192 protein-coding genes, 10 tRNA genes, 1 rRNA gene, 1 other RNA gene, 4 pseudogenes, 1 CRISPR repeat array and 1 riboswitch (2 of these 210 only partly in view) are annotated in these 230686 nt (G+C 52.3%); of the genes and pseudogenes, 46 read left to right on the top strand and 162 right to left on the bottom strand.

Annotated elements, in window-relative coordinates:
- The 4 genes from ACL02P_RS19785 to ACL02P_RS19770 all read left to right on the top strand — a co-directional run.
- Positions 1–451, top strand: partial view of a carbohydrate ABC transporter permease gene (locus ACL02P_RS19785; protein WP_009223834.1) — the 3' portion only. The gene continues 422 nt to the left of window position 1, outside the view; 451 of the gene's 873 nt are visible here — the last part of the coding sequence; its start codon lies beyond the left edge, outside the window; the stop codon is at positions 449–451.
- Positions 452–551: 100 nt separating this feature from the next.
- Positions 552–2177: an extracellular solute-binding protein gene (locus ACL02P_RS19780; protein ID WP_412837923.1), complete on the top strand. Its 1626-nt coding sequence runs from the start codon at positions 552–554 to the stop codon at positions 2175–2177.
- Positions 2178–2251: 74 nt separating this feature from the next.
- Entirely contained in the window at positions 2252–3403 is a 1152-nt protein-coding gene (locus ACL02P_RS19775; RefSeq protein ID WP_412837922.1) for a Gfo/Idh/MocA family protein, read from the top strand.
- Positions 3404–3424: 21 nt separating this feature from the next.
- Positions 3425–4507: a Gfo/Idh/MocA family protein gene (locus tag ACL02P_RS19770; RefSeq protein ID WP_412837921.1), complete on the top strand. Its 1083-nt coding sequence runs from the start codon at positions 3425–3427 to the stop codon at positions 4505–4507.
- 65 nt (positions 4508–4572) lie between these two features.
- Here the strand turns inward: ACL02P_RS19770 and ACL02P_RS19765 are convergent, their stop codons facing one another.
- A complete protein-coding gene (locus ACL02P_RS19765) occupies positions 4573–5274 on the bottom strand; it encodes an SDR family NAD(P)-dependent oxidoreductase (protein ID WP_326249469.1) in 702 nt (233 codons plus the stop codon).
- 203 nt (positions 5275–5477) lie between these two features.
- Between ACL02P_RS19765 and ACL02P_RS19760 the strand changes: the two genes are divergently transcribed.
- Complete coding sequence (locus tag ACL02P_RS19760; RefSeq protein ID WP_009223829.1) at positions 5478–5858, top strand: hypothetical protein; 381 nt, start codon at positions 5478–5480, stop codon at positions 5856–5858.
- A 56-nt stretch (positions 5859–5914) separates the two neighbouring features.
- Here ACL02P_RS19760 and ACL02P_RS19755 read toward each other — a convergent pair whose 3' ends face one another.
- Positions 5915–6733 carry a protein-glutamine gamma-glutamyltransferase gene (locus ACL02P_RS19755; protein ID WP_009223828.1) on the bottom strand — a complete coding sequence of 273 codons (819 nt, stop codon included), beginning with the start codon at positions 6731–6733 and terminating at the stop codon, positions 5915–5917.
- A 142-nt stretch (positions 6734–6875) separates the two neighbouring features.
- Here ACL02P_RS19755 and ACL02P_RS19750 point away from each other — a divergent pair, with 142 nt between their 5' ends.
- The 3 genes from ACL02P_RS19750 to ACL02P_RS19740 all read left to right on the top strand — a co-directional run bounded on the left by ACL02P_RS19750 (position 6876) and on the right by ACL02P_RS19740 (position 10913).
- Positions 6876–7691, top strand: coding sequence for a BglG family transcription antiterminator (locus tag ACL02P_RS19750; protein ID WP_412837920.1), 816 nt, complete (start codon positions 6876–6878; stop codon positions 7689–7691).
- On the top strand, positions 7667–8827 hold the full coding sequence (locus ACL02P_RS19745) for a BglG family transcription antiterminator (RefSeq protein ID WP_412837919.1): 1161 nt from the start codon (positions 7667–7669) through the stop codon (positions 8825–8827). The genes ACL02P_RS19750 and ACL02P_RS19745 overlap by 25 nt, the downstream gene beginning before the upstream one ends.
- 118 nt (positions 8828–8945) lie before the next feature.
- Positions 8946–10913: a fructose-specific PTS transporter subunit EIIC gene (locus ACL02P_RS19740; RefSeq protein WP_009223826.1), complete on the top strand. Its 1968-nt coding sequence runs from the start codon at positions 8946–8948 to the stop codon at positions 10911–10913.
- A gap of 48 nt (positions 10914–10961) precedes the next feature.
- On the opposite strand, the gene ACL02P_RS19735 is transcribed toward ACL02P_RS19740, so the two are convergent.
- The 6 genes from ACL02P_RS19735 to ACL02P_RS19710 all read right to left on the bottom strand — a co-directional run bounded on the left by ACL02P_RS19735 (position 10962) and on the right by ACL02P_RS19710 (position 18502).
- Positions 10962–12779 (bottom strand): APC family permease, encoded by a 1818-nt coding sequence (locus ACL02P_RS19735; RefSeq protein WP_412837918.1) that lies wholly within the window; start codon positions 12777–12779, stop codon positions 10962–10964.
- Positions 12780–12936: 157 nt separating this feature from the next.
- Positions 12937–13117: riboswitch (cyclic di-AMP (ydaO/yuaA leader) on the bottom strand.
- 239 nt (positions 13118–13356) lie between these two features.
- A complete protein-coding gene (locus ACL02P_RS19730) occupies positions 13357–14472 on the bottom strand; it encodes a threonine aldolase family protein (protein WP_009223824.1) in 1116 nt (371 codons plus the stop codon).
- Between the two features lie 213 nt (positions 14473–14685).
- Positions 14686–15966 (bottom strand): methyl-accepting chemotaxis protein, encoded by a 1281-nt coding sequence (locus ACL02P_RS19725; RefSeq protein ID WP_036644510.1) that lies wholly within the window; start codon positions 15964–15966, stop codon positions 14686–14688.
- 331 nt (positions 15967–16297) lie between these two features.
- Positions 16298–16441, bottom strand: a complete 144-nt coding sequence (locus tag ACL02P_RS19720; RefSeq protein WP_157273325.1) for a hypothetical protein — start codon at positions 16439–16441, stop codon at positions 16298–16300.
- On the bottom strand, positions 16442–17560 hold the full coding sequence (locus tag ACL02P_RS19715) for a mechanosensitive ion channel family protein (RefSeq protein WP_009223822.1): 1119 nt from the start codon (positions 17558–17560) through the stop codon (positions 16442–16444).
- A gap of 57 nt (positions 17561–17617) precedes the next feature.
- On the bottom strand, positions 17618–18502 hold the full coding sequence (locus ACL02P_RS19710) for a LysR family transcriptional regulator (RefSeq protein ID WP_009223821.1): 885 nt from the start codon (positions 18500–18502) through the stop codon (positions 17618–17620).
- Positions 18503–18634: 132 nt separating this feature from the next.
- On the opposite strand from ACL02P_RS19710, the gene ACL02P_RS19705 reads away from it, so the two are divergent.
- The gene (locus tag ACL02P_RS19705) at positions 18635–19726 is read left to right on the top strand and encodes a YeiH family protein (protein ID WP_412837917.1); all 1092 of its coding nucleotides are present in this window, start codon (positions 18635–18637) and stop codon (positions 19724–19726) included.
- Here the strand turns inward: ACL02P_RS19705 and ACL02P_RS19700 are convergent.
- Positions 19716–21449 carry a methyl-accepting chemotaxis protein gene (locus ACL02P_RS19700; RefSeq protein ID WP_412837916.1) on the bottom strand — a complete coding sequence of 578 codons (1734 nt, stop codon included), beginning with the start codon at positions 21447–21449 and terminating at the stop codon, positions 19716–19718. The two genes, ACL02P_RS19705 and ACL02P_RS19700, sit on opposite strands and share 11 nt — an antisense overlap.
- A gap of 172 nt (positions 21450–21621) precedes the next feature.
- On the bottom strand, positions 21622–24255 hold the full coding sequence (locus ACL02P_RS19695; protein ID WP_339301102.1) for a calcium-translocating P-type ATPase, PMCA-type: 2634 nt from the start codon (positions 24253–24255) through the stop codon (positions 21622–21624).
- Between the two features lie 246 nt (positions 24256–24501).
- Here ACL02P_RS19695 and udk point away from each other — a divergent pair, with 246 nt between their 5' ends.
- Complete coding sequence (udk, locus tag ACL02P_RS19690) at positions 24502–25125, top strand: uridine kinase (RefSeq protein ID WP_009223817.1); 624 nt, start codon at positions 24502–24504, stop codon at positions 25123–25125.
- A gap of 297 nt (positions 25126–25422) precedes the next feature.
- Here udk and ltrA (ACL02P_RS19685) read toward each other — a convergent pair whose 3' ends face one another.
- The 5 genes from ltrA (ACL02P_RS19685) to ACL02P_RS19665 all read right to left on the bottom strand — a co-directional run bounded on the left by ltrA (ACL02P_RS19685) (position 25423) and on the right by ACL02P_RS19665 (position 31790).
- Positions 25423–26841 (bottom strand): group II intron reverse transcriptase/maturase, encoded by a 1419-nt coding sequence (gene ltrA, locus ACL02P_RS19685; protein ID WP_085170208.1) that lies wholly within the window; start codon positions 26839–26841, stop codon positions 25423–25425.
- Positions 26842–27296: 455 nt separating this feature from the next.
- Positions 27297–28637: an ABC transporter substrate-binding protein gene (locus ACL02P_RS19680; RefSeq protein WP_339301097.1), complete on the bottom strand. Its 1341-nt coding sequence runs from the start codon at positions 28635–28637 to the stop codon at positions 27297–27299.
- Positions 28638–28750: 113 nt separating this feature from the next.
- Entirely contained in the window at positions 28751–28933 is a 183-nt protein-coding gene (locus ACL02P_RS19675) for a helix-turn-helix domain-containing protein (RefSeq protein ID WP_412837915.1), read from the bottom strand.
- Positions 28885–30078 (bottom strand): response regulator, encoded by a 1194-nt coding sequence (locus tag ACL02P_RS19670; protein ID WP_412837914.1) that lies wholly within the window; start codon positions 30076–30078, stop codon positions 28885–28887. The genes ACL02P_RS19675 and ACL02P_RS19670 overlap by 49 nt, the downstream gene beginning before the upstream one ends.
- A complete protein-coding gene (locus ACL02P_RS19665) occupies positions 30078–31790 on the bottom strand; it encodes a cache domain-containing sensor histidine kinase (RefSeq protein WP_412837913.1) in 1713 nt (570 codons plus the stop codon). The genes ACL02P_RS19670 and ACL02P_RS19665 overlap by 1 nt, the downstream gene beginning before the upstream one ends.
- Before the next feature lie 449 nt (positions 31791–32239).
- Between ACL02P_RS19665 and ACL02P_RS19660 the strand changes: the two genes are divergently transcribed.
- The 3 genes from ACL02P_RS19660 to ACL02P_RS19650 all read left to right on the top strand — a co-directional run bounded on the left by ACL02P_RS19660 (position 32240) and on the right by ACL02P_RS19650 (position 36617).
- Positions 32240–33994: an ABC transporter ATP-binding protein gene (locus ACL02P_RS19660; RefSeq protein WP_260070097.1), complete on the top strand. Its 1755-nt coding sequence runs from the start codon at positions 32240–32242 to the stop codon at positions 33992–33994.
- Positions 33984–35819, top strand: coding sequence for an ABC transporter ATP-binding protein (locus tag ACL02P_RS19655; protein ID WP_260070098.1), 1836 nt, complete (start codon positions 33984–33986; stop codon positions 35817–35819). The genes ACL02P_RS19660 and ACL02P_RS19655 overlap by 11 nt, the downstream gene beginning before the upstream one ends.
- 129 nt (positions 35820–35948) lie before the next feature.
- A complete protein-coding gene (locus tag ACL02P_RS19650) occupies positions 35949–36617 on the top strand; it encodes an SGNH/GDSL hydrolase family protein (protein ID WP_412837912.1) in 669 nt (222 codons plus the stop codon).
- Between the two features lie 53 nt (positions 36618–36670).
- Here the strand turns inward: ACL02P_RS19650 and ACL02P_RS19645 are convergent, their stop codons facing one another.
- Positions 36671–36883 carry a DUF378 domain-containing protein gene (locus tag ACL02P_RS19645; protein ID WP_260070100.1) on the bottom strand — a complete coding sequence of 71 codons (213 nt, stop codon included), beginning with the start codon at positions 36881–36883 and terminating at the stop codon, positions 36671–36673.
- 198 nt (positions 36884–37081) lie between these two features.
- On the opposite strand from ACL02P_RS19645, the gene ACL02P_RS19640 reads away from it, so the two are divergent.
- On the top strand, positions 37082–37774 hold the full coding sequence (locus ACL02P_RS19640; RefSeq protein ID WP_412837911.1) for a hypothetical protein: 693 nt from the start codon (positions 37082–37084) through the stop codon (positions 37772–37774).
- A gap of 57 nt (positions 37775–37831) precedes the next feature.
- On the opposite strand, the gene ACL02P_RS19635 is transcribed toward ACL02P_RS19640, so the two are convergent.
- On the bottom strand, positions 37832–38020 hold the full coding sequence (locus ACL02P_RS19635) for a hypothetical protein (protein ID WP_036644358.1): 189 nt from the start codon (positions 38018–38020) through the stop codon (positions 37832–37834).
- 190 nt (positions 38021–38210) lie between these two features.
- On the opposite strand from ACL02P_RS19635, the gene ACL02P_RS19630 reads away from it, so the two are divergent.
- Together ACL02P_RS19630 and mscL are read left to right on the top strand one after the other, a co-directional pair.
- Positions 38211–39119: a DMT family transporter gene (locus tag ACL02P_RS19630; RefSeq protein WP_260070102.1), complete on the top strand. Its 909-nt coding sequence runs from the start codon at positions 38211–38213 to the stop codon at positions 39117–39119.
- A gap of 372 nt (positions 39120–39491) precedes the next feature.
- Positions 39492–39887 (top strand): large conductance mechanosensitive channel protein MscL, encoded by a 396-nt coding sequence (mscL, locus tag ACL02P_RS19625; protein WP_412837910.1) that lies wholly within the window; start codon positions 39492–39494, stop codon positions 39885–39887.
- A gap of 62 nt (positions 39888–39949) precedes the next feature.
- Here mscL and ACL02P_RS19620 read toward each other — a convergent pair whose 3' ends face one another.
- The 17 genes from ACL02P_RS19620 to ACL02P_RS19540 all read right to left on the bottom strand — a co-directional run bounded on the left by ACL02P_RS19620 (position 39950) and on the right by ACL02P_RS19540 (position 60216).
- The gene (locus ACL02P_RS19620; protein ID WP_009223802.1) at positions 39950–40984 is read right to left on the bottom strand and encodes an SPFH domain-containing protein; all 1035 of its coding nucleotides are present in this window, start codon (positions 40982–40984) and stop codon (positions 39950–39952) included.
- A 21-nt stretch (positions 40985–41005) separates the two neighbouring features.
- Positions 41006–41809, bottom strand: coding sequence for a TPM domain-containing protein (locus ACL02P_RS19615; RefSeq protein ID WP_412837909.1), 804 nt, complete (start codon positions 41807–41809; stop codon positions 41006–41008).
- Complete coding sequence (locus ACL02P_RS19610; RefSeq protein WP_036644504.1) at positions 41806–42837, bottom strand: hypothetical protein; 1032 nt, start codon at positions 42835–42837, stop codon at positions 41806–41808. Before ACL02P_RS19610 ends, ACL02P_RS19615 begins: the two co-directional genes overlap by 4 nt.
- 40 nt (positions 42838–42877) lie before the next feature.
- On the bottom strand, positions 42878–43567 hold the full coding sequence (locus ACL02P_RS19605) for a PspA/IM30 family protein (RefSeq protein ID WP_009223799.1): 690 nt from the start codon (positions 43565–43567) through the stop codon (positions 42878–42880).
- A gap of 183 nt (positions 43568–43750) precedes the next feature.
- Complete coding sequence (locus ACL02P_RS19600) at positions 43751–43900, bottom strand: hypothetical protein (RefSeq protein ID WP_009223798.1); 150 nt, start codon at positions 43898–43900, stop codon at positions 43751–43753.
- Positions 43901–43977: 77 nt separating this feature from the next.
- Positions 43978–44997 carry a PHP domain-containing protein gene (locus tag ACL02P_RS19595; RefSeq protein ID WP_412837908.1) on the bottom strand — a complete coding sequence of 340 codons (1020 nt, stop codon included), beginning with the start codon at positions 44995–44997 and terminating at the stop codon, positions 43978–43980.
- Positions 44998–45014: 17 nt separating this feature from the next.
- Positions 45015–45848 carry an alkaline phosphatase family protein gene (locus tag ACL02P_RS19590; protein ID WP_412837907.1) on the bottom strand — a complete coding sequence of 278 codons (834 nt, stop codon included), beginning with the start codon at positions 45846–45848 and terminating at the stop codon, positions 45015–45017.
- Between the two features lie 16 nt (positions 45849–45864).
- Entirely contained in the window at positions 45865–46653 is a 789-nt protein-coding gene (locus ACL02P_RS19585) for a DeoR/GlpR family DNA-binding transcription regulator (protein WP_028538573.1), read from the bottom strand.
- Positions 46654–46658: 5 nt separating this feature from the next.
- Complete coding sequence (locus ACL02P_RS19580; RefSeq protein ID WP_412837906.1) at positions 46659–47702, bottom strand: ABC transporter ATP-binding protein; 1044 nt, start codon at positions 47700–47702, stop codon at positions 46659–46661.
- On the bottom strand, positions 47699–48508 hold the full coding sequence (locus ACL02P_RS19575; protein ID WP_412837905.1) for an ABC transporter permease: 810 nt from the start codon (positions 48506–48508) through the stop codon (positions 47699–47701). The genes ACL02P_RS19580 and ACL02P_RS19575 overlap by 4 nt, the downstream gene beginning before the upstream one ends.
- On the bottom strand, positions 48508–49428 hold the full coding sequence (locus ACL02P_RS19570; RefSeq protein WP_009223792.1) for an ABC transporter permease: 921 nt from the start codon (positions 49426–49428) through the stop codon (positions 48508–48510). The genes ACL02P_RS19575 and ACL02P_RS19570 overlap by 1 nt, the downstream gene beginning before the upstream one ends.
- Before the next feature lie 95 nt (positions 49429–49523).
- Positions 49524–50660 (bottom strand): ABC transporter substrate-binding protein, encoded by a 1137-nt coding sequence (locus tag ACL02P_RS19565; protein WP_412837904.1) that lies wholly within the window; start codon positions 50658–50660, stop codon positions 49524–49526.
- 442 nt (positions 50661–51102) lie between these two features.
- Positions 51103–51348: a hypothetical protein gene (locus tag ACL02P_RS19560; protein ID WP_412837903.1), complete on the bottom strand. Its 246-nt coding sequence runs from the start codon at positions 51346–51348 to the stop codon at positions 51103–51105.
- 290 nt (positions 51349–51638) lie between these two features.
- The gene (locus tag ACL02P_RS19555) at positions 51639–53075 is read right to left on the bottom strand and encodes a TIGR02679 domain-containing protein (RefSeq protein WP_412837902.1); all 1437 of its coding nucleotides are present in this window, start codon (positions 53073–53075) and stop codon (positions 51639–51641) included.
- Between the two features lie 11 nt (positions 53076–53086).
- Positions 53087–57292: a TIGR02680 family protein gene (locus ACL02P_RS19550; protein ID WP_009223785.1), complete on the bottom strand. Its 4206-nt coding sequence runs from the start codon at positions 57290–57292 to the stop codon at positions 53087–53089.
- Positions 57293–57330: 38 nt separating this feature from the next.
- On the bottom strand, positions 57331–58539 hold the full coding sequence (locus tag ACL02P_RS19545) for a TIGR02678 family protein (protein WP_260070113.1): 1209 nt from the start codon (positions 58537–58539) through the stop codon (positions 57331–57333).
- On the bottom strand, positions 58540–60216 hold the full coding sequence (locus tag ACL02P_RS19540) for a TIGR02677 family protein (RefSeq protein WP_412837901.1): 1677 nt from the start codon (positions 60214–60216) through the stop codon (positions 58540–58542). It abuts the gene before it with no gap.
- 106 nt (positions 60217–60322) lie between these two features.
- On the opposite strand from ACL02P_RS19540, the pseudogene ACL02P_RS19535 reads away from it, so the two are divergent.
- Positions 60323–61491: pseudogene (locus ACL02P_RS19535) on the top strand (arsenic transporter); the annotation flags it as partial.
- Positions 61492–61568: 77 nt separating this feature from the next.
- Positions 61569–62719, top strand: a protein-coding gene (locus ACL02P_RS19530; RefSeq protein ID WP_412837900.1) for an IS3 family transposase whose coding sequence is annotated in 2 segments (ribosomal slippage) — positions 61569–61824 and positions 61824–62719 — 1152 coding nt in all. Because the reading frame shifts where the segments join, the coding sequence is not laid out codon by codon here.
- An 88-nt stretch (positions 62720–62807) separates the two neighbouring features.
- Positions 62808–67005: direct repeats of the CRISPR family, unit length 32 nt; unit sequence ATTTCAATCCACGCACTCACAAGGAGTGCGAC.
- Positions 67006–67175: 170 nt separating this feature from the next.
- Here the strand turns inward: ACL02P_RS19530 and cas2 are convergent.
- The 8 genes from cas2 to ACL02P_RS19490 all read right to left on the bottom strand — a co-directional run bounded on the left by cas2 (position 67176) and on the right by ACL02P_RS19490 (position 76837).
- Complete coding sequence (cas2, locus tag ACL02P_RS19525; RefSeq protein ID WP_009223774.1) at positions 67176–67466, bottom strand: CRISPR-associated endonuclease Cas2; 291 nt, start codon at positions 67464–67466, stop codon at positions 67176–67178.
- Between the two features lie 10 nt (positions 67467–67476).
- Positions 67477–68508, bottom strand: coding sequence for a type I-C CRISPR-associated endonuclease Cas1c (cas1c, locus tag ACL02P_RS19520; protein ID WP_412837899.1), 1032 nt, complete (start codon positions 68506–68508; stop codon positions 67477–67479).
- Entirely contained in the window at positions 68505–69164 is a 660-nt protein-coding gene (cas4, locus tag ACL02P_RS19515) for a CRISPR-associated protein Cas4 (RefSeq protein ID WP_412838267.1), read from the bottom strand. The genes cas1c and cas4 overlap by 4 nt, the downstream gene beginning before the upstream one ends.
- Complete coding sequence (gene cas7c / locus ACL02P_RS19510) at positions 69154–70005, bottom strand: type I-C CRISPR-associated protein Cas7/Csd2 (protein WP_009223771.1); 852 nt, start codon at positions 70003–70005, stop codon at positions 69154–69156. Before cas7c ends, cas4 begins: the two co-directional genes overlap by 11 nt.
- Positions 70002–71882 (bottom strand): type I-C CRISPR-associated protein Cas8c/Csd1, encoded by a 1881-nt coding sequence (gene cas8c / locus ACL02P_RS19505; protein ID WP_412837898.1) that lies wholly within the window; start codon positions 71880–71882, stop codon positions 70002–70004. Before cas8c ends, cas7c begins: the two co-directional genes overlap by 4 nt.
- Before the next feature lies 1 nt (position 71883).
- Positions 71884–72597 carry a type I-C CRISPR-associated protein Cas5c gene (gene cas5c / locus ACL02P_RS19500; protein ID WP_009223769.1) on the bottom strand — a complete coding sequence of 238 codons (714 nt, stop codon included), beginning with the start codon at positions 72595–72597 and terminating at the stop codon, positions 71884–71886.
- A 102-nt stretch (positions 72598–72699) separates the two neighbouring features.
- Entirely contained in the window at positions 72700–75117 is a 2418-nt protein-coding gene (gene cas3 / locus ACL02P_RS19495) for a CRISPR-associated helicase Cas3' (protein WP_412837897.1), read from the bottom strand.
- Between the two features lie 883 nt (positions 75118–76000).
- Positions 76001–76837, bottom strand: coding sequence for a YitT family protein (locus ACL02P_RS19490; RefSeq protein WP_009224885.1), 837 nt, complete (start codon positions 76835–76837; stop codon positions 76001–76003).
- Positions 76838–77211: 374 nt separating this feature from the next.
- On the opposite strand from ACL02P_RS19490, the gene ACL02P_RS19485 reads away from it, so the two are divergent.
- On the top strand, positions 77212–80274 hold the full coding sequence (locus tag ACL02P_RS19485; RefSeq protein WP_412837896.1) for an endo-1,4-beta-xylanase: 3063 nt from the start codon (positions 77212–77214) through the stop codon (positions 80272–80274).
- A 53-nt stretch (positions 80275–80327) separates the two neighbouring features.
- Here ACL02P_RS19485 and ACL02P_RS19480 read toward each other — a convergent pair whose 3' ends face one another.
- The 17 genes from ACL02P_RS19480 to ACL02P_RS19400 all read right to left on the bottom strand — a co-directional run bounded on the left by ACL02P_RS19480 (position 80328) and on the right by ACL02P_RS19400 (position 97157).
- Positions 80328–81848, bottom strand: coding sequence for an ABC transporter substrate-binding protein (locus tag ACL02P_RS19480; protein ID WP_412837895.1), 1521 nt, complete (start codon positions 81846–81848; stop codon positions 80328–80330).
- A 27-nt stretch (positions 81849–81875) separates the two neighbouring features.
- Positions 81876–82637: a response regulator transcription factor gene (locus ACL02P_RS19475; protein ID WP_009224888.1), complete on the bottom strand. Its 762-nt coding sequence runs from the start codon at positions 82635–82637 to the stop codon at positions 81876–81878.
- A 7-nt stretch (positions 82638–82644) separates the two neighbouring features.
- A complete protein-coding gene (locus ACL02P_RS19470) occupies positions 82645–84372 on the bottom strand; it encodes a sensor histidine kinase (RefSeq protein ID WP_009224889.1) in 1728 nt (575 codons plus the stop codon).
- A 135-nt stretch (positions 84373–84507) separates the two neighbouring features.
- Positions 84508–86019, bottom strand: a complete 1512-nt coding sequence (locus ACL02P_RS19465) for an ABC transporter substrate-binding protein (protein ID WP_009224890.1) — start codon at positions 86017–86019, stop codon at positions 84508–84510.
- A 64-nt stretch (positions 86020–86083) separates the two neighbouring features.
- Positions 86084–87013 (bottom strand): carbohydrate ABC transporter permease, encoded by a 930-nt coding sequence (locus tag ACL02P_RS19460; protein ID WP_412837894.1) that lies wholly within the window; start codon positions 87011–87013, stop codon positions 86084–86086.
- Positions 87014–87025: 12 nt separating this feature from the next.
- Positions 87026–87970, bottom strand: a complete 945-nt coding sequence (locus ACL02P_RS19455) for an ABC transporter permease (RefSeq protein ID WP_412837893.1) — start codon at positions 87968–87970, stop codon at positions 87026–87028.
- Positions 87971–88140: 170 nt separating this feature from the next.
- A complete protein-coding gene (gene ahpF, locus ACL02P_RS19450; RefSeq protein ID WP_412837892.1) occupies positions 88141–89670 on the bottom strand; it encodes an alkyl hydroperoxide reductase subunit F in 1530 nt (509 codons plus the stop codon).
- 11 nt (positions 89671–89681) lie between these two features.
- On the bottom strand, positions 89682–90245 hold the full coding sequence (gene ahpC / locus ACL02P_RS19445) for an alkyl hydroperoxide reductase subunit C (protein WP_009224894.1): 564 nt from the start codon (positions 90243–90245) through the stop codon (positions 89682–89684).
- Positions 90246–90485: 240 nt separating this feature from the next.
- Entirely contained in the window at positions 90486–90905 is a 420-nt protein-coding gene (locus ACL02P_RS19440) for an HNH endonuclease (protein WP_412837891.1), read from the bottom strand.
- A 124-nt stretch (positions 90906–91029) separates the two neighbouring features.
- Positions 91030–91248 carry a hypothetical protein gene (locus ACL02P_RS19435; RefSeq protein WP_085169400.1) on the bottom strand — a complete coding sequence of 73 codons (219 nt, stop codon included), beginning with the start codon at positions 91246–91248 and terminating at the stop codon, positions 91030–91032.
- A gap of 111 nt (positions 91249–91359) precedes the next feature.
- Positions 91360–91773, bottom strand: a complete 414-nt coding sequence (gene mnhG / locus ACL02P_RS19430; RefSeq protein ID WP_036625680.1) for a monovalent cation/H(+) antiporter subunit G — start codon at positions 91771–91773, stop codon at positions 91360–91362.
- Positions 91757–92038, bottom strand: coding sequence for a Na(+)/H(+) antiporter subunit F1 (locus ACL02P_RS19425; protein WP_016313892.1), 282 nt, complete (start codon positions 92036–92038; stop codon positions 91757–91759). The genes mnhG and ACL02P_RS19425 overlap by 17 nt, the downstream gene beginning before the upstream one ends.
- The gene (locus tag ACL02P_RS19420; RefSeq protein WP_085169404.1) at positions 92035–92514 is read right to left on the bottom strand and encodes a Na+/H+ antiporter subunit E; all 480 of its coding nucleotides are present in this window, start codon (positions 92512–92514) and stop codon (positions 92035–92037) included. The genes ACL02P_RS19425 and ACL02P_RS19420 overlap by 4 nt, the downstream gene beginning before the upstream one ends.
- A 13-nt stretch (positions 92515–92527) precedes the next feature.
- Entirely contained in the window at positions 92528–94003 is a 1476-nt protein-coding gene (locus ACL02P_RS19415; protein WP_412837890.1) for a Na+/H+ antiporter subunit D, read from the bottom strand.
- Positions 93996–94334, bottom strand: a complete 339-nt coding sequence (locus ACL02P_RS19410; protein WP_028538600.1) for a Na(+)/H(+) antiporter subunit C — start codon at positions 94332–94334, stop codon at positions 93996–93998. Before ACL02P_RS19410 ends, ACL02P_RS19415 begins: the two co-directional genes overlap by 8 nt.
- A gap of 2 nt (positions 94335–94336) precedes the next feature.
- Positions 94337–94759, bottom strand: coding sequence for a Na(+)/H(+) antiporter subunit B (locus ACL02P_RS19405; RefSeq protein WP_016313896.1), 423 nt, complete (start codon positions 94757–94759; stop codon positions 94337–94339).
- On the bottom strand, positions 94746–97157 hold the full coding sequence (locus ACL02P_RS19400) for a Na+/H+ antiporter subunit A (RefSeq protein ID WP_036699853.1): 2412 nt from the start codon (positions 97155–97157) through the stop codon (positions 94746–94748). The genes ACL02P_RS19405 and ACL02P_RS19400 overlap by 14 nt, the downstream gene beginning before the upstream one ends.
- Before the next feature lie 128 nt (positions 97158–97285).
- Here ACL02P_RS19400 and ACL02P_RS19395 point away from each other — a divergent pair, with 128 nt between their 5' ends.
- Entirely contained in the window at positions 97286–97972 is a 687-nt protein-coding gene (locus ACL02P_RS19395; RefSeq protein WP_016313898.1) for a universal stress protein, read from the top strand.
- 94 nt (positions 97973–98066) lie between these two features.
- On the opposite strand, the gene ACL02P_RS19390 is transcribed toward ACL02P_RS19395, so the two are convergent.
- The 7 genes and pseudogenes from ACL02P_RS19390 to ACL02P_RS19360 form a co-directional block, all read right to left on the bottom strand.
- Positions 98067–98630 (bottom strand): tyrosine-type recombinase/integrase, encoded by a 564-nt coding sequence (locus tag ACL02P_RS19390; protein ID WP_016313899.1) that lies wholly within the window; start codon positions 98628–98630, stop codon positions 98067–98069.
- A 247-nt stretch (positions 98631–98877) separates the two neighbouring features.
- Positions 98878–99672 (bottom strand): sensor domain-containing protein, encoded by a 795-nt coding sequence (locus ACL02P_RS19385; RefSeq protein ID WP_085169412.1) that lies wholly within the window; start codon positions 99670–99672, stop codon positions 98878–98880.
- 131 nt (positions 99673–99803) lie between these two features.
- Positions 99804–99986, bottom strand: a complete 183-nt coding sequence (locus tag ACL02P_RS19380) for a hypothetical protein (protein ID WP_085169414.1) — start codon at positions 99984–99986, stop codon at positions 99804–99806.
- A 41-nt stretch (positions 99987–100027) separates the two neighbouring features.
- On the bottom strand, positions 100028–101170 hold the full coding sequence (locus tag ACL02P_RS19375) for an enolase C-terminal domain-like protein (RefSeq protein ID WP_085169416.1): 1143 nt from the start codon (positions 101168–101170) through the stop codon (positions 100028–100030).
- Positions 101171–101256: 86 nt separating this feature from the next.
- Positions 101257–104949 (bottom strand): GH92 family glycosyl hydrolase, encoded by a 3693-nt coding sequence (locus ACL02P_RS19370; protein WP_412837889.1) that lies wholly within the window; start codon positions 104947–104949, stop codon positions 101257–101259.
- A 183-nt stretch (positions 104950–105132) separates the two neighbouring features.
- Entirely contained in the window at positions 105133–106551 is a 1419-nt protein-coding gene (gene ltrA, locus ACL02P_RS19365; protein ID WP_068693838.1) for a group II intron reverse transcriptase/maturase, read from the bottom strand.
- A gap of 492 nt (positions 106552–107043) precedes the next feature.
- Positions 107044–107550 (bottom strand): annotated as a pseudogene (locus ACL02P_RS19360) (slipin family protein); the annotation flags it as partial.
- Between the two features lie 28 nt (positions 107551–107578).
- Between ACL02P_RS19360 and ACL02P_RS19355 the strand changes: the two are divergent.
- Positions 107579–107866: pseudogene (locus ACL02P_RS19355) on the top strand (WYL domain-containing protein); the annotation flags it as partial.
- Entirely contained in the window at positions 107853–108671 is an 819-nt protein-coding gene (locus tag ACL02P_RS19350) for a WYL domain-containing protein (RefSeq protein WP_323078588.1), read from the top strand. The pseudogene ACL02P_RS19355 and the gene ACL02P_RS19350, both read left to right, overlap by 14 nt.
- Here ACL02P_RS19350 and ACL02P_RS19345 read toward each other — a convergent pair.
- The 10 genes from ACL02P_RS19345 to ACL02P_RS19300 form a co-directional block, all read right to left on the bottom strand.
- Positions 108668–109273, bottom strand: a complete 606-nt coding sequence (locus ACL02P_RS19345) for a response regulator (protein ID WP_412837888.1) — start codon at positions 109271–109273, stop codon at positions 108668–108670. The two genes, ACL02P_RS19350 and ACL02P_RS19345, sit on opposite strands and share 4 nt — an antisense overlap.
- Before the next feature lie 6 nt (positions 109274–109279).
- Complete coding sequence (locus ACL02P_RS19340; protein ID WP_009224922.1) at positions 109280–110389, bottom strand: sensor histidine kinase; 1110 nt, start codon at positions 110387–110389, stop codon at positions 109280–109282.
- 27 nt (positions 110390–110416) lie between these two features.
- Positions 110417–111571 carry a DUF418 domain-containing protein gene (locus ACL02P_RS19335; protein ID WP_412837887.1) on the bottom strand — a complete coding sequence of 385 codons (1155 nt, stop codon included), beginning with the start codon at positions 111569–111571 and terminating at the stop codon, positions 110417–110419.
- A gap of 197 nt (positions 111572–111768) precedes the next feature.
- Complete coding sequence (locus ACL02P_RS19330) at positions 111769–111894, bottom strand: hypothetical protein (RefSeq protein WP_232282279.1); 126 nt, start codon at positions 111892–111894, stop codon at positions 111769–111771.
- A 346-nt stretch (positions 111895–112240) separates the two neighbouring features.
- Entirely contained in the window at positions 112241–112993 is a 753-nt protein-coding gene (locus ACL02P_RS19325; protein ID WP_028538461.1) for an ABC transporter ATP-binding protein, read from the bottom strand.
- The gene (locus ACL02P_RS19320; protein ID WP_339301033.1) at positions 112990–114054 is read right to left on the bottom strand and encodes an iron chelate uptake ABC transporter family permease subunit; all 1065 of its coding nucleotides are present in this window, start codon (positions 114052–114054) and stop codon (positions 112990–112992) included. Before ACL02P_RS19320 ends, ACL02P_RS19325 begins: the two co-directional genes overlap by 4 nt.
- Positions 114054–115073, bottom strand: coding sequence for an ABC transporter permease (locus ACL02P_RS19315; protein ID WP_009224926.1), 1020 nt, complete (start codon positions 115071–115073; stop codon positions 114054–114056). Before ACL02P_RS19315 ends, ACL02P_RS19320 begins: the two co-directional genes overlap by 1 nt.
- A gap of 13 nt (positions 115074–115086) precedes the next feature.
- A complete protein-coding gene (locus ACL02P_RS19310) occupies positions 115087–116139 on the bottom strand; it encodes a siderophore ABC transporter substrate-binding protein (protein WP_260071194.1) in 1053 nt (350 codons plus the stop codon).
- A gap of 389 nt (positions 116140–116528) precedes the next feature.
- Complete coding sequence (locus ACL02P_RS19305; RefSeq protein ID WP_412837886.1) at positions 116529–117989, bottom strand: sensor histidine kinase; 1461 nt, start codon at positions 117987–117989, stop codon at positions 116529–116531.
- Positions 117979–118707 (bottom strand): response regulator transcription factor, encoded by a 729-nt coding sequence (locus ACL02P_RS19300; protein WP_412837885.1) that lies wholly within the window; start codon positions 118705–118707, stop codon positions 117979–117981. The genes ACL02P_RS19305 and ACL02P_RS19300 overlap by 11 nt, the downstream gene beginning before the upstream one ends.
- 151 nt (positions 118708–118858) lie before the next feature.
- On the opposite strand from ACL02P_RS19300, the gene ACL02P_RS19295 reads away from it, so the two are divergent.
- Together ACL02P_RS19295 and ACL02P_RS19290 are read left to right on the top strand one after the other, a co-directional pair.
- Positions 118859–121156 (top strand): chlorophyllase/cutinase-like alpha/beta fold protein, encoded by a 2298-nt coding sequence (locus tag ACL02P_RS19295; RefSeq protein WP_412837884.1) that lies wholly within the window; start codon positions 118859–118861, stop codon positions 121154–121156.
- The gene (locus ACL02P_RS19290) at positions 121153–121908 is read left to right on the top strand and encodes a type II CAAX prenyl endopeptidase Rce1 family protein (RefSeq protein ID WP_412837883.1); all 756 of its coding nucleotides are present in this window, start codon (positions 121153–121155) and stop codon (positions 121906–121908) included. The genes ACL02P_RS19295 and ACL02P_RS19290 overlap by 4 nt, the downstream gene beginning before the upstream one ends.
- Before the next feature lie 65 nt (positions 121909–121973).
- On the opposite strand, the gene ACL02P_RS19285 is transcribed toward ACL02P_RS19290, so the two are convergent.
- The 4 genes from ACL02P_RS19285 to ACL02P_RS19270 all read right to left on the bottom strand — a co-directional run bounded on the left by ACL02P_RS19285 (position 121974) and on the right by ACL02P_RS19270 (position 125322).
- A complete protein-coding gene (locus ACL02P_RS19285) occupies positions 121974–122636 on the bottom strand; it encodes an ABC transporter ATP-binding protein (RefSeq protein ID WP_412837882.1) in 663 nt (220 codons plus the stop codon).
- Positions 122626–123321, bottom strand: a complete 696-nt coding sequence (locus ACL02P_RS19280) for a hypothetical protein (RefSeq protein ID WP_412837881.1) — start codon at positions 123319–123321, stop codon at positions 122626–122628. Before ACL02P_RS19280 ends, ACL02P_RS19285 begins: the two co-directional genes overlap by 11 nt.
- Positions 123322–123948: 627 nt before the next feature.
- A complete protein-coding gene (locus ACL02P_RS19275; RefSeq protein WP_412837880.1) occupies positions 123949–124785 on the bottom strand; it encodes a hypothetical protein in 837 nt (278 codons plus the stop codon).
- Between the two features lie 330 nt (positions 124786–125115).
- Positions 125116–125322 carry a helix-turn-helix domain-containing protein gene (locus ACL02P_RS19270; protein ID WP_036645064.1) on the bottom strand — a complete coding sequence of 69 codons (207 nt, stop codon included), beginning with the start codon at positions 125320–125322 and terminating at the stop codon, positions 125116–125118.
- A 163-nt stretch (positions 125323–125485) separates the two neighbouring features.
- On the opposite strand from ACL02P_RS19270, the gene ACL02P_RS19265 reads away from it, so the two are divergent.
- Positions 125486–126391, top strand: coding sequence for an IS1595 family transposase (locus tag ACL02P_RS19265; protein ID WP_412836674.1), 906 nt, complete (start codon positions 125486–125488; stop codon positions 126389–126391).
- Positions 126392–126550: 159 nt separating this feature from the next.
- Here the strand turns inward: ACL02P_RS19265 and ACL02P_RS19260 are convergent, their stop codons facing one another.
- From ACL02P_RS19260 to ACL02P_RS19250, 3 genes are all read right to left on the bottom strand, one after another.
- Positions 126551–127999 (bottom strand): IS5 family transposase, encoded by a 1449-nt coding sequence (locus ACL02P_RS19260; RefSeq protein WP_009223158.1) that lies wholly within the window; start codon positions 127997–127999, stop codon positions 126551–126553.
- A gap of 458 nt (positions 128000–128457) precedes the next feature.
- Positions 128458–129105, bottom strand: coding sequence for a 2OG-Fe(II) oxygenase (locus ACL02P_RS19255; protein WP_323078568.1), 648 nt, complete (start codon positions 129103–129105; stop codon positions 128458–128460).
- 155 nt (positions 129106–129260) lie between these two features.
- On the bottom strand, positions 129261–130979 hold the full coding sequence (locus tag ACL02P_RS19250) for an aminoglycoside phosphotransferase family protein (protein WP_412837879.1): 1719 nt from the start codon (positions 130977–130979) through the stop codon (positions 129261–129263).
- 306 nt (positions 130980–131285) lie between these two features.
- On the opposite strand from ACL02P_RS19250, the gene ACL02P_RS19245 reads away from it, so the two are divergent.
- Positions 131286–132275 carry a hypothetical protein gene (locus ACL02P_RS19245; RefSeq protein ID WP_412837878.1) on the top strand — a complete coding sequence of 330 codons (990 nt, stop codon included), beginning with the start codon at positions 131286–131288 and terminating at the stop codon, positions 132273–132275.
- Between the two features lie 42 nt (positions 132276–132317).
- Here ACL02P_RS19245 and ACL02P_RS19240 read toward each other — a convergent pair whose 3' ends face one another.
- The 3 genes from ACL02P_RS19240 to ACL02P_RS19230 are packed head-to-tail and all read right to left on the bottom strand — an operon-like array spanning position 132318 to position 134216.
- Positions 132318–132971 carry an STAS domain-containing protein gene (locus ACL02P_RS19240; RefSeq protein WP_412837877.1) on the bottom strand — a complete coding sequence of 218 codons (654 nt, stop codon included), beginning with the start codon at positions 132969–132971 and terminating at the stop codon, positions 132318–132320.
- Positions 132932–133849 (bottom strand): ATP-binding protein, encoded by a 918-nt coding sequence (locus ACL02P_RS19235; protein ID WP_412837876.1) that lies wholly within the window; start codon positions 133847–133849, stop codon positions 132932–132934. Before ACL02P_RS19235 ends, ACL02P_RS19240 begins: the two co-directional genes overlap by 40 nt.
- Positions 133821–134216: an ATP-binding protein gene (locus ACL02P_RS19230; protein ID WP_412837875.1), complete on the bottom strand. Its 396-nt coding sequence runs from the start codon at positions 134214–134216 to the stop codon at positions 133821–133823. Before ACL02P_RS19230 ends, ACL02P_RS19235 begins: the two co-directional genes overlap by 29 nt.
- Before the next feature lie 338 nt (positions 134217–134554).
- On the opposite strand from ACL02P_RS19230, the gene ACL02P_RS19225 reads away from it, so the two are divergent.
- Together ACL02P_RS19225 and ACL02P_RS19220 are read left to right on the top strand one after the other, a co-directional pair.
- Positions 134555–135616 (top strand): fatty acid desaturase, encoded by a 1062-nt coding sequence (locus ACL02P_RS19225; protein WP_412837874.1) that lies wholly within the window; start codon positions 134555–134557, stop codon positions 135614–135616.
- Between the two features lie 357 nt (positions 135617–135973).
- Complete coding sequence (locus tag ACL02P_RS19220; RefSeq protein WP_412838266.1) at positions 135974–136231, top strand: alkaline phosphatase family protein; 258 nt, start codon at positions 135974–135976, stop codon at positions 136229–136231.
- Between the two features lie 313 nt (positions 136232–136544).
- Here the strand turns inward: ACL02P_RS19220 and ACL02P_RS19215 are convergent, their stop codons facing one another.
- The 16 genes from ACL02P_RS19215 to rnr all read right to left on the bottom strand — a co-directional run bounded on the left by ACL02P_RS19215 (position 136545) and on the right by rnr (position 155000).
- Complete coding sequence (locus tag ACL02P_RS19215; protein ID WP_412837873.1) at positions 136545–136685, bottom strand: helix-turn-helix domain-containing protein; 141 nt, start codon at positions 136683–136685, stop codon at positions 136545–136547.
- Positions 136686–136842: 157 nt separating this feature from the next.
- Positions 136843–137211, bottom strand: a transfer-messenger RNA (tmRNA) gene (gene ssrA / locus ACL02P_RS19210).
- A gap of 190 nt (positions 137212–137401) precedes the next feature.
- Positions 137402–137866: an SsrA-binding protein SmpB gene (smpB, locus tag ACL02P_RS19205; RefSeq protein ID WP_412837872.1), complete on the bottom strand. Its 465-nt coding sequence runs from the start codon at positions 137864–137866 to the stop codon at positions 137402–137404.
- Positions 137867–138165: 299 nt separating this feature from the next.
- Positions 138166–139668: a transposase family protein gene (locus ACL02P_RS19200; protein ID WP_412836758.1), complete on the bottom strand. Its 1503-nt coding sequence runs from the start codon at positions 139666–139668 to the stop codon at positions 138166–138168.
- Positions 139661–140575 (bottom strand): DUF4338 domain-containing protein, encoded by a 915-nt coding sequence (locus tag ACL02P_RS19195; protein ID WP_412836711.1) that lies wholly within the window; start codon positions 140573–140575, stop codon positions 139661–139663. Before ACL02P_RS19195 ends, ACL02P_RS19200 begins: the two co-directional genes overlap by 8 nt.
- Positions 140576–141020: 445 nt before the next feature.
- Positions 141021–142763 carry a phosphoenolpyruvate--protein phosphotransferase gene (gene ptsP, locus ACL02P_RS19190; RefSeq protein WP_412837871.1) on the bottom strand — a complete coding sequence of 581 codons (1743 nt, stop codon included), beginning with the start codon at positions 142761–142763 and terminating at the stop codon, positions 141021–141023.
- Positions 142760–143026, bottom strand: a complete 267-nt coding sequence (locus ACL02P_RS19185; RefSeq protein ID WP_009224955.1) for a phosphocarrier protein HPr — start codon at positions 143024–143026, stop codon at positions 142760–142762. The genes ptsP and ACL02P_RS19185 overlap by 4 nt, the downstream gene beginning before the upstream one ends.
- The gene (tkt, locus tag ACL02P_RS19180; RefSeq protein ID WP_412837870.1) at positions 143020–145062 is read right to left on the bottom strand and encodes a transketolase; all 2043 of its coding nucleotides are present in this window, start codon (positions 145060–145062) and stop codon (positions 143020–143022) included. Before tkt ends, ACL02P_RS19185 begins: the two co-directional genes overlap by 7 nt.
- 20 nt (positions 145063–145082) lie before the next feature.
- Positions 145083–145535, bottom strand: a complete 453-nt coding sequence (rpiB, locus tag ACL02P_RS19175; RefSeq protein ID WP_009224957.1) for a ribose 5-phosphate isomerase B — start codon at positions 145533–145535, stop codon at positions 145083–145085.
- Positions 145536–145734: 199 nt separating this feature from the next.
- Positions 145735–146418: a ribulose-phosphate 3-epimerase gene (rpe, locus tag ACL02P_RS19170; protein ID WP_260071209.1), complete on the bottom strand. Its 684-nt coding sequence runs from the start codon at positions 146416–146418 to the stop codon at positions 145735–145737.
- 203 nt (positions 146419–146621) lie between these two features.
- On the bottom strand, positions 146622–147653 hold the full coding sequence (locus tag ACL02P_RS19165; protein ID WP_009224959.1) for a zinc-binding dehydrogenase: 1032 nt from the start codon (positions 147651–147653) through the stop codon (positions 146622–146624).
- A 291-nt stretch (positions 147654–147944) separates the two neighbouring features.
- The gene (locus tag ACL02P_RS19160; RefSeq protein ID WP_009224960.1) at positions 147945–149207 is read right to left on the bottom strand and encodes a PTS galactitol transporter subunit IIC; all 1263 of its coding nucleotides are present in this window, start codon (positions 149205–149207) and stop codon (positions 147945–147947) included.
- 28 nt (positions 149208–149235) lie between these two features.
- Positions 149236–149520 (bottom strand): PTS sugar transporter subunit IIB, encoded by a 285-nt coding sequence (locus tag ACL02P_RS19155; protein ID WP_009224961.1) that lies wholly within the window; start codon positions 149518–149520, stop codon positions 149236–149238.
- Positions 149513–150007 (bottom strand): PTS sugar transporter subunit IIA, encoded by a 495-nt coding sequence (locus tag ACL02P_RS19150; RefSeq protein WP_009224962.1) that lies wholly within the window; start codon positions 150005–150007, stop codon positions 149513–149515. Before ACL02P_RS19150 ends, ACL02P_RS19155 begins: the two co-directional genes overlap by 8 nt.
- Entirely contained in the window at positions 149988–152081 is a 2094-nt protein-coding gene (locus ACL02P_RS19145) for a BglG family transcription antiterminator (protein WP_412837869.1), read from the bottom strand. The genes ACL02P_RS19150 and ACL02P_RS19145 overlap by 20 nt, the downstream gene beginning before the upstream one ends.
- Before the next feature lie 228 nt (positions 152082–152309).
- Positions 152310–155000, bottom strand: coding sequence for a ribonuclease R (rnr, locus tag ACL02P_RS19140; protein WP_412838265.1), 2691 nt, complete (start codon positions 154998–155000; stop codon positions 152310–152312).
- 272 nt (positions 155001–155272) lie between these two features.
- On the opposite strand from rnr, the gene ACL02P_RS19135 reads away from it, so the two are divergent.
- Positions 155273–156913, top strand: coding sequence for a methyl-accepting chemotaxis protein (locus ACL02P_RS19135; RefSeq protein ID WP_412837868.1), 1641 nt, complete (start codon positions 155273–155275; stop codon positions 156911–156913).
- A 54-nt stretch (positions 156914–156967) separates the two neighbouring features.
- On the opposite strand, the gene ACL02P_RS19130 is transcribed toward ACL02P_RS19135, so the two are convergent.
- Positions 156968–157540 (bottom strand): GNAT family N-acetyltransferase, encoded by a 573-nt coding sequence (locus tag ACL02P_RS19130; RefSeq protein ID WP_009224966.1) that lies wholly within the window; start codon positions 157538–157540, stop codon positions 156968–156970.
- 619 nt (positions 157541–158159) lie between these two features.
- Here ACL02P_RS19130 and ACL02P_RS19125 point away from each other — a divergent pair.
- Complete coding sequence (locus tag ACL02P_RS19125) at positions 158160–159065, top strand: transposase (RefSeq protein ID WP_412837867.1); 906 nt, start codon at positions 158160–158162, stop codon at positions 159063–159065.
- Between the two features lie 265 nt (positions 159066–159330).
- Here ACL02P_RS19125 and ACL02P_RS19120 read toward each other — a convergent pair whose 3' ends face one another.
- The 13 genes from ACL02P_RS19120 to ACL02P_RS19060 all read right to left on the bottom strand — a co-directional run bounded on the left by ACL02P_RS19120 (position 159331) and on the right by ACL02P_RS19060 (position 173827).
- Positions 159331–159489 (bottom strand): hypothetical protein, encoded by a 159-nt coding sequence (locus tag ACL02P_RS19120; protein WP_323078546.1) that lies wholly within the window; start codon positions 159487–159489, stop codon positions 159331–159333.
- 200 nt (positions 159490–159689) lie between these two features.
- Positions 159690–159923, bottom strand: coding sequence for a preprotein translocase subunit SecG (gene secG, locus ACL02P_RS19115; protein WP_009224969.1), 234 nt, complete (start codon positions 159921–159923; stop codon positions 159690–159692).
- 210 nt (positions 159924–160133) lie between these two features.
- Positions 160134–161426, bottom strand: a complete 1293-nt coding sequence (gene eno, locus ACL02P_RS19110; RefSeq protein WP_009224970.1) for a phosphopyruvate hydratase — start codon at positions 161424–161426, stop codon at positions 160134–160136.
- 53 nt (positions 161427–161479) lie between these two features.
- Entirely contained in the window at positions 161480–163027 is a 1548-nt protein-coding gene (gene gpmI / locus ACL02P_RS19105; protein ID WP_009224971.1) for a 2,3-bisphosphoglycerate-independent phosphoglycerate mutase, read from the bottom strand.
- Positions 163028–163780 carry a triose-phosphate isomerase gene (gene tpiA / locus ACL02P_RS19100; protein ID WP_260071835.1) on the bottom strand — a complete coding sequence of 251 codons (753 nt, stop codon included), beginning with the start codon at positions 163778–163780 and terminating at the stop codon, positions 163028–163030.
- Between the two features lie 92 nt (positions 163781–163872).
- On the bottom strand, positions 163873–165054 hold the full coding sequence (locus ACL02P_RS19095) for a phosphoglycerate kinase (protein WP_412837866.1): 1182 nt from the start codon (positions 165052–165054) through the stop codon (positions 163873–163875).
- Positions 165055–165272: 218 nt separating this feature from the next.
- Positions 165273–166283, bottom strand: a complete 1011-nt coding sequence (gap, locus tag ACL02P_RS19090) for a type I glyceraldehyde-3-phosphate dehydrogenase (RefSeq protein ID WP_009224974.1) — start codon at positions 166281–166283, stop codon at positions 165273–165275.
- A gap of 70 nt (positions 166284–166353) precedes the next feature.
- Positions 166354–167403, bottom strand: a complete 1050-nt coding sequence (locus tag ACL02P_RS19085) for a sugar-binding transcriptional regulator (RefSeq protein ID WP_260071833.1) — start codon at positions 167401–167403, stop codon at positions 166354–166356.
- A 335-nt stretch (positions 167404–167738) separates the two neighbouring features.
- Positions 167739–169085 (bottom strand): glycoside hydrolase family 30 protein, encoded by a 1347-nt coding sequence (locus ACL02P_RS19080; protein ID WP_412837865.1) that lies wholly within the window; start codon positions 169083–169085, stop codon positions 167739–167741.
- 34 nt (positions 169086–169119) lie between these two features.
- On the bottom strand, positions 169120–170763 hold the full coding sequence (locus ACL02P_RS19075; RefSeq protein WP_412837864.1) for a sugar ABC transporter substrate-binding protein: 1644 nt from the start codon (positions 170761–170763) through the stop codon (positions 169120–169122).
- A gap of 78 nt (positions 170764–170841) precedes the next feature.
- Positions 170842–171729 (bottom strand): carbohydrate ABC transporter permease, encoded by an 888-nt coding sequence (locus tag ACL02P_RS19070; protein WP_339300965.1) that lies wholly within the window; start codon positions 171727–171729, stop codon positions 170842–170844.
- A gap of 16 nt (positions 171730–171745) precedes the next feature.
- Positions 171746–172702, bottom strand: coding sequence for an ABC transporter permease (locus ACL02P_RS19065; protein WP_260071830.1), 957 nt, complete (start codon positions 172700–172702; stop codon positions 171746–171748).
- A gap of 120 nt (positions 172703–172822) precedes the next feature.
- Positions 172823–173827 carry a LacI family DNA-binding transcriptional regulator gene (locus tag ACL02P_RS19060; RefSeq protein ID WP_009224980.1) on the bottom strand — a complete coding sequence of 335 codons (1005 nt, stop codon included), beginning with the start codon at positions 173825–173827 and terminating at the stop codon, positions 172823–172825.
- Between the two features lie 148 nt (positions 173828–173975).
- On the opposite strand from ACL02P_RS19060, the gene ACL02P_RS19055 reads away from it, so the two are divergent.
- The 3 genes from ACL02P_RS19055 (at position 173976) to ade (ending at position 177033) form a co-directional block, all read left to right on the top strand.
- A tRNA-Arg gene (locus tag ACL02P_RS19055) sits at positions 173976–174050 on the top strand.
- Between the two features lie 216 nt (positions 174051–174266).
- The gene (clpP, locus tag ACL02P_RS19050) at positions 174267–174863 is read left to right on the top strand and encodes an ATP-dependent Clp endopeptidase proteolytic subunit ClpP (RefSeq protein ID WP_009224981.1); all 597 of its coding nucleotides are present in this window, start codon (positions 174267–174269) and stop codon (positions 174861–174863) included.
- Positions 174864–175242: 379 nt separating this feature from the next.
- A complete protein-coding gene (gene ade / locus ACL02P_RS19045) occupies positions 175243–177033 on the top strand; it encodes an adenine deaminase (RefSeq protein ID WP_412837863.1) in 1791 nt (596 codons plus the stop codon).
- A gap of 83 nt (positions 177034–177116) precedes the next feature.
- Here the strand turns inward: ade and ACL02P_RS19040 are convergent, their stop codons facing one another.
- From ACL02P_RS19040 to ACL02P_RS18975, 14 genes are all read right to left on the bottom strand, one after another.
- The gene (locus tag ACL02P_RS19040; RefSeq protein ID WP_412837862.1) at positions 177117–178127 is read right to left on the bottom strand and encodes a LacI family DNA-binding transcriptional regulator; all 1011 of its coding nucleotides are present in this window, start codon (positions 178125–178127) and stop codon (positions 177117–177119) included.
- 19 nt (positions 178128–178146) lie between these two features.
- On the bottom strand, positions 178147–179559 hold the full coding sequence (gene uxaC / locus ACL02P_RS19035) for a glucuronate isomerase (protein ID WP_412837861.1): 1413 nt from the start codon (positions 179557–179559) through the stop codon (positions 178147–178149).
- 180 nt (positions 179560–179739) lie between these two features.
- Positions 179740–180519 carry a DUF3298 and DUF4163 domain-containing protein gene (locus ACL02P_RS19030; protein ID WP_412837860.1) on the bottom strand — a complete coding sequence of 260 codons (780 nt, stop codon included), beginning with the start codon at positions 180517–180519 and terminating at the stop codon, positions 179740–179742.
- Between the two features lie 131 nt (positions 180520–180650).
- Positions 180651–181697 carry an ABC transporter substrate-binding protein gene (locus tag ACL02P_RS19025; protein WP_412837859.1) on the bottom strand — a complete coding sequence of 349 codons (1047 nt, stop codon included), beginning with the start codon at positions 181695–181697 and terminating at the stop codon, positions 180651–180653.
- A 46-nt stretch (positions 181698–181743) separates the two neighbouring features.
- Positions 181744–182550, bottom strand: coding sequence for an ABC transporter permease (locus ACL02P_RS19020; protein WP_412837858.1), 807 nt, complete (start codon positions 182548–182550; stop codon positions 181744–181746).
- Positions 182547–183398, bottom strand: coding sequence for an ABC transporter permease (locus ACL02P_RS19015; RefSeq protein ID WP_009224988.1), 852 nt, complete (start codon positions 183396–183398; stop codon positions 182547–182549). The genes ACL02P_RS19020 and ACL02P_RS19015 overlap by 4 nt, the downstream gene beginning before the upstream one ends.
- Positions 183395–184369 carry an ABC transporter ATP-binding protein gene (locus ACL02P_RS19010; RefSeq protein ID WP_009224989.1) on the bottom strand — a complete coding sequence of 325 codons (975 nt, stop codon included), beginning with the start codon at positions 184367–184369 and terminating at the stop codon, positions 183395–183397. Before ACL02P_RS19010 ends, ACL02P_RS19015 begins: the two co-directional genes overlap by 4 nt.
- Positions 184370–184577: 208 nt before the next feature.
- A complete protein-coding gene (locus ACL02P_RS19005; protein ID WP_260071871.1) occupies positions 184578–185333 on the bottom strand; it encodes an SIMPL domain-containing protein in 756 nt (251 codons plus the stop codon).
- Positions 185334–185487: 154 nt separating this feature from the next.
- Positions 185488–185757: an HPr family phosphocarrier protein gene (locus ACL02P_RS19000; protein WP_009224994.1), complete on the bottom strand. Its 270-nt coding sequence runs from the start codon at positions 185755–185757 to the stop codon at positions 185488–185490.
- 109 nt (positions 185758–185866) lie between these two features.
- Positions 185867–186796, bottom strand: coding sequence for a DNA-binding protein WhiA (gene whiA, locus ACL02P_RS18995; protein ID WP_036645079.1), 930 nt, complete (start codon positions 186794–186796; stop codon positions 185867–185869).
- A 5-nt stretch (positions 186797–186801) separates the two neighbouring features.
- Positions 186802–187746 carry a gluconeogenesis factor YvcK family protein gene (locus ACL02P_RS18990; RefSeq protein WP_009224996.1) on the bottom strand — a complete coding sequence of 315 codons (945 nt, stop codon included), beginning with the start codon at positions 187744–187746 and terminating at the stop codon, positions 186802–186804.
- A 124-nt stretch (positions 187747–187870) separates the two neighbouring features.
- Entirely contained in the window at positions 187871–188761 is an 891-nt protein-coding gene (gene rapZ / locus ACL02P_RS18985) for an RNase adapter RapZ (RefSeq protein WP_009224997.1), read from the bottom strand.
- Positions 188762–189072: 311 nt separating this feature from the next.
- Positions 189073–190023: an ROK family glucokinase gene (locus tag ACL02P_RS18980; protein ID WP_009224998.1), complete on the bottom strand. Its 951-nt coding sequence runs from the start codon at positions 190021–190023 to the stop codon at positions 189073–189075.
- Positions 190024–190376: 353 nt separating this feature from the next.
- On the bottom strand, positions 190377–191648 hold the full coding sequence (locus tag ACL02P_RS18975; RefSeq protein WP_260071474.1) for a DUF438 domain-containing protein: 1272 nt from the start codon (positions 191646–191648) through the stop codon (positions 190377–190379).
- Between the two features lie 198 nt (positions 191649–191846).
- Between ACL02P_RS18975 and ACL02P_RS18970 the strand changes: the two genes are divergently transcribed.
- The 5 genes from ACL02P_RS18970 (at position 191847) to ACL02P_RS18950 (ending at position 196415) form a co-directional block, all read left to right on the top strand.
- Complete coding sequence (locus ACL02P_RS18970; protein ID WP_323078521.1) at positions 191847–192527, top strand: response regulator transcription factor; 681 nt, start codon at positions 191847–191849, stop codon at positions 192525–192527.
- On the top strand, positions 192524–193921 hold the full coding sequence (locus tag ACL02P_RS18965) for a sensor histidine kinase (protein WP_260071476.1): 1398 nt from the start codon (positions 192524–192526) through the stop codon (positions 193919–193921). The genes ACL02P_RS18970 and ACL02P_RS18965 overlap by 4 nt, the downstream gene beginning before the upstream one ends.
- Before the next feature lie 124 nt (positions 193922–194045).
- The gene (locus tag ACL02P_RS18960; RefSeq protein ID WP_260071477.1) at positions 194046–194960 is read left to right on the top strand and encodes an ABC transporter ATP-binding protein; all 915 of its coding nucleotides are present in this window, start codon (positions 194046–194048) and stop codon (positions 194958–194960) included.
- Positions 194957–195673 (top strand): ABC transporter permease, encoded by a 717-nt coding sequence (locus tag ACL02P_RS18955; protein WP_009225003.1) that lies wholly within the window; start codon positions 194957–194959, stop codon positions 195671–195673. The genes ACL02P_RS18960 and ACL02P_RS18955 overlap by 4 nt, the downstream gene beginning before the upstream one ends.
- A gap of 1 nt (position 195674) precedes the next feature.
- Positions 195675–196415, top strand: a complete 741-nt coding sequence (locus ACL02P_RS18950; RefSeq protein ID WP_412837857.1) for an ABC transporter permease — start codon at positions 195675–195677, stop codon at positions 196413–196415.
- Positions 196416–196577: 162 nt separating this feature from the next.
- On the opposite strand, the gene ACL02P_RS18945 is transcribed toward ACL02P_RS18950, so the two are convergent.
- The 3 genes from ACL02P_RS18945 to ACL02P_RS18935 all read right to left on the bottom strand — a co-directional run bounded on the left by ACL02P_RS18945 (position 196578) and on the right by ACL02P_RS18935 (position 199887).
- Positions 196578–197432: a carbohydrate ABC transporter permease gene (locus ACL02P_RS18945; RefSeq protein WP_009225005.1), complete on the bottom strand. Its 855-nt coding sequence runs from the start codon at positions 197430–197432 to the stop codon at positions 196578–196580.
- A 3-nt stretch (positions 197433–197435) separates the two neighbouring features.
- A complete protein-coding gene (locus ACL02P_RS18940) occupies positions 197436–198407 on the bottom strand; it encodes a carbohydrate ABC transporter permease (RefSeq protein ID WP_009225006.1) in 972 nt (323 codons plus the stop codon).
- Between the two features lie 70 nt (positions 198408–198477).
- Positions 198478–199887 carry an ABC transporter substrate-binding protein gene (locus ACL02P_RS18935; protein WP_009225007.1) on the bottom strand — a complete coding sequence of 470 codons (1410 nt, stop codon included), beginning with the start codon at positions 199885–199887 and terminating at the stop codon, positions 198478–198480.
- Positions 199888–200166: 279 nt separating this feature from the next.
- On the opposite strand from ACL02P_RS18935, the gene ACL02P_RS18930 reads away from it, so the two are divergent.
- From ACL02P_RS18930 to ACL02P_RS18915, 4 genes are read left to right on the top strand one after another with little or no spacing between them, the layout of a single operon-like run.
- A complete protein-coding gene (locus ACL02P_RS18930) occupies positions 200167–201078 on the top strand; it encodes an ABC transporter ATP-binding protein (RefSeq protein WP_412837856.1) in 912 nt (303 codons plus the stop codon).
- Positions 201079–201080: 2 nt separating this feature from the next.
- Entirely contained in the window at positions 201081–201818 is a 738-nt protein-coding gene (locus ACL02P_RS18925; protein WP_323078516.1) for an ABC transporter permease, read from the top strand.
- Between the two features lie 6 nt (positions 201819–201824).
- Positions 201825–203039 carry a sensor histidine kinase gene (locus ACL02P_RS18920; RefSeq protein ID WP_009225010.1) on the top strand — a complete coding sequence of 405 codons (1215 nt, stop codon included), beginning with the start codon at positions 201825–201827 and terminating at the stop codon, positions 203037–203039.
- Positions 203036–203638, top strand: a complete 603-nt coding sequence (locus ACL02P_RS18915) for a response regulator transcription factor (RefSeq protein WP_009225011.1) — start codon at positions 203036–203038, stop codon at positions 203636–203638. The genes ACL02P_RS18920 and ACL02P_RS18915 overlap by 4 nt, the downstream gene beginning before the upstream one ends.
- Before the next feature lie 297 nt (positions 203639–203935).
- Here the strand turns inward: ACL02P_RS18915 and trxB are convergent, their stop codons facing one another.
- Together trxB and ACL02P_RS18905 are read right to left on the bottom strand one after the other, a co-directional pair.
- The gene (gene trxB, locus ACL02P_RS18910) at positions 203936–204895 is read right to left on the bottom strand and encodes a thioredoxin-disulfide reductase (protein ID WP_009225012.1); all 960 of its coding nucleotides are present in this window, start codon (positions 204893–204895) and stop codon (positions 203936–203938) included.
- A 108-nt stretch (positions 204896–205003) separates the two neighbouring features.
- Positions 205004–206740: a tetratricopeptide repeat protein gene (locus tag ACL02P_RS18905; protein WP_009225013.1), complete on the bottom strand. Its 1737-nt coding sequence runs from the start codon at positions 206738–206740 to the stop codon at positions 205004–205006.
- A gap of 357 nt (positions 206741–207097) precedes the next feature.
- Between ACL02P_RS18905 and ACL02P_RS18900 the strand changes: the two genes are divergently transcribed.
- Entirely contained in the window at positions 207098–207499 is a 402-nt protein-coding gene (locus tag ACL02P_RS18900) for an iron chaperone (RefSeq protein WP_260071482.1), read from the top strand.
- A gap of 62 nt (positions 207500–207561) precedes the next feature.
- On the opposite strand, the gene ACL02P_RS18895 is transcribed toward ACL02P_RS18900, so the two are convergent.
- The 11 genes from ACL02P_RS18895 to ACL02P_RS18845 form a co-directional block, all read right to left on the bottom strand.
- Positions 207562–208509: a ribose-phosphate diphosphokinase gene (locus ACL02P_RS18895; RefSeq protein WP_009225015.1), complete on the bottom strand. Its 948-nt coding sequence runs from the start codon at positions 208507–208509 to the stop codon at positions 207562–207564.
- Between the two features lie 114 nt (positions 208510–208623).
- The gene (gene hisJ, locus ACL02P_RS18890; protein ID WP_412837855.1) at positions 208624–209454 is read right to left on the bottom strand and encodes a histidinol-phosphatase HisJ; all 831 of its coding nucleotides are present in this window, start codon (positions 209452–209454) and stop codon (positions 208624–208626) included.
- A 17-nt stretch (positions 209455–209471) separates the two neighbouring features.
- Positions 209472–210167, bottom strand: a complete 696-nt coding sequence (hisIE, locus tag ACL02P_RS18885) for a bifunctional phosphoribosyl-AMP cyclohydrolase/phosphoribosyl-ATP diphosphatase HisIE (protein ID WP_009225017.1) — start codon at positions 210165–210167, stop codon at positions 209472–209474.
- Positions 210164–210922, bottom strand: a complete 759-nt coding sequence (gene hisF, locus ACL02P_RS18880; protein ID WP_412837854.1) for an imidazole glycerol phosphate synthase subunit HisF — start codon at positions 210920–210922, stop codon at positions 210164–210166. The genes hisIE and hisF overlap by 4 nt, the downstream gene beginning before the upstream one ends.
- Positions 210923–210970: 48 nt before the next feature.
- Positions 210971–211714: a 1-(5-phosphoribosyl)-5-[(5-phosphoribosylamino)methylideneamino]imidazole-4-carboxamide isomerase gene (gene hisA / locus ACL02P_RS18875; RefSeq protein ID WP_412837853.1), complete on the bottom strand. Its 744-nt coding sequence runs from the start codon at positions 211712–211714 to the stop codon at positions 210971–210973.
- Between the two features lie 490 nt (positions 211715–212204).
- The gene (hisH, locus tag ACL02P_RS18870; RefSeq protein WP_412837852.1) at positions 212205–212828 is read right to left on the bottom strand and encodes an imidazole glycerol phosphate synthase subunit HisH; all 624 of its coding nucleotides are present in this window, start codon (positions 212826–212828) and stop codon (positions 212205–212207) included.
- Positions 212829–212831: 3 nt separating this feature from the next.
- Positions 212832–213446 (bottom strand): imidazoleglycerol-phosphate dehydratase HisB, encoded by a 615-nt coding sequence (gene hisB, locus ACL02P_RS18865; protein ID WP_323078502.1) that lies wholly within the window; start codon positions 213444–213446, stop codon positions 212832–212834.
- Positions 213430–214743, bottom strand: a complete 1314-nt coding sequence (hisD, locus tag ACL02P_RS18860; RefSeq protein WP_323079165.1) for a histidinol dehydrogenase — start codon at positions 214741–214743, stop codon at positions 213430–213432. The genes hisB and hisD overlap by 17 nt, the downstream gene beginning before the upstream one ends.
- A 66-nt stretch (positions 214744–214809) precedes the next feature.
- A complete protein-coding gene (hisG, locus tag ACL02P_RS18855) occupies positions 214810–215430 on the bottom strand; it encodes an ATP phosphoribosyltransferase (protein WP_397376636.1) in 621 nt (206 codons plus the stop codon).
- 60 nt (positions 215431–215490) lie between these two features.
- Positions 215491–216690, bottom strand: coding sequence for an ATP phosphoribosyltransferase regulatory subunit (locus ACL02P_RS18850; protein WP_260071488.1), 1200 nt, complete (start codon positions 216688–216690; stop codon positions 215491–215493).
- A gap of 254 nt (positions 216691–216944) precedes the next feature.
- Positions 216945–218162 carry an acyltransferase gene (locus ACL02P_RS18845; protein WP_260071489.1) on the bottom strand — a complete coding sequence of 406 codons (1218 nt, stop codon included), beginning with the start codon at positions 218160–218162 and terminating at the stop codon, positions 216945–216947.
- Positions 218163–218357: 195 nt separating this feature from the next.
- On the opposite strand from ACL02P_RS18845, the pseudogene ACL02P_RS18840 reads away from it, so the two are divergent.
- The 3 genes and pseudogenes from ACL02P_RS18840 (at position 218358) to ACL02P_RS18830 (ending at position 220145) form a co-directional block, all read left to right on the top strand.
- Positions 218358–218904 (top strand): annotated as a pseudogene (locus ACL02P_RS18840) (sigma-70 family RNA polymerase sigma factor).
- The gene (locus ACL02P_RS18835) at positions 218897–219205 is read left to right on the top strand and encodes a hypothetical protein (protein WP_412837851.1); all 309 of its coding nucleotides are present in this window, start codon (positions 218897–218899) and stop codon (positions 219203–219205) included. Before ACL02P_RS18840 ends, ACL02P_RS18835 begins: the two are co-directional and overlap by 8 nt.
- Positions 219186–220145, top strand: a complete 960-nt coding sequence (locus ACL02P_RS18830; protein WP_412837850.1) for a hypothetical protein — start codon at positions 219186–219188, stop codon at positions 220143–220145. Before ACL02P_RS18835 ends, ACL02P_RS18830 begins: the two co-directional genes overlap by 20 nt.
- Positions 220146–220560: 415 nt before the next feature.
- On the opposite strand, the gene ACL02P_RS18825 is transcribed toward ACL02P_RS18830, so the two are convergent.
- The 16 genes from ACL02P_RS18825 to ACL02P_RS18750 all read right to left on the bottom strand — a co-directional run.
- Positions 220561–221049 carry an acyltransferase gene (locus ACL02P_RS18825; RefSeq protein WP_016314053.1) on the bottom strand — a complete coding sequence of 163 codons (489 nt, stop codon included), beginning with the start codon at positions 221047–221049 and terminating at the stop codon, positions 220561–220563.
- Positions 221046–221699 carry a pyrophosphatase PpaX gene (gene ppaX, locus ACL02P_RS18820; protein ID WP_412837849.1) on the bottom strand — a complete coding sequence of 218 codons (654 nt, stop codon included), beginning with the start codon at positions 221697–221699 and terminating at the stop codon, positions 221046–221048. The genes ACL02P_RS18825 and ppaX overlap by 4 nt, the downstream gene beginning before the upstream one ends.
- 7 nt (positions 221700–221706) lie before the next feature.
- Entirely contained in the window at positions 221707–222747 is a 1041-nt protein-coding gene (gene lgt, locus ACL02P_RS18815; protein WP_323078489.1) for a prolipoprotein diacylglyceryl transferase, read from the bottom strand.
- Between the two features lie 11 nt (positions 222748–222758).
- Positions 222759–223700, bottom strand: a complete 942-nt coding sequence (gene hprK / locus ACL02P_RS18810; RefSeq protein WP_009225031.1) for an HPr(Ser) kinase/phosphatase — start codon at positions 223698–223700, stop codon at positions 222759–222761.
- Positions 223701–223955: 255 nt separating this feature from the next.
- On the bottom strand, positions 223956–225077 hold the full coding sequence (locus ACL02P_RS18805) for an ABC transporter ATP-binding protein (protein WP_009225032.1): 1122 nt from the start codon (positions 225075–225077) through the stop codon (positions 223956–223958).
- Positions 225078–225213: 136 nt separating this feature from the next.
- A complete protein-coding gene (locus tag ACL02P_RS18800) occupies positions 225214–226314 on the bottom strand; it encodes a PucR family transcriptional regulator (protein WP_260071494.1) in 1101 nt (366 codons plus the stop codon).
- 134 nt (positions 226315–226448) lie between these two features.
- Positions 226449–226521, bottom strand: a tRNA-Lys gene (locus tag ACL02P_RS18795).
- Positions 226522–226529: 8 nt separating this feature from the next.
- Positions 226530–226615, bottom strand: a tRNA-Tyr gene (locus tag ACL02P_RS18790).
- 52 nt (positions 226616–226667) lie between these two features.
- Positions 226668–226740, bottom strand: a tRNA-Phe gene (locus tag ACL02P_RS18785).
- 83 nt (positions 226741–226823) lie between these two features.
- Positions 226824–226900 (bottom strand) — tRNA-Asp (locus tag ACL02P_RS18780).
- A 9-nt stretch (positions 226901–226909) separates the two neighbouring features.
- A tRNA-Thr gene (locus ACL02P_RS18775) sits at positions 226910–226985 on the bottom strand.
- Positions 226986–227019: 34 nt separating this feature from the next.
- Positions 227020–227095, bottom strand: a tRNA-Val gene (locus ACL02P_RS18770).
- Between the two features lie 9 nt (positions 227096–227104).
- Positions 227105–227181, bottom strand: a tRNA-Met gene (locus ACL02P_RS18765).
- A gap of 19 nt (positions 227182–227200) precedes the next feature.
- Positions 227201–227292: transfer RNA gene (locus tag ACL02P_RS18760), tRNA-Ser, on the bottom strand.
- 142 nt (positions 227293–227434) lie between these two features.
- Positions 227435–230494, bottom strand: a 23S ribosomal RNA gene (locus ACL02P_RS18755).
- A 165-nt stretch (positions 230495–230659) separates the two neighbouring features.
- A tRNA-Ala gene (locus ACL02P_RS18750) sits at positions 230660–230686 on the bottom strand (it continues 49 nt past the right edge of the window).

The following is a 230686-nucleotide window of genomic DNA, read 5'->3' as shown; positions in this document are numbered from 1 at the left end:
GCTCATTTTGCCCCTGATGATTAATGCGTTCCTGCTGATCATTATGAGAACTTCCTTCTCCGGCGTTCCTCATGAGCTGGAGGATTCAGCCTGGATGGATGGCTGCGGCCATTTCCGCTTTCTGCTCCAGGTCGTGCTGCCGCTTCAGTTGCCGATCCTTGCGACCATCGGGCTTTATTCGGCCGTGGACCGTTGGAACATGTTTCAGGACGCTTTGTTTTACATCAACGATAAAAATTTGTACCCGCTCCAGCTCAAACTTTATCAGATGGTCATCAACAGCCAGGTGAACGATGCCACGGCGCAGGAAGGCTTTAACGCCGCGACGCCGATTCCCCAAGGCATTCAGTCAGCCAGCATTATGTTTGCTACCGTGCCAATTTTGCTCGTATACCCTTGGCTGCAAAAGTATTTCATTTCCGGCATGCTGCAGGGGGCCATTAAAGGATAGGCCCTAGCCTGGCGGGAAGCAGCCCGATGTTGATAGCTGCTCTTCGGTCTCGATACCGAAGGTCACTATATTTAAACCAAATCAAAAGGGAGGCAACACCATGCGCAAACCATTTCGCTCCTCGATGTTCGCCTTAGTGGCGCTGGTCATGGCCGCAAGCTTCGCTTTGGCGGGCTGCGGCGGCGGAGGAAGCAACAGCTCATCCAGCGGAAACGGAAAGGACAGCGGCGGGAACACCACAGCTACGAACAATGCCAAGGAATCCGCACCGAAGGGGGAACGCATTACCTTAAAGGTGGAGCTGTTTGACCGGAACAATACGCCGGCTGGGGAACCGCCAATTACGGATAACTTCATGACCCAGTATATCCAGAAAAGCTTTGGCGACCCGAACAACATCGACGTTGAATTCGTGACGGTGCCGCGCGCCGAAGAGGTCGATAAGCTGAACGTCCTGATGGCCTCAGGCTCTGCTCCGGACATTGTGTTCACGTACAGCAAGCCTACCGTGCAAAACTATGTAAAAAGCGGAGGCTTAACCGACCTGGGACCGCTCATCGATCAATACGGCCCCAATTTGAAGAAGGTGCTGGAGCCTTCCCTGCCCTACGGCGTATTTGACGGGAAGCAATACGTCATCCCGGCACTGCGCGTGATTCAAGCTCAAAGCACGACGTTCATTCGCAAGGACTGGCTCGATCAACTGAACCTTCCGCTCCCGCAAACGACGGAGGAATTTGTGAATGCCATGCGCGCCTTTAAAGAGAAGGATCCCGGCAAGACGGGCGGCAAGGTCATCCCTTACAGCTACATCGACGTGTTCCACATGATGCCTCTCGTCAACTCCTTCTGGAAATGGGATGAAATCACGGATAGAGATCTGTACTCGGTTCCGAGATGGCTGCAACCGGGGAGCAAGGACGGTTACCGGCTGCTCAACCAGATGTACAGTGAAGGACTGATTGATCCGGACTTCGCACTTAGCGACGACTTCAGCCAAGCTTTTGCCCAACAGGTCGTGAACAGCATTGCCGGGGCCGGCACGCCAAACACCAATGAGCCGGTTTATAACGGGTACTATGCCAACTTGAAAGCGAACAATCCGGACGCGGTACTGGAGGCGATCGATCCGTTCTCGACTCCGGACGGGAAGCATCCGAAGCCAGTGTATGAACCGATTGGCGCGTACATCATGGTTCCGAAGACAAGTAAAAACGCAGAGGCGGCTGTGAAATATTTGAACTGGATGGCCGACCCAAGCAACATTCTCGTGCTGCAAAACGGGGAGGAAGGCGTCTCGTACGAAATGAGCGAAGACGGGTTGCCTTTGCTGTTGAATACGCCGGAAGCTCAAAACCTGCTGTACAACTATTACGATTACTGCATCATCCTGAACGGCAAATACATTTCTACCGAAGATCCTAACAAGAACATTGCCGCCAACGCCTTCGATCCTGACTTCAAAGATTTCACCGTCAAGAGTATCCAAGTCGGAACGAATGACGGATATACCCTGCCTCGTGTAGACATCGCGGTGGATGCTGAGATTAAATATGCCAAAATTCTAGAGGATTTCGAAAAAGAAATGCTCGCGAAGATCGTCACGGCCAAACCTGATCAATTCGACAAGGTCTATGACCAGAAGGTCGAGGAATACATGGCCATGGGCGGTAAAGCCGTCATGGAAGGAAAACAAGCGGCTTACGACGAGTTCTACAAGAAGTAATAGATACGGAATCGGGCCTTTCGGAGAGTTCTCGGAAAGGCCCGATTCCCATCCATGCTAGGGAGGGAACCCAAATGATTCATGTAGCCGTGATTGGGGCTGGTGCGATATCCCCGGCCCATATTCAAGCGTATTTACAGTTTCCGCAGCAGTGCCGGATCGTGGCGATCTGCGATATTTATCCAGAGAAGGCGCAGCAAAGGGCAAATGAATTTCAGTTGGATGTAGACATCTATGCCAACTATTCCGAATTGCTCCAGCGCAGCGACATCGACCTGATCTCCGTATGCACCCCGCCGTATACTCACGCTGAGACAGCGATCGCCTTTTTGAATGCGGGCAAGCATGTGATTGTGGAGAAGCCGATGGCTTCTTCACTGGAGGAATGTGATCGGATGAACGAAGCCGCAGAACAGAGCGGAAAGATATTATCCGTCGTCGCACAGAACCGATTCACAACCCCTATGATGAAGCTGAAAAAGGTGTTGGACACGAAGCTGATGGGGCCGATCGTACACGCGCAAGTCGACTCTTATTGGTGGAGAGGCCACTGTTACTATGATCTGTGGTGGAGAGGTACCTGGGAGAAGGAAGGCGGCGGCTGCACGCTGAATCATGCAGTGCATCATATCGATATTTTTCAATGGATGAACGGTATGCCGGCGGAGATCACTGCCGTGATGAGCAACACCTCCCATGATAACGCCGAGGTGGAGGACATCTCGATCGCCATCGCCCGCTACGATAATGGGGCCCTGGCTCAGCTCACCAGCTCCGTCGTGCATCACGGGCAGGAGCAGCAGTTGATTTTCCAGGGGAAGCACGCGCGGGTGTCTGCACCGTGGAAAGTAGCTGCTTCGCTATCGAAGCCCAATGGATTCCCTGAGCCGGATGTAGAACTGGAGGCGAAAATACAGCAGGCTTACGACGAGCAACCGAAGCTGACGCATGAAGGTCACCGCGGCCAAATTCAAGATGTGCTGAATGCGATTGAACATGGGACGCCCGTACTGGTCGACGGCATACAAGGCCGCAGGACGCTGGAGCTGATTACAGCGATATATCAATCCGCGAGTACCGGCCAAGCAGTGAAGCTGCCGCTGGGTCCGGATAGTCCCTTTTATACACGGCAAGGGATCTTGCAGAACGCAACTTATTTTTACGAGAAGAAGACCAGCATCGAGAATTTTAGCGAGAATACGATCACCTCAGGGGGCAACAGCTAATTCACGAAAGGGGCAGTCGCCATGACGAAGAAGCAAGATGGCATGAACTATGCGCCGAAAGGAAAGCCCAATCCGGTCGTTGGCGCAGGCGATTTCCGCTTTGCGGCGATCGGATTGGATCATGGGCATATCTACGGAATGTGCAACGGGTTGATCGAGTCCGGGGCGGAGCTCACGGCGGTGTATGACCCGGACCCGGAGAAGGTGAAGCGGTTCATTGATACGTTTCCTCAAGCGAAGGCGGCGGCGTCCGAGGAGGAGATTTGGGCAGATCCGGGGATCCGGCTGATCGCTGCGGCCTGCATTCCTTCAGAACGATGCGCCCTCGGGCTCCGGGCGATGGAGCATGGCAAGCATTACTTTGCGGATAAACCAGCGTTTACGACGTTGGAGCAGGTCGAACAAGCGCGACGAAAAACGGAAGAGACCGGGCTCAAATGGGGGATTTATTATGGGGAACGCCTCCATGTAGAGAGCGCAGTATTTGCCGGCCAACTGATCGAGGAAGGCGCCATTGGTCGGGTTGTCCAGGTCATTGGCACTGGGCCGCATCGGGCCAATCCGCAGGCAAGGCCGGAATGGTTCTTTGACCCCGATTGTTACGGTGGGATTTTATGTGATATTGGGTCGCACCAGATCGAGCAATTTCTGTATTACGCAGGCGCAAAGGATGCGAAGGTACTCCACAGCAAAGTAGGCAATTACAAGTTCAAGGAATATCCTCGGTTTGAGGATTTTGGCGATGCGACGCTGCTCGCTGATAACGGGGCGACCTTCTACTTCCGGGTGGATTGGCTGACTCCCGACGGCTTGGGGACATGGGGCGACGGCCGGACCCTCATCTTGGGGACGGACGGCTACATCGAAATTCGCAAATACATCGACATCGCCCGGGAAGCCTCCGGCAATCATCTCTATTTAGTGAATCATGAAGGCGAATTCCATTATGACTGCTCCGGGAAAGTGGGTTACCCTTATTTCGGCGCTTTTATTTTGGATATCCTCAACGGAACGGAAAACGCCATGACCCAAGAGCATGCCTTTAAAGCTGCGGCTTTGTGTATCGAGGCGCAGAAGCAAGCGATTCGGATTGAAACAGATTAGAAAAATGAAGGGGCTGACCCACTCGTCATTTGCGATGACGTGGGCAGCCCCTTGGTTCGTCCATATTACTGCGGCATCGCTTTCCCATCGATACCGATCATCACGGCGTCGGTATCCGCCTTCAGTTTGCCTTCCGCCAAGTCGAGGATCGCCTTCGCCGAATCCAGTGGATCGCCGGGCGCCTGACTGCCGCCCATCGGAGTGCGTATCCAGCCTGGATGCATCGCGTACACGCCGAACCCTTGCGGCACCAGCTCCTTGCGCAACTGAGCGGTAAAATAGTTCAACGCCGCCTTGGACAACGCATACGGATAGTCGCCGCCGTAAGCGCCGGCAAAGCATCCAGCCTCCGAGGATACGTTTAGAATAAACGGGCGGTCACTCTCTTTCAGCAGCGGCAGGAAATGCTTCACCATCTTCATCGGGCCGTACAGATTGGTGCGGAACGTATTCTCCACCGCAGCGAATTCCAATCGCTCGATCGACTGGTCCCGGGCCAGCAAGATCCCTGCGTTATTAATCAGCGCGTCCAACTTTCCCCATCTGACAGCCATGGCTTCCTTGGCTTTGGCAATCGAATCTTCCTCGTCCACATCCAACTCAAGCAGCGTTAACTTCCCTGGCACTCCCTCCTGCCGCGCCTTCAACGCATCTACGTTCGTTTCCAGCGAGCGCATGCCGGCAGCCACCTCATGGCCGCGCCGCAACGCTTCCCCAACGATCTCCAAGCCAAGTCCCTTTCCCGCTCCTGTTACGATCAGTTTCATCGTCCAACCTTGCCTCCTTTGGTTGCTATGAATCCGTTTACATTTCTAAGTGCTGATGAGTCCATGGTCCAATGCATCCCCATCTTAGCATATTCGCGCGCATTCCGGTACAAAGCAGATCACTAGCAAAATGAAGGACACGAACCTGCGGCACAAATGCCCATCTCCGCGAATATACTGCAGCAAGAACAAAGGAGGAATGGATGGAAATGCCTAATATGTATTCACCTTACGGCGGTACGCCAAGCCAAGTAAGCCCGACGAGCCAAGAACCGATGGGATACAATCACAAGAAACAAATGATGGAAATGTGTAAAAAATATCATCACCACCTCATGCAAATGGAAGGCAACGACGGCAGAATGTATGAAGGGATCATCGACGGAATGGACGACGACCACGTGTACCTGCTCGTTCCGGTGGGAGATATGGATGATCGCGCGTTCGGTTCCCCTTATGGCGGTTACCCTCCCTACGGTGGCTTTGGTTACGGTTACGGCTATCCGCGCCGCTTCCGCCGCTTTATCCGCCAGCCGTATCCGTTTTTCTTCTTCAGAAGATTTTTCTTCCCGTTTTTCTTCTAAACTTAAACGCAAAAAACAACAAGGCCTCCTGCAATTTGCGGGAGGCCTTGTTGTTCTTAGGCTTGGCTGGAATTGGTGTGATACGCTTCGTTGTGGGAGCCGCGACGGCGATAGACGGTGCTGCCGATCCGGGCATACACGCCCCGCAGGGATCGGATATGATCGTAATTGGGATAAATGATCAAATCAAGCAAGTACGCCGATCGCCGGCTGCCGGGTATTCTTCTCCGATTAAGTGCGTCGATGATTCCGGCGGAAGAATGGATGCCGATGCCATGGCCATAATAGCGGTCTTCGCCCAGCATAATGACGTTCTCCCCTTGCCATTCCGGGGTTTCGGGATTATGGTCCGGATTTTTGAAATAGAGAATATCTCCGGGATAGGGCCCCAGACGCAAACTTCCTTGACGAAAACCCAGATCACTGTCATACTGCCAATCGTAAAGAAGCAGGTTGGTAAAATACGTATTAAACGCCCGACTGCCGATCTGATCCAGTACAGCCTTATACATCACGATCATCATCGCCATCGAGCATTCGAAGCCATAAAGCGGACCGTTCCGGTAAATGTCGAGAATGGCATCCGCTGGCGCTACTCCGTTTCTTAGCCGAAACCCTCCCTCCTCCGTGCGGTTCCAATACAGCTCATTGCATCGGGATTTACGGTAGACGGCAAATTGGGCCCCGCTTCCATTCAGCGCCAAGGCCGAATCGACGATCGAGTTGCGGAGAGCCAGTTCGAACAGCAATTCATCTAAAGAACCGTAACGATAGGGCACCGGGCTTCGTTCTTGAGCCTGCACGATTTCCCTTTGAAGCGGAGGCAGCGTCATTTGAGCAAGTTGACTCTTATCTTGTGGCGGCAGTAGGATCAAACCTATTCCCCTCCTTGTCAATATTCAGGTGAATCTAGGTTAGTGTACGTGCGGATGTCTGGATTGGTGCCCGGCCGTATCGAATCTACCTGTTCCAGAAATGCTAATCCCATAATTTATATGAAGGGGGTGACGCGAAACGATGAACGACCGTCAGAAGGATATTTTACATATGCTGCTTACCGATGCCCGGCCCCACTTGGTGATCCGGGATATTGCCTTGCACTTTGGCTGTTCGGAGAAAACTATACGTAACGATCTGGATGAAATCGATCAGTATTTAACCCAATCGTCAAATGCCCGTCTGGTCCGCAAGCCCGGATACGGGGTCGCCTTGGACATTTCCGAGCCGGACAAAGCCCAAATCACCGCAGAACTGCTCCGATCCCGGTCCATCAAGCCAAAGGAACAGGAAACGGAGGAGGAACGGCTGATCGCCGTGGCCTACCGGCTCTTGATGGAGACGAAGCCGGTAACGATCCAAGAGCTGGCCGACAAGCACTACACCAGTAAGACCGTGATCAAAAAAGACTTGGACGCTTTGCGGGATTGGCTCGCGAAATGGGACCTGATCGTCGTTTCCAAGCAAAAGGTCGGCGTCTTGATCGAAGGGAAAGAACGGGATAAGCGCGCGGCGTTGTCCAAGCTGTCCCAACTCACCGGCGAAGCAGGCCAAGCCTTCATCAAGGATCGATTTGCTCCCCATGAGCTCGATATCGTCACTCGGGAGCTCAAGCAGCTCGAGCTTGATGCGCAGCTTGCTTTTACGGATGAAGCGTTCGACAATCTGCTGATTCATACGCTGCTGATGATTCGACGAACGAAACTGAAACAGCCGATTACCTTCTCCGAGCAAGAGAAGGTCTTTGTCCGCGGGAAGCCGGAGTTCCGCTGGACGGGAGCCTTCATCCGGAAGCTGGAGCGCTTCTCGCCGTGCGCTTCCCGGAGGATGAAGTAGCTTATCTGACCGCTCATATTCTGGGCGGGAAGATCCGATCCCGGGCGCGGATCGAAACGGCGGAGCCCGGAGCAGATCCATCCGCGGAAACGGCGGAGGCCCGCGGTTTAGCAGAGACGCTCGTCCGGAAGATGTCCGCTTTGACCTGGGTGGATTTTGGCCAAGACGAGGCTTTGATGGAAGGGCTGCGCATTCATTTATATTCAACGTTGAACCGGTTAAGCTACGGGCTCACCGTATCGAACCCGATGCTGCAGGATATCAAGAGAATGTATCCCTACATGTTTGATATGGTGATTTATGCGACGAGAGAGTTAAGTGAAGGGTACCCCTTCACCATTCCTGAAGAGGAGGTCGCTTATTTGACGCTGCATTTTCAGGCCGCTGTGGAACGGCTGAGCCAGCCGGCTGAGGTAAGGAAGCGAATCGTGACTGTCTGCCATATGGGGGTGGGCATGTCGCAGATCTTGCGCAGCAAGCTGGAGCGGAAGTTCCCCGAACTGCATGTATTGGATTCCGTTCGGAAAGCCGATCTCCCCGGGTATTTGGCTCACCATTCGGTTGACTTTATCATCTCCACAATTCCTTTGGAGAATGTGAACGTCCCCTATATCACGGTATCCCCGCTGCTGGAGACTGGCGAAACGCAGAAGATCGCCGACTTCATCGGCAAGCTGGACCAAGAATCCGGTCACGCCGAACACGCTGGCTCGATTCTGGGCATGTACACGCAGCCTTCGCTCATCTTCCCGCGCCTGACCATCGGCCATCGATTCGAGCTGATCGAGCTGTTAGGGAACGAGCTCGCCAAGCAGGGGTTCGTTGAGCCGGATTACGCGCATCAGGCTTTGCTGCGGGAACGGCTCTCGTCCACGACCATCGGCGGCGGCATCGCAATCCCCCATGGCGATCCGAAGCTGATTCGCACCTCGCGGATCGCTGTTGCCACCCTGGAAGAGCCGTTGGAATGGCAGGAAGAGAAGGTGTCCGTCGTATTTATGCTGGCGCTTGCCCCGCAGGAGCAAGAGATGACGAAAAAACTGTTCCAGCGCCTGTCCTTGCTAAGCGAACAGCCTTCAACCGTTGAGCGGCTCGTGCAGGCACGGACTCCCGAGGAGCTGCTCAATTGCTTATAGGGAAAAAAATCAGTTTTTCCGCAACTTCCGGTAATATAAAGTTCTTTTCCGCCGTTCCTTTTGCGATAAGATGAGTCATGTAAACGATTTCGATCTTTGATTACAGGAGGAAACATCCATGAAACTACTGGCGATTACCTCATGTCCCAACGGGATTGCCCATACGTACATGGCGGCGGAAAATCTGCAAAAAGCCGCCGACAAGCTAGGTATTGCCATGAAGGTCGAGACCCAAGGCTCGATCGGAGTGGAAAACGAATTCACGGAGGAAGATATCCGCCAAGCGGACGGCATCATCATCGCGGCCGACAAAACGGTAGACAAACGCCGGTTCGTCGGCAAGAAGCTGCTCGTTGTTGGTGTGCAGGAAGGCATACGGAACCCCGAGGCGCTGATCCAACAGATGATTCGCGGAGAAGTGCCGGTATACCAAGGACAGGATAACAATGAAGGTACGCCGGCCAAACAGACTGGCGCCAAGCAGCAAAACGCCTTTTATCGCCACCTGATGAGCGGTGTCTCGTATATGATTCCGTTTATCGTCGTGGGCGGTCTCTTGATCGCCATCGCTCTCTCGATCGGCGGCGTACCTACTCCGGGCGGCCTGCAAATTCCAGAAGACTCGTTCTGGAAAACCATCGAGAAGCTGGGATCTGCGTCCTTTACGTTTATGGTACCGGTGCTAGCCGGGTTCATCGCGTTCAGTATCGCCGACCGGCCGGGTCTCGCTCCCGGGATCATCGGCGGTTACATCGCCGCCAATGGCAGCTTCTACGGAAGTGAAGCCGGTGCCGGCTTCATCGGCGGGATCATCGCCGGTTTCCTGGCGGGTTACGTTGCACTTTGGATCAAGAAGTGGAAGGTGCCGAAAGCGATCAATCCAATCATGCCAATCATCATCATCCCGGTTCTCTCTTCGCTGATCGTAGGTCTCGCCTTCATTTACCTGCTTGGCGGCCCGATCGCCCAAGTGTTTGAATGGCTGACCAACTGGCTTGCCAGCATGCAAGGAGCCAGCTCGATTCTGCTGGCCTTGATTCTGGGCGCCATGATCTCCTTCGACATGGGTGGTCCGGTTAACAAGGTAGCGTTCATGTTCGGCTCCGCGATGATCGCGGAGGGGAACTATCAAATCATGGGTCCGATCGCCGTTGCGATCTGTATTCCGCCGATCGGTCTGGGCCTGGCAACGTTCTTGTTCAAACGCAAGTTCCATAATGCCGAACGGGAATCCGGCAAAGCCGCCTTTACGATGGGCTTGTTCGGGATCACCGAAGGTGCGATTCCGTTCGCATCGCAAGACCCACTGCGCGTTATTCCCAGCATCATGGTCGGCTCGATGACAGGTTCCGTCATCGCCATGCTGGGCGGCGTCGGCGACCGCGTAGCTCACGGCGGTCCAATCGTTGCCGTACTTGGCGCCGTTGACAATGTCCTCATGTTCTTCGTGGCCGTCATCGCGGGTTCCATCGTTACGGCCTTAATGATCAAATTGCTGAAGAAAGAACAGGTCGAGCCTCAGCTCGCCGAAGCGAGCGCTGCGGACGAGGCGGCTCCAGCCATGGAAACGCCACGTGCGGAGAACGTCCGCCCGGTAAGCGTGCCGGCTGCCGAAGCTCAAAGCACAGTTCGCAAGCTGACGGATATCATCAGTTTGGATCTGATTGAGCCTTCCCTGTCCGCGTCAACACGGGACGGGATCATCGACGAAATGATTGCAAAGCTGAACGCTGAAGGTGTGCTGACCTCCTCTGCTGAGTTCAAGCAGGCGATTCTGAAGCGCGAGCAAGAAAGCTCTACCGGGATCGGCATGAACGTCGCCGTACCGCACGGGAAGTCGGTGGCGGTGCTGAAGCCAAGAGTCGTATTCGGGATCAAGCCGGAAGGCGTGGATTGGAGCAGCGCGGACGGAACGCCCGCTAAGTTGATCTTTATGATCGCTGTCCCTGCCGAAAACAAAGGCAATGAGCATTTAAAAATTCTGCAAATGCTGTCCCGCAAGCTGATGGATGACGCATTCCGCGAACAGCTGCTGCAGGTGAAAACCAAACAGGAAGCTTATCAGCTGCTGGATCAAATTCAATAATTAAACTAAGGTCCCCCGAGCCGTTGCGACGGCTTCGGGGGAATTTGCTTATTTTTGCAAATGATAAGGTACAGTCGCAATGACGATATCTTTCTTGTTAAACAAATAAGCTCTAAGCAACAAGCTCGACTGATTATGCAAAATATTCTGCCACCAGTGCCGAGGAATAAACTGAGGAATCAGGACGGTAATGTGATCGGTCTCCGCCGTTTTCCATTCCACGGTATCAATGAACTTCATCAGCGGCCGGATAATGCTGCGGAAGCTGGAGCGCAGCGTAATGAGCCGAACCCCCGGATTCCATTCCTCCCACTTCTTCTCCATCCGTTCGATGTCCTCATCATCAAATCCGACATACACCGCAACAACGTTATCCGTCAGCGATTTGGCGTAGCTTAACGAGTTCATCACGACACGGGTAACGCCCGCCACCGGCACGACGATCGTGCTGCCCTTTATGCAAGGTTTGTCTTTATCGATGTCAATCCGAAGCTGGTCGGCGATATTGATATAATGTCGATGGATCTGGTAGAAAATAAACATCACGAGCGGCAAGAAGATGAATACGAACCAGACATGTGAAAACTTCGTGATGATGAAGATGAGCGTAATGCCCAGCGTCGTCAGCATGCCAATCGTGTTAATCGTAAGCCGGAACACCCAACCTTGCGGCTTGCGCTTGATCCAGCGCACCATCATCCCCAGCTGGGACAAGGTGAACGGAATAAATACCCCAACCGCATAGAGCGGAATCAGGCTTTCCGTGTCGCCGTGGAATCCAAGAACCAGCAGCGCCGAGGCTACGCCCAGGAAGATAATTCCGTTTGAAAAGCCAAGCCGGTCACCGCGCACCATAAACGCATGCGGCATGTATTTATCTTTGGCGAGCATAAACGCCAGCAGCGGGAAGGCCGAATAAGCCGTATTGGCTGCCAGAAACAGGATTAACGCTGTAATGCCCTGGATCAAGTAGTACAAGATCCCGCGCCCAAAGGTCGATTCAGCGATTTGAGATATTACGGTGGCCTTCGGATCCGGAGCAATTCCGTACCAATAGGCCAGCGCACTAATACCGATAAACATGGTGCAGAGAATGACACCCATCATCACCAGCGTGGTTGCGGCATTCCGCTCCGCCGGCGGCTTGAAGTTCGGAATGGCGTTGGACACCGCCTCAACCCCCGTTAAGGCCGAGCACCCCGAACTGAACGCCTTGAGCAGCAGGAACAAGCTGACGTTGGATACGGCCGTCCCGAACTCCGGTGCGCTGGCATGAATCCCGCCAGTCCAATACTTGTAGAGTCCCGACACAATCAGGACGAAGATGGAGGCCACAAATAGATATACCGGAACCGCCAGCATTGAAGCCGATTCCGTGACCCCACGCAGGTTCATGATGGTCAGTATAGTAATCATCAGGAGGGCGATCAGCACCCGCTGATCATGCAGCATAGGGAATGCGGATGTTATGGCATCTGTACCGGCTGACGAACTTACAGCTACCGTCAGTATATAATCAACAAGCAGCGAGCCGCCGGCCAGCAGTCCGGTTGACCGCCCCAGGTTATCCATCGCCACGATATAGGCCCCGCCCCCGGTCGGATAGGAGAAAATCGTCTGGCGGTACGACAGAATCAGAATCAACAGAAGCCCAAGTACCGCAAACGAGATCGGGATCGAATACCAGAGCGCGGAAAATCCCGCCGCCATCAGGACGATCAAAATCTGCTCCGTACCGTATGCCACGGAGGACAACGCGTCCGACGACAATACGGCCAATGCCTTAAGTTTGCTTAGCTTTTCTCCTTCAATTTCGGTACTTTTCATCGGTCTGCCGATCAGTACCCGCTTCAGTTTGCTTACCATGATGAAATCCTCTTTTCATTCTCAAAATAGCCTTCAATCCTGATCCGCTCGTAGTCCTTTAGGCTTCCCATTCCTGCAGCGAACAACACAAAAAGGCCGCAGGAAAGTTGGACCTTCCCGCAGCCGCTTTAAAAAGTTCAAGCAGATCACTGCGACAATTCCCTCTTTCGGACGCTTACGGAGTTAGCTGACGGATTCGGGCACGAAAGCAGCCCTACGCAGTTTGGCCAAGTTGGCCAAATCAAGCGATTCACCCCGGAAACCCGCCCTTTTGGACGCGTTTCATTGGTTCCCCCGTTTCTTTCTGAAATAAAGAAAGAACTCAGCGATCAGGTATTTTCGCCATATCAAATTGCTACGGATGAATCATACTCCCCGCCTCAAGAAGTGTAAAGATGAGGAAAAGGCGAATGGGTCGGAAAATGGGATCGACCTTGTTCGAGGAAGCGCATACATCATCCTCTTGCATTCATTTTTGAGGGCAGGCTTGAATTATCGAAGCATACATGCAAAAAACACCGTAAGGGACGACATCCAGTCGCTTCCTACGGTGTTCTGATCTCAAACCGATACAGGTTTAAAACGAGAGTCCTCTCAACTTCTTATCCAGCAGCTCGAACGCCAGCTGCAGCCGATCTTCCGGCACCTCGCTATAGCGATCTCCGATACTGATTTCAAAGGTACTTCCCCCATCTGCCTTCTCCTTGACGAAAGAGGTTAAGCCAACCCCGGTTTCCCGATATACCTCAATCAGCACGGGCTCCAATCGATCCTTGGGAACGTCCGAATGAACATGGAACATGTTCGACACCGGGATCGCCGGGACGGTCTTCATCCGATGACATTGATTAAACAGACTGGAGAGCTCCTGCGCTTGCCGATAATACATCCCCATCTTTCCTATGCGCTGCTCATAGTAGTAATCCGCACTCAGAAAATAAGGATACAAGCTGATGAGATCCCCGCCATGGCGTCTTTTCCACACCTTAGATTCCTTCGTCAGCTCCGGATCCCCTGCCAATATGGCTCCGGCGATTCCGCCGATGCCTTTGTAGAACGAGATATAGACGCTGTCGAACAGGGCGCAAACCTCTGCGGCGGTTTTTTCGTAGTAAGGCAACACTTCGAACAGTCGGGCTCCGTCCAGATGTAGCTTAATGCCCCGCTCCTGGCAGTAGGCGGAAATGGCTTCAAGCTCCGCGAACGGCGGCAGCTGACCGCCGATTTCGCGCTGCGGCAGCTCCAGCAGCAGGCACGAGACATCCTCCGGCAGTTGCCGAACGTCCTCCATCTCAATCAGCCGATCCTTATCCGCCAGGAGAATCGGCTCCAGCCCGTGCAGTTCCTTTAATCCGTCTTCCTCATGAATTTCCAAATGGCATAAAGGATGATAGGCCACACGTTTCGATCCTTTGCGGTCGCACCAAATCCGTAAAGCAATTTGCTGCGCCATCGTGCCGCTCGGAAAAAATACAGCCGACTCCTTGCCGAGCACCGCAGCCATTTTCCTTTCGAAGGCTTCCAGCGCTTGTCCTGTACCGTACATGTCGCTGTCTACCCCGCCGCTGATCTCGGCAAAAGCCTGCTTCAGCACCTCTACATTCCGTTTTCCGTGGCCCACCACTTGATAAACCGTCCGGTCAAAGGCCGCCTTCAGTGTCCGCCTATCCAGTACCCCATCATTTCCATACATGCTCCTCACCGCTCCTCTCCCACGCTGTCTGTCTAATTTCAGTATGATCATGCTTATTATAGCGCCATTTGAAGCAGGAATCGATGATTTGGATGGATTGGGCGGTATAGGTCTTGAAAGCCTCCTTACAGAATTATCCCTTTCGTTCAGAAGGAAGGAAGAAAAAGGACGTCTGTAAAAATCAGACGCCCTTTCTAATGCCGTATTGATGGATTATAGCTTAAACACGTTCGTCAATCCGTTCATATTCTCGGACAGTTCGACCAACTTACAGGAGGTCTTCTCGATATCACCGAAGATCCGTTCCTGCGTACCAAGCTGATCTTGGATATCGCCGGACACTTGCAAGCCAGACTCGATCGTGGTGTTCACATCCTCCAGCGTTGCAGTCATTTCCTCCAGCGCTGCGGCTTGGGTGGTAACCCCATCGGAAATATCGTTCAACATGGCGAAGGTGTTCTCCATATTGTCCATGATTTGCTCGATATTGATCTTCACGTTCTCCGATTGCGTTACGCCCTGCTGAACCTTCTCTTCCGTCTGGGCAACCGCAGATACCACACTGCCGGTACGAACGGTCATATCTTCAACCAAGCTGCTGATTTCCTGCAGGGAGCGGTTCGTATCCTCGGCTAATTTCCGGATTTGTCCGGCTACCACCGCGAACCCTCTGCCCTCTTCCCCGGCCCGGGCCGCTTCAATCGCGGCGTTAAGGGATAACAGGTGAGTCTGTTCGGAAATTTGTTGAATAATGCTGACAACCTCGGTAATTTTCTGACTCTGTTCCTCAAGCCCAAGTACCTCACTGTTGACGTGCTTCGTATTCACCGCCAGCTCACTAATCGCCTCAACGATCGATTCCACCGAACGCTTCCCGCCTTCTGCGGAATTCATCACCAATTGGGCCCGCTCGGCAATTTGGTTAGCAAGTTCTGCTGTCGTCTGCGAATGGTTCGTAATCTCCGAAATGGCAATGGCCGTTTGCTTCATGCTTTCCGCGTTTTGAGTAAATACGTTCAGCAAATCCTTGATACCCTTGTTGATTCCGTGCATCTGCCCATTCGCCTGCTCAATGATGCGGTTTAACTCTTCCGAAGACAGCGTCACTCGTTCGGAGGAGGATTGGATGGATGCGATCAAATGCTTCAAGTTATCTCTGGCCTTCTGAAGCGAGAAGATCATTTGCCCGGCTTCCCCTTGCTGAAACGTATGTATTTGCGTCGATAGATCGTTATCGGCCATAGAATTAGCGAGCTTCGCGCCTTCTTTAAGCGGACGAACTAGAAAAGCTTCGGAGATAAACGCAGATATCACTTGGAAAATGAGAAAAATGATCAATGCCTTTAATCCCAAAGAGGGGGTAATCAGTTGAAAAAAATCATTACTCTGGCTATAGGATAAGGTTGCAATTAGAGCGGTATTGGAGACGAACATGGCCAAGAAGACAAGCACCATGATCCGGGTCCGGATAGAAATATTGCGAATTCGATTCATCTTAGTATCACCTGGTTTATTCGTAGTATAAAGCACATTGTTTTTCCGCTCCAAGTATCTCCTCCTATCTTTAAGATAGGCATTTGATTCTAAATCTATCGTGTGATGTTCATTATATAGTCCAATATATAGTTCCATTTAACCATAGTCAAATGCACGTTAACAACTTTTGATTGGAACTATAGCGACAGGATTAATATCGCTCTTGTTAAACTGGTTAATAACCAATTCGACAAAGCTTACGACGTGTGGAATTTCTTGCCCCATACGGCTTCAAACTCATCCATCGCGGCTGCGGCAGCCTGTTCGTTGACCGCCTTGTAAATCGGCTTTAGCGCCGCTGCGACGGCTTCTTAAGCGCGTTCTGGATATCGCCAGCCGTCTTAATGTCGTTTTCTTTAATAAAGCTTTGAATTTGATCTTTGCTAAAAACGCCAACCATCCCGCGAGCAACCCGCCGCGGGATGGTTGGCATTCAGACCTCATATTGTCTCGAGCGGGTGGTGTCCACCTCACCGGACGTTTCCGGCGCCGATTCGAAAAATACACGTTGTGCCGGATAAGCCAGCTTAATCCCCTCTTCCTCCAGCACCTGCATAAAGGCCAGATTCATTTCCTGACGCACTGACAAGTACTCTCCCCAAACGGTTGATCGCGTGAAGTAATAGATGAAAATGCCTAAGCTGCTCTCGTTAAAATCCGTAAACTTCACGAAAATGGTGCCTGGGTCGATTTGCTCGTTGTCGCGTAGCAGTTGTTCGATTCGATGGATGGCTGCCATCATCCGCTCCCGATCAGAGTCCAGCGCCACAGGAAGTGTAAAAGTCACTCTTCGCTTACCCATTTTGCTCCAGTTCGTGATTGGCTGATCTGCCAGTTGAGCATTGGGAACGGTAATCACCGCATCAGCGAAGGTGCGGATCTTCGTGCTGCGAAAAGTAATATCCTCCACCGTGCCTTCAGCGGTGGGCGTCAGAATCCAATCTCCTTTGGAAAAAGGCTTTTCCAAAATAATCACAATGCCGCCAAAGATGTTCCCTAACGTATCTTTGGCAGCCAAAGCTACGGCTAAGCTGCCTAACCCCATGCCGGCCACCAGTCCATTGATGCTAAATCCCCATTCCGCCCCAATTAAGGCTACAGTTATGATAACCACAACGATCCGGAGGACCTTCGATAAGAACGGAATAAGCATGCTTGCATCGTCTAATCGGATTTTGCGGCTTAATCCCTCCAGCATCACCGAGGATTGGGCGGATAGGATGTACATCCCCCATCCGATCAAGGCGATGACGCCGCTGCGGAATAAGGGATCCAGGCCTACGGCGATTTCCACATTGCGCGGCAGCAAATATTTCAACCCTATTTCAAGGCCAATCAGAATGAATAACCACCGAAAAGGCCGCTCCAGCACTTGTCTCCATACTTCCCTCCCGCCGAACGCCGCAGTTCTTCTGCGGTTCAGCAGGGTAAAAGTCAATTTTACGAATCCTTTGTTAAACAGGGCGAATAGCGCAATAATTCCGATGGTGATCCCCGTATTCACCCATCCAAGCTGTGTGAAGAAGTCCAAGAAGCCTTCTCCATCGTTCATCGTTATATCATCTCCTTGAATTAAAGTGCCATTATAACATTTGATTACGAAGATTGTCTAAAAAGGGTGGTGCCCCCGCGCTAGTTCCATGAACACATCCATTGCTTTTGTGTAAAAGGGCGAAGCCTGTGAAATAAGCGAAAATTGGCGGAAATACGGCATCCCCTCCACCTCCAGGAGCCGCAACGTCCCGAGTGCGAGTTCCTTCCGCACCGCCGTTTGGGACAGCAGGCTAATCCCTAGCCCCGCCTCTACCGATTCCTTGATGATTTGCGTACTGCCAAATTCCATCAAACGCTCCGGATGAAAATGATGAAGGTCAAACAACTGATTCGCCGCTTCGCGCGTTCCCGAGCCGACTTCCCGGACGATCCAGGTCTCCTCACGCAAATCGGCAAGACGAAGGCCCTTCCGCTCCGTATAACGGTGTCCGGTCGGTACGACTACATACATTGCGTCATCAGCGATCGGCTCGATCCGAAAGCGCTCATCCCGAAACTCTCCTTCGATGATCCCCACATCCAGCCGGCCGCTTCCCACCAGTTCCTCGATCTCCTTGGAATTTCCGATCGTGATCGCCGGTTTGATCGCGGGGTACTCGACCATCATCTCTGCCAAGAGATGCGGCAGAACGTACTCTCCATACGTGTAGCTGGCACCAATGGTCAAATTCCCCCGCGCCGCATGTTTCATATCGTCAATGAGATACTGCATTCGCGTATACAATCCGGATATTTCCCGGGCATGGTGATATACGATTTGTCCTGCCGGGTTCAGACGCACGTATTTATTACTGCGATCAAGCAACTTCGTCCCCAGCACCTGCTCCAGAGAACGGATATATTGGCTGACTGCCGGCTGCGTCATATGAAGCGCTTCGGCAGCCCGGGTAAAACTTTGCTTCTCCACTACGGCAATGAATACCTCCAACGCCGGGTCCATCCGGCTCCCTCCTCCTCTTCCATTATCCTCATTACATAATCATATACTTATCATTATTATATTAATGATTTATTTTACTTATTATTAAAGCCGAATTATGCTGAAAAGGCAAATCAACGGAGGTGGATACAAATGGAGACTCCCTTAACTCAATCCGAAACGGTTTCGGCAATGCCGCAACCGGCAAAAAAAGCCGATCTCCTGCTCGGAGGCATCGGCTTTACCATCGTAATCGCATTGCTCGGCTTCGGACTCGCCCGTTTGCCGGGCTTCGACCGGGTCGGCCAGCTTGCTTGTTCCATCCTTTTGGCCGTTCTATATCGGCAATTCGTCGGATACCCGGAAACCTTACGACCAGGGATCCAGTTCACTTCGCAAAAGCTGCTGCGGCTGGCGATTGTTCTGTTCGGGCTGAAACTGAACTTAAATATCGTGCTGCAACAGGGCCTGCCGCTGCTCGCGCGGGACGCGGCAACGATCGTTTTCAGCATTCTCGCCACCCTGCTGATCGGCAAATGGTTGAAGGCCGATTTCGCACTTTCCCTGCTGCTGGGCATCGGCACCGGGGTGTGCGGGGCAGCAGCGATCGCAGCCGTCTCGCCGATCCTCAAAGCCAAAGAAGGCGATACCGCCATCGGCGCAGGAATGGTGGCTTTGATCGGTACGCTATTCTCTGTGGCGTATACATTCCTTCGACCGGTGCTTCCAATGTCCCCGCTTCAATACGGGGTTTGGAGCGGCGTCAGCCTGCACGAAATCGCCCATGTGGCGCTCGCCGCCGAACCAGCCGGTCCGGATGCCCTGGCGGTCGCTTTATTAGCCAAATTGGGTCGCGTGTTCCTGCTGATTCCGCTCAGCTTCCTGCTGATGTACGTCATGAAGCGAGCCGGGCGGAAGGCAGAAGGGAACCAGGCGACTCCAGGGGCGGTGGCCGGATACCCAGACGGTCCTCGGGCCACTGTCCCGTTCCCTTGGTTTCTGCTTGGCTTTCTCGCCGCCAGCATGCTCGGAACCTATGCGTTCGGAACATGGATTCCGGTACCTTCTACAGTACTCGACGGCATGTCCACCTTGACCAGTTTTCTGATGACGATGGCCATGGTGGGCTTGGGGCTCAACGTCAACCTGCGGGAGCTGCGCTCCAAAGCACTGCGTCCGCTGTTTGCAATGTTGATCGTATCGGCGCTGTTGTCGATCGGGGCCTGGCTATCGTTTACACTTTAAACTTGCCGATCATCGCCTGCAATTCCTCAGACAACTGACTGAGCCCCTCCATCGAAGCCATCATTTCTTCAACGCCGGCGTATTGCTCCTCGGTGTGCGCGTAGACCTCGCGGGAGCCGCTGGCGGTCTGCTGCGCAACCCGATCGATCGTGGCGATCGCCTGAACCACAGCATCCGATTGGGAGTACAATTGCTCGGCCTGCCCGGTCACCCGGCTGATTCGGCCGGCCACCTGCTCGACCGCCTGACGGATGCTCGTGAACACCTCGCCGGCCTGCTGAACTGTGGCAATACCGGCCGCGACCTCCTGCGAACCAGCTTGCCCCGCCTCAATCACAAGCTCCATCTCGCTGCGCACGCCTTCGAGCATCTCGGCTACACCTGCAGCCGCCGCCCCGGTCTCCGCCGACAGCTTGCGCACCTCGCCGGCGACCACGGCGAACCCTTTACCGGCTTCCCCGGCCCGCGCCGCCTCGATGGAGGCGTTCAGCGACAGCATCTGCGTCTGCTTGGCGATCCCGGCAATCAGCTCAGCAGCCTCCGCAATTTGGCCGGAGCGAACGCCCAGCCGCTCGATGAAGGCGCGCAGCTCGTCCATCTGCCGCTGGATCGACGCCATCTGCGCCGCTGCTGACGCGACGATGTCCTCGCCGGCCCGCGTTTCTTGCACCGCCGCCTCCGATTCCTGGCGGGCGTCATCCGCGAGGCCTGCCATCTCCCGGGCTCCGGCAGCCATCATCGTCACTTGGGCCACGCCCAGCTCGACACTTTGCACCTGCTCCTCGCTTCCGGACGAAATTTGGCCCATGATGTCCGAAATTTCCCCGGAGGAGGCACGGAACTGCTCCGACTGGTGCCGCAGCTGATCCGCCGATGTTGCAACGCGTCCGGCATGCCGCCCCAGATTGCGGATCATCTCCTGCCAGCTTCGTCTCATATGGTTAAACGCAGCCGCCAATTCCCCAATCTCATCGCGGTTTCTCACAGCGATCTCTGCAAGGGTTAAATCGCCGTCTGCCAGCTCGCGGGCCCCCTTCACCATCACTCGCATCGGTTTGACGATTTGCCGGGACAACAGGACACCGGTCAAGACGGCGAAGAGGATCGCGATGGTCCCGCATATCACTAAAATCCACAAAGTGATCGCCGATTCTTTCTTGAACTCGGCCAATTTCGCCTGAAGCGCGCTCTCCTGCAGCGTCCGCAATTCACTCGCCCCTTGAATCATCGTATCCGATGTCGGAATCGCCCACATCAACGCTTCCGCTTTCGCCAAATCCGGCTTTCCCGATTGTACGTAATCGCGAACCTTCGTCAGCAAGCGAGCAAACGTCGCATTGGATTCCGATAACGAGGAAGCAACCGCCCCCTGCTCTTCACCTTCGGAAGCGCTTACGATTTGGCCGATGATCCTATTCAATTCATCATTGGCTCCCGTCAATAGCTGTTCCTTCTCGGACGAAGGCTCCACGATATAACTAAACAAGAGACTGTTCTGACGCTGCGTCTCCATCTCCAGCTTGGCCGCTTGATCCCGTGCCGCCGTATTTTGCTCAAGCAGCTCGGAATAGTTCTGATCCATCCGGTTCAAGAACACGTAGGCCACTCCAGCAATGACCCCCACCAGCAGCGATACCGTGATAAAAGCCGCCGTCAGCTTCCGGCCGAGCGAAAACGCGTGCCCTCTAGCTCCTTTTCCATAGGATTTCCCCTGATTCTCCATCCTTGTCCCCCCTTGGTTGGATCTAACGAACAAGGGCCGCCAGACAAATCATCTGCGGCCTATGTTCTTCTTGTCTATTCACTTGTATCATCTATCAAACCGTGGCAGGAGGGGAATTCAAAATTCTCCTCTGTTCTATCAAAATTCTCATATCTAAGACTTAGCCGAAGATTTATGCGGTCTCTCTCGCCTTACCTGCCCGCATAAAGATCTTAATGATCTCATTCAAGAGCAGCGGGATTAACGCCAATAGGATCACGAGCCCCCAATCGGATAAGCTGAGATATTGCACCTTAAACGCTGCGGCCAGGAACGGAATCGAGATCGACAGGAACTGCAGCAGCAATCCGGCGATAACCGCTCCGACGAGCAACAGGTTGGAGAACAGACCAATCGTAAAGATCGACTTGGTCGCACTACGCTTCGAGAAAGCGTAGAACAACTGTGACGCTGCCAGCACGACGAAGGCCATCGTTCGCGCGTAAGTTATCACATCCTCAGGAATGCCGAAGGAGCGCAAACCATACCCATGCTCGCGAAGTCCTATGTAAAATGCAAGCAAGGTCAGCGACCCGATCAAGAGCCCGCCAAGCACCGCCTGCCACGCCGCGCCCCCGGCAAAGAAGCTCTCCTTCGGATCGCGCGGCTTGCGCTTCATCACGTCCTTCTCGCCAGGATCAACGCCCAGCGCAATCGCCGGTAACGTATCGGTGACCAGATTGATCCAGAGGATCTGGGTCGCTAGGAGCGGCAACGGCCAGAAGAACAGAATCGAAGCGAGTATTGCCACGATCTCCCCGAAATTGCAGGCCAGTAGAAACGTCACCGTCTTGCGAATATTCGCGTAGATGTTCCGCCCTTCCCGAATCGCCTGGACGATCGTGGTAAAATTATCGTCGGTCAGAATCATGTCGCTGGCGCCCTTCGACACATCGGTGCCGGTAATCCCCATGGCCACGCCGATGTCCGCCGTCTTCAGCGAAGGGGCGTCGTTGACGCCATCCCCAGTCATCGAGACGATGTTGCCCTTCGCCTTAAAGGCCTTGACGATCTTCACCTTATGCTCGGGCGAGACGCGGGCAAATACGCGGATGCCGTTGATTTTCTCAGCAAACGCCTCTTCCGACAGCTCGTCGATTTCCGCCCCGGTCATGCTCTGCTCGAGGGAGCTGGCAATCTCCAGCTCTTTGGCGATGGCCACAGCGGTGTTGCGATGGTCGCCCGTGATCATCACCGGAGTGATGCCCGCCGCTTTCGCCTCGCGGATCGAATCCTTCACTTCGGACCGCGGCGGATCGATCATGCCAACGAAACCAAGGATCGTCAGATCCTGCTCCATTTCCTCCGGCGGCAGAATGCGGCCCGTATCCTTATAGGCAGCGCCCAGCACCCGGAGCGCGTCGTCCGACATCGCTTCGGCGGCTGCAATGAAGCGTTGCTTCAGCTCCTCCGTCAGCGGCACGACCTCCCCGTTCACCACGGCGCTGTTCGAAATCCGCAGCAGCTGGTCAATTGCCCCTTTCGTATGGACGCGATAGCCCTCCCGCGTCTGGTTAAGCGTGGACATCAGCTTGCGGTCCGAATCAAACGGCTTCTCGGAGATCCGTTTGTATTCGGCCTCCAGCGATTTCTTCGAAAGTCCGTGCTGTTCGCCGAAAGCGACTAAGGCAATCTCCGTCGGGTCGCCGGTCCCTTGGCCGTTCTCGTAAGTGGCATCGGAACACAACACGAACGTCTTGATCATTTCGATCGGCGCCTCGTCGCCCAAGGGCTCCGCGGTAAAATGCTTGACGACCGTCATTTTATTCTGGGTTAGGGTTCCGGTTTTGTCCGAGCAGATGATGTTCACCGAACCCAGCGTTTCAACGGCCGGCAGCTTCTTGACGATAGCGTTGACGCGGGACATGCGGGTAACGCCAAGCGCGAGTACAATCGCTACGATCGCTGGCAGCCCTTCTGGAATCGCTGCGACCGCCAGGCTGATCGCCGTCAGGAACAGCTCGAACAGATCCCGTCCCTGGATGAGGCCGATCACGAAGATCACGACGCAGATGCCAATGGCGATGTAGCCAAGCATTTTGCCGAGCTCTTCGAGCTTTTTCTGCAGCGGAGTCAAGTCCTGCGTATCTTCGTCCAAAATTTTGGCGATTTTGCCCATCTCCGTATTCATCGCCGTCCCGACGACAACCCCTTCGCCGCGGCCATACGTTACGAGCGTAGACATAAACGCCATGTTGCTCTGGTCCCCGATGGGCGTTTGCGCTTCTTGATGCACATCCTCCGCATTTTTATCCGACGGTACAGACTCGCCGGTCAGCGCGGATTCCTCAATTTGCAGGTTGGCGCTGTCAAGCAGCCTCAGGTCGGCCGGGACGAATCGTCCGGCATCCAGGATCACGATATCGCCCGGAACGATTTCCCCGGAATCGATCTCCTTCACATTGCCGTCACGCCTTACCAGCGTTTTGGGGGTGGTCATTTGCTGCAGCGCCTCAATCGCTTTCTCCGCTTTCTGTTCCTGAATGACTCCGATGATCGCGTTCAACAGGACAACAGCCAAGATGATGATGGCATCCATGTATTCTCCGACAATCAGCGTAACGATGGCGGCAGCCAGCAGCACATAAATCAGCATATCCCTCAACTGAGCGAAGAAGAGCGACCATAAGCCCGGCTTCGGCTTGCCTTTAATCTGATTTGGCCCGTACTTAGACAGGCGCTTCCCGGCTTCTTCCGAAGACAGTCCGGCAGCGGGATCCACCTGCAGCTCTTGCAGGACGGCCTCCCGGGTTTTTGTATGCCACATGCAGCAGCACCTCTTTACTTGAATTTGATAGACATGAACTTACCATTATTGTAAACCGAATCCACAGGAAATTATGAGAAAAAATAAGCAACAGTACACATCGATATCCCGCCACAAAATTGCCATAATATGAAGGACCCTGAGCAAGCTGCATGAAGATGAAAAAATGCCCGGGCTATGCTACAATACTGAGATGTTAAACGGGAACGTTTAGAGGGATGTCATTCTAGGAGGGTATTTCATTTCATGTTAATTATAGGTATCGCCGGCGGCACCGGGTCCGGGAAAACGACGGTGGCCCGCTCGGTTATCGGCCAGCTGGACACCGATAAAGTTACGTTTATTTCGCAAGACAACTACTATAAAGACCAATCGCACCTCAGCATGGCCGAACGGGAAAAGACGAACTACGACCATCCCTTCGCCTTCGATAACGAGCTGTTGGTGGAGCATCTGAACCAGCTCAAGAACGGACAAGCCGCCTATGCTCCGGTGTACGATTTTACGAAGCATACCCGTTCTGATAAGACGATCAAACTGTTGCCCAATAACATCATTATCGTCGAGGGACTCTTCGTCCTGTATGACGAGAAGCTGCGGGAGATGCTCGACATCAAGGTGTTCGTGGACACTGACTCCGACGTGCGCATCCTTCGGCGCGTACTGCGCGACATGGAAGAACGCGGCCGCTCGATCCATTCCATCCACCAGCAGTACCTCGCAACGGTGAAGCCGATGCATGAAGCATTTATTGAGCCGTCGAAAAAATATGCCGACCTCATTATCCCCGAAGGCGGGCATAACGAAGTTGGCATCCAAATGCTGGCCATTCTGACGGAGAAACACCTGTCCGGCGGGTTCAAATCCTAGAGGGGACGGCGCGGATCACCGCTTGTCTAAAGCACAAATCCAAGCTTCGGCCCCATGATGCTAAACTCATTCTCTGTATTGTTGCTCTGCCGTTGCCCCGTTTGAAGCTAGATCCAGGGTCGCCTGTCCCCGGTCCAGCTTTTTTTCGGAATGCTTCACAAACATCCCCTCGATTTCAATCATTTTCCTTTAAGATTCCGCAGCATGGCGGGGTTTAATCGGGTAGGAGGCTACCCATTAATTGGGCAGCCGACCTCCCACACCACCGTACGTACCGTTCGGTATACGGCGGTTCCATTAGGAATGCGCAGTAACTTGTCGATAATAATCAGAAAAGAAAAGGAATCCGAGGTTCTTCAGCCTATTGTTACCGAGGGACTTCGAGAGGATTGGGCTATTGGAGATTCTCCAATAGCCCTTTCTTGTGTTTGCGTATTCCCACGCCTTCTGTTCATGAATTCCGAGCGATATAAGCCTTTCGAGTTTCGTCCTCACTCGTTTCCATTGCTTCCAGAAGACCATTCGGATACGCCTTCTCATCCATTTATCAGTGGTTTGGAGTAGTTGTTTCATGTCAGCAAGCTTGAAATAATTTACCCATCCCATGATGTAACGCCTAAGCTTCAGCGCCCGGTCGGTGTTGCCCATTCCGTTGCTTCTCGACGTTAGCTCTTTCACTTTAGCTTTCATCTTGGATACGGATTTGGGATGGATTCTGACCCGCGTTTCCCCTTTGCTCTGGTAGAATGAGAAGCCAAGAAATTTAACTTTTGTCGCATCGTCCACGATCGTTTTCTCCCGGTTTACCTTGAGAAACAACTTCTTCTCGATGTAAGGGAGAATTTTCGTCAGGGTACGCTCCGCACTCCTCCTGCTCCGGCAGAATATGAGCATATCGTCTGCGTATCGCACGAATCGATGTCCTCTTGCTTCCAGTTCCTTGTCCAATTCATTCAGCATGATATTGCTGAGAATCGGACTTAGGTTCCCTCCCTGCGGTACGCCGATTTCCGTGTCTTCAAACTTATGCTTCACGACGACTCCCGCCCGGAGATACTTATGGATGAGCGAGATCACTCGTCCGTCTTTGATCGTTCTTGAAAGCACTTCGATGAGCTTGCTTTGGTTGACGGTGTCAAAGTATTTCTCCAAGTCCATATCCACCACGTAACGATATCCCTCTTGCACGTATTGTTGGCTTCGTTTCATCGCGTGGTGTGCGCTCCGTTTGGGTCGGAATCCGTAGCTGTTGTCTGAAAACTGCCTCTCATAAATTGGCGTAAGCACTTGGGTGATTGCCTGCTGGATGACTCGGTCAACCACTGTTGGAATGCCAAGGTTTCTCTTCTTTCCGTTCTCTTTGGGAATCTCTACCCTTCGAACGGGATTCGGGCGGTACTTGCCGCCCAAGATCAGTTGCTTGATGGTCTCGCCGTTGTCTCTGAGATATTGTAGAAGTTCTTCTACTCCCATCCCGTCGATTCCGTGCGATCCCTTGTTCGCTTTGACTCTCTTGAATGCTTCGTTCAAGTTGTCCCTGCTAACGATTTTCTCAAGCAACCGGTCCTTCGACTCGGTTGCGTTGGTGTCGTCGGTTTCGGTTATCCTCGCAGGACTGTGCACTCCCGCATATCCTTCGTGTTCCGCACTATTCTTTTGCAGAGAGTCTTCCGTTGGAAGTTGGCTGCCCTTGGCTCCTGTTTCGGTAACTTTCATTGACTTCACCTCCTAAGGTTCAGCCCTTCCCTCGAACCGTCGACTGTTCGCGGTACTATGGCGTCTGCTGGCTTCTCATGATAAATCTTGTTTCAACCGTGATTCGAAGTGCATCTCCTCACGTCCATGAGACCTCCCACGGTAAGACGATTCACTTTCCTTCCATATACCCACATCATTTACATTGGTACGTCCGTGTAGTTAATTGGACTTCGTCTTGTTTAGCAGACTCATCCCGTATCCTATGCCTGATGATGTTCGTGTTCCTTGGGCCGGAAGTTTGCCTCCAGCTTCCTTTGGATTCCACCTCGCGGTGGACACCCTTGCTCTTGGCTAGTGGTTGGTAACTACAAACCCCCACAGTGGACTTTCACCACCTAGTTAATCGCCATGCGTGGCACACTAAAAAGACAAAAAGCCCGGTTGGGGTTCCTTGCCTTGTCTTGCGATATGAATTATTTGCTTTCGGATTGGATCACTTTGTCGGCGCGCTCTTGCATCGCTTTAAGCGTCTCGTCCACCGATTGCTGATTCATGAAATATTTCTCCGCTTCTTCCTTAGTGATCGTGGTGATTTGCGGGAACGCCGTCGCTTTCTCGCGAACCGCAAACGTGTAATTCGCCTTCAGCACATTCCCCAACGATTCCTGATCGATCACGTCCTGCTTGTCGCCTACGATCATCTGAGTCACTTGATCGAAATCGGCCGTTTTGTTCGTCGGAATGCGTCCGCCCGGAATCATGTCCATATTGCCTTCTTGCAGATACCAGGAGATGAATTGGAACGCTTCTTCCTTATGGGCACTGTTGTTATTGATGGACATGAAATCGTTCATGCCGCCGTTGTTGACGTTGGTACCTTTTTCGTATTGCGGAGCCGGAGCGAACGCTACAGCGAAGTCGCGCGGCCAAGTGTCCGTATCCTTCAAGCTTCTCATCATCCAAGCGCCGCCGTATACCATCGCCGCCTTGCCCGTCAGCAGTTCGTTTGCCGGATCCAGCTTGTTGGCGATGCCTTCGCCCCAGCTCACCATAGCGCCTTCATCATACAGCTTCTTCTGAATTTCCAAGCCCTTCTTCATCGCCGGGTTGTTGAAGTTCGACAAGCCTTCCGCGTTATAGAAGGAATCCTTCGGTTGGCTGGACACCAGCGTAAATTTGCCGATCAGCAAATCTGCACCCGGTGTAACAAACGCGCCCTTACGGCCGTCCTTATTCAGCTTGAGGGCCAAGTCAGCGAAATCGTCCCAAGTCCAGTCCGTTGGTACAGGTTCGCCGATTTCATCCAAAGCGGATTTGTTCAACACCACGAAGTCGATGTTTTTATAAGCCGGCAGGTAGTGGATTTGATCATTGTATTTCAGCAGGTTTTCGCTGCCAATCACGCCGTCTACGTCAAACCCTTGCGCGCTGATCAACTCATCCAGCGGAGCTGTCATACCGGAATTTTCACGGCGGAACAGATTGTTCTCCCCATAGCTGAAGAAAATATCAGGCGCGTCGCTTTGCATCATCAGTGCGGTATCCAGCTTCGTATTGCCGGAATCGTCGTTGATGTAACGCACGTATTTTACTTGAATGTCAGGATGAGCTGCGTTCCACTTGTCGATGACGGTTTGCGGACCATTCTCTTCTGGAACCGCTCCCCAAACAGTCAAGTTCACGACGCCGCTGCTGCCTCCATTGCCGCCTGCATCAGTGTTGCTATTTGCGTTCTCCTTGCCATTGGAGCAACCGGTAACTACGATGGTAGCTGCCAATGCCAAGGACATAACGCCTTTCAACCATTGCTTCATTCCTAAGTCCCCCCAGGTTGTGGATTGTTTCTCTTGCTATGAATAAAGTAACAAAGCCTGTCCGGGGAGAACATGGCGTAATCCTCGGCAAAACAGGGTAATTCTTATCGAATCTATTTCCCCAGATACAACCTGCGGAATTCGAGGGGATACACCCCCTCCATTCGCTTGAATTGCTTGCTGAAGTAGTTCGAATCCCCGTACCCGACCATCTCGGAGATTTCATAGATTTTATAGGTTTGGTCCTTCAGCAGCTCCCGGGCCAGGTCCATGCGGATTCGGGTGAGATGGTCCATGATCGTTTGCCCGGTCCCCCGCCAAGCCGTCGGGCAAAGCCGTCCATCAGATGGATCCAGTGCACCCAATTTTCCCGCTCGACATCCGGTGACAATTTGGGACCATCTAGAACGGAACGGTACCACCGGTCCAGATAATCCAACAGTGCTGCCTCGTCGCGAATGTCCAACAACTTCTCCCATTGCTCCTGAAGCCACGGCGCTGAACTGGCGTCCGGTTCGGCGTAATGGATACGGTCAAAATACACCAAAGCTTCCGTCCCGACGTAAAAACGGTATGCGAGGGCTTTCTCCGCTTGGTCGTAAGCTTGATGCAGGTCCAGAATATCCTCAAACGGACTGGATACCCCCACGCTGGCTGACAGCTTCAGGAAGGTGGACACGGCATCCTGCATCTCCCGAACCATCGCTTCCTGATAGCGGTCGGTCAGGATCGTAAACAGCCCGTCTCCCATGTCGAGCAGTTCGCCATCGGAATATTTTTTGAACACCTCGCTGAGGATGTTGGCAACCGTGTAATGCAGTAAGTGCTCGCTGCGGAAATTGTTCTCCTCCAGCACCTTCGGATACCGATCCAGCCGGAGGCTGATCACGTAAATCGGCGGCTCGTAGGCACGCAAGCCAAACTCCTGCATCATTTCTTCCACTTCGGCGCGCGTGCCTTGCCGTTTGATTAAGAGTTCTCTCAGCCGCTTCTCCTTGGCTTCCCTGCTGTATTTACTGACCTTGACTTGCAATCGCGAAGTCTCCAGCGACTGCTCCGCTTCCTGGCGGATCATCTCCTTCATGGAGTTGAGCTTATCCATTAATTCTGAGGGCTCCATCGTTAGCTTGAGGATATAGTCGGCCGCCCCAAGCCGCAACGCCCTCTGGACGTATTCGAAATCGTTGTGGTTGGAGAGAATCAAGCATTTCGTTCGCGGCGACAGCTTACGGATCTCTTCCATCAGCTGCAGCCCGTCACACCCGGGCATTCGGATATCAGTCAGGACGATGTCGCAGGGATTGTCTTTCAGCAGCCTTAGCGCTTCCTCCCCGTTGGCGGCCTCCCCAATCAATTCAAAGCCATTGTCTTCCCAAGGAATGATCGTCTTTAACCCGATACGCACGAGGATTTCATCATCGACAATCAATACTTTAATCATCAATCGTTCTCCTTTCGATCCGCATCGCGGGAGAAGGGATTCTCATCCGCAAGAGCCTGGCGATCCAACCGCGGAAGCCGGATCTTGACGCGAGTTCCTTCCCCAATCATGCTGCTCATTTCCAGGCCGAAGTCTTGTCCGAAGTGCAGCTTGATACGTTCATTCACGTTATAGATGCCAATACCGCTGTATCTCGAATGGTCCTGGTTCAACTGACTGGACAGTTCTTTCAGTTTCGCCTCAGCGATCCCTACGCCGTTGTCGGAGACCGTCAGCACTAATCCTTGCTCCGTCTCCTCGCCTTGAATGCCGATGGCAAGCGGCGTCCGCCCGCCATGGATGATGGCATTTTCGACGATCGGCTGCAGGGTGAATTTCAGAATCGCGTTGGACCTGAGCTCATCCGGCACATCCACCTCGAACTGGACATTATCATGGAAGCGAATTTTTTGCAGATCAAGGTACACCTTCAGATAGGTTAATTCCTCCTCCAGGGTGACAACCTCTTGCTGTGTTTTCATCGTATATTCCAGCAGTCGGCCCAAATTGGTAATCATTTTGCCCACATGCTCTGCGCCGGACAAAGCGGCCATCCACTTAATGGAGTTGAGCGTGTTGAACAGGAAATGCGGGTTGATTTGCGCTTGTAGCGCCTGAAACCGAGCTTCCTCCTTGCGTTGCTGCTCCTTGGACAGCCGATCAATTAACTGCTGTAATCGCGTTAGCATTCGATTATAGTGCTTGCCAACGATCGCAATTTCGTCGTCTCCATTCACTTCCACATAGGCCTGCAGGTCGCCATCGCCTAGCTTGTTCATCGAGCGGACTAACTGTTGCAAAGGCTTCGTGAAGCGAATCATAAAGTAAATGAACACGATGGAAAACAGAATCGAGGCGCCCATCAGCCAGAGGATCGATTGGTTGCGCAGGCCGCCCAGCCTCTGCTGGTACAGCGTCTGCGGAATGAGCTGGATCACCTGCCAACCCAGCCGAGGGATTTCCTCGCGGTTTACAGAGTAATCGCCAAACGAAGCCGCTCCCTCTTGAGCCTGACGCGTGTCGGCACTTCGAATCTTTTCCAGCAGCTTTGTCGTTTGTTCATCGTTTAGCGGCGAGGCTCCGCCAAGCAGGCGGCCTTCCCCATCCGTCAGCAAGAAGCTCCCGCCGCCCTTCGTCTGCGCCGGAAGATTCCCAAAAAAGGCCGAGCCGGGAATCCCAATCATGAGCAGGTCCTCCCCTTCTTGCTGCCTCCCAATGATCCGGCGGCTCATCGTGAAATAAGGCTCGTTTAAGTCGGTCAGCTTGCTGATTTCCCCGGTATACGGATATTGCCAAACTGGCCAGCCTTTGCGCGCCCTCGTTAATTCCGCCCACGACTCTTCGCTTAGCTTATGGAGCAGCTCCTTCTCTCTACTGCGGTTATTGGGCCCGTAAGCCGTCGAATGCACGTAGCCCCGGTCGTCGATCACCGCGATGATCGCATTGCTGTCCAGCAGGATGTCGCGAATATTAACCAATTTTTGCTGAATGTTGTTATAACGTCGCAGGGACATGTAATTCGTCTCCCAGTCCCCCTCCGATTCCAGAAATTCGTTAAATTCCGGGTCGTTCATAATTAAGTTGGAAGCCTTCAGCACCCGTTCACTCAGATCGTCCATATTGCCGACCACCTGACGCAGCGCTTCTTCATTGCCGCGCCGGGCTTCGTCCATGACGACACGACTCGACGACGTATAGACGTATAGTAGTAATAAAAAATCGTTACGATTGGAATCACGATGCAAACAAAAAAAGAGACCAAGATCTTCCCCCGAATCGAGCGGGAAGGAACATTTAGTCTTTTCATAGGAAACGACCTTCTTTATTCATGGGAATATGAACCTAACATAGCATATCGAATGTCTTTGAAAAGGGGGGATTGTTGACAACTTCCTGCTATTTCTTTGTTATTTGCCTTCGTATTGTAGCATAGCCTCCTACTTTTATCCTAACCTTCTTCCTCCCCGCTCTACACCTGCATCTTCAATGCATAAATATACAAAATAACGTGTCCAACGGTTTGATGGATCTGGAAATTCGCAGTATGATTAAAAAGCTGAGACTGAATACAAGGAGGTCGAAGAATAACAATAACCTTTTCTGGGAAAGGACGGGATGCCCGATGCGGGGAAAAACCTTGTTGCTTAGCCACATGAAGTCGCATTTTCCGCTGTATTTGACGGCTGCGCTATGTCTGACGGCCGCCAATGTGACGTATTCGTATTTCCCGAAGGTCCTGGGGGATTTTACGGATCACCTCCAGCAAGGCGGGCTGACGAGAAGCGGAGTGGGCCGATACGCGCTGACTCTGGCTGCCATCGCCGTCGTTTATGGCCTGTGCTTCGGATTCGGGCAGTACATGAATCATCGCCTGGGGCGAATGTTCGAATTTCGTGCCCGGAACCAGTTGTTTCGGCATTTTACTCAATTAAGCGAAGCGTTCTTCTCGAAACACGGGATCGGCAAGCTGCTCAGCTACGTGATGAATGACGTCACCGGCGTGCGGGAGTCGATCGCCAACGGGTTGAACCAATTAACCAATGCGTCGGTGTTGTTGATCTCCGTCATTACGATGATGACAGTCAGCGATATTCCGGCGCTTTTGATCGTGGTATGTGTTTTGCCGCTGCTTGCGATCCCGTTTATCGTAAGCGGATTCGGCCCCAAAATCCGCGATAACTCGCGGAAGGTGCAGGAGTCGCTTGCAGCGATGACGGAAGCCGCGGAAGAACAATTTGAAGGCATCAAAGTGACGAAGAGCTTCGCGACCGAAGAGATTGCCCGCGCCCGGTTTGGGCAAACCGTGGACCGCATCCTAAGCAGCCAGCTGTCGCTGGTCCGGATGAGCTCGCTATTTCAGGTGCTGCTGCCGTTTACCGGCGCGGTTTCCATGGCCGTGGCCATCGCTTACGGCGGCCTGCTCGTCTCGCGTGGCGAGCTGTCGCTCGGCAATTTTGTTGCCTTAACCTTATACCTGCGGATGATAATGAACCCGCTTCGGCTCATCGGCAACGTGATTAACTTCATGCAGCGTGCGCGTGCTTCACTTGACCGGCTGAACCACCTGCTGTCTATGAAGCCGGACATCTACGATGAAACCGGGGCCCTGCCGCTGCCGGAGGATCCGCGCAGCCTCAGCATCGAGATCCGCGGATTGACCTTCACCTATCCGGACGCTGCCCGCGCCTCACTGCAGGACATTCATCTCCGGCTCAACCCCGGAGAAACGCTGGGTATCGTGGGCCGGACCGGCAGCGGTAAAACGACGCTCGTCAAGCTGCTGCTGCGGGTATACGATCCTCCCCGCGGCACGATCTTCATCGGTGGCCGCGATATCCGAAGCTTGAGGCTGGAGAGCCTGCGTACCCGGATTGCCTACGTGCCGCAGGACGGTTTCCTGTTCAGCACGACGCTCCGCGACAACATCGCCTTCTTCGACCGAACCTCCGAGCTGCGCAAAGTGGAGGATGCCTCAAGGCTGGCGGATCTCTATGACAACGTTATAAAATTCCCGAAGCGGTTTGATACCGAGCTGGGCGAACGCGGCTTGACGTTGTCCGGCGGGCAGCGCCAGCGGACCAGCTTGGCCCGAGGGCTGATCAAGGACGCTCCGATCCTGCTGCTCGACGACAGCGTCAGTGCGGTAGATTCCGTAACGGAGACGCGTATCCTCTCCAATCTGCAGGAAGTCCGTAAGGGAAAAACAACGCTGATCATCGCCCACCGCATCAGTGCGGTGAAACATGCCGACCGCATTCTCGTGCTGGACGACGGGCGGATTGCCGAGCAAGGAACGCATGAGCAGCTGCTGCAAGCCGGGGGCTTGTACGCTGACCTGCATCACCTGCAGGAAGGAGACGATCGCGATGTCAACTAATTCCGAAACGGCCGATACCCGCAGGAAATACGAGGTGACTCCGGAGCAGCGGCGGAAGGCGTTTGCGGCGCTGCTCGCCTATGCCAAACCGCACCGGAAAGCGTTCCTCGCCGTGTTTGGCTTTGCATTTCTGGCCATTTCCGCTGACTTGCTGCAGCCGTTCCTGATCAAATATGCCATCGATGAGAAGGTGCTGTTTGGCGTACACGGACCAAGCATCCTGCTTGGCCTCGCTTTGGCCTACCTCGCGCTTGAGGCGGTGAGCGGCGTGTTCTCTTATTGGCAGGCAAACCTGCTGCAACGGGCCGGGCAAAGCATCGTCGCCTTGCTGCGCAAAGACCTGTTTAAACAGATCACAAGGCAGTCGATGTCCTTCTTCGATCGCAACTCGGCTGGCGGCCTCGTCACGAATGAGTCAAGTGATACAGAGACGATCAACCAGTTTTTTACCCAGGTGCTGTTGAGTCTGGTCCGCGACGGATTATCGCTCATCTTGGTTGTCGTCTTTATGTTTGCGCTAGATGTCGAGCTGGCCTTATATTGTTTAATTCTCTTTCCAATCATCACGGTCATTGCGATCGCCTTCCGCAAGTATTTGCGCACCAGCTATCAGCGGGCCCGCTCGCTGCTGTCCCGGCTCATCGCGTTTACGGCCGAAAATCTGAGCGGGATGAGCTTGATTCAGTCGTTCCATCAAGAAGGGGAGCAAACATCCCGCTTCGGGGAGCGGAACACCGCTTATTTGAAGGCGAATCTGCGGGAAGTGCAGGCCACGGTCCTGTTTAACCGTTCCTTTGATGTGCTTGGCAATTTGTCGGTGGCCTTCGTCGTTTGGATCGGCGGCTTCGCGGTGCTGGGCCATCGCATCGAATTTGGTGTGCTGTACGCCTTCATCAGCTATATCCGCCAATTCTTTCAGCCGATCAACCAGATTACCCAGCAGTGGAATACGCTGCAGTCCACCATCGTATCGGTAGATCGCCTGTGGCGAATCTTCTCCGCTGAGCCGGAGGTGAAAGACCCTGCGCCGGAGGAAGCCAAGACGTTGCAGGCCCAGGCGGTTCGCGGGCGGATCGATTTCAATCACATCCGCTTCTCATACACGGAAGGCCAGGAGGTGCTGCATGGCCTCGACCTTCATGTGCGAGAAGGAGAGTTCATCGGCATCGTAGGCACGACCGGCGCAGGCAAGAGCTCCCTGGTAAACCTGCTGACGCGGTTCTATGACGTAGACGATGGCAGCGTCGAAATCGACGGCACGGACATCCGCCGCCTGCCGCAAGCCTCGCTGCATCGCATCGTCGGACTGGTGCAGCAGGACCCGTTCTTGTTCGCCGGGTCCATTATTGACAACGTCCGCCTCTTCCGCGAAGACATCAGCCGCGAAGAAGTGATCGAAGCCTGCCGGCGCATCGGCGCAGAGCCCATGATCATACGGCTGAAGGACGGCTACGACACCCGGTTGTCCAATCGGGGCAGCGGACTGTCCGCCGGAGAGCGCCAGTTGATCTCCTTCGCACGGATCCTGGTCTTCCGTCCGAAAATCCTCATTCTCGATGAAGCGACGGCGAACCTGGATTCCCAAACCGAGCTGTTGATCCAGAATGCCTTAAGCGTGGTGTCGGCTGGCCGGACAACGCTAGTCATCGCGCACCGGCTGTCCACCGTCCAGCACGCTGACCGCATCCTCGTGATCCAAAGCGGTCGGATCGCCGAGCAGGGCACGCACGAAACGTTGCTGGCCCGCGGCGGCTACTATGCGGAGCTGGTACGCCACTCACGGCAAGGTCGTGTGGAGTTGCAGCAGCTAGCGCCGCGCAGGTAAATCTATCAGGTATCATGCCTAAGGGCTGGTCCGAATGGAATCGGGCCAGCCCTTTTTTATAACCTGCACCTCCCCACCTGGCTCGCAATACTATAGTTGTAAAGTCTATCTTAGGTGGGTGACCTGGAGATGATTTACACCGCACTTGGGGATTCCATTACGTATGGCGATAACGCTTCCTCGCCGCGGCTGGCCTATCCTCAGTTGATCGTATCGGATTATAATCGCTCTAACCCCCGGCCTATCCGGGGTTATGTATTAGCCCGGTCCGGCTGGACCAGCAGCAATCTGCTGGACGCCGTGCTGTGGCAAGGCTCGGACATGATTAGAAGCTCCTCTGTCGTATCGGTCTGGATTGGCGGCGTCGATTTGGCAAATTCGGCGATTACGCCGCTTGTGAATGGCGGTCCGTTTCCGAATATGGAGCTGCTCTTCCAATTCCGCCGGAATCTGAGCGCCATCCTGGAGTGTATCCGCAAAACCAGCTCCGCCCGGATCGTATGCTGCACGCAGTACAACCCGTTCCCGAGCAGTTCACTTGCCGTCGAGTGGATCGGCCGCCTGAACCAGACGACTCATGGCATCGCCGCCGCTTACGGCGCCAAAGTCGCACCGGCGCACAAATGGTTCGAAGGGAAGCAAGCTGAACTGATCGACGGGTACCGAGGAGGCCAATTGGAGGACATCCTCGGCGGAACGCTGCCGATTCATCCGAACAATCGGGGGCATCGGGTGATTGCGAGCGGCCTTGCGCCCTATCTTTCTCCTAAAACCAATGTGTCTTCGAAAAAAAAATAGCCGGGATGCTCCCGCATCCCGGACTTCCCGCATACTTCCACGGATTCCCCGGCTTATCTGGCGACTTCATCGTCCGTGACATCGTTGAAGAACTTAAACGCATAGATGGCGCAAATGCCGACGAGCGTGTAGATGATCCGCGACATGGTCGAATCTTGCCCGCTGAAAATGCCTGCCACTAAGTCATATTGAAAGAGCCCCACCAACAGCCAGTTTAATCCGCCCACAATCAGTAGTGCGAGCGCTATTGCGTTTAACGTTTTCATTCCGGGCCAACTCCTCGGTCGAATTTTTTATTCATTAGTTAAATTTCCAAGTTGCCCAAAATTTATTCAGGTGCCGGCAAATATCACGAAACGGGCCAAAAATTGAGGAACAAGCACAGGCAGCGCACCAAATTCGGAAGTAAGATATATCGAGCAAAACGTCTACCGTAAAAATTTTAGCACCGAGGTGATCCTTGCATGGCAAGTTCGGCAAACATTCGCAAACGTGCGAAACAGCTGAAGGGCCAGCCGGTTCGCGTGGAATTGCACGACGGGCGTTCTTATATCGGATGGATCGCCGGGCTGGATGCGAACGGCCTGCTTCTCTCCTTACCCCCGCGCGGCAAGAAGAAAATGAAGAAAAAGAAGGCAGCTCGCAACAAAAAAGCACGCTCATCGGCTATCCAGCAGCCATTGGACAGCGGCTTCCCAAGAGATCCCCGTTTCGCCCAGGGCATCCGTCCCGACGTCGGCTGGGGGCTAGGCGGTGTGCCTATGGGATATGGTCCTGGCCCAGGCGGCAATTGGGGAAGACCCCGGGAACTGGGCTATTACGGAAACTTGAACGGAGGTTGGGGAAGACCCGGAGGTTATTATGGCTTTAGTGGAATTCCAGGAAGACCCGGCCCCGGACCCTTTGGCTATGGCTTCGCTGGAGGGCCAGGGCGTCCGCGGAGACCCGGGTTAATTGGCTTTGGCGGATCAAACGGAGACTCCGGCGGAACGCAGGAGCAAAACACGGAGACCTCTCCTTTGGAAAGACCCCGCCGGCCAGCCATTCTCGGAATGGTGCAAAAAGTGCAAAAATACGTGCCCCTGATGAAGATGGGCTATAACGCCATCAAATCGATTATCCCGTTGTTTAACGGCATCAAAGCCTTGATGGTCTGACCTATTAGGAATGGCTCCAAACAACAAAGAGACGCAAATCCTGCGTCTCTTTGTCTATTACTTGCGGCGGTTCTTCGAAAATCGGGTATACACGATCAAAGCGGCGAGCATCATCGCCACGAATCCGATATTCCCGGCAGCTTCAGTCGACATTCCAAACAAGATGCAAAGGTTCGTCACCAAACCGTTGGTCAGCAGCGCGATCAAGATCAAAAATACCGGCCGCCACAAGTTATATCCTCTCATACCGCGACACTCCTGCCCCTTTATTTTCAACGAATCTATGATTTCATGTTAGTAGCATTTTACCATAAGTAGAGAGCGTTTGCATTTTTACGGGGTGCGGCCGGCTCACGGTAAGTTTTTTCATAGACACTCCCCGCAGGCTGGTTTGTATAATCAGTAAGATTGTTATTTTCATGGAAGGAGCAAAGACATGTGGTTTCTATTTGCACTACTGACGTCTCTAGCTTGGGGGAGTGCCGATCTGTTCTATAAAAAAGGCAGCGACAGCCGGGACCCGTTCAGTCATCTGAAAATCGTCGTCATGGTGGGTCTGGTGATGGGGATTCACGGCACAGCTTATCTGTTGATCCAAGGGCTGTCCTTTGATCCGATCGATATGATTCGTTATTTGCCGGTATCGGCGCTGTACATCTTATCGATGGCGATCGGCTACTTCGGGCTCCGGTACATCGAGCTTTCCATCGCATCGCCGGTACAGAACTCGTCCGGGGCGGTGACAGCGATCCTGCTGTATCTGTTCTTCCCCCATGATCTCGGATGGATGGACATTACAGGGGTAGCGATCATTACCTTCGGCGTTGTAGGGCTGGCCATTCTGGAGAAGCAGGAAGAGCGAATGGCTCTGAAATCCGGGACTGAGAACCTTAACGCCAAATATCAAATCGGCGTGATGGCGATCACCTTTCCGCTGCTGTACTGTCTGCTTGACGGCTTAGGCACGTTTGCCGACGGCATTTATCTGGACGAGCTGAAGCTGATTGGGGAAGATGCTGCACTTCTGGCTTACGAGTTCACGTTTTTCCTGTGTGCTGCGGTGGTCTATATCTACTTGGTTGCGGTCAAAAAACAGCGGTTCAACCTCTGGAGAGAACGCGTCAAAGGCGTTGCCGCGATCTTCGAGACGGCCGGCCAGTTCTTCTACGTATTCGCTATGGCCAGCAACGCCATCGTGGCGGCTCCGCTGATCGCTTCGTACAGCGTCTTCTCGGTGATTTTATCCCGCCTGTTCCTTAAAGAACGGCTCAGCCGGCTGCAATATGCAGTCATCGTACTCGTGCTGGCGGGGATCGCCTTGCTTGGCTTGGCGGACGAGCTGTAGGGTGAGGCGCGGGACCTCGGCAAGGCGAGCATCGGGCCGAGTGAGGGGCCGCGTAACGAGTTGGCCGCAGTAGCTATTGCTGTAACTGCTTGCCTTAACACGTAACGGACCGTAATGACCTTATTCGCACATTTCCCGGGTATTTCCCAGTGTAACGGACTTCACGGGCCTTATTCGGCTTGGAGAGCTGCAATTCACGGTGACTACCCTTAAATAACGTCATCTCTGTCCGTTACGTTCCAGAAGTCCCCGATGGCTCCCTATTAACGTCTCTAGTGTCCGTTAGAACACCCTGCCTTCCCTCCTATGGACTAGCACCGGTTCGCTTATGGTATACTGCTAATAATATGCCAAAAAGAGAGGTACTCCGTCATGTGGAAAGAATTCAAAGCCTTTGCGCTCAAAGGGAACGTGCTGGATCTAGCCATCGGGGTCATTATCGGTGCCGCCTTCGGGAATATCGTGACTTCCCTGGTCAACGACATGCTGATGCCGGTTATCGGGTTGCTGGTAGGCGGTATTAACTTGAAAGAGTTACAGTTTCAATACGGAGACACGGTGTTGAAATACGGAGCTTTCCTGCAAACCGTCATCGATTTCTTTATTGTCTCCTTCTCCATCTTCCTCTTCGTCAAGGGTATCAACAAACTGAGACGCAAAGAGAAAGAGGAGCCCAAGTCCGAAGCGCCGCCCGTCCCTTCCAAAGAAGAGGTGCTGCTGGCCGAAATCCGTGATTTGTTAAAGCAAAGAGCGTTGGAGGAGAAGTGACTCCTTTGAAGCCAAAAACCCGCCAGAGCCGTTTATGCTTAGGCGGGTTTTCTCGTATGCGCCTACACCAGCTTCTGCCCGCAATTCGGACAGAAGTTCGCGCCTTCGTTCTTATTCCCGCAGTTGGGACAGAAGTTCGGCCGCTTAGAGTCCGCTTCCGAGGCGGAAGGCGCTGCAGGTTGCGACGGTTGGCTCGCCCCCGAGTTTTGCGACTGGGACTGCGGCTGCGGATGATCTTTCCCCTGACCCGGTTCCGGATTCAGGTTTTTCATCATTTCCTTGGCCAGGTTCATCCCCATCATCATCCCCGCCATATCCGAAGCGGCCCCGCCGCCTTGCACCTTGCCTGAGGCGATGCCGTCCGTCATGCTGACCTGCTGGTATTTCGCTAAATTGCCGATCATTTCATGCGACGCCGTCTTCGTGATCATCTCCTGAATTTCCTTCGGATAACTGAAGCTCATCACCTGGAAGCCTGTGATGGCCAATCCGTCGTCCATGACCTGCATATCGAGGTCTTCCCGAATGCCTCGTGCGATCTCCGCGGCGTTGGCCTGCAGATTAAACATATCTTTGCCTTCCCGGCTAATCCACTTCATCAGCAGTTGATCGAGCACGGAGGTGATCCGAAGCTTGACGTCCTCCACCAAATAGCTTTGCTTGACCCCTGCAATCTTATCGATTAAGGTCACATAGTCGTTGACCTTGAAGTTAAACGTGCCGTTCGCACGAATCGGCATCCCCCCGGGGAGCTGCGGCGTAGGGATTAACACCGGATTTTGCGTGCCCCACCGGACGGTAAACTCCTTCGTATTGACGAACAACACCTCAACCCGCATCCCGCTGTTGAAGCCAAACTTAAACCCCTTCAGCGTGGACAGGAACGGCACGATCTCCGAGGCAATGTTATATTCGCCTTCCTCCTTAAAAATCCCCTCGATTTTCCCGTTATTCATAAAAATCGCGTCCTGCCCCGAGCGGATGATCAGCTTACTCCCTTTTTTAATTTCACGGTTGCTCCATTTCCAGAAAATCATGTCGTCCCGGAATTCTTCCCACTCCACGACATTGGCAAATTGGCTCTTAAAAAAACTCATCAGCTCTTCCTGCCCCTTCCTTTAAAATGATCCTCGGCTTCCGCTATGGGAGTGTCCGCCGCTGGTTGTACCGCCGCCGCCACCTCCACTGCTGCCACCGCCGCCGCTGTTGCTGCTCTCAATCTTCGTCTTCGTTACCGTCGTATGCAGATAATTGTCTTGTCGCCAAATGACGCCGGAATTGGCCGAATCCTCATAGGTACGACCGCTCACCGTGATCCGACCGCCGCTTCGGAACGCCATCATGAAGACGACCCCCGCCCCGATCACCAGTGCAATCACAAGCTGAATGCCGGTGTTGAACAGCGGGTTATCCGGATTCACCCCCGGCCGAAACTCCGCGTACCGGTAGGCCGTGCGTATGTATTCTGCAAACGCACCGTGATAATCGCCTGCGGACAGCATCGGGGTAATCTTGTTGCGGATTTTGTCCAAACGGCTGTCGTCCAGGTATTTCTCCCCTTTATAGAACCCTGCCAGATATAGATCCCGGTTCAGCATATCCAGCGTCAAAATCACGGCGTTGCCATGCGGTTTGTCGTAACCCGGAGCCCGTTCATCGTAGAAATCCTCCGTCAGCTTCACAACATCCTCGCCTTCAGGATTGTCCGTGGTATAGATGATGATGTCGAGCTCTCTTTTGGGCCCATATTCATTCGCCAACGCGTTTAGGTCTTCAATTTCTCCCGGAGAGAGAAGTTCGGCCTCGTCATAAATCAGCTGCTTATTCGCAAGCGGCGATTCAGCCTGAGCCGTTAACGGGGTCAGCATATTTAGCATGATCAAGAGCAGCAACGAGTACACCACGACCCCTCGCTTGTTCATAAGAATACGCCTCCCCACAGCCAGGCCAATATTTTAAGTCCAACAAAAGAGAGGGCCGAAACGCCGGCAAACCATGCCGCCATTTTCCCTTTGCTTAGCGGCGGCTTTCCGACCACTTTGCCTGTTTGGCCGTTCATCGCGAACGTGTACTGCTTCCCCTTGTAGTTGTAATAGACCATCCAGACCGGAAGCAGCACATAATTCGCTCGTTTGACCGTCGTGTCGATCTGTTTGTCCACGTAGCTTACCGTCGTGTATTCGGAAACGGTTGAAGAAATATAGGATTCGATATAAGGCATTGTTTTTTCCCGAGCTCTCGGGGTAAGCTGCTCGCTGGTATAGTTGTATTTTTCTGCAATGTATCCCGCAAGATATGGCGTCTTAAACGTCTTTAATTGGTCGTAGGGAAAAGGCTCCAGCTTATCCATCAGCTCATCGTCCATCTTCGCCGAGGCATCGATCGGCAGCCGGACATAATTCAGCCGAATTCTCCGGTAAAACTCGTAATGATCGGTTTCGGTATATTGATAATCGCCTCGGCGATAGCTTCTTACCTTCGTTCCTCGGCCGCGAACATCGATATTGTTCAGCAAATCGTACAGCCAGAACGGCACGTACATTCCGGTAATCCCCTGGATGCGGTTCGCGGTCATGAAGCCGCGGGGCGTAAGCAGCCCTTTTCGGCACCATTTCTTGAAAGCCGCCATCGCTTCTTCCTTGCTGATCGCAAAAGGGATCACCTGCTGCGGCGCCAGCTTCCCGGTCAGGCGATCGCTAAGCACCACAGCGGAACCGCAAAAGCTGCACGTCGTTGCGCTGGTTTCCGGCTCCGTTACGATGACCGCCCCGCAGCTTTCGCAGTGGTATTCCCGAACCTCGTCCTCCGTGAACACCTGTTGCTTCAATGGGTCGGGAAGTTGTTCGATGTTGTCCTTGCGACCGCAGCTTGGACAGGACAGCATACCTGTTGTGCTGTCAAACGTCATGCCGCTGCCGCAGCTCGGACATTTGTATTCAATGACCGGCAAATCGTTCACCTCAATCCATCCAAAATCAAGTTCAGGTAGCTCATTTATTTAATTTCGCCTTGAGCGCCGCTAGTTCATCTTCAGGAGTCGATGCTGTTGCTTCCTCCGGCTTCGCTCCCGCAGCATTGCTCTTCTCCAGCTCCGCGAAGATAGCGTCCAGATCGTCTTCCTGCGATCCCGCCCGAAGCTCCGCCAAAGCCATCGCTTCATTCAACGCTTGATCGGCCTTCGCCTCCAGCTCGCGAAGCGCCGCTTCTGTTCCCCCAGCAGCCTGGGCCTTGTTCAACGCAGCGGCCTCTGCCAGCTTGCTCTTAAGCGTCGCTTGCCGCGCTTCCAGCTTCTGCAGATCGGAGACCAGCCTCTCCTCCATCTGCTTCATCTGGGCGGCCTGATTCGCTGCTTGCTCATAGGCCGTCTGCAGCTCCTGCAGCCGTTCCGCCTGCTTCGCCTTCCGCTCCAGGAATTTTAGCGCGGCAGATTCATCGCCCGATTCCACCGCCTTCTCCGCATACCGTTGCAGCTTCCGGACTTCCTCGGCGCATTCGTCCAGCGCGCGCTTCGCCCGGTCTTCCGCCGCCTGAACCGCAGCTGACTCCGCCTTGACCTGCCCTAAATCCAGCCGTAATTGACGCAGGTATTCATCCACCGTCGCCGCCGGATCCTGCGAACCCTCCAGCATGGCGGAAAGATTCGACCGCATCACATCTTTAAATCTCGACAACATCCCCACTTCCCGTCCCTCCTTCAGTTGGTCACTTACTTAATAATACATCAGATCCAACCGATTGGTTTCATTGCGGTACCAAAGGCAGGGCAAAATTAAAACGCCCCTAAGGGCGCTATCCCGTACAAGCGTTATCGCAGACCGCATGAACCATGGGATCAACCGATCCTCAAATTCGCAAATGGCGTTCTAGTGATTTGGCTGCTCTTTTTTCTCGGAATATGCGATCAAATTGACCTTCTCTCCGATGGACTGCTCGATTTTTTCTTCCAGCTTCCGAATCTCCTGAACTAACGACTCCCGGCCTTCCAGATCCGTGAATACGTAATCTTGCTGCATGATGCACGCTCCTCCCTGTTTTTTAGGTAACTTGCGCGGAAAAGCGTGGTTCTATGCAGGCGAGGTTGGCAAGCCCCCTACTTGGCCGCTGTGTGATTTGCGAAGATCGGCACCATCCGCCGCTTCCCGTCTCGAAACACTGCCAGCTCCTTGTATCCCTGATCGATCGCATCGGCCAAGGCCGTATCAAGCAGCGTACCGATATCGTCCGGAAAATGAGCGTCCGAGGATAACGTCAGCGGGACCCCGTAATGGGCTAATACGGACAGAAACAATGGGCTTGGGCAACTCTCCGCGATAGGATAGCGGTATGCGAGACCGGTATTGATCTCCGTAGCTACGCCGCTTCGCGCCATTTCCTTGGCGATGCTCCGGTAATACGGCAGCAGCTTCTTCTCATCTACCGGCCGGAACCCAAACACCTTCAAGTTATCCGGGTGCGCGATGATGTGAAACAATCCTGAGACGCAGGCCTGCCGCAGCAATTCATAATAATCTGCGTACGTTTGCACAGGGTCCCGGCCGTCGAAGCCTGTCTTGGCCTCCGGATTGTCGAACCCCCATCCTTCCAGGAAATGCACCGAGCCAATCACGTAATCCCAGTCATAACCCGCCAAAATTTCGCCCAACTCCGCTTCGCCGCCGGGGAAGAAATCCGCCTCGATGCCAAGCGCGAGATCGGGCCGCGTCTTCTTCGCTTCCGTCACAAAGTCAACGAAATCCTGGATGGAAGCTACGCACACCTGATCCAACCAGGCCCGTTGCAGCTTGCCAACCCGGCTGTCGTCCAGCAGCATGTGTTTTTCGTAATATGGCCGACACTCCCGGAACCGGTATAAATGATCAACGACGCCAAACTCCTGAATTCCGCGTTCGCGTCCCCGGATCAAGTAGCGATCCAACCACTCTTCGCTATAACATCCCTTCTCCATCCGCCGGGACAACAGCTTTGTCATTTCCTCGGCATATTCGATCGTATGATGCCCCAAGGCCGGATCCGGCCCCGGCTCGGTCGCCGCCAACCCTTGCAGTGTACGCGAAAGCCAGCGCAAGGAATACGGACCTTCCTCCAGATGAAAATGCATATCAACCTTCACCCGCAAACTCCTCCTGTCTACTCCCATTTCACCATGGCCTCGGAAGGCTCGATTCCTAGATAATGGCACATCAGCGGAGCCAAGTAGAGCTGTGACAGCCCCTGATCGCCCTGGAGCTTCGGCGAAGGAATCGGCAGCTCACCAAACACATACAGCGGAACGTTGCGCTCCTCCGGCTGAGTGCCGCCGTGTTGCCCCATCGCGTTCATCCCGTGATCGGATGTGACGATAATCTCATACCCTTGCGATCTCCACAGCGGTACCAGCGTAGCCAGAATCCCATCCACCGTCCGGACGGCGCCCTCATACTGCTTGCTTTCCCCGCCGTGCTTATGCCCCATATCGTCGATGTTCATCGAATGGATATACAGGAAGTTGGGGTCGTACGTTGTGCGCAAATGCTCCGCATCAAGGAACAGATGGCTGTCCGGATAGTGATCCTCGAAATAAAAAATCCCGTGCTGTATCGGCTGCCTCTCGTCATGCTGATGCCGGTCGGTCACCGGGTTAAACGGCGCACGGTTGTACAGCTCGCTAACCCAGTGGTACGCAGCGGCAGCCGTTCGTAATCCCGCGGCGATGGCAAGGTGAAACACGCTTTGCTCCCGGCTTAGCCTGCTGATATGGTTCGCCGTAATGCCGTTTCGGGCCACCGGCGTACCGGTCAGCAGCACTTCATAGAGCGGGCGTGATAGGCTCGGAAGCTGCGACTGCACTTGATAGCAGGCCGCCTCCCCTTGCTCTACAAGATGCTCCATATACCCGAGATACTTGCGGGCCGCATCATATCTTAATCCATCCAGCACAACCACAACGAGCTTCTTGGCTTCTGCTGCCTTTGCGAATGACATCCATCTCTCTCTCCCTTCAGTTAGTGGCCTCGATCCATTGAATGCGATGGCCGCGCAGCGTCTGCAGCCATTCCTTCGGGGCGGCAACGTCGCTGACAATGGCGTGTACTTGGCTCAGCGGCGCGATCTCCACGAATGCTTCCTTGCCCAGCTTTGACGCATCAGCCAGCACAATCGTACGGGATGCCGCCTCGATCATCCGGCGCGACATGCCCGTTTCATCGACGTCATAATCGCTGATCCCCCGCTCCAAGGATATCCCGCCAATGGAGATAAACGCCTTGTCGACCCGGAATTGCGACAGAATGTGCTCGCCAATTGTCCCCGATAACGACTGCTGCTCCGGATTTAATTCCCCGCCGACCACAAAAATCTTCCCGGAAAACCTCCCGCCATTCAGCGACTCCATCAGGTGATACGCCACCGCCAGCGAGTTCGTCAGGATCGTCAGCCGCTCCCGGCCGGCGATCGCCTTGGCCATCTCCAGCGTTGTCGTCCCGATGTCGATGGCGATGGTGTCCCCGGATTCGATCAGCTCGGCAGCAGCGCGGCCGATCCGCTCCTTCTCCTCCGCCTTGTCCTTCTGGCGCTGCAAATACGGCGGCTCGTAGCTGGTCAATTTGGGGAGGACCGCACCGCCGTAGACTCTTTTAGCCAAACCTTCCTTCTCCAGCAGGATCAAATCGCGGCGCACGGTCTCCTCCGATACGGTAAAACGATGCGACAGCTCCGGGACCTTCACCTGTCCCTCCTGCTTCAACTGCTCCATAATGACGCGCTTGCGCTCCTCAGATGAAATTGACAACTTGCCTAAGCCCCTTCCTTCTCTAGCTGCAGCAATTGCGCGTGATCCATAACGAGGGTGACAGGGCGGTTCTCCTCGAACCGCCGAGAGCGTCCATCGTTCAGCACATCCACCGTCAGGCGGATGCCGGCGGCATCGATGGCGTAACGAATAACGTTGCCGAGGATCGACGCCGAGTGAACGTTGCCCTCCACGATGGGCTTGCCCGCATGGGCCGGGTCAGCCGCTGGCTCCGGTCCAATAAGCGAGAGCGCCTCCGGCCGGATGGCGTAACTCTCCGCATCGCCGGGCACCGTGCCGAATAGCCGTAACGCTTCGGCCCGCGTCAGCACGTTATAGCTGCCCATGAACCGCGCAACGAACTCCGTTGCGGGCTTGGCGTACAACTCCTCCGGGGTCCCTTGCTGTATGATATTCCCCTGGTTCATCAGGCAGACCCGGTCGGACAAGGTTAACGCTTCTTCCTGATCGTGCGTGACGAAGATCGTGGTCATGTTGAATTGCTTCTGAATCTCGCGGATTTCTGTGCGCAGATTTTTGCGAATTTTCGCATCAAGCGCGCTGAGCGGCTCATCCAACAGCAGCACCTTCGGACGGACGGCCAGGGAACGGGCGAGCGCTACGCGCTGCTGCTGTCCCCCCGACAGCTGTGCGGGATAAGCGTCCCGCTTATCGGTCAAATCGATGAGCTCGAGCAGTTCGCTGGATCTCTGGCGGCGTGCTTCCTTGGCCATGCCGCGCATCCGCATGCCGTATTCGATATTTTCGCGGACCGTCAAATTCGGGAACAAGGCGTACGATTGGAACACCATGCCGATCTCCCGACTGCGGGGAGGCAGGTTGACGATGTCCTTATCGTCCAGCCAGATCTGCCCTTCGTCGATCTCCGTCAGGCCGGCGATGCAGCGCAAGAGCGTGCTTTTTCCGCAACCCGAAGGCCCGAGCAGCGTAACCAGCTCCCCTTCGCGGATATCTAAATTCACACGATTCAGCACCGCCGCCGATCCGAACTGCTTACGGATCCCTTCCAGCTTCAGATATGGCTTCATTCCGAAATCCCCCTGTTTACTTGTTTGCCGAGCTTCATCAAGACCATGGACAACGCCAGAATAAACAAAAAATACGAAATCGCAATCGCGCTGGCCAAATGCCCGCTTTCATTCATCCGCCGCGACAAATACACCTGGATCGTCTGAATATGACCGCCCACCAGCATGTTCGTCATGACAAACTCCCCAAAGAGGACGGAAAAAGACAGCAGCGTCGACGTCACCACCCCCGGCCAGATGTTTGGCAAAATCACGGTCACAAACGCCTTTATGCGGCCGGCGCCCAGCATCTCCGCGGCATTCAGCAGCTCTGGTGCCGATACGGTGAGCAGGCTGTTGCGGATACCCTGATACATATAAGGCAGGACGATGACGAAATACGCGCCGATCAAAATATAAGCGGTCCCCGAAATATTCATCGGGCCGGAGGAATACGCTCGGATCAGCCCCACTGCGGCAACGACGCCGGGCACAGCATAAGGAAGCACGACAATTCCCTTCATGAAGCTCTCCATCCGGGGCAAATAGACGGTGATAATAAACACTGCCGGCAGCATGACGGCTAGGCTAAGCACGATGCTGATCGCGCAGAGGTACAGCGACTTCCATAACGCATCCAGAAAACGCGCATCCTGAAACATCTCACCAAACCATTCCAGCGTCCAGCTTTCCGGCAGAAGGGTTGCTTGCCACTCTTTCGCAAACGCGTAGATCATCGTTGCCAGCAAGGGAAGCAGCAAGTAAATCATGAGCAGCGACATCAGGGTGTGCGGGGCCCAGCCTGCTTTTTTGCTTGAAGTCTGCATCACAATTCCTCCTTCAGCGCAGGCGACTTCAGCTTTGTCCATTTTCGCTGATTGCGGACCTTCTGTTCCGCCGAGCCGGGTTGGAACCGGTGCAGCCGCTGAGTCATCTTGTGGTTCAGGTACACCGCCAATAGCGTCGACAGGCCTAGGATTACTGCCAGCGCATTCCCCAGCTGCGGCTCGGTTACAACGTCACCGGAAACCAGGTTGCCAATCCGTACGGCGAGCAGGTTGAAGTTACTTCCGACGAGGGCATAAGCAGTCGCGTAAGCACCCATGGCATTCGCGAATAAAATCCCCAGCGTACCGAACACGGCCGGCAGCAGTACCGGAATCCCGATCGTTCTCCAAAACTGCCAAGGACTTGCGCCCAGCAGCGATGCCGCCTCTTTCCATTGCTCACGAATGCCGTAAAACGAAGGGTACAGCAGCAATAAAGCCAGGGGAACCTGGAAATAGACATACACCAGCACCAGCCCCGACCAGCTGTATAAGTTAAAACCGGCAAGCACGTCCCAGCCCCACTGCTTAAAGAGCAAAGTAAATACCCCGTTACTCCCCAGCAGAATAATGTACGCGAAGGCGAGCGGTACGCCGGCGAAATTCGATGTCATATTGGACACCATGATCAGACGGTCCCGCATCCTCGGTGCAAATCGCGTCACCGCGTAAGCGCAGGCCAATCCAACGACAATCCCGATCACGCTTGAAAAGACCGAAATCAGCAAGCTGTTCTGAATCGCTTTGAGATAATACTCGCTTTGAAAAATTCGGGTGTAATACCCCAACGTCATTCCGGCGCCGTCCTCCAGGCTGACGCTTCCCGTAATCATCGACACGATTGGCACCAGCTGGAACAAGGCCACCATGACGACGAAAGGAACGAGCCCAAGCAAATACCGGCGATTTTTCCGCTTCACGCCACTCCCTCCTTGTTAAAAAAAGGGGCGCCTCCCGTCCAAGACGTTTGACGCACCCCTTCAAATGGTTGAACACGGGCCCGTGATTTGCCCGATTAGTTCATATGAACGAGCACGCGCTCCTGCCACAGCTGCGGCAGCTTCTTCGCCGTTTCTTCCCAGGCCTTGTAGTCGCTGACCGGTTTCACATTGGCATAGGCCTCAGCCGGCAGCAGCTTGGCAGCAACGTCTTCCGGAAGCTGCACGCTATCGCGGATCGGACGGGCATAGCCCCTCGCCAGGTTGATTTGGCCGGCATCGCTCAAGATGTATTCCCGCGTCAGCTTGGCGGCATTCGGATGCGGCGCGTATTTGTTGATGATCGTGGCGTATCCGCTGACCACGCTGCCTTCCTTCGGAATCGCCACGTTAAACTTGTCCGCACCGCCCAGTTGATCGCGGTAGTTCAGGGCATTGAAGTCCCAGAACAGGGTCACTTGTACTTCGCCCTTTTCGATGTTGGCCAGCGAAGCTTCCGCACTGGACAAGCGGCCTTTTTTCGCCAAGTCTTCGAAGTAAGCAATCCCCGGCTCGATGTTTGTCTCGTCCCCGCCGTAGGCGATGGCGGCCGCCAGCACGGCCATTTGCGCTTGCGCAGCTTTGGTCACATCGCCAACGATGATTTTGTAGTCGTCGTTCTTCAGGTCTTCCCAGCTTTGCGGCGGATTTTTGACCAGGTCCGTGTTCGTGAAGAATGCGATGGAACCTTGGTAACCTACGACCCAGTGGCCGTCCTTGTCCTTGGCCCAATCCGGGATTTCGTCCCAGTACGAGGTTTTGTACGGTTGAGTTACGCCCTTATCCACCGCAACCGGACCAAATGCGATACCGACGTCACCGATGTCCGCGGTCGGCTTATCCTTCTCCGCTTCGAATTTGGCGATCTCTTCGGCGCTCGACATATCCGTATCCGTGTGATCCAACGAATACTTCGTTTTCAGATCCGACCACGTATCTTTCCAGTTCGCCCATGTGTCCGGCATGCCAACGCTCACGACGGAACCTTCTTCTTTGGCCCTCGCTTCCAGATCGGCCAGCGAGAGCTCTTCCGCCTGCGCCGCCCCGCTTGTATCCGTTGCAGCTGCGTTACTCCCGTTGCCTCCGTTGCCCCCTGCACCACAAGCGGCCAGCATCAATACAAACAAGGATAAAACCAGACCCAGCGCTAACTGCCTCTTTAATCCGAATTTCATGGTTTCTATGCACTCCCTGTGGATTATTGTGGGTTCGCTATGTATTTCTGTTGATTTCGACCCAAGAAGAGTATAGGTTTTGACTGTTTACGCTGGATTAATGGAGATGGCGAAGTTTATTAAAATCATCATAATCATGCACATTGTCACCCCAGGCGGAAATAAGGGACTTTTATGGCCTTATTTCACCTTTTGGTCCCTTTTTGCGTTGAATAAGGGAATTTTGTGGCCTTATTTTCCTGAACTCCCGTCAAACTCACCTCTTCACCGCCCATTTTTCAAAGATAAGGGTAAAAATGTCCGCTATTTCAAGCCAAACTCTATCTTTGGAGCGAATAAGGCCCTTTTTTACCTTTATTACTTACGGCACGCTCATGCAAAAAAAGCCCGGAAGGCCTCCGCCCCCGGGCTTGCAAATCGTAATCTCATGGCAACCCGCCGCTCACCCCTTGATCGAACCGATTATCACGCCTTTTTCGAAGTATTTTTGAATGAACGGTCGCGTGAACGTGTCCATCGACGTCATGAACTGCTCCGTGATATGAGCGTTCCAATCCATTTCCTTCGCTCTCACCGCCGTCGCCGACTGCGGATAATAATAGAACAAAATGATTAGCACCGGAAACAGCAGCACAAGCCAATAGGAAATCAACAGCTTGGTCAGCAGATTGATCTTGTTCTTCCCCAAGCAGATCACCTTCCTTTCCGTCCTTGTCCACACCAAAGTTACTTTAAGCATACGGGATCGGTGCCGAAATGAGAACGTCCTTTGTGCTCGATATGGACAGGAATGCAAGGTTGGCGCGAGAAATGGGAATAAAGAACAGAAAACAAAAATAAGACCAGCACGAGGCAGCTCCTAGACAGAACCACAGCACCGGTCTTAAGAAGAATACATTTACAGCTTTCACTTTAACGTCATATCGCTCATAAATGTCCAGCTTAATTCTGTACATCCGTTGCATGATATTGCGCACTTCATTTGGAATGCAAACGGCCGCCGATCTCCCCTCCTATGACCGCTTTTCGCCAATCATTGATCAAATTTACGATTATTTGCTCTTGAAATAGCTTACGTCCTACATCGCGCATCGTGTTGCACAGCGAGTTATCCCAAATGGCCTGCATCTTAGCCAAACGAAGCCGCTCTTCTGTTGATAAGGTTACACCATTGGGAAGCGCCAAGGCACACCCCTCCATGTAACTTTCCCGGTTAAAACGCCAGGCGGTAAATCGGTCCCCATAACGGGAAGCCAGAACATTTCCGATCGAAATCCCTTTAACATCAAAATCACCAGAGTAATATAGGTGGCCGGAAACCAGGTTTTCCTCCAAATAACGATCGATCAGGCGCAATGCCGCTGCGCTTGCCGGTCCACTGGTGCAAACTAGCATCGGTCCCGCAGTATAGGCGGATTCATTGGCTTCATTCAAATCAACCAAAGTGGAAAATACCGCTGGATTCTCTACCACATAAAAATCGGTGATCGGAGAAAGCACGCTGGTTATCTCAACTTGCCTTAACGATAAAACATATGGCCCGTTACCGCCGTCCCAAGGGCAATAAATATGAACGAGAGAAGATATGTCGTCATCAAAAATTCCCGCGCTGCGGTAAATCTCCCGCGCCTCCAAGGTATCCACTCCGGATGACAAGCCGGGTATCGCCTCGGGATCTGATGGGTCAGTTTGATCCGTTTCGGCAAACTGCTTCCCAAGCTCCTTGGAGCGTAAGGCCTGGAACAGCAGCCGCCCTGCCGGGACGTTCCGGTCCAGCGCATGCGGATCGCCGGTAGTTTGCGCGGCCAGCACCGGTAGGCGGACAGCTGATGGTGGGCTACCGTTCTCGCCCAAACCTGCTGTTGCATCCCCCGCAAGCAGCAGGTTCCACGCGCATGTGGCACTCGCCAGCTCACTTTGCGCCGTCTCGGGAGCAGCGCGCCACAGCTCACGCAAGGTGCGGTAACCGGCTGCACGGCCGTGGCGCAAACCACTTAACCATTCCGCCACAGCCGGCTGGAGTGGCGTTCCTTGCTCCGCAAACTGGGCTTCCAGGGTCTCAAACAACCTCCCCCACTCCTGCATCGCCAGCAATTCCCGATCCGATTTGGTTCGCAGCGGCTCGCCGGTCAGGACTTCATGAAGTTCGGTAATCGTGAAGGTAAATGCCGATTCCAGCAATTCCTGTTCAAAATCCGCAAGTGGTACTCGGATATCGTCCCCCGGTTTTTTGTACCAGCCAAAAAAGGTATTGATCGCCTCGCATTCCGCTGCAGTAGATCTACTGATGACGGCGTGCCCGCCCGCCTTCTCCAGACTGGCGTATCGCTTCCAGACGGCTTCGAGCATTCTCTTGAACCCGGGACGAGAAAAATAGTCCCGGGCTTTGGCCGCCTGATCTGAACGATCGTTCATCCGCCCGCCGCTCATTCTTCTGCACCGCTTTCTATATATTCCTTGATTTTGCCATTCCAACGGTAGCGGAACAAGGTAACGAAATCGACGTCCTTCGGCCGGTAAATCTCATAAATCGCCAGCTTTGGAACCGTATCGTAGCAACCCCACAGCACCTGGGAGGTCATCATATAGTCAAAGCCCATATCCGTCAGCAGCTTGAACATATCCCGCATGTTCTCCTCATCCACGCCCGCGAACGCTTCGTCAAGAGAAATAAGCCGCGGCGCGTCGGTTCTCGCGTCGGAATACCGCGACCATGTGGCGGCGAACAGCGGAATATACATGGCCATTGCCTTTTCGCCCCCGCTCAGCACGTTGAAGCGCGCATCGGTGAGCGGACGGTAACCAATCTGCTCACCTTTTTTGTATTTCAGTTCAAACTGGAACCAGTTGCGATAATCTAGCACTTGGTAGAGATGTTGACGCAGCGATTCCTGCTCCTCCTGGGCTGCCTGTTTTGCGCTGACGATTTGCCCACGAAAATGCTCGATCATCGCGTCGATTTCGTCCTCGCGCAGCCTATGAGAATCCCGCTTCAACAGTTCGACCAGGTCGGAGACATCGAGTTGCTGTTCCCCCGCCGCGACTTTAGGTTGCCACTCAAGCTTCAAGCGAAGACCGCTTGATGTGTCTCGCTCCTCCATTAGCTTGTTCATTTCCCGCACCCATTGCTCCGCACGGTGAATTCGCTGCCGGATCGCTTTGCCAACACTGCGGAGAATGATTTCCTCATACAGTTCGCGGTCTTTCTCACTTAACAAAGCGCTTTGCTCCGCTTCCTGCTGTTCGAGTTCTTCCAGCAACGCCTGCGGCGGCAGCGGCTGGCGGGGGTTACGCATGGAAAGCAGCAACAAACGTCCGGTTGTTTCATCCGCAACTGTCTCCAGCACATACTCCGTCAGCAGCATGCGCGCGGCATTAAACTGCTCCAACAAACGGTTAACGATGTTTTCGGCATTACGCCCGGTAAACAAGGGTTCGTATTGCCGCAGAATTTCTTTGGCAGAGGCCTGCAGGAAAACTGCCCGAGTTGTGGCTGCGCCCGAGTTCGCCGCGTTCGCTGTATCCGCCTCAGTCGCTACGCTCCGCCACTCGTCAACCAGACCTTGGCGCAGCTCTGCTAGCAGTTGCTCCAGCGTTCGTTCCAACTCGACGTGCAGCACTTCTGCCTGCTCCCGCAGCAGCACCAGCTGTGCTTCCGCCCGGGATGCCTTGTCTTTGGCCGCATCGAGCAGCCGCTCCTGCTCTTTGACGCGGACAAGTAACGCAGATTGCTCGCGCTTCAGTTCCTCCAGCCTCCGCGCAACATCGGCCAACCCTAACTCCTCGATCAGCCTCCGCAACGTATCCACCTGAGCGCGCTGATCCCGCTGCCGCTCGCCGAGCTCTTCCGCCAGTGCTTCTTCATCCTCCAGTTCCAGGATCAAAGCGTCCAACTCATCCTTGAACCGCTCCCAAGACGCGTGAGCGTCCCTGTACTGCCGCCAGGCGGAATGCAGGTCCGAAAGCGACGCTTCATAATCGCGCAAGGCGTTAACCGCCGCCGCAAGATCCGGCTCGCGTTTCAACCGGGTCCAGTTCGCGGTCAGCTCTACCAACTCTCGCTGCAGTTCGCGCCACTGCGCCGACTTCGCCTTGAACCGCTCATTGGCCTGCGCTTCCTGCCGGGCCGCAGCCTGCAGCCGATAATCCGCTGCCTGTAGTTCGCGCAGGGCTCCAGCCAGGTCCGCCCCGCCGGGAAAAAGCTCACGCTCTACCGCCAACTGCCTTTCCGCTGCCTCCTGACCGGCAAGCCGTTCGTCCAGCTCTCGCAGCACGGCGTCCAATCTGGCGATCGCCTCGCCCAGCCGGGCAATTTCCATCATGCGGGTACGGCGGCGCGTCTCCTTGCCGATATACTCCGCCCGCTCCTTCACCGCCGCCTTCCCGGCGAGCGGGCCAAGCCGGTAAGAGCCGTCGGCTGCGATCATGCCGCTCCAGTCGCCGTCATCCAGTAGGCCGCCTTCCTCGTCCCACAAAAAGCTGCGCAGTACCGCATCGATCGCCGCGGCCGTGAGCCCGCTTCCCTCTGGTGGATCGGCAACCAACATGTCCGCCAGCGTATAGCCGAATTCCTGCGGACGAGGTACGATCCAGGCTTCTTCATCGTCATTGCCACACTCCTGCACCCGGCCGTCCGGGGACAGCCAGGCATCAAGCAACCCCGAACGCTCCAGCGCTTCCTCGATCCGCGCCTTGGTGTCATCGCCTACGTGCGGCCGGAAATCGCACGCAGCGAAGAGCGGCGCCCCGCCTCGCTCTGCATTAGCTTCGCGGAATTTCGCACGTGCTGTGCTGCGCCCGGGTTCCGGCTCCCGACTTTGCTCCCAACCGCGCTTCTCTTCCTGCAAGCTCGAGCGCTCCGCCAACAAATCCCTCCGCTGCTTCTCCATATCGAGCCGGCGGGCCACCAAACGATCCCGGGCCGCTTCGTACCGGTCCAGCAGCGGCCCCCGCACCGGCTCCAGCGAGGTCTGCTCCAGTCCGTACTCGCGTAGCGCCCCAAACGTCTCGCGCAGCGCCTCCTCATTAAAAGGCAGTTGCCGTAGCCCGCTTTGCCAGGCGACAATCTCGTCCTTAAACGCCTCCTTGCTGTCAGCAAACCGCTTATCCCGCTCGCCGCGCTCGCGCTCCGCCTCATCCCGCGCTCGGCTCGCTTCACCCAACTCGATTTCGCTTTCCTTGACCAGCGCAGCCGCCATTTTTTCCTCCGCCGCCTTGGCCAGGCCCCGTTCCACAGCATCGCGATGCGTGCGCAGATCTTTTCGCCACGCCTCTTTCCACAGATCATCCACCGGCACGTTCGCTGTCCAATACCGGTGATATACGACATGCCCGGCAAACTCCATGTCGCCCGCAATCGCCTCCAACTCGTTCAGGAGTTCCCGTTGCTCCCGTTCGGCGGTGTCCCGCTTGGCTTCGGCCTCCTGCAGCCCGCGCTCAAGTTGCTCTTGCTTTATGCGGGCCTTGCCCGCTTTTTCCTTTGCGCGTTCCAACTGCTTTTCCGTGTCCGCCAAAGCCGCCGCGGCCGCCTCATACTCCCGTTGCTTGCCGATAGCTTCATGCTTCTCCAACAATTCGCGCTCGACGGCAATCTCCTGCAACCGGTTCTGGATGCCGCTGCGCTCTGTCACAGCCCCCGCCTTTTCCGCCTCCGCTTGCGCCAGCGTCTCTTCGGACCTTCTTACTCTGGCAGCGACTTCATCATAAGCAGCTTTGGCCTCCAACATGTCCTCAGATTTCGTATACAACACATGCTTGTTGTAAAAATCGTACCGCTCCTGCAGCTTCACCATCTCGGCGCGATGCCGCTTCAGTTCGTCCAGCCGGTCGGTCATTTGGTCCATGTCCTCCAGCACCTCTGACAACGGCCGCAGCTCCTCCTCCATCAACGGCGGCAGCGCCTGATGGAGAATCTCATAGATCGCCGACGGCTTGAAGTCCTTGGACAGCTTTGGACTCCGCAACTGAATCATGAGTTGGAGCAAGTCCTGATAAGCATCCGTATCCGCGAACCCGAAAATATGCTTGTTCACCATATCCTGATACGATTTCTGATCCAAAACGACCTGGCCGCCCGTTCCCACCTTCGCTTCCAGTTCCTTGCGGTCGAGAGGAATGCGTACGCCGTCCTCCAGCCATCCATTACGGTCGTAAAGCCAGAAGTCACGCCCGATGCGCCGCCCATCCTCCAGCAAAAACCCCCAGAACTGCACCTGGGCCGCGTTTCTTCTCGCCCGCAGCCCGATGCCTACCGTTCTGTACGCTCCGGTCGCACCATGCTTGAATTCCATCCATAAGTAGCCCGTCGTATCCGTCTTACCGCCGTCCTCCTCGCCAAGCAAATAATACTCGATGCGGCGGTCCCGCGAACCGAACGGGTCAAGCCGGTGCGCCCGCTTGTCGCCGTCCAGCACGAGCGGCAGGAAGCTTTGCATTGTAACCGACTTGCCCGACCCGTTGGCGCCGCGCAAGATCAGCCGGCCTTCCTCGAGTTGAAATTCCTCTTCATCGTAATACCAGAAATTCAAAATCCCGACGCGATGCATCTGCCACCTTGCGGCCGCTCGGCCGCCTTGACCGGAAGCCCCGTCCGCTCTCAGACCGCTTTCCTGCTCCACCATTTGCTGTTCCATCAGTTAAATCCTCCCGTTTGGATGTTGATCCACCACACCTAAGTATCAAAATCGTTATTTGCATATTCCGAACTCCATCTAGCCAGTACGGGCGAGATCAGGAACGAAGTCTCGCCCTCCCAATCTCCCAGCCCCCATTCGGCTAAATGGTTCATACACAGTTCCGCCAGTTCCTGGGAGGCAGCTTCCCGAAGATCCTTGCTCCAAAACTCTTTATGTTTAAGCTGTAGCCTGTACAGAAGCGTCTCGATATCCGCCTTGGTCAATCGGACCGTGCCGTTGTCCTCCACGTACAATACGCCTCCCTCCGCCAGTTCCTTGCGGATTTCGCTCGCAAGCAGCAGCGCCAAATCCGAAGCGGCCGACATCGTCGGAAACAGCTCGCTCTCGCCGGTCAGCTCGGGATGGAAAAACCACAGCCCTTCCCGGTAACGCCGCCCGGTCCAGCCGAGCATATTTTCCAGTTGATCGATGATCGCCCGCCGCTGCCACAGCACATAATTCAAATCTTCCTCATCCCAGTGCCTGTCCACCACCGCCGGCTCCAATAGCAGCCGGCGGTATATCCGGTGCCGCCGCCGCATCGACTGCCCGTCCTGTGTGTCGGCGTACGGAATGGGGTCTTCCAACTCCTCCAGCCGCGAGCAGCCCGTCAAATCGCGCGGAAAGCGCCGAAGCACATATCGGGCCAAAGGCGAACACTCGTACAATGCATTGCGCTCCGCGTCCTGCGCCCACTGGCCCTCATCGCCGTCGACGCTGTGCAGCACGCCAAGCGCCCGCAGCTTCTTCAGCGCTCTGGCCATCGACAAGCGGTCATAGTAATTCCGCCAGTCGGCCTCCAGCCCCGCGCTCAGCATCTGCTCGCGGATTTCCTCCACGATGTCGGTGAGCAGGAACTGGTCCAACTCCGTTTTTCCTTCCAAATACCACAGTCCATAGGTAAAAAAAACGTAGTCCCGCTTTTCGCGAAACTCAGGAAAACCCATCCACGGGTGCGCCTTCACAGGCGTCTTGTCCAGCTTGGCGATTGTCCGGGTCATAATCAGCGGAAAACCTGCCTTATCCATAAACCAGTCGCGCAGCTCCTCGTAATGGTCCCGGATGGCAAAATACAAGTCCGGGTCTTCCTCCTTTGCAACCCACGGACGGTTCAAGAGCGCGTGCATGCACGCGCGCTTTCGTTCGGCCGCCTGCTCGGCGTTTATTCCCCGTTTGCTTAGTCTTTTGAGCGCACCTCCAGCCATCTACCGCCCCTGCCTTTCCGCCTCGTTTTCGGATCGGACCTTAGATTCAAATCTTGATCCGGCTTCTCCCTCGACTTCTGCCGTATCGGCCGCCGCAGCCGCTTCCGCAGCGGCAATATCGGCCCCGTTTGCCCCCTGCTTTGCGGCTGTTCCCACGGCCAAGCCATTCGCCGCTTCCGTCAGCCTAAAATGCAGCTCGTAGTTTGCCATTTCCAACTCGCCGTCTTCCGCGTGCAAGATTGTCCGCTCCGCCGTACGCGGATTGCTCATCCGAATCAACACGCCTTCCGGCGTAACAAACGAGTGGCCATTTCCTGTCGTCATGCACCGGCCGATCCACTGCAGCAACCGTAGCCGCTCCTTGGCCGTCACCGGCCCGAGCTCCGACACTTTGACGGAGCTCCGCTCTAGTAACGCCGCGATCATCCGCCATTCCTCTGCCTGCCGCAGTTTGAACGCTTCCCGCTCCCGCTGCTTCCGCCGCTCGTTGTCACGCACCGCGTCCGCCGGCTGACGCTCTCCGCGCTTGCGGCTGCGCGAACGCAGCATGCGCACCATCGGCCGCTCCTCCCAGGACGACATGTCCGCCCGGTCCGAGTCGCGCAGATCCTCGCCCTGCAAGTGCCTCGTCGGGAACAATCCGAGAGCGTATGCGGACAACCTGTGCGCCTCCTCGACCGTTTCGATCGAAGCAAACCAGCGGGCCAAGTGCTCTAGCTCCTTTTTGCGGCTTAGTCCCGAACGCTTCCGTTCCTGAATACGAATCGCGCTGCGTACAATACGGGCAATCGCATCCTTCGTCGCCCGCTCCAGCAAGGTGAGCTCGCTGGGCGCAGCCCCCTCGCCCACAAACCAGCGCCGGATATTCGTCCAGCCTTGACGAAGTTCTTCCAGCAGTTCCTCCCGGTCCGGTTCGTCCTCCAGCCGCGGCTTTCGGAGCTCACCTTCCACGACCTGCTCTAAAAACAGATCCCGTACCGAATCGTTAATTCGCTGCAAATTACCTTCGATTTTATAAGCGCTCCGCTGTAGCGCCTGTACGAAATTTTGCAGGTAATCGGTCAACTTTTCCTTAAAGATCAAGAAAGCTTCCGTCACCATCATCTCTTCCGCCCGAGCCGTATGCAGGCTAGCCATATAGTCCGCCGCATTTTCATGGAGGTTAACAAACGAACGGTACAAGACGTTCCACAGTTCCAGCGCCGCGTCCGGCTCCAGTTCTCCGACCTGGCTACGAATGTCAAACAGTTTATCCGCAATCGTGTCGAATAAGGAAGCTTCCAGCGAACCGCCATACCCCGTTACCTTCTCCAGCGTCTCCAGCAGCCGTTCGATTTCGATGGAATACGGGCGGAGCAAATACTGCATCTTCTTTTTGAGATACTCTTCCAGCGTGGAGGAGCGTCCACCGTCGTGACGGGCAGTCAGGTTTTGCCACTCCACCAATTGATCCAGGTCGCCTTGGCACAGTTCAAGTGTATAATCCGGCCACACGTTCCAAGCCTTGACCGCTTCAAAGACGTCTTCCGGCTTCAGCCAATACCGCAGTCTTTTATACTCCTGATAGAAAAAACGCATGATCGCCCGGTAGCGAACCACGTTGTCAGCATTGACATACTTCAACTCGGGTATCCCGCGCAACGATTGCACCGGCAACCCCGGCAAATGAGACTCCATTCTCGCCCCCCCGTTCCTTTCAGAAAACTACTTTCATCTTAAAATACCCGCCACCTTGTGACAAGCCGAGAGGGGGGAAGTCATACGATGTTATTACTTGTCGTTGATGGATCGGGGACAAACTGAGCCGAAGGGGCTGAATATCGGGTGGTCCGCGTGCGGCGGTGCGGTGTTGGCGCTGCTTGCCGGCGTCGTCGGCTTTGACGATGTGGGGGAAGTCGTGCAGATCACGTGGAACGCCACTCTAACGTTTATCGCAATCATCATCATTTCGCTGATCTTGGATGAGATCGGCTTGTTCGAATGGGCAGCGCTGCACATGGCCCGGGCCGCAAAAAACAGCGGCATCCGCATGTTCATTTACGTCAGCTTGCTGGAGGCGGTGGTCTCGGCGTTTTTTGCCAATGATGGGGCAGCCTTAATCCTCACGCCGATTGTGCTGGCGATGGTTCGCCATTTGAGTTTTGAGGAGAAAATGATCTTCCCGTTCATTATGGCGAGCGGGTTTATCGCGGACACTACCTCTTTACCGCTGGTTGTCAGCAACCTGGTGAACCTCGTGTAGCGGATTATTTCGGAATTGGCTTCGCGCAATATGCCGCTCGGATGATTGTTCCAAACCTGTTCTCGCTCGGGGCAACGGTGGCGGTGCTGCTGCTTTATTTTCGCAAAGGTATTCCTCGCACCTATGACCCGTCCAAGCTGAAAGCACCATCTGAGGCCATCAAAGACCAGCGCCTGTTCCGCATATCTTGGGTGGTGATGGGAGTCCTGTTGATCGGCTACCTCGTGAGCGAGTTCCTTCATCTTCCGGTATCCTTGCTCGCCGACACCGTGGCTTTGATCTTCTGGGCCATCGCCCGCCGAAGCCAAGCGGTCGATACGAAGGCCGTCATGAAAGGCGCGCCATGGAACATCGTCGTCTTCTCGATCGGGATGTACGTTGTCGTGTACGGCCTCGGCAATGCCGGGCTGACCGAAGTCTTGGCCAAGCTCCTCCAAACGGTGGCAGATCAAGGCCTATTCGTATCCACGATGGCTATGGGCTACATCTCGACGTTCCTATCGTCGATCATGAACAACCTGCCGGCCGTCATGACCGGCGTACTCGGCATCGCCGACACGGCCACCTCCGGCACGATCCGCGAGTCACTGATCTACGCCAACGTCATCGGCACCGACCTCGGCCCGAAGATCACACCCATCGGCTCACTCGCCACTCTCGTCTGGCTCCATGTCCTCGCCAAGAAGGGCGTCCGCATCTCCTGGGGCACGTTGCTGCTAGACTAAAAAGTAGACATGGAGAACCGAGAATCGGGTAAAATGAATCTATCCAAATTCGAGGTGCTACCATGACGAAAAAATACGATAAAGAATTTAAACTGCAAACGATTCAGATGATCCAGGAAGAAGGGAAAGCGGTGGCGCAGGTCGCCCGCGAACTGGGGATCAGCGACAACACCCTGTATCGTTGGATGGCGGAATACAAGAAAGACGGCGCACAGGCCTTTCCAGGCAGTGGGCAACTGAAAGCCGACGATAAAGCAATGAGAGATCTTCAGAAACGTCTTCGTGATCTGGAAGAGGAGAACGACATCTTAAAAAAGGCGATGCACTACTTCGCCAAAGACCGGCGCTGATCTATGCCTTCATCCACGATCATCGCTTCAAGTGCCGAGTCTCGAAGATGTGCGAAGCCTTTGAAGTATCCCGAAGCGGCTATTACAAATGGACCCAGCGAAAAGCCAGCAAACGTGAAAAGCGACGTCGCAAGCTGGAGCGGCGGATCCGTCGTATCTTTCTAGAATCCCGTCGATTATATGGAAGCCCCAAAGTAGCAAAAGAACTGCACAAGCAGGGCATACGAGTGTCCGAGAAAACAGTCGCTCGGATCATGAAGGAGCTGGGTTTACGTTCTCGCACGGTGAAGAAATACAAGGCCACAACCAACTCGAAGCACAACCTGCCTGTCCAAGAGAACGTGTTGAACCGCGAGTTTAATCCGTCCGCTCCAAACAAGACCTGGGTGGCTGATATTACGTATATCCCGACCGATGAGGGTTGGCTATACCTGGCAAGCATCATGGACTTGTACAGTCGTAAAATCGTTGGATTTCACATGGATGAGCGAATGACGAAAGAACTCGTGTTAACGGCGCTGGACCGCGCCCACAGCCAGCAGCGACCGCGCGAAGAGGTTCTGCATCATTCGGATCGCGGCAGCCAGTACGCTTCCCATGACTACCAGGCGCGGCTGCGCACCTACAAGATGAAAGGCAGTATGAGCCGCAAAGGGAACTGCTACGATAATGCGTGTATTGAATCGTTCCACAGTGTGCTTAAGAAAGAACTTGTCTACTTGGAGAAGTTCAAAACACGCAAGCAAGCCAAGAAACGCATTTTTGAATATATTACCTGCTTCTACAATGGAAAACGAATCCATTCCGCGATTGGGTATTCTACGCCCAATGAGTGCGAACATATGTACCGATCTGCCGCATAATTTTCTCGATTCTTTGTGTCTACTCTATTGACAGAGGTACACAAGGAGTGCGACCATTCCCCTCCTTGATCGGAGAGTACCGGGAACGATTTCAATCCACGCACTCACAAGGAGTGCGACGCTGTCAGTGTGTATGAGCCGCACTGGATATGTTGGATTTCAATCCACGCACTCACAAGGAGTGCGACGTAATCATGTGCCGCTTTATATTTATCCTCTGCCTCCAATTTCAATCCACGCACTCACAAGGAGTGCGACATTTTGTTGGTTGAGCAACTTGTCCATACCTTTAATATTTCAATCCACGCACTCACAAGGAGTGCGACAGCGGTCTGTATGCAAAATCTTGTACACGGCTTGCCATTTCAATCCACGCACTCACAAGGAGTGCGACAACAGCAATTATTACTCCCTAACTTTTTGCCGGAATTTCAATCCACGCACTCACAAGGAGTGCGACTGATCCGCCGACACCGGAGCCGCCAGCGCCAGAACGCGGTGATTTCAATCCACGCACTCACAAGGAGTGCGACCAGGATGCGCTTAAAGCGTTCGGGGTAGACGGAGTAATTTCAATCCACGCACTCACAAGGAGTGCGACCCCCACTGTCCCGAACAACGTCCGACATCGAGCAGATATTTCAATCCACGCACTCACAAGGAGTGCGACGGTACCGGGAGTAGACGGTAGATGGGCATCAGGAATTTCAATCCACGCACTCACAAGGAGTGCGACTACTCTTGGAGCGCCTTTCCCGTCATATTCAAGCTATTTCAATCCACGCACTCACAAGGAGTGCGACTCATTACGTTTTCACAGGACATGACTATCAATGCTGATTTCAATCCACGCACTCACAAGGAGTGCGACTATTCCTGTCATTACTGCGGTGCGCTCTTTGGTACAGATTTCAATCCACGCACTCACAAGGAGTGCGACCTGGTTGCTCTTTAAATAAAACGAGCGCGCCGTCAGATTTCAATCCACGCACTCACAAGGAGTGCGACATAGCTAGCGCAAATGGAATTAATGCTGCTGACGTATTTCAATCCACGCACTCACAAGGAGTGCGACGCGCCTACAGACGCTACTCGTACTCGCGTCGTTTATATTTCAATCCACGCACTCACAAGGAGTGCGACATGAGCGCGTTTCCTTCCGTCCAACGTATCGCGGAAATTTCAATCCACGCACTCACAAGGAGTGCGACCCCGGTTCTGCTCCCCGTATTGGTCAAACAGTTTGATTTCAATCCACGCACTCACAAGGAGTGCGACTGGCGGAATTGGCCAGCGCGTTTAGGGCGGAATATCAATTTCAATCCACGCACTCACAAGGAGTGCGACGTGGACGAAGCCTTTGCGGACAGCAAGCCGAAGGTATTTCAATCCACGCACTCACAAGGAGTGCGACAATCTGAATTGGGCTTAGTTTAAGCCTACTAACCATTTCAATCCACGCACTCACAAGGAGTGCGACGATAGCTCATGAGTGTGATTGATAAGATCAAGGATTTCAATCCACGCACTCACAAGGAGTGCGACACGGAAGAGGGCGAGCATCGTACGGTTAAGTTACCATTTCAATCCACGCACTCACAAGGAGTGCGACACGGCGTGTACCGTGCGGACATTCCAGTGTTCTAACGATTTCAATCCACGCACTCACAAGGAGTGCGACCTGGGCATATTCGACGACGACCTCATCACCGGAGCGATTTCAATCCACGCACTCACAAGGAGTGCGACGCCGCTTTTTATCTTGAGTGTTTTTATAGCAAGAGATTTCAATCCACGCACTCACAAGGAGTGCGACGTATTCGCCAAGCGCGCGCTTAATTGCGCCCTGCTCATTTCAATCCACGCACTCACAAGGAGTGCGACCTTTTGGAGCGCAGCGGAATCGCCGAAGATTTTCGATTTCAATCCACGCACTCACAAGGAGTGCGACTGCGCTTGCTATCGGGCCAGCACCATCGCCCGCTGATTTCAATCCACGCACTCACAAGGAGTGCGACAATACCGGGCAAACTATACTTGGGTGGCCGTTATGATTTCAATCCACGCACTCACAAGGAGTGCGACTACTGCCTCCTTAAAATTTTTAGTTTGTCAATACATTTCAATCCACGCACTCACAAGGAGTGCGACGAAACGCACGTGCTTCCGGTTTGCGACTTTCAAATTTCAATCCACGCACTCACAAGGAGTGCGACATGGAGCGCTCTGGAGGACGCTGTGAGCGCTGTGGATTTCAATCCACGCACTCACAAGGAGTGCGACTCCCAAGGGAGATGCCTATTGAAGCAACGCCTCAAAATTTCAATCCACGCACTCACAAGGAGTGCGACGTTTGTGGGCAAAAAAATTTCATCTATCGGCATTTATTTCAATCCACGCACTCACAAGGAGTGCGACAAAAATAAGAGATTTGAATAACTATGAAATCAAATTTCAATCCACGCACTCACAAGGAGTGCGACCTAACGGATCCTCTACTCCAGTGGCGTTGAATGATTTCAATCCACGCACTCACAAGGAGTGCGACATGAGCGGGAATTGGCGGAAGCCCGGCGAAGACTAATTTCAATCCACGCACTCACAAGGAGTGCGACGATCGAGCCGCGTATCATGGCGCACATCATGTACACATTTCAATCCACGCACTCACAAGGAGTGCGACCCAATATTCGACAGTGGAGGGCAAAAGTCCTATTAATTTCAATCCACGCACTCACAAGGAGTGCGACGGCGAAGACATTATCGTAGACCTGACACCGAAGCAATTTCAATCCACGCACTCACAAGGAGTGCGACCCCCTCCAGGTCTGCGTTGTTCCGCGTGTCATAGGATTTCAATCCACGCACTCACAAGGAGTGCGACTCCTAAAAGAGCACGGTCAAGCTCACCTACTGCATATTTCAATCCACGCACTCACAAGGAGTGCGACGCGCGATCAAATCGTAGTCCGCGGACGTCATCGATTTCAATCCACGCACTCACAAGGAGTGCGACGCTTCTTCGCGCGCGGTTTTACCAAGATGCTCAAGATTTCAATCCACGCACTCACAAGGAGTGCGACGTATACCACCAAGCGAGTGCATTATGGTAACACTAATTTCAATCCACGCACTCACAAGGAGTGCGACACCAACCGCAATGGAGATCGCGCCAAGAATCGGATTTCAATCCACGCACTCACAAGGAGTGCGACCTTACGGTACGGGTTTATCCGGAAGCCGGAGCCTGGAATTTCAATCCACGCACTCACAAGGAGTGCGACAAGCAGGACCAGAAACCAGACAACAACAACCAGACATTTCAATCCACGCACTCACAAGGAGTGCGACCGCAACTGGGGACCCTGGAAATTCCGGAAGGGAGGTATTTCAATCCACGCACTCACAAGGAGTGCGACGCTCACGCGGCAACACTGGCAAGCCCAGCCGATGAATTTCAATCCACGCACTCACAAGGAGTGCGACGCCAGCAGACAATGCAGGCGATCAGGCCGCTACTATTTCAATCCACGCACTCACAAGGAGTGCGACCGAGGGGCGCCTGCTATGGATAAAAGAAAACGCAATTTCAATCCACGCACTCACAAGGAGTGCGACAAGTTATGTAATGACGGAAATACAAGTAAATTTAAATTTCAATCCACGCACTCACAAGGAGTGCGACCCGAACTATGGGAGAGTATGCGTGAGCTTGAACGATTTCAATCCACGCACTCACAAGGAGTGCGACAACTTCGTCTGGAGCTTCAGCAAGTCCAAATTTTATTTCAATCCACGCACTCACAAGGAGTGCGACCATTCCACAGAGTACTGAGTCACCGCATGTTAAATTTCAATCCACGCACTCACAAGGAGTGCGACCCCAGCACAGTTGCTGTGACATCAACCCTCTTATTGATTTCAATCCACGCACTCACAAGGAGTGCGACGGAAGCCGTCAAAGCGGTCACCGCCAGCAAAGAATTTCAATCCACGCACTCACAAGGAGTGCGACCTCCAACTGATTCGGAGGCGGCAGCCAGCCGATATTTCAATCCACGCACTCACAAGGAGTGCGACCAGCGTTTCGCATTTCCCTCCTTTGCCCGCCTTAAAAATTTCAATCCACGCACTCACAAGGAGTGCGACCTCGAATTCCAGCGAAATTCTCGACCTCCAGCCGGACATTTCAATCCACGCACTCACAAGGAGTGCGACATTCCCTCTAACTTTGCCATTATTGAGCCTACAAACATTTCAATCCACGCACTCACAAGGAGTGCGACTGCGGGCCTTGTGAAGCCTTGAGCCACAAGGCCTCACATGCCCAGAAGTGCGAACCTGTTTTGTGAGTGCGAAATGTTATTGTTTATTCCAACAAAAAACTCAACAACCCCAGTAATAGCGCGGGGTGCGAACCTCATAGGGATTTTATGTGCGCTTGGGGTTCGCACCGTTAGAAGATGAGCGGGTCCTCTAAATCGATCGACGGCTTTGCACCAATATGCTCGACTTTGGTTTTGTAGTTATTGCCCAGCCGATAAAATCGCAGGCTGTCTTTTTCATGATCAATGAGTTGGGATAACTCCAGTTTCAGAGCGGTGAACTGGGATGCATCGACGTTACATTCAAACACGGAATTCTGTACCCGTTGTCCGTAGTTCTGACATGCCTTAGCCACTCTACGGAGCCTCGCAGCTCCTCCCACGCCTGAGGTTTGAACATCATAAGTAATGAGTACAAGCATCCCGAGTCACCTACTTCCATAAAAATGGCGGATACTCATCTAAATCACCGCGCAAGAAACGTGCCAATAATAAGGCCTGAGCGTAAGGAACCAGCCCCCAGGAGATTTTTTCATCCAGGAAAGGGTGGGTAATCCTCTCTTGCTTCTTGGTTTGCCATGCTTTCAAAAACTTTTTGCGAGCCTCGTCCGTCATCAGCACAGCCCCGTTTTCTTTTGTAACAAAATCAGTTGTTGTCACTTCTTTCCGATTAATCAGCGAAAGGACAAACCGATCGGCATAAATTCCTCGCAGCTCTTCCATCAGATCCAAAGCCAGGGAGGCTCGGCCAGGACGGTCCTGGTGCAAAAAGCCGACATAAGCATCGAGTCCCACAGTTTCCAATGCCGCAGCCGTATCTCTAGCCAAGAGAGTGTAAGCGAACGACAGCATGGCATTTACGTTGTCCTTTGGGGGCCTTCTGGATCTCCCGTGAAAAAAGAAGCTCTCCTTCTGCTGCAAAATCATCTGATCAAACACCTGGTTATAGAGAACCGCGGCTTGGCCTTCCCAACCCCGCAAGCTTTCCAGGTTATTACTGTCACGGACTTCACGCAAAATATCCGAAAGCTGGCCTGATATGGACTTGAATTGTTCAACATCAATGCGAAGCGGATAATCTCTCGTCATCCGTTCGAGGATCCACTTGTGGTTATAAATCTTCCCTGTAATGAAGTTTCGTGCTATTTTCGCTGCATCCTCTTCATTATCCGAAATCCGGTACTGCGTTTTTCTCAAAATGACATTTCCCCGGCTTTCCCCAATGACTCTTGCCAGAAATCTTCCGTTTTGTGTCAAAAAGGTGATCGAAATATTCCGATCCGCACAATACCCCATTAATGCAGGACTCGCCCCCGTGTAGCCAAAGCTCACGATCGCTTCCAGATTATGAAGCGGCAAACGGCCAATCTTTTCATCGCCTTTAAGTAATAACACATTATCACCATCAAGCGCCAAGTACGTATCCGGCTGAGTAACATATAACGTATTTAACAGCTTCTTCAATCACTCAGCCTCCCTTCGATGTAGCTTTGGACCGAGCGTTTGTGCATTAAATGAGGCACGCAGATATGCTGCAACGAGCAGTTTTTGCAAAAGGGCCCCGTCTTTACCTTCGGCGTATGGCGTTTATCGTAATAATGATGCATTTCTGCAGCCATCTGTCTCACTTGATCTCGCAGCCTGTCATGAATTGGCACTTCAACACGATGCTTGATTTCGTTGTAGAATATGTACCCCGTGTCCACACGGCATAGCATCATCTCTTCCAGGCACATCGCTTGGGCTGCGAGCTGGATGATGTCTTCATCACCTTTCTTCGGCTTCCCCCGCTTATACTCGACAGGATAGACTTTATAAGTGCCTTCCGCTCCCGCCACTTCAACCCCTTCAGGGTCTTGAACAAATTCGACAACATCACAGATTCCGCTTAATTGCAGTTCCGTTGATTGAATCGGCATCGCGCGAACGATTAACTTGTCTCCACGCTTTTCCCGGATAAACGGCTGATCCGCCTTTTGATGTAAATGCTGCCCTTCGATGGTTCTGACATTTTCATCCCACTGTTGTTCGATATGAATCAGGGCCCACTGACGTTTACAAAATTGGAAATGCTGGAGCCCTGACAACATCAAATAGCGATCCTCATCATTAACGACCATTAATAACCTCGACATTCAAGCCATCGAGTTCCTCAAGTTCAATCGTATAATCCTCAAATCGTTTGGGTTCAGGAGTTGTAGAGTATACTTTTAAAGACCGGTGCACTTTGGCCGAAGAATATTGCCCCAGCTTGGAGGAATGATTCCACCAATATACCTTATGGACTTCCATACTGCCGTCCGGCCGGGCAGAAGAACTGTCATTTTCAAAAAGCGTGATCAGCGCCTGCTTAATCTTCTCTGCATCTTCTTCGGTAAAACCTGTCTTCTCCGCAAGTTGCGTATTAATGCTGCCCTTGAACAGATACACGCCAAAATCTACACGATGCTTCATTCCCATCGTATCGGAGCTGCGTTTGTCCCCTGTTACGGAGTTAACGCTTTTGGTAATCTGGGTGCTGACAATGTCAATCGGATCAATACTTGTAGCGGTATGAATGGAAACAGGACCGCGAACGCCTACAGACAGCTCGGAACCTTTAAAAGCGAAAACTTGTCCAAAACTGCGTACATCGATCCACTCCTGGCAAGCCAGCTTGGCAAACTCGTCGGCCGATGCATTTTTACTTTTCAGCATCTTTGCCAGCTCCGGATGGGCATCCGCACGTTCACGCAAACTTTTGAAATCATCCACTTTTCTGTCATCCGACTGAACAAAAATCTTTTCTCCCATATCCAGCAAGCGATTGCGGATTTTACGCTTAATAGCCACATCGGAGATTTCTCCGTGGCCGTCGTAATTTTGGCGTGGTCGGTTACCATTCAGAGGGTCCCCGTTTGGATTGGCTTTTGTCACAGACAAAATCACAGCAAAATCGATTTTATGATCAAGCGTGCTCATTCGTTTGTATCCTCCTCTTTTTTCTTATAGAGTTCACGGCGCTGACTGTAAAATCCAAGCAAATATTGTTCTGTTAATGGAAGATTATTGAAATCTCCTTCCTCAAATTGATCGGCGATTTCATCAATCAGCTTGGATAAATAGGTCGCTTTCGTTCCCAGCTTGACTTGATAAGGCTGAAGGCTGGCCTGAATTGTCTTCCAGGTTCGACCCGGATTCTGGGCATACGAGTTCATATAACGAATCGCATTGGTAGACCTTGTCTCGTCTTTGCCGAGTGCTCCTCGTTCAAGCACATCCGCCACAGCCAACAATCGGCCAAACAGATAACTCCGTTCCCTGGATTCGGTGTTCAGCGGCACGTTCCATTCCTCCCCTTTTTCCAACAGCATTTTTCGAATCAATGCGCATGCGATGCTTAACGTCTTCTCCCAATCCCAACGTTCCATTGATACTGGATTGGAAGCCCGGTGGAAGGCGCTTCTGACAATATCTCTAGGGACTGCACGTCTATCGACAATACAAGGAATCATCCGTTCCATCGTCCCTTTGATGATCTTCTCACTTGCTCTGGGACCATAAGCAGCAAATGCAATATCCTTCGTTGCCGGCGCTCCATAAAAAGTGATAAGCTGCTCTTCTTCCTTGCGGTAGCGGTGCTCCCAGGCACAAGAGTTATGCCACTCTTCCAGACGATTCAAATACAGCTCCTTATTCAGATGACGATAGTAAAGCACCGCCATCCGGCCGGTCGTTGCCGAGTCCAGAACGAGAATATTCACCTCTGCTTGATACGTCAGATCATTCCGAAACCCGTCGATTGCCCGTCTAACCTGATCAGCATAAGGCTTGTCCGTATCCGGTTCTCTTTCGATTTCCCGGCCCGAATGACGCATCATGTCCACAATATCCTCATCGGTATTCGGAACGGGATCGTTATCGTTGCCCCACACTAGAAAGACGCGTTCATCCATCGTTTTCCCCTGACGGTGAATCAACCACTTCAAGGCATTGTGCGCTTTCTGCGACACCTCATAACTGATGGAAACCGCTTCCTTACTTGTTTTGAAGCGTCCTCTAAAGGTGAAGCCCGAATTGTCATTCGCAGAAATCAACTTGGCTTTATCAGCTGCATGACGAATTTTGTTCGCATGCCGTTCCGTACTCGGACGCATTTCTCCTGTAACGAAACAAACGTCCGTTTCTCCCAGCTTCTGATTATAAAAGGCAATAAATGAATCAAACATCGCCTGATCTTTCCATACTTCTTCGGGTGAATCAGGGGAGAGCACATTAAATCTGATAAAAGCACTGGATGTCTCCGCAGCCCCGCTTGAGAAAATGGGCGGCTTTTCCCCGAACTTAGCCGTATATTTCTCATCCCATTTCTCGATCAGATGCTGGTTCTCATCAAGCCTGATGATTTTGGCGGCGACCAGGTCCTCGATTAACCGCCCCTTGCGCAAATACGTATAAATACATTTCAATTTCTCTGTGGCATAGGGCGAATTGGCCCATTCCTCCAAGTTGCGGATGTACTTGTCAAAAGGTACTTCATCCGGATTTTTGATCTGCCCGCCATACTTCACGAAGTCGCCAGCGACATAACTAAGCTTATCGTGTAACGGGTAAGGTGCGACCTTAGAGCCTGACCGACTGGCTGATTCCTCTGTACAGGGAATTAAGGTGCTCTCCTTCTCCAACACTCTGGCTTCAAGAAAGTCCCCGTCTTCATCGATCGTAACTTCAATGTGAGCATTCTGGGTTGTATGTGAAACCGGCAGCAGGGTGTATTCTCGGTCGCGTTTTTTTACCGTTTTCCCGACTTGATCCAGATTAGCCTCATACGTTTCATACAGGTGGAGCAGCCAACTCATCTCATTCACCTCCTAAATTACGGAGCAGTTGTTCCGCAGACTCTATGCTATCCGAATGGAACGATTTAGGCTCCATTTCTCTGACTGAACGGACAATGGAGCACTCCTCTGGCTTTGGAAAACGGATATACCCTTTATTCATCTCAACAGACCATAGCCTTACCGAAAGCTCATTCCTCCCCGTTTCATCGGGATAATTGAACCCGTGAACCATCGTTCCTAAATAATGCGTTCTTTCATCCGTATCGTAATAACCTGCTCCACTGCCAAATTCACAAGGCTGCACATACCCCTGACACTCTCGAGTACCCAGGAAAATATCCCTGCGCCCACCCGCTTTCAACGAACGTTGAAGGATGCTGTAATGCTTCCCTTCATTACGGTCGAAGGCGAGATCCGGCCGATGTTCGTTAAAGACAAAGTGGGCCTTTACTTGGTAATGAACATCCTTCAGATACGTATAATTAGCCAGCGTGTTCCCGCCCCCATAGTCAATCGGGCGCACTCCCTTCGATTCCATTTGGATCGGCTTCATGACACGCAACTCGTCGATGATGTACATGATCGTCGGCTTCCAGTAAACGGATTCGAGGATTCCCTTGATCGCTTGATAGGTAGGGACACTATAGGACAGCTTCTCACCGCCTATTTTGGTTAACGGATCGGTGAATAAAGCGTAGTCGCCGAAAACTTCGAACTGGACTTCGTTTCTCATGGTTTAAATCACCTCCTTTACAGGAGCAGCCTGATAAAGATTTTTATTCCTCTCAGGCTGCAACACTCATCATCTAGTATTTTCGGAACTCAAGGAATGGACTTACCAACCTATAAAGTCCATTCCCCCCTCCCCCTTCAAATCCACACCGTACTCATCGCTGTACCAATTCTCTTTCAATTCATAAATCATGCCGTCCAAGTGCATTACAATGGCATTATCCCGTTTTAATTGCTCCATCTCTTGCGAGTACAGGTTCACCGTAAACTGCTGCGCTTGTTTCAAAAATTTGGTTACATCTTCAAGCCAAGCTCCGCTGTTCAATTGAGCAATCAGTTCTTTGCCTCCTCCATAAGGCACGAGGACGGAAGTCGTTTTTTGATCAATGACCCGAAAATGCTCTGCTGCTGTTTTGTAGCTGCCATTTAAAATTAATGGAAAGCTTGTCCCATGTTTCTTTCGGTAGTGAGTCACATAATCATTTTCCTGGGAGAGCGACATCAGGAGCTTGGTCATCTCTTTATCTAATTTCTTAACGTAATAGTTTAAATTGGCCTCCATTCGATTGTAGTAATAGCGGAAATACTCACTCATCGCCTTTGGCAAAAGCAAGTTTCCTTCATATTGATCCGCTTTCTTCTTAAACCGCGCTAGTACGTGGCTGGACATCTCCTTTCCGACTTTAATCTCCTTCAGCTTCGAGACGGCTTCCTCCGCATGGTTAATAATGTATACATTCTGCGATTCATCTTCTCCATGCCGGTTGCATCGTCCAGCTGCCTGGGCAATCGAGTCCAGCCCGGCCAGAGAACGAATCACACATTTAAAGCTGACGTCAACCCCAGCTTCTATCAATTGTGTAGTCACACAGATGAAAGGGACTTGCTGATCCAGCATATCTCGGATTTCTTTGAGCTGATCTTTTCGGTGTGCCGCACACATGGACGTGCTGAGATGATAGACAGGCATAGCGGCATCCTTTAGCTTTTCATATAGATCCTTGACCACCTTTTTGGTATTCAGAATGATAAGTGTGCTGCCCCATCCGTTGATTTCCGACTTCACCCAATCGGCTAACGTCTCATTCGTCATAGGTTCTTCCGTTCGGTCAATAAGTTCAACTCGCTTAAACGCCTTCGCAACTTCAGTAAGATTCGACACAATCTCCCCATCCCGCTCCTTCAAGAGGCTATGCTTCACATTCTCCAGAGTAGGTTGAGTCGCCGTGCAAAGGAGGATGCTGCAATGGGCATCTTGTTTCAAGAAATTCAACGCCTCATTAAACAGGGATATGCAATGAATGGGAACCTTCTGTACTTCATCAAACACAATCACCGAATGACTCAAATTATGCAAACGACGAGTATTGCGGTTGCCTTTGGCATAAAAGACATTGAGAAATTGGACAAGGGTCGTAAAAATGATCGGGCTATCCCAGTTGTCGCGAGCAAGCCGGAGTTTCTCTTTGTCTGTAATGAGCCCGTCATCAGCTTCATCACCCTCCTCCATATCTTTCTGTTCTTCCTCGATAACATTGGAGTGGTGTTCTAAAATATGTTCGTTGTCCTGCAGAATTTTTCTGACCTCATCCGCGTTTTGTTCGATGATTGTCGTAAATGGTACGACATAAATGATCCTCTGTTTCTCGTACTTGCAGGCATGCCTGAGAGCATATCGCAGACTAGCCAGTGTCTTGCCTCCACCCGTGGGGATAGATAACGTATAAATGCCGGACGGACGTTCAGCAGCGAATACATCGCACTGTTCCGACATTTGGGCTCTTAGCACGTTGATCGGTTCGCTTGCATTACTTTTATCTTTTAATTTAGTCAGATGATTCATTAAACGACGATAGTAGGTTTCAAATAATTGAAGATGCTGGTTGGACTCCGCTACCTCAACCTGTTCTTCAAAACAACGTGTGTCGGTCCGATCCGCATCAATTAAACAGCTGAAAATATACTTTGTAACAAAGAAACTTTGTGCAGGCGTGCGATCCCAAAATTGTTCCAGTTCATTTACGGCAGCTTGAATATAACGAATAAGCTCTTCCTCGGACATCGTGTCCTGAAAAAAACGTTCAACAGCCAAATCGTATTCAGGAAGGTCCGTATCATGTACTCTTCTTAAGTAGTCAGATTTGATTTCAGGTGAGAGATAGTCTTGGAGGTTAGAGTGATGAGATATGATAGCATTGCCGACGATTTCAGCTAATAGCTTCTCTAGGAAGGTACTTTCTTTATGATGGAGCAGCGAAAACAGTAATCTGCCTCCAGCTGTAGAGTGATCAACCTCACCGCGCTTCGGTTGAGGCCATTCAGGGTGAAAGGCAACGACGTCTATATATTCTTGGAACTTATCGCTATATTTCCCCAGATCGTGAAGCAAACCGGCTAACCCTGCGACATGTTTCAGACCCAACTTTGCTCCGAATTGTTCCGCCAGTCGTTGCACTCCAAGTAAGTGTGCTTTTAACGGTTGGATTTCTTTATCACGTTCTCGTACATGAGCAATATACACAAGCACATCTCCTCGCACATGATCGTATACAATCTAGTTCTATTTTACCGCATTGATTGTCATATTTCACCAATATTCGGGCAAAAAGTACTATGATTACATATAAAGGAGAAGTTGAATCGATAGAATGTGGAGAACAAGAAAGAAGCTGTTTGTCTTGGGGAGAAATGTTCGTATTCCATGAAGGACAAGCTGGGATTAGGGAAAGCTTGGTGACCGCTCTCCGGTGGATACCGGGAATCGATTTTGCTTAATATACCTCTTTTCTTACTGTCTACTTGTCGGAAACCTCCCGCTCCCATATAGGGTGCGACGTTTGAGGACGTGAAAGAGAATTCCTTTGCACGAATTTCAATCCACGTACCCTTACAGGGTGCGACCGGATCAGAGCGCGCCGATTTATCTCGGCAAGGACATTTCAATCCACGCACCCTTACAGGGTGCGACTGCGATTTCACAGATATTTTCAACTAATTATCAACAGATTGTGTAAATATTGGATTAATTTCAATCTATATAATGTTTAATATTGGTAGAAATGGCAGTTATAAAAGAAATTTGTGGTGCGAACCCCCTAGGAGAATCATGTTCACTTCATATTCGCACCAAGTTAATAACATTCATGACGAAATGCCTAAAAAATTGTTCGCCATGAATCTCCTACTGTTTCATTTCATTTTAACTGCATATTGCGAACTGAAACCAAAGAAATATAACCCCCCTCTTCTGTGACATCCCATAAAGCAGCTTCCACAGGTAGATTCACATCACTTTTGGGCAGCCCCTATTTATATGTGCATTATAGCATGAAACCCTGCCAGTTAATCTGCGGTTTATCGTGTTGAAGTAATTGGAGAAAGATCAGCCAATCAAACAAACACTCTCACTTCGATATATCCAAAAATCCCTCCCCAAACACATCCCGCACGTCGTGGATTGTCAGGAATGCGGAGGGGTCGATGGAGCGGACGATTTTTTTCAAGGTGGATACCTCTTGCTTGCTGATAACAATATAAAGGACCTCCTTCGGGTTCTTCGTATAGTAGCCATGACCCGACAGGACGGTTACGCCGCGGTCCATTTCGGTGATGACCATCTCGGCGATGTCGTTTTGCTTCTCGGAAATGATGGTGACGGCTTTCTTGGGATTGAGACCTTCGATCATGAAGTCCATCACCTTCGTGCCTACATATAAGATCACGATCGTCAGCATCAGCTTCTCCGCGCCAATGATGAAATAAGAAGAGAACGCCACGATCAGGTCAAAAAACAACAGCGCGTAACTGATATTCCAATCCAGATATTTATTGGCGATCCGAGCCAGAATGACGGTTCCCGCCGTTGTCCCGCCGACCCGTACGATCAGACCGATGCCAACTCCCACGATCACGCCGGCGAACACTGCATTGATGGTTGGCTCGTGCGAATCGATCCGCCAGCTCTCCGTCAAATGCAGGAACAACGAGTTGAACGCCACCGCAATGATCGTATAGATCGTCGTCCGCCGATCCAGAAATTTGTACCCGACAATCAGCAGCACCCCGTTGATCACGATATTCACCAGCGACGGCGACCACTGGAACAGGTAGTACAAAATGATCGTGACCCCCGTAACGCCTCCCTCACCGAAGTCGTTCGGAATAATAAACAAATTGACGGCCAACGCAAATAAAAAAGCCCCAACAATTAAAACCGCGATATCCGCGATATACTTCTTCATCTTCATCCTAACTTTAAACCTCTCTCCACCATGTTTCTGCCATAACAACCAGAACATCGTAGCGATTCGGATTTCGAAAGTCAAGATGACTTTAACAAGTTAGATCGTTACCACATGGCTGGATTTACGCGTTAGGATAGTCGAGAAATGCCAAACCCAAAAGCCGCCTTAATTGGCCCCTTTCCCTAACCCCTGCTCTGAAGAAGACAGAGCTCCTAAACGCACCATCTAAAATAACCAAGCAAAGTTCTTTAATTTCGAGAAAGCCGAGGCGCCCAGCGGGATGGTATGATTTGTGGCAGGAAAGGAGGAGCCTTCCAATAAAAAATGAAAGCGCTTAACAAAACTATTCCAAGACAAAGGGGAGTGAGTCAATGAATCAAACGATGAAACGTATCTTCATGCTGCTGATCGCCGCTGTTTTACTGCTGCCTGCAGGATGGCCGGCCAAGGTCACGAAGGCCGAAACCTCGGCTTCGGACGGCACGGTGACGGTGTATCATGAGGACTTCGCGAGTGGAATTGGCAAAGCGGTTCAATCGGGGGGCGCGACCCTGACAAAGGTATCCGGCAAGGTGTTTAACGGCAACGAGGACGGAGGTGCCCTTTATGTTAGCAACCGGGTCAACAACTGGGACGCCGCCGATTTCCGGTTTAGCGACATTGGCCTCACGAACGGCAAGATCTATACGGCGCACGTTACGATTTTTGTAGACGCTAACGTTAGTTTGCCAGCCGGCGCGAAAGCCGCGCTTCAAACCGTGGACAGCTATGGCAATTATGCCGAGACCGACTATGTCGCGGGGCAAGCGGTGACGCTGACGAAGGAATTCACCGTGGATACGAGCGTGGACAAGGCGCTGCGCATTAACTCCAACGCAGCTGGCGCTGCGGTTCCTTATTACATCGGAGATATTCGCATCACGGAAAAAGACGGCTCCGGCGGCGGCGAACAACCGCCAAGAGATCCGGCCTTGCCTTTCTCCACGATCACCTTTGAAGATCGGACCACCGGCGGCTTCACGGGCCGAGCGGGTACCGAAACGCTGACCGTGACGAACGAAGCGAATCATACGCCGGGCGGCACCTATGCGCTGAAGGTAGAGGGCCGTACCAATACCTGGCACGGGCCGACGCTGCGCGTCGAGAAATACGTGGACCAAGGCGCCGAATACAAAATCTCGGCATGGGTGAAGCTGATCGATCCCGCCAGCTCGCAAATCCAGCTGTCCACGCAAATCGGTGATGGCAGTAGTGCGAATTACGTGGTTCTTTCCCCCAAGACCCTCAGTACCGGGGACGATTGGGTTCTGTTTGAAGGAACCTACCGTTATAACAGCGTGGGCGGCGAATATTTAACGATCTATGTCGAGAGTTCAAATAATGCGACCGCTTCTTTTTACATTGACGACGTCACCTTCGAACGCACCGGATCCGGTCCGATTGCGATCCAGAAGGATCTAGTCCCGATCAAAACGGCTTACCAAGACGACTTCTTGATCGGCAGCGCCATCTCGGCGGAGGATTTGGAAGGCGTGCGGCTGGAGCTGCTTAACATGCACCACAACGTCGTCACGGCCGGCAATGCGATGAAGCCCGATGGCCTGCAGCCGACGAAAGGCAATTTCACCTTTACCGCGGCTGACGCCATGGTTGATCAAGTTCTTGCCGAAGGCATGCAGATGCATGGCCATGTATTGGTATGGCATCAGCAGTCGCCCGCCTGGATGAACACAACAACGGATGCGCAAGGTAACACGGTGCCTTTAAGCCGGGCAGAAGCCTTGGCTAACCTGCGCACCCATATTCAAACCGTCATGGAGCATTTCGGCGACCGCGTCATCTCCTGGGATGTCGTGAATGAAGCGATGAACGATAACCCTGGAAACCCGACGGATTGGCAAGCCTCGTTGCGGCAAACCCCATGGAAAACCGCGATCGGCGCCGATTATGTTGAGCAGGCGTTCCTCGCGGCTAGAGAAGTGCTCGACCGCCATCCGGAATGGGATATCAAGCTGTATTACAATGATTACAACGAGGACAACCAAAACAAAGCCCAGGCCATCTATCACATGGTCAAAGCACTAAACGACAAATATGCGCTGACGCATCCCGGTAAACTCCTCATCGATGGCATCGGCATGCAGGGTCACTATAACGTTAACACGAATCCGGAGAATGTGCGGCTCTCCCTGGAACGCTTTATCTCCTTGGGTGTGGAAATCAGCATCACCGAGCTGGACATCCAAGCCGGCAGCAACTACGAGCTGTCCGAGAAGCTGGCTAATGCACAGGGGTATTTGTACGCGCAGTTGATGCAGATTTTCAAGGCCCATGCGGATCACATTGCGCGCGTGACCTTCTGGGGTCTGGATGACGGCACAAGCTGGCGCTCCTCGACCAACCCGTTGCTGTTCGACAAGAATCTGCAAGCCAAACCGGCTTATTACGGCGTGATTGATCCCGCCAAATTCATCGAAGAGCACCAGCCGGATGTGTCGGAGGCAAACCAGTCTACCGCCCTCTATGGTACGCCTGCCGTAGACGGAGCCGTGGACGCGGTTTGGAACCAAGCGCCGGCGATGCCGATCGAGCGATACCAAACGGCTTGGCAAGGGGCGACTGGCACGGCCAAAGCGCTTTGGGACGACCACAACCTGTACGTCCTGATCCAAGTCAGCGATGCGCAGCTGGATAAGAACAGCCCCAACCCATGGGAGCAGGACTCCGTCGAGGTGTTCCTGGACGAAAATAACGCCAAAACCTCGTTCTACCAATCCGATGATGGACAATACCGCGTGAACTACGCGAATGAGACCAGCTTTAATCCGGCGTCCATCGTTGAAGGCTTCGTATCGGCGGTCCGGGTCAACGGAACGAACTATACGGTGGAAATGAAGATCCCGCTGAAAACCATCACCCCGGCAAACGATGTAAAAATCGGCTTCGACGCGCAGATCAACGATGCCAAAGACGGCGCGCGCCAAAGTGTAGCCGCCTGGAACGACGCCACCGGCAACGGGTATCAGGACCCCTCCGTCTTCGGCGTGCTAACGCTGACGGGCAAAGGCCCTGTCGATACGACGCCGCCGGTCTTGAAGCTGACCGTTAGCCCGTCCGTCCTTTCCACGCCAAATCACAAGCTAGTTCCGATCAAGGTCACCTGGAAAGCCAGCGACAAAGGTTCCGGCATCGATACGATCAAGCTGGTATCCATCACCAGCAACGAGAGCGATAACGGGCTGGGCGACGGCGATACAGCAAACGACATCCAAGGCGCAGACTACGGGACAGCGGATCAAGAGTTCTTGCTTCGAGCCGAGCGTTCGGGCAAAGGGAACGGAAGAATCTACACCATCACCTACGAAGCAACCGACAAGGCTGGCAACAAGACGACGGCCCAAACCACAGTCAAAGTCCCGAAGGGGAAAAAATAACACCAAAAACGGCGGTGCAGGATTCCAACTCCTTGCACCGCCGTTTTTCAGACTCACCGCTGATTCGAAGCCCGCCAGGCGTCCAGCTGCTTCTGCACCTCGGCCCGGACCTCGTCCAGCCCCGCCTGCTTCAGCTCCTCGTTAAACTTCGGCAGCTCGGTGTCCACGTCCACGCTGCCGGTCATGAGGCTCGGATAGTATTTTTGCCACACCATCTTGATGTTCTGGATCTGGATCGGCATCATCGATAAATCCGGCGTAAACCCCAACGTGCTTGATTTCACGGCCCGGGCGTTCGAAGCGCGGAACTCCTCCCATTTGTTTAACGGCTCCGGATCTTCTCCGCCTCGCGTCTTAAGAATGAACCAGTTGCCTTGCGTATATGTCACGCCCGTATACCCCGGCAAAGCGCCCGGGATCGGGTTGCCGTCGGCATCCTTCCGGGGAATCAGCACGATTTGACCGTTCTTGTCTAGGGTGTAATGCACGCCTTCGATCCCATAGTTAAACAGGTTCCGCACCTCAGGATCGGTGTTCAGCAAATTCAGGAACTTAATACATTCAACCGGGTATTTCGTATCCGCGCTCACCGCCATAACGCCTCCCCGCACGTCTTCGGTCGTCACGACCTCCGTCGTTACGGGATGCGCCACCACTTTGTACCCGCGATCCTTGCTCCAGCTATGCTCGGACAAGGGGCCGCCGCTCGACGCTTTCCAGAACACCTTCTTCCCGCGCTCCAGCTCCTGGCTCTCCCGCAAGGCCGCATCCTCGTTGATGTAGCCAGCCTGATAATAACGTCGCAGCGTATCCATCACCTGACGGGCTTCCGCCGTTTCAAAGATGTTCACGACTTGAGGGTTTGGGTCTAAGGACCGCACCATCAACGGGAGCTCCTTGTCAATGACGTACTCATACCCATATAAAGCGAAGAAGTTATGGGAGTCCTTATCCAGTTCCATCGGCAAATACTCGGGTTCCTTCTGCTGGATCATCTGCAGCAACGGCTCCAGAGATTCCAACGTGTTGTACTTCGTAATATCGATGTTATACTTGCGGACCAGCTCTTCCGGATACATCCACTGTTGGCGCACCGCGAGTTCCTTGTTGGTCGGCACCCCGTAAATCCCCCCGTCGTCCATGCGCACCCCTTCCCAAAAGATCGGGTCGATCACATCATACATATCCTTGCCCGTACTGGACAGATAGTCATCCAGCCGCAGCCAGGCCCCGCGTTTGACATAAGTCGTGAATTCAGGGGCATAGGCGATGTCGAAGGGAGTCCCTGCCGATACCATCGTGTTCAGGCGGTTTTCGTATTCCTGCCATCCGACCTTGATATAGGTGATCGTGATGCCGATTTTCTTCGCCAACACTTCATTGATTTTGTCATTCACCTTCTCCAGATCCGGATCCGGCTCTCCAATCGTATAGTAAACCAGATTGACCATGTCCTTATGGGGCGCCGTATCCCCTTTATCCGAGAAAAGGGAACAGCCGACGGCAAACAAGGCCAACAAGCCGGCGACCACCGCGCATAGGGTCAGGCGACTGAACCAAGAGGGCTGCTGCATAACATCCTCCTTTCCGCTACGAGGAGCCTAGCTTTTTTTCCGCAGATCTGAAGGGGACATGCCAAAATATCCTTGAAACTGGGTATAAAAATAATTCAAATTCGGATACCCGACACGATGCGCAATGCTGGAGATTTTCTCGTTGGTGGTCAGGATCCGTTCCTTCGCTTGCAGCATCCGGTAAGCCATCAAATACTCTGAAAATTTCATGTGCGTTTCCTTTAGAAACAGCTGTCCCAGGTACGTGCTGTTCATGCGAAAACGCTCGGCCACCGACTTCAGTGTAATGTTCTGGGCGTATTCCGCCTTCACCATCAACAAAATGCGGTTGGTCAGCTTGGACAGCTCCTCGTAAGGAATCCCCAGGATCGGATCCGTGTTCAGGTCTTTCTTGTGGACCCCGTCCAATGCCCCGTTCAGGTCCTCCACAATGATCTTCTCAATCACCTTCTGCAGCTTGGAACGATCAACGGGTTTCAGCAGATAGTCCTTCACGCCGCAACGGATCGCCGCTTGAGCATATTCGAACTCGCTGTACCCGCTCATAATGATATATTTGGTTGGAAGACGCAGCTCATTGAGCTTTTGGATAATCTCATAACCGAGATCCGGGCCGATGCGTACATCGAAGATCGCGATATCCGGCATGATCTCTACGGATTTGGCGATCGCTTCTGCTCCCGTTTCGCACGTCTCGATCAGGTGGAAGCCGTACTCTTCCCAATTCAGGGTTCGCTTCATCCCCTCCAGAATCTGCGGTTCATCATCAACGATCAGAAGTTTGTACATCCTGCAGTCACCCCTTTGAGATGATCACGGTAATCTTGACTCCTGCTTCCTCGTTATTCTCGATTTCCATCCGAAAAGCGTCCCCATAGAAAAAGCTCAGCCGAGTATACACATTCCGCAGCCCAATGCTCCGAACAGGCGCATCATCTCTGCTGTAAAGACTGCCTCTTATTTCCTCCAAGCGCGCTTCAGGTATTCTTTTGCCATTATCCACAAACTCCAGAACGAAGCGACCGTCCTCCTCCCAGCCATTCACGACGAGCAAATTAAACTCACTGCTCGGATTAAAGCCATGAACGAAGAAGTTCTCCGCCAGCGGCTGCATCCAAAATTTCACCGTGGATATGGCCAACAGCGGCTCCTCCACATCAATTTGGTAATAGAACCTTCCCGGATACTTGAGCTCCATGATGCTCAGAAATTTCTGCAGTAACTCCAGCTCTTCGCCGATGGTAATAATATTATCTTTATGGACGATATCGCGGTACAAGGAGCCTAAGGTCGCGATAGCATCCGCGGTGTCCACGTCCCGGTGCAGCAAAGCAGTAGAGCGAATCGACTCCAGCGTATTATAGAGAAAATGCGGGTTGATCTGATGCTGAAGCGCTTTCATCTCGGTTTCCTGCTGCTTTAGCTTCAGCAAATATTCGGTGCGGATATGTTTGTCCAGCTCATGAACCATATCGTCCAATTCCCGGGCAATCATCCCGTACTCGTTGCGGCGATACCGGGCGGGGGAATTCGGTGTGAAATCCGCCGTTTTCACCCGTTTGATCGAATTTATAATGTGCCTCAAAAATCTGGCGTCATCCCGCATGTTGTAGCCGATGAGCAGCAGAACACTAATCATGGCCAGCAAGACACTGCCTACGATGGTGATCAGAATGCCCGCTTTCTGACGCATCAGGTGGGACAAATCTACAAGCATCACCAAACGGTAATCGAACTTCGTGGATTGGAAGTTCATGAAGAAGACATTTTTTAATCCGCCAAGGGAGGAAAATCCGCTGCTGCGTGTCTCTTCAGCGGCGCGCAGAACCATCTCCTTCGTTCCGTGATCCATCCCGGAGATCATGTACACTTCGCCCGAACTACTTACGGCGGCAGCGATGTCCAATTTATAACCAAGAATCTTCCGGAATAAGGGTTCACTGCCGATCAAGAAGCGAAATTCCCCAATCTGGCGAGAGATCTGGTTCGGATCAGACAGCTTCTTCCGGTACACAAAGCCCTTCTCTATCTTTTCACGAAAAATCTCATCCGTATTGGGAACGCCAAACCGGAAGCTAACATTGCCGCTGTCGCTAAACCGCACGATATTGGCACCGTTCTCGGTATGCAAGCTGACTTGCGTCAGATCCCCCTTCATCGAGCTGTATAAGAAGGCCCTCATATCTTCAGGGAAGGAGACCAGCGGCTCGTTATACAAGCTATATTCCAGCCTGCTCGTCAGGTACCCTTCCGCCGTGTTCCCCAGGAAATAACGGACATCCGTCATCAAGCGGTCATTGGAATAGATGCGCTGCATATACGCCTCAATGCGATCCGTATCATACTGCAGCTCACTCTCAACCCGACCAAAGGCGCTGACCGCCTCGTTTCGGGCACTCTCAATCCACTGATAGATGAGAACCGCGCAGGTCATGAGACCAAGCACCAGACCGATCGTTACGACAAACACCGTATAGGCAATGAATTTGCTGCGATAGATTTTAATCTGCCAAAAGGAACCCATTCTCGCGCCTCCTTCACCGTTAATGTTGCGGCGCTGATTCCATTGCCCTCATCTATCCCCATTATATCATCATATGGGAAAGCCCGAACGGAGAATACCTCCTCCGTCCGGGCTAACTCAATCGGGCTTTATTTCTTATTGAAAGAAGGCATCGATTTGCTCTTGTGCAGCCTTCATGATGGTATCCATCCCGGCTTTCTTGAGTTCGTCAACAATCTTCGGTACCATCTTCTCCGGATCGGATGCACCAGTCAGCAACTCATAACGGTATTTATCCCACGTTGCTTTCACGTTCGCAACTTCCGTTTGCAGGTTGGTCGTGTCGAGCGAGAAGCCCAGCAAGGTCGAAGCCGTTGCTTGTTCGTTCAGCTTTTGAACTTGTTGCCATTGATCTTCTGGGGCCCCTTTGGTTGTCGCCATGTTGAAGAAGGTGCCTTGCGTATAGGCTGCCAGCGGCCAAGTATCCGAGATCCGTTCAACCACTTTCTCTCCGTCTACTTTCACGTAGTCTACGCCTTCTTCACCAAAGGCCAGCATGTTACGCAGCTTCGGATCGGTATTAACGAGCTCCAAGTATTTCAGAGCTTCCTTCTTATACTTCGAATTTGCCGAGATTCCGTTGAGGGAACCTTGAATCGTAGCCGTCGTGTAGAGCGGACCGTAAACCTGCGTCATATCGTACTTCTCAACGCCTTCGTTAATTTGCCAAGTGATATCCGCCCCTGGGAAGCCTTGAGCACTAAAGAATGGACGGCCTTTGTCGGCTTCAGGCTTGGTCGGAGCATCCGGATTGATAATGCCGTCTTTGTACCATTGGTGCAAAATCTTCAATTCATCCATGATATCCTGCTGTTCCAGCACGGAAACTACCTTGCGGGAAGCGTCATCCACCTTCACGCCAATCGGAGGGAAGCCCAGCGCAAGATCGTCATACCGGTTGAAGAATCCGTTAAACCCATCGCCTTGCGTCAACGGCAATGGATAGAAGCTCTTGCCTTCTCCCGCCTTCATATCGTGGAACGGTTTATCCAGATCCTTCAGCGTCTTGATGTTGTTTAAGTCGATGCCGTATTTCTCAACATATTTGTGGTCGAACACCCAGTATTGGGTCATCGAGGAGTCCTTATAGGTTGGCACGGCGTAGATCTTGCCGTCGACCTTCGTCCCATCCCATACCTTCTCCGGAATGAACTTGTACAACTCCGGCGTCTCGCTTTGCACCAGCTCAGTGATATCCGCCAGCGCTCCCATCGTCACTTGCTGATTGTATTTGGAGACGTTGGTAAACAGAATGTCGAAAGGTTCACCCGTATTTACAATCGTATTGATTTTGGTGTCCCATTCACCCCAGCTAGCTACCTTGATATCCACCTTCACGCCAATTTTCTCTGCGGTGTACTCATTCATCGCTTCGATGGCTTTCTCAAAGTTATCCGGAATTTGTCCGCCAATCGTCCACCACACCAAAGTCGGGATTTCCCCCGAATCTGTTGTCGTAGAGTTATCTGTAGAGGTGCTAGAAGAAGTGTCCGAAGTATTGCTTGCCGACGAAGAATTGGAGTTCGAACCGCCGCCGCAAGCCGCAAGAACGGACAAGAGAAGCATCACAGCACATAGAGTAGAGATGAGCTTCAAAGACCTTTTCATAGATATTTCCTCCCTTTTGAATATGCTATATTCATAAACTGAGACAAACTCAGCTTATTTCGAATTAGCCTTTGACCGCGCCTACCGTCAAACCGGAAATGAAGTAGCGTTGGAAGAAAGGATACGCAAAGGCCACTGGAAGCACGATGACGATGGCCACCGCCATACGGGCTGACTCTTTAGGCATCGTTGCCACCAGCTCGGCGTAGCTGATCCCCAGACTTGAAGCGTTTCGAGCCAGCGCGTCCACATTGCTCATCAGGTTGTTTAACAGCGCCTGCAAGGAATACAGGTCCTGATTGTTGATGTACAACATCGATTGGAACCAGTCATTCCAGTAACCAAAGCACAGGAACAATCCAATCGTAGCGATCACCGGCAACGAGATCGGCAGGATAATCGAGAAGAAGATCCGGAGCTGACCAGCCCCGTCGATTTCGGCGGATTCGATTAACCCGTCCGGGATCGTGCTTTTGAAGAACGTTTTACAAATGATGACGTTAAAGGAGGAGACCGCCAGGGGCAGGATCAACGCCCATACCGTATCTTTCAGCCCCAGCAGATTCGCATTGATATAGTAGGTGGAAACCAAGCCGCCGTTAAAGACCATCGGAATAAAAACGACCCAAGTCAGGAACCCCTTCAGCTTATAGTTCGGCCGGGAGAGAACGTACCCCATCGAGGTGGTGAGCAGAATTCCCAGCACGGTTCCGACGATCGTAACGAAGACGGAAATCCCTAGCGCCTGCAAAATGACCGTTCCTTGCTTGGCGATATAACCGTAAGCCTCTCCCGAGAACGCCGTTGGGATCAGGTGATAACCGTTCTCCCGGATCGATTGCTCACTGGACAGCGAGATGGACAACACCACCAGCATCGGCACGACGCAAATCAAAGCCAGGAAGAAGAAAAGGAGATGAAGGAGCACGTTCACCACTTTACTTGGACGATTAAATCGGTCCAGGCCGCTTTCATACACCGTTCTTGCTGCCATATCTGCACCTCCTTAAATCATCGCGCTGTCGGGATCGATTTTGCGAACCGTCCAGTTCGCGGCCAGAATCATCAGACAGCCCAGAACCGACTGCACGAAGGCTGCTGCCGAGGCCATGCCAACGGTTGCGGTTTTCAGCTGCTTGTAAACCATTACATCAATGGTCGTGGTCACATTAAACAGGGAATTGGAATCCCGCGGCACCTGGAAGAACAGCCCGAAATCGGTATAGAAAATACGTCCCACCGCCAGGATGAACATCATCACGATGACCAGCTTCATCAAGGGCAGCGTAATGAACCGAGTCTGTTGCCAAAGGGTGGCGCCGTCGATTACGGCCGCTTCGTAGTAGGTTTTATCGATACCAGCGATGGTCGCTAAATACACAACCATGCCGTACCCGAGTCCCTTCCAAACATTCATAAAGATCAAGAAGTAAGGCCAATATTTCGGTTCCATGTACCAGTTGATCGGCTCTACTCCCCAACCTGCCAGCATTTGATTGAGAATCCCTTTATCGAAGCTCAAGAACGCCCAGCCCACGGCCGAGACCACAACCCAGGAAAGAAAGTAAGGCAAGAACATCATTGTTTGGTAAGCCTTGCCTGCTCTGCGGTTATGGAGCATTCCGATCATTAACGCTAAGGCTACGGGGATCACAATCCCAAGAATGATAAAAATAATGTTGTAGCCGATCGTATTTCGGATAATGATCCAGGCATCGTTGGACTTGAATAAGAACTCAAAGTTCTTGAGGCCTGCCCATGGGCTCTTGAACACATTGCTCAGAAAACCGCCGGTGATTTTGAAGTTCTTAAAGGCGATGATGATCCCGAACATCGGCAGGAAGCTGAACAAGATGTACCATATCGTGGTTGGCAAAGCCAACAAAGTCAGCTCCGTGTCTTGCTTGCGCCAACGCGTTCGTAAGCGCTTTCCATTTATTTTCGAGTCCATACGCGGTCACCTCTTTCCACTTCAGCTTGTTTTGTTCTGGATACCCTCATTTTATTGGAAAGATAGCGCTTTCATCTAGACAACAAACTTGAGACTATAGTCAAAAAACGTTAGATTTGCACAGCAAGAAAGCCCGCTCAAAGAGCGGGCCTTATCCATAACGCCATATTTTATTGATTGCGAATCAGGTAATCGAAAGCACCTAATGCTGCCGTCGCGCCAGATCCCATGGAAATGATGATTTGCTTGTAAGCCGTATTCGTGCAGTCGCCAGCGGCAAATACGCCTGGAATCGTTGTAGCTCCGCGGTTGTCGACGATGATCTCGCCCATCCGGGTGCGTTCCAGTGTGCCTTCCAGCCATTCGGTGTTCGGTACGAGACCGATTTGAACGAATACGCCTTCCAGCTCCAGATGCTTCTCTTCGCCGCTTTCCCGGTCGATGTAAGTCAGTCCGTTCACCTTGCTGTCGCCCGTGACTTCTTTCACTTGCGCGTTCTTGATCACAGTCGCATTCGGCAAGCTGTTCAGACGTTCCTGCAGAACCGAGTCCGCTTTCAGCTCAGACATGTATTCAAGCACAGTCACATGCGAGGCGATGCCCGCCAGGTCGATGGCTGCTTCTACGCCGGAGTTTCCTCCGCCTACAACGGCCACACGTTTGCCTGCGAACAGCGGACCGTCACAGTGCGGGCAATAAGCCACGCCCTTGTTCTTGAATTCCGCTTCGCCCGGTACATTCATGTTGCGCCAACGTGCCCCCGTGGATACGATAACGGTCTTGCTCTTCAGCACGGCACCGTTCTCCAATTCCACTTCAATCAAGTCATTCTTGCGAAGACTCTTGGCCCGTTGCGACGTCATGATGTCGATGTTATATTCCTTCGCATGTTCTTCCAAGCTTACTGCCAGCTTCGGCCCTTCGGTATATTTCGTGCCGATCAGGTTCTCAATCCCCAGGGTATCGTTGACTTGGCCGCCGAAGCGTTCTGCCACGATCCCTGTACGGATGCCTTTGCGTGCAGCATAAATCGCTGCGCTGGCACCGGCAGGTCCGCCCCCGATCACAAGCACATCGAATGGTTCTTTGCCTTCAAACGCCGACGTGTCCGAGGCACCCAATTTCGCCAAAATATCCTCGACGGACATCCGGCCATTGCCAAACAACTCGCCGTTCAAGAATACCGTAGGCACTGCCATAATCTCTTTGCTCTCGACTTCATCCTTATAAGCCGCGCCGTCGATCATGGTATGGGAAATGCCAGGATTTAGTACGCTCATCAGGTTCAACGCCTGAACCACGTCCGGGCAGTTGTGGCAAGACAAGCTCACATAGGTTTCAAAGCGGTATTCGCCTTTAATCGCTTTGATTTGATCAATGATATGTTGTTCCACCTTCGGTGGTCTTCCGCTGACTTGCAACAAAGCCAGTACCAGGGAAGTAAACTCATGGCCCAGAGGAACACCGGCAAAGGTGATGCCGGTGTCTTCCCCAACGCGATTTACGCTGAAGCTTGGGGTTCTGGGTAAACTCGTTTGCTCGACGGTAATTTTATCCGACATGCTGGACAACTCGTTGACGAGGTCCATCATCTCGTTCGAAACCGTATCAGTTCCGGCACTGACTTTCAGCAGAACATTCCCTTCCAGAAGCTGAAGATATTGCTCTAATTGTTGTTTAATGTCTGCATCCAGTTTCATAATGGTTCTCCTTAGATTTTGCCAACCAAGTCAAGGCTTGGTTTCAAAGTAGCGGCGCCCTCTTTCCATTTTGCCGGGCACACTTCGCCTGGATGGTTGTGAACGTATTGAGCCGCTTTGATCTTGTCGATCAGCGTGCTTGCGTCACGTCCGATGCCACCAGCTGTAATTTCAATCGCTTGAATCACGCCGTTCGGGTCGATAATAAAGGTAGCGCGGTCAGCTACGCCTTCTTCTTCGATCAATACATCGAAGTTACGGGAAATCGTGTGAGTTGGGTCACCGATCATGATGTAAGTAACCTTGCCGATCGCTTCGGAGCTGTCATGCCATGCTTTGTGCACGAAGTGGGAGTCCGTGGAAACGGAATATACTTCAACGCCAAGCTCCTTCAGAGCAGCGTAGTGATCTTGCAAGTCTTCCAGCTCAGTTGGGCATACGAAAGTGAAGTCCGCTGGATAGAAGCAAACAACGCTCCATTTTCCTTTGAAATCTGCGTCGGAAACCTCGATGAATTTCCCGTTGTGATAGGCTTGAGCTTTAAAAGGCAATACTTCTTTTCCAATCAACGACATGATTTGAACTCTCCTTTTATCTTTTTGTTTTCTACTAGTTATTTATATTAATTATTATATGCTAATGATTCTCACTGTCAATTCAGTTCATCAAGTCTTCATAATTAATATACCCGGAATAGCCGAATCTAACCCCAGCCGACAGGCGCGTTCGCTCCGCTGGCGCCAATCGTTTTCATCGTACACTACTGATTTCCACCCAAGGGCCGGGAAATCCTTCCTTTCCGGTTATAGAATTATTTAATGAGATCTTGGTTTGATCTTTGAGCAGCCTAAAGCTATCAAAATATGAAAACCAAGCTTGAGGGGACGGGGAATGGTACCCATCTTCTCTCTAAAATACTCCCACGCCGGGCGATTCCCCCGTCTTGAATTACACTCGCCGCAGGAGGCAATAAGGTTGCGCGGCAGATCCGAACCGCCCTTGCTGGAGGGGATCAGATGATCCACCGTTGTTGCAGGCTGTCCGCACCACAGGCAGGTGTAACGGTCTCTTTTTAGGGCGACCTTCCGATATTTCCGGAACAGAAAAGGGTTGTACAACAACTGAATGGTCTGCTCATTAATCCAAACGGCACGCGATCGATTCACCTCCCGCCAAGCTCGGTCCAGGGTACAAGGGGTTAATTCCCGACCATCTGTATTCAGTACCGTAATCATCACCAGCTCCTCCTTAACGATAGGGTCTCTCCGACAGAGCCGGACATTCCCTCATCCCCTTGGAACTTCGTTCCATATAGAAAAAAGCACCCCTAAGGGTGCTAACTATAAAGCGATTATTCCATTAATCATCCTCCGGCAAGCTCTCGACTGCCGTAAAGAAAACATCAAGCAGCTCCATCCCAAAATTCGTTCTGACATATTCAGAGATCCGATCCAGCTCTTCCCGGCTGTCATACTCCAGGCAGGGACGCCCTTCGCTCCACAACACCCGGCATGTAAATAAACTCCGAACCTTCTCAATGACCACGTCTTGATCTACGGGTCCCCGATGAACAGCCATACTACTTGCCCCTTTTTACCAATGTGATTCCTGCGGCCTGTGCCGCTTCATTATTATCTAAAATTTTAACGACTGTCATCTATGACAATCCTCACATGGGCGAATATCGGCTTAGGAGGTACTTTGAAGCACCGTCTCTTGCTCCACCGGCTCTACCTGATCTTCCCCCTCGAAATTCTCATCCTGCTGGTAGTATTCTCGAAGCTCATCCTGGGCAGTTTCCTCCGCTAACGGCACGCAGTGACGATAGGCGGCACGGCTGATGACATGGGCGGCCACCGGAGCCGTCAGAAAGACGAAGAAGATCCCCAAGATCAGGCGAATACTGAAATAGCCTTCGGCGATGATAAAATACAGCAAAGTGCCAACCATAGCGCACAGCACACCCAATGTAGAACTTTTCGATGCAGCATGAGACCTTGTGTACACATCCGGTAAACGCAAATTGCCAATCGCGCTAATCAAGCTGAAGACAGCCCCCGCGAGGATCAGAATCGCCCCTACAACTTCACCGCTTCCGCTCAATGACCGCACCCCTTTCCATAAACCGGGCAAACGCCACCGTTCCGATGAAGGATAAAATCCCAATCAGCAAGATAAGATCAAAGAACGCATGCGTATGCAGCAATACCGAGAATACCGCGATACTCGCAATTAAATTGATGCTGATGGAATCCAGCGCCATGATCCGATCCACACTGGACGGACCTTTGACGACGCGGTACAAGTTAGCTAAGATCGCCGCCAGTAACAGACATAACGCGATGATCAAGATCGTCTGAAAAATCATTTCCGGGTCACATCCTTTATCGCTTTCTCGAACACGGATTTGGACTTCAGTACCGACTCTTTGGACTCTGGCATATTCAGTCCGTGAATGTATAGTGTCTTCGCATCCGGGGTAATCTCCATCACAACGGAGCCCGGTGTCAGACAGATCAGCAAGGACAACAGGGTCACTTCCAAATCCCCTTCCAAATCCGTCTCCACCTTAAAGATCCCCGGCTTCACATCGACTTTGGGACGGAGCACGTGCTTCATCACCATCATCGACGAGATCACCAGTTCATAAATGAAGATCACAAATAGCTTGCCTACCGCTGCCAATGTAAAGAGGTAGAACGGCTTATTAAAGAAGCGGCGGATGCAAAATAGGATAAACAACCCGGCGATGTAACCGCCAATAAAGTTGATAATGCTCGTTTCATCCTGCAGAAACATCCACAGATAAGCAATAAAGATGTTAAGCAGCACCTGAATGGGCATGGCTGTCCCCCCTTTAATCCATCACAGCATGGATATATCGATTTGGATCAAGCAATTCCTGTGCCGCCTGGGTCACATACTCCGCCACCCCTTCAGCACCAATCCCTAAAGCCAAGCTAGCAGCGGTCAACAGCGCGATCGGAAGGATAAGCCCCTTGGTCGTACCCTTCTCATCATCGACGCACAGAATGGTCTCCCCCCAGAAGACGCTCATGAACAATTTGATCATGGAATATAGAATCAACATACTGGCGGCCAGACCGATGCCCCCTAGCCAATAATCCCCAGACTCGAAGGTTCCTTGAATCGTAAACACTTTGCCGAGGAAGCCGCTGAGCGGGGGAATGCCCACCATCGATAATGCGGCGATCAGAAACATCCAACCTAATTGTGGGTGAAGTCGAATCAGACCACTGATGTTTTGTAACCTGCTGGTCCCCGTCAGATAGACCACCGTCCCGCCGATGAGAAAGATCAAGGCCTTGATCAGAATATCGTGCATCAAATAGTAGATAGAGCCCATCATGCCTTCCTCTGTCATCGAGACCAGACCAAGCAGGATAAACCCAACACTGATAATCACATTGTAGGTGAGGATTTGCTTCAAATCCCCGAAGCCTACCGCCCCAAGCCCTCCAAGAATCATCGTTACCGCCGCCAAGATTCCTATGGTCAAATGAGTGATCTGCGGCTCATGATAGAAGATGAGCGTAAACATCCGAAAGATGGCATAAATCCCCACCTTGGTGAGTAGCGCCGCAAAGATGGCCGCAATGGCGGTAGGCGGTACGCTATAGGAACCTGGCAACCAGAAGAAGAGCAACAACCCAGCCTTTAAGGCGAACACGATCAGGAACAGCAAGGCTACGGTGGTAATCAACCCGTCCTGACCAGCCTCAGCGATCCGGATCGACAAGTGGGCGAGGTTTAACGTGCCTGTCATCGAATATAAGTAGGCAACCCCCATTAGGAAGAACGCCGAAGCGATAATGTTCGTGAAAATGTATTTTAGCGCTTCACGAAACTGCCGCCGTGCTCCCCCCATCGTGATCAACACATACGACGCGACCAGAAATACTTCGAAGAAGACATATAAATTAAATAAGTCCCCTGTCAGAAAAGACCCGTTCACGCCGGCAATCAAGAACAAAAACAACGGATAAAAATAGAGCTTCTCCTGTTTCCGCCCGATCGACGGGAAGGCATACAGCAAACACCCGATCGAAACCACCGAGGTGGCAAGCAGCAGTAACGCGCTAAACATATCGCCAACGAAGCTAATGCCGTAAGGGGCTTCCCAACCGCCGAGCTGCAGCGTCTGAATCCCACCCGTCTGGATCTGGTGAATGAGCAGGATGGATACCGCACACGTCGCCAACAGAGCAAGCAAGCTAAGGAACCGCTGAAGCCGGAGGTTTTTTTGAAAAACAATGAGAAGCATCCCCATGATCAGGGGAATAATCACCGGACCAATCAACCAGTTATTCATGCTCATGTCCCCTTAATCGCTCCATGTCATCTGTCCCGAAATGTTGATAGGCCCGATAACATAAAACTAAAACCAGTGCCGTCACGGCAAAGTTAATGACGATGGCCGTCAAGATCAAAGCTTGAGGCATCGCATCTGTAAAACCGGCTTCCTTCTCGCCCAACAGGGGGGCGCTCCCCCGCTTCAGCCCGCCGGAGGTAAGCAGCAATAAATTTACCGCATGGCTCACAATCGACGTTCCCAACACAATGCGAAGCAATTGCTTGGATAAGATCAAATAGGTGCCGATCGATACGAGTATCCCGACGAGTATGACGATGAGTGTCTCCATATTTATCGATCCTCACTTATGCTTAGAATGATATTTACCGCCGTCCCTATGACCGCGAGGGCAACCCCCGTATCAAAAATCAGCGCGGAGGCCAGCTCAGTATCCCCGAATATCGGCAATTCGACGTGGCCGAAGGTTTGAGTTAGAAACGGCTCGCCGAAGATCACCCCGGCCATGCCGGTGAACACGGCGATCAGCACCCCAATCGCCGCGAGCTTCTTAAAATCCATGCGGATGTTCTCTCTCACCTTCTCGATCCCATAGGACAAGTACAGGAGAACAATGGCCGATGCCGTGCTCAGCCCGCCGATAAATCCGCCGCCCGGATGATGATGGCCGTTCATGAACAGGTAAATCGAAAAGGTTAAGATAATGACGGCCGCCACGCGGGTGACGCTTTTTAAAATCACATCATTCGGTTTCATTGGGTTCCCTCCTTTTGGAACGCTGATGAACCAAGAGATAGACGCCCAGCCCGGCGATCGTCAGCACGGATATCTCCAGCATGGTGTCAAAGCCGCGGAAATCCACGAGGATGGCGTTGACGATATTTTTGGCCCCGGCCAGCTCATAGGCATTTTCGAAAAACGAGGTGATTGGCTCGAACAGCTTATGTCCGTTCGCAGCTAAAGCCAAGAGACTTACCGTTAATCCCATCGCCATGGAAATGATCAGATTCGTCAGCTTAAACGATAGTCGTTCGATGCTCTTCTTCAGCTTCGGTAAATGGTAGAAGCACAGCAAGAACAGAACCGTGGTCACCGTCTCCACCACCATTTGCGTTAATGCCAAATCAGGAGCCCTGAAGATGACGAAGAACATCGAAATCATATACCCTATCGCCCCCAAAGCTACAATTGCGACGATACGATTCGAGGCGAACAAGACGGTGAAGGCCGCGATGATCATTGCCACCACCAGTCCGGCTTCGAAGATCCCGATAGGAGCATCCTTGGAGAAATCAAGACTCAAGCCATAGAATCCTAATAGGGAAGCCATTAGCAATATCACAAAAAATGAAAAGATATAAATGAGATAATGTCTCAGCGAACCCGTCATATATCCATCGGTCAGCGATCGCGAGAACTTCTCGGATCCTTCCAGCCCCTGATTAAACCAGTGATTTAGCGTCAGCTTCTGCGGGAAGCTTCGAAGGGCCGGAATCCATCGTTTCGTTGTCCGAAAGAGGAATACCCCCAAGAGGATGACGCCCACGGTCATCAGCAATTCAAGGTTTAGGCCATGCCACGCACTGATTTTGAGATCATAGGCCGTCACAGACATCATCGGCAATACCGCGTTCAAAGCGGGCGTTAAAATATATTTTCCGAGAACATTCGGGAAGAAGAAAATCACAATCACGAGCACACCCAAAACGATCGGTGAGATCAGCATTCCCAAAGGGGCTTCATGCACTTCTTTCATCAATCGTTCCGGACGGAAGCTGCCGCCGAAGGTTTTGAAGATAAAAATCATACAATACACAAAGGTGAATATGCTGGCTACCCAAGCCACGATCGGGAACAATAAGCCGATATGGCTAAGCCCAAAGATTCCCGCCTCAGCAACTTCATTGACCGCTGCAAAGAACATTTCCTTACTCAAAAAGCCGTTAAATGGCGGTAACCCAGCCATCGATAGACCGCCAACCAAGGCGATCGTAAACGTCACCGGCATCACCTGCAGCAAGCCGCCCAAATAGCGAATATCCCGCCGACCGGTCTCATGGTCAATAATGCCCACGACCATAAACAAGCTGCCTTTAAACGTGGAGTGGTTAAACAAATGAAATAGGGCGGCAAAGGTGGCTACCGTAAAGACCGTTCCGCTCTCCCCAGGCCCAAAATAAACTGCCAGCGAGCCGATCCCTAGCAAACACATGATCAATCCTAATTGACTGATCGTAGAATAAGCTAAGAGCGCTTTAAGATCGGTCTGTCTGAGCGCACTTAAGGAACCGTAAAGCAGCGTAATCAGCCCCACACCAGCGACCAGCCAGAACCAGACCGAGCTGCCGCCAAAGATCGGTGTCATTCGCGCCACCAAGTAAATGCCTGCCTTCACCATCGTTGCGGAATGGAGATAGCTGCTGACCGGAGTGGGTGCTTCCATCGCATCCGGCAGCCATATGCTAAAGGGGAACTGTGCCGATTTCGTAAATGCCCCCAATAACACGCACAGCATTGCCGGAATAAACAAAACATGATTTTGAATCAAATCCACGTTCGCAATCAATTCTCGAATGCTGTAGGTATCCGCCATCATAATCAACATAATGAATCCCGCTAACATGGCGATTCCGCCAAACACGGTTATCAACATCGCCTTCAACGCGCCTTGTCGGGAGCTTCGCCGCTCAAACCAATACGAGATCAATAAGAACGAGGACACGCTGGTCAACTCCCAGAAGCCGTAGAAGACCAAAAGGTGATCCGAGAATACGACGCCTAGCATGGCCCCCATGAACATCAGCAAATAGATGTAGAAGTTATGGAGCGCCTCCCGCTCCTTGGACATATAGAAGACCGAATAGAGAATAACCAGAGCCCCTACACCCGAAATCAGAAGCCCAAATAAGAGACCTAGTCCATCCACATAAGAAGTCAACTGGATATCTAACGTCGGAATCCACGGCAACGTATAGACATAGGTTTTCCCGCCTGCAACATCGGGTATATATTGTAATAAATAGACGAAGATGGATAGGGGGATAATGAGCACAAACCATCCTGTATGGACTTGACGATTCAAGTATTTATACAGAAAGGGTACGAGTATAGCACTTAACAACGGAAGAAAAATGAAGGTATAGAATGTAACCAAGCGCAATCCTCCTTACCTGAGAATCAATCTGACGATTATACGATTTGACGGGGGATGAAACATCCATTATAGTCGTACGTAGTTTATTGCAACGCTCTATTATTATCCTTTGAGGTGAATAATACAAAATGGATCATCCATGTAATGAAAGTGTTCTGGTTTGCGTTTATTATGGGCCGAACGGAGAACGACTAATCAAACGTGGTTGCAAAATTGCTAACCTGATGAAGGCCCCGCTATATATACTGACGGTAGATCCCAAACCTTTCGACGAATTGGATGCAGATAAGGTATTTCATATCGAACAGTGGAAAGAGTATGCCAATTCCCACCCAACAGCACAGTTTATTATGAAAGACAATGAAAGCCGCCCTGTTTATAAGGTCATTGCCGAAGTGGCTCGAGAGAAGAACATTACTCAAATCATCCTTGGACAGACGGCCCAGAGCCGTTGGGAACAAATGACGAAAGGGTCCATTATCAATGCCTTGATCCGGGAGATCCCCTTTGTGGACCTGCATCTGATTTCCGTTGCCCGTTATATTCCCGACGAGGAAGGGATTTATGAAAAGGGAGTTCGTGCTTACTTGATCAAAGACGGCGATCATTTTACCTTAAGCTTTAACCACCTCAAGGATGCCGAATATGAAGGGATCTTCTTCAAGGAAGCCAATACGGATTTCGATAATGGCATCTTCCGCTTTATGAAGGACGCTGAAACGCTTCAGGTCCTGGTCAAAGACGGAATCGTCAACGAACTCAAAAATGTGGACATTCAAACCGCGATGAATCGGGTCGCCGTAGAAGAACAGTAGGCAAAAGGGAATATTAACGAATGAGGGATAACAGACTCTCCGCATGCTTTATGTGGAGAGTTTTTTTGTGATTTGTCATGGCCAAACGGGAATGTTACAAATTAACGTCCACTTTGATCGGCAACCTTTCATTTTTATCAATCCCTAGATACTTTAGGGTTTCAGCGGTAGAGTGATGATGCAAGATCGACTTAATGATCGAGATGGCCACCCCTTTATAGTAGGCATGATAACCAAAGGTCTTTCGCAAAGTATGCGTTCCGATCTTCTCCGAAATGCCCACCTCTCTGGCCGAACGATTAATAATGCGATAAGCCTGCTGGCGGGTAATCGGCCGGCAATCCTTCTTGGACTTGAATAAGTAGTCCCCTGGCTGCCAATCGATCATGCTCAAATACTCCCTCAAAATTTCCCCGATATTGCAGTTGAGATAATGCGCCTGATCTTCCCCTGTTCGTTCATTCTTCACGTAAAGGAACTGCTTCGGCTTCTCCCCGTCCCACACATCCTCGACTGTCAGATTTAGCAAATCGATCAAACTGATACCTGTATTAATCCCCAGCACGAACAGTAATAAGTCTCGAACCGAATGTTTACGCAACTCCTCCTTCATCGCCTGAATGGTTTCAAGGTCTCGAATCGGATTAACAAACTCCACAGAGAATCCCTCCGCATAATGTTACATAAATTCATTCTAACATATATTAAGTAACATCGCAATGAATAGCTGACATCGTTTCACAAGAAAAGACGTCTCCGTTATCAGCAGTATCTGCTAAACGAAGACGTCTATTCCAAATAAGAATCCATTCCATCCGGCGAAACCCGGAGCCCTATCCATTTTCTCTTCATCGTTTTGTCGCTATTAATAATATGTTTAATTTATTCAGTACCTACTCAACCTCTTAAGCAAGCCACACTTTCTCAGTCGTAGGATGCTCGTGTAGATCATCCTCAAATTGCGGCAGAACCGGCGCATGGAATTGGTGTGGTGCTGCGGCTGGAGCAGGCTCTGATGTCGGCTGCAAATAGGCTTCGTCCACATACATGATTCTGCGCTGAACCTGCATGAGCCCATTCACGATGCGAAGCGCAACCCAGAACAGGAAGAGCCCCACGCCCACGTAAAACAGGTATTGTTGATTATAGGTCCAGTTGATATGGAAGTAGGTAAACAGGTTATTTTCTAAAATATCCAGCTTATATTCATTCATCAGAACGATATGCACCACAGGAAGCGCTATAAAGCCAATGCCCAGGGCAAGAGCGACGATCATTACCGCAAAGAATACGATGCCGGTGACAAAGCGAAGCAAGACCAGCATCAAGTTGCGGATGAACAGTCCCCCGTCAAACCCTTTGACCATGCGCATGAACCAATTGGACCCGACTTCTGCCGATGGATGGTTTAGAGCCGCTGCAGGCGGAACTGGCAACCCTAAAATATGCCGAATCAAACCTTGCTCAAAGCTTACAATTCCGTTCAACAGCTTGGCCATTCCAAAAAACATCGGGATTCCGACAAATACCGGAGTCAACGCAATGGAGAGGGTAAGCCCGGTGATCGCCACCGTAAAATAGATGATCCCTAACGGGAGGGCTAACAGCAAATAAAGAATCGTTGCATAGGTTTTGGGATTAAACAGCGCCCAATTCACCTTCCCCGCTTTCGCCACATTCGTCGCTTCAACTGCTTTCACGTTCAAACACTCCTTTGACTGCTTCAGTCACGCACAAAATTTATAAGTTCATTATAACTACCCTACTGGCGTGACATAACCGTCTTAGGTGGTGTTTGAAACTAGACTTTAGGCTAGGACGAGCCCAGTGATTACTCTGGTTTCGGCGGCTCCGCCACCAAGCTGGCCAGCTTCTCCAGAAAATCGGCAACGATCTCCAAGGACGCCGTATCGTAACTCTTGAACAGCTCAATCCCTCGTTTCTCTTGCGCTTGGTGAAATACCCGATGCATTTCGGCCAATTCGGTACCAAGCGGAGTGCAAAAAAGAACCATCGGCCAGGATTTCCTGACCGATGGTTTGCCATCTGGTGAGCTTATACCGTCCAGCCGCTTTCCCGAACTTCCCCCTCATAATAGGTATCGTCAAGGTGTAAACCAAACCCTGGGGTCGAGGGAAGGGCTACGATGCCGTCGTGAATCGAGTAACCCGACGTATCGATGCCGGGGATATGGGTCTCATCCCACTCGACAGACATAAACCCTGGAATCGCAGGGTAAGCCTGAGCGGAAGCAAAATTGCCATAGAATACGCCGTAATGGTGCGGTGCAGCGTGAACCCCGCTTCGGGCCAGCCGCTCCCCGAGCTTCATCCAATTCACAATGCCGTAATCCAGTAAGTCATACTGAATCGCGTCAATCAACCCTTGCTCGGCCCATTCCACGATGGGCTTTGCAGCGTGACCTTCGCCATCCGTAATGAGCACATTCAGCTTCTGTTCGCTCATCCATTCCTTCAGGTTGCGATACAGACAATCGTCCTCATGAAACGCCTCTTCAATCCACGACAAATTGGACGATGCCGTCTCTTTTAGCACATGCTTGGTCAAGTTCAAGTTGTAGCCATTATTGGCGTCAATCATGAGCTTGCATTCGGGGCCGACTGCCTCCCGGATCCCGTTAACAATCGCGATGTCGCGTTTGGTTCCGTCCACTAAATCCATATGCATCGCTCCGCGTCCTACCTTAATTTTGAAAGCGCGGAAGCCTTCATTGTAACCTTGCATCGCTTCTTCTTGCAGCAGACGTACCGCATCGCTCTCGGAGCTCAAATGCAAATCGTCAAAATATAAGGACGTATCGTAACAGGGCACCTCCAACGGAGATGCAGCCTTTTTGCCTGTTAATAGTTCATAAACGGGTTGATTTCTGACCTTGCCCAACCAATCGAAGAGCGGGAATTGCAGATGTAGAAAGCGGTCTTGAATCCACTGCTCCTCGGAGAAAATCTCTCTGACCGGAGTCCCAATAAGAGAGGCTGCCTGTTCACGGGTAATCCTTGACCAGCCGAAGCCGGATATGCCCCCGATGGTGATGCGAACTAAAGGAAAGCTTACTTCTTTGCCGTGTACCCCTAGCCGTGCATTGCAGCCAGCCAACCGGCGGCGTTCCCCCTTCATATGCACTTGTTCGATGCGCTGGATTCGCCAACTTTCATCTAAATAGGTAAATAGGTTCATCCTATTCAACCCCTTTCTCTTCTTCTTAGTAGAATCAAACTCAGAATTCAGCTGAAACCGCTCTCAATTCTTTTGCTGAACCGACTTCACCAAATGCTACGTAAATTCCATGCGAAAAGGGACTTCATCGTAACGCTTGACCCTTGGATAAACAGTCGGATCGAGTCGCTGTCCTCCCGAAGAGGGTACACTCGGCCCGTCAAGCAAAGCTCGTCATTCACGAACACTTCCACAATGGAGTGGTCGAGGAACAGGTGAACTCGGAGCTGTTTATGTTGCTGCATTTCGTAAGGGGCCACGAGCTCCCAGGAGTGGACGCCCGCCGCTTGGCTCGATCGAGAGCGATCCAATACGATCTGTCCCCCGGAAACGTCGAACTTAAGGGTGGTTTGTTCCTCCCCGTCCGGGGAACGGAAGACCTCGAATCCAAACGACGTCTCCGAACCGGTTAGCTCAAACTCAGCGATAATCTCGGCAGCTTTTCCTTGGATCCCTAGCTCATGGTGGCCCGGCGACCAGACCGTCTTCGGCAGTTCGTAGGGGGTTTCTCTCAACACCTGAAGCTCCACGACCGGCTTAAAAATCAGGGTGTTCGTGTCTGGATGGAGCTCCACGGTTCTTGGGATCGACTGCACCCCCGACCATCCCTGGATTTCCTTCATCTCCCCGCGGGCGTTGTCGGGGAGCCAGCCCCACAGGATGCGACGGCCGTCCGGCGCCAACATCGATTGCGGTGCATAATACCCTTCCCAGCCGCCATGGTCTACGAAGCCCTCCTGTTCCTTCACAAATCGCAGATCGTCTCCCATGGAACCTACAAGATATTTCACCTTGTCGCTAGGCGAGTAAATCAGAACCGCTTTGTCTTGCAGGCGGAAGGCGTTTGGGCATTCCCAAAGGCTTTCCTCCCCCGTATGAAGGAGATGCCGAAACGTCCAATCCTGTAAGTTCGCCGATTCGTACAGTAACGCACAGCCTTTGCCTTGCAGGCTCCCTCCCAGTACCATCAGCCACCGGTTCCCCTCTTTCCACACATACGGGTCCCGCCAATCCCGCACCGCCAAATCCTCTCCATGCATCTCCTGGGTCAGCACCGGATTCGCGTCGGACTTCACCCACGTCCGCAGTCCATCCGGGCTGGTGGCCATCCATTGCTCCGCGCCGGTCTCGGCATTTCGTTCGCCCTCACCAATGCTGGTGTAGAACAGGGTTGGCACGCCCTGGTCATCAATCACCGCACAGCCGGAGTAGCAGTGCACTTCGCCAAGCTCGGCGGACGGCGCCAGCGCGATCGGCAGATGCTGCCAATGCACCAGATCCGTACTCACCGCGTGCCCCCAGTGAATGGTTCCCCACCGATCCCCATACGGGTTGTATTGATAGAACAAATGATATTCACCCTCGTGATAGATCAGTCCGTTCGGATCATTCATCCAATTGGCCGGCGGGGTAAAATGGTAAATGGGCTTGCCTAAGGTCATGCCGCATTCCTCCGTTTCACAGGGCAGGGATCCTAAAGAAGTCATCGAAGACGGCGCATCCTCTGGCGAGCTTCCCCATGCCTTGTTGGGTCGCGGCCCCATCTCCAGCACAAGTCGCCCTCCGCTCATCAGATCCTGATGGCTGAGCAAAGGCCGTGAATACGGCTGCCCGTTCAAAACGGCGGATTGGATGTACTTGTTCGCTTTTGAGACATTACGCGCTTCAATGACAAACGTCCGGCCTTCCCCGACATGCAGAGTCGTCTTCTCGAAGATCGGGCTGCCGATATCATAGACAGGCCGTCCCGGGCACACCGGATAGAAGCCCATCGCACTGAAAACATACCAGGACGACAGCGAACCAATGTCATCGTCTCCGCACAGGCCTGCCGGTCCGTCGTTATACATCAGGTGTTGGATGTCGCGTACGCGCCGCTGGGTTTTCCAAGGAGCTCCCGCATAATTGTACAGGTACGGGATATGAAAGCTAGGTTCATTGCCATGGGCATACATGCCGATCAGTCCCGACATATCGGGGAATTGCCCGAGAAACCACGGCTTCTCCATCGTGTATTGCTCCGTAAACAATGCGTCGAGCTTCTGCACGAAAGCCTCTCTCCCGCCCATCAGCCGGATTAACCCCTCCACATCGTGCTGTACATGGAAGGTATAGATCCAACTGTTCACTTCGGCAAAATACCCCTCCCCGGCAAACCCGCCGGACAGCTTCGGATCAAACGGTTCAACCCATTCCCCTTCCGCTGTCTTGGGCGCCATCAGCCCGAGGTCAGGGCGGAACAGATGGCGGTAGTTGCCCGCGCGTTGAAGGAAAAACTCGGCTTCCTCGTCCCTCCCCAGCTTACGGGCCACTTGGGCGACGCACCAATCGTCATAAGCTCGCTCCAGTGTAACGGACACGGATTGCCGGCGATGCCAAGGATCCACCTCGGGCACCCATTCGTCAACGCCAACCTCAGGGACCCAGGTGATTTGATTGGGCATCTTCTCCATAACGAGGTCCCAGAGCTTTTTTCTCCACTCGTCCGGATCTGCTACCTTCGCGTCTTCCCTTACAGGGAGGGCCGGAAACCAGCCTTGTTCGTAGTACACCCGATCCAATTCCGTTGCTGGCACCGTCCGCCAGGGAATCAAGGACATTTCCGTCGCATCCTTCAGCATTCCTTCAAAAGCCTTCTCGACATGGATATCATCCAGCCCTTTCGCACAGGCATCGGCAATCAGCGAAGCGGCATGATGGCCGATCATCACTGCATGATCTCCTCCCGGATGGGGGAATTTCGGCAGCAACCCGCCTTGTTCGTACATTCGGACCAACGAGTACACCATATCTTCAAATACGCGGGGTTCGATAATGCTTTGTAGAGGTCGGGCACAGCGATACGTATCCCAAAGCTGGTCGTGCGTGTAGAAATCCCGCCCTTCCGTCTTGTGGACCTTTCCGTCGAAGCCGCTGTAATATTGGCCATCTTCCGTAATGTTCCGCATCCGTTGCAGCGTACGGTACATCGCCGTGTAGAAAATCGTCCGCTCTTCCTCCGTCCCGCCTTCCACCTCGATCGCCGAAAGCGCACGGTTCCAAGCGTCGCGGGCTCGGGAAACGGAGGCCTCGAAGTCCCAATCCGGCAGCTCCTGCTGTCGGTTCTTCCGGGCTTGCTCCAAGCTGATGTAAGAGATCCCTACCTTGAACTCTATCGTTTCTTCCTTCTGCTGCGGCTCGTAGGTTAAATAGATTCTCGGGCTGTTTTCGATCACACCAAACGACGACGTTGCCTCTTTCATTTCTAAGCTAAAATAGCAAACATATCCTTTATTCACGCGCTCCCCTTCGATTATGCGGCCATCGTGCTTGTGAATTTGCATCGTCTCGCCGCCGTCGATGATGACATGAACCGGCCCAGCGGAGTGGAAACGAAAATAAGCGCTGCGCTGAGCGGCCGTCATCTCGGCATCGATCTCATGATCCTCCAGGAAGACGCGATACTTATAGGGCCGGGTCTCCTCCAAATCATGATCGAAGGTGGAAGCATGCTCCTCCCGACGATCGGACAAAGGGCTGCCGGAAACCGTCACCGATGCCGGTCCGAAGGAAAATCCGAAGATTTTGTCCGCCAAATACTTGTCTCCGATGCCCGGCGTGGTGACCGGATCGATCTCCATCATCCCATGAGGAAGCTGCACGGTTGGAGACGTGGACCACGTTTTGTAGGACAACGTGCCGATATTCGTATTGACGTACGATGCCCAATCCCGATCAGTACGGGCGGTTGTGTTCTTCAAGCTGATCCCTCCCATATTATAGTTCTGTTTTAATTATATATAATATATTTATCATGACATATAGTACAGTAGTTTTTACGTGATAGAAGATTTCTCAAAAAAAATCGGGTAGGAGGCTACCCATTAATTGGGCAGCCGACCTCCCACACCACCGTACGTACCGTTCGGTATACGGCGGTTCCATTAGGAATGCGCAGTAACTTGTCGATAATAATCAGAAAAGAAAAGGAATCCGAGGTTCTTCAGCCTATTGTTACCGAGGGACTTCGAGAGGATTGGGCTATTGGAGATTCTCCAATAGCCCTTTCTTGTGTTTGCGTATTCCCACGCCTTCTGTTCATGAATTCCGAGCGATATAAGCCTTTCGAGTTTCGTCCTCACTCGTTTCCATTGCTTCCAGAAGACCATTCGGATACGCCTTCTCATCCATTTATCAGTGGTTTGGAGTAGTTGTTTCATGTCAGCAAGCTTGAAATAATTTACCCATCCCATGATGTAACGCCTAAGCTTCAGCGCCCGGTCGGTGTTGCCCATTCCGTTGCTTCTCGACGTTAGCTCTTTCACTTTAGCTTTCATCTTGGATACGGATTTGGGATGGATTCTGACCCGCGTTTCCCCTTTGCTCTGGTAGAATGAGAAGCCAAGAAATTTAACTTTTGTCGCATCGTCCACGATCGTTTTCTCCCGGTTTACCTTGAGAAACAACTTCTTCTCGATGTAAGGGAGAATTTTCGTCAGGGTACGCTCCGCACTCCTCCTGCTCCGGCAGAATATGAGCATATCGTCTGCGTATCGCACGAATCGATGTCCTCTTGCTTCCAGTTCCTTGTCCAATTCATTCAGCATGATATTGCTGAGAATCGGACTTAGGTTCCCTCCCTGCGGTACGCCGATTTCCGTGTCCTCAAACTTATGCTTCACGACGACTCCCGCCCGGAGATACTTATGGATGAGCGAGATCACTCGTCCGTCTTTGATCGTTCTTGAAAGCACCTCGATGAGCTTGCTTTGGTTGACGGTGTCAAAGTATTTCTCCAAGTCCATATCCACCACGTAACGATATCCCTCTTGCACGTATTGTTGGCTTCGTTTCATCGCGTGGTGTGCGCTCCGTTTGGGTCGGAATCCGTAGCTGTTGTCTGAAAACTGCCTCTCATAAATTGGCGTAAGCACTTGGGCGATTGCCTGCTGGATGACTCGGTCAACCACTGTTGGAATGCCAAGGTTTCTCTTCTTTCCGTTCTCTTTGGGAATCTCTACCCTTCGAACGGGATTCGGGCGGTACTTGCCGCCCAAGATCAGTTGCTTGATGGTCTCGCCGTTGTCTCTGAGATATTGTAGAAGTTCATCTACTCCCATCCCGTCGATTCCGTGCGATCCCTTGTTCGCTTTGACTCTCTTGAATGCTTCGTTCAAGTTGTCCCTGCTAACGATTTTCTCAAGCAACCGGTCCTTCGACTCGGTTGCGTTGGTGTCGTCGGTTTCGGTTATCCTCGCAGGACTGTGCACTCCCGCATATCCTTCGTGTTCCGCACTATTCTTTTGCAGAGAGTCTTCCGTTAGAAGTTGGCTGCCCTTGGCTCCTGTTTCGGTAACTTTCATTGACTTCACCTCCTAAGGTTCAGCCCTTCCCTCGAACCGTCGACTGTTCGCGGTACTATGGCGTCTGCTGACTTCTCATGATAAATCTTGTTTCAACCGTGATTCGAAGTGCATCTCCTCACGTCCATGAGACCTCCCACGGTAAGACGATTCACTTTCCTTCCATATACCCACATCATTTACATTGGTACGTCCGTGTAGTTAATTGGACTTCGTCTTGTTTAGCAGACTCATCCCGTATCCTATGCCTGATGATGTTCGTGTTCCTTGGGCCGGAAGTTTGCCTCCAGCTTCCTTTGGATTCCACCTCGCGGTGGACACCCTTGCTCTTGGCTAGTGGTTGGTAACTACAAACCCCCACAGTGGACTTTCACCACCTAGTTAATCGCCATGCGTGGCACACTAAAAAAAGCGACCTTTTTAGTCGGAGTCGCTTTTGAAACTGTATATGGAGGGTCGTTGCGGCTCAACCGAACATCCCCTTGAAGAATCGATTTTCTCACAAATCTTCTCGAGGAATTCCAGCTCTTTCAGACGGTACGACGTTTGATTCTCATCCATCAGCTTCGCGGTGTTAAGCAAGCTTCGGGTCGAGGCTGTCTCTTCCCGGCGGGTGATCAGATTCGCTTGCGCTTTTTTCTCCGCCAACAGGACGGTGTTTAGAATCTCTTTCATTTCTCCTGGTAAAATCACATCCTTTACCCCCGCACTCAGGAACTGAACGCCGAACTCTTCCCCCTTCTCGCGCAGCCGAGACAGGACGAATGTTGCCACATCCTCTTTCCGTTTCAAGAGATCATCTAATCTAAGCGTCCCTACATATTCTCTCAGCATGAGCTGGAGCTGGATGTAGATTTGCTCGTCAAACGACTTTATCTCCAAGCTACGTAAAGGGTTCACAATTCGATATTGGCAAACGAAGTTTAGACGCAGTGTGACCTTGTCTTCCGTCATGAGTTCTTGGCCAAGGAGATCCATTTGCTGCTGTCTCCTATCAATCGGCTTCACCATGACCGATACGGATCCACTCATAGATACAGGCCAAACTGTAAGAGTACGTGCCCGATTTTATAACCCGGAGGGTTCAGTACCGAATTTCGTGAAAGAACGGGTCCTGCTGCAAGGCCAGTGGGGACAAATCGTGTTTGAAGATGAGAATTCCTTTATTTACGAAATTACGGTAAACGGAACAACCGAAATCAAACCGTGGCTGCGAAGCTTCGGGTCCAGCTGTGAGGTCATAGAACCTGCTTCGCTTCGCCGTGAAATGATTGCCGAATGGAAGGAGATCCTGTCTTACTATGAATCTGTTTGAGAAAAACTTTAACCACCAGATCATCTCCCGGCTGGAGGACTCAGGAACGTTCACGGTGACTTCTCATGAACGGGCATGGCTGAAGACGATGCTCAATCACCCCGCGGCAACGGATGCCTTCACTGCGGCTACATTAACCAAGCTGCGATCCGTTCTAGAGCCGGATCCCGTGATGGATATTGACGATCATTTGATTGAAAAAGCCCGCGCCAAGGAAAAACAGGTCTACCACCCCCTCCTGCGGCTGCTACGCCGACTCATCATGAATCAATCGGGCTTCCGGATCACTTACGAAGTCAAGGGTGAACGCGTGTACACCGACTATTCGGGGTTCCCTTATAAACTGGAATATTCCATGGTCAAGAGAGAATGGTATCTGATCTGGTATAACATCAGGCATCAATCTGTGATGAGCACCCGGCTGAAGAAGATCCACGCTGTTACGCAAGAACCTATCGAGCCGGCAGAAGTGGAGATGATCCGGAAGAAGATCGAGGAAACACTGGATAACCGCAGGACTGAAGCCGTCATTGAAATTATCCCTAACTACAACGAAGAATTGTCCCGCATCCTTTATGCTTTCTCTAGCTTTGAGAAAAAAGTAGAGTACGATGAATTGCACGACACCTACCGAATCAAGGTTAGCTTGCCTAGTGACGAGTTGGAGTATTTGCTTTCAAAGCTTCGTTTTCTAGGAAAGCGAGTTCGGGTCATCGAGGGAAATAGATATGAGTCACACCCTATCCCAATGGTTCAGCTATATATTAAACCGGGACTTTGCCGAAAGTACCCAACCTTCGTCTAAATCCAGCCTCGCTCCTTCGCCCGCTCAGTGGCCTGCTGCCGGGTCTCCACCCCGAGCTTTTGAATCGCCAGGGACAAGTAGTTTCGGACCGTTCCCTCCGTCAAAAACAACGTTTCCGCAATCTCCCGGGTTGAACGTCCCGCGTGCGATAACCGCAGCACCTCGGTCTCCCGCTCGGTCAGCGGATTGTCCTCTTTCAGAAACAGTACCTCCGCCAGGTCCTTGCTGATCACGCGTTCTCCGGCCATGACTCTCCGGATGGCATCGATCAGAAACTCGATCGGTTCATCTTTTAACAGATACCCCTCTAACTTGAGATCCATCGCTTTCTGTAAATACCCCGGACGGGCAAAGGTGGTCACGATTATCACTTTCCCCGGATTTCCGGACCGTTTAAGCCGCTCGGCAACCTCCAACCCCGTCAGCACCGGAATTTCAATATCCAGCAAGCACACGTCAGGCTCCAGGCGCACAATCGCCTCCCATGCGGCTTCTCCGTCCTCCGCTTCGGCGACAACCTCGATATCCTCTTCAAAAGACAACAGCGATTTAAAAGCCCCGCGCAGCATTTGTTGATCCTCGGCAATGACAATTCGGATCATCCGTCTTCACCCCCTATTTCCCATGAGCGGTACAATAAACGTAATGGATATCCCTTGCTCCGGGCGCTGCTTCATTTCAACTTCACCTTGCAGCATCGCCATGCGCTCCTGGAATGACTGCACGCCGTTACCTTTTCCCGGCTCCAGCTGACCATTCCCGTTATCGCTCACTTCAAGATAAAGTCGCTGATCCCGCTCGTATCGGGTGATCATGCATTCGCTAGCCCCGCTATGCTTGATGATGTTCGTGACCGCCTCTCGGACGGATAACGCTAGCATCGTTTCCGCCACCGGGGATAGAGGGGTTAACGGCGTCTCATTTGAAACAAGCAACCGAATCCCTACCTTTTGCAAAAGATCCCCCGCCAGCTCGATCTCCTTCTCCAGCGGAACATACTTCATTCCGGTCACCAGCTCCCGCACCTGCTTTAAAGCGTGTCTGGAGGTGTTCACGATATCTCGCAGCTCCTCCTTGGCTTGATCAGGGTGTTGATCCACTAACCGGATGGTCAGCTCGCTTTTCATCTTAATCATCGTCAAGGTTTGCCCCAACGTGTCATGAAGATCCCGGGCGATCCGGTTTCGCTCCTCCTCTTGAATATATCGTTCCAGCTGAGCATTCGCGAGATTGAGCTTCTCCTTCAGCGCCTTATTTCCCTCTCGAACCTGAAGGATGGGAGGGACCGCCAGTTGAATAATCATCACCGGAAAATAAACCGTCCGAAAGACTCCCGCCGGCTCCCCTTCATGGATCCAACCGGCCAGAATGAACATCGCGGCAATGCCGACCATACCAATGCCGATGACCCGCTTGCGATCCGCCCTTCCCAAAAAATCCGCAAACACGAAGCCATACAGCAAAGCCCCCATCCCTTCATAGATGCTCAGCGCGAGAATCAACAGGAAGCCAACGCAGCTGCCCAGGAGCATCAGCCACCGACGTTGCCATAGGCAAATATAGTATGAGGCTAGGAACAGGAGAAGAAACCCTATTTTGACGAGGATCGGATAGGGAACGTCCAGCACCAGCACCCGGTAGATTAGAAATACAATGATAATAACGTCCAGCAGTAAAAACTTCTCGATTTGGTCCGCAGGATACAGCTTCCGTAACAATGGGCATCCTCACCTTATGCTTGATCCTCAAGCGGCCAGCTTGCCCGCGAGGTTCGTCATCCACCTTCTCGTCGCTTCCAGCGGCCCGAATCGGAACCGCTTGGACCACAGCGAGGCAAATACGATTTGGAAACTGGAGATGGCCAGCCAGATGAGAACCGTGGTAAATGCGTCCACCTTGCCTCCCAGGCCAAGACCCCATCCATAAAAAATAAGGGAAGCGGTGATATTTTGCAAGACATAGCAGCTCAGGGACATCCGCCCCACCTGCTCCAGCCGATTCCACAGCCACAGCCCTTCGTATCGTTCAAACAGCTTCGCGATGAGTGCAAGATACCCCAGCGAGAGGATCGGTGCAAATAAGTACCGTACAGGGAAATCCAGATACCCGCCCGGGATAAAAATCAGCAAATTCAGCGGAACCCCGATCGCCAAGCCCAGCTTCAACAGCTTTCCTCGGTGCCGCCGCCCCTGCTCATCGGGGGCAAACACCCCGGACCGCATCATCCGAATGCCCAGCAAGAACAGAAACAAATTCATGGGAATTACGAACACGGCTTCCAAACGGAGCGCCACGAAATTCGCCAGGCGATCCTGTACCTGTTGAACCCAGCTGCCGCCGCCATATAACGCTGTCGTCGCACGCATATCTCCCATGGAGATATGCGCCCCGGAGAGTCCGAGATAGATCCCGAAGCCCAGGATCAGCAGCATGATTCCTCCATGCCCCCCGCCAAAGATCCACATCGCCCGCCGAATCGCCCGATCCCCGCCTTTGACGATAAAAGCGGCAATGATCGCCGTGATCCCGTAGCTCATCAGAATGTCATACTCCATCACCAGTGTAAAATGCAGCAACCCTTCCGCCATCAGGATAAACGACGTCCAAAGGTACATTCCCGGCCAGGCGTTCCCCCGCTTCAAGGCCTGGCGATACTTCATCTCCAACCCAACGCCAAACATGATCGTCAACAAGCCCAGCAGCTTGCCGTTGACCAAGAACAACACGAAGACTCGCACGAAGTCCTGAAGCGACGACCACCACGCCGCATGATAAAAAGTAAAGACATAATTAACGTCTCCCAAATGCGCGAAAATCCAGACATTCGTCCCCAGCGTCCCCAACACCGCGAACCCTCTCAGAATATCGAGCAAGCGTATTCTCCCGCCGTGATTCTCCATCCCTTTCCCGTCCTTTCGTTTCTCTTGGTAGCTTCATTCTACCTTTGAACACCGGGGCGGCGGAATTCACAGTTGTCAGGAGATTGGGATGACAGTGTCATGTGATCACTTTTATAGGGCTCAAGGCTGCAGATCAGCCTCGTCCAATGTACTTGATTCTCCGTTGAATCTGAATCAAGCCTTCTGATAATACAATTTCACTTTACGGTAGGCCAGATTTCATTCTTGGAATTCGGACTATAGAGATCTTGACTGATATAAGCCTCAATAGTCGGGAGTTCAGCAGGCACATACCCATTTGAAGGCAGCCATTCCGAATAAATTTGTCTGTAGGTATTTACAAATGCGGTTGGGACAGGTCCCTGGTTCGTAGTTTTCCGATCCCTTTTCGGGCTTCACTCGGAGTAACACCATGCTGTCTGTGCTGATTAATTCTTGTGCCGCCAGCGTTAACCGACGCCGCCGAATATAATCACCAACCGTGATATCGGTCAGGATCAAGAACGTGAGCTTCCATATAATCAATCGCCTTCTGCAATGATTCAATCAATGCCAATTTAGCTCAATCAAGGGGCTCTCCTTGGTTCAAAAGACACCAAAAAGGCGAGCCCAGGACAACCTGAAACTCGCCTCGTACAGCTTTATGCTCTTAACTGATCTCCCGCTCACCTAATAAACTGCGATCGGACCATAAGGTCCTTCGATAATTTCAATTTTCGTTTCGAAAATGTCCGACAAAATTTCAGGCTTCATAATCTCTTGAACCGTTCCGAATGCGGCAATTTGTCCATTCTTCATCGCGCAGATGCGATCGGAATACTTGGCGGCGAAGTTGATGTCATGCATGACGGTAAGAATGGTTCGGCCAAACTCATTCGCGGCGATCTTCAGATGCTCCATCATCTGTACCGAACGGGCAATGTCCAAGTTGTTGAGCGGTTCATCTAACAGCACGTACTCGGTTTCCTGGCAGAGCACCATGGCTACATAGGCTCTTTGTCTCTGCCCGCCTGAAAGCTCATCCAAAAACCGATGCTCGAGGTCCGTCAGTTTAAGAAAATCAATATACTTCGAAATGATGACTTCATCTTCCTTGGTTAATCTTCCCTTGGAATAGGGAAATCTACCGAACCCCACGAGCTGTCTGACGGTAAGTCTAGTAACGAAATGATTCTCTTGGCGCAAGATCGTGAGGATCTTTGCTAGATCATCGGATTTCGATGTTGTCACGTTCATATTGGCGACGGTAACTTGACCCTCATCCATGTTCAGCAATCTGCCGATCATGAGAAGCGTCGTCGATTTTCCAGCACCGTTCGGGCCAATTAAGGAGGTTACCCCGGCTTTGGGAATTTCGATGTTTAAGGGCCCGATTTTGACTTCATCCCCGTACCATTTCCTAGCGTTCTGAATACTTATCATAGCGACCTCTTCCTTAAGATTACAATAAGAAACGCAAGTCCACCAAATAACTCAATAATGACACCTACGACGGTTTGTGCATGAAAGACGTGATACAACAAGAAATAAGCAGACGTTAAAATACAAAAACCGATGGCAAAAGCCATTGGAAAGACGTATCTGTGATCATACGTTGGTGCGGCTTGGTAGCTCAGCATCGCCACTAAAAAACCAAAAAAGGTCAGCGGACCAAGCAATGAAGTAGAAATAGCCATTAAGACAGCGACTAAGACAAGCGTAAAGATGATGCCCGCCTGATAATTCAAGCCGAAGGTCGTTGCCACATCTTTTCCTAGCGCCAGGACATTTAACTTTCTAGAAAAGAAGAATAGACCTAAGGCAGTAAGGATAACAAGCGGAATCACGATAGGAAAATATTCAGAATCCGCATTATTGACCGAGCCAATAAGCCTGGACTGCAGCAGGTCAAACTCCGATGGGGCAAGCATTCGTCTCATAAAGCCCGAAACGGAATTCAGGCCTGCTCCAATAATGATGCCGATGAGAAGCATCAGCTGCAAATTGCCATACTTCCCGGACAGCAGCCATCCATACAAGGTTAAGCTCAACAGAACCATCAGCGAAACCTGAAGGAAGAAGGCGCCCTGCCCCGTGAAGCTGACGAGCGCACCCGCTCCGAAGAAGAACAACGTACCGGTCTGGATCGCTGAATAAAGGGATTCGTAACCCAGCAGAGAAGGGGTAATCATCCGGTTATTCGTTACAGACTGAAACGCGACGGTTGAGAAGCTGTGACATAATGCAGCAATGAACATAGCGACAATGGCCACGAGCCGTCTCTTTACAACAGGAACGAAAGAGGGAGAGTCCACCGGTACTGGATTGTTATAAAGCAACAACCCAAGTGCAGCAAGCAAACCCACACCAATGAACAACACTAATAAAATCCAGTAGCGTTTCGCTTCTTTCTTGGTTCGAAAAGCGCTGGCAGATCTAGCACGAGGGCTGGCGTTTAATTCGCTGTTTGTGCTGAGTTGAGAATCCACTGTTAATGTCTTCATCACAGCCTCCTGCTTTTTCGTTGTCTTAGCAAAATTAGGATGAAAACGACCGCTCCTACGGTACCTAGAATTAAGGAGACGGGCACTTCGAACGGCATAATGATAACCCTGGATACGATATCACACAGCATGATCGTCCCCATCCCCATGACACATACCCAAGGGAGATTGCTGCGAAGATCGTCTCCGCGAACCATGGATATGATGTTAGGGACAATTAATCCTAAGAAAGGAAGATTGCCGATGACCGAGGCGACAATCCCTACGGCAACTGCAATGAGTAAATTCGCCAATAGAATAAGTCGTTTGTAATTGACACCTAAAGCAGTGGCTACGTCTTCTCCCAATCCAGCTAGCGTTAGACGATTGGCATACAGAAAAATGAAGAACGTGACAATGATAATAATCCACAAATATTCATATCTTCCGGCTTGAACTGGAGCGAAAGAACCGATGAACCAGCCTTCGATCACTTGAGACATGTTAAAGAAGAGCGACAAGAAAGTGGACAATGCCGAGATGACGGCACCAAGCATTAATCCAATGATCGGAACGATCAGAGAAGAGCGAAGTCTTACACTCCTTAGGAAGAAGAAGAAAACCATCGTTCCAACGAATGAAAATATAATTGCACCCGTCATCCGTACTACTAATGAAGGGCTGGGGATTAGCAAGTAGACCGTAAGCAGACCTAAACCCGCCCACTCCGTTGTTCCGATGGTGGTCGGCTCGACCATTTTGTTCTGTGTCATCAGCTGCATGATCAGCCCTGTCATGGCCATCGCCGCCCCGGTAAGCATTAAGGCCACCGTTCTTGGAATCCGAGTGATGAAGAACATATCCCAGCCGTCTTCTTGTCCAAAGATATCATACACCCCCGTAAACAGAGAGATGATACCTAGAATAATAACGCCGAGGATGGCAAGTATGAAGGGAAATGTCCATATCTTTTTACGCTTAGAAAGCTGAGGTTGAGAAGTAGTCTCAACCTCAGCGATAACATTCTCGGGCACAATCATGTACTCCTTTATTTTACTTCTTTAGAGTTTGCGCAATTTCTTGGAAGATTTCAATGAACGTTTGAATCGATTCATTTGTGTAGGTGTCCGTAGGAGCATACAAAACTTGTCCTTTAGATACGGCTGTTGTATTTTGAAGTGCCGGAGCGTTGTTAATTACGTCTTGAGCAGGAACACTCTCTTCTCCGCTGGAAGTTGCAGCGTCGCGATCAAGTACGAACATCCAATCCGGATTGCTTTGCGCAATAGCTTCTACAGAAACTTCATCCCCTTGGTGGTCAGTAGTTGCGTTCTCTACCTCCAGTGCTGGAACCCAGCCGAAGATATCGTACAGCGGACCCCATACGCGGCCAGTAGATGGAGCAGCGAAACCAATGTTACCACCAGAAACAATGACGCTCATGACTTTGTCTGTTCCATTGTAAGCTGCTTTCGCGTCAGCCAGCGCTTGATCGAATTCGGCTACCAGTTGAGCTGCTTCTTCATTCTTATCGAAGATTTCACCAAACTTCGTTGTAATCTCTTTGAAGCCGTTGACCAGATTGTCACCTGGCGTGCCATTTTCACCGGATACATCAACGTTTACATCAATGACGGCTGCATTCGGAACAAGCTTCTTAATATCTTCGTAGTAGCCGGAGAAACGTTGACCTACAATCACCAGATCTGGGTTAACCGCAGCGATGACTTCCAGGTTAGGCTCTCTGTGGTTACCGATATCTTGTACCGATTCGTCGGCAACATAAGGGGAATCTTTAGGCATTACCCCTTTAGGTGCAGCCGCGAGCTTAACCCCCCAATCCGCAAGGGTTTCAAACGTTCTGTTATCCAAAGCAACGACGCTCTTCGGATTAACCGGAACCGTTACCGTACCATGGCTATCTGTAAACTCAACGGTCGTTGGTTTTGCTGCTTCCGTCGATTCAGCGGACGTTTCGGTTGCAGTGGAAGCGTTGCTGTTATTTGCTTTCGTATTGCTTTCCCCCGCAGTGTTTGTATTAGAGGAACATGCGGCTAACGCCAATACCAAGATGACCATCAAGATGCTCGTTATGAATCTTTTCATTTGTATGACCTCTCCTTTAAATAAAAATTATATAAATAGAATGATTAACTAAATCCGTATGTACCTTGTTCCATCCTGCATGAATTTACTTCCTTACATCGCAAGTTATCATTCATTGATAATAATTATCATTATCACTAAGTGTAATTGTAGCATCATGAAAAATTAATATCAATACAGAAATTCAAATTTTTTTGCATCTAAAATTAGAGAATATCAAAGTCTACGCTCCAGAGAAGGGATAACTATACAGCGGTCGCACAAGGTTAAACAGGTCTGGTTGAGGAGGGGGAGACAGGAAAAAAGCCCAGTCTTGATACGGACTGGGCTTTCAGAATGGGGGTGAACTGCGGTATGGCAAATCGACAATTCGCTGTCGTGTGACGCATTTAAGCTCCGACTTCGCTCACCGCGTGCGGCTCTTCCATGACCGGGCCCATCTCCCCTGTCTTCGGCAAGGTCAGCACAAAGCGCGTCCAGCCTGCGTCACTGTCGAGCGCGAGACTGCCCCCATGCTTCTCTGCGATATGCTTGGCGATCGTCAGGCCAAGCCCTGAGCCGCCATCGCTCTTGCGCGCGGCGTCTCCGCGGACGAACGCCTCGAAGACGCGGGCACGCAATTCAGCGGGGATGCCAACGCCATTATCGGCGACCTCAATCCGCACTGCGTCCTGCCCGTCTATGAGTGACAGCCGCGCATGCGTTACCGGCGGATTGTATTTCAGCGCGTTTGCAAGCAGATTGGAGACCGCCCGGTACAGCAACTTCGTATGGATCGGCACGGGCAGCTCGTCCGAAGGAATGTCGAATTCGAACCTCATCCCCTTTTCCTCGAACATATCGTAATAGTCTACGGCCATTTCGCGTGTGAACTCTGCAAGATCGCAAACCTTCTTGACGACAGGATAGTCGGGAACCTCCAGCTTCGCCAACTCGAAGACATCGTCGATCAGTTCAGCGACCAGCTTCGTTTTGCTGTGGATAAGACCGAGGGTCCGCTGACGTGCGGCTTCCTCCTTGATGACCCCATGCTGCAGCGCCTCCACGTAACCCTGAATCGTCGTGATCGGCGTTCTCAGATCGTGCGAAATATGGACGAGCATCCGCTGCTTGCTCTCTGCCAGCTGCCGATTGTTCGCTTCGACTTGCTCCAGCTTTTCCGCCATCTTGTTGAAGCTCTCCTGAATTTGCGCAAGCTCGTAATTCGCTTCGATGTGCAGCCGCTCATGATAGCGCCCATCCGATACGCTGCGGATACCCGCGGCAATCGCGCCAAGCGGGTTGGTCAACCGGACTGCGGCCAAGCGGCTGTACACATAGACGTTGATGCCAAATAGCAGGACGAATAACGCCCCCGTCTCGGCCAAAGCGATCCAAAAGATCCTCTGATAGTTCTCTGTCTTCTCATTGAGCATGAAATCCGCCCGGATCTGCTGTTTCGGCAGCCTGACCAGGACGTAACGACGCTCTCCGTCATTCGTATGGAATGGAGCCATCGACGTATAGTATGGATTGTCGTCCGAATCGTAAAATAAAGCGTTTAGTTCCCCCTCCGTATAGCCCGTCACGTTGCCGTCCCGCTTCTCTCCTCGGACCTCCATGATCCGCAGCTGCTCATCGAGAATTTCCACCCAGCCATCCACCTCTTCAATCACATCGCTCTGGATGTCAGCCGGATCCGGACGAACGATCGCATGCGCTTGCAGCAACGACATATCCTTAGGCATTCGCACGTTGGTTCTTTCCACGAAAAAAAGCAGCAGCACGATGAAGCTCATTCCCAGCGTCAGTGAAAAAATCACGTAGTTCCGAAGCAACATCCCAAACAGCTTTTTTGGTTTACGTTGCATCCAGCTCATCCTTTTTGGCGAACCGGTATCCGAGGCCGCGAACCGTCCTAATGTAAAAGGGTTCCCGCGGCGAATCCTCGATTTTGTCCCGCAGCCGACTGATCTGCACCATAATCGTATTGTCGTCAGCGATATAGGGTTCGGACCACACCTGCTCGAAGATTTGCTTTTTCGTATAAATGCGCCCCGGCTTGCTCATAAACAACTTCAGCAGCTTGTATTCGATCGCGCTTAACTCGATTGGCTCTCCTCGCTTGTACAACAGGCACGCTTCATGATCCAGGATCAACTCCCCAAGTCGGATCTCAGTGATGTCCGCTTTCACACCTGTACCCGCCGCACCGGCATCGTTAAATTCGTACGTTCTCCGCAAATGCGCCTGAATTCGGGCCACCACCTCCAAAGGACTGAACGGCTTGGCGATAAAATCATCCGCACCGAGGCCAAGCCCGGCAATTTTGTCCGCCTCCTGATTTTTGGCCGACAGAACAATCACCGGAATCCTGAAATGTTTCCGTATCCATTGAAGGAGCTTGAAGCCGTCCACATAAGGCATCATGATATCGATCACCGCCAGGTCGATTGACGCGCGAGCGAACATCTCCATCGCGGATTGTCCGTCATTGGCTTCAAGAACGTGATAATCTGGCTCCAGAAAAAGCTTCAGCATGTCCACGATGTCCTGCTCGTCGTCGACTAACAGTATCGTTTTGGGCATTATTCCACCACCTCACTCCTTCGTATTGTTCGCACCGTAAAGCCGATTTCCTGCTATGTAAGGTTATTGTAAGAAAAGCGACAGGTGGCGGAAAGACGAGGTCTCTATATTGGATGTTGTTGTAACAATCATCTGAGAAAGAGGTCATGATATGGCAGAAACAGAGTTGTCCAGAAGGGGTTCGATCCGAACGTGGCGGGAACGGATTGTCGGGGGGATCAAGCGTCAACCCCCGCTGACTCCGGGCTGGAAAGGAGCATCGATCGCGCTCTTTGGCATAGCTGGCGTCATTTTTCTCATCCAAAGCTATCATCTGATCGGGTCGCGGGGGCTGTGGGATTATGTGACCGGGACCGGAGTGTTCCTGCTTGCCATTGCTTTAATCGCCATGGTTATTGCTGGAGTGCTGCATCTTGCCAAACGTATGCCTTCGCGGTACATAGGTCTGGCGCTTGCCTCCTTCATCCTGCTGTTCATCAGCTTTATTGGTCCGATGACGGTCATGTTTATCGTCACCTTGTCCGTGCTGGCCGGCTGTTCCTTATCGGGAGCGATGATATCCCGCTGGATCCGGGGGTCATATCGCGAAGCAAAAACACGCACGAAGGTGATAGCCGGAATTGCGACGGCAGTGACCGTTGTGTTTACCCTCTGCACGGGAGCTTGGCTGGTGGATGGCGGGCGCGCGGAACTGGCGAAGCCTTACCGGCTGTCGGTCATGAAGGCAGCGGAGCATTACCCGGGAACATTAGCGAATCCTGCGGAGCCGGGGACGTATCCGATCAAAAAACTAACCTACGGCAGCGCAAACGGCTACCGAAAGGTTTTTAATGCAGAAGATTCGCTGATCACGGAGCCGGTGGACGGCTCGGCCTTTGTGGCGAACTGGTCCTCCCTCCGTACAAAGACATTTGGTTTCGGACCGGAAGCGATACCGTTAAACGGGCTGGTCTGGTATCCTGATGGAGAAGGGCCATTTCCACTCGTGATGATCGTGCACGGCAACCATCTCGCCACCGATTATTCAGACCCGGGCTATGCCTATTTGGGGGAACTGCTGGCGAGCCGCGGCTATATCGTCGTGTCGATCGATGAAAATTTTCTCAACACCTCGCCCTTCGACGACCTGTTCATGTTGAACGTGCTGGAGAAGGAAAACCCGGCACGCGGCTGGCTCATGCTGGAGCACTTGAGCGTATGGAAGAAATGGAACGGCACGGTGGGCAACCCGTTCTATGGGAAAGTGGATATGCACCGGATCGCGCTGATCGGCCATTCCCGCGGCGGCGAGGCGGTAACGGTGGCGGCTGCGTACAACCAGTTGCAGTCACCGCCGGAGGACGGCAACATCAAGTTCAATTACGGCTTTGGCATCCGTTCCGTCATCTCGCTTGCGGGTACAGACGGCCAGTACGAGCCGGCAAGTCGGCCGACGGAGCTGACTGATCTCAACTACCTCGCCCTTCAAGGCGCTCACGACATGGACGTCAGTTCCTTCGCCGGAGCAAGCCAGTACAACCGGGTCGATTTTACACCTGGCAGTGATAATTTCAAAGCGTCGGTCTATATCTACGGGGCCAATCACGGGCAATTCAATACGGTGTGGGGGCGGAGCGATGCACCGGGACTCGGCAACCTGCTGTATAACCGGGCCCAGCTGATCCCGCAGGAGGAGCAGCTGCAAGCGGCGAAGGTGCTCATCTCGTCCTTCCTCGATGCAACCTTGTACGGGAGGACCGAATACCGCGCCATTTTCCAAGACCTCGGCCACGCAAGAGAATGGCTGCCGGATACGATGTATATCAACGATTATTTGGACGCCCGGACGACGCTTATCAGCACCTTCGACGAGGATATCGATCTTTCCACAACCACGTTGCCCGGCGGTCAACTGATTGGAGAGCGGCTGACGGAATGGAAAGAAGAACAGGTCGAGATGAAATTCGCCCCCGGTCTGTTCAGCGCCGTTCGCCTCGGTTGGGACCGCGGCAAGGTCGACGGGATTCCTTCCTATACGATCGTCCTGCCCGACACCGGGCTTGCCGTCCCGCCGAATGGCACCCTCGTCTTCTCCATGGCTGATCGGTCGGGTACGCAGGAAGAGCTTGTTGATCTGACCATCGAGGTCGAGGATACAAGCGGCAACACGGCTTCCATGCCACTGAGTGCAGCGGGCGGTCTGCTGCCGATGTTCGAAGGCGGTATCGTAAAATGGCCGTTTACATCGCTGATGCCGACCAAGGAGCCGGTCTTTCAAAACTTCGCTTTCCGGCTATCCGACTTTCGCCACGTCAATCCGTCGTTCCAGCCGGAGCGGATCAGCCGAATCCGTTTCGTGTTTGATCAATCCGCCAACGGCTCGATCTACTTGCGCGATGTCGGCCTTCGTGACGATGCTGCCATCAGCGATGCAGTGAAATTCACAATTGGGAAGGAAAACGAGCGATGACCAAGATAAAGAAGATGGTATCTGCGAAAAAAGTGATGGCCGTTATGGTGCTAGGCTTGATCTCAGGCGCTTTGTTAGGAGCGCAGCAAGCGATGACCTTAACGCCTGAACTGGAAAGTCAAGTAGCGGCTCAGCTCGGGTCGAAGCAAGTGATTATCCTGATCGCTATGCTTCAAACTGCAGCGTTGGCGAGTCTTGCTACAATCGCAGGAGTATGGGCTTCTCCAAAAGTACATTTGAACAAACCGTTTGTTTGGAGCAGGAAAAGCATTGTTGCAGCGGTGAGCATCGGACTATTGTCAGCCAGTTTTATTGCCATTGCAGAAAAGCTGGTTTTTGCCGAAAGTTTGGGATTGGCGGAGAGATTTGAATTTTCCTGGCTTTATTTTCTGGGAAGCGTATTGTACGGAGGAATCATTGAGGAGCTTCTGCTCAGATTCGGACTCATGTCGATCATCATATGGCTGGCCAGCAAGCTTACGAAAACTACAGATCGCAATGGCATTTATATCGCGGGGATGGTCATGGCCGCATTGATCTTTGCCGCAGGGCATCTTCCTGCGACTGCACAAATGTTGGGGTTAAGCACCGTTACCGTAATCCGGACGTTATTGCTTAACTTCTTGCCGGGCATCGGATTTGGCTATTTATATTGGAAACACGGATTAGCCTACGCCATGCTCGGACATATCGCCACGCATGTCATCAATCAATTGGTCTTGCTTCCCGTGTTGTTCAATGTGATGAACTGAGTATAATGAAAATCCACAACCGCTTAAGGTTGTGGATTTGATATATGGAGGCGGGGATTCAGAATTTATTCGGCAATAAGTGCAACACTCTCGTTTGTTGAACTCATCATCTTTCCAGCAGAAAGCGTAAATGTATAATCGCATAGCAATTGAATATCTTCTTTGTTATGCGAAGTCATGACGATCAGTTTTTTCTCTGCTTTCAACTTTCTTAATACTTGTCTTAAGGTTTCAACCGAAGCCTCATCCAAGGCATTAAAAGGTTCATCCAAAATAATGATTTGTTGATTTTCCATCATGGCCTGAATAATTCCTAGTTTCTGCTTCATCCCCAATGAATATTGCTTGACTTTCTTTTTGCTTTTCCAATCCAAATCAAACAAATTCATATAGGATTGAATATCTTCGTCACTCGCGTTATTTCTGATTTTGGCCAACATTTTCAAATTTTCGTAACCGGTAGGGTGGCCGAGAAAACTTGGTTTTTCAAGTAAAATCCCCAGTTGATCGGGAAAAGAAATTTGCTTGCCTAAGACTTTCCCATCTACTTTGACTTCGCCTTTCGTGGGAAGGATCAAACCGGAAATCATCCGTAAGAACATCGTTTTTCCGCTTCCGTTTTTACCTACTACCCCGTAGATATGCCCGCTATTGAGCGTAACATTTATATTTTCAAGAACATTTGTTTTTCCGATCGTCTTGGTGAAGTTGGTGACCTCAATCTTCATGGAATGACAACTCCTTCTTTGTGCTTTTCCTTTGAATCATGATTAGCAGCACGAGAGCTAAGGTTAAGTTCCCAATCACATTCATCAGAGTCATTGTTGGATGATTCATCTGAGGTAAGATATGAAATGCAAAATTCTGATAAAGGCTAGTCATCGCTAATAGGACAGATATTCCCCCCATGATCATAAAAGTACCTGCTTTTGATCGCCTCAACAGAAGATAGACTTGAGCGAAAACCACAATCAGGCAAAACAAATAAATTCTCGCCAGAACTCCAACCGTATCTAAATTCATAGACTGAGTTATTTTTGAATCGCCCCATATCGAATCCAGGAATAACCACACGAAGTAAAACAATAATAAAAAAGCGAACAGAAGTGCTGAAGTTCCTTTCAACAGAGCTTTAAGCCAATTGTTCTTGCTTCCATATCGGATGGATAAGGTATCCGAATTGTCAATATAAAAGACAATATAGTCAATACACACATACTGTAATAAAAAAATGAGCATGACGAATAACCCCTGCAGCATGGGACTGCTTAAAGGCTTGCCTCCAAAGATCGTCTGAACCATCGTTAACAGATCGTTCATGCCCGAAGCTTTTAAGAAGACGTAGCTGATCAGGATGCTGCCCAGCAAGATCACATAAGCCATGGGTCTTACACTTTTCAACGCCTCGATCATATAAAATCCCTCTTATCACTTAACTTGATATTTAGGAATATCGTTAAAAGAATGAAACCGACTAAGACCAGGCAGCTTACTGCACCCGGATGAAAGACCCATGAAAATATCAGGTTGATTTTATATGAGGAGAACCTTTTTAAATAAGGGATGAATACGATGCTCTCCAATGCTAACCACGTAAAAACAATGAGCTGGCCGTATTTGCTTAGTAGCCAATGGTTTGACCATTTCAAACATGACATGATATTGATGAAAACAACAGTTCCCAGTAAGTATCTGATATACCATTCAAACAGGAAGAACAGATGACTCGTTTCTCTCAGTAAAACGGCTCCAAACCAAATAAAAAAGAAGATCATACTCACACAAATTAGGCCTTGGATGTAGTAACCAACTAACTCGTTTCGAAGTATTTTTCTTCGATTTCCTATTCGTACGTACGTTGTAGGATGAAAACGACTGCTTTCAATAGCCAGTCCGACTGTAAGTACAGACATAAACTGAAATACATAAAATTTATTAAATATCCATTGATCAAACCAAGAATGACCCATGGGTATTTTCAATAGCAGAATGATTCCAGTAATGGCAATGTAGATCGTGAACCCAACTAAAAATAGTAATCTATTCATAACTATCTCTCGACTTCACCAAAATGATGCTTATCATGATGATGTTCAGTATCATCCATCCCCCAAAAGCAATAGCCACATTCTCCCATCCTATAATATTAGTCATCGCACTAACCGCCATAGGTTGGAGGATCATCCGAATGTTATAAGAGAATAAGGGGGGGAATGAATCGAAAATATAAGTAATGCCATACAAAATAATGACAGGAACTAATAGGGCAACATACCGGTTTTTAAAATGAAACAGCATACTGAGACATAATGAAAAAATAACAAATATCGTTACCGCGAGCGCATTAAGAAACGTATAGATTTGAACCTCCTTCACCGGATTCGAAAGAAATGCCTGATATACAAAGCTTCCTTCTTGCGGAATTAAATTATGGTAATACTCTGTCATTTGAGTCGTATCAGGAAATAGAGTGTACGTCATGAATACATTGATTTCTAGTGCTACAAATAGGATCGCAAAGGATAATACTCCCGTTGAGATAAACTTGGAGAGGATATACTGAATTTTACTTTTTCGAATGATTTGATAGGTATACATGGAAGTATTCTTATCTTCATGATAGATTAACCCGGTGAGCAAAACCGACATAATCCAAAATATTTGATGATAAAGGTTGTTCCCCCAACTTACCGAATTCATCAACATCCAAAACTGAAATGGATTTAGACCAATGGTCTCCACAGAACCCGGGTATTGATCAAAGTGCCGAGTTACTGAAATAGGATCTAAGATGGCAATGGCAAGCATCACCAACACTACAAGAATGACCTTCTTATCTCTTATTAGTCTATTGAAATCCACTTTAAGATAGCTCACCTACAAACCTCCTAGATGCAACTGGCCTTGGCAAAAAAATCAAAACAAATGGACCGAGAATTCGGTCTGAAATCTTTAACACGAGAGAGAATAAATTCCATATTGTGAGTATACTAGAAATTACCTGTGTTTTGAAACTAGATTTCAACCACGAATGAGAAGCACAAAAAAGGCGAGCTCAGGGATCCGAGACTCGCCTTTTACAACTTTTATGTTCTTAACTGAGCTCTCACGCATTGGTCCTGAAATTCTTCTACTCGGAGACTGAGCCTTACATGCTTTTAAGCCGATCTAGTTACTGAGTATGCTTTTTAATCACTAATCACTCTTTTATTTCTTGTCAGGAATATGCTCCAATAAATCACCAGGCTGACAATTTAATGCTGAACAGAGTTTATCAATGATTTCTAAAGAGACATATTCATTTGTGTTCAATTTTGCCATAGTAGCAGAAGATATTCCCGTCATTTTTATTAACTCATGCTTCTTTATCTCTCGATCTATAAGTAATTTTTGAAATGGCTTATAGCTTATCATTGCCAAACCCCTCGCAAAGAAGTTGAATTTTTCTTTAATTATATTGAACAATCTTTGCATAAACAAAGTTATATTTTGAATATCAAGTTGCCTCAGCAAATCCTTCACATACGAACATTTGTTTGATATACTAGGTGCAAACGAGTGTTCGGGAGTGGTTGGCATGGCACAACAAGAAGCGATGACGTTAAAGAGATTTCAAGAGAAATTTCATTCGGAAGACGCATGCCGCGAGCATCTGTTTCAGATTCGCTGGCCGAACGGCTTCTGTTGCCCCAAATGCGAGCACGATGCGTTCTACTTTCTGGAAAGCCGTAAGCTGTATCAATGCACGCGCTGCAAGTATCAGGCTTCGGTTACCGCCGGCACCATTATGCATAAATCCCATACGCCGCTGCTGACCTGGTTCTGGGCGATTTTCCTTGTGGCGCACGATAAACGCGGCGTTTCCGCGGTTTTCCTTTCGCGCGAACTGGAAATCTCCTACCCCACAGCATGGTTAATGCTTCACAAGATTCGCAAAGCCATGGGAGATCGCGATGCCCACTACCAACTGGCCGGTTTGGTCGAACTGGATGACGCGTTCTTTGGGGCGCCGACCGAAGGCGGCAAACGCGGTCGCGGCACGGAACAAACCCCTGTACTGGCAGCCGTATCGCTGGACAGAAAAGGAGCGCCGAAATATGTGAAAATGAAGGTCATTCCGAATGTCAAAGGCAAGACGCTGGTCGATTTTGCCCGGCACCATATCGAGCCCGGTGCCACCATCAGCAGCGATGCGTACCGCTCGTATCGCAAGCTCGCGGAGGAAGGTTACGATCACCAGCCGCTCGAGTTTAACGTCAAGGAAAACCCCGATCATCTGAAATGGCTGCACACGATGATTTCCAATGCCAAAGCGTTTATTGGCGGCACCTATCATGGTCTGGCTCCCAAGCACCTGCAAGCGTATTTGGATGAATTTTGCTTCCGCACCAACCGCAGACGGTTTGAAGGCCAGTTGTTCAATCGACTGCTGACAGCCTGTGTTTCAACCGACACCATCACCTACCAGAAACTCATATCTTGACCTTAGCGGAGCTAACTTGATATTCAAAAGTTATATTTATGTTCGCTTGACCGAAATATTTGATATGTTAAAATAATGTTTGTGAAGTCGAATTTTTATTTTCAAAATTAAATCCCCGGGAGGTGTGATTCATGATCAATTCTTTAGAAGTCCGGTGATTTAAGTCAGTTGTATCCGTCTCTTCGGCATGAAAAAAGAGGAAAACAACCCAACCAACACCGAAATGAGCAGGTCCGACACCACCTCCATCATCACGGATTTCGGTTTTGGACATGCCGAAATACCGGTTTGAGGTCGTTTCTTCTTAAACCGGCATAGTTTTTTCAGATTTTGAACGATTGCCGTGAGCAGTGCCTGCTCCTGCATGCAATCCAGGCCGCGGCTCCGCGCGCGACCCAGGCCATGCGCGACTTTGCTTTCGGCAAACACATGCTCGCACCGCGTCCGTAACTTTTGCAGATGACGGTAAGAACCCTTGAGCTGAATTTGTTTGGCTTTGTTGCGGATTTGGATTTCTCGGATTTTGGCCAGACGCTTGCGTTGTTTCTCCGGATCGTTCGTTTGGCGTTTCCAAGTCGGTACATCTTCCAGTGCCAGGTTGCGAAGCGAAACCAGAGGAATAATCCCTTGCTCGAACAGCGATCGCAGATAATCTGTCGTACCGTAGGCTTTATCGGCAGAAAGCGTGCGAATCCGGATTTGCGGATGGGCAAAACGGATCGCGGCCAGCTGCTGCAAGCTCGTCTCGCGCTCAGCCGTTCCGGACGCGATGCTCGCTTGCGTAGCCAGAATGACGCCGGATTTGACATCCGTCACATGATGCACCAAATACCGCAAATGCGCTTCCTGACCGTTGCTCTTTTTGTACAAGCGAGCATCCGGGTCCGTCACGCTGCGGTGGGTCTTGTTCGAGAACGTTTTGCCATGAAAATCTTCATGTGTCGCTTCGTCTTCCAGACGCCGTTCTGTTCGCGTGGGCGGTGCGGGCGGCCGTCTGTCATCATCGGAATCAGCGGCGTCACCTTCGGGTTGCTCGTCTTGCCGGGCCATGCGAGCCAGGTAGTCTTCAATCGACTCCACAGGGGCCAGAGTGATTTCTTTCAAGCTGTGGATAGAAGCGTTGGCGCGTACTTGGGAACCGTCGACTCCCGCATCTACATCGGGTTGGACCAGTCCGGCGGCGATGCACTGATCGACGACATGTTTCATGAGCGTGTCGAAAATACCGTGTTTTCGCCACAATTTCCGGGTCTTCACCAAGGTCGTCCGATCCGGCAGGGACGGCCTGGATGGATCCGGGCGCAAGACGGATTCGAAATCCAGTCCGCAAAACCACAAGTAGCCCCCATGCATGGGCAACAGTTGATACAATTCCCGTTCGGAATGGTTGAACAAATACGAAAGCAGCATGAGTCGAACCATCCGCTCCGGGTCAGCCGCCGGGCGTCCGGTACGTTCCGTATACAGCGGCGCCACCCAATCATGGACGATGGAAAAATCAAGCGCTTCGTTCAGTTGGCGCAGGATGTGCTTTTTCGGTACGAGTTCATCCATATCCACAAATTGGAACATCTGAGGCTGGATAGCCGATGACTTATAGGCTTTCATGTTCAATCACTCTTTCGATCATCGTGTTACGATATAAATTCGACAAACCCGTGATAAAGGCCTGCTTACGCGGACTTTTTCACCGGACTTTTAGAGGTTTTAATTGATCCGCTTATTCGTAACCGATTAGAGTCTTTATACAATGAACTTAAGACCAACAACTCTGATTACAAGCAAATATCGTGTGAATCAGAACAATATATCATGACACTACGAGAAACACTTCCTGACAATCTCAAACAAACTTTATTTCTTTATGAAGATGCTCAATTCACATTACAAGAAATCTTGAAAGTAAAAATATATCTGCAAGGGTTCAAAGATGCCTTGCAGATATTCAATGAACTACATATCAGTAGACTCTAAGAGACGTTGGACATTTCTTCTATATAGCCCGTCATCTGAACTGCCCAGCTATCATCTGAATCCATACGATAATCACAAAGTGCGATTCAAGATCAACTCGAAATAACCCCAAACTCCCTCACACGCTGCCTCCGCATCCACTGGGTTGCAACCCACTTCTCACCGCGAACCACAGGAACGCTGCTGTGCAGGGTCAAGTTGTTGAGTTCTTGTTGACGATAGAAGTATTCGAAGTACAGGGCGGACCCGCGCTCGGGTTTGACCTCTAGATCCAATAAGGGAAAGACGGTCTCTCCCCCTGCCTCCACATCGTTCAAGTAGATGATCAGCGTGCTGATCCGATTGTTGCTTGCGGAAGGGCTGTTCGGACCGAAAAAGTCATAGTGCGCTTGGTATTCTTGGCCAGGGCCGTAGTGCAGGACTTGCAAGCCTTCGGCATGTTCGATCGGCACGTTCATTAAGGCGGAGATTCGCTTTTCGATGCGATGGATGAAGGGGTTTTCCTCTTCTTCGAAGAACATCCCGCGGCTCGTGCGGATTTGGCTGACCACCTTGTTCACGAGTTTGGATTCTCGTAGTCGGGGAGCGGCTGCTTCAATCAACTGCCGGCATTCGTCGTCCGTCAGCAGCCGTTCGAATCTCATGATCAAAGGCTCTTTGTGGAGCACCGTCGCCGCAACGGTACAATCATCGAGCGAGTAGAAGGATTGAATCGGCAAGATGGAAATCTCCTCGCTCATTTCTATCACCTCTACTATACAGATTTTCGATGGAATCATTATACATCAGCCTAAGTTCGTCGAGTATCCCCCTGTCAGCTGTTCTCACCCGAATCATCCTAACCAACAAAAAAATCAACAACCTCACATGGTCGTTGATTTTGGCATGGTTCAGTTCACTTCAAGCGGGCTGCATCCCACTCCCGTTTCAACTCCAAAAGGGATTGCTGACGTTTGCTCCGATCCTCGCTAACGGCTCTTAACGCCACCTCATAACATTCATCATTCAATCGCCATTTTTCATTCGATCGGTCGGTCCCCCCACCGAAGAGCGCAAACGCCGCAGCCCCCATCACGTACACATTTGATATCTCATCGATGACTGCACCAAGCGTAAACTCTTCTGGAGACATGAAGCGTGAGGAGCCCCACATTCTGCCCATCGTGTTGATGTAGGGGCTTTTGGCGTATAAATCAATATCGCATAAGATTGTCTTGTTTGCAGCAAAGTCATACAAGACACAGCCATCATAAAAATCAATGGCCACATATCCGCGCTCCGCAATATGAATGTGAAAATCCAATATATCGTTAAACACTTCAAGCTTGGCAGGTTCGGGCAGCTGCATAAATTTCTCTCTGGACCGCGGGTACATTCTCCCCCAGCATTCGCCGTCTGTCCATTCAAAAATCGCCGCAAATCCTCCGCCCACTTCTTCCGCTTGAATCAATCGGATCAAATGAGGGTGCGCCAAATCCTGATAAATCGGAACCGCAGCTTTCAGCCTGGCCACGGCATCCTCTGGCTTGCCGTTGTACCGAGCGGTGGGGGCTCCGGCAAATTTGATAAAAACCTTCTGATCCTTGATTTTTACACCAAAGCAGATGTTGCCCGAATCTTGATCGTCGTACACCTTAAAGACCTCTCCGTACTCTTTCAGAAACGAGAAGTCATAGGGAGACTTCAACTTGTACGGGATTCCATCGATATACTGGATATAAAAATCTGACAAGTACCATGCAGGCACCGGATTCTTCATCCCATCAAACCAGGCAAGAACATCTCGGGCCTGTTGCTGCATAACAGCGACTTCCTCTTCACCAAAAGGGATGGCCCAAGGAATCGAAGACAACGCGTTGCTGCTGATATAGAAAGCCAATAACTTAAAGAATGGTTCCGGAGGATTTCCATGAAAATAGCCATGAATCTGCCCCGTAGCAAAATGCGGACTCACCTTAGCGCTCCACACAATGCGATTAAACTCTTCCCAAGGATCGCCGTAATCACTGCGATTAAAATCGATGATCCACAGCTCCCCTTCTGGCGAAATGATCATATTCCCCACATGATAATCGCCGTGCTGAAAGCACTGTGGCCGCCGAGCGAGGTACTGCCGATTCGCTTCAATATAAGCCATGATCAGCTCGTCGCCATCCATTTTGACGCCGCAATCTTGATATTGCTTTATTTTTCGGTCTACCTTTTGATTAAAAAAGGGATCCCATGGTTCTTGATCCACTGGGGCAGGAATACTGTGAATCTTCCTCAAGATTTGCCCGGCTGCCACGCCAAGGTGGTATTGCATCGTGTCCGTCATCTTCGGCAATACCATCTGCGCATCTTCGCCGTCACACCAAGTCAAGAGGGTATAGACACTTTGGCCGTTGTCGCATACCCTAAAATCCACAGGCCGCGACATGGGCACACCGCTATCGGCTAATCGTTTCATCACTTCGAATTCATGTTTCTTGTGGTCGTACTGGGAAATATCAGCGATGCGCAGCAACAATTTCTCGTTGGTGACGGTTTCGATGTAGTATTTTTTGTCGCTCGACCAGCCTTTGGTGATCGGATCGATTTTTTCGAACGTTTCATAACCTTTGATATCAAACACAGGATATTCCCTCCCCCCATCGTAGCGTCCAGCATTAATAACCACACTAAGTGTAGCATTTCAATCCTAGGATGGAGTGAAGGATATAATGCTGTAAATACTACTAAAATTCGACATTTATTATGGTATTATCAATATTACCTATTATGAGAAATGAGTGGTTTTTGAATGCAAAAAATAATTTATCCAGTCTTAGCACTCTTGTTTTTCTTTTCGACGAGCATTCCAACTTATGCCGATATACCCGATCAATTACCTCAGCCTCTCTAGAGCTGCACTTTTGATAATGAAATGAATTCTATCTCCTTGCAAAAATTCGGCAAACAACTCTATGTGAAGTATAGTAGTCCTTGGTTTGAAGATGATTCTTCCTCCTCTTCAAAGTATTATAATTACACCAACTTTTCTATTTTGGACGATACTAAAGGCTCCCTTCAAACCACGTTCAAATCAGATAGTCAACAATATGTTGATTGGGGAAAAACAGCTAAAATAGGCGAAAAAGGAGAAATTTATACTATATACACAAATAGAGGTAAAAATCAAAATTATCATTTAAAAGCAACTAGCAAAGAAGGGAAAGTTTTATGGAGTAAAACTTTCACTGAGAAGGATTCTAGTCAAGGAATTGCTGGTATGTTCATGCTAAAAAACAAAACTCTGCTCGTCTACATTCGGCTGAACACTTATAAGTATAATATCTATCGTTTTGATTCCACTGGCAAACTACTGCAAAAGAAACAGTTGAACGAATACGTTGACGATTACCAGAATGGCTACCTATTCACTTATTCGAGTCTCGGAAAAACCAAGGCACGGGTTTCCTTCTATGATGACAACCTAAACTTCAAGTTCAAAACAGACGTTACTTTTGGCAAAGACGATTTTCGCGGAATATCTTCGGACGGTACCCTATATTACACTGGTTTTGATAAAGCGAAAAACGTGACGACTGTTCTAGCAAAGAATAAGAATGGGGCCCTACTTTGGTCAAAAAAGTTTACTGGTACACAATGGCGGGATAATTATTATGATGGAAATGGATATAAGGATGAATTTGTGATAGTGATCGGCAATACAATTTATAAGTTTAATGCCAAAGGACTTGCAGGAAAAAAACAACTTTCGTCAGAGAGAGCCGACTTTCAGGTTGGTGAAGATCGGACCGTTCTTGTACAAGACCAAACCAAGCTCTATTTATTGAATGAGAAGATGGAGGTCCTTCGGACAGCAAATACCGAATACTTACCTGGCAGATTCGCAATTCAAAGCCAAATAATCGTTAAACACTATTAATCCGATCCTTATTTTTAAATAGCTTACAACCCAAGCTCGGGTTTATTGATATTCTTCCAAGGCTTGTTGCAAAGTTGCTTTGGTGTCAACCTTTTCAGTAAATAGGATCCCTAATTCGATCATGGTGTTCGCGATTTCCGGGCGAATACCTGTTATAATCGCTTTACATCCGAGCAAGCCAATTCCCTCTACAATTCGGAACAAATGTCCCACCACAGCCGTATCCATAAACGCAACGCCGGACAAATCGATAATAATTTTTTGGATTTTCAGGCTGGAGATCTGATTTAATGTCCGTTCCTGGACTCTTTTCGCCCGATAGGTATCCAATGTTCCGACAATGGGCAGCACCGCCATCGAGGATGATAAAGGAATAATGGGGACGGACAATTCATCGATCGTTTCGCGGTGAGAACGAAGCAATTCATCCTTGTACTCGATATAGCTCGAAAAATAATGGAAAATATAATGGTCCAACATAAAATTGGTTTTGATTCCGAGTTGAAACACACCCTCCATGTCAAGCTCGACATGCTTATGATAGTTATGCAAGAAATTCCAATATAATTTACGAAACGCCTGGAGCAATTCCAGCTTTAAGACTAAGGGAAAGTCGTTCTGTGCACCATTCTTTCCGAGTTCCTTGGCGAGCATCGTCAGCTCATGCTGACGATCTTCAACCAAGAGCTTTGCCATTTTTCAAAAATCTCATGCACATTGATTTTATACATGGAGTCTTTAACTAATTGAATCGTATCTCGGGTCTCCGAAGTAAACAACTCATTAAAACGATCCTGGTTCAGCAAAAAATATTCTTTAAAGCTTTGACCTTTTACATATTGCAGATCCAAATCCATCGCTCCAATCTGTTCGATCATTTTTGTTTGAAATTGAATGGTAAATGTGGTTCCGATTCCTTCTCTGCTTTTTACATCGATTGTACCTCCATGTTGGTAGATGGTCGAATAGACCTGAGTTAGCCCCATTCCCGTGCCTTCATCCTTCGTTGTAAAGAAAGGGGTACCTAACAGTTGAAGCTTTTCTTTAGGTACCCCTACACCTGTATCCGAAATGATAACATAAATAATGTCGCCCACACGGTAATGCTCGATGGTAATAGTTCCTTCATTGGGAATGGCTTCAAAAGCATTTTTCAAGAGATTAAAAAACGCTTTCTTTAACTGATTTCTTTTCCCATAAATGATTTCATCACTATTGCGAAATTTCTTTGCAATTTGAACCCGATAGATTTGATCCTGAAACAAATAAAGCAAAGACTCTAATTCCGAACAAAGATTAATCGCAATACAGGACTCATCTTCCAAGTCGGGCTTAGAAACCTGCAATAGATCTTGTAACGTAGAGATTGCCTGTTCCAATTCCGAGCAAGCAAAATCTAAATAACTATGGGAAACCTCCCTTTGCAGTAATTGTAGAAATCCCTTCACTGCTGTTAATGGATTTCTCACTTCGTGCGCGATTCCCGCCGCTATTTGACCTATGGAAGCAAGACGGCTTAATGTATCGTCCGTTTGAGTTGCTTTTTTAGTTTTTTCCTGTCCATTTGGTTGCAACTATTTTCGTCCCTCTCGTCGAAGTCTCAATCTGAAATTCATCCATTAATCTCTTCACACCGGATAATCCGAGTCCTAGTCCACACGAAGACGATCCCTTCTTTCCATTTAACACTTCATTTATATTGGGAATTCCGGGCCCTTCATCGGTCACTGTAAAACGGATTCCCTGATCGATTAATTCACAATAAAAAATCCCTTTGCCGCAAGCATGATCCAAAATGTTTCGGGTTAACTCCGAAACACTCACATAAATTCTCTGTTGATCTGCCTCGGAAAAAGGGAGCTGCTTCATAAAATGACGAACGGTACTTAACGCAAAATAGATATCATCTTCTGAAGAAATGTTCACTTTCTGATAGGTCATCGGCTAAGGAAGCCTCCATGCTACATTAAACTTATTATCTTTCCAGTTGATACCTCGAACATCCTTACTTCTTATATTTCGACTTAAATCCTAAATTTCCTACTAGCTCATTGTTAATTTGGACAAATTCCCCTTGCCCCCCTTCAGCTTCGCACAGAACGTCAAGTGTTGACTTCCATTATCCGGAATGTTATCCTTATTGTAACTGAAACACTGAGAACATCCATTATACTTTACAAAGTACCCAACGACCGCTAATCTTCATTAGCGGTCGTTGTTCATAAAAGGACATTTTACACGCTTTGATGATTTCAGTTATTGAATCAGCGAGAGGAGTTTTGACGATCGATCACAACGTGAAGAAAAACTGGCGCAAAATTATCGCACCTTACGAAAGACCGAGCCTGAAACGGAGCATTTGGCAAATCGTGAATACCTTTGTACCTTTCTTTGTGCTCTGGTACGCTGCCTATTGGAGCCTTTCGGTGTCTTATTGGCTTGCCTTGATTCCGGCTGTTCTGGCAGCCGGCTTGTTGGTCCGGATCTTCATCATCTTCCATGACTGCTGCCACGGCGCCTTCTTTGCCAACCGCACCGCCAACGAGATATTAGGAACGATTGCCGGAATCTTAACCTGCTGTCCATACCATCAGTGGCGGCGCAGCCATTCGGTCCATCACGCTACCAGCGGCAACTTGGATCGGCGCGGCATGGGAGACATTTGGACGTTGACTGTGGAGGAATATTTGGCGCTGCCGCGGCTGAAGCGTCTGGCTTACCGCATGTACAGAAACCCCCTGATTATGTTCGGGCTCGGTCCCACCTACGTTTTCCTCATTGAATACCGGTTTAACCGGAAGGGAGCCCGGATGAAGGAACGGCTTAATACCTACATCATCAATCTTGGAATCGCCGCTGTCGCCGGGCTGCTTTGTTGGACAATCGGCTGGCAAGCGTTTTTATTGGTTCAGGGACCAATCTTTCTGCTTTCCAGTCTGGCCGGCTTCTGGCTCTTCTACGTCCAACACCAGTTTGAAGGGACCTACTTTGAAAAAGGCGATAAATGGGATCATTTGAGCGCGGCTCTGCGCGGAAGCTCCTTCTATAAGCTGCCAAAGGTTCTGCATTGGTTTACGGGAAACATCGGCTTTCACCATATTCACCACCTGAGCCCCCGGGTGCCGAACTACTACCTGGACCGCGTTCAGAAAGAAAATACGATGTTCCAGGATGTTGCGCCGATTACCATTTTATCAAGCCTGAAATCGCTTAACTTCCGCATATGGGACGAGAATCGCAAGAAACTGATGGGATTCGGGTACATCAAGCATTTCTTGATTGCCCGGAAAGCAAACGAGCGACCAACCTGTACTTCCGATAAATCCTCTGAATCGATTTAATGAGAACGAATCGAAAATGTCGGTTTCCTATTGCAAATTTTTTCTTCTCCCGCCTACACCGGGAGCTGGCATTCCTTGACGTCAATCTCAGTTGTGGCCGGATGGAGTGTCCTTCCCAATTCGACAATTTGCGTATGAACCGACGGTTCCAATAGCGAAATGCTTTGAGCCAACGCTTCTGCAGCTTTGGTATGGCTGCTGCCGAACACCTCGGAAAGGATTATCGGTTATTGCTCATCGTCTTGATTCTTATCGTGGCCATTGGATGCCAGAAGCAGGAATCAAAACCTGAAGAACAAGATCTTTTTCATGTTAAATCCATAAACGGAGAAAACAAAAAGAAGGTCATTTTTTTTGATGATTGATTCTTTAATGTCGCAAGCGATTGATAAAGGAATTGAACAAAAACAGCTTCCTGCGCTTCAACACCTAATTGAACACGGCCAATATTATAAGGAATTGATTAGTTCTTTCCCCACGATGTCCGTCACGATCGATAGCTCTCTGCTTACCGGAGCGTATCCGGATGGCCATCGTGTGCCGGGACTGATTCGGTATTCACCGTTTGCATCTTTTTCCTTCCGGAAATATTCCCAAAACTTCCCCATGGTTTAGTACACGTAAACAACAGCGAACCGGTTTCTTGGATTTCCAGCAAGTAACCATTGCGGAATGCTCTGACGATCTCGGAAGGGTGTGTGAAAACCGCAAGACAGTGCAAGTCTGCCTTGATAGGTACTCGATCCCACAATGAAAAAATGGTGCGTACATGATGGGTGTCTGCATGAAGGGATCTGAATTGGGATGGCTCAGTTGCAAACTTGCGAAGTTTGTAAGTAAAGGCAAGGCCATTTTCATCTTTACGTCCATTTCATGCTGCTTGAGATACATTTCTGCCGTCGCTGAAAGCGGCAATTGGGCGTCACAGTTAAGTAACTTTCCCAGATTCGATCTCACTGAGCGTACTTTGGGATATTTCTAAGCTTTTGGCAAATTCAATTTGGGTCAATTGATGTTGTCTTCTGATCGACTTTATTCTTTCTCCAACTGAGGTTAAATGATCCAACATTGATCCACCCTAACTTTGGCGAAAAGATGGTTTATAAAACAAAAGCATACTTTTGTCCACATACAGACAAAAATATGCAACATTAAAGCAAAAGTTTGCCGCGGCGGCAAAGATATGGTTTAACTCTCACCCTGTACGCGTCGTACAGGGTTTTTAACAATGGAGGCGAGGGGAGTCGAACCCCTGTCCGAAGGCAACGCCACACAGGCTTCTACGGGTGTAGTCACGGTTTTGATGTCACCCGGAAGGCCGCCCCGTAACCGGCTTCCTTCCGGGTCAGCCTGATTGTCTTCTTCCGCTAGCCGCAGGCGGAGACTAGACAGCGTATCCCACTAAAGGTTGAGCCCCTATCCTGCCACATGGGCGATGGAAGGTAGGAGCCTGGAGGCCGTTATTAGGCGGCCAGAGCCAGAGTTGGTTGTTTAGCTTTGCCGTTTAAATTTGGCGTTAGCGTTGATAAAGCGGACGCTCCCCACTACCCGCTACCCATGCTCGATCTACCCCCGTCGAATCCAAAAACGCCCCCGAATGAAAAAGGTTTTGGATCATCGGTGCAGCCGGCAAAGGTGTGCTGCTTTGCAGTCACTTTCCTTGTCCGACCAAGGATTAGCGACCGCATTGTTACAATACATAGTATAACACGTTTAAACTGCCTCATGTTTATGGACTTGATGGAAACAGAGGGAACTGAGCAACTGAACTTACCTTGCCACCTTCTACTTTTCGCGAAGCGCGCGCTGGATATCGCGCTGTGCGTCGCGTTTGGCGGCGGCGTCGCGTTTGTCGTATTGCTTTTTCCCTTTGCCCAGGCCCAGGAGCAACTTCGCGTATCCGTTGCGGATGTAAATCTTCAGCGGCACGATCGTATAGCCTTCCTGTTTGGACAAGCCGAGCAGCTTGTTGATTTGCGCTTTGTGCATCAGCAGCTTGCGCGTTCGCGTCGGGTCGGCCGGATTGAACCGGTTGCCTTGCTCGAACGGGCTGATATGCATGTTGTGGATAAAAATCTCGCCGTTGCGGATCGTCGCAAACGCATCCCCGATGTTCACTCGGCCATTGCGGATCGATTTGATTTCAGTTCCCGTCAAGACCATGCCCGCTTCGTAGGTGTCTTCGATGAAATAATCATGGGAAGCTTTTTTGTTCTGCGCGAGTACCTTGCCTTCACTTTTCTTACCCATGTTCATCCTCCTCCTGAAGCCCCACGGGGCAGTTTACCAGACATTAATTGTATCAACTCCGGCGGTCAAAAGCAAGGATGCGCTGCCACAGCTGACGCATGAAAATGTTTGTAGGTCTTGCGAATGGCTAAAATGCCGTTTTTACGGGGTATCCTATGAACTTTTCCGGAAAATATCCGGCTGTACGGCTGCATCACCACCTTCTCGTGATGTACTTTCTTCTTTGAGCGTACTTTTTTTCCTTATAATGGACAGACGTGTTGCGTCGCACTCTTGGATTCTTTATGCACATTTGCAGGTCATGAAGCAAAACGCAGGTACCTCTTCTGTTCCTGAAGTTCCCGCATCCGTACGAGGTCTAACCACGGACTCGCAATCGTTTCCCGCAGCAGCCGAAGAAATCCGCGAATGCCGAACTGAGAAGTTAATGCCGCCACAACTTCAACCAGTCCGGCCAGTTCATTCATCAAATGGGCCAGATGCATAAGGTAGTGGTATCCTCTCATCGCGTTCCAATCATAGGCGAAAACATGCTCGTACTGGTACCCTTGCCGTTTCTCTTGCAGGATGTCGTTCTCCAGTCCCCAGCGGCTCCGGGCCATCACGTTGCAACGCACATGCAGGTTGCGCTCATGGAGCGGTTCGCTGGAAAGCCAGGCATGGCGGGAGGTTTTCGTGACGATCTTGGCCTGCTCATCTGCTTCTTCCCACGTTTCTTCACAGACGACGACGTGTACGGTCTGCTTCAACCGTTCATTGGAGCCATAAACGTATTCGATGTCATTCGTATACCGGAATGTCTGGGCTCTCCCCTTCCAAGTGCGGGTGACGGTCTGCTCCGGATGGAGCTTCATGAGCGCATGTGCTTCCTTCCATACGCTCAGCAGCGAATCGTTCTGCAGCACGATCATAAATTCCCACCGGTTTTTGCGGCAAAGCGCCATCACCGGACCGTTGGCATACAAGCCATCCAGCAGAAGCGTCACGGGCAAGCGGGGAAACGCCGCTTTCAGTCGTGCCGCCAGCCGGTAAAACGCCTTTAATTCACAATCCTGTTTGCTGCTCCCTTCATCGACCGTGTTATCCAGAAATTCGCTCATCAGCGGCAACACCAACCCGCTGGGAAACACCAGCTTCGCTTCCAGCAGATACACATAGTATTCCGGCTCTTCTTTGCCGCCCGGTTTCCGGTGCAGTTGCTCTTCGGACAAACACGTTTGCGTCACCAATTTTTGTGTGCCGTCTACCGCGATCAGATATCGTTTCTTCACCAGATCGTTTCGAAACTTTTTGCTTCGGATGAGCCGCCGAAGCAGCTTCAGGTGCGCCTGCTCAATCTCCTGTACTTCGATCCGCTCCAGCAACCGGCACAGCGTATCGTGATGCGGCAAACTTTCCAGTTCGGGAAACAACGCCTTTAGATTCTCGTACAGCACAGGACGGCTCATCTCGCGTCCGGCTTCCCGCCGCGACGCATATTGAAACACAAACGCCAGTATCCCGTACAGCATCAGCACGGTGAGCTTGTGCTTGACTTTGTTGGGATGGCGCGGATCCTCGATCTTCCCCAGGTCATGCAGCAGCCCCGGCAGCAGTTGCCGGAATACGTTCAGGGTTCCCTCCACCGCCTGCTGTCTTCCCGCCTTTTCCTCTTCCGGCGTCTTCCATATGCTGTTGCGATTCGGAAGCGTTGCTTTACGCGGCATGGCTATGCCCTGCTTCTGCTGACGGACTCGGAGCATCTTCTGGCTTCTTCTTTTGGCTTTGCGGCGTAACTGGGCTGCGGACACCGGTTTACTCATCCCGCTCACCCCCGGATACGGGCAGCGAACACAGCTGCGCTCGAAAATCCCGCCGCAGCGGATAGACAAAGATGCGTTTCCGGCTTAGCGCATGCTCGTGTGTTCGGTCCATGCGCCCCCGTCCGGCGGTAAGACCAAGATCGATCCAATTGGCCGCCCGGTAACACGTCCCTGCGTAATGCGCCGTGTCCACGAATGTCTCCAGCAGTACGGGTGCATAGCCGTATCGCTCCTGCCAATCGACGACGATTTGGCATGATGCTATCGCCAGCGCTTTGCTCGCCAGGTTCTTGATCTTCACCCATGGAAAGATGAGAAACCGAGTATTGTTCACGACCAGATGCAAACGCTGGCTGCGGTCTTCCCTGCTCCAGCCAATCCAGTTGTCGCGTTCAGCCAAGGCCCATGCCGACGCAGAAAACAGCAGACATCCGAGCCGACGCTTCGGTTCGGCGCTTGACCAGATAAAGTAGCGCTGATGGGCGCCAAACGGGCGTTTGTAGCCCAGCATGTGGTAACGTTCAATGAAACTGTTCCAAAGGCGAACATCGGCTTGGTCTTGAACGGGTTCCAAAGCGATTGGGGCATATTGAGATACAGTGCCGGAAAGAACTGCTTGCTCCTGAAGTTCATCACTTTGCGCGAAAGGAACATAAGGATTACGAACGACCGTCTTCCGCTTTGCCGGAAGAACAATCTCACCCTTGGCTTCCAACTTCTCAAGCAATGCCATACAGGCATCTCGCTTATACTTTCCGTTAGGAGCGAACCATTCAAGCCCCTCACAGATGGTATGTGCCAACTCTGTTCGGGTTAAGTGCTTGAACCGGCGTACGATGTACTTGATATCTTCCAACTCTTGCTTGGTAAATATCCGTCCAGCTAACAGCTCCGAGTCCTGAGTCATAAAGATTTCGCCCCCCCCCACAGGTTCCCACACTATTATCGCATAGTGTTTTTGCCTTGTCCAGCACGGGATTGCGAAAAAGTTTTTTCGACGATCTATGAAAACCCGCGTCAAATGTTACATCTCAGTTTCATGCGTCAGTACTGATGCGCTGCCGAAAATGAACCCCCGGACTATGAATAATTCCTCCGTAATTCCTACAACAATAACAGGGAGCAAGAAAAGCGCCTTTTATTTGCCGAAAAAACAGGAATCAAGTGGTAAACGGCAAAAGAAAAAATAAGGCCACTGTGTTCCAAGCCACAAGCACGCAAACTAAGGACGTAAAAAAAGAACCCGGTTCTCCCAAAACGTGAAAGAACACGGGCTTCTCAAAACGGATCAGAAACTCAGAAACCGGATGCGCCTTAACAAAACGTCTTAAAACGTCCTCCTGATGCCAATATCAAGGAGATACGACCGCGGCGTTAACGGAGCGCCGGACGAAGTCGGCGACCTCCCGGGCATCGGCCAGCCGCAGGGCCTGCTGCGCCATAACGGCCATCTCCGCCCTGGACAGGCTGCGGATCAGACTGCGGGCAGGAAGGATGGACGCGGCGCTCATGCTGAACTCGTCCAGCCCCAAACCGAGCAGCAGCGGAACGGCCAGGCGGTCTCCGGCCATTTCCCCGCACATGCCCACCCATTTGCCGTGGGCGTGCGCGGCGTCAATCACTCCCGCGATCAGCCTAAGCACCGCCGGATTGAACGGCTGGTATAGATGCGAGACCCGGCCGTTCATCCGGTCGGCCGCCATCGTATACTGGATCAGGTCGTTGGTTCCAATGCTGAAAAAATCGACTTCCGGCGCAAAAAGATCGGCCATCACCGCAACCGACGGAATCTCGACCATCATCCCGACACTGACGTTATCCGAAACCTCTGCCCCTTCAGCAAGAAGCTTCCTTTTCTCTTCCGCCAGCATTTGCTTGGCCCGCCGCAGCTCCTCCAGAGCGGCGATCATCGGAAACATGATGTGCAGCCGGCCATACACGCTCGCCCGCAGCAGAGCCCGCAGTTGGGTACGAAACAGCTCCTCCCCCGCGCTATCTAGGCACAGGCGGATCGCCCGGAAGCCGAGAAACGGATTGTCCTCCCGCGGCAGATTCAGACAAGGCGCCTCCTTATCGCCGCCGATATCGATCGTGCGCACGACGACCGGCTTTCCGGCCATCGTCTCCAGCACCTGGCGGTAAGCCGAAAATTGCTCTTCTTCGGACGGAGCGTCGGCGCGCCCCATATACAGAAATTCCGTACGGAACAGACCGATGCCTTCGCCGCCGCATTCAATGACCTCGTCGGCGTCGGCTGGACTGCCGATATTTCCGGCCAGCAGCACCCGCTGCCCGTCGCCGGTGACGGTAGGCTGCCCGACGAGCAAAGCCCATTCCCGTTTCTTTTGCGCTTCTTCCCTCCGTCTGTCTTCATACTCCGCGACAAGCTCGCGCGAAGGATTCACCAGCAGGACGCCTTCATGGCCGTCGAGGATCAACAGATCGTTGTGCCGGACAGACTCCATCACGTCCGCGCTTCCGACGATTGCCGGAATCCCCATGGATCGGGCCATGATCGCCGAATGAGAGGTGCGACTGCCGGCGCTGATCGTGAATCCCTTCACAAAAGTCCGGTTCAACCGGGCCGTATCGGAAGGCGTCAGGTCATGCGCGACAATGATGACCTCCTCCGTGATCCCGCCGAGATCCTGGAACGGTTCGCCGGATAAGGCAGCCAGCACCCGCCGCGTTACGTCGCGGATGTCCGCGGCACGTTCCCGCAGATATTCCGTGCCCAGCGCTTCGAACGCCGCGGCGATTTCCCGCGCCGTTTCCCGCAGGGCGAATTCAGCCGTCACCGCTTCATTGCGGATCTTGTCCCTGACCGGGCCGAGCAGCTCCGGGTCTTGAAGGACAAGCAAATGCGCTTCAAATATTTTAGCTTCTTCCTCTCCAAGTTCAGCGGCGGTATGCTCACGGATTTCCTCAAGCTCCCGGCTGCTTTGGGCTACGGCGGCTTCCAGACGTTCCAATTCCGCTTCCGCGCCAAGCGCGCTTTCCTTCTCGATCACCGGCTCATGGCTTTCCATCACATAGGCCTTCGCTATCGCAATGCCCGGCGAAGCGGGAATGCCTCGCACCATCTTCACGCTCATTGGCCAAGCCCCTCCCGGATGATAACTCCGCGCAAAGCGGCGATCGCTTCCTCTTCATCTTCCCCGGAGCTCGTGATCGTGAAGCGATGCCCATATTCAATACCCAGCGACATGACGCCGACGATGGACTTCAGATTGACGGTCTTCCCATCGTATTCCAGCCGGATGTCCGATTTGAATTTGCTCGCGTGCTGCACCAGAACCGATGCCGGGCGGGCATGGATGCCGGACTCCTCCGTCACTACAAACGTCTCGTTCACCATGATCCGCCACCCTGCCTTTTCACCGCTGCCGCCAGCGTCTTAAATCGGTCGGCCGCATGCCGGACCGTAAAACCGTACTCTTCGAGCAAAACCTCCGCCGGCGCGGACGCCCCGAAATGATCCAGCGCAAGCACATCCCCTTGCTCCCCTATATACTCTCTCCAGCCAAGCGGCGAACCGAGTTCAATCGCTAGCCGCGCCTTCAGCAAAGACGGCAGCACGCTTTCCTTGTACTCGGCGCTCTGGCGCTCGAAACGGTCCCAGCTCGGCATGCTGACCACCGATACCTTGATCCCCTCTTCCGCCAGCTTTGCCTGTACGGCCAGCGCCAGGGCAACCTCCGAGCCGGTCGCCAGCAATAAACCTTCCGCCTCGCCCTGCGCAGGCGAAAGGACATATGCGCCCCTCGCCACGCCTTCGTAAGCCGCTTCCCGGGAAATGGGCAGCGTCGGCAGGCTCTGGCGGGACAGCACGAGCGCCGTCGGCGTATCTTCGCTCTCCAGCGCAAGCCGCCAAGCCGCGGCGGTCTCCATCGCATCCGCCGGACGGATCAAGGACAATCCTGGCATCGCTCGCAGCGAAGCCAACTGCTCGATCGGCTCGTGGGTCGGCCCGTCTTCCCCGACCGCCACGCTGTCATGCGTAAATACGTAGATGACCGGAAGCTTCATCAACGCCGCCAGGCGAATCGCCGGACGCAGATAGTCCGAGAATACAAAGAACGTCGCTCCGTACACCTTCACGCCTCCATGCAGCGCCATGCCGTTCATCATCGCTCCCATGGCGAACTCGCGTACGCCGAAGCAGATGTTCCGCGCGGCGTAATCGCGGCGGCTGAAATTGCCTTCGCTGGCAAGCAGCGTTTTGTTGGAGCTTGCCAGATCGGCCGAGCCACCGATCAATTGCGGGATGGCCTGCGCCGCCGCGTTCAGCGTCTTGCCGGAAGCATCGCGCGTCGCCATCATCTGGCCGGTCGCGAACGAAGGCAAGCCCACATCCCAGCCTTCCGGAAGCTGCCCGGATACGGCGGCGGCAAACCGCGCAGCCTCTTCCGGGAACTTGTGCCGATAGCTGTTCCACAGATCATTCCAGGCGGCTTCCCGCTCCCGTCCGCGCTGCGCCAACCGTGCAAAGTGCGCCTTGACCTCATCCGGCACATAAAACGGCTCGCGGTAATGCCAACCATAGGCGGCCTTGGCGGCCGACGCCTCCTCCGTTCCCAGCGGAGCGCCGTGGCAGGCCGACGTCCCGCCCTTGTTCGGCGCGCCGAAGCCGATGACCGTCTTCACTTCGATCAAGGTCGGCCGTTCGGTATCGGCTTTGGCTGCGGCAATCGCCCGGCGGATCGCCGCAAGATCGTTCCCGTCTTCCACGCGCAGCGTCTGCCATCCGTAAGCCTGGAACCGCTCCAGGACATTTTCCGAAAAAGACAGGTCAAGATCGCCGTCGAGCGAAATATCGTTGGAATCGTACAGCACAATCAGCCGCCCTAGTCCCAAATGTCCGGCGAGTGACGCCGCTTCCGCGGACACGCCTTCCATCAGGTCGCCGTCGCCGCAAATGCTGTAGGTGTAATGGTCTACAAGCGGGTAACCTTCCTTATTATAGATGGAAGCCAAATACCGTTCGGCCATGGCCATTCCCGCCGCCATCGCGATGCCCTGACCCAGCGGGCCGGTCGTCGCGTCCACTCCGGGCGTATGGCCGAACTCGGGATGCCCCGGCGTTCGGCTGCCCCACTGCCGGAAGCTTCGCAAATCTTCCAAGGTCAGCCCGTAGCCGAACAGATGCAGCAGACTGTACAGCAGCGGCGATCCGTGTCCGGCGGATAATACGAACCGATCGCGGTTGAACCATCCCGGATTGTCAGGATTATGGCTCAGCTCACCGGCCCACAGCGCGTAGGCCATGGGCGCAGCGCCCATCGGCATGCCCGGATGGCCGGATTTCGCCCGCTCGACCATATCGATGGACAAAGTGCGGATCGTATTCACCGCCAGCATTTCGATACTGTTTGCAGCAGAATCAGTATTCATAAGGTTTTCTCCCTCTTTCTTTATTCGGATCGGGCGGAACGCTCGTAATTTGACACCTTGTCAATCCGCCGTTGATGGCGTCCGCCTTCAAACTCCGTCTCTATCCAGGTCTTCACGATTTCTCTTGCCAATCCGGGCCCGATAACCCGCTCACCCAAAGCCAGCATGTTGCTGTCGTTATGGAGCCGCGTCGCCTTCGCGCTGAACACGTCATGCGCGAGCGCGCAGCGAATGCCGGGCACCTTGTTGGCCGCGATCGACATGCCGATTCCCGTTCCGCAAATCAGAATTCCCCGCTCCGCTTCTCCGTTGGCGACCATCGCCGCCGCCCGAATCGCATAGTCGGGGTAATCCACCGCATCTTGGGTATCGCAACCGAGGTCGACGACTTCCGCGTTCATTTCCCGCAGCAGGGACGCAAGCTCCCTTTTCAGCATCAATCCGCCGTGGTCATTGGCTATGACAACCTTCATCGCAACAGTCTCACCCTCCTTTCCTCATTTTCATCATATCATTGTGAAAATTACGAATGTACGCGTTTTCATCCCAATTTATCGCCCGCGCCATGTGCATCATTGGGATGCGCCGCTTTCGGCTGCACAAGGCATCCTCGCCCGGCCGCGCGCCGTACCGGGTGCAGCCCATCCAAAATTCGCGACCAGCGTGTAGCGGTCACATCCCTTTCGGCAAAGCCGCGTTGTCCATGGCGGCTCTGAAACGGGCGGCATTGTGCCCGATGCCTTCGCTGTTGTACAGAGCGGAACCGGCGACGATCACATCGGCGCCCGCTTGGACAACCTTACCGACATTGGACAGCTTGATGCCTCCGTCCACCTCTATATCCACACTCACGCCCAGCGCATCGATCGTTTTCCGCACCGCCCTGATCTTCTCCAGAACAGCAGGGATGAAGCTTTGCCCGCCAAACCCTGGATTTACGCTCATCATCAGCACCATGTCGATCTCTCCAATCACGTAATCCAGCACGTCCGGCGGTGTCGCCGGACTGAGAGCGACGCCGCTTTTGACGCCGGAAGCCTTAATTTCCTGAATGGTCCGGTGCAAATGGCGGCACGCCTCCGCTTGAACCGTAATGATATCGGCGCCTGCAGCGGCAAAACGGGCGATGTACCGCTGCGGCTCCTCGATCATCAAGTGCACGTCGAAAGCCAGATTGGTATAGGGGCGGACGGATGCGATGATGTCCGGCCCCAGCGTAATATTCGGCACAAACGCTCCGTCCATCACATCGATATGAATCATATCGGCTCCTGCCTTGTCGGCCGCCTCAATCTCGCTGCCAAGCTTGGAGAAATCCGCCGCAAGAATCGATGGCGCCAGCTTCGGCTTATTCATCGGTTTTCTCCTTTCGTCCCCTGCTTTTTTAGCGCCGTCCGACGAACGATTTTGAAGATGGCATAGATAAAAACGACGCAGCTTGCCGGGAATTGATATTTAAGCAAAAGTCCGCTAATATACCTGCCGTGCGGTCCCAAAATATAGTCCAGGAAGCTTTCCACCATACAATCACCCGCTTCCGCTAAATTGAAGACCCTGCTTTAAGAAACGGGGGTTAGAACAACCTTGATCGCCTCGCCGTTTCTCATCAGCTTAAACGCTTCAGCCCATTCCGTTATAGGGAATTTGTGCGTCACCAGCGCTTTCGCGTTGACGCGCTGTTCGTTCATAAGCCGCAGGGAAGGCTCCCAATCGAACGGATTCTGGCTGCGGCAGCCGATGACGCTGATTTCCTTCTGGATAATTTTCTCAAAATCAACCGGAATTTCCGGCGATGCGAATATGCCCACCTGCACATAACGCCCTTGTTTGGCCAGAACGTCCAGTCCCATCGCAACAGCCGGCACCGCGCCGGTGCATTCCAGCACAACATCCGCGCCGTATCCGTTCGTCAGCCCGTTAGCCAGCTCCTTTAAGTCCTCGTTTTGGATGTTCACAGCATAGTCGATCCCCAGTTCAAGCGCCTTTTCGAGACGGACCTTATCTTTGCTGAGCCCGGTAATGATCACAGTTGCGCCCAGGCTTTTGGCGATCTGCGCCGTCAAGAGCCCGATCGGTCCCGGGCCTAGCACCACAACGACCTCGCCTTCCTTAATGCCGGCCTTGGAAACGGCATGATGCGCGCAAGCAAGAGGCTCGGTCAGGGCAGCCGACAAATAATCCACGTTGTCCGGCAGCTTATGCACGCTTTCTTTGCGGGCGACGACATATTTGGCGAAACCTCCGTTTTGCTGGGTTCCCAGCCCTCTGCGGCTTGCGCACAGATTGTATTGCCGTGATTTACAATACCTGCACTCCCCGCAAATGAAAAAGGTCGTTTCCGAAGTGACGCGGTCCCCGACCTGGATTCCCTCTACGTTCGCTCCCACCTCTACCACCTGGCCGGAAAACTCATGGCCCAGGGTAACGGGCGCCTTGACTTTATACTTGCCTTCATAGGTATGCAGATCCGTTCCGCACACGCCGGCATACTTCACCTCAATTTTGACCTGATCCGGCCCGATCTGCGGTTCCTCGACCTCCATGACCTCCAGGTTTCCAAATCCAAGCTCCTTTTTAACCAATGCTTTCATCTTCGCCCCTCCAATTTGTATCTATTTATTTGGTGGTGCGCCGCTGCCTGCATAAGGTATAATGAGGAAGAATAAGCGCGGATGTAAGGATCGGTTTTCCGCGTTTATTCGGCAGCTTTGCAGCCCCCAAAAAAGGTCATAAACGGCCCGTTTCCCGTCTGTTCGGGGTGAGCTTATTTGAAAAACAGGCCGTTTGTTGTCCAAGCCATCCGGATGCAAAGACTGTTGTTTCACACGGGCTAATATAAGTGCCAGCTTATATTAGCTCTGGAATGCAGTTGTTTGCCGCCCTTAGTTAAACAAGGCAAACACTTTATATATGACGTAGTTGATCAGATTCCCGCTCTGGTCGATACTGGAGATTTGCGTTGTTCCCTCAGGCATGTTGAAATGGGCATCTATCGCCATTTGCGTATTCAGCGGCGCCAGGTCGGTCGCCATATATAGCGACAAGGCGATGAGCACGGTCCCGGCAATCACCGAGTGGATGATGTTGCCTTTGGCCGCGCCGACGATGAAGGCTACAATGAACGGAATCGTGGCCAGATCAACGAAAGGCAGCACCTTGTTGCCGGGCAGGAACACCGCCAGCGCAACAGTAATCGGAACCAGAATCAGCGCGGTGGCAATGACCGACGGATGGCCGATGGCCACTGCGGCGTCAAGCCCGATGTACACGTTGTCGGCGCCGAACTTGCGTTTGAGGAAATCGCGGGCCGATTCGGAGATCGGCATCAGACCTTCCATCAAGATTTTGACCATCCGCGGCATCAGGAACATCACGCCGCCCATCGCCATACCGACCTTGATCACCTCGCCCGCGTTGTACCCGGCCAAAATGCCAAGCGCGATCCCCAGCACCAGCCCCATGAAAATCGGTTCTCCAAAGACGCCAAAGCGCTTTTGAATGCTTTCCGGATCGGCATGCAGCTTGCTCACTCCCGGAATTTTCTGAATCAGCTTCACCAGCGGAATGCCGAGCGGCGCATAAGATACGGTGCTGCCCGTCGGCACGGAAATGCCGGGCAAATCGAAATAGCTCTCCAGCATCGGCGCGGTCCAGTCGGCAATTTTGAGCACGATAATCTGGAAAATGATCGCAGCCAGCAAGCCTAAAACGACGCTTTGGGTAAGCGCATACACACAAGCGCCTGTAAAAGTGAAATGCCAGAAGTTCCAAATATCGACGTTCATCGTCTTGGTCGTTTTCGTCACCAGCATGATCACGTTGACCAATAGCCCTGCCGGGATAATGAACGGCGCGATCGGCGAAGCCCACGAGATGGAAGCCGAACCGGGCCAGCCGACATCGATCACGTTGAGCTGGATGCCAAACCGCTCGACCATCCCGTTCGCCGCCGGTCCAAGATTATTAACCAGCAAATCCACGACCAGAGAGATGCCGATAAACCCTACGCCGATCGTCAGACCGGAACGGAAAGCCTTGCCCGGCTTCTGCCCGAAGATTATCCCCAGAATAAAGATCGCCACCGGCAAAATGACGGTCGGACCTAAATCCAAAAATGAGCGTAAAGCGCCAACCATATCTTGCATTCCAATCCCCCCAAAATGTAAAAATGTATTATTTCAACAGTTCCTGTAAAATTTTGGCTTTGACTTCATCGATGCCGATCCCGGTCAGAAACGCTCTTGCGTTGATGACCGGAAATGGATATTCTTTGTTGGCGATGGTCGTGCTGACGAGCAGGTCCGCACCTTCAGCCAGCGAGGGCACTTCGGTAATTTTGCACTGCACTAAATTGGCCTCGATATGGTTGGCCTTGCACAATTCCTTGAGCGCTTCAGTGACGATGGTTGAGGTGGCGATGCCCGCCCCGCAGGCGACCAGAATGGTCTTTTTAGTCATATGATTCGACCTCCTTGATTTCTTCAGGCTGCAATTTGTCGTTCATCAATGCTTTGACGGCGGCGGCGCTCTCCCCATGGCGAAGCGCATCAAGCATCCGTCCGTCCTGGATAATTTGCATCAGGCGCGTCAGCAGCCTAAGCTGGGATTTCTTCTGGTCCATGGCCAGCATAAATACGATCTCCACCGGGGTCGTCGCGCTCTCTTCGCCCATGATGCCGAACTCCACCGGCCGCTTTAAAATGCCGATGCTGATCGCCTTGCGGTTCACATGCTCGATATCGGTATGGGGAATGGCGACGGAGCAGGACACGGTCGGAAGCCCGGTGGGAAAGGTCTGCTCGCGTTCGATGATCGCCCGGATGTAGCTCTCCTTCACAACACCGTGGGCCAGCAGATTGCCGGCCATTTCGCTTAACACTTCTTCCTTGCTGTCTCCCTCCAAGCCAAGCAAAATGAAAGATTCCTCAAGCCATTCGGTACTCATGTACGATCCCTCTCTCTTCATCTATGGAAAATGCGGCGGCGATTTCGTGGATTTTCTCGGGCGTATCCGCTTCAATCAAGGCCATCACCTCCTCTTGGTTACCGGCAAGCTTCATCAGTTGGTTCAAGGAGCGCAGATGCCGGTACTTATCCTTGGCGGCAATGACCACAATGACATGGATCATGTACCCTTCCGCGTAACATACCGGTTCCTCCAGACGCAGCAGGCTCATGGACACTTCATGGACTCCGCATTCGGGATCGGCGTGCGGGATGGCCACTTGATGGCCGATGATAATGTAAGGATCCCTGCTCTCACTGGCTTCCAACATAGCCTGCACATAGCCCGCAGTGATGCTGCCGCGGCGAAGCAGCGGCTCCGCGGCCATACGGACGGCTTCCTCCCAAGATTTTGCGCATCTGGCCAGCGTGATCGTATCTGGAACAATTAGATCGCTTAAGTCCGGCATCTCCGGGGCCATAAAGGGGTTGTTCCTTAGCTCGCGTTCAGGCATGAGATACTGCTTAAGCTCCAGGAGCAGCGACTGGCTGTTTTGGATAACGGCATATTTTCCGATGATCTCCATGATTCTGTCCATGTTGAACTCGGAAGGAACATAACCGTGGAGCTCCTCCATCACCTGCTTGCGCAGTCTGTATCTGTCCTCCTTCCCGAGAAATGTCTTAATGAGAAACAGCTTCTTGTCGGTCGGCAAATAAACGGTGGAGAACACGACATCGTACTCCAGCGCGTAATTGTGGAACTCGCGGACGGACAGCGCATCGAAAAAGACGAATTCCGGGAACAGTTCGCGCAAAGTGCTCTCCAATAGCCTGGAGACACACACGCCCTTGGGGCAAACGACAAGCGCCCTGATCTTCTGCCGAATGCTGTCCCCCTGCCTTGTGCACCAGCCGCCGATCAGCATCGTCAAATAAGTCGTTTCGCTCTCCGGTATTTCGGCGCCAATCAGTTCCACGAGAGGGCCGCAAGATTTTTTGACCAGATGATGCAGTTCCTTGAACTCCTTGCTGACCGATTCCTGCAGCGGATTCGTAATGGAGAGACGGTATTTGATCCGGTAATAGGCCGGCTTCAGGTGCAGCAAAATTTTGTTGTGCAACTGCTCCTTGTCCTGCAGCGTGACACAGGCGTTACGCTCGAACTGGGACAGCATCTCGGACAACGCCCGGTTTAGCTCCGGCAACGTATCGTCGGACAAATAATCGGTGGAAGAGATATTGGTCGTAAGCAGATGCAGCGTAATGAACATTCTCTCTTCCATCGGAATGGGCTCAAGCTCGCTGAGCAGTTCCTCCACGGCCCTGTACTCCTTGGTATCGGACAGTTCATCATAGTGAATATGGAACCCCTCGACAACTCGCCCCTGCTTCACTCTTCTGAGCAGCAACAGCAAAATATAGGGCATGGACTCCAGCTTTTCGTCGGTGAATTTCAGGTTCAGCTTGCTTTCCACCGCTTCGATTTTGCGGCGAAGGGCGGCGACTTGAGAAGGAGCGGCTCCGGCAAGCTCCCTGAGCCAGTTCTCTCCGCCATACGTTTCCAGCGTTTTGTGGACGATGTCGATCAGGGCCTGCCGCTGGTTAAACTCATTTCCCTCGATGTAGTAGCCGTGCATTCTGGAGTATTTGATCTCCAAATGCAGCGGGCTTATGGCATCCTGCGCATTTTTCAAGTCGCGGAGAATCGTATTTTTGCTCACACCGAGAGCATGCGTAAAATGAAACAGCGACAATTCTTCGTTTTTGCTCAGCATCATCAAAATAATCAGATTGGCGCGTTCTTCCGCGGACAAATTGTAGTTGCCCTTCGTGTTCCGCTCCCGGTCCATCGACAGCGCGGTAAACAGCGCCTTGCCGATCAGAAATTGCCCGGTCCTGCTTCTCTTGATTTCCGGCAAATAATTGGCTTTGAGCCAATCATTGATTTTGCTCAGGCTGTACTCCACCTGCCTTCGGCTTAAGCTGTACTTATGCTCCAGATCCTTGTTCTTGATTCCGGGATTGGTCAACAGCTCACGCAACAGTTGACTGCTTCTCGCATCAAGCTCCATATTCTCCTCCTTTCTCCAAGTAGCTGGTGGTGGAATCAGCCTCTTTCGCCCAAAATCATCTTATCATCCCGCATCCGGAAAATGTACGCGTTTTCATCCCAATTTCTAGCATGCGAATTGTACAACATTGTGATTTTCCTCGCTCCCTTATAGAAGGACAATAAGCAAGCAAAAAAAAGACACCGCCATCGGTGTCTTTAGCTCCAAATCGATAATCTGGAAACGTGTTTACTTTTTCTTCTTGCGCACAAACGCAGCGGTGGCGTTCCCGCCGCTCTTGCCCTTGCCTCCGCCCCGCTTGCGGCTTGGGGCGGCATCCCCGGCGCCCTCGTCGCGGGCGCCGATGAAGATCCCGCTCGCGGACGTCTTCTTCCGCCGCGAGCTCTTGCCCTCGCCGGTGCGGTAACCAGGGCCGGCATCGCGGGCGACGGCGACCGTCCCGGAGGCATAGCCTCCCTTGCCGGAGCCGAAGCCAAACATCGGCGCCGGCGCGCTCGCCGCGGCGCCGGTGTCCTCGCCCGCGCTGCTGTCGGCGCGGGCCTCAGCGCGGCCAAGCGCGATGCCGCCGCTGCCTTTGGCAGCGCCGCCGCGCTTGCCGCGCTTCCCGCCGGGGGTGCCCACCCCGGCGTCCTCATCGGCGGCGACGAAGTCCGCCGCCGCTGCTCGGCCGGGCTTGCCGGCTCCGCGGCCGCCCTTGCCTTTGCCGCCGCCGGCTTTGCCACGGCCGACGTCCTTGCCCTTGGCGGCCTTGTTGCCCCGGCCGCCGCCCCAGCCGCCGCGCCCGCCGGCGAAATCCCCGCGCTGCCGCGGCTTCATGTCGACCATCTCAAAATCAATCGTATGGTCGTCCATATTCACGCGGGCCACGCGGATTTTCACTTCGTCGCCGATCCGATAGATCTTCGACGTCCGTTCCCCGATCAGCGCCATATGCTGCTCGTGGAAATGGTAATAGTCATCCGTCATCGCACTAAGCCGGATCAGCCCTTCCACCGTGTTCTCCAGCTCGACAAACATGCCAAAGCTGGTTACGCTGCTGATAATGCCGGTGAATTCTTCCCCGACCTTGTCCAGCATGAACTCCGCTTTCTTCAGCTGTTCCGTATCGCGCTCCGCCTCCACGGCGATGCGCTCCCGCTCGGACGATTGCTGCGCGATATCCTGCATGCGGCTGGCCAAATACTCCATGCGCGCTTCGCTCAGCGTCCCGCCGCTTTCGATGACCTCGCGGATAACCCGGTGGATCACCAAGTCCGGATAGCGCCGGATCGGCGACGTGAAGTGCGTATAGAACTCTGCCGCCAGCCCAAAATGCCCGGTGCTTTCCGCATCATACTTCGCCTGCTTCATCGAACGCAGCATCATCGTGCTGATGACCGTCTGCTCCTTCGTGCCCTGAATATCCTCGAGCAGCGTTTGCAACGCGCGCGGATGCACCTTGTTGCCTTTGCTGCCTTTGACCGTATAGCCGAAGTTGGCGACAAACGCCAGGAAGTTCATTAACTTCTCCTGATCCGGATCCTCATGGATCCGATAAATAAACGGCACCTTCAGCCAATAAAAATGCTCCGCCACCGTTTCGTTCGCGGCCAGCATGAATTCCTCGATGATCTGTTCCGCGATCGAACGCTCGCGCTTCACGATATCCACCGGTTTCCCGTTCTCATCAACGATCACCTTCGATTCCACGAAGTCGAAGTCGACCGCCCCGCGCCTCATGCGGTTCGCCCGCAGCTTCAGCGCCAGCTCCTTCATTAGCTGGAACGTCTCAACGAGATCCGCATACCGTGCCGTAACTTCAAGATCTTCCTCCTCCAGGATCTTGCGCACATTCGTGTAAGTCATTCGCTCCTTCGTACGGATCACGCTGGTGAAAATATCGTGCTTCACGACCTTCATCTGCTCGTTAAATTCCATCTCACAGGACAACGTGAACCGGTCCACCTTCGGATTCAACGAGCATATCCCATTGGACAACCGGTGCGGCAGCATCGGAATAACGCGGTCTACCAAGTACACACTGCAGCCGCGGTTATAGGCTTCCTGATCGAGCTTTGAATTCTCCCGCACGTAATACCCAACGTCGGCGATATGCACGCCCAGCTTAATATTCCCGTTGGGCAGGCGCTCTACGTTTACGGCATCATCCAGGTCCTTCGCATCCTCACCGTCGATCGTCACGATCACCTTGTCGCGTAAGTCCCGCCGTCCTTGGCGGACGATCTCCGCCTCGTCGATCACGTCGGGAACTTCCTGCGCCTCTGCCATCACGTCATCCGGAAAAGCCTCCGGCAACTGATGCTTGCGGATGATCGACAAAATGTCGACGCCCGGGTCATCCTTGTGACCTAAAATCTCGATGACCCGACCAACCGCCGCAGACCGTCCCTCGGGATACTCCACGATTTCGGCCACGACCTTCTCGCCGTCAACTGCAGCGCCAAAGCCTTCCCGCGGGATAAACAGATCCTTGTTGATCCGTTTATCGTCCGGGATCACAAAGCCAAACGATTCGTTGTTCTGGAAGACGCCTACCACCTGCGTGATGGCCCGGTGCACGATGCGTACGACCTCACCTTCCAGCTTGCCGCCGCCCGCGCTCTTCGAGCTGACGCGCACCAGCACCGTATCGCCGTTCATCGCGCTCTTCAAATCATTAGCATGAATGTAGACGTCCGGATGATCGCGATCCTCTGGGATCAGAAATGCAAAGCCTTTGGGATGAGCCTGCAAGCGCCCGCGCACCAAATCCATTCGTTCCGGAACCCCGTAGCGATGAGTGCGGGTAAGAATAATTTGTCCATTTTGCTCTAACCGGTTGAGCATTTTCAGAAATTCTTTAAAATCGGCGGCATCGGTGATCCCAAAATGCTCCTCCAACTCCTGGTACGTCATCGGTTTATATGCCGTTTCCCGCATAAAAGCGAGCAGTTCCTCTTCCGTAATTACTTTCAAATGATTTCACCTCAAACCCGGCTCGTCCCGCAGGGGCCGGGGTGTTATTTTGCATGATGATTCCATGATCTTCCTCACGGTGTATATCCCCTAGTATACACGAAATTCGGGTTTGGCATCCGTTTTCGCCCGGGATTGGGTGAAATCACTTGATTTTCATGAAAAAGCCTTCATTTTATGAAAAAATAACCGACATTATAAAGTAGGAATTCCATGAATTAGGAGAGGGAGAGGGTATGGAGAATTATCGAATTCTGCAACGACGTAATAAATTATTCGTCAAAATTATATGGGGAATGGTCGCCCTTGGCGTCCTGACCGACATCATGATCCAGGTGGACAGCAAAGTTCTATATACCTTGATCATCGTCGGCGGAATTTGTTGCTCCATCGCAACCTACATGACTTACGCCAACAAAGGAACCCGCTACGTCATGTTTGTCATTCCCGTGATCACCTCATTGTTGACTTTTCTGCTGATCTATCATGATCCCGATCCGATCGTCAGCACGTATTTGCTCGTCTACGTATCTATCGGCATCATGACGTTGTATTCGAACTACAAGCCGATCATTCTATCTGGCTTATTGGGGATGGGGATCACGATTTATTTCTTCAACGTTCCCTTCTACCACGATAAATTATTCCCCCGCGAGTCGTTGAGCTATCTGCTGCTGTTCCTGGCATTTCTGACAGTTGCTTTAGCTTTTGCTGCCCGGTTCAGCGAACGTCTGCAGAAGGATGTATTATCTCAGCAGCAGGATACGATGGAGGCAAAACGCCGCAGTGACGAGCTGCTTTCGAAACTGCAAGCTTCACTGGACGTGCTGGGACGTCTAAGCACTCAGTTGCGGGAGAACGTAACCGTCACGGGGTCCATCTCCAAAGAAATTACGACGACCTTTGGCAGCGTCTCCTCGACCTTGGAACGGCAGACGCTGGGGCTGCAATCTACAACCCAATCGGTGCAGGAGGTTGGCGGAGCCGTAGAGGTGACAGCCGAGATCTCAGCCCGGCTTCAAGAGCTGTCATCAGACATGCTGCATAATACAGAAGCCGCCGGAGCGAAGATGAACGCCTTATCCGTACATATTCAACATTTGCAGCAAATCATTACCGACACCGTCACCCAAATGCAGAAGCTTCGGGACCAAAATGAGCAAGTCAGCCAAATTGTCGATACGATCCATGGTATCTCTGCGCAAACAAACCTGCTGGCGATGAATGCCGCAATTGAAGCCGCTCATGCCGGAGAGCATGGCAAAGGCTTCGCCGTGGTCTCCTCGGAAATCCGCAAGCTTGCCGAGAACTCACAGCAGGCCACCCAGCGGATTAACGATATTCTGGCGGACGTCATTGAGCAAATCAACAACGTTGCTGAACAGATCACACTTGGCTCCACTGCGGTTCATTCCGGGCAGGAAGAAGCCCAAGAAGTCCAAAGCTACATGGGCAAAGTGTCTGACAATGCCCGCACGGTGAATGAGCACTCTGGCGAAGTCGATCGCTCGGTACGGCAGATGCAGGACCAGTACACCAGCATTATGACAGAAATTATGGAGCTAGCTGAGAGCACCGAGCACAACATGAGCGCCGCGCAGCAAATTCTGGCGGGCATCGAAGCGCAGGACAGCAAAATTCACGAGATCGTGAGACACTATCAAGATCTCGACAACTTGATTCTCACCCTATCGGCGACGGCCGCAGGGGATACGACGCAGGACATCACTCCTCAACCAGCAACGGTGTCGTCCGGGTCCACTTCAGAATCACACGAACCTTCTTCGAGTTCGACCAACCCGGAAGCGAAGACGATTCAAGATCAAGAGACTTCCGTTCCGGCGGAACCTACCAAAGAGCCTGTCTCAGTCGGCTAGCAAAGAATCACACAAAAAAAGGCTTGCCTGAGGCAAGCCTTTCCCTTTATTGCATTATGTAGATAAAACCGTGTCCAGACTTAAGGACTTGATCGTTTCCAAATACCAATCATAACGCTCCGGATGCTCATAGAACTCTGCCGCATGAATAATGGCCGGTATAACGTCGTCTCCTTTATAGAATTGGCGTTCCCCAACTTGGGTCATCGGAACATGAAAAGAGATACGAAGCGCCCGGAACAAGGTGGGCTCAAGCAAGGTGACGTAATGGCGAATCCCGTTCTGCTCTGCAAACAGGACGATCGTTGCGAGCAACCGGTTCAGGTTGCGGCCGCGGTATCTCTTCAGCAGAGCGACTTTATCCACCTCGGCGATCTCCCCTGGCCCAGAGCACATGATGGCCGGATGATCGTCAAACGGCGCCAATCGGTTCAAGGGCTCGTCCGAGTGCGGGACATAGGGTTTAAACTCCACCGTTCCCACCGGCACCCCCGCCTCGTCATATACGAGGCAACGACCTAAGACGTTCTCAGCAAATTCCGGCTCAAAGCCTTTTTCCATCCAGGCCTCCATCCAAATCGAGTGGAACAAGGTTCCTTCCTCCAGCGTTTCCACCGGCTTGTACAAATTCCTTCCTCCTCTCATTGCATGTACCAAAATTGTAATATTTTTACCCCTCACAAACCACGAAAATCCTACATAATCTAACATTTATTACTAAAAAATTCCTTTCAATATTGTTACAATTCTCTTTCAGAACTCAGACCCAAGATCGTCTCACCGCATCGCCGCCCATTTACAGAACGGCATCTTTCGGGTACTTAAATTTCGTCGTTGAGGTCCTTTCTCTTGAACGTTATAGATACCCCTCTGTACCTCCGCTTTTCGCCGTTCCATCGTTCCACCGTTATCCTTCTACACTTTCCACCGCTCTATCTATTTGCTCTATCTTACCTTTGCTCTATCTTACCTTTGCTCCATCTTACTTCCGCTCCATCCTACCGTCGTTCCACCCTTCCCACCTTTATACCTTCCTCCCCTCTTTACCTGATTATCCCTTTCGTTCAGATGGGGATTTTAAGAGGTTTCCATCCTCATTTTTTTGCTGATCATCCAAAGCAAAATAATTAGGTTAAAAATGGAATTTAATTCTTGTAATAGGAACGTATGTTTGGTATAATAAGGAAAACAAGAATATATGTGCGTATATTTGATTTTAGTTTCGTTTGAAGCGGAGGGATCGGGCATGGAATTAAATATGAATACGGATCTTCACCCTATCAGCAGCCGTTTTCAAAGTGAGGCGGACTGCATCGAGGCGATCATCGCTATGAAGTGGCCTGACGGTTTCTTTTGTCCGCGCTGCGCTTATACCGAGTGCACCCGTCTGTCCTCCCGTCGCCTTCCTTTAATTGAATGTGGAAGATGCAGCTATCAAGCCTCTCCTTTGGTCGGCACGATTTTTGAAAGAACCCATCTGCCCCTTGTGAAGTGGTTTCGAGCCATCGAGTTGTTCCTGCTTCCCGACGGCATCTCGGCGCTGCGGTTGAGTCAGGTCATTGAAGTTACCTACAAGACCGCTTGGCTCATGCTGCACAAAATCCGTCATACCCTCGGCGAATGCGATGCCCGGGAACTGCTCTCTGGAGACGTGAAGGTAAACTGCGATCAGTATGCGTATGATTCGTCGCGTTATCATCCGGCTGCTCAGCCTTATGCCACCGCGGTTGTAGCCGGCTGCACGGTCACGGAGTATGGCGAGCCGGAGCGGGTGAAGATCCAGCTGATTTCGCATAAAAGAGGACAACGGGCCGACCGGCATGATCTCGCCGCGTTCATCCATGATCATATCGATGTCCATACCTCCACCGTTCAGTCGTTCCATTTGGCTTATCGGCTGTATCTGCCTTTGCGGAAAGAAGTAAGAGCGGCATGGAATTCTCTAAAGCGTACATATGTCGCCTTAGGAATAAAGCATCTTCAGGCATATTTGAATGAGTGCACCGTCCGCCGCCATCTGCGTTTGTCCGGTTCCGAGGAAGAAATGCACCAGAACATGCTGCAGATGTGCATATCCATTCCAGCTATCCCTTACCGCGAGTTGATCAACCATCACCAGAATCAGTCCATTGCGATTGCGGCTGCTGCTTAATCGAAGTGCTAGAACGGTCGGGAAATGGCAGGATGAGGTGCTATAGCTTGGGGTTAATGGAGTGTATGTAATCAGGTAGGTGGGTGGTTTGTTTCACAATGGGTGCCATTTGTACTCAATCAGCCTAAACAAGGCTCCCTTCTTTTCTCAAACAATTCGTTATCTCTGAACTCGTTCCAAGACGGCTTTTATCCATACCCTTCGGCTTGATCGTGATATCCTTACCAATCAATTTTTTGCAACTTTTCTTATAGGCCCGTATCGATTAGCCTTTTTCGCAGACAATTTTACTTCCCCACTGTGCTTGGGTTTCGGTTCCTGTTGCTATTTCTGTTTCTACTTCCGTTTCACTTTCTGTTTCTGTTGCTATTTCTGCTTCTACTTCTGTTTCACTTTCTGTTTCTGTTGCCCTATTTCTGTTCACTTTTCTGTTTCTGATTCTGTTGCACTTTCACAACAACCTGATGCAACGGGATAATCCTCAAAAAAGGCGGGCGGAGATACTATGTTGCCGGAAGGAGACACTATGTTGCCGAGGAGAGGCCGTACCGAAATGCGGGTAAAAGCTAAAAAGCCCCCGTCTCCCCATAGGAGACGAGGGCTTGCCTGACAAATTTGATTTGCTTAGTCTAGTACGATGGCCACGATGATCGACAAGATGAAGAAGCCAACCGCCAAGCCAACCGTGACTCGTTCGAGAACGAGCTCCATGCCGCGAGCTTTTGTTTTTCCGAAAAGATGTTCAGCACCCCCGGAGATGGCTCCGGAAAGACCCGCGCTCTTCCCTTTCTGCAGCAACACAACTGCGATCAAGCCGATCGAGAAAATAACGAGCAATACCTTAAGCAAAATATCCATTCAATCCACCTCCTAAGTGAGAAACATCTTTCATCTATTCCATAACTTTGATGTTTACGATACAAAAACAGCATTATTATTGTACCACAGCGTTCCCGAAATAACAACCGTTTCGTGCGTACAACCCCGTCCAACCATACACAAAGTCCCCTGTTTCTTACGAGCAGGGGACTTGCGTTAGTTAAGCCGTGATCTGAACGGCCGCCCTTCTTAACGATGAGCTTTCAGGTTGTAGAAGGATTTCAGGCCGTTGTATTGAGCCAAGTCTGCCAATTGATCTTCGATGCGAAGCAATTGGTTGTATTTCGCGATACGGTCCGTACGGGACGGAGCACCGGTTTTGATTTGGCCAGCGTTTGTTGCCACAGCGATATCGGCGATCGTGCTGTCTTCGGATTCGCCGGAACGGTGGGATACAACCGCTGTGTAACCAGCGCGTTTGGCCATTTCGATGGCGTCGAACGTTTCGGTCAACGTACCGATTTGGTTTACTTTGATCAGGATCGAGTTACCGATACCCTCTTTGATACCTTTATACAAACGTTCAGTGTTGGTTACGAACAAATCGTCACCCACGAGTTGGATCTTGCTGCCCAGTTTCTCAGTGAGCAGTTTCCAACCTTCCCAATCGTCCTCAGCGCAGCCGTCTTCGATTGTGATGATCGGATATTTTTCAACCCAAGAAGCGAGCAAGTCAACAAACTCAGCGGAAGTAAAGGATTTGCCTTCGCCTTCCAGATGGTATTTACCGTCTTTGTAAAACTCGGTGGAAGCAACGTCCATACCCAGGAATACGTCTTTACCTGGAGTATAGCCAGCTTTCGTAATAGCTTCCATGATCGAGGACAATGCGTCTTCGTTGGAAGAGAAGTTTGGAGCAAAGCCGCCTTCGTCGCCTACAGCCGTGTTCAAGCCTTTGGCTTTCAGAACGGATTTCAGGTTGTGGAAGATTTCAGCACCTGTACGGAGCGCTTCTCTGAAGGAAGGAGCACCTACCGGCAGGATCATGAATTCTTGTACGTCTACATTGTTGTCCGCATGCGCACCGCCGTTCACGATGTTCATCATCGGAACTGGAAGCTGCTTCGCGTTAAATCCGCCCAGGTAAGCGTACAGTGGCAGATCCAATGCATCAGCTGCTGCGCGAGCTACTGCCATGGAAACGGCCAAGATCGCGTTAGCGCCCAGTTTGCCTTTGTTTGGCGTGCCGTCCAGCTCGATCATCAATTTGTCGATGCCGACTTGGTCCAGCGCGTCCATGCCAATCACTTCAGGAGCGATGATTTCGTTAACGTTCTTCACGGCGTTCAGTACGCCTTTGCCTAGGTAACGAGTTTTGTCGTCATCGCGAAGCTCTACAGCTTCATGCGCACCCGTGGATGCGCCGGAAGGAACGATGGCGCGGCCCATAGCACCGGATTCAAGATAAACTTCAACTTCAACCGTTGGGTTCCCGCGGGAGTCCAGGACTTCGCGAGCGTATACGTCAGAAATAATCGTCATGGTTACAGTCTCCTTTTTAAGTAGTTATTCCATTCAAATGGTAATCTATGTTCTTACGCCTTGCGGCTGGCAATCATCGATTGACCGGTCATTTCCGGCGGCTTCGGCAAGCCCATCAGGTCGAGCAGCGTCGGAGCTACGTCGGCGAGAATGCCTTTATCGCGAAGCACCACGTTCTCGTCGGTTACGATAAACGGTACCGGGTTCGTGGTATGCGCTGTATACGGACGACCTTCATCGTCGATTTCCATATCCGCGTTCCCGTGGTCGGCAATAATGACAACCACTCCGCCTTTGGCTTGAACGGCGTCTACGACTTTGCCTACGCACTCGTCCGTCACTTCAACCGCTTTGATCGTTGGCTCCATTTTACCGGAGTGGCCGACCATGTCCGGGTTTGCGAAGTTCAGAATGATCGCGTCGTGTTCATCGGATTCGATTTCCTTCACGCAAGCTTCAGCGACTTCGTAAGCGCTCATTTCCGGTTTCAAGTCGTAAGTTGCGACTTTCGGGGAGTTGATGAGCACGCGCTTTTCGCCTGGAAGCTCAACATCGCGTCCGCCGCTGAAGAAGAATGTCACGTGCGGGTATTTTTCCGTTTCGGCGATCCGCAGTTGTTTCTTCCCGTGTTGAGCTAACACTTCACCAAACGTATTGTCGAGATCCTTCGGCTTGTACGCAACGTACCCGTTCACCGTTTCTGCAAACAACGTCAAGCAGACGAAATGCAGATCTTTCGGGAATTTAGGGCCGCGATCGAAGCCTTGGAAGTCTTTATTCGTGAATACGTTGGACAGCTGAATCGCACGGTCTGGACGGAAGTTCAAGAACACGACGGAATCGCCGCTCTCAACTTGTGCGATTGGCTCGCCTTTGTCGTCCACGATTACGGTTGGCATCACGAATTCGTCATAGACCGATTTCTCGTACGATTCCGTGACTGCTTTAATCGGGTCGGTATATTTGGGACCTTCCGCATAAACCATGGCCCGGTACGATTTCTCGACGCGGTCCCAACGTTTGTCGCGGTCCATCGCATAGTAACGGCCTTGGACGGTGGCAATCTTGCCCACGCCAAGCTCGTTCATCTTAGCGATTAATTGCTCAAGGAAGCCTTTCGCGCTGTCCGGAGCTACATCGCGTCCGTCCAGGAATGCATGCACATAAATTTCATGCATATCTTCCTTCTTCGCCAGTTCGAGCATCGCAAACATATGATCGATGTGGCTGTGAACGCCGCCGTCGGACAGAAGGCCGTACAGATGCAGCTTTTTACCCTTCGATTTCGCGCTACGTACCGCATCCACCAGCGTCTCGTTCGTGAAGAATTCCCCTTCACGAATCGATTTGGAGATCCGAGTCAAGTCTTGGTAAACGATCCGGCCGGCGCCGATGTTCAAGTGGCCGACTTCGGAGTTCCCCATTTGCCCTTCTGGCAAACCAACGGCTTCCCCGCTGGCCGTCAGCGTAGTGTTCGGGTATTGTTTCAAATAACGGTCATAGTTCGGCTTCTTCGCTTGGGCAACCGCGTTGCCTTCCACTTTGTCGCGAAGCCCGAACCCGTCCATAATAATCAGAGCTACTGGTCTTGGAGCCGTCATTTATTTCGCCCCCTCAACGAGCTTGATGTACGATTCTGGCTGCAGGCTGGCACCGCCGACAAGCGCACCGTCGATGTCGCTTTGGCCCATATACTCCTTCACGTTTTCTGGTTTTACGCTGCCGCCATATTGAATGCGGATTTTCGCCGCTACGTCGTCACCGTAAAGCCCCTGAACCAGGCTGCGGATGTAGGAAATTACTTCGTTCGCATCTTGTGCGGTCGAGGATTTGCCCGTACCAATTGCCCAAATTGGTTCGTACGCAATCACCACTTGCGCTGCTTGCTCTGCAGTCAGACCTTTCAAAGCCGCTTCGGTTTGAACCTTCACGACTTCTTTCGTTTGGCCAGCTTCACGCTCTTCGAGCTTCTCGCCAACGCAAGGGATCGGGGTCAAGCCATGTTTGAAGGCAGCCAGGATCTTCTTGTTGACGATTTCGTCGGTTTCGCCGAAATACGCCCGGCGCTCGGAATGGCCGATGATCACATAGTCCACGCCAAGCTCTTTCAGCATGCGACCGCTGATTTCGCCAGTGAAAGCTCCTTCGTCTTCAAAATGCATGTTTTGTGCGCCGATTTTGATCGACGTGCCTTTCGCAGCTTCTACCAAAGCCGGCAGGTTGGTGAACGGCGCGCAAATGACGCTCTCTACGCCGGCAACCTCCGCTTTCCCTTTCACGGCTTCGAAGAAGGCTTTGGCTTCGGAAACGGTTTTGAACATTTTCCAGTTTCCGGCGATAATAGGTGTTCTCACAGAGCCCACTCCTTTTATTTCATAGAGGTAGCTCAAGAAATGGACCATCGGTGCTGAAAGCCCATTTCTTGAACCTTGATCCAGCTAATTTCTTACTTGTCGTTCAGAGCTACGACGCCTGGAAGCGCCTTGCCTTCCATGAATTCCAGGGAAGCGCCGCCGCCTGTGGAGATGTGGTCCATTTTGGAAGCCAGATTGAACTTCTCAGCAGCTGCTGCGGAATCCCCGCCGCCGATAATCGTATAGCCTTCCGTCGTTGCGCAAGCTTCCGCCACTTCTCTTGTCCCGTTGGAGAAAATATCGATTTCGAATACGCCCATCGGTCCGTTCCATACAACCAGCTTGGAGTTCTTAATGATTTCAGCATACTTCGCGCGAGTCTTCGGCCCGATGTCCACGCCTTCCCAATCTGCAGGAATGCTGTCGATATCCACGGCTTTGTGGTTGGCGGTTGCGCTGAAGTCATCCGCTACGATGCAGTCGACAGGGAGAATGAAGTTTTTACCCAGCTTCTTCGCTTTCTCAATGAAGCCAAGGGCAACATCCAGTTTGGATTCATCCAGAAGCGATTTGCCGATTTCGTAACCTTGGGCTTTGAAGAAGGTATAAGCCAAGCCGCCGCCAATCAACACGTTGTCTGCGATGTTCAGCAGGTTGTCGATGACGTCGATTTTGTCTTTTACCTTCGAGCCGCCGATAATTGCGGTGAAAGGACGGTCCGGGTTCGACAACGCTTTGCCAAGAACGGACAATTCTTTCTCCATCAACAAACCGGATACGGCTGGCAGATAATGAGCGATCCCTTCGGTCGAAGCGTGCGCGCGGTGTGCAGCGCCAAATGCGTCGTTGACGAACAGGTCAGCCAGCTCAGCGAATTGTTTTGCGAGTTCTGGATCGTTCTTCTCTTCGCCTGGGTAGAAACGTACGTTTTCAAGTACCAGGACGTCGCCATTGTTCATCGCATTGACTTTCGCTTTAACTGCTTCCCCAACAGCTTCATCGACTTTTGTTACTTCTTTGCCAAGCAGCTCGCTCAAGCGTTTTGCCGGCAGCGTAAGCCGCATATCTTCATTCACTTGCCCTTTGGGACGGCCCAAGTGGCTCGCAAGAATCACCTTCGCGCCTTGTTCAACCAAGTATTTGATCGTTGGCAGCGTTTCGCGAATCCGGGTATCGTCAGTAATTTGACCATCTTGCATCGGTACATTGAAATCTACACGGACAAATACGCGTTTGCCGGTGACTTCCACATCACGTACACTTTTCTTGTTCATCTCCACGTTCCTCCTAAACGGTATGCGCGGGTCTCCCAGACCAAAATGCGCATCTACGGCTTTGTCTTGGTTCCTCTCCTAAATAAACGCAATGAAACGAATCTCTATCTATAACTTATTTTTGGGTGTGTGTGAATGCCGTATTACATGCAAGAACCAAAGAGGAGTCCTGAACAGGTTGCTCCTCTTTGGGATGAATCTCTAGTATGGTAACTGGATTATTTTACTTTTTTCGCGAAGTATTCCAGCGTACGAACCAATTGAGCTGTGTAGGACATTTCGTTGTCATACCAAGCTACCGTTTTAACCAGTTGTTGGTCGCCGACAGTCAATACTTTCGTTTGAGTTGCATCGAACAGGGAACCGAAAGTCATCCCTTTGATATCCGAAGATACGATTTCGTCTTCGGTGTAACCGAAAGTTTCTGGGTCAGCAGCAGCTTTCATTGCAGCGTTAACTTCGTCAGCAGTTACTTTCGTTTTCAGAACGGATACCAGCTCAGTCAAGGAACCAGTTGGAACAGGTACGCGTTGTGCAGCGCCGTCCAATTTGCCTTGCAGTTCAGGGATAACCAAGCCGATTGCTTTTGCAGCACCAGTGGTGTTAGGAACGATGTTTTCAGCAGCTGCGCGAGCACGACGGAAGTCACCTTTCGCATGCGGAGCATCCAGCGTGTTTTGGTCGCCAGTATAAGCGTGGATGGTTGTCATCAAGCCTTGAACGATACCGAATTTGTCATTCAGCGCTTTAGCCATTGGAGCCAAGCAGTTCGTCGTACAAGAAGCACCGGAGATTACCGTTTCCGTACCGTCGAGGATTTCATGGTTTACGTTGTAAACGATGGTTTTCATGTCGCCGGTAGCTGGAGCGGAGATAACAACTTTCTTCGCGCCGCCTTTCAGGTGAAGCTCAGCTTTTTCTTTCGTTGTGAAGAAGCCTGTGCACTCCAGAACGATGTCAACGCCAAGCTCGCCCCAAGGCAATTCTTCAGGGTTGCGGTTAGCCAGAACTTTAACTTCTTTGCCGTTTACTTTGAAGAATCCATCATGTACTTCGATGTCGCCTTCGAAGCGGCCTTGAGTTGTATCATATTTCAACAAATGAGCCAACATTTTTGCATCTGTCAGGTCATTGATTGCTACGACTTCGATCCCTTCAACGTTTTGAATGCGGCGGAAAGCCAGGCGTCCAATACGTCCAAAACCGTTAATCCCTACTTTTACACTCATTGATAGTTCCTCCCAGTGTTTGATTTTTTATTATTCAAGACAGGCCCGATAAAACCCGTCATGAGTAAACCTATTTATTCCCGGAGCCGTTGATCAACTCATTTACGATCTCTTGTGCCGCCGCTTCGTCGGTCACTAGGATATCCTCTTGGCCAAACCGCAATACGGCATGGATCGCTCTTGCTTTGCTCTTGCCGCCCGCGATGCCGATCACCGTCTCGGTTCGCATGATATCCTCGAGACGCAGGCCCAGGGTCAGCATTTTGTGCACGACGACGCCGTCTTCATTAAAGTAATATCCAAATGATTCCGCGAGCGCGCCTTCTCTTCGGATTTCTTCGACCATGCTTGGCTCCAGCTTGCGCCGGCGCGCCATCTCCATAGCGTCTCCGACCCCGTGCACTACGATACGCGCCTGACGGATCATGTCCACGATATCCTGGATATTCGGATCGTGTACCAACGACTCGTAAGCTTCCTTCCCCAACAGATCGGGGACATGCAGCAAACGATAACCCGCACCCACGCGCTTCGCCATACCGGAAGCAATCGTGTTCGCTTGGATTTCCAGGCTCTCGCCAAGACCCCCGCGTGCCGGTACGAACCAGCTCTGCTTCATCGTGACGTTAGGCGGCGGATTCAGCTGATCCGCGACTTCCGCCAGCGTAGTGCCGCCGGTTACCGCGACCACCTCATCCCCGCGCATTACACTAAGCAGCGCTTTGGCACCTGCTCGCCCCAGTTCCCGCTTCACCAGCGGGGAGGCCTCGCAATCTCCAGGTACAATCACTACTTTGCGCAGCCCATAATGCTGACGGATCGTCTCCTCCAAGTTGGAGAGGCCAAACAATTCTTTGACGACCGGCTCCAAATCCTCAAGCAATCGCCGTCCCGCGTCGCTGATTCTCATGCCTATATTCTCGATTTCGATCAGGCCCTGGGCCTTCAGGAGATCTGTTTCGGCACGCAACACACGCTCCGTCATGTCCAGCGAATTCGCCAAGGTTCTACGGCCAATGACATCAGACAACATGATCTGGTGAAGTATGGTGTACCTTTTCTTGAGAATGTCCATGAGATCAGGAAGAAGCTGCTTTTGAATCTCTAATATGTTTCGCATGCTTTCCACTCCTGCAAGCTTCGTCTTCTCTCTCCATCTCCTGGCCTTAAAATGTCCCGGGATAACTTTTTAAGTCCCACTGTTATTTTACTCAATAATCTCCTTAGTTGCAAGCCTGACGTCCGTATCATTTACTTTCTTCCGAGCAGTTATACCCCTAGGCACAAAGAATCCCGTAAGATCCTGACATTTGGATCAGAGAGTTGTCGAAAATAGGCCTGCTGTGTCTCAGCAAAATTGCGGATGGCGGCAAAGCAGATCGGTTGTTTTCATAGAAAAAAAGACCCTCCCGCATAGGGAGAGCCTCGTCTACTTATTCCTCGTTTCTCAATTTCTCAATTGGTCAGTCGGATCGACAAAGCGCTTTTTGATTCCATCCGGAAACTCGGCAGCTCGGTTCCCCGGAGACGCAAGCGAACATCAGAGGCCTGCTCGCCGTCATTAAACAATACGACCCCAATCGAATCGTCCGTATTGCGGAACGCGACGGAACGTATCGAAGGCTGTCCCGACTCGGCGGCGATTCTTACGGCCTTCGGACGGATCACTTTGCTGAAATGGGCCAGTGCATAGTAGTCCAGCGTATACTCGAGCTCGCGGGTCTGCTGGTTCACTGTCACGATCCCGCGGCAGGTGCTGCGGCCAAAGCCTGGTACAGTCGGACCATTTTGCTCATCCAAAGCCATATTCCAGAGCACCAATGATTGGCTGTGATTTCGCAATATCTCGATTCCCGTCCGCATAACATTGGAGAACGCCGGTTCAAACGCCGGAATCCATTCCCCGCCAGAGCCTTCGGTAAAATGAACCTCTTTGCCCGGGAAGGCCTCCTTCACTTGGCTTTGCGCCGAGGCTACCCCTCCATACCAGTGCCACGCTACTCCGTCGACCGCTTCGGCCACTTCCTTCAGCACAGTCAGCGGATAATCCGGCCGATCCCAGTTATGGTCATACGCCAAAATCTTCGTGGACAAGCCATGCTTCACAAAAGCCGGCTTCAGATAATTTTTCACGAAATCGGTCTGCATCTCAGCCGTCATCAGCATCCCCGGATAATGTCCCGGCACATAAAGCGGTTCGTTCTGCGGCGTCACCGCATATATGGATAAACCGTGCTTGGCGTAAGACTCGATATAACGGACAAAGTAGTTCGCGTAAGCTTCGTAATACTCCTTCTTCAGTTCCCCGCCGATCATTGAACCGCTGGTTTTCATCCATCCCGGTGCGCTCCAGGGGGAGCCAAACAGCTTGATGGACGGATTTAAGGCCAGCGCTTCTTTTAAGAGCGGAATGACATCGACTTCGTCGTGACGAATCGAGAACCGCTGCATTTCCGGATCGGACTCACCTTCGGGCAAATCGTTGTAGCTATAGAAGAACCGGGCATAATCCGAGGCCCCCATCGGGTTGCGCAGCACGGATAAGCCAATTCCCTCCTCCGGGTCAAACAGCTTCTTCATCAAGGAAGAACGCTGCTCTTCAGGAAGCACCTGATGAATCAGATAGGCGGCCGAATCGGTAAAAGACGCTCCAAACCCATCCATCGTCTGATAGTTGACGCTTTCGTCTAATCGGACCTCGACATCCCCGGCATCGGAATCCGCCGGCCTCAGCTGTTCCTCCGTTGTACGGACGAAGAGTGATTTTTCTCCAGTGGAATAATAAATGTCAAGCTCACGCATGCTGTTTCCCTCCACTTCGATTAATGGCCACGGTTTACTGGAGGCCGAGTTTTTCTTTATTGGCTTTCATTTTCTCCGTACGGATTTGCACGATTTTATCCCAACCGTTGTCCTCAAGGAACTTCTTGTAATTGTTGAGCGTGCTCTCGAATTCTTCGTCGCTCTTGGCGCGGATCAAGCTGACCAGCGTCGTGTTCCAAGTGGTGTTAATCGCCGTCAAAGAGCGAGCTTCCGGAGATCCGGCATCCGGGTTGATATTTTCAAGGACGAAGTGAGGGTACAGCTTTCCTTTGCCCCACTCTTGCATTTGCTTGATGGAATCCGGGAAAGCATCGGCGCTGAGCGCTTTGTGACGGTCATGGCCAAAGAACATGAATTCGCCCAAGCGGTATTCCTTCTTGAATTTATCGGCATCCTTCTGCTGCAGTTCTTTCACTTCCGGCGTAAATTGAACCGTACCGTCCGCATTCTTCGTGTAGGTCTCGCCTTCGATGCCGTAGTTCATCAGCATTTGCCCTTCTTCATCCAACAGGTACGTGAAAATTTGGATCGCCTTCGCCGGGTCCTTGCATTGCTTCGTGATAAAGCTGATCATCCAGCCGGTAATCCCGGACTGGTTCAGCTTAGGCGTATTGCCCACCGTGCTTTGCGGTCCATCGATTGCCAGGTAGGCTTGATCCGGATGAGCGGTGGCGAAGATTTGCAGGTTGCCGCCTTGCTGCGGCGTTCCGTCCAGCAATATCGTGGCGTATTTGCCGGCTTTCACTTTCTCTTCAAAAGCAGGGCCGTCATCGGCAAAGCTGTCGTCGCTGATATTGCCAACTCTATGCACTTCATTTAACGTCTTGAGCCAAGTCAGATAATCCTCGTCCAAATTACGGTTGTAGAACTCGCCGTTCTCCGTTTCCAGCGGAACTCCGAGGAAGTCTTGGAACACATCCCCCAAGGAGCCCGTCCCCTCGCCAATTGAGTTAAATCCAAACGGAATCAGATCTGGGAATTGGGTTTTAATCTGCTGCATCACATTTTTGAATTCCTCAGGCGTACCGATCTTAGGCTGACCCAGCGCTTCGTACACGTCTTTGCGGATCACAAAAGCCGTCTTCGCTGGAATGTTACCGCTGTCATAATCGGCCTGCGTGTTGGAGTAGTTCGGGTAACCGTACGTGTTGCCGTCCGCTTGCTTAAACCAGTTGAGCGTATCTTGCGCGGCGACTTTGTTGAAATAAGGGTCGTATTTCTCCGCCAGCTCGTTCAGCGGCAAGGCCCAGGAAGAAGCCTTCTGCACAACGGCCGAATTGGAATCGAACACGGTAATCAAGTCCGGCATGTCGCTTCCGGCAAAAAACGTATTCAGCTTGGTATCGTCGCCGGTAATAAATTTGATATCAATATTCAAATCTTCCTTGATCTTCTTCGTGACCACATCATTGCCGAAATCGGTATTCCACCAATCGGCGTTCACGTACCAGGTCAGCTGGGTTGGCTCTTCTTTCTTGTCCAGCTTCCATGCCGGCGTGTTCGGGTCCAAGGTATACCGATCTTCCAAGGATACCTCTGTTGCGGCCTTCGAACCGCCGCCGGAGCCGCCGCAGCCGGTAACGATCAGCGCAGCGGTGAGCAGTGCAGCGCATGCGGTCATCCCTTTTCTTGCAAGACTTTTGTTCAACTTAAGCATTCGTTGTACCCTCCTTTTTTTGTAAGAAGCACAGCTAGTCCAACTCGCACATCAAGCCTAGCGTTTCATGCGGATGCGTTACTCCTTCACCGCCCCCAGCATCATGCCCGAGATGAAGTATCTTTGTAACAATGGATAAATCACAACAATCGGCAAAGTCGTAATCACAATTGTTGCGAGTTGAACTCCTTTGGTTGTCGTTTCAATGACGACGGAACCCGCGATGTTCTGCATCGATTGGGTCTGGGACTGTACGATGATTTCGTACAGCTTCATTTGCAGCGGGTACAGGTATTCATCTGTGATGTACAACTTGGTTGTCATAAAGTCATTCCATTGACTTACCCCGTTGAACAAAGCGATGGTAGCCAAGGCCGGCATCGATAACGGGATAAAGATCTTCAAGAAGATTCTCCAGTCGCCGGCACCGTCAATCTTGGCCGATTCCTCCAGGGAATCCGGCACATTGCGGAAGAAATTCATCAAGATCACGACATCGTAATAACTGAACAAAGCCGGAATGATATACACCCAGAAGCTGTTCAGCAGCCCCAGGGATTTAATCAGTAAGTACGTCGGGATCATACCGCCCGAGAAGAACATCGTAATGACGCCCATCGTCACGTACAGCTTGCGGCCGCGTACATTGTTCTTGCTGAGACCGTAGCCAATCATCGCGCAGAAGAAGACGTGGGTCACAACGCCGATGACTGTCTTGAGGACGGAGATCAGGAACGACTGCCAAATCGTATCGTCCCGAAACACCGCCTGGTAGTTCTCCAGAGAAAACTCTTTAGGCCAGAAGACAAACCCTCCTTCGGCAAGAGCTCGTCCCGAACTGAAGGAAGAAACGATGACATTCCAGAGTGGAATCACAATAATGATCGTAAATAAGATCAGGATCACAGCATTCACCGTATCAAAGATTCTGCTGTCGAGATCCTGTTTGAGCACCTTTCGATTCATGGCTGCTGCTCCTTCCTTACAGGACAGATTGATTATCGTTGAGTTTGCTGGTCACCTTATTCGCCAGCACCAACAAAATGACCGATACAACCGAAACCCCAAGTCCGACGGCAGTCGCGTAGGAGAAGTCCCCCTGCGTCATCCCCATCCGGTATACGTAGGAGTTGATGACCTCGGCCTTTTCGCGGTTCTGGGAATTCATCAGCACCAAGGTCTGGTCCAGGTTGGAACCCAGCAGACCGCTGATGGTCAGAATCAGGTTCAAGCTAATAATCATCCGCATGTTGGGCAGCGTGATGTTCCAAATTTGCCGGAGCCGGCTCGCCCCGTCGATCTTCGCGGCTTCATAATAAGTCGGGTCGATCTTGGCCATGATGGCGAGGTACAGGATCGTTCCCCAGCCCGCCTCTTTCCAAACATCCGACAGCACCGCGATCCACCAATACTTGCCCGGATCAAGCAGAATGTTCTGAGGCTTCGAGATCAAGCCCAAGTCCAGCAGCATCTGGTTGAACATCCCGGTGGTCGAGAACCAGGTGATGAGCATCCCGCCGAGCACGATCCAGGACAAAAAGTGCGGCAGGTACGAGATCGTCTGCACGATTTTTTTAAACCGGCCCAACCCGACCTCATAGATCATAATCGCGAGAATAATCGGGATCACAAAGCCGATGGCCAGCTTCAGGAAGCTGATCCCCAGCGTATTCACCACGGATTCCCAGAAGTATTTGTCGGTGGCGATAATTTTGAAGTTGTCCAAACCTACCCATGGAGCGGAGCTTAACGTATCGATGACCGTATAATTTTTGAAAGCGATCGTAAGTCCGTAGATGGGAATGTAGCAAAAAATAATCATAAAAATGATGCCCGGCCAGATCATTGACTGGATTTCCCACTGCCTGCCGAAATCGATAAAGAACTGCTTCATTCTTAATCCCATCGGCTTTTTGGCTGACGCAGCTGACTTCGCCATTTTGCGCTCCTCTCTTTATCCCGTATGGATAAAAACGTTTTTATTTTCGTCAACAGAACCCCTGTAGTTAACCGCTTACATTTTCCGCTGAGCTCAAGATCACCTTCGTCTCCGCTTCTCTTAGCTTAAACGAACATGACTTGAGCCTCGCACGATCAGTTCCCCGTCCAGCTTCTGCACCTTCCCCTGCTCCTGCTTCTTAATCATGTTCACCAGATGATTGACCGCCAAGATCCCTTGTCTGGCGATCGGATTGCGAACCGTGGTCAGGGGCGGCGTAAAATACTGGGCAATATCAATATCGTCAAACCCTACGACGCTGATGTCCCTTGGAACCTCGAGGCCGTACGAACGTAACGCTTTAATACAACCAATGGCGCTTAAATCGTTGCCGGCCAGAATCGCGTCCGGCACTTTGCCCGGATGCTTATGAATAAACGCCCGAATCGCATTGTAGGTACTCTCTTCCTCAAAATACCCCTGCACAATAAAATCCTCATCAATCGGCAGCTGATGCTCCCGCAAGGCCGCGAGATATCCCTCTTTCCGCTGTACGCTGTCGTACATCGTATCAACGCCGGAAATGTAGGCGATTTTCTTATGGCCCAGGCTGATCAGGTATTTGGTCGCTTCATAAGCGGACGCATACGAATTAAAAATCACGGTCCCCATCGTTTCCTTCTGAATCACCCGATCCAGAAATACCGCCTTGATCTTGTCCTTCTCCATCATCGCGATATCTTGGTCATCGACCCGCAATTCTTCGTAGATGATCACGCCATCCACCCGGCGGCCCATGATATTGCTGATAATCGTTTGCTTATCGGCGGTAACCATGACATGCAAACCGTATCCCAGCCGCTCGCTCTCGCGCGCCATCGACTCCACCAAAATGTAAAAATAAGGTCCGGATACACTCGTCGTAAAAAAACCAAGCATATTCGTCTTCTTCGACTTGAGCTGCTTCCCGTTTAAGTTCGGTACGTAATTGAGCTGCTTGGCGACCTTCAGCACATGGGATTTGGTCTCCGGATTCAACACATCCACATCGTTGAGCGCGTTGGATACCGTAGAGATGGAAACCCCTGCTGCTTTGGCTACATCCTTAATGGTGACTTTCCCCATCCCTGATTACACCCTTGTCTATAAAAACGTTTTTATATATTCCTCAAGTTATCATAGAAACGCTTTCATGACAATCCCTATTTTATTTGGATCTACACCTTGCGTTTTGAGACAAAATGTCATATAATCTATTTTGTTCGCTAAATTTGCGCCCGTGGTCCAATGGATATGACGTAGGCCTCCGGAGCCTGAGATCGAGGTTCGATTCCTCGCGGGCGCGCCATATATTGCACATTCAAAGTCCTGTGACACAAGTCTTCTGGACTTTTTTATTACCTTGAGTTTGACTTTCTTTGACTTTCTCAAATAAATTGTTTATGATGAGATTAATCCCCATCATTTCCGTCAATTCTTAGATTGATGGAAACGATGAATCCCAAACCATTCCATTCGACGGGGCGTTCCAGTTGAACAGCCTAAATTTAAGGAGGTTTTATCGGTGAGTTATATTCCTATGGTCGTAGAACAAAGCAATCGCGGCGAACGCGCTTATGACATTTATTCCCGTCTGCTCAAAGACCGGATTATTTTCCTGGGCTCCCAGGTAAACGATGTTGTTGCCAACTCCATCATTGCCCAGATGCTGTTTCTGGACGCGGAAGATCCAACCAAGGACATCCACCTATACATTAACAGCCCTGGCGGTTCCATTACGGCCGGCATGGCGATTTATGATACGATGCAATTTATCAAGGCGGACGTCTCCACGATTTGCGTTGGGCTGGCCGCTTCGATGGGCGCCTTCCTGTTGAACGCAGGTGCACCGGGGAAACGTTATGCGTTGCCAAACAGCGAAATCATGATCCATCAACCGCTCGGCGGAGCGGAAGGTCAAGCGACGGACATCGAGATCCGCGCCCGCCGTATCCTCAAGATGCGCGATAAACTGAACCGAATCCTCTCGGAACGCACCGGCCAACCGCTGGAACGGATCGAGAAGGACACCGACCGCGACTACTTCATGAGCGCGGCAGAAGCGAAGGAATACGGCTTGATCGACCAAGTCATCGAGAAAGTGAATCCGGCCAAAGCTTAAGGCTATACAGAAAAGGCTGCTCTTCGAACAGAAAGTGCTGTTCGAGGAGCGGCCTTTCTTGTTATATTTATCTTTAAATAACTTAACGAGAGAGTTCAAAAGGTCAGAATACAAGCTACAGGCACACACCTCGAGATAGCCCTTCTGCTCTAACGCTGATGAGAAGCGCTATGTTGGCAAAATTGGCGTGCCCGCGGCTCTAACGACGCTGAGAAGCACTATTTCGACGCAAGTGCTTATTTTCAGGCGGATATTTGGTAAATAAGCATTCTGGCAAGCGTTATACTTTCAACATCGTGATTTTGGCGGGTATAAGGTCGGTGGTAAGCGTTAGAAGGATGACTTTTTGAACGACTTTTTTAAAGGAGCGAACCGGGAGATGGAACAAAGAAAAAAATTGTATGAAGTAAGCCGTACGTTGGCGGATGTCGCCATGGGCAAAGCCAAAGCCGATTTGGTGGTTAAGGGCGGCACCTTAGTCAACGTCTATACCGGAGAGCTGCTGCCGAATACGGACGTCGCTGTGGCTGAAGGGCGAATCGCCTTCGTGGGGGACGCCGCGCACACGATCGGCGAGAACACCGTTGTGATCGATGCGGCAGGCCGCCACATCGTTCCCGGGCTCCTGGACGGGCATATGCACGTGGAGAGCACCATGCTGTCGGTGGCTGAGTTCGCCAAGGCTGCGCTTCCCAAAGGAACGACCGGTATTTTTATGGACCCGCATGAAATCGCCAACGTGTTTGGAGCGGAGGGCGTGCGCTGGATGCATGAGGAGGGCCAAGGCTTGCCGCTTAAGGTGTATACTACATTCCCTTCCTGTGTACCGGCCACCGATCATTTGGAGGATGCCGGATCGTCGCTGGACACCCGCGATATCGCCGACGGGATGACCTGGGACGGCGTCGAGGGGCTGGGCGAGGTCATGAACTTCCCCGGCGTCGTATACGGAGACCCGAAAATGCTCGGCGAAATCCAAGCCACAATGGAAGCAGGCAAAACCGTCACCGGACATTTTCCGAGTGACGACGAGCGCATGCTTCAGGCCTACCTGGCCTCGGGTGTGACTTCCTGTCATGAGACCGTAACCCGGGAGCAAGGGCTCGCCAAGCTGCGCCTCGGGATGCACCTGATGATCCGCGAGGGCTCAGCATGGCATGACGTCAAGGAAGTGATCAAGGTGGTCACCGAAGATAAGGTGAATACCTCGAACATTATGCTCGTCACCGACGATGTGTATCCGCAAACCTTGATTGAGCAAGGCCACATGAACCATGTCGTGCGCCGGGCGATTGAAGAGGGCGTCGATCCGGTTACCGCGATCCAGATGGGAACCATCAATACGGCGCGGTACTTCAAGGTCGACGGCGACGTGGGCGGCATTGCGCCGGGCAAATGCGCGGACCTGCTGCTGATCGGCGACCTGCGGCGGATGGAGCCGTCGACCGTGATCGCCGACGGCAAGGTCGCCTACGACGCCGGGCAGCTCCGCGTCCCGTTCCCGGCGTACCCGTACCCGGCGCAGGCGCGCGCTTCGGTGAAATTGGCGCGTCCGCTGACCGCCGACGATTTCCTCTACCGCAGCGCCAGCGCCAAGACGGAAACGACGATCCACGTCGTCGACGTGATCGAGAACAGCGCCCGCACGGCGAAGGGAACGGCAACCGTTCCGGTTGACGGGAAGGGAGTCGTGCGTCCGGCCGTCGAGCAGGACATCGCCACACTGGCCTGCATCGACCGCCACCGCGGTTCCGGCGAGCTGTCCCTCGCCTTCGCGCGCGGCTTTGGACTCAAGCAGGGGGCCGTGGCCTCTACCGTTGCGCATGACAGTCACAATCTCATCGTCATGGGTACGAATCCCGAGGACATGGCGTTTGCTGCGAATGAGCTGGCGAAGCTGGGCGGCGGCATGATCGCCGTACTGAACGGCCAAGTGCTCGCCGCCGTGCCGATGGCCATCGCCGGCCTGATGTCCGATCAGCCGCTGGAGACGGTGGTCGCCCAGGTGAAAGAGCTCGAAGCCGCCTGGAAGCAGCTCGGCTGCCAACTGAACGCGCCGTTCATGACGTTTTCTCTGATTGCCTTGCCGGTCATTCCGGAGCTGCGTATCACCAACCGCGGTCTAGCGGACGTGAACGAGTTCAAGCTCGTGCCCGTGGAAGTCGGTTAAGCCGCATGCATGTAAATAACCCGCCGAGAAAGTGAACCCTTTCTGGCGGGTTTTGTTTTACTCCATACCGGAGTCGCTCGCACCTACAAATGAGGGTGCAGCTCTTCCACCGACTCACGCCGAACCAGCTTCGTATCCAGCAGAACTAGCTCCCCGCCGGCCGGCGGCCCCTCGATCAGCTCGAGGATTTTGCGCGCGCCCATCCGGCTGAGCTGCTCAATCGGCCGCTTCACCGTCGTCAGCGGCGGATTCGTGTAATGCGAGAAGCCGATGTCGTCAAAGCCAACGACCGAGACATCCGCCGGAATCCGCATTCCCGCCTCTGTCGCTGCCTTCATCGCACCGATAGCCATGTCGTCGTTGCAGCAGAACACCGCCGTGGGCCGCTCCGGCAACGCCAGCAACCGGTGCATCGCCAGATAACCGCTCTCCACGTCGTAGCGGCCCTCGACGAGCCATTCCTCCCTTACCGCCAGGCCAGCATCCTTCATGGCCCGCAAATACCCTTCCTTGCGCTCCTGCGTCGACTTGTAGCCGGCGATCCCCTCCACCAGGCCAATGCGTGTATGCCCACGGCCCGCCAAGTATTGCGTCAACTCGTAAGCTCCTGCCCGGTCATTGGACACGAAATTAACGATGGTCGAGTCACCCGCATTCCGGTTCAGCACGACCAAAGGAATCCCCTGCTCTCGCACATGGCGAATAAACGTGTCGTCACGCTCACTTTGGCTCATGAGCAGAATGCCGTCGAACCGTCGCTGATGGATCGAGCTAAAGTCCTCAAAATCGTCGATCCCCCGCAGAAACAAGTTGTACTGGACACCAACCTCCTGACTCACACCGCGGATGGCCTCTGCCAGGAAACTGGAGGACGTCCCTTGAACCATACTCGTAAAAAACAACCCAATCGTATGCGAACGCTGCAGCACCAAACTTTTGGCGTTATAATTCGGCACGTAGTTCAGCTGCTCAGCGATCTCCATAATCTTGCGTTTGGTCTCCTCCTTAATCAGCGGGCTGTTGTTCAGCGCCCGGGAAACCGTCATATGCGAGACATTCGCCAGCTTGGCGATGTCTTTGATCGTAGCGGACATACAACAGCGTCAATCCTTTCTATGCCTCAGGAAAAGCAAAATACCGCTTAGCATTGCCGTAGCAAATATCCGTGACGATCCGGCCCAGCAGAGCATAGTCCTCCGGCGCCTCGCCGCGCTCCACCCAATCGCCAAGCACGTCGCATAAGAGGCGGCGGAAGTATTCATGCCGCGTATAGGACAGGAAACTGCGGGAGTCCGTCAGCATCCCGATGAATTGCGACAACACGCCGAAGTTGGCCAGCGTGTGCATCTGCTGAATCATACCGTCCTTGTTGTCGTTGAACCACCAAGCGGTGCCAAATTGGATTTTACCAGGAACGCCCCCGCCTTGGAAGCTGCCCATGATGCTGGCCAGCGCCCAGTAATCATTGGGGTTCAGCGAATACAGGATCGTCTTCGGCAGCCCGCTCTCCTGCTCGATCGCGTCCAGCAACCGGGCCAGCGCTTCGGCCAGAGGCCCGTCGTTAATCGCATCATAGCCCGTATCCGGACCCAGCCGTCGGAGCATCGCCGTGTTCGTGTTCCGCAACGCATGGATATGCAGCTGCATCGCCCAGCCCCGAGCGGCGTACTCCTTGCCAAGGAACACCATCGTATACGATTTGTATTTCCGTTCCTCCTCCGGCGTCACCGAACCCTGACTCAGCGCCTTAGCAAAGATCGCTTCCACTTCCTCCAGCGTCGCTTCCTCGTATTCCAGCGTATCCAGCGCGTGGTCTGATACGCGCCCGCCGGCCTCATGGAAGAAGTCGATCCGTTCCCGTAACACATCCAACAGCGTTCCATATCCCTGAATCGACTTACCCGCCGCCGCCTCCAGCTTCGCCAGCCAAGGTTTAAAGGTATCGCGATTAATTTCCAGGAACTTGTCTGGTCGGAAGCTCGGCAGCACCAACGTATCGAAGCCTTCCAGCTCCTTGATCTTCAAATGGTACTCCAGCGAATCCGCCGGATCATCCGTAGTGCAGACCACCGTCACCTTCGACTTCGTAATCAAATCTCGCGCGCCAAATCCTTCACTTTGCAGCTGGGCGTTCGCTTGTTCCCAGATGATCGGTGCAGTCTCCTCATTCAGCAACTCATCAATCCCAAAAAAACGCTGCAACTCCAAGTGCGTCCAATGGTACAGCGGATTCCCCAGCAGCTGCGGCACTACCTTCGCCCAGGCGAGAAACTTGTCGTAATCGTCCGCCCCACCGGTGATCAGTTCCTCGTCGATGCCGCAGGCCCGCATCACCCGCCATTTGTAATGGTCGCCGCCCAGCCAAGCCTCGGTTAAGTTGCGGAACGTCTTATTTTCGTAGATCTCCTGCGGGCTTAAATGGCAGTGATAATCGATGATCGGCAGTTCCTTCGTGTATTGATGATACAACTTCTCCGCCGTCTCGCTGTTCAGCAGAAAGTTTTCCCCTAAAAATTTCTTCGCCATTTCCCATTCTCCCTTCATTTAGTTCAACTCATTGTTAACGTTAACATTAGTATGCTGCTTAATATTGTAAACGTTTTATCGGAAAACGCAAGAGAGAATATGGGCCCTTGACCGATTAAAAAAGCCCCCCTCAGCCACGAATGCAGCCGAGAGGGCGTTTAACATTGATTCGATAAAGCTTCAGCGTGTTTTGAAATCAAACGGATTCGTTCCCGGCGGCAGCAGCTGGCTAAACGGGAAATAAAATTCCGGGAAACCAAACACATAAGGCAAGTATTCGTACAGTTGGAAAAAGATCGTCACGCCCTCATCCTTCACATAATATGACGGATTCGAGCCGATCGTTTTGAAGTTACCGAAGTAACCTTCCGTTTCCTGCAGCTTCTTGGCGATTTCCGGATCGACGATGCTGCGGTAATTCGGGTTTGCCCGGAGCAGCTCGTCCAGCGTCAGCAGCTTTCCGTTATCCAGCCGGAAGGTCAAGCCGTCACGTACGGTAATCCCGTGCGCACCGCCGGTGTAAGAGTACCAGTCCTGATAAAGACTGAGCACCCCGTCGCGGTTGTACGTCACTTTGTAAGTCCCGACATACTCATAGGGGTTCCCGCTGGGGGTTGAAGGCTGGCCCGCCTTCGCTTCCTTCAGCGCATTAGCCACAAATTTTTCCGCCTTGTTCTTGAACAGCTTATTGATCTTCTTCTGCACCGACTTGTGCTTTAATCCGCTCAGCTGTGGATAGTCGACTTTAATCGACGCTTCCGGAATCTTCTTCTCGATCGTATGGTTCGTGATTTTGACGCCTTGCCGCTCCTGCACAAGCGCCGAGCCTGCCTCATTCGCCTTCCCGCTGATCTCGACTGGAGACTGCGGCGCAGCTTCGGCCGGAACAACGGCTAAGCCGGATATCATCAAGCCTGCGGTCATCAGCAAAGTGATCATTTCTACCGTGTTACGCTTCACTTGTTATCGCCACCCTCTATCGGTTAATACCTAAATTATGACCCGGGTGGCAAAAATTCATGTACGCAAAAACGCCAGCACGCCTTCCCTCAAGGAAAGCGCCTGACGCTATTGTAAAATGTAAGCCGATATTACTCACGGCCGCTCTTCAATTCAGTCCAGTACCGGTCGTACAGCTGCAGCTTATCGCCTACGTCACTCAGCCATTCGGTACGGGACAACTCATCCTCTGACAGGTTAATCATCTTGTCGTTCCGGTATTCTTCGCTGTGGAACTCCGCTGCTTTCACATTCGGATCGCTGTATCCGATCGCTTCGTAGTTCTTCGCGCTAATTTCCGGATCGAGCATGAAGTTGATAAACTTCTCGGCCAGCTCTTTATGCTTCGAATCCTTCGGAATCGCATAGTTATCCGACCAGATCGTGCCGCCTTCCTTAGGTACTACATAAGCGACATCCGGATTGTCTTGGGCAATGTAGGAAGCGTCACCCGACCATACGGTGGCGATCCAGCCTTCTTCTTGAATCATTTTTTGCTTGATGTTGTCGGTATCGAAAGCCAGCACACTTGGCAGCAGCTTCTTCAAATCCTCCACAGCCGTCGTGATTTCACCTTCGTCGGTGGAGCTGTTGGAATAGCCGTTCTTTTTCAAGGCCATACCAATTACTTCGCGGTTATCGTCCAGCAAAATGACCTTGCCCTTGTATTCCGGATTCCACAGGTCCTCCCAGCTGTCGATCTCGTCTTTCACGTATTTCTTGTTATACGCAATCCCCGTAACCCCCGAAGTGTATACGATCGAGTATTTGTTCCCCGGATCGTAGGAAGGGTTTTTATACGCGTCAGACACGTTCGCAAAGTTCGGAATGTTGTTCATATCCAGCGGTGCCAGCAGATCCTGCTTGATCATCGTAGCCACCATGTAATCGGACGGTTGAATCAAATCGTAACCGCCGCCGCCCGCCTTAATTTTAGCCAGCAGATCCTCATTGTTGGCAAACACGTCATAATTGATTTTTACGTCAAACTCTTTCTCGAACTGCTCCAGCACTTCCTCGTCAAAGTTATCCGCCCAGCTGTAAATGTTGAGCGTCTCTTTCGACGATGAGCAACCCGACAATAGTCCGGCAACCAACATCCCTGCCAGTACGAGACCAGCCCATCTCTTTTTGTTCAATTCCCAATCTCCCTTCGGTTTCGTCTTATGGAATATCAAAATTCGCCTAAAACGGCAGCAATGATTGTTTCTTCTGGCCCTTGCCGCGATTCAGCACAAATTGCGCCAGGAAGATCAAAGCGACCGTCACCAGGATCAAAATCGTACACAGCGCGTTAATTTCCGGGGAAATACCCCGTTTGACCTGCCCATAGATATAAATCGGCAATGTGGTCGAATTTGGCCCGCTAACAAAGAAGCTGACCATGAAATCGTCCAGCGACAGCGTAAACGCGATCAAGGCCCCGGAGATAATGCCCGGAGCAATCTGCGGCAACGTCACGTATCGGAAGGTTTGCCACGAGCTCGCCCCCAAATCCTGCGCTGCCTCCTCCAGTTGTCCCCCCATGCCGGAAAGACGCGTAGTCACGACAACGTAGACGTAGGACAAACTAAAGGTGATATGGGCAATAATAATCGTTATTTTACCCAGCGGCATATGGAGCTGATTAAACAGTACCAGCAACGACAAGCCCATGATGATATCGGGAATGATGATCGGCAAATACAACAAGCCGCCCATGCCCGGCTTCAAGCGGCGTCCGATCTTCCGCATCGCCAGCGCCGCCAGCGTGCCAAGCACCGTCGAGATTACCGTTGAGACGATCGCCACGGTTAAGCTGTTGGCCAAGGCCTCCATGACATGGCGGTTATCAAACAGCGAGATGTACCAGTCGAACGTAAAGCCGCTCCAATCGGCCGCTAGCCTGGAACTGTTAAACGAATACGCAACGATAAACAGGATCGGCACATAGATTAAAATCATCATGATCAGCGAATGAACGCCGAGCAGCGGATGGCTTTTGGTTTTCATGAACGCACCTCCCGCACCCTTTGATACCGGGACGTCATCGCCCGATTAAACAGCGCAATCAGAATCAGCGAGGTGATCACGAAGATCACGGACAACGCCGAGCCAAACGGCCAGTTGCGGGCCCCAAGGAACTGACTCTGAATGATGTTGCTGATCATTGCCGATTTCGCCCCGCCGAGAATGTCCGTCACGACAAACATGCCGGTTGTCGAAACGTACACCAGCACGGAGCCGGTCATGATCCCCGACTTCGTTTGCGGCAGCGTAATGTGCCAGAACGCTTTCCAGCTCGACGCACCCAAATCGCTGGCCGCCTCCAGCAGTCGCTTGTCCATCTGCTCCAACGCCACAAATATCGGCAACACCATAAACGGAATAAACGTATACACCATGCCGAGCAACACAGCGCCCTTCGTATACAGCATCTGCAGCGGTTCGGAGATCAGTCCGATGCTGAGCAAGAACTCATTGACGATCCCTTGCGTCCGCAGCAGCAGCACCCAGGCATAAGTGCGGATCAGAAAGTTGATCCAAAACGGCACGGTAATAAGCACCAGGCCCCAGGTTTGCATTCTCGGACCGGCATTCGCAATATAATAGGCCAACGGGTAACTGAGCAATAGACATAATGCGGTCGTCATCACGGATAACACAATCGTATCCCAATAAATGCCCAAATATAACGGGTCAAAAAATAACGCATAGGCATCCAAATTAAAGTCCAGCACCACATTGCCAAGCTCGTCACGACCCATAAAAGAGATGCCTATGACGATCAGCATCGGCACAACCAGGAACAGGCATAACCACAGGAACACCGGCAGCATGCTTAAGCCAGATTTTTTCATGATCCGATGACCACCTCATCCTCCGGCTTCCAATCCACCCCAACCGTCTCCCCGATTTGCCACGTACGCTCATCGTTGACATCCAGCACGATGGATACGGTCATCGGTTCGTTATCCAGCTGCACGATCAGCTTATGCACGCCGCCGAGGTACAGCACGTCCATCAGCTCGCCGCTGCGCTTCGTTTCGACGCCTTCGCCGCTCCGCACGGCCTTGAGCTTCTCCGGACGCACGGCGAACAGCTGCCCGTCCCGGGAGAAAATATTGTTCTCGCCAACGAAGGTGGCCGAAAACAACGTAGCCGGCTGTGCGTAAATTTCCCGCGGTGTGCCGATCTGCTCCACTCGGCCGCTGTTCATCACGACGATGCGGTCAGACATCATCATCGCTTCTTCCTGGTCATGCGTCACGTAGACGAACGTGATGCCCAGACTGCGCTGCAGCTGCTTGAGCTCGGCCTGCAGGCTTTTGCGCAGCTGCAGGTCCAGCGCGCCCAGCGGCTCATCGAGCAGCAGCACCCGCGGCTTGTTGGCGATCGCCCGCGCGATGGCCACCCGTTGCTGCTGCCCTCCGGACAGCTGGTGCGGATACCGCTTCGTGAGCGCGGTCAGCTGCGTCATCTCAACCGCCTCCCGCACACGTTCCTGCTGCTGCTTGATCGGCATCTTTTTCATCTTCAGTCCAAAGGCGACATTCTCTTCCACCGTCATATGAGGAAATAAAGCATAATGTTGAAAGACAAGGTTCAAATCCCGGCGATTCGGCGGCAAATTCGTCAGGTCCTTTCCGTCCAGCAGGATTTTCCCGGAGGTCGGTTGCTCGAACCCGGCGATCATGCGCAAAATCGTCGTCTTGCCGCAGCCGCTTGGGCCCAGCAAGGTGAGGAATTCCCCTTCCTTAATCGTGAGCGATAGCGGATGCAAGGCGACCTGTCCCGCAAAGTGCTTCTCCACCGCGGCCAGTTCTATCATCTTTGCATCAACTCCTTCAATGTAGGCTTGTCTTCCTAAGAAAAAAAAGCCATATCCATTGGTATGGCTTTATCGGGTACTTCGATTCATTTTTTCGCATATTCACTATACCTTGTTTTGGCGCGGGTTACAATAGTTTTTGTTGGGTTCTATGGCAGTCAGAAACAAAACCACCTCAAAAAATCAGAGGTGGTCTCAAATGAACGGGTTATTTCAACTCATACATCACAGTTAACGTCGTTTGCAGGTCGATTTCGCCCGGTTCCACCGGTGTGCTCACGGCAGAATCCGCTGCAGCCATTTCCCTCATCTTCAGGTTCTGTGTGAAGATCGGTGTGCTGGTGCTGCCTTGGCTGATGCTAAGCACAATGCCCAGCTGGCGGTTCGCGGCTTTCGCGATCGATGCGGCTTTCTTGTTCGCGTCATTCATCGCTTTTTGGATCACTTGGTCTTGGTACTGATCCGGATTTTCGGTGCTGAAGCGGATATTATCGATCCGGTTGGCTCCCGCAGCGGATGCCGCATCCAGCAGCTGCCCTATCTTCGACAAGTCGCGGTAAGTGACCTCCAGCGAATGCTGGGCGCTGTACCCCTTGATCTGCTGGCCTTCTTTGTCGCTATACGTATAGTTTGGCTGTACGTAGAATTGGCCGGTTTGGATATCCTTGTCGGCAATCCCCCACGTCTCCTTCAACAGCTTGATGAGCGCGGCCACTTTAGTTGCATTGGCGCTTTGGGCTTCCTTCGCCGTCTTAGCTTCCGTCACCACCCCAATCGACAGGTACGCCACGTCCGGCTTCACGGACAATTCGCCGCTGCCCACCACCGTCACCACATTCTTCTGCATCTCGCCATCCGCATAAACCGGCACCGGCGCGTTAAGGGCACCGCTTACAAACATACCTCCGGTAATCAATGTTCCCGCAACCAGCAAGGAAGCTGCAGGCTTCAACCATGTTTTCATGTTCATGACCTCCGTTCATTTTTTGGGATAAGTATTGGTAATTTTACCTTCTAAACGTAAACCGTGGACAAATGTTGCAGTAAAAAGCAAAAAAGGATGATCCCGTGATCCTTTCACGGAAACATCCCCTTGTTTCGTAAGGCGAAACCAGCGTTTACTGGTTCTCCAGCTCCTCTTTGCTGACTAAATTGATTAAAGCGTTTGCAGCCTGCTCAGCGTCCGCACCTTCCGCACTAATGTAAATCTCGGTACCGGTACTGATTGCAAGGCTCATAATCCCCATGATGCTCTTGGCATTCACTTTTTTATCGTCTTTTTCAACGAAAATCTCTGAAGAATATTTATTCGCTTCCTGAACGAAAAGCGCAGCCGGCCGAGCATGCAGCCCCGTTTTCAAACGAACGGTAACCGGGTGTTTGACCATGAAAACTTACCCCCTATACGAATTCAATCCATTTCGTCACATTCGTTGACATTATAATTTCTATCATTATAGCATACGGAGTACAAAACACACTAGCAGCAAAACCAGTTTAGCCCCCGCGAATTTTTTCGGCAAGCTCATCGATCTTGCGCAACCGGTGATTTACCCCCGATTTGCTGACCGTTCCTTTCAGCAGTTCGCCCACTTCCTTCAGATTCATATCCGGGTGAGCCAAGCGAACCTCAGCGACCTCCCGCAGCTTCTCCGGCAAGTTCTCCAGACCGACTTCCTTCTGGAGCAGCTTGATGTTGTCGATCTGCCGGACAGCGGCACCAATCGTTTTGTTCAAGTTCGCCGTCTCGCAGTTCACGATGCGATTCACGGAATTACGCATGTCGCGCATAATCCGCACGTCCTCGAATTTGAACAACGCCTGATGCGCGCCGATGATGCTGAGGAGCTCGATGATTTTTTCGCCTTCTTTGATGTACAAAATAAAACCTTTCTTCCGCTCGATGCAACGTGCGTTCAGATGAAACTCGTTCGCCAGATCGACCAGCGCCTTGCAATGCTCTTCGTACATCGAGGCGATCTCCAAATGGTAAGACGAACCCTCCGGATTGTTGACCGACCCGCCGGCCATAAACGCCCCGCGCAGATAAGCCCGCTTACAACAGTTTTTCCGAGTGAGCTCCGGATTAATCCCGGGATTAAAAATAAATCCCTCGGAGACGATTTTCAGCTCCTTCAGAATCTCCTCAACCCGGGCCGGAATGCGAACGATGTAGACGTTGTTTTTCTTGAGGCGCATCTTTTTGCGGACCAGCAGCTCCGTGTGAATGTGGAAATGCTTCTTCAACAGGGAGTAGATCCGCCTTGCGATCGCGGCGTTTTCGGTGGAGATATCCAAAACGATCTTTTTGTTCGAAACCTGTACCGATCCGTTCATCCGGATCAAAGCGGATAGTTCGGCCTGCTCGCAGCAGTCCGAGGCTTCGACCATCGTCAGCTCTTTTTTGGTTTGCGCCGCAAAGGACAAGAGACTCACCTCTTTCGTAAAATCCAGTTTTCAACCAGCTGGTAAATATGATGGCTTAATTTATCGGCGTCATGCCGCAAATACCTGCGGAACAACACCAGCGTATCGGCAATGACCTTATAGCCTTGACCCGTCACGTTATCCCAGTCCACTTGGACCGGCTTGGCGCCTTTCTCGGCGTAAAAATCCTGAACCTGCGGCGGAATTTCGCCGTCGTTCACGATGACGTAGTCAAACAGATGCTTGCCGACGTGATTATACACGGCCTGTAAGTGGTCACTGACCGTATAATCGTCCGTCTCGCCCGGCTGGGTCATGACATTGCATATGAATATTTTGATCGCGGAGGTATTTTCCAATACAGCCTCTGCCAGCTTCGGTACAAGCAAATTCGGAATAATGCTGGTGTACAAGCTGCCCGGTCCGATCAGAATGGCGTCCGCCTCGCGAATCGCCTCTACGGCTTCCGGCAAAGGCTCCACCTCCTCCGGTTCAAGGAAAATGCGCTTGATCTTACCTCGAACCTCCGGAATCTTCGATTCCCCGGTCACGATCGTACCGTCTTCCATCTCCGCATGCAGCACGACGGCCTGACCCGCAGCCGGCAACACGCGCCCGCGTACGGCAAAGACGCGGCTCAGCTCGCGCACCGCGGTCACGAAATCGCCGGAAATATCGGTAATCGCCGCCAAGATCAGATTGCCCAAGCTATGCCCAGCCAATCCCGAACCCGATGCAAACCGGTAGTTCAGCATATCCGACAGCAGCGGTTCGACGTCGGCCAGCGCGGTAAGTACGTTGCGTATATCCCCGGGTGGCGGCATTTGTAATTCATTGCGCAAGATCCCGGAGCTGCCCCCATCGTCGGCTACAGTTACGATAGCCGTGATATCGAGCGGTCTCTCTTTCAACCCGCGGAGCATGACAGACAAGCCGGTACCGCCGCCCATCACGACGATCCGCGGAACTCTTATATCCTTAGCCCGATGTATCACTTGGTTCACCTCTTAATGAGGGTTCAAAAAGGGAACAGGTTATCCTTTTGAATGTCCTCTATACTTGCAGGGGGCTTGGTTAGCGGTCCCGGCCTTCGTCGCGATGACTTACGCGGACCGTTTCCGTTTCGCTGACGCCAAGCATCTTACCCAGGTATTCCGCAATCGCGACCGAACGGTGTTTGCCGCCGGTGCAGCCGATGCCGATGATGACCTGGCTCTTCCCCTCTTTATGGTATTGCGGCAGCAGGAAATGCAGCATATCCAGCAATTTGGCCAGGAATGTCTGCGTCTCCGGCCACTTCATAACATATTCATATACCTCGCTGTTTTGTCCCGTGAGCGGCCGCAGCTGCTCGATGTAATGGGGATTCGGCAGGAAGCGCACGTCGAACACCAGGTCGGCATCGATCGGAATCCCGTATTTGAATCCAAACGATGTAATGTTCACCGATAAGTTGCTGCTCTCCAAATGCGAGAATCGGGAAATGATCTTCTCCTTGAGCTGTGCCGGCTTCATATTGCTGGTATCGATGACTTGAGTTGCCGACATCCGCAAATCATCCAGCATTTTGCGTTCCAGCCGGATGCCGTCCAGCGGCATCCCGTCCGGGGCCATCGGATGGCGGCGGCGGCTTTCCTTATACCGCTGCACAAGGACCGAATCGGTGGCATCGAGGAACAGGATTTCACACTTGATGGTGAAATGCTCCTTAATAAAGCTAAGCGACTCCGAAAGCGCCGTGAAGAACTCCCGGCCGCGCAGGTCGATGACCAGCGCAACCTTGGCGATTTTCCCTTTGGATTGTTCAATCAATTCTGCGAATTTGGGAATCAGCACCGGAGGCAAATTATCTACGCAAAAAAATCCGAGATCCTCCAAACTGCGCACGGCCAGCGACTTCCCTGCCCCCGACATGCCCGTGATAATGATCAGATTGGCGACCGAACTTGTTTCCTTCTCCGGCATGATTATTCCCTCCTCGCGTAATTCTCCTTGTCCATTCTAAAAGGATGATGTAACGGACTGTAATGACCTTATTTGCTTATTTCCCGACCATTTCCCACTGTAACGGACCCCAGAGACCTTATCTGGCTCTGATGACGACCCTTGAGCTGCAATTGACCGAAATAAGATCTCCTAGGTCCGTTAGAAACTGTAATCTTTCCAAGACTGCCAAATAACGCTTCTAGAGTCCGTTAGATGCGACACCAGCAGCGACACCAGCGGTACCAACGGCCCCCAGCTAGCTGCAAGCAGTTCCGCTTAGCACCTTTTCGTTAGGAACGGAGGAAGAGGCCAGCGGCACCGACCATTCCCGCGTCATTGCCCAAGGTTGCAGGAACGATTTGCATGCCGCGTTGCACCGGCTCCGGCGTCAATTTGGCGAATACGCTGCGAACTTCGTTAAACAGAATGTCACCGGCTTTGGACACGCCCCCGCCGATAATAAACAGCTCTGGATTAAGAACGACAGCGACAGCCGCCATCGATTTGCCCAGATAGAAGGCCGCCCGGTTCACGATGCGAATTGCCGCCTCGTCACCCGCTTTAGCTGCATCAAAGACGTCCTTCGCCATAATGTTCTCCACATGAGCCAGCGAAGTCCGGTCACCGCGCGCTACGGCATCTTTCGCCATGCGAATAATCCCCGTAGCCGAGGATACGGTTTCCAAGCAGCCCATTTGGCCGCAGCCGCAGCCGATCGCTTCCAGATCCGGAACTACAGACATATGTCCAAGCTCTCCGGCCATTCCGGAGAAGCCTTGATAAATCTTCCCGTTAATGATGATCCCGCCGCCAACGCCGGTTCCCAGCGTGTAGCATACGCAATTGTCGATGCCTTTGCCTGCACCGCCCCAAGCTTCACCAAGTGCGGCCACATTGGCATCATTGTCTATTTTGATTGGCTTGCCAAGTCGCTCCTCCAAAATGGCGCGAATCGGGAAATCCTTCAAACCTACATTCGGCGCCAAAATGATGATCCCTTCGCGGACATTCGTAAACCCGGCGACCCCGGCGCCTACCCCAGCCACCTGTTCCCAGGCGAACGGCGATTCTTCCACGACACGCCGGACGTACTTCTCGATATTCGCCACGACCGTATCCGCGCCCTTATCGACTTCGGTCGGTCCTTCGTACGTATGAAGAAGCTGCCCTTCTTCATTGCAAATGCCGACTTTGACTGCCGTACCTCCCAGGTCAACGCCAATGTAGATTTTTTCAGACATTTTCACAAGCCACCTTTTTCATAAATATATAGATCATTTACATACCTATACGTGCAAAAAGGCCATTCTCGATCCATCGCCGCTTTAGTCCGCGCCATGACTGAAAACGCCTTCGCAAGTAGTTTTCTCCTACGTACCAACTATAAGCGAACCCATCGGTTCGGTCAAGAGAAGGGAAGAAACGGCAATCCCAATACCGATAAGGGATTTTGCGTAAATGACACAGATCACAGGCAAGCGTCAGCGAGTGTAGTTTCCGTTATATGAAAAAACCGGCATTCGCAAATGCAAACGCCGGATGCAAGAAGAGGAGTGAGCCATATTGGACAGGATCGAGCCGCTTTTGCTCGGAACTAGGACAAAATACGTTTCTGCCCTTGCAGCTCGCGAATAGGAGCGATGTTCTGCGTGAACTCCAGCGTCCCCAGATAACGTCCATCCTCGCTGCGTACAGCGAAATAGCGGATGTACACAAATTTGTCCTTCACCGGAATCCAGAAGTCCTCGACATCCTTCCGCCCCGCCTTAAAATCCTCCAACAGCTGGTTGACGACATGAACGCTTTGCGGCGGGTGGCAATTTTGTACGGTCCGGCCGATGACGGCCTTCGTCCGGGCAAAGATCCGCTCCTTGCCGTGGGAGAAATATCGGACGACATCGTTCTCGTCGATAAACGTCAGGTCCACCGGAAGATGGTTCATCACCGCCTCCAGCTGCTCCATCGAGAGAACGCCGGTCTCGAATTTGATGTAGCCTTGCGGAACCCCCGCTTCCGTGCCTGCCTGTGCGGTCCCTTTCACTTCTTCGCCCGAGGGCTGCAGCGGCACGCGCTCCGGAATCCATTCACGCTCCGGTGCGGTCAAGCAGAAGCCGATCTGGTCGCTTTCCCGGGCAATGCTCACCCATTCGTCTTCCGTTAACTTTTCAAGGGCCATCGGGAGCAAAATATTTTCTTCCTTAAAAATCATCTCGTTGACTTCCTTAATAATCCGTTCCAGATCCATCACCATCGTCTCCGGATCCGCGCTGCCGTCCGCCAGCTTGCCCTTCGTTTCCTTGATCATCATGCGGATGCCGTCGTCCACGCCCCACATCACCTTGGTTGGGCCGTAGATGCCGTACTTCTCCAGATACGGGAACAGCAGGTTTTCCTTGCGGCTGTAGTGCTTGTCGAGGTCCATCAGCAGGTTTAAATCCTCCAGCAGCTTGAATACGATCTCGCTGCCGGGATCCTTCCGGTACTTGTCCAGGTGAAGCTGCAGCTTGAAGTTCACCAGCCGTTCGATCTCGCGATTTTCCAGCTTGAAGGTATGAACCGGGTGACCCGGCTGCTCCTCCGGCTTGGACGAACGGTGAATGTCCTCGATCGAGCCCTTGAAAATCGCCGTATGCACCGAGCACAGCCGCTGAACCTCCTCGACCGGAATGCCCTCCTCTTCCATCAACGCATGCTCCATCGCGGAAATTTCCGCGACCGTCACGTCACCGACAGCCTCTTCGAACCGTGCCTTCACTTCATCCACGCTCTTCCCCTGATGCAGCTCCTTGATAATCTCCTTTAACAGCTGCTGGCGGCGGCTTTGTTCCGGTGCGCCATACTCCCGATTATTGATCAGTTCGCTCATCGCCTAACCCCTCCTTATTGAATTTCAGCCGAATTTCTGTTTCGATATGTCCCGATGACTTCATTGATAACCATTCTCAATAACAAGGTAGCACAGGGAAAATGTCCGACTTGTGATTTCAATCACAAATAATTCATTGATCCTTCCGTTTCTTTTTGCTCCGTCTTTTGCCAAAATAGAATCAGGAGGAATGCCATTATGCCTATTACGCATTTGCTATATATTGAAGACGATCCCGAAATCGGTGAATGGGTCAGCTCCAACCTGGAAGCGCGCGGATACGCGGTCACTTGGCTGAAGCACGGGGATCAGGCCGTGGAGAAAGCCGCCGATTGCCATCTCGTGATCCTTGACGTGATGCTTCCAGGGCTGGACGGCTTCACGATTGGGGGGCGGTTAAAGCAGAAGTATCCGGAGCTGCCGGTATTGATGCTGTCGGCCCGAACTTCGATTGACGACAAGCTGCAGGGACTGAAGTTCGCCGACGACTATTTAACGAAGCCGTTCCATCCGGACGAGCTGGCCGCCCGGATTGAGGTGCTGCTCCGCCGCAGCGGGGGGATCGCCGACCCAGCGCCGCTGCGTATTAAACATTTACTTGTGTATGAGAAAGAAAACCGGATCATCAATCAGGATACCAACGAGGAAATCGTGCTGACCGGCAAGCAGTTTCATATTTTCTCCTATCTGCTGCGCCATCTTAGTCAAATCCTGACTAAGGAGCAGATCTACGAAGCCGTATGGAACGAGCCCTACCTCGACGGGGACAAAACCTTGATGGTCCATATCCGCCACCTGCGTGAGAAGCTGGAACGGGATCCCGCAAATCCTGAAGTGATCGAGACCATCCGCGGGATTGGTTATCGGGTGAGAGCATGAGACTTCGTCCGGTGCGCAAGTTCCGTAAATCCCTGTTGACGAGATACGTCTTGATCTTGGGGATCGCCTTCGTGTTTATCCCTGTCCTGATTCCAGTCAGCTTTATTGCAGCCTGGGGGGTGAATGTCCTCCTAAACCCTGGCCATTATGTGCACGAGAGCCGTCCTTACGGTACCGGACAGGAGATTGAGACCGCTTGGCATCAAGCTGCTGCTGAGTTGAAGGGAGCTCAAGCCGATGCCATCGATGCGAAGCTCAGAGAGATGAAGCTGCTGTATCCTGATGCCGCGCTGTATTGGGTTGACACGGCTGGCCAAACCCGCCTGCAGCTGCCGGAGCAAGAGTCGGTGCCCCAGCAGTGGTCCTTGGAGGATACTATCGCCTTCATGAAGCAACGTGTGGACGCCGACCCTTTTACGGTTGTCGCTTTTATTGGCGGGGACGAACAAGCCAAGCAAGGCTTCATGGTGTTGGAGCTTCCGCGTAAATTTATGGTGATTCAAAAAGGGGAACAGCTTAGTGACATTCGTTTTTACGGGGTGTTTCTAGCGATTCTGCTGGGGGCCTTCGTCCTGCTCTCCTATCTGTTCTTTAGCGATATCCGCAAGCGGCTGCTGCGCCTGGAAGCCGGCATGACCCGCCCGGGTCCCGACGGGCTGCCGTCTCCCATCGAAGAAGGACGCCCGGACGAAATTGGCCGATTGGAGCTTGCTTTTAACCATATGGTGTTCGCACTGAAGGACAGCCGCCAGCGGGAGCGCGAGGAAGAGGAGCTGCGCAAGAGCCTGATCAGCCACCTATCCCATGACCTGCGGACGCCGTTAACCGTGCTGGGCAGCCATCTGTATTCGCTCCGTCAGGAACCCCTATCCGAACAGGGACGACAGTCCCTGGCTTTGATGGAGACGAAAATCAGCGATTTATCCGGACTGATGGATCATCTATTATCGTATAACCTGCTCTCCAGCGGACGGTATGCCATGTCTTTGGAGCGGCTGGATATCCTGCGGATCGTGCGGGAAAGCGCGGCCGCCTGGTACCCCGTCTGGGAGAAGAACGGGATTACGGCCGATATTGAGCTGCCGGAGCAGCCGATCTACTGGAACGTTGACGCCCAAGGGTTCCGCCGCGTACTCGATAACTTGTTCCAGAACCTGGTCCGCCATGCTGGATCGGGCCGTTATGCCGGGATTGCGGTAGAGCAATACGAAGGCACCACGGCTCTCACGATCAGCGACCACGGCCCTGGAATGGAGTCGGTTTCCGCTAGCGGAGGCGCGGGGCTTGGCCTGCAAATCGTCGACCTGCTGCTGCGGGAAATGGGTCTCGCACGGGCCACCGTATCGAGCGAAGCTGGAACGAAAGTTTATATTTATCCAATGGCGCTATTGTAATTGAGATGAGGCGAGGGACTGTTTACAGTCCCTTTTTTCATGCCACAAAATTAAACGAATCTTAAACTTCTCCTGTCTTTGCCTTTAACCTCCGGGCGATATGATCATGACGAGGTGATAATTCGTGAATGAAATGATCATTCAAACGGAAGGTTTAACGAAAACATACCGCGGCCGCTACGCAGTGGACCACTTAAACCTGGAGATCGCGAAGGGGGACATCTACGGGTTCCTCGGACCTAATGGTGCAGGGAAGACGACGACGATCCGCATGCTGCTGGGCTTAATCCAGCCGACTTCGGGTACGATTCGCATCTTCGGCCGCGAGCTGCACCGCGATAAGCTGGCAATCCTGCGCCGTATCGGCTCGCTGGTCGAATCCCCGTCTTATTACGGACATTTGAGCGCCATCGACAACTTAGAGGCCATCCGCCGCATCTTGCAGGTGCCGAAATCGCGCATCGACGAGGTGCTGGACATCGTCTCGCTGACCAGCGACGCACGCCGGCCGGTGAAGGGCTTCTCCCTCGGGATGAAGCAGCGTCTGGGCATCGCCGCGTCGTTGCTCGGCAACCCCGAACTGCTCATCCTGGACGAACCAACCAACGGGCTGGACCCGTCCGGGATCCACGAGATCCGCGAATTAATTAAGAGCATGCCGAAGCGTTACGGCATCACCGTGCTCGTATCCAGCCACCTGCTCGGGGAGATGGAGTTGATGGCCAGCAAAGTGGGCATTATCCGCGAAGGCCGGATGGTGTTCCAGGATACGATCGACAATCTGCGGCTCCGCGCAGCTCACGATATGGAGCTCGTTGTTTCGGAGCCGGATGAAGCGCTTTGGATTGCCCGTGATCTGGGCGCCATCGGCAAGCTGCAAAGCGGAGTTCTCTCGTTCCCAGGGATGGCTGACGCCCAGGTCGCCCGCCTGGTCAAACAGCTGGTGGAAAACGGACATGCCATTTATCGCGTCGAGCAGAAGAAGAAATCGCTGGAGGACATCTTTATGCAGGTAATCGGGGAGGGGGCCGCGGTATGATGTTACGCTCCCTCTCGGCCGACTTCCTGAAGATCCGGCGCAAAGGCATCTGGTTCCTGATCTTTCTTGCTCCGCTCGGGTTGGTCGCCATGCAGGCGCTCAATTACGGGCTGCGCTTCGACTGGATGATCAAGCAATATGCCGATAACCCGTGGGGAGGCCTGCTGCAGAACATTTCCTTCTTCGTGCCGATGGCCATATATCTGGGATGCACCCTAGTAAGCTCGCTAGTGGCGAACGTCGAGCATCAGCTTAGTTCCTGGAAACAACTGCTGGCGCTGCCGATCTCACGGACCGCCGTGTATTGTGCTAAATTTCTGTTGTGCTTCCTGCTGCTGTCCGTTTCCTGCGTGCTGCTATCGGTCGCGACCGTAATTCTTGGTATAGCTCTCGGTTTTGAGGCCGGGTCCATCCCTTACGTGGATTTGGCGCGCCTTGGATTTTATCCGTTTTTTGCCGCGTTGCCGCTGCTGGCCCTCCAGCTCTGGCTTTCGCTCACCTATCGGAACCAGTCGTTGCCGGTATCCCTTGGCGTCACGATTTCGATCCTTTCGCCGTTTACATTGAACCTGTCCGAGTGGTTTCCGCTGAACTGGCCGGTGTTCGGGTTCGAAGGCCCGCACCGCGAATGGTTTGTCGCAGCCGGGCTTGCCTGCGGCGCAGGAATCCTGCTGACCGGACTTGTTCATTTCAACCGAAAGGACGTGGATTAATATGAAGACGTTCCTGAACGTCTTGGCCGCAGAACGGCTAAAAATGGCGCGCTCGCGCCTCTGGCTCATCCTGCTGGTCAGCCCGGCCCTGTCTGCCTTGATCGGCGCCTTGGTCAATCTGCCGAAAGGAGCCAATGCGGAAGTCTGGCCGCTCCTGATCAGCGCCATGTCGATGCTGCACGCGCTATTGTTTCTGCCGATCATGTCCGGCTTATTTCCGTCGTTCCTCTGCCGTTACGAGCACACCGGCGGCGGTTGGAAGCAGCTGTTGGTGCTTCCCGTCTCACGGAGCGCCGTTTATCTGGCCAAGTTCACTGTCGTTGCCGTCTTGTTGGCGGCATCCCAGCTGCTCTTTCTAGCCGCGCTGCTGATTGTAGACCAAGTCCAAGGGATCGCTGGCCCCTTGCCATGGGGGATGATCGCAACGAGCCTCATCGGAGGCTGGATTGCCTGTATGCCGCTGGTTGCCTTACAGCTGGGCGTCTCCCTGGTGTGGTCCAGTTTTGCAGCTCCGCTTGCGGTGAACGTATCGCTGACGATTCCGAACCTGCTGATCATCAATTCGGCCAAGATCGGCCCTTTCTATCCTTGGGCACAGCCGCTGCTGGCCATGATGCCGCGCGGACAAGCGAACTACGGTGCCTTTAATCTGCCGTACGAGAGCCTGTTCATCACGGTCCTCGGCAGCTTCCTGTTGTTCCTGATCGCCGGCATGCTGTACTTCCGCCGCAAAGCGGTCTAATACAATCGCCCCGCAGCCGTTCTGCCCCTGTAAATGACGAAAGGCCTGTAGATGAGCTGGATGAGCATGTTGCCCATCCTAACCCTCTACAGGCCTTCTTATTTTATGGGGAGGTTATTCATCATTCATTTGGCTTTCAAGCAAGGCAAGTGAAATGCCCGATTATTCTTTGACGCCGCCCAACGCTACGCCGGCAATAATATACCGGGACAGCAAGAAGTAGACGATAAACAGAGGCAACGCCGTCAAAGCCAGACCCATGTAAATTGAACCGAATTCCGTCTTGTAAATATCGCCGCGCAGCAAGCTGACCATAATCGGCATCGTATATTTACTCTTATCTGTCAACAAAATGAGCGGCATAAACAGGTTATTCCAGTTCGCGACAAAGGCAAAAATCGCTTGCGTCGCAATCGCCGGCATCATCAGCGGCAGAATGATCCGGTTAAACGTCTTAAATTCGCCGGAGCCGTCAACACGCGCCGCTTCAACAATCTCAAGCGAGAGAGTACCCAGCAGGTACTGGCGCATGAAGAACACTACCGCTGGAGCCGCGATGGCTGGCAAAATCAAAGGCAACAGGTTGTTGGTCCAATGAATTTTGTACATAAATTGATAGAAACCAATCGAGCTGGCTTGAGCCGGAATCAGCATCACCGCCATAATAAAGGTAAAGAACGGCTGCCGCAACTTCCAGTTATAAGCGACCAGACCATAGGCCGTCAGGGACGAGAAATAAACCGTCAACAAGGTAGCCGATCCCGAGATAATAAACGAGTTTATGAACCCTCGAACCGGATCAAAGCTCTTGTCCAGCAGCACCTTCAGGTTGCTCATCATATGAGTGGATGGAAGCAACGAGAGGCCCGCTTGAATTTCCGCCGTCGAACGCGTAGCGTTCACGAACATGATCCAGAATGGAAGGATACTGAGGAGTGCCAGCAAAATACATACGACATATACAATCGTCCGATTAATTCGGAGGGCGACCGCACTGCCTTCTTTAATTTTTTCCATGGCTTACACCTCCCCTTTCATTGCTGCACGCTCTGCTTTTCTTTGTTCTTTGATCGCTTTATTTAATTTCGCCGCATCCCGGTCACGCATCAGATAGAACAGGATGGCGGACAACACGGCAGCAATAACGAACAGAATCATACTTGCGGCTGCCGCACGGTTATACATATAACTTCCTTTAAACGCTTGCCCGTAGATAAACATCGAGGTGGTCAGCGTTGCGTCGTCCGGTCCGCCTTGAAGGAACAGCTGCGGAATATCGAACATCGTCAGACCGCCGATCATCGACGTAATTAATGTATATAACATGATGGTGCGCAGACTTGGCAGTGTAATCTTGAAGAAGGTCTGCCAGCCGTTGGCTCCGTCAATCGCAGCGGACTCGAAGATCGACGGATTGATCCCCATTACACCTGCAATCAAAATAATCATGGTGTTCCCGTACCACATCCAGAATTGAATGAAGGAAACGATCCCACGTGCGGTCGTCTTATCCTGCAGGAAGAAGATCGGAGCATCGGACCAACCAAGCAGCTGGAACAAGCTGTTCACCGGCCCCATCGGATATGCAAACAGAGAGCTAAAAAGCACTGCAATCGTACTTGCAGTGATAATATTCGGCATATAGAGCAGGATCTTAAACGCGCCCTGGCCTTTAATGTTCAGACGTTTATTCGTAAACCAGGCCGTCAGCAACAGCGCAAGACCTATCTGCGGAATAAAGTTAACGATCCAGAGGATAAACGTATTCGCGAGAGATTTCTTGAAAGAAGCATTTTCTAGAATCAGATCTTTAAAGTTCTGAAACGGATTATCGAGAATTTCCAATGGTTTGGGGATGATCCCCTGTAAATTAGTGAAACCGATAACGGCGGTATATAGAATCGGATACAGTGAAAAAACCAAAAAAGCCAACACAAATGGCAACGTAAAATAGTAACCGTATCTCGAATAATTGACACCTTTGCGGCGCATGCTTTCACCTCTTTCATGGATATGAAGGGGCGGGTTATACTCCCCGCCCCTTCGCATCTACTGCGTATTCTTATTCGCTGTCGATGCCAAGTTGGTCTTTCACTTGTTGTTTGAAGGTTTTGATCGCATCGTCACGGGATTTGTTACCTGCCGTGTATTCACGAACTTGATCACGCCACAGTTTGTTGATCGTTTCGTCGTATTGCGTCAAGTTCTTACCGGAAGCATTTTCGTTCGCTGGAACGAAGATGTCAAACATGTTTTGACCGCCCAGCATTGCAACTTCACCGTTCGATTTCGCCATCACCACGGAGGAAGCTACGCTATCCTTCGTACCTGCTTCGCCCTCTTTCATCGTACCGTTTGCCCAATAATATTGGAGGCCGGTTTCGGAGGTATCCAGCGTTACCCAGTGAATGAAATCAGCAACCGCTTTCTTCTTCGCTTCGTCTTTCGTTACGTCTTTGTTAGCCAAGAGCCAAGTACCGCCCCAGAAGAACCCTGTTGGAGATTCAGTTACAGCCCAATCACCGTTTGTATCTTTAACTTGACCGTTCATGACATAGTTGATCAACCAAGCTGGACCAAAGAACCCGAAGATCGGTTGAGCGCCGGAGCCAGACATGTCAGCATACCAAGCTTCCGTCCAGTCTTGCGTATCGTTGTGGTAACCGTTGTCTTTCAACTTCTTGGAGAGATCCAAGAACTCTTCACGCTTCGGATCGATGTACAGTTTGCCGTCAACGATCCATCCTTTGTCGGAGCTGTTCTCGATCGCGTGCCAGATATCACCGTCACCGGATACGATACCATAGCCTTTCGCTTTCAGCTTCGCAGCTGCATCGAAGAACTTATCCCAACCAGGACCAACTTCATTTTTGATAGCAGCTGGGTCATCTGTCCCGAATACGTCTTTCGCAATCGAACGACGATAGATGAAAGCGCCGCCAGTTGCTTGGTAGCCAAGAGCTTTCAGCTCGCCATCTTTACTACCGATATCTACGGAGTATTGAGCGATGCCAGCATCTTTAACCATTTGGTCAGTCAAGCCCAGGTCAGCGTAGTTCGCTGCATACCCGGAAGCGTCGCCTTGCGTATATTTCAGAACGAACGCTGCTTCAGCAGCATAAATGTCCGGAGCGTCTTTGCCGCCGCCAGCCAAAGCTTGGTCAAGCGCAGGTTGGTAAGCGCCATCAGTTGTAGCGATAACCGTTGTTTTGAATTCAACATTAGCGTCTGGATGCGTTTCCAAATATTTTGTAGTCATATTTGGAATTTCATCCGTGAAGCTCCACAGATTGATGGTAACTTTTTCGCCGCTGGAACCTTTACCTGCGGAAGAATTCGTTTCCGTAGGTGTTGTATTGTTCGAGGACGACTCATTCTTGGAATTGCCGCCGCAAGCCGTGAGAGCTGTTGTCATCACCAGCAAGGCGGAGATCCCGATCAACAGGTGTTTCATACGTTTCATGCGTTTCATGCTTTGCCTCCCCTTTTGTTTACTCTTCTCGGTATTTTGTAACCGCATTCACATTTTAATACATCTTTTTGTTCTCCATAAGTAAGCGCTTATTGGGAAAAGTTCAACTATTTTTGGGTCTTGAGATCGAGGGGGCCTTTTCAGACTCAAATCAGAATGACAATTGTCATCTCAATATCATGACAGTCCTTACTAACAGAGGGGCCGCAGTTCCTTTATGCTTAAGTTAACCGAGGAAGAATTAACCAAGATGAAACCTTGATCGGAGGCGAAGCTTTCGTGGAACCTATTATTGAAATGAAGGACGTCAGCAAGAGCTTCAAAGATAAAAAAGCGGTAGATCATCTATCATTTACCATTTCCAAAGGCACCATCACCGCCATTCTAGGACCAAATGGAGCCGGGAAGACGACGGCGGTCTCGATGCTGCTCGGCTTGCTGGAACCAACAGCCGGAACGATTCAACTGTTCGGAAAGCCGCCGAAGGACCGCTTGGTCCGCGAGCGGACTGGGGCGATGCTGCAGGAGGTCAGCGTGATGGATCGGCTAAAGGTACGCGAAATCCTGGAGCTGATTCGCAGCTACTACCCCAACCCGATGGCGATGGACGAATTGGTTCGTCTGACGGGGTTGTCCAATAGCGATTTAAACCGCTATGCCGAGAAGCTGTCCGGCGGGCAGAAGCGCAGCCTTAGCTTTGCCCTTGCCTTGGCAGGGAACCCGGAGTTGCTCTTCTTTGATGAGCCCACAGTGGGGCTGGACATCACGTCGCGCCGCCGCTTCTGGGACAGCGTTCGCAAGTTGGCCGCACAAGGGAAGACGGTCGTTTTCACAACGCATTACTTGCAAGAAGCCGACGATATTGCCGATCGAATCTTGTTGTTTAACCGGGGCTCCTTAGTCGCAGACGGCACGCCTGAAGCGATCAAATCGCGGATTGTCAAACGTTCGATTTCCTTCCTTGCCGACGGCGATGGTCCCGAACTGCGGAGCCGATTGCTGGCGCTCTCCCCTGTCGCGGAATGCTACAACAAAGACGGACGTATCCATGTGACAACGGATGATACAGATGCAGCGTTAGCTGCCTTGTTTACCGCCGGTCTGCCCGTGCATGACGTACAGATCGAGCAGGGACGGCTGGATGAAGCTTTTGAGCAACTTACAGGAAACCATGAAGAGGAGGCGGTCTAACGATGCGTACCATTACGATGCAATGCAAAGCGGAGATGCTGCGGGTGATCCGCAATCCCTATTATGTATTCTGGTCGCTGCTGATGCCGGTCTTGTTCTACTTTATTTTCACGCGGGTCGTAAATACCGGGGCCGACAATCCGGGCGAATGGCGGGCGCATTACCTGATGTCGATGACGACCTTCAGCGTGATGGGGTCGGCGATCATGACTCTGGGCATCCGGCTGGTGCAGGAGCGCACCCAAGGTTGGGCCACCTTCATGCGAATCACGCCGCTGCCCGGTTCGATCTATTTCTTCGGCAAAATGTTCGGCCAAACCATGATGCATCTGTTTTCCGTTGTGTTTATTTTTATTGCCGGGTATTTGATTAACGGGGTATCGCTGCCTTGGCATTTGTGGATTTACAGCGGATTGTGGATCGTCGCGGCTTCACTTCCTTTTCTCGCGCTGGGTACGCTGGTGGGGCTGATGAAACGCGTGGATACGGCGAGCGGCGTCAGCAACGTTTTGTATCTGCTTCTAGCCGTCTCGGGCGGCATGTGGATGCCATTCGAAGTGCTGCCCAAGGTGATGCAGGCCATCGGCAAATGGCTGCCCTCCTACCAGTTCGGAAGCGGTGCCTGGTCCATCGTTCAGGGGGATGCGCCGAGTTGGCAAAGCGTGCTGATTTTGCTGGGCTACCTCTTTCTGTTTATGGTACTATCCACATATATCCGAAAAAAACAGGAAGCGGTGTAATTTCAAATGCGGTTCGGCAAGTTCGAGTTCGAATGGTTTCCGAAAAAATACGGCTGGTTCCCCTACATCTGGCCGATCTACTTGGTTCTTCCTTTCTTCAACATTCGGGGAGAGCATGGAATCAAGCTGTGGATCGGCTGCGCGATGATCGTCTTGTTTGCCGTGACCTACCGCCAGTTATATTGGGTTACCGGCAAAGTATTTAACCTCTGGCTTGCGCTGCAAATGGCACTCATCCTCGCGCTCTGCATGTTCTATAGCCCGTATAACTTCTATTTGGGCTTCTTCACCTCGAACTTTATCGGTTGGTACACCGATCACAAGAAGTTCCATGTCGCCATTTCCTGCTTTGCTGCGGTGGAGGTGCTGTCGCTCCTGTTCGGCGCCCGGGATCTGGTGGCCGGCGACCTGCCGTTCATGATGCCCTTCCTCGTGATCATGCTGGTGATGCCTTACGGCATCCGTTCGATGGCGAGACGGCAGCAATTGGAGCAGGAGCTCGACCGGGCGAACGAGCAGATTAAGGAGCTGATCAAGCGGGAGGAACGCATGCGAATCGCCCGCGATTTGCACGATACGCTTGGGCATACCTTATCCCTGATCACGCTCAAAAGCCAGCTCGTCGAGAAGCTCGCCGCCAAAGACGCCGAACGGGCCCAAGCCGAGGCGCGGGAGATCCAGCGCACCTCCCGGGCCGCGCTGCGGCAAGTGCGGGAGCTCGTCTCCGACATGCGGGCGATCACCGTCGCTGAGGCGCTGGCGGAAGCCGGCGAGATCCTGCGTGCGGCCGACATCGCCTTTGACGTAGAAGGCGATCCGCGGCTGACCGGCGTGTCGGACTTGACGCAGAACATCGTCAGCCTCTGCATTAAAGAGGCGGTGACGAACATCGTCAAGCATAGCCGGGCCACGCGCTGCGCCGTCACGATCGAGACCGCACCGGCGGAGGTGCGGCTGCAGATCGAGGACAACGGGATCGGGTTGTCCTCGCGGAAAGTGGGCAGCGACGGGGTGTCCTCGCTGCCGGGCAACAGCGCCGCGGGCAACGGCCTGAAGGGCATGGCCGAGCGGTTGTCGCTGATCGACGGCACATTAACCGTCGGAGCGGGGAGCCTGGAAGGCTCGGACGGTTCCGAGGCCGGCTCCGGCCGGGGCACTCGGCTGCAGATCACCATCCCGCTGATCGTGAAAGAAGCTGCCAAAGAAGGTGAAACCGCATGATTCGCATCGTCATTGCCGAGGATCAACGTATGCTGCGGGGAGCGCTGGCCTCCCTGCTCGATCTGGAGGACGACCTCGAGGTTGTCGGTCAGGCAGGGGATGGCGCGGAGGCGCTGGCGCTCATCGAGAAGCTGCGCCCCGATGTCTGCCTAATGGACATCGAGATGCCGCTGATGAGCGGACTGGAGGTGGCCGAGCGGCTGCAGGCCCAGGGATCGCCGTGCCGCGTTATCATCCTGACGACGTTCGCGCGGCCGGGCTACTTCGAGCGGGCGGTGAAAACCGGCGTCCAAGGCTACCTGCTCAAGGATGAATCCAGCGATCGGCTGGCGGAAGCGATCCGGCGGGTGAAGGCCGGCCACCGCGAGGCTTCGCCGGAGCTGGTCTTCGGCAGTCTCCGCCGGGACAATCCCTTGACCGCCCGCGAGCAGGAGATTCTGAGGCTGGCCGCCAAAGGCTGCACCGCCAGCGAGATTGCGGCTTCCCTGCACTTGTCCTACGGCACCGTCCGCAATTATATTTCCGAAATTTTGAACAAGCTGGAGGTCAAAAGCCGCATCGAAGCGGTCCGCCTCGCCGAAGAGAACGGTTGGATTTAAGCACGCGTGTGAGACGTGCAAAAGGACGCCGAGGTCGGCGTCCTTTTGAGTTATTTTCGGGATGCAATCTATTCGATTTTTCGCATACATCCAAGCGTTTGACGATCAAAAATCCGAATTGTATTCGATTTTTCATATAGATTCTTGGAGTTTGGGGTGGGATCGGCAAAATCTGTATGAAATTTCATATACAATCCTTTGAAATCGCCGAAATCCCCAAAATATACTTGATTTTTCGCATACATTAGGACGGCAAAGTGACATCCCCTGACTTCCCCCGTGATTCCTTCCCCAACTTTAACTCCCGGTCGGGCCGCTCCAATCATGCACCATGCTGCCCTCCAGGAACTTCTCGCAGTCCATGGCCGCCATGCAGCCGGACCCCGCCGCGGTGATCGCTTGGCGGTAACGCGTATCCTGTACGTCGCCGCAAGCAAATACCCCTGGCACGTTCGTCTCCGTGGTTCCCGGCTTCACAACGATATAGCCGTGTTCGTCGGTCTCCACTGCGCCGCCGAGAAACTTCGTGTTTGGCGTATGACCAATCGCCACGAACACCCCGTCGGCCTCCAGCAGCTCCTCCTGACCATCGGCATTGTTCCGCACCTTCAGGCCCTTCACTTTGACGCCGCCCTCATCCGTCACCACTTCCAACGGTGTACGGTTCAGCGCCCAGCGGATTTTCTCGTTGGCTTTGGCGCGATCCTGCATGATTTTGGAGGCGCGCAGCTCCTCCCGCCGATGCACGATCGTTACCTCGGTCGCGAATCGCGTCAGGAAGTTCGCCTCCTCCATAGCGGAGTCACCGCCTCCGACGACGAGGAGTTTTTTGCCGCGGAAAAAGAACCCGTCGCAGGTCGCGCAGGTACTAACCCCTCGGCCCACGTTCTCTTGCTCGCCTGGGATACCCAGATATTTCGCCGATGCCCCGGTCGATATAATTACCGATTCGGACTCTAGCACCTGACCGCCTTCCAGCGTCACTTGAAACGGCCGCTTGGAGAAATCCACCTTCTCCACCCAGCCGCTCCGAAATTCTGCACCAAACCGTTCCGCTTGCTTGCGCATGTTATCCATCAGCTCAGGGCCCATAATTCCTTCCGGAAAGCCAGGAAAATTTTCCACTTCCGTCGTCGTGGTCAACTGGCCGCCCGGCTCCAATCCCTCGATCACCACCGGGCTCAGATTCGCCCGCGCCAAATAAATCGCCGCCGTTAATCCGGCCGGCCCCGTTCCAATCACCAATACTTTGTGCATACGCTCGTACCTCCTTGGTTCCTAGGAAATAGCTCGACCCGTCGATTCCTATGTAAATGGAATACTCCATCAAATTTTCCCCAAGTTGGACCTGCTTTACCCATCAAACTATTGGACCGAAGGAAAAATCTCCGCGAGCTTCTCCTTCACGCCGCATACTTCATCCACCCGTTGAACATAACGGCGTGCCGTAGAGGCGGAAATATTGTATTTCTGCGCCACCTGCTCGTAAGTGACGGATTGTCCGTGCATTTTGGCCGTCAAGTATTCAAGTGCCGCGGCCCAGCCCTCCAAATGGGAGACCGTTGGCGTATCCGGATATAACCGGGTGAGAAAATCCGCCCACAACGTCTCCATATCATGCTGCTGCTGAAGATCAAAGCTCCGCTTCATCCGCTCCAGAGCCAAATCCACAACCGCTTGCCACTCGCTCCGCCATACCGGCAGCTGCGTGGTCACCCGGCTTGGATCGACCAGCGTTGTCGTCGCACCGGAACGAACCGGCAGCGGCTGGTTCACGCCGAGATTGCGGAGCACGAACAAAGCCATTTCCTTCAAATACGCATCTTCTTCCGGCTCCAGCAAGAAGGCTTGCAGCGCCTCCTCAACCTCCCGGTCAGCAATCAGGCCCATCGCCTGAATGACTTGAAGCTTGGTTTTGTTGTCCCCGTGGCGCAGCGCCCAGAAGAACGAGGAACGAATCAGCGGGTTCTCCTTCATCTCAGCCGGGATCCCTTCTTCTGAAGCCTCCCACCGCTTCATTTGCTCCTCGAACGGAAGCAGGTACTGATAATTGACAGGAACCGGTTCCGCCTCGGGATGCTCACGCTCCTGGGACAGAATATTCAAATAATAGCCCGGCACGCTCGATTTCGGATCCAGCCTTTTCGCCGTATTCCATAGCTGCTCGGCTTCAGCCTTCCGTCCCGTATGGTAGGCAGCCACCGCGGCATAGTGATACAGGCTGGCATCCAAGTTCGTCTCATTCCCGCGCATCAGCCGCATAAAATGGCCAAAGGCCGCTTCGTGCCGCCCCAAGATGCCCATGGTTGTCGCCAGCTTGAACACGTGCTCTTGGTGGAAAGGAACGATATTTTCCAATCGGCCGGCCAACTCTTCCAGCGCCTCGCGGTTTCCAGCATGCTGATAAAAAATCGCCAGATTACATAAGGCGTGCAAATTTCCGGGATCCTTCACCAGCACCTCTTCCACGGTTTCCACCGCCTTGTGGAACAATCCCAGGTAGTAATACCCTAATGCGAGATTGTTACGGGCAGCCAGGAAATCGGGAAGGCTCTGCACCAGCTCCTCCAGCATTTTGACGGCTTGAGCGAACTTACCTTCTTCTAGCAACGCACGCGCCTGATCGTGCTCATAGACGCCATGCCGCGATTTGATGCTCTTTAATTTCGTTGGGCGGTCCAGCTCGTATTGCAGCAAGTCGATCATCTCCTCGGCCTCGCTCAGGAACTGCCCCTGTTCATCCTCCTCCAAATAGCGGATGAGCGCTTCTTCGGCCGCTTCAAACATATCCATATTGGCGTAATTGTTCGCCATATAGAAATAACATTCCGTCATGGACGGGTCGATCTCCTCCAGCACGGTCTGGAGCACCTCATTGGATGCCGCATAGTCCCCCATCTCCGATAGAATCCCGGCCATATTGCAGTGGTTCACCGGGTTGTTCGGCTCGTATTCTACGGCTTTGCGGAAATATTTTAATGCCTTGTCGTAGCGATAACGGTCCAACGAAGAAACGGCTCTCTCGAAGAAAAATCCCGCATCCATCGAGATCGGCAGCACTTTCCCCCGCTGGGTTTTAGCCGGTCGCTTTCTTTCCTTCAAGCAAGGCACCTCCTTTGATTTCATTCTTCCAAGTCTACTTTCCGTACGTTTCAGGTAAACTCTCCATTCCACAGTATAACATAGGAGAAGCTGTCCTCCCACGGGGAATCCGAGCGGAAAATAACGGATGCGCCGCTACTGGAAGGAAATCCACTCTCCGCAGGCGAATAATTGAGATATTTGCAGAGAAAGGAGCTATTTCCATTATGGAGTTCGTTTGGGAAAACACGGTTGTTGCCTTATTGATATTCGCACTGGTGATTTACATCCTCTGGTCCATTTTTTTCAGAAAAAAACGGCACTAAAGTTGAAAAGAACGCATGCACACAAGCGGTAAAAAAAGGAGTCTTCCGAACGATGGACACGAATCAACCCCTATTTACGACGATCGACGAATATATCGCCCAATTCCCGCCAGAGATTCAGGACAGATTGCAGCAAATCCGTAAGCTGGTTCAGGAGGTTGCGCCTAACGCAATCGAGCGGATCAGCTATCAAATGCCGACCTTTGAAACCGATGGCAGAATCCTGGTGCATTTCGCAGCGTTTAAGAAACATATCGGTTTTTACCCAACCCCCAACGGTACTAAGGAATTTGCGGAGGAACTGTCCCATTACAAAGGCGGGAAAGGGTCAGTACAGTTTCCCTTGGACCAGCCGCTGCCGTTGGATCTGATTCGCCGCATCGTTCTCTTCCGCGCGGCGGAAAACCGCCTGGCCGCCGAAGCCAAAGCTGCTAAGAAGCGTAGGAACCAATAACTCGTGAACAAAAAAGCCGCTTCTTCAGCGGCTTGGCTTTTTACTTGAATGATGTTGGACTTCTAAATGCCTCGATCTTTGAACAAAGCGGCAATCGACCCGCCCTCCAGAATGAACTGCGTCGCCCGGGCTAGCATGGGCGCTACTGAGAGCACCTGCACATGGGGAGAATGCAGCTCCGGCTGCGCGATCGAATCGGTGACGACCACTTGCCGGATATTGGGATGCTTCAGCTTCTCCAGGGCATTGTCCGAGAAGAGCCCGTGCGTTGCGCACACATAGGCGTCCTCCGCGCCCCGTTCCTTTAACCCTTCGACAACGTTTACAATGGTGGAGCCAGTGTCGATCAAATCCTCGATGATAATCGGCGTATGCCCGGCCACGTCGCCGATCACATGCGTGATCACCGACTGGTTGTGCGCGGGACGCTTCTTAATCATGATGGCAAACGGCGAGTCCAGTCCGTTGGCCAGCTTCTCCGCCATCGAGGCCCGTCCCGCATCCGGCGAGACGATCACGGGATTCGGAATCTGCTGGGCCCGCAGGTAATCGGTCATCAAGTCTAACGCGGTCAGATGATCGACCGGAATGTTGAAGAAGCCCTGAATCGCCGGCGCGTGCAAATCGATCGTCACGACCCGACTCGCCCCAGCCGTCGTCAGCACATCAGCGAGCAGCTTAGCCGAAATCGGTTCCCGCGGCGCGGATTTACGCTCCTGCCGGGCGTAGCCGTAATAAGGCATGATGACGTTCACCGTGCGGGCGGAAGCCCGCTTGGCCGCATCGATCATCACCAGGAGCTCGACGAACATCTCATTAATCGGATGGGATAGCGACTGTACGAGAAATACGTCATAATTACGGATACTTTCCTCATAATGCACATAAATTTCTCCGCTTTTGAAGCGCGACAATTTCACCTTCCCGGGTTCGATCCCGAGTCGACTGCAGATATCCGATACCAGCTTCGGATTGGACGAACCGGAAAACATGCGCATTTTGGCTTCCATAACATCCTCCCGAATCCTTATTTATGACATTTAAGACTTGGACATCCCTACACTATTATCGTACATGGATTCGATCGGGGCGTCCAGCAATTTCCAGCCATGGCTTTGGGGCGCTTACTTATCTGCTTCCAAAGGAATCATCGTCCGCCGACGTCCCTCGAACGTCGCCAACTCCCGCACTCCCAGTTTATACAGCAGCGTTCGCGCTTGATCCAAATGTTCGCTCAGCTTCTGGGGATCATGGGCATCCGACCCCACCGTCAGCGGGATCCCCATCTCGATGGCCGCCTGCAAGATCCGCTCGCTAGGGAACATCTCCGCACAAGGCTTCGACAGTCCCGAGGCATTAAGCTCGATCGCAATCCCGGCTTCTTTCACGGCAGCCAAGGCCCGCCGCTCCAGCTCAATCGTCTCTTGCTCCAGCTCCGGCCCGGGCTTGTACCCAAACCGCTTAATGACGTCGAGGTGGCCAAGGAAATCGTAAAACCCGGTTTGCGCCGCTTTGGTCACGGCATCATAGTATTGCGCATATACCGCGAACACATCCTTGCCTTCCCAGTTGTGGACCTGGCGGAAATCCGATACATCCCATTCCCCGAGAAAATGCACCGAACCGATCACATAATCCCACGGATATGCTGTGATGATGCGTTCGATTTGCTCCTCCCAGCCTTCGATATAATCGCCTTCCAGGCCGACGCGTACATCGATCTGCCCGCGGTATTTTTCCTTCAGGCGAAAAGCCTCCTCCACGTACCGCGGCAGCTCCTCCATCGGCATTGCCATTTCCGGATAATAGGCAGCCGGATCCACATGCAGCAGCGGCATATGGTCAGAGACGCCCAGATGGGACAACCCGATCTCGATCCCTCGGCGGATGTAATCCTCCAGTGCGCCAACGGCATGACCACAGCGTTCATGATGGGTATGGTAGTCGATCAGCATCTTTTCACCCCTCCGCTTTAGTCACGCCGCGGCCGCTCATGACGCCGCTCCAGCTCCTGCATAATTTCATCCAGCGGCAAATTGCGCTCACGCAGCAACACCAGCAGATGGTAGATCAGGTCGCTGACTTCGTAACGCAGCTCATCGTTATCGCCGTTTTTGGCTGCGATAATTGACTCGGCGGTTTCTTCGCCGACCTTTTTGAGGATTTTATCGAGACCTTTTTCAAACAAATACGTGGTGTACGCCCCTTCGGGACGCTCGGTATAACGCTCCGCAATCAACTGCTCCAGCTCAGCCAGCACCTTGAACCGTTCATCGGCACCGCTCCCCGATCCCGTGGAGGCAGCAGCAGCCGTGCGATAGAAGCACGTAGGCTCTCCCGTGTGGCAAGCCGGCCCGTTCGCAATGACCTCAACGAGCAGCGTATCGCCGTCACAATCATACTTCAAGGCCGTGATCTGCTGCGTGTTGCCGGAGGTCGCCCCTTTATTCCACAGCTCCGCGCGCGACCGGCTCCAGAACCACGTCTGGCCGGTTTCCACCGATTTGCGCAGCGACTCGCGGTTCATGTAGGCCAGCATTAGCACTTCCTTGCTGCGCGCATCCTGGACAATGGCCGGCACAAGACCGGCTGCATCCCACTTCACCGTCTGCTCCAATGCTTCGATCGGAAGCGAGAGTTGCAGGGTCTGTTGATTTTCTGCGGTCATCGTATCTCCACCCCTTTGGCTTTTAACTCCTGTTTTAAATCCGGTATGGCCATTTCTTTATAGTGAAAAATCGTCGCCGCCAACGCCGCATCCGCAAGTCCTTCGGTAAATACCTCGTAAAAATCTTCCGTCTTCCCCGCCCCGCCCGAGGCGATGACCGGAATCCCTACCGCCCGGCTGACCGCGCTGGTCAGCGGCAGATCAAACCCGTCCTTGGTGCCGTCGGCGTCCATGCTCGTCAGCAGAATTTCCCCGGCGCCCCGTTTCTCGGCTTCCCGTACCCACTCCAGCGCACGGATGCCCGTCGGTTTGCGTCCTCCGTGGGTGTACACTTCCCATTCGCCCCACTCGGCGTTATATTTGGCATCTACAGCCACAACGATGCATTGGGAGCCAAAACGGCGTGCCCCGTCCGAGATCAGCTCTGGATTAACGACCGCCGCCGTATTGATGCCGATCTTATCGGCCCCGGCCCGAAGAAGGCGCTTCATATCCTCCACCTGGGAGATCCCGCCGCCCACCGTAAACGGGATGGCGATTTCGCCGGCCGTTTGCTTCACCACCTCGATCATGGTTGCCCGGCCTTCATGCGATGCGGAAATGTCCAGAAAGACGAGTTCATCCGCCCCCTCGCGATCATACAACGCGGCCAGCTCCACCGGATCACCGGCATCGCGCAGTTTCACAAAATTCACGCCTTTGACGACCCGCCCGTCCTTCACGTCCAGACAGGGAATAATTCGCTTTGCGAGCATGCTGGTTCGACTTCCTTTCCGTAATTCGTCTATTCGTTGATTTCGAGATCAACGATTCAAAGCTCCAATCGCCTCGATCGCCTGAGCCAAATCAATATTCCCCGTGTACAGCGCCTTGCCAACGATAGCTCCGCCGATGCCTTGATCTCTGTGGGCAGCGAGGCGCAGCAAATCGTCCTGCACCGTGACGCCACCGGAGGCAATTACCGTCTTGCCGGACGCCTGGGCCAGAGACAAAATCGCCTCAACGTTAGGCCCTTGCATCATCCCGTCACGGGAGATATCGGTGAAGATAAACGTCTCCGCCCCTTTGGCCGCGAGTTCCTTCGCTAACACTTCCGCCTGAACCTCGGAGGTTTCCAGCCAACCGCGCGTCGCGACGAAGCCGTTTCGGGCATCGATGCCGATCGCGACTTTATCGCCGTAGGTGCCCAGCACCGCCTCAGTGAACACCCGGTCCTCAATCGCCGCCGTACCTAGAATGACCCGGCTCACGCCAAGCGACAACAGCCGCTTAACGTCATCCATCGTGCGCAGACCGCCGCCGACCTGGACCGGCACCTGTACGGTGCGAGCGATCTCTCCGATCAGCTCATCATTGACCGGATGCCCCGCCTTCGCGCCGTCTAAATCGACCAAATGGATAAACGACCCGCCTTGGGCTTCCCAAGAACGGGCCACCTCAACCGGGTTCGCGTTATACACCGTTTCACGATCATAATCGCCTTGGACCAGCCGCACACACTTTCCGCCGCGAATGTCGATAGCCGGATAAATAATAAAAGATGACATGATGTTCCTACCTCCCGCCGTTCATGGTTAAAGACTACGTTAAATGAATGTTTGAATGCTCCGCACTGCCCCGTTATATTCCGTAATGGTGCGTAATGCTCCGTGTCAAAGCTACATATCCCGTTTCAAAATAGCGGTAATTTATGGCGTTATTTCAACGCAATCATGCCACTCAGTGAAAATAACGGTATTTCAAGGCGCTATTTCAGCCAAAACCCCAGCACTCGAGCGATTTGCTCCATAATAACGCCACTTTTTACCGCTAATCCTCCGCTAAGCCTGTCTACCCGCAAAAATAAGGCCATAAATTACCGCTAACCTCGGATGGCTCCATGCGAAGCCGCGTTCGCCGTTGGCAGTTGCGTCAGGGGGCGCTTCGTGTGCAACCAGTACGCCATTCGCCCCCAACCATCAAACGCTCCAAGCACACCGGACGCTTCATCGCATCTAGCTGGCGCTTACCTGCATCATGCGTGTCGATCTCGCAGCTTTATCCCTGCCGCTCCACCAGCGCCAGGAAATTGCGCAGCAACGCCATCCCGAGCTCGCCGCTCTTTTCGGGATGGAATTGCATCCCGAAGACGTTGCCGCGGCCGACGATGGCGGTCACCGGATGGCCGTAGTCGGTCACGGCCAGCACATCCCCCGGCTGCTCCGCCAACACGTGATAAGAGTGGACGAAGTACACATGTCCCTCTTCCAGCCCGGCGAGCAGCGGGTTCTCCGGCTGCAGGAACGACAGCCGGTTCCAGCCCATATGCGGCACCTTGTACCCGTCGATGCCCGCAAACCGCACCGCTCGGCCCGGCAGCAAGCCCAGCCCCTCGTTCCGCCCATGCTCTTCGCTCTCGCCGAAGAGCAGCTGCATCCCGAGGCAGATGCCGAGCAGCGGTGTGCCTCCAGCGGCCGCCTGCCGTACCACGGCGTCCAGGCCTGACGCGCGCAGATGCTTCATCGCGTCGCCAAAAGCCCCGACGCCCGGCAGCAGTACGCCGTCCGCCGCCAGAATCTGCGCCTCGTCCCCGGTAATTGTACCTACGTAGCCGAGGCGCTCCACCGCCTTGCTCACGCTGTGCAGGTTGCCCATCCCGTAATCGACGATGGCAATCTTCATCGGCTACAGCACTCCCTTCGTCGACGGCACCCCGCTGACGCGCGGGTCAATGCTCGTCGCCTCGTCAAGCGCCCGTCCGAGCGCTTTGAACACCGCCTCGATCATGTGATGCGTGTTCTGGCCATAGTGCACGATCACGTGTAGCGTAATCCGCGCCTCCAGCGCCAGCTTCCACAGAAACTCATGGACAAGCTGAACGTCAAAGCTGCCCACCCGGTCCGAAGGATACTCCGCCCGGTATTCGAAATGCGGACGGTTGCTGACGTCAATCACCACTTGCGCCAACGCCTCGTCCATCGGAATAAACACGCTGGAATAACGTTTGATCCCTTTTTTATCGCCTAGCGCCTCCCGGATCACCTGACCCAGACAGATACCGATATCCTCCACCGTGTGATGGTCGTCGATTTCGATATCGCCGCGCGCCTGAACCGAGAGATCAAAATGTCCGTGCTTCGTGAACAAATCCAGCATGTGGTTCAAAAAAGGCACGTCCGTCTCCAACTGCGCGTTCCCGCTCCCATCCACCGCAAAGGTCAGTTGAATGTCCGTTTCGTTCGTTGTGCGGCTGATGCTCGCTTGGCGTGGCACCGCTCCCCCGTTATTGTTGCCTGCCATCTTCGTTCCCCGCCTTTCCTTCTTGCTGCAGCCGGATTTCGATCGCCCGGGCATGGCCTTCCAGCCCTTCCCGCCGCGCCAGCTCCATAATGGTTGCTCCGTTCTCCAGCAGCGCTTCCTTGCTATAGTAAATCAGACTTGATTTCTTAATAAAATCGTCCACATCCACCGGTGACGAGAATCTCGCCGTGCCGTTGGTCGGAATGATATGGTTCGGACCGGCAAAATAATCCCCCACCGGCTCCGAGCTGTACGGTCCGAGGAAAATCGCCCCGGCATTTTCCACCTGCCCCAGATAGCTCATCGGATTGTCCACGATCAGCTCAAAATGCTCCGGCGCCAGCTGATTAATCACGTCGATCCCGGCTTCCACCGTATCGACGAGAATGATCGCGCCGTAGCGCTCGATCGAAGCTCCGGCGATCGCCTTGCGCGGCAGCGCGGCCAGCTGCCGCTCCATCTCGGCCTGGCACGCCTTCGCAAACGCCTCCGACGGCGTCACGAGGATCGCCGACGCCATCTCGTCGTGTTCGGCCTGGGACAGCAGATCCGCCGCCACATAGGCGGGATCGGCGCTGTCATCGGCCAGCACGGCGATTTCACTAGGACCGGCGATACTGTCGATATCGACGACACCGTATACTTCGCGTTTAGCCAGCGCGACGTAAATGTTCCCCGGCCCGCAGATCTTATCAACGGGCCGGATCGCGTCCGTGCCATAAGCGAGCGCCGCAATCGCTTGGGCCCCGCCGACCCGATAGATCTCGTGTACGCCGGCTTCCGCTGCGGCCACGAGGATGTACGGGTCGATCCCGGCTTTGCCGCCCGTCGCCGGCGGCGTCACCATCACGATCTCCGGCACGCCGGCCACCTGTGCGGGAATCACGTTCATGAGCACGGAAGACGGGTAGGCCGCCTTCCCGCCGGGAACGTACACGCCGACCCGCTTTAACGGTCGGATGATTTGACCCAGCAAGCTCCCGTCCGGCTGCAAATCCATCCAGGAGTTGCGCTTCTGCCGGGCGTGGAACGCCCGGATGTTCTCGGCCGCCCCCCGTATCGCCGTCACGAACGTCGGCTCCACGGCCGCATACGCCGCTTCCAGCTCCTCCTTCGTCACGCGCAGCCCGGACGCCTCCAGCTTCATGCCGTCAAACTGCTCCGTGTACCGGAGCAAGGCCGCGTCCCCTTCCGCTTTCACCGCTTGGACGATCGCTTTCACCGCTTCGTTTTGCTCCGGCGAGCCGTATTCCGCTTCCCGCCGCAAATCAAAATCCTGTGCCGATATTAGTTTCATCATCCGGCATCCCCCTGCTTTCTTCATCCTTATAAGTTCTCGTATCTGCCTTAACCTGCCTCAATCTCAAGCCTGCGAGACTTCATCCCGTTGAATCACCTTGCTCAGCGCATCACACACGGCCTGAATTTCAGCGTTTTTCATCCGATAGCTGACACGGTTCGCAACTAAACGGCTGGTGATGTCAAAGATCTTCTCCAACTCAACCAATCCGTTCTCCTTCAGCGTCTGCCCGGTCTCCACCATATCGACGATCCGGTCGGCAAGGCCGATGAGCGGCGCCAGCTCAATCGAGCCGTTCAGCTTAATGACCTCAACCTGCTGCCCGTGCTCGCGGAAGAACTGCGACGCTACGTTCGGATACTTCGTTGCGACCCGCTGTTGAATCCCCGGCTTCCAATCCGGCAGCGCAATAACTGACATGCGGCAACGAGCGATGCCCAGGTCAAGCAGCTCGTAGACGTCTCGATTTTCCTCCATCAGTACGTCTTTGCCAACGATCCCGATATCAGCTACCCCGTATTCCACGTAAGTCGGCACGTCTACCGGCTTCGCGAGAATGAACTCCATGCCGATGTCCGGAAGCGGAATGACCAGCTTGCGCGTTTCATCCACATCGTCTGGGATCTCGATTCCCGCCTCGCGGAACAAGGCGGAAGCTTTTTTATAAATACGCCCCTTGGGCATAGCTACTTTAATAATTTGTTTCAATGGATTGTGCCCTCCTTCTCAGGCAGCTGCCTTCACTCAAAAGCTGACAAACGTCAGGATATCGCCGTATGCCGGTCCCAGCGGCCCCGCCTTCCGCACCGACTCCGGCGCACTGAGCAGATCCTCCGGCCCCTCCGCACGGCGCATTAGCACGCTGCAGCCTTCACTGCGCAGCCGCTCCGCTTCAGCAAACGCCCGTTTCCGGTTCGGCACATCATATTGCAGCACCACCGGCAGCTCCGGTTCCGTCTCCAGCCCGCCGACTCCGTCGAGAATCCGGTTCGTCTTCAGTGAGAATCCCGTAGCCGGCGCAGGTCGTCCGAACTGCTGCAGCAGATTGTCATACCGCCCGCCGCTGCACACCGGGAAACCCAGCTCTGCGGCATAACCCTCAAACGTCATCCCCGTATAGTAGGAGAAATCTCCAATCATCGTCAGGTCGATCATCACATGTTCGGCCACGCCAAAATCCTCCAAGGCATCCCACACCTGGCTCAGATGTTGAACCGAGGATTGGGCCAAGGGATTGCGGCTCAGCTCCAATGCTTGGCCGCAGATTTCTTTCCCGCCGCGCAGACGGAGAATCCCTTCGAGCTCGTCACGCTGCTCTTGCGAGAGAGACAACTGGGAGAGTGTTTCCCGATAACCTACAAAATCGCGATGCAGTAGCCCAGCCTTTAAAGCCTCTTGAATATCTTCCCGTCCCGGGACCGCGTCCTCCAGCAAACCGTTCAGGAAGCCGACATGCCCGACAGCGATCTTAAATGATTTCACGCCCGCAGCCTGCAGCGAGGCCACTGCCAAGGCGATCACCTCGGCGTCCGCATCCGGAGAATCATCTCCTACCAATTCCACCCCGGTCTGATAAAATTCCGCTTCCCGTCCCGCCTCTTCCTCAATCGCCCGGAACACGTTGGCGTGATACGACAAGCGAAGCGGCAACGGCTCTTCCTTCAACAACGAAGCGACGACCCGCGCGATGGGCGCCGTCATATCGGAACGGAGCACCATCGTGGTCCCCCGGTTATTTAACAATTTAAACAGCTTCTGATCCGACGTCGAGCTGGCTACGCCCACGGTATCGTAATATTCCATTGTTGGCGTCATAATTTGCCGGTATCCCCAGCCGGCCATGCAATCCAGCACACGCCGTTCGATCGCCCGCAGCTTATCCACGGCAAAAGGCAGATAATCGCGGACACCCGCCGGTTTTTCAAAGCCTTTTGGTTTCGACAATTGTTTCACCTCACCGTTTTTTCTCTCTTATGTGAAATTTCTTTATTATATTAAAGTACTACCATACTACCAAATTAAAGAGTAGCCCAATTTTATCATAATTCCTTTTAGACCGTCAATTGCTTCTCCCCGGTCGACTTCTCGATTTAGCCTGCCCTACAGTATTCCCCAAGCGAGGGTCAAAACCCTTGCGATCTCTCGATCCATACAAAAAAACCGGCCGGGTACGCCCGGACCGGTTCAACTGATCGAAGTTACATATTTGCGCCAACGGATGGACTTTGTCCGCTTTCCTGCGGTCCGGACGGTTTATTTTTGCGTAAGGAAGCCGGTACACTCCCCAGAAACCACGCGGCAAACGGCAGCCGCCGGAAGCACAACTGCACGAACCCCCACGAAAGAAATAGAGCTGCCAGGGAACCGACGATGATATAAATCAGGTAGCCATAGGAAGCACCGGGCAGCCGTTGTTCATTCCAGAAGAGCCGGTACGCGAACAACACGACGGGATGAAACAAATAGATCCCGAAGGAGAGCTCACCCACCCGGGTCAGCGTCCGAACCCAGAAGGCCGAGCCTTTTCTCTGAATGTAAAATGCCGCCTTGAGCAGCACTAACGCCGAGAACATCGTGTGAACGTTCCATAACAATTCAAACCATAAGGTGTTGGGAGAAGCATAACCTTGGCGGTATAAATACCAGATCTGGACATGAACGAAGGCAACGGCCAGCCATCCGATCCACAACGCGGCGGTCCATCCCTTTTGGGATTTGGTCATTTCCTTCCAGTCCGTATTCAGCCAACCCTTAAGTTTGCTGAAGAAAATCGCCAGCACCGCACCTAACATGTAATACCCCATATAGCTCAGTGCGTAGCTCCCTTTATTCGGCAGATGCAGCTGATATTTGTTCCAGAATACGAAGCCCCACTGCAGCGCAAGACCAAAAGGTAAAATAAGCGCAAGCAAGAAGCGGCGATTCCGGAAGGACTGGAATAACCACAAGAAGAGCGGGAACAACAGGTAGAACTGAATGCTGATAAATACGAAGTAGAGGTGGGTGTAGGCCGTGCCGGTCAGCAGTGCCGTCCCCAGCGACTTCAATTCATACATCTTGGAGTTATTGACAAAATCGTTGCGGTAAATAGCTATTAACATGAAATAACAACAGGAGACCAGTAGATAGGGCAAGATGATATAGGTCAGACGCTTCTTGTAGAATTTGCTTACCAGCTTGCGACTAATCGGCTGATCGTAATAATTGTAAAAAAGGACGAAACTGCTGAGAAGGATAAACGACGGGGTGCCGATTTTAAAGAAAATGTTCATCCAATTATAAAAGTAGTAGACCGGTGAATTCAGCGCTTGTTCTGCCGCCGCGAACGATGAAGCGTGCACCTGGATGACGCTGAAGATCGCTAACGCGCGAAAGATGTCTAGCTGCGGCAAACGTTCCTTGACCACCTTGCTCACTCAACCAACCCCTGTTCATAATTAAGAAGAAGCCTGATTTATGTACTACTAGACGTCTGGGCTTGAGAAAAGTTTCTCTAGCACTCTCTTCACTATACCAAAAGTTGGACGATCATAAAACCGTTTGGCCTTCTTGCCCGTCTTTACATAGGGAATCAAATTACCGGCCGGTAACCCTGTTTCGCTGCATTTTACATGGGAAGGAAGGAGCCCAAATTGGAAGAGAGAGAATGGGCTGCCGCTGCCTGCAGCGGAGACGAACAAGCCTTTTATCAGTTAATATCCCTGCACCGGCGTAAGCTCTACGGCATTGCTTACAGCTATTTACGCAATGAATCGGACGCTCTGGAGGCCATCCAGGAAACGGTGTGCACGGCCTGGATCAAATGTCGGCGCTTAAAGGAACCCTGAGGCTTTTATTCCATGGCTGATCCGAATTTTGGTTCATTGCTGCATCGACGAATTGAAAAGGCGGAAACGGGTTCTTCCGTACGTGGCAGAGCGAATGCAAACAAACGGAGAAATGGTGAGCGTGTTCAAAATGGATCTGGACTCCGCGCTGGACCAGCTTAAGCCAAAATATCGCCATGTCCTCACCTTGAAGTATTATCAAGACATGACCTTAACGGAGATTGCCCGGGTGTTGGACTGTCCGGAGGGGACGGTTAAGACCTGGCTGCATCAGGGCCTCAAGCAGCTTCGCCGCCATATGCATGTGGGAGGTGAATTGTATTATGGTTGATCGGGAGGAAGACCAGCTTGCCCGTTATTTTGATGGGATCCGTCTGGCCGAGAAGCAAATCCTAGACGAGAAACTGGACGCTGCGATCCAGCGTGGTCAAGAACAGGGGCGAAGCCTCCGTAGCAGATGGCGTGTGCACCGAGGGTGGGCATGGATCTCTGGAACTGCCGGGGTGATCGCGGTTTGTATGCTGATGTTATTCATCTGGCATGGCGGAATACCTCTTGTCGGTTCAATAACCACTACCGCGAGTTCTAACGATGCGATCCCAAGTTATGTAGATGCGAAAAAAACTCGATAACGACATTCATTTGTGGCTATTAGATGCTCATGGAAATACATTTGATCATTTACCTGTGTTTCTTCCCGTTGGTACGTATCCCGTCGGCTCTGTCACCCATTTAAAGTACACATTAAATATCGAAGATCCCGATGCACCGAATCGTCTGGTGTTATCCGTAGGTACGGAGGAATCCAACGAGAAGCCTATCAGCCAAATACCAATTGAGTGGAACAGCCGACCTTATACCAGAATGAAGAAGACCGTTCCAGTTAACCAAATCGCGACTATCTACGGCCAATCATTAACGATTGATCAAATAGTTATCCGCCCGTTGAGTACGACGATCCTGTTCAAGCCTCAGAAGAGCGTGAATCAATGGATGTCCCAACCTGTTAAAGCCAAACTATATTTAGGTGGAGAAGGCGAAGCAGAATTCCGACGGTATGCCCCGCTACGAAGCCTGATCTATGATTATCAGAAGGGATCTACCGATGCGTTTCTTACCGGACTTGAATTTGAGAGTATCTATGACAAGGATTGGAAAGAAGTGACACTCGAAATTGATAATTTTGGCGTCTATCCTTTGAAACAGAGATCCTTTAGCCTGTGGGTAGATGCAGATAAGGAGCAGCTTTTCATTCCTGATCCGTCCGTCAAACAAGTGGAGGTACTTGAACACGAAAATGTCATCGAATTGGTTCTCCATATGAACCCAACTCCGGATAATCATTTAAGTAAGCCTTATACCGTGGACGAGTACTTCAACGACAATCAAGCCAAATCCGTTTATCGTATTCTTCAAGATGAGCACTCTCCCATGTATTCACTGGATGGGGACAACGAAACGATTCGCTTCAAAATAGAGAAACGCGATTATGTCCAGCCCTTGCACATTACCATAATGGAAGACTTCGACAGCTCCTACAAACCCCAAGAATTTAAAATCCCTCTAAAGTAACACAAAAAAGCGGTCCCATCCGGCAAATTGCCGGGCTCAGGACCGCTTTTTTACGCTGGTGTCCGTAGCTGCCGCGTAGACTTTCAGATTTACTCCGCGACATCGTCGCCGCACCTCATGCCTTCGGACTTCGATTGCCCCAGACAGAGGAACGGCAGCTTAGCATCTAACGCTTACCACAAAGCTTATATCAGCCAAAATCAACGTTTTACGATTCTAACGCTGACCACCATGCTTATTGTTCCATTCTGCTGCCGAAATCAAGTGTTTTCTTCGAAATAGCGCTGCTCAGCGTCGTTAGAAGTTTCATGGCACCAAAATCGTCACAATAGCGCTCCTGATCAGCGTTAGCGCATCAGCAGATGTGGGTTGGGCCACATCGGGCTCCTGATGACATGAGGCATGCCTGCATCAACTAGGGATTCTTCCGCTCCAGCACCCGCAGCGGGTTCCCGCCGACAAACGTGCCCGGAGCCACGTCCTTATGTACCACTGATCCGGCGGCGACAACCGCACCGTCTCCGATGGTCACGCCCGGGAGGATTGTGCTGTTCGCACCAATCATCACCTCATCGCCGATCCGCACCTCACCCAAGCGGTATTCCTTGATCAAATACTCATGGGCGAGAATCGTCGTGTTGTACCCGATCACCGAATTGCGTCCAACCGTAATCAGCTCCGGGAAAAACACATCCACCATCACCATCAACCCAAACGCGGTATGCTCGCCTACCTTCATGCCGAGAACCCGACGGTAGATGGCATTCTTCAGCGATAATATCGGGCAATACCGGGCGATTTGGATAAAAATAAAGTTCCGGACGCCCTTCCACGGGCTTACCGTCCGGTACAACTGCCAGAGTGCGTTGGGTCCTTCAACCGGATAACGCCTCACTCGTCTCACGATCTCACCGGCTCCAAACCTAGGATTCCATAGAGATCTCGCATCTCTTGCAGGATGTAATCCGGATGATACTGGCGCAGTACCGCCTCGCCTTTCAACGACCAAGCTACACCGGCTGCCTTCACACCCGCTGCCTTCGCACATTGCAGATCGGCGGCACTATCGCCCACCATCAACGTGTGTGCCGGATCAGCGCCCAGCTCGCGCAACGCCGTCAGAATCGGCTCAGGATGCGGCTTGGGATGCTTCACATCCTCCACCGTCACGATCGATTTCATGTACGGCTTTAACCCGAACATGTTTAAGGCGAGCATCGTGGTCTCCTTAATCTTCGTCGTGACAATCCCCATTGTGATCCCCCGTTCGTGCAAATCGGAGATCACTTCTTTGACCTGGGGAAATTCACGGATCAGTTCATCATGGCGTTCCCGGTTGTATTTTCGGTAATCTGCTACCAGATCTGCTACATCATCACGGCCTGAGAACACTTGCAACTGGTGCTCTAACGTTTGCCCCATATGCGGGATGATTTCTTCCCGCGTGCGCGGTTTGAAGCCATGCTTTTCGATGACATGCAGAAAGGTCGTAATGATCAGTTCATTGGTATCGATAATCGTTCCATCGAGATCAAATAACACGGTGTTTATCATGTGGCTGTTACTCCTTCTTGTCTTCCGGCGCTTCCGCCAACTCCTCCAAGGGCGATTCCTCCGTATTAGACAACTCCGCCTTCTCGGATTCAGCCGCTCCGGCCGTTACCGGCAAAGCATCTGCTGCGGCGACTTTCGTAGACGTAATAGGGTCACTATAATACGGCAGGTCACGAACGGTACTGCGACGTACGATAATGAAGATGATCGCCGCAATCACAATGCCCAAGGCAAGCAGCTGGGAAATGCGGACGTTGCCGTAAGACGGCGCCAAATATCCCTGTTTGAAGCCGAGCCAGGTCATTGGCGTCCATAATCCGTTTACGAACGACGCCAGCCAGGAAGCTCCCTGGAACGCCAAGCTGTCCGTCCGCAACGCTTCAATGAAGAACCGTCCGACCGAATACCAGATGAAATACGAGGCGAACAATTCCCCCGCGCGCAAAAATTTCTGTCTGCGCAAAATCATCAGCAAGATCAAGCCCACCAAGTTCCACAACGATTCATACAAAAACGTCGGGTGATGGAATGTCCCCTGCACGTTCATTTGATTAACGATAAACGAAGGCAAATGCAGGTTGTCGCGAAGGAAGCTTTCCGTTGTTGGTCCGCCGTAGGCTTCCTGGTTAACGAAGTTCCCCCAGCGTCCAATCATCTGTCCCACAATCAGTGAAGGCGCGCAGATATCAGCGATACGCCAGAAGTTATAACCGCGGCGCCGAACAAAGATCACCGCGCAGATGATCGCGCCGATCAGCGCCCCGTAAATGGCGATACCGCCGTTCCAGATTTTAAATACGTCCCAGAAGTTATCTTTGTAATCGTCCCACATAAACGCGACGTAATAAATCCGCGCGGCGACAATCGCCGACGGCACCCCCAATAACAGCAAGTCCATAAAAAATTCCTGAGGGATGCGAAACCGCTTCCCTTCCCATACGGCAAACAGAAGGCCGACCAATGCAGCACAGCCCAAAATTAGGCCATACCAGTGTACTTTCAAGCCCCCGATGGAAAAAGCGATCGGGTCTAATAACAAAGTGCCCATCGTTCACTCTCCTACTCCAAATCGTCGATATCTTCCGAAATCGTTTCGGTCAGTTTTGTCGTAAACTGCAGCGCGGCGTTATACCCCATTCGCTTTAAACGGAAGTTCATCGCGGCTACCTCGATAATCACGGCCAAGTTCCGTCCAGGACGTACCGGGATCGTCACCAGCGGCACATCAGTATCGATAATCCGCGTTGTCTCTTCATCCAGACCTAATCGGTCATACTGCTTCTCTTGTTGCCAGGCTTCCAGTCTCACGACCAACGAAATTCGCTTGTTGTTGCGGATGGCCCCGGCACCAAACAACGTCATGACGTTAATGATCCCCACACCGCGGATTTCCAGCAGGTGGCGAATGAGTTCAGGTGCCGTACCGTGTAATTGGTTATCCGACGTTTGTCGGATTTCTACGGCATCGTCCGCAATCAGGCGGTGACCGCGCTTAACCAGCTCAAGTGCCGTTTCACTCTTCCCGATCCCGCTGCTGCCGGTAATCAACATCCCAACGCCATAGACGTCAACAAGGACCCCGTGAATCGTTGCGGTTGGTGCCAGCTTCCGTTCTAGGAAACTGGTGATCCGGCTCGACAGGATCGTCGTCGCCATACTGCTACGAAGGACCGGAATCTGCTTCTCTGAACTGATCTCAATCAGTTCCTCTGGAACCTTCCAAGAGCGGGTGACGATGATGCAGGGCGTCTCCTCGCTGCTGCATAGCCGTTCCATCCGATCTTTCCGTTCCTTCTCCGGAAGCATCTCGAAGAAGGCCAGCTCCGTTTTCCCCAGAATCTGAACGCGCTCCGGCGGATGGTATTCAAAATACCCGGCCATCTCCAGGCCCGGACGATACAAATCGTCGACCGTGATCGCACGTTTTAAACCCTGCTCTCCGGAAACCACCTCGAGCCCGAATTGGTTCACTAATTCGGATACTTTCACTTTTTTAGCCATGGTGCTCTTCCTTTCCCCTGCCGGCATTCAAAATGAGGCTGCCCGTCAACAACGGGCTCCGGCTCCGATATCAGCTGCCTTATTGGCATTTATTCATCTTTGTACGAGATCACTTAATGTATTCATCGTATAGGAAATTGTCACGTAAATCAATCATTGGGCCGAGTGCCACCCAGGGATCGTCCAACTGCCGCTTCTTGCTCCCGATTAACAAAAAAACCACCCCGAAGGGCGGTTTCTTCATCGCTTAACGGATTAGCTGAAGAACACGTTGCGTTCTGTTTCTTTGTCGAAGATATGAATTTTGTTCATATCGATCGCCAGTTTAACGTTGTCGCCTTCACGTGTATTGGAACGGCCGTCCACACGAGCGATCAAACCGTCGCTGCCTGCACCGTTCAGGTACAATTGCATTTCGTGACCCAGGTTTTCCGTCAGATACACGTTAGCAGTAAATGTCGTTTGCGGCGAAGCTTCCAGGAACACTGGCTCTTCATGGATGTCCTCAGGACGAATACCCATGATAACGTCTTTGCCGATGTAGCCTTTGTCTCTCAGGATCGTTGCTTTGCCTTGAGGCACAACAACGTCCATGTTGGTAGCTTTGAAACGAACGGTGCCCGCTTCTTCCACCAAAGTACCGTTGACGAAGTTCATCGTAGGCGAACCGATAAAGCCAGCTACGAAAATGTTGCCTGGTTGGTTGTACAGCTCTTCTGGAGAAGCAGCTTGTTGGATGATACCGTCATGCATAACGACGATCCGGTCACCCATCGTCATAGCTTCGATTTGGTCGTGTGTTACGTAGATGCAAGTCGTTTCCAGACGTTTAACCAGTTTCGTGATTTCCGCGCGCATTTGACCGCGCAGCTTAGCATCCAAGTTGGAAAGCGGTTCGTCCATCAGGAACACTTGAGGATCGCGGACAATGGCGCGGCCCAAGGCAACCCGTTGACGTTGACCACCGGAAAGAGCTTTCGGTTTGCGATCCAGCAAATGCTCGATGTCGAGGATTTTTGCCGCTTCGCGAACGCGACGGTCGATTTCGTCTTTCTTCACTTTACGAAGTTTCAAACCGAACGCCATGTTTTGATATACGTTCATGTGCGGATACAGCGCGTAGGATTGGAATACCATCGCGATGTCGCGGTCTTTCGGAGCAACGTCGTTTACGACGCGGTCGCCGATGTACAATTTACCTTCGGTAATTTCCTCCAAACCAGCGATCATCCGAAGCGTTGTGGATTTACCGCAACCGGAAGGTCCTACCAGTACGAGGAATTCCTTATCCTTGATATCGAGGTTGATGTCTTCTACGGTTGCTTTAGCAGCACCCGGGTATTTTTTGTAAATGTGTTCTAAACGTACGCCTGCCATGTCTTCGTCCTCCCATTACTTAAATTTGGTGGTATTAGGGTATTGGTTCTATGACTTTTATGAAATCGGATACATTTTATATTTATATATTAGACGATAGGGGGCTGCCCATCCATCCACAAACTGCACAAAAATCTTAAGGCCTTTTCGTCACTTTATACAATAGCAGCTCCAACTTGACCAAAACCGCGTCGTTAAACGTTCTTACATCCAGCCCAGTTTCCTGTTTGAATTTATCTATCCGGTATAATAATGTGTTTCGGTGAATATATAGCCGTTTCGCGGTTTCACTCACATTGCAGTCCAACGCAAAAAACGTCTCCAACGTGGTCCGTATCTCCTCATCCTGCAGCAAATCTGCGCGATCCCCAAGCTCCAAAGCAAATTGCCGACGTTGCTCCTCCGGTATGCTGTACACCAGCCGCTCCAGCCTCAGCTCCCAGGGAAAATGGATGGGGGCCGTTACATTAAACATCCGGCCGAGGGCCAACGTCTGACGCAAGAACAACGTGGCGGAGACCAATTCGGTCTCAGCAATTAAGGCACTTCCGACCGTAAGGTGAAATCCTCCAACCCATTCGTTCGTCACAAGCTCGTATAAGCCTTGGCATAAAGCTGCCATCAAGTCACGTTCCGTTTCCGCCGCCTCTTCGCTCTCCTCCCGCAGGCTCATAAACAGCTCTTCGCCCAGCAGAATCAGCCAAGCTTCTTTTAGCGGAGCCAGGATCACTTCGCCTCCGAAGTAACTCTTCAACAGCTTGTTCAACTTCGAAAATGAAATGGCCTGTCCTTGCCCCGAACTTTCCCAATTCAGCAAAAAGGGCAACATCCTTCCCTTGAGCTTCACCTTCAAGGTCAAGTGATCAGGCAGCGGCTGGGTCAGCTCCCCTTGCTCCAAACGCTCCTCCAGCCATTCGCCCAGCTGGATGCTGCGCATCTCATCCTCCCGCTTCAAGTTAGGTGAGGGGGTTGCCGTTTCTCGGGCAGCAGTCAGGAGCATTTGAATCAATCGGGCCTCAGACTCCGTTACTGTGGCAGCCTCCGATTCAAGTACGCGTACGCTTCCTTGTTGATGTTCCACGAACCATACCCATCGTTCGTCCACGCGATATGGCCCGGGCTCCGAGGAATTCGCTGCTCTAACAACATCGTTCCAGTCCTTTGCCTCCCAAACGCTCTCCGACAGCGACGTACCGATGACGCTCTCCACTTGTTGCTTTAGCAATTTGATCTCCATAGCGTAGCCTTTCTTTCCATGCGTTTTCGAGTTTATTAGACTTATTTTATCATAACTGCCGGAGCAAACCTAAATCCTCGTCCTGCCGTACGTGCAAAAAAGCCGTCAACCCTAAGGTTAACGGCTTTAGATCATGAGCCATGAAGGACTCGAACCTTCGACACCCTGATTAAAAGTCAGGTGCTCTACCAACTGAGCTAATGGCTCATAAAAACTGGTGGAGGCTGATGGATTCGAACCACCGAACTCGTCAGAGAACAGATTTACAGTCTGCTGCGTTTGGCCACTTCGCTAAGCCTCCATATGAATTATGCTGTCCAGTTCAGTCCAATATGATGCTGGAAGCATAAAAGTGGCTCGGGACGGAATCGAACCGCCGACACGAGGATTTTCAGTCCTCTGCTCTACCAACTGAGCTACCGAGCCATAAATTACACGGTAAAATCCCAAAAAAATAAAGCGGTGAAGTTGAACACTTTCCCACTTTACGGTGGAAATATTCAAATAAATGGCGGAGCCGACGGGATTCGAACCCGCGGTCTCCTGCGTGACAGGCAGGCATGTTAGGCCTCTACACCACGGCTCCGCAAGAGAATGGTGCCGGCGAGAGGACTTGAACCCCCAACCTACTGATTACAAGTCAGTTGCTCTACCAATTGAGCTACACCGGCACGGTGTAAATTATGATGTTTCAAGTAAAGATCATGGTGGAGGCTGAGGGGATCGAACCCCCGACCCTCTGCTTGTAAGGCAGATGCTCTCCCAGCTGAGCTAAGCCTCCGAAATGTTATGGTAGCGGCGGAGGGGATCGAACCCCCGACCTCACGGGTATGAACCGTACGCTCTAGCCAGCTGAGCTACGCCGCCACAGATAAGCTTGTACAAATGGCGGAGAGAGAGGGATTCGAACCCTCGCACCGCTTACGCAGTCTAACCCCTTAGCAGAGGGTCCCCTTATAGCCACTTGGGTATCTCTCCAAACCATAAAAAATCAAGGTTTAATCCTTGAAAACTGGATACGAAACTAGATTTGCATTTTAGCCCCTATTCAGTTCCCGGGGTCCCCGAAAAGTACTCGGTGTACTCTCCGAAGCCTCCGCTTCACTTTTTGGGGTGAATTTTGGATAAGCCCTCGACCGATTAGTACCTGTCAGCTCCATGCCTTACGGCACTTCCACCTCAGGCCTATCAACCTTGTCGTCTTCAAGGGGTCTTACATACTGGGAAATCTCATCTTGAGGGGGGCTTCACGCTTAGATGCTTTCAGCGCTTATCCCGTCCGCACTTAGCTACCCAGCTGTGCTCCTGGCGGAACAACTGGTGCACCAGCGGTGCGTCCATCCCGGTCCTCTCGTACTAAGGACAGCTCCTCTCAAATTTCCTACGCCCACGACAGATAGGGACCGAACTGTCTCACGACGTTCTGAACCCAGCTCGCGTACCGCTTTAATGGGCGAACAGCCCAACCCTTGGGACCTACTTCAGCCCCAGGATGCGATGAGCCGACATCGAGGTGCCAAACCTCCCCGTCGATGTGGACTCTTGGGGGAGATAAGCCTGTTATCCCCAGGGTAGCTTTTATCCGTTGAGCGATGGCCCTTCCATGCGGTACCACCGGATCACTAAGCCCGACTTTCGTCCCTGCTCGACTTGTCAGTCTCGCAGTCAAGCTCCCTTCTGCCTTTGCACTCTTCGAATGATTTCCAACCATTCTGAGGGAACCTTGGGGCGCCTCCGTTACTCTTTAGGAGGCGACCGCCCCAGTCAAACTGCCCACCTGACACTGTCCCCGTACCGGATTACGGTACCAGGTTAGAACCTAGATACGATCAGGGTGGTATCCCAACGGCGCCTCCACCGAAGCTGGCGCTCCGGCTTCCTAGGCTCCCACCTATCCTGTACAAATCGTATCCAAGTCCAATATCAAGCTGCAGTAAAGCTCCATGGGGTCTTTCCGTCTTGTCGCGGGTAACCTGCATCTTCACAGGTATTAAAATTTCACCGGATCTCTCGTTGAGACAGCGCCCAAGTCGTTACGCCATTCGTGCGGGTCAGAATTTACCTGACAAGGAATTTCGCTACCTTAGGACCGTTATAGTTACGGCCGCCGTTTACTGGGGCTTCGGTTCACAGCTTCGGGTTTAACCCCTAACCGCTCCCCTTAACCTTCCAGCACCGGGCAGGCGTCAGCCCGTATACTTCGCCTTGCGGCTTCGCACAGACCTGTGTTTTTGCTAAACAGTCGCTTGGGCCTTTTCACTGCGGCCCCCTCGGGCTATTCACCCTACCGAGGCACCCCTTCTCCCGAAGTTACGGGGTCATTTTGCCGAGTTCCTTAACGAGAGTTCTTCCGCGCGCCTTAGAATTCTCTTCTCGCCTACCTGTGTCGGTTTGCGGTACGGGCACCTTCTCCTGGCTAGAGGCTTTTCTTGGCAGTGTGAGATCATGACCTTCGGTACTGTCAATTTTCCCTCCCCATCACAGCCTAGCCTTATCGGTGTGCGGATTTGCCTACACACCAGCCTCACTGCTTGGACGAGCATCCATCAGCTCGCGTCACTACCCTACTGCGTCACCCCATCGCTCATAGCGGATTACGGTGGTACAGGAATTTCTACCTGTTGTCCTTCGACTACGCCTTTCGGCCTCGCCTTAGGTCCCGACTTACCCTGAGCGGACGAACCTTCCTCAGGAACCCTTAGGCTTTCGGCGGATCAGATTCTCACTGATCTTTTCGTTACTCATACCGGCATTCTCACTTGTGTACACTCCAGCGCTCCTTCCGGTACACCTTCAACGCGTACACAACGCTCCCCTACCCCTGAATCGACTTCACTCCAGCTTCGAAGTCTGGTGTTTCGCCCCGAGAACCATTTGGTCGAAACCTTTGAATTTCTTCATCGGTAGCTTTCGGCAAAAATGTCTCCGGTCTCACACCGCCTCAAAGAAGCAGTGAAGTCGATTCAAGCCATAGCTTCGGTGGTGTGTTTAGCCCCGTTACATTTTCGGCGCAGAGTCACTCGACCAGTGAGCTATTACGCACTCTTTAAATGGTGGCTGCTTCTAAGCCAACATCCTGGTTGTCTGTGCAACTCCACATCCTTTCCCACTTAACACACACTTGGGGACCTTAGCTGATGGTCTGGGCTGTTTCCCTTTTGACAATGGATCTTAGCACTCACTGTCTGACTCCCGGTTATTCAGTCTATGGCATTCGGAGTTTGACTGAGCTTGGTAACCCTTGGCGGGCCCCGCACCCAATCAGTGCTCTACCTCCACGACTGTCCCACCGAGGCTAGCCCTAAAGCTATTTCGGGGAGAACCAGCTATCTCCGAGTTCGATTGGAATTTCTCCGCTACCCCCACCTCATCCCCGCACTTTTCAACGTACGTGGGTTCGGGCCTCCAGTGCGTGTTACCGCACCTTCACCCTGGACAGGGGTAGATCACACGGTTTCGGGTCTACGCCTGCAAACTACTTCGCCCTATTCAGACTCGCTTTCGCTGCGGCTCCGCCTTCTCGGCTTAACCTCGCTTGCAAACGTAACTCGCCGGTTCATTCTACAAAAGGCACGCCATCACCCATAAACAGGGCTCTGACTTCTTGTAAGCACACGGTTTCAGGTTCTCTTTCACTCCCCTTCCGGGGTGCTTTTCACCTTTCCCTCACGGTACTGCTTCACTATCGGTCGCTAGGGAGTATTTAGCCTTACCAGATGGTCCTGGCAGATTCATACGGGGTTTCACGTGCCCCGCACTACTCGGGATCCGTCTCGGAGGGAACACATTTTCGATTACAGGGCTTTTACCTTCTTTGGCCGGCCTTTCCAGACCTGTTCGTCTAATATGTTCCTTTGTAACTCCATGTGAGACGTCCCACAACCCCAAGGAGCAAGCTCCTTGGTTTAGGCTAATCCGCGTTCGCTCGCCGCTACTGACGGAATCACTTTTGTTTTCTCTTCCTCAGGGTACTTAGATGTTTCAGTTCCCCTGGTATGCCTCTTCACTGCCTATGGATTCAGCAGTGAGTGACTGGATATTACTCCAGCCGGGTTTCCCCATTCGGACATCCCCGGATCGATGCTTGCTTACAGCTCCCCGAGGCAGTATCGTTGTTCGCCACGTCCTTCGTCGGCTCCTAGCGCCTAGGCATCCTCCGTGTGCTCTTAGTAGCTTAACCAATTCGCTCTGGTATTGCGCTGTCTAAATCGACCACACAAACCTTCGCATTAGTAGTAACTACCTTTTAAAACTTGTTTTGACACAAGTCAGCTAAAAGGATTGTTCTAAAACGCAAATTTCGTTTCGTTATCCAGTTTTCAAGGATCAAGTTGATGAAATCTTATGGTGGAGCCAAGGAGGATCGAACTCC

Origin of the sequence: Paenibacillus sp. MB22_1 (genome assembly GCF_047200555.1) — a bacterium.
Taxonomy (GTDB): domain Bacteria; phylum Bacillota; class Bacilli; order Paenibacillales; family Paenibacillaceae; genus Fontibacillus; species Fontibacillus phoenicis.
Note: the sequence above shows the minus strand (reverse complement) of the source record. Positions and strands in the feature narration are given on the sequence as shown.

Excerpts from the sequence above, each read along its gene's own strand:
- ACL02P_RS19780 (WP_412837923.1), top strand. The coding sequence starts at position 552 with ATGCGCAAACCATTTCGCTCCTCGATGTTCGCCTTAGTGGCGCTGGTC.
- ACL02P_RS19775 (WP_412837922.1), top strand. The coding sequence starts at position 2,252 with ATGATTCATGTAGCCGTGATTGGGGCTGGTGCGATATCCCCGGCCCAT.
- ACL02P_RS19770 (WP_412837921.1), top strand. The coding sequence starts at position 3,425 with ATGACGAAGAAGCAAGATGGCATGAACTATGCGCCGAAAGGAAAGCCC.
- ACL02P_RS19765 (WP_326249469.1), bottom strand. The coding sequence starts at position 5,274 with ATGAAACTGATCGTAACAGGAGCGGGAAAGGGACTTGGCTTGGAGATC.
- ACL02P_RS19760 (WP_009223829.1), top strand. The coding sequence starts at position 5,478 with ATGGAAATGCCTAATATGTATTCACCTTACGGCGGTACGCCAAGCCAA.
- ACL02P_RS19750 (WP_412837920.1), top strand. The coding sequence starts at position 6,876 with ATGAACGACCGTCAGAAGGATATTTTACATATGCTGCTTACCGATGCC.
- ACL02P_RS19740 (WP_009223826.1), top strand. The coding sequence starts at position 8,946 with ATGAAACTACTGGCGATTACCTCATGTCCCAACGGGATTGCCCATACG.
- ACL02P_RS19735 (WP_412837918.1), bottom strand. The coding sequence starts at position 12,779 with ATGGTAAGCAAACTGAAGCGGGTACTGATCGGCAGACCGATGAAAAGT.
- ACL02P_RS19730 (WP_009223824.1), bottom strand. The coding sequence starts at position 14,472 with ATGTATGGAAATGATGGGGTACTGGATAGGCGGACACTGAAGGCGGCC.
- ACL02P_RS19725 (WP_036644510.1), bottom strand. The coding sequence starts at position 15,966 with ATGAATCGAATTCGCAATATTTCTATCCGGACCCGGATCATGGTGCTT.
- ACL02P_RS19720 (WP_157273325.1), bottom strand. The coding sequence starts at position 16,441 with ATGCCAACCATCCCGCGGCGGGTTGCTCGCGGGATGGTTGGCGTTTTT.
- ACL02P_RS19715 (WP_009223822.1), bottom strand. The coding sequence starts at position 17,560 with ATGAACGATGGAGAAGGCTTCTTGGACTTCTTCACACAGCTTGGATGG.
- ACL02P_RS19710 (WP_009223821.1), bottom strand. The coding sequence starts at position 18,502 with ATGGACCCGGCGTTGGAGGTATTCATTGCCGTAGTGGAGAAGCAAAGT.
- ACL02P_RS19705 (WP_412837917.1), top strand. The coding sequence starts at position 18,635 with ATGGAGACTCCCTTAACTCAATCCGAAACGGTTTCGGCAATGCCGCAA.
- ACL02P_RS19700 (WP_412837916.1), bottom strand. The coding sequence starts at position 21,449 with ATGGAGAATCAGGGGAAATCCTATGGAAAAGGAGCTAGAGGGCACGCG.
- ACL02P_RS19695 (WP_339301102.1), bottom strand. The coding sequence starts at position 24,255 with ATGTGGCATACAAAAACCCGGGAGGCCGTCCTGCAAGAGCTGCAGGTG.
- udk (WP_009223817.1), top strand. The coding sequence starts at position 24,502 with ATGTTAATTATAGGTATCGCCGGCGGCACCGGGTCCGGGAAAACGACG.
- ltrA (WP_085170208.1), bottom strand. The coding sequence starts at position 26,841 with ATGAAAGTTACCGAAACAGGAGCCAAGGGCAGCCAACTTCCAACGGAA.
- ACL02P_RS19680 (WP_339301097.1), bottom strand. The coding sequence starts at position 28,637 with ATGAAGCAATGGTTGAAAGGCGTTATGTCCTTGGCATTGGCAGCTACC.
- ACL02P_RS19675 (WP_412837915.1), bottom strand. The coding sequence starts at position 28,933 with ATGGACCATCTCACCCGAATCCGCATGGACCTGGCCCGGGAGCTGCTG.
- ACL02P_RS19670 (WP_412837914.1), bottom strand. The coding sequence starts at position 30,078 with ATGATTAAAGTATTGATTGTCGATGATGAAATCCTCGTGCGTATCGGG.
- ACL02P_RS19665 (WP_412837913.1), bottom strand. The coding sequence starts at position 31,790 with ATGGACGAAGCCCGGCGCGGCAATGAAGAAGCGCTGCGTCAGGTGGTC.
- ACL02P_RS19660 (WP_260070097.1), top strand. The coding sequence starts at position 32,240 with ATGCGGGGAAAAACCTTGTTGCTTAGCCACATGAAGTCGCATTTTCCG.
- ACL02P_RS19655 (WP_260070098.1), top strand. The coding sequence starts at position 33,984 with ATGTCAACTAATTCCGAAACGGCCGATACCCGCAGGAAATACGAGGTG.
- ACL02P_RS19650 (WP_412837912.1), top strand. The coding sequence starts at position 35,949 with ATGATTTACACCGCACTTGGGGATTCCATTACGTATGGCGATAACGCT.
- ACL02P_RS19645 (WP_260070100.1), bottom strand. The coding sequence starts at position 36,883 with ATGAAAACGTTAAACGCAATAGCGCTCGCACTACTGATTGTGGGCGGA.
- ACL02P_RS19640 (WP_412837911.1), top strand. The coding sequence starts at position 37,082 with ATGGCAAGTTCGGCAAACATTCGCAAACGTGCGAAACAGCTGAAGGGC.
- ACL02P_RS19635 (WP_036644358.1), bottom strand. The coding sequence starts at position 38,020 with ATGAGAGGATATAACTTGTGGCGGCCGGTATTTTTGATCTTGATCGCG.
- ACL02P_RS19630 (WP_260070102.1), top strand. The coding sequence starts at position 38,211 with ATGTGGTTTCTATTTGCACTACTGACGTCTCTAGCTTGGGGGAGTGCC.
- mscL (WP_412837910.1), top strand. The coding sequence starts at position 39,492 with ATGTGGAAAGAATTCAAAGCCTTTGCGCTCAAAGGGAACGTGCTGGAT.
- ACL02P_RS19620 (WP_009223802.1), bottom strand. The coding sequence starts at position 40,984 with ATGAGTTTTTTTAAGAGCCAATTTGCCAATGTCGTGGAGTGGGAAGAA.
- ACL02P_RS19615 (WP_412837909.1), bottom strand. The coding sequence starts at position 41,809 with ATGAACAAGCGAGGGGTCGTGGTGTACTCGTTGCTGCTCTTGATCATG.
- ACL02P_RS19600 (WP_009223798.1), bottom strand. The coding sequence starts at position 43,900 with ATGCAGCAAGATTACGTATTCACGGATCTGGAAGGCCGGGAGTCGTTA.
- ACL02P_RS19590 (WP_412837907.1), bottom strand. The coding sequence starts at position 45,848 with ATGTCATTCGCAAAGGCAGCAGAAGCCAAGAAGCTCGTTGTGGTTGTG.
- ACL02P_RS19580 (WP_412837906.1), bottom strand. The coding sequence starts at position 47,702 with ATGAAGCCATATCTGAAGCTGGAAGGGATCCGTAAGCAGTTCGGATCG.
- ACL02P_RS19575 (WP_412837905.1), bottom strand. The coding sequence starts at position 48,508 with ATGCAGACTTCAAGCAAAAAAGCAGGCTGGGCCCCGCACACCCTGATG.
- ACL02P_RS19565 (WP_412837904.1), bottom strand. The coding sequence starts at position 50,660 with ATGAAATTCGGATTAAAGAGGCAGTTAGCGCTGGGTCTGGTTTTATCC.
- ACL02P_RS19555 (WP_412837902.1), bottom strand. The coding sequence starts at position 53,075 with ATGAACGATCGTTCAGATCAGGCGGCCAAAGCCCGGGACTATTTTTCT.
- ACL02P_RS19550 (WP_009223785.1), bottom strand. The coding sequence starts at position 57,292 with ATGGAACAGCAAATGGTGGAGCAGGAAAGCGGTCTGAGAGCGGACGGG.
- ACL02P_RS19545 (WP_260070113.1), bottom strand. The coding sequence starts at position 58,539 with ATGGCTGGAGGTGCGCTCAAAAGACTAAGCAAACGGGGAATAAACGCC.
- ACL02P_RS19540 (WP_412837901.1), bottom strand. The coding sequence starts at position 60,216 with ATGGAGTCTCATTTGCCGGGGTTGCCGGTGCAATCGTTGCGCGGGATA.
- cas2 (WP_009223774.1), bottom strand. The coding sequence starts at position 67,466 with ATGCTTGTACTCATTACTTATGATGTTCAAACCTCAGGCGTGGGAGGA.
- cas4 (WP_412838267.1), bottom strand. The coding sequence starts at position 69,164 with ATGGTCGTTAATGATGAGGATCGCTATTTGATGTTGTCAGGGCTCCAG.
- cas7c (WP_009223771.1), bottom strand. The coding sequence starts at position 70,005 with ATGAGCACGCTTGATCATAAAATCGATTTTGCTGTGATTTTGTCTGTG.
- cas8c (WP_412837898.1), bottom strand. The coding sequence starts at position 71,882 with ATGAGTTGGCTGCTCCACCTGTATGAAACGTATGAGGCTAATCTGGAT.
- cas5c (WP_009223769.1), bottom strand. The coding sequence starts at position 72,597 with ATGAGAAACGAAGTCCAGTTCGAAGTTTTCGGCGACTACGCTTTATTC.
- ACL02P_RS19490 (WP_009224885.1), bottom strand. The coding sequence starts at position 76,837 with ATGAAGAAGTATATCGCGGATATCGCGGTTTTAATTGTTGGGGCTTTT.
- ACL02P_RS19485 (WP_412837896.1), top strand. The coding sequence starts at position 77,212 with ATGAATCAAACGATGAAACGTATCTTCATGCTGCTGATCGCCGCTGTT.
- ACL02P_RS19480 (WP_412837895.1), bottom strand. The coding sequence starts at position 81,848 with ATGCAGCAGCCCTCTTGGTTCAGTCGCCTGACCCTATGCGCGGTGGTC.
- ACL02P_RS19475 (WP_009224888.1), bottom strand. The coding sequence starts at position 82,637 with ATGTACAAACTTCTGATCGTTGATGATGAACCGCAGATTCTGGAGGGG.
- ACL02P_RS19470 (WP_009224889.1), bottom strand. The coding sequence starts at position 84,372 with ATGGGTTCCTTTTGGCAGATTAAAATCTATCGCAGCAAATTCATTGCC.
- ACL02P_RS19465 (WP_009224890.1), bottom strand. The coding sequence starts at position 86,019 with ATGAAAAGGTCTTTGAAGCTCATCTCTACTCTATGTGCTGTGATGCTT.
- ACL02P_RS19460 (WP_412837894.1), bottom strand. The coding sequence starts at position 87,013 with ATGGCAGCAAGAACGGTGTATGAAAGCGGCCTGGACCGATTTAATCGT.
- ACL02P_RS19455 (WP_412837893.1), bottom strand. The coding sequence starts at position 87,970 with ATGGACTCGAAAATAAATGGAAAGCGCTTACGAACGCGTTGGCGCAAG.
- ahpF (WP_412837892.1), bottom strand. The coding sequence starts at position 89,670 with ATGAAACTGGATGCAGACATTAAACAACAATTAGAGCAATATCTTCAG.
- ahpC (WP_009224894.1), bottom strand. The coding sequence starts at position 90,245 with ATGTCGTTGATTGGAAAAGAAGTATTGCCTTTTAAAGCTCAAGCCTAT.
- ACL02P_RS19440 (WP_412837891.1), bottom strand. The coding sequence starts at position 90,905 with ATGATTACGGTACTGAATACAGATGGTCGGGAATTAACCCCTTGTACC.
- ACL02P_RS19435 (WP_085169400.1), bottom strand. The coding sequence starts at position 91,248 with ATGGCTGTTCATCGGGGACCCGTAGATCAAGACGTGGTCATTGAGAAG.
- ACL02P_RS19425 (WP_016313892.1), bottom strand. The coding sequence starts at position 92,038 with ATGATTTTTCAGACGATCTTGATCATCGCGTTATGTCTGTTACTGGCG.
- ACL02P_RS19420 (WP_085169404.1), bottom strand. The coding sequence starts at position 92,514 with ATGCCCATTCAGGTGCTGCTTAACATCTTTATTGCTTATCTGTGGATG.
- ACL02P_RS19415 (WP_412837890.1), bottom strand. The coding sequence starts at position 94,003 with ATGAATAACTGGTTGATTGGTCCGGTGATTATTCCCCTGATCATGGGG.
- ACL02P_RS19410 (WP_028538600.1), bottom strand. The coding sequence starts at position 94,334 with ATGGAGACACTCATCGTCATACTCGTCGGGATACTCGTATCGATCGGC.
- ACL02P_RS19405 (WP_016313896.1), bottom strand. The coding sequence starts at position 94,759 with ATGAAACCGAATGATGTGATTTTAAAAAGCGTCACCCGCGTGGCGGCC.
- ACL02P_RS19395 (WP_016313898.1), top strand. The coding sequence starts at position 97,286 with ATGGATCATCCATGTAATGAAAGTGTTCTGGTTTGCGTTTATTATGGG.
- ACL02P_RS19380 (WP_085169414.1), bottom strand. The coding sequence starts at position 99,986 with ATGGTTCTTTTTTGCACTCCGCTTGGTACCGAATTGGCCGAAATGCAT.
- ACL02P_RS19375 (WP_085169416.1), bottom strand. The coding sequence starts at position 101,170 with ATGAACCTATTTACCTATTTAGATGAAAGTTGGCGAATCCAGCGCATC.
- ltrA (WP_068693838.1), bottom strand. The coding sequence starts at position 106,551 with ATGAAAGTTACCGAAACAGGAGCCAAGGGCAGCCAACTTCTAACGGAA.
- ACL02P_RS19350 (WP_323078588.1), top strand. The coding sequence starts at position 107,853 with ATGAATCTGTTTGAGAAAAACTTTAACCACCAGATCATCTCCCGGCTG.
- ACL02P_RS19345 (WP_412837888.1), bottom strand. The coding sequence starts at position 109,273 with ATGATCCGAATTGTCATTGCCGAGGATCAACAAATGCTGCGCGGGGCT.
- ACL02P_RS19335 (WP_412837887.1), bottom strand. The coding sequence starts at position 111,571 with ATGGAGAATCACGGCGGGAGAATACGCTTGCTCGATATTCTGAGAGGG.
- ACL02P_RS19325 (WP_028538461.1), bottom strand. The coding sequence starts at position 112,993 with ATGATAAGTATTCAGAACGCTAGGAAATGGTACGGGGATGAAGTCAAA.
- ACL02P_RS19320 (WP_339301033.1), bottom strand. The coding sequence starts at position 114,054 with ATGAAGACATTAACAGTGGATTCTCAACTCAGCACAAACAGCGAATTA.
- ACL02P_RS19315 (WP_009224926.1), bottom strand. The coding sequence starts at position 115,073 with ATGATTGTGCCCGAGAATGTTATCGCTGAGGTTGAGACTACTTCTCAA.
- ACL02P_RS19310 (WP_260071194.1), bottom strand. The coding sequence starts at position 116,139 with ATGAAAAGATTCATAACGAGCATCTTGATGGTCATCTTGGTATTGGCG.
- ACL02P_RS19305 (WP_412837886.1), bottom strand. The coding sequence starts at position 117,989 with ATGCAACGTAAACCAAAAAAGCTGTTTGGGATGTTGCTTCGGAACTAC.
- ACL02P_RS19300 (WP_412837885.1), bottom strand. The coding sequence starts at position 118,707 with ATGCCCAAAACGATACTGTTAGTCGACGACGAGCAGGACATCGTGGAC.
- ACL02P_RS19295 (WP_412837884.1), top strand. The coding sequence starts at position 118,859 with ATGGCAGAAACAGAGTTGTCCAGAAGGGGTTCGATCCGAACGTGGCGG.
- ACL02P_RS19290 (WP_412837883.1), top strand. The coding sequence starts at position 121,153 with ATGACCAAGATAAAGAAGATGGTATCTGCGAAAAAAGTGATGGCCGTT.
- ACL02P_RS19285 (WP_412837882.1), bottom strand. The coding sequence starts at position 122,636 with ATGAAGATTGAGGTCACCAACTTCACCAAGACGATCGGAAAAACAAAT.
- ACL02P_RS19280 (WP_412837881.1), bottom strand. The coding sequence starts at position 123,321 with ATGATCGAGGCGTTGAAAAGTGTAAGACCCATGGCTTATGTGATCTTG.
- ACL02P_RS19270 (WP_036645064.1), bottom strand. The coding sequence starts at position 125,322 with ATGATAAGCTATAAGCCATTTCAAAAATTACTTATAGATCGAGAGATA.
- ACL02P_RS19265 (WP_412836674.1), top strand. The coding sequence starts at position 125,486 with ATGGCACAACAAGAAGCGATGACGTTAAAGAGATTTCAAGAGAAATTT.
- ACL02P_RS19260 (WP_009223158.1), bottom strand. The coding sequence starts at position 127,999 with ATGAAAGCCTATAAGTCATCGGCTATCCAGCCTCAGATGTTCCAATTT.
- ACL02P_RS19255 (WP_323078568.1), bottom strand. The coding sequence starts at position 129,105 with ATGAGCGAGGAGATTTCCATCTTGCCGATTCAATCCTTCTACTCGCTC.
- ACL02P_RS19240 (WP_412837877.1), bottom strand. The coding sequence starts at position 132,971 with ATGGCAAAGCTCTTGGTTGAAGATCGTCAGCATGAGCTGACGATGCTC.
- ACL02P_RS19230 (WP_412837875.1), bottom strand. The coding sequence starts at position 134,216 with ATGACCTATCAGAAAGTGAACATTTCTTCAGAAGATGATATCTATTTT.
- ACL02P_RS19220 (WP_412838266.1), top strand. The coding sequence starts at position 135,974 with ATGATTGATTCTTTAATGTCGCAAGCGATTGATAAAGGAATTGAACAA.
- ACL02P_RS19215 (WP_412837873.1), bottom strand. The coding sequence starts at position 136,685 with ATGTTGGATCATTTAACCTCAGTTGGAGAAAGAATAAAGTCGATCAGA.
- smpB (WP_412837872.1), bottom strand. The coding sequence starts at position 137,866 with ATGGGTAAGAAAAGTGAAGGCAAGGTACTCGCGCAGAACAAAAAAGCT.
- ACL02P_RS19200 (WP_412836758.1), bottom strand. The coding sequence starts at position 139,668 with ATGAGTAAACCGGTGTCCGCAGCCCAGTTACGCCGCAAAGCCAAAAGA.
- ACL02P_RS19195 (WP_412836711.1), bottom strand. The coding sequence starts at position 140,575 with ATGACTCAGGACTCGGAGCTGTTAGCTGGACGGATATTTACCAAGCAA.
- ptsP (WP_412837871.1), bottom strand. The coding sequence starts at position 142,763 with ATGAGCGTGAAGATGGTGCGAGGCATTCCCGCTTCGCCGGGCATTGCG.
- ACL02P_RS19185 (WP_009224955.1), bottom strand. The coding sequence starts at position 143,026 with ATGGTGAACGAGACGTTTGTAGTGACGGAGGAGTCCGGCATCCATGCC.
- tkt (WP_412837870.1), bottom strand. The coding sequence starts at position 145,062 with ATGAATACTGATTCTGCTGCAAACAGTATCGAAATGCTGGCGGTGAAT.
- rpiB (WP_009224957.1), bottom strand. The coding sequence starts at position 145,535 with ATGAAGGTTGTCATAGCCAATGACCACGGCGGATTGATGCTGAAAAGG.
- rpe (WP_260071209.1), bottom strand. The coding sequence starts at position 146,418 with ATGAATAAGCCGAAGCTGGCGCCATCGATTCTTGCGGCGGATTTCTCC.
- ACL02P_RS19165 (WP_009224959.1), bottom strand. The coding sequence starts at position 147,653 with ATGAAAGCATTGGTTAAAAAGGAGCTTGGATTTGGAAACCTGGAGGTC.
- ACL02P_RS19160 (WP_009224960.1), bottom strand. The coding sequence starts at position 149,207 with ATGCAAGATATGGTTGGCGCTTTACGCTCATTTTTGGATTTAGGTCCG.
- ACL02P_RS19155 (WP_009224961.1), bottom strand. The coding sequence starts at position 149,520 with ATGACTAAAAAGACCATTCTGGTCGCCTGCGGGGCGGGCATCGCCACC.
- ACL02P_RS19150 (WP_009224962.1), bottom strand. The coding sequence starts at position 150,007 with ATGAGTACCGAATGGCTTGAGGAATCTTTCATTTTGCTTGGCTTGGAG.
- ACL02P_RS19145 (WP_412837869.1), bottom strand. The coding sequence starts at position 152,081 with ATGGAGCTTGATGCGAGAAGCAGTCAACTGTTGCGTGAGCTGTTGACC.
- rnr (WP_412838265.1), bottom strand. The coding sequence starts at position 155,000 with ATGCGGGAAACGGCATATAAACCGATGACGTACCAGGAGTTGGAGGAG.
- ACL02P_RS19135 (WP_412837868.1), top strand. The coding sequence starts at position 155,273 with ATGGAGAATTATCGAATTCTGCAACGACGTAATAAATTATTCGTCAAA.
- ACL02P_RS19125 (WP_412837867.1), top strand. The coding sequence starts at position 158,160 with ATGGAATTAAATATGAATACGGATCTTCACCCTATCAGCAGCCGTTTT.
- secG (WP_009224969.1), bottom strand. The coding sequence starts at position 159,923 with ATGGATATTTTGCTTAAGGTATTGCTCGTTATTTTCTCGATCGGCTTG.
- eno (WP_009224970.1), bottom strand. The coding sequence starts at position 161,426 with ATGACGATTATTTCTGACGTATACGCTCGCGAAGTCCTGGACTCCCGC.
- gpmI (WP_009224971.1), bottom strand. The coding sequence starts at position 163,027 with ATGACGGCTCCAAGACCAGTAGCTCTGATTATTATGGACGGGTTCGGG.
- ACL02P_RS19095 (WP_412837866.1), bottom strand. The coding sequence starts at position 165,054 with ATGAACAAGAAAAGTGTACGTGATGTGGAAGTCACCGGCAAACGCGTA.
- gap (WP_009224974.1), bottom strand. The coding sequence starts at position 166,283 with ATGAGTGTAAAAGTAGGGATTAACGGTTTTGGACGTATTGGACGCCTG.
- ACL02P_RS19085 (WP_260071833.1), bottom strand. The coding sequence starts at position 167,403 with ATGCGAAACATATTAGAGATTCAAAAGCAGCTTCTTCCTGATCTCATG.
- ACL02P_RS19080 (WP_412837865.1), bottom strand. The coding sequence starts at position 169,085 with ATGCGTGAGCTTGACATTTATTATTCCACTGGAGAAAAATCACTCTTC.
- ACL02P_RS19075 (WP_412837864.1), bottom strand. The coding sequence starts at position 170,763 with ATGCTTAAGTTGAACAAAAGTCTTGCAAGAAAAGGGATGACCGCATGC.
- ACL02P_RS19070 (WP_339300965.1), bottom strand. The coding sequence starts at position 171,729 with ATGAATCGAAAGGTGCTCAAACAGGATCTCGACAGCAGAATCTTTGAT.
- ACL02P_RS19065 (WP_260071830.1), bottom strand. The coding sequence starts at position 172,702 with ATGGCGAAGTCAGCTGCGTCAGCCAAAAAGCCGATGGGATTAAGAATG.
- ACL02P_RS19060 (WP_009224980.1), bottom strand. The coding sequence starts at position 173,827 with ATGGGGAAAGTCACCATTAAGGATGTAGCCAAAGCAGCAGGGGTTTCC.
- ade (WP_412837863.1), top strand. The coding sequence starts at position 175,243 with ATGGAACAAAGAAAAAAATTGTATGAAGTAAGCCGTACGTTGGCGGAT.
- ACL02P_RS19040 (WP_412837862.1), bottom strand. The coding sequence starts at position 178,127 with ATGTCCGCTACGATCAAAGACATCGCCAAGCTGGCGAATGTCTCGCAT.
- uxaC (WP_412837861.1), bottom strand. The coding sequence starts at position 179,559 with ATGGCGAAGAAATTTTTAGGGGAAAACTTTCTGCTGAACAGCGAGACG.
- ACL02P_RS19020 (WP_412837858.1), bottom strand. The coding sequence starts at position 182,550 with ATGAAAACCAAAAGCCATCCGCTGCTCGGCGTTCATTCGCTGATCATG.
- ACL02P_RS19015 (WP_009224988.1), bottom strand. The coding sequence starts at position 183,398 with ATGAAAAAATCTGGCTTAAGCATGCTGCCGGTGTTCCTGTGGTTATGC.
- ACL02P_RS19010 (WP_009224989.1), bottom strand. The coding sequence starts at position 184,369 with ATGATAGAACTGGCCGCGGTGGAGAAGCACTTTGCGGGACAGGTCGCC.
- ACL02P_RS19005 (WP_260071871.1), bottom strand. The coding sequence starts at position 185,333 with ATGAAAACATGGTTGAAGCCTGCAGCTTCCTTGCTGGTTGCGGGAACA.
- ACL02P_RS19000 (WP_009224994.1), bottom strand. The coding sequence starts at position 185,757 with ATGGTCAAACACCCGGTTACCGTTCGTTTGAAAACGGGGCTGCATGCT.
- ACL02P_RS18990 (WP_009224996.1), bottom strand. The coding sequence starts at position 187,746 with ATGGGCGGCGGTACCGGCTTGTCTGTCATGCTCCGCGGGTTGAAAGAG.
- rapZ (WP_009224997.1), bottom strand. The coding sequence starts at position 188,761 with ATGCCGGAGAAGGAAACAAGTTCGGTCGCCAATCTGATCATTATCACG.
- ACL02P_RS18980 (WP_009224998.1), bottom strand. The coding sequence starts at position 190,023 with ATGTCTGAAAAAATCTACATTGGCGTTGACCTGGGAGGTACGGCAGTC.
- ACL02P_RS18975 (WP_260071474.1), bottom strand. The coding sequence starts at position 191,648 with ATGAGCGAACTGATCAATAATCGGGAGTATGGCGCACCGGAACAAAGC.
- ACL02P_RS18970 (WP_323078521.1), top strand. The coding sequence starts at position 191,847 with ATGCCTATTACGCATTTGCTATATATTGAAGACGATCCCGAAATCGGT.
- ACL02P_RS18965 (WP_260071476.1), top strand. The coding sequence starts at position 192,524 with ATGAGACTTCGTCCGGTGCGCAAGTTCCGTAAATCCCTGTTGACGAGA.
- ACL02P_RS18955 (WP_009225003.1), top strand. The coding sequence starts at position 194,957 with ATGATGTTACGCTCCCTCTCGGCCGACTTCCTGAAGATCCGGCGCAAA.
- ACL02P_RS18950 (WP_412837857.1), top strand. The coding sequence starts at position 195,675 with ATGAAGACGTTCCTGAACGTCTTGGCCGCAGAACGGCTAAAAATGGCG.
- ACL02P_RS18945 (WP_009225005.1), bottom strand. The coding sequence starts at position 197,432 with ATGGAAAAAATTAAAGAAGGCAGTGCGGTCGCCCTCCGAATTAATCGG.
- ACL02P_RS18940 (WP_009225006.1), bottom strand. The coding sequence starts at position 198,407 with ATGCGCCGCAAAGGTGTCAATTATTCGAGATACGGTTACTATTTTACG.
- ACL02P_RS18935 (WP_009225007.1), bottom strand. The coding sequence starts at position 199,887 with ATGAAACGCATGAAACGTATGAAACACCTGTTGATCGGGATCTCCGCC.
- ACL02P_RS18925 (WP_323078516.1), top strand. The coding sequence starts at position 201,081 with ATGCGTACCATTACGATGCAATGCAAAGCGGAGATGCTGCGGGTGATC.
- ACL02P_RS18920 (WP_009225010.1), top strand. The coding sequence starts at position 201,825 with ATGCGGTTCGGCAAGTTCGAGTTCGAATGGTTTCCGAAAAAATACGGC.
- ACL02P_RS18915 (WP_009225011.1), top strand. The coding sequence starts at position 203,036 with ATGATTCGCATCGTCATTGCCGAGGATCAACGTATGCTGCGGGGAGCG.
- trxB (WP_009225012.1), bottom strand. The coding sequence starts at position 204,895 with ATGCACAAAGTATTGGTGATTGGAACGGGGCCGGCCGGATTAACGGCG.
- ACL02P_RS18900 (WP_260071482.1), top strand. The coding sequence starts at position 207,098 with ATGGACACGAATCAACCCCTATTTACGACGATCGACGAATATATCGCC.
- ACL02P_RS18895 (WP_009225015.1), bottom strand. The coding sequence starts at position 208,509 with ATGGAAGCCAAAATGCGCATGTTTTCCGGTTCGTCCAATCCGAAGCTG.
- hisJ (WP_412837855.1), bottom strand. The coding sequence starts at position 209,454 with ATGCTGATCGACTACCATACCCATCATGAACGCTGTGGTCATGCCGTT.
- hisIE (WP_009225017.1), bottom strand. The coding sequence starts at position 210,167 with ATGACCGCAGAAAATCAACAGACCCTGCAACTCTCGCTTCCGATCGAA.
- hisF (WP_412837854.1), bottom strand. The coding sequence starts at position 210,922 with ATGCTCGCAAAGCGAATTATTCCCTGTCTGGACGTGAAGGACGGGCGG.
- hisA (WP_412837853.1), bottom strand. The coding sequence starts at position 211,714 with ATGTCATCTTTTATTATTTATCCGGCTATCGACATTCGCGGCGGAAAG.
- hisH (WP_412837852.1), bottom strand. The coding sequence starts at position 212,828 with ATGAAGATTGCCATCGTCGATTACGGGATGGGCAACCTGCACAGCGTG.
- hisB (WP_323078502.1), bottom strand. The coding sequence starts at position 213,446 with ATGGCAGGCAACAATAACGGGGGAGCGGTGCCACGCCAAGCGAGCATC.
- hisD (WP_323079165.1), bottom strand. The coding sequence starts at position 214,743 with ATGAAACTAATATCGGCACAGGATTTTGATTTGCGGCGGGAAGCGGAA.
- hisG (WP_397376636.1), bottom strand. The coding sequence starts at position 215,430 with ATGCCCAAGGGGCGTATTTATAAAAAAGCTTCCGCCTTGTTCCGCGAG.
- ACL02P_RS18835 (WP_412837851.1), top strand. The coding sequence starts at position 218,897 with ATGGTTGATCGGGAGGAAGACCAGCTTGCCCGTTATTTTGATGGGATC.
- ACL02P_RS18830 (WP_412837850.1), top strand. The coding sequence starts at position 219,186 with ATGCGAAAAAAACTCGATAACGACATTCATTTGTGGCTATTAGATGCT.
- ppaX (WP_412837849.1), bottom strand. The coding sequence starts at position 221,699 with ATGATAAACACCGTGTTATTTGATCTCGATGGAACGATTATCGATACC.
- lgt (WP_323078489.1), bottom strand. The coding sequence starts at position 222,747 with ATGGGCACTTTGTTATTAGACCCGATCGCTTTTTCCATCGGGGGCTTG.
- hprK (WP_009225031.1), bottom strand. The coding sequence starts at position 223,700 with ATGGCTAAAAAAGTGAAAGTATCCGAATTAGTGAACCAATTCGGGCTC.
- ACL02P_RS18805 (WP_009225032.1), bottom strand. The coding sequence starts at position 225,077 with ATGGCAGGCGTACGTTTAGAACACATTTACAAAAAATACCCGGGTGCT.
- ACL02P_RS18800 (WP_260071494.1), bottom strand. The coding sequence starts at position 226,314 with ATGGAGATCAAATTGCTAAAGCAACAAGTGGAGAGCGTCATCGGTACG.